This window comes from Pseudomonas fluorescens HK44 (assembly GCF_000217955.3).
Taxonomy (GTDB): Bacteria; Pseudomonadota; Gammaproteobacteria; order Pseudomonadales; family Pseudomonadaceae; genus Aquipseudomonas; species Aquipseudomonas fluorescens_AQ.
In genome coordinates, this window is record NZ_AFOY02000002.1 from 56,300 (window position 1) to 261,993 (window position 205,694).

Consider the following 205,694-nt stretch of genomic DNA (forward strand, 5'->3'; position numbering starts at 1 on the left):
AGATCCAGCATGAGGATCGACGGATTAAAGCCTTGCGGGGCTCGCATGGTCAGATAGGCCTCGATCCCCGGATTGGCAACTTCAACATCACCAACAACGTGGAAGTCATCCGGTTTCGGTGGCATCGCGTTCAGCCATGCATGCCAGTTGTTGCTGCTAGTGGTCATCTTTCTATTCCTTGAGAAATGAAACCCGAAGCTTGAAGTACTGCCGTTCCGTATGGCGCTTCGTATGCCATCGAATGAAATGCCCGGTGTCCAATCGACCGTGAAAGGTCTCCTGTCTAAAGGTGTAGACGAGGAAAGGGCGCTCCCTCTTCAGCATGGACGAACGGTAGCCATGGGGGCTCAGGGCATGAAGCTCGGGTTTGAATTCAACGCGCGGTGCTCAGTGTTCAAGGAATGAAACGGTAACCGACACCGGTTTCGGTCACGAGATGGCGCGGCTGCGATGGGTCTGCTTCGATTTTCTTGCGCAGACCGCCCATGAATACCCGAAGGTACGGCGTGTCGGTGGTGTGCGAAGGGCCCCATACGGCTTTGAGCAGTTGCAGGTGCGTCAGGACCCGGTCCGGGTGCGAGCACAGATGAACCAGCAAACGGTATTCCAGCGGCGTCAGGTGCAAAGGCACACCGGCGCGTTCCACGACGCGTCGGTCCAGATCAATTTGAATGTCGGAGAAGCTCAGTACCGCACGGTTCTCGGCATCTTTCACACGCCTGCGTAACAGGGCGCGGACGCGCGCGAGCAGTTCTCCGGTGCCAAAGGGTTTTACCAGGTAGTCGTCGGCCCCGGTGTCGAGGGCCAGGATCTTGTCGGATTCGGCGCCACGGGCCGACAAGACAATGATCGGCACCTCCGACCAGGTGCGCAGATCCCGGATGAGGTCAACGCCGTCACCGTCGGGAAGTCCGAGATCCAGCACGATCAGGTCCGGCCGGCGCGTTCCCGCGTCGATCAGACCGCGCTGAAAGTTCTCGGCTTCATGCACTTCCAGGCCATCGGCTTGCAGGGCCATCCGTACAAAACGGCGAATGTCCTTTTCGTCTTCAATCAGCAGGACGCGCAGCACCGGTTCGCTCATGATGGGTCCTCGTCAGTTTGCTGCGAAAGCGCTTCGATGTTCGGCGGCTCTTCACGGGGCAGACGCAAGGTGAAGCGCGCACCGCCTTCCGGGCGGGTCACACCGAGCATGGTTCCGCCATGCGCCTGGGCAATCGCCCGGCAGATGGCCAGGCCCAGACCGACGCCGGGAATCGAACTTTCCTTTTTGCCGCGCATGAATTTGTTGAAGATCGCCTCTTCGTGACCGTGGGGCAATCCTGGCCCTTCATCGACGACCCACAACTCAATGCTCTCGGGCGTGGCGCTGGCCCCCAGACGGATCGGCGTGCCGGGCGGGGTGTATTTGACGGCGTTTTCGATCAGGTTGATGAGGATGCGCTCGATCAGCACCGCATCGATGCGAACCAGTGGCAAGTCCTCCTCGAGTGCAACCTGCACCGAACGCCCTCCCAGAATCGGCTGGATAGCTCTCAGGGCGCTACCGACCACGTCTTCGATGGGCTGCCACTGACGATTCAACACCACCTTGCCGGATTCGAGGCGAGCCATGTCCAGCAGGTTATTGACCAGCGTATTCATGCGCAGCGCGGATTCGCCCACCGCGGTGGCGATCTCAGCGGCTTCGCCGGTCAGGGGCGGCTTGGTCAGCTTGAGCGCTTCGGCGAGCCCGACCATGACTGACAGCGGGGTGCGCAAATCGTGGGAAATGGCCGAAAGCAGCGAGTTGCGCAACCGCTCGGACTCCATCTGAACCGTGGTGTCCTGGGCGACGTTGATGTAGTGAATCCGTTCGAGCGAGATGGCCAGCAATGACGCGCAGGTGTCGAGCAGGCGGCGCTGTTCCGGCACCGCCAGCCGGGTTGTGTCGCGCGGTTGCACGGCCAGGACCCCGCGCACCCGCATAGGGGCCGACAAGGGCAGGTAAAGCGTGGAACTGGAGGGCAGGGTGTCGGTGCCGTATCCGGCCGGTTCGGTTTTGTCATACGACCACTGGGCAATCGCAACGTCGACTTGCGGTGCGTCCCCCGTGACCATCGGCGCCTGCAGCTTATTGTTGTCGTCGGCCACCAGCAGTGCCGACCGGGCGCCAAACTCGGCCGCGAGGAACTGCGCGCCGATTTCCGCAACCTGTTCGGTCAGCAGTGCGGCGGACAACAGACGCGACATGTCGTACAGCCCGCGCATGCGGTCTTCGCGCCGTTGCGCCACCCGCGCCTGGTAGGTCAGGCTGGCGGTCATTTGCCCGATCACCAGGGCGACCACGAGCATGACGCTAAAGGTCACCAGATACTGGATATCGGCGATGGCGAATGAAAAACGCGGCGCCACAAAGAAAAAGTCGAAGGCGCCGACCGAGACGAAGGCCGCCATGATGGCCGGGCCACGACCAAAGCGCACCGCCACGGCGACGACCGCCAGCAGGAACAGCATGACGATGTTGGCCTGTTCCAGCACCTGGAACAGCGGCATGGCCAGCAGGGTCGTCACCGCACAGATCGCGACGCTCCAGAGATAGGGGCGCCAGGTGATCGGGCTGTCGCTGGCGGTGGAGGTCGTCTCGGCTGGTGGACGGCGACTCTCCGGCAGCGAGATTTGAATCACGTCGAGATCGGCGCCCAGCACACCAATCCGATCGGCAAGCACTCGCCGCCAGAGTCGTTTTCGCGGACGTTCATCACGGCCCAGCACGACTTTTGAAAGGTTGTGCTGCCGGGCGTACTTGACCAGCGTTTCGGCAATGTCCTGGCCCGCCAGGGTCGAGATGTGCGCGCCCATGTCCTGAGCCAGCTTCAAGGTTGCCAGCACGCGACGCCGCTTGACGTCGGGCAGGCGCTGCAAGGCCGGGGTTTCGACATACACGGCGTGCCACGGCACGTTGAGCTGAGCGGCCAGGCGCGCCGTCGAGCGTACGGTTTTTTCGGCCTGATCATTGGGGCCGACGCAGGCAAGCAACGACTCGCGGGTGCCCCACACCGGTTTTACCGCGCCGCTTTGGCGATACTGCAACATCTCGCTGTCGACCCGGTCGGCGGTTCGGCGCAGCGCCAGTTCGCGCAGGGCGATCAGGTTGCCCTTGCGGAAGAAGTTCTGCACCGCGCGCTCGGCCTGTTGCGCCATATAGACCTTGCCTTCCTTCAAGCGCTGCAACAGATCGTCGGGCGGCAAGTCGACGATGACCACTTCATCGGCAGTGTCGAAGACATGGTCGGGCACGGTCTCCCAGACACGAATCCCGGTAATGCCGCCGACAATGTCGTTCAGGCTTTCGAGGTGCTGAACGTTCATCGTCGACCAGACATCGATACCGGCGCTGAGCAGTTCTTCAACGTCCTGCCAGCGCTTTGGATGGCGGGAACCTGCGATATTGGAGTGAGCCAGTTCGTCGATCAGGATCAGTCCCGGTTTGCGCGCGAGCGCGGCGTCCAGATCGAACTCGGTCAACGTGCGGTTCTTGTCGACCACCTGCTTGCGAGGCAATAGTTCAAGGCCCTCTGTCAGGGCCTGAGTCTCGGCGCGACCGTGGGTTTCGATCACGCCGACCAGCACGTCGATGTTTTGCTGTTTTGCAGTCTGGGCGGCTGCGAGCATCGCGTAGGTCTTGCCGACACCGGCGCTGGCGCCGAAAAAAATCTTCAGCCGACCACGTTTGGCCTGCGCTTCTTCTTCACGAATCCGGGCCAGTAGCTGGTCCGGATCAGGACGTTCTTCGGCCATCAAGCTCACCGTGTGTTAACGCTCAATGTGCGGCGTCGAGTGCCAGGTTCAATTCCAGAACGTTGACCCGAGGCTCGCCGAGAAACCCGAGCAGCGTGCTTTCGGAGTGTTGGTTGATCAACTCGCGAACCTTGTCGACGGGCAGGTTGCGCACCCGCGAAACCCGGCCCGCCTGGTACAGCGCCGCGGCAATGCTGATATGCGGATCAAGCCCACTGGCGGAACTGTAGACCAGGTCGGCGGGCACCGTGGCGGTGTTGCCGGGATCGGCAGCGTGCAAGGCGTCGATGCGGCCCTTGATCGCATCCGCCAGCGCCGGGTTCAGCGGACCGAGGTTCGAGCCGCCCGAGGCCAGCGGGTTGTAGGGCATGGGGCTGGTGGCGGAAGGGCGGCTCCAGAAATACTTCGGATCACTGAAGCCCTGACCGATCAACAGCGAGCCCACGGTTTTGCCGTCTCTCTCGATCAGGCTACCCGCCGCCTGATGGGGAAAGACCAGCCTGGCAATGCCGGTCGTGACCAGTGGATAGGCCAGGCCGGTGAGCAGTGACAGTGCAATCAGCAGGGTCAACGCCGGACGCAGCAGAGATAACATAGCCATACTCCCTTAAGTCAGACCGACAGCGGACAGCGCCATGTCGATCACTTTGATGCCAATGAATGGAACGATCACCCCACCCAACCCATAGATCAACAGGTTGCGCCGCAACAGCAGCGCGGCACCGACCGGGCGGTACTTCACGCCTCGAAGCGCCAGGGGAATCAGGAAAATGATAATCAGCGCGTTGAAAATCACCGCCGACAGCACCGCCGAATTCGGGCTTGTCAGGCCCATGATGTTCAGTGCGGCGAGCTGCGGGTAAGTGCTGACAAAGGCTGCCGGCACGATCGCGAAGTACTTGGCGATGTCGTTGGCAATCGAGAACGTGGTCAGCGAACCCCGGGTCATCAGCATCTGTTTGCCGGTTTCCACCACCTCGATCAACTTGGTCGGGTTGCTGTCGAGGTCGACCATGTTGCCGGCTTCCTTGGCCGCCTGAGTCCCCGAGTTCATCGCCACCGCGACATCCGCCTGCGCCAGCGCCGGGGCATCGTTGGTGCCGTCGCCGGTCATGGCCACCAGCCGGCCTTCGGCCTGGTAGCTACGGATCAGTTCGAGCTTTTGTTCGGGTGTGGCTTCCGCCAAAAAGTCATCGACACCGGCCTCGGCGGCGATGGCAGCAGCGGTGATCCGGTTGTCCCCCGTCACCATCACGGTCTTGATCCCCATGCGCCGCAGCTCGGAGAAGCGCTCCTTGATGCCGCCCTTGACGATGTCCTTGAGTTCGATCACGCCCAGCACCCTGGGCCCATCGGCGACCACCAGCGGCGTACTGCCGCGCTGAGCCACTTGTTCGACGATGGTTTGCACCGCTTCCGGAAAGTGTCCGCCCAGGCTTTGGACATGCTTGAGGATCGCCTCGCCGGCGCCCTTGCGCAGTTGCCGCTCATCCATGTTGACGCCGCTCATGCGGGTCTGCGCCGAAAAGTGCACGAAGTGTGCGTGCAGCGCGGTGATGTCGCGTTCGCGCAGGTTGAACCGTTGTTTGGCCAGGACCACGATGCTGCGCCCTTCAGGCGTTTCGTCGGCCAGTGACGCCAGCTGTGCGATATCCGCCAGCTCCGCTTCCTTGATGCCCGGCGCCGGCAAGAACGCCGAGGCGTGGCGGTTGCCCAGGGTGATGGTCCCGGTCTTGTCGAGCAGCAACACGTCAACATCACCGGCAGCCTCCACGGCCCGCCCGGAGGTGGCAATCACGTTGGCTTCCATCATGCGGCTCATGCCCGCCACACCGACCGCCGACAGCAGCCCGGCGATGGTCGTCGGGATCAGACACACCAACAACGAGATGAGCACGGTGATCGAGACCGGCGAGCCGGATTTGGCAGCAGCGACCCCAAACAGGGAGTAGGGCAGGAGTGTCACCGTCACGCCGAGGAACACGATGGTCAGTGCGACCAGCAGGATCGACAGGGCGATTTCATTCGGAGTCTTTTGCCGCTTGGCATTTTCGACCATGGCAATCATGCGGTCGACGAAGGTCTCGCCGGGGTTGGCGGTCACGCGGACGACGATCCAGTCCGACAGCACCCGCGTACCGCCGGTCACCGACGAGAAGTCGCCGCCAGACTCGCGAATCACCGGAGCCGATTCGCCGGTAATCGCCGACTCATCCACCGAGGCGGCGCCTTCGATCACCTCGCCGTCGGCGGGGATCACCGAGTTCGCAAGGTCACCGGCCTCAACCACCACCACGTCGCCTTTGCACAGGTCACTCGACTGAGCCAACTGCCACTCGGCGCCGTAGTGCGGTTCGCGCAGTTTCTTGGCCCAGGTTTGCTTTTTCAGGTCGCGCAGGGAGGCCGCCTGGGCCTTGCTGCGACCTTCGGCCAGCGCTTCGGCAAAGTTGGCGAACAGCAGGGTAAACCACAGCCACAAGGCAATCGCGAGGATGAACCCGCTGCTGGCTTCACCCTTGCCGCTGAGGGCCTGCCCCCAGAGGGCGGTGGTGATGATCGCGCCGATGTAGACGACAAACATCACCGGGTTGCGCCACTGGATTCGTGGGCTGAGTTTGCGCACCGACTCGACCATCGCAGGCCTTATCAGTTTCGGGTCGAACAAGGAGAACGCTTTACGTGTCATGTTCGTGGTCTCACTTGATCATGATGAGGTGTTCGACAACGGGACCCAGCGCGAGCGCCGGTACGTAGTTCAGCAAGCCGACCAGCAATACCGTGCCAATCAGCAGTACAACAAACAGCATCCCGTGGGTCGGCATCGTGCCGCCGGTGACGGCCAGGCGTTTCTTCGCCGCCAGGCTGCCAGCGACGGCGAGCACCGGTACGATCACGCCAAAGCGCCCAAACCAACAGGCGATCGCCAACATGATGTTGTAGAACGGGGTGTTGGCCGACAGCCCGGCGAAGGCGCTGCCATTGTTGTTGGCTGCCGAGGTGAAGGCATAGAGGATCTCCGAGAAACCATGGGCGCCAGGGTTGGCGATTCCCAGCTTGCCGGCCTCGGCCATCACCGCAATGGCGGTCCCGAACAGCACCAGCAGCGGCGTCACCAGAATCGCAATGGCGACCATTTTCATCTCGAAGGCTTCGATCTTCTTGCCCAGGTATTCAGGTGTACGGCCGATCATCAGGCCAGCGATAAACACCGCGAGAATGGCGAATATCAGCATGCCGTACAGACCGGAACCGGTGCCGCCGAACACCACTTCACCGAGTTGCATCAGCACCAGCGGCACCGCGCCACCCAGTGGGGTGAACGAGTCGTGCATCGCGTTGACCGCACCGCATGAAGCCGCCGTCGTCACCGCTGCAAACAGGCTGGAGGCACTGATGCCGAAGCGCAGTTCCTTGCCCTCCATGTTGCCCGCCGCCGTATCAATGCCCAGCGCTGAAAACTGCGGATTGCCCAGTTGTTCGTAATGGGTGACGGCCACCACCGCGATCACGAAGATGATCGTCATCGTCGCCAGCAGCGCCCAGCCCTGGCGTATGTCACCGACCACATGACCGAACACGAAACACAGCGCGGTCGGGATCAGGAAGATCGCGAGCAACTGGAAGAAGTTGGTGATGGCGGTCGGGTTCTCGTAGGGGTGCGACGAGTTGGCGTTGAAGAAACCGCCGCCGTTGGTGCCGAGCATCTTGATCGCTTCTTGCGAGGCCACCGGCCCCATGGCAATCGTCTGCTTGTCGGTGCTGGCGGCCTTGGTCACCGGGTTGCCCTGGGCATCGAGGGTCGGCTGGCCGGCGTCATTCAGCACCGGGTTCTGGTACTGCATGACCTCCAGTGTCGAGACGTCTTTATACGGGTCAAGGTTTTGAATCACACCCTGACTGACGAAGAACAACGCGAGTATCAGCGACAGTGGCAACAGCACCCACAAGGTGACGCGGGTGAGGTCAGTCCAGGCGTTGCCGATGCTGTCCGCGCTGTGGCGGGCGAACCCGCGGATCAGCGCCACCGCCACCACAATGCCGGTGGCGGCGGACAGGAAGTTCTGCACCGTCAGCGCGAGCATCTGCGTCAGGTAACTCATCGTCGACTCGCCGCTGTAGGCTTGCCAGTTGGTGTTGGTCACGAAGCTGAAAGCGGTATTGAACGAGGAGTCGGGAGTGACGGCCGCAAACCCCTGCGGGTTGAACGGCAGCACGCCTTGCAAGCGTTGCAAGGCATAAACCGCCAGCACCCCCAACGCGTTGAACAGAATCAATGCCAGCGCGTACTGGAGCCAACCCATCTGCGTTTCAGGGTTGACGCCCGCCAGACGATACAGCGGCGACTCGATGCGTGAACCGAAGGCAAATCGGCCCTCCATCACCGTGGTCAGCCAACGCCCAAGGGGCCAGGCCAGAAGGCCCAGCGCCACGAGAAAGGCTGCGAGTAAAACCCAGGCTTGAATAGTCACAGGAAGTCCTCCGGAAACAGCAGCGCGGCGACCAGATAAACCAGCAAACCGGCCGCAATGAGGCCGCCGAAAAGATAGAAACCGGTCATGACCGCCTCCTGTTGAGCGCCGCGCAGCCGTACGTCAGACCGACCAGAATGATGAGAAACAGTGCACCGAGTAGCAGATAGAAGAAGTCCATGGCGTTTCCTCCGGGAATGAGGAAAGCCTAAATGGACGCTTGGAAAGTTGTTGACAGGATTAGGGGCAGGGAAATAAAGATCTGATAAAGATGCTGCTCAAGTTCAACAGGCCGTTCAAAGGATCAGGGGCGTATCAATACAGGTCTTACATAAACCCAAGAACCCGTCACCTTGCCCCTTGATGGGGTGAGGCTTATAGTTCGCCCCGTCGCCCACATGGCGATTCAGGTTTGGCGACCTGACCACAGAGAATGCGAAGGCTATCCGCTTTATTGCAGGAGCCAACGCACCCGCAAAGCCGCTTTTCATGGCGGCTGTGCGCGGGAGACCTTCGGGTCTGCCGGTGTTCTCTGTACCGGTTCGCCAACCTGCGCACAGCTGCCACCCATTCGTTTGGCGACGACTGTGTGACGGCCTCGAGCCAATCAAACAGAGATCTTCAAAATGAATCGATACATGCCGCTCACCGGAATCGACCTGATCCCGGCCTCCCTGCTCATCGACACCCAAGCCCCACTCGACGTACTGCAAGCCACCGCCGACTACCGCATCCGCACGGTTACTCAGGTGCTGGAAAATATCGCCTTTCGTGCTGATATCGAGAGCGACACGGTGGTGCTGGCCGACTTCGCCAAACTGCTGGCCATTCCGTTGCGCGATGGGTGCGATTTGATGGATGTGATTGGTAGACGCTTGCGGGAGGAGGCGGGGAAGTGAATGAAGGCGGGCGCTTTGAAGGCGTGATGCCTGTCTGTTAAGCGTTTAAAAGATCGTAGCCTGCGGCAGCTCCGCCGGGCATGCAGCAGGCACCGTTGCCGCTGGATGAACCCGTGGCGTTGCAACTGGCGTTGTACATGGAATCGCATTATCGCTTCGAGTAGACGGAATCGGGCATCCACTGGAATCACCAACTTCCGTAGGGAATGCCGAAGCGTTCGATGTAGCGTTTGGAGGAGTCTTTGATATCGACGTAGTACCCGTTGTACTGCCCTTGATCGGGTCCTAGCGGTTCGATGCCGACTTGCGTCCGGTCAACCTTGTTGGGATGGAAGCAGTTGTCACGGGCCCATACCTGGATTACCCCGCCGGGTGCCAGGCCCAGGTTCAGCGAGGCGGCGGAGTTGGCGGAGTACTCCGGTGTTTCATGACAGCGTCGGGCAGTGGCGTTGCGCATGATGTTGCGAGTTGCTTCGGAAATCTCGATCCAGCCGGCATAGGTCTTGCGCTCGACAATCGATTGCCAGCGAACATAAACCCGAACGGGCAGGTCGGCACCGATTACGGGCATGCTGGAACTTCCGACCCCATCCCAGCCGCGAGCGATTTCGGAGTCAAATTGATCCCCGAGCATTCGTGCGGCAGTGCCGGACGCGACATTGCCAAACAGCCGGCCATGAATGTCCACTACGGCTGATGTTTCCACCCAAACCGTCATGAAGTTGGGCTCGGTGAAACCGATGTACCACCAAGCTGCCTTGTAATCGTTTTTGGCCGAGAGTGGGTCGATGGCTTGGCAGGCGCTTATCGACAACAACACTAAAAGTGCAATCTGGATTTTCATGGCTACAGCATCCATTCCGGTACATGAGGGTGTTGCACCCGTACGGCTTCAGCCGTCGGGACATTGACATAGACCAACTCGACTTTGCTGGTGCGCGCTCCAGAGAGGAAAGTTGGGGTCCAGTGCGCTGACAGGTGGATGTAGCGCAGTTTCAGCAACTGCTCCTCGGCTGGTGTGAGGCTGTAGTCGCCGGCAATAAATCGGTCGCACAAAGATTGAAGCTCGGGAGGCGGTGCCAGTTTGGGACGTTGATGAATATCTTCAAACTCAACACCATGCTTCTTCGCCGCCTCATACATCACCCGCAAATACACACGCGCCAGCCCGGCACTGACCTTACGCTGGAGCTGCAAGCCGACAAAGACCCGTTTGTGTTTCGGCGCCATACGGTCCTGCGGGTCAGGTGGCAGCCTCTTCGGTTCTGGGGTGAGCAGCACCAGCATGTCCAGCGGCCAGCCCTTGGCGTGCCATTTAGCCCGCTCCTGCTCGGCGTTGCGGTAGATCGAGGTGCTTTTGACGTCGGTGGTCAGAAGCACATCCAGGGCCTGCAGGGGGCTGAGCATCAAGCGTTCCTCGGCTTCATCGAGATAGCCGCCGCCGATATCCGCGTGGGCCCCTGGCAGGCTGATTTCAGGGTGATCCGGGCCGACACGATTCAGTGCGAAGTTAGCGCGGTACTCGTCCCGTGCCACCAGTTGCAAGACATTAGGGAAGAACCTGGGCAGCAGGTGTAATTTGACCCCGGGGGCTGCAGGGCTGCGCACATAACCCAGATTGCTCAGGCCACCGACGGAGGCGACGGTGTCGAACAGGCCGATAAATCCGGTTTTCACCCCTTCACCAAATACCTTGCTGAAACCCCGGGCGAACAACCGTTCGGGCAGGGATAGGGTTTCGCGTAGCGGACTGCCGGTTCTGGCCATGCACAGGTAGGCGAAATGCCGGGCTGCGGCGGCGCCGCGACTAAAGCCGAAGACATCGAATATCAGTGATTGGATCTGGATGTCAGGATTGACCTTATGGAAGTCACCTAATCGTCGTTTGATTTCGCTGAATGCTTGAAACACTCGGGCTTCGATACCGGTTTCACCCCGGCCAAATGCCGAGCCCAGCAGGCTATCTTTCTCGCCCGCCGTTGTGCCGATGCCTTCGACGTAGACTTTTTCGAAAGCCAGTTTTTGCTTCTGGATGTCACTGACGCTTCTAGTCTCACTGTACAGGTCATGCAACCTCTTGATGTTCGTCACATCACTCCCATAACTGCTGTTTGGGTCCTTCATGTACGGCTTGCAGTTGCTGTCCATATCCTCCGATGACACCGGATAATGGGCGCCGCAGCGTTGCCCCATCTCGACATTGAACGGGTTGTTGCCGGTGCCATCGAAAAACACCCCGATGCGCAGGGTGATCTTGATGCGTGCCGCTTCTTCTCGGGCCTGTTTCGCTTCCCAAGCGTCGTTGTACTGTTCTTCCTGTGCCCGTTCCGAGTCAGGTGCTTGTTCTCGGTTGCGTTCAGCCGTTTTCCGGTTGCGTTCGGCCGTTTGTCTGGCGAGCTTTTTCACGGCTCTGTCGCGGCAGGCCGCGCAATTGCAGCCATCGAACTTTTGTCCCATCCCTGTGTTCCTTTTCCATGTGGGCCTTCAGGCTGGAAAAGTGCGCGTTGCGGGAAGGGTGACGCTGCCAGTCGCGGCTTAAGTAAATGTGGGACCAAGGCTGTTTTTTTGGAGTCTGTACCTGACAGACAAAACCTCAGGCTGAATTTGCTGGCGATGAGGCATGGAGCGCGGGCTGAAAATCGGCTTGTGGGATTTGTCTGGCGCTAGGGGTCAGACGTTTCCGGCACGGAGCAGCAGGTGATCGAACAGCGCTGGCAGATGCCGGAGTTGGAGGGGGTAGTCCGCTTTCCTTAAAAAAAAGGGAAAAGAAGGAAAATGGGTTTCCCATTTTCACATCATGTCTAATATCTCATCAGCTTTTCGCTGAATAATTTGTTTGTAACCAACCCTGAAATGACTCTTGGATTTCTGTGCCCAACGCTCATCTCAAAATCATCGATATTTTGAAATCACACCACTCATGTATTGATTTAAATCGCGCAGATCCTTAATGCTCCAAGCGTGTGGAGGAATCTTTACACCATTCTCTCGCAACGTTTTTGGAATCAAGTCTCCATTTGGACGAAGTATTATCGATGACACAATAACGCCCGGATAATCATTTAGTCGTTTTTTGAAAGCGGGTGTTGTAAGGTCAGGTGTAGGAGGATTGCTTTTATTAGCCAATGGTCCTGTTCCTTTGATATCTATTCCGTGGCACATGACGCATCTCTGTAAATAGAGATTTTTCCCATTGGCATTATCCGCGAAGGATAGTGATGTTTGAATTAGCGATAAAATTCCTAGCGAAGCGATGAATAATATTTTCGTTAACATGTGGGTTTTGTCTCGTCCGTGAATGCTAGAGAGCGTCTCTGCTGAGCTGGCTTTAGTTTATCCGAAGCTGCTTTGCCATAGTCAAGTAGTTCTGGGCACGGTAACTCCTGGCCGATTCTTGCCCGTCCCAACTGACCGAAATCCACGCCCCAAAGCAGCCTTCCATGCATCTGCAAATCAAAGTGCACCCTATAAACCAAGAAGGCGGCACCCTTCAAACCCTATCCGAGTGATGCACCAGGCGTTGCTCCATTGTCCGCTGCTTGAGGGCTTTGCTAAACGCCTGGATCACCGATTCGGTGTGCAAGCTTTCATGGACATGGTGCCCCAGGATTTTTCGGGAGTACGCATCGGTGATCAAACTCAGATAAGCCACACCCGTTTGCGTCGGTAAGTAGGTGATGTCCGCAACCCTTACTTGCTCTGGCGCCTTGGCGACTACCTGAATCGGCCCATCTTTGAGCAGGTTTGGATGCCGGCGAAAGCGATGATGGCTGTCTGTCGTTTTGTGATAGGCCCGCCTGCGGGGAACCAGTTCAGTACGGTCGTTTACCCTGAATGCGATAGCGCTATTGAGCCTCTTTATAACTCAACTTGCCCAGACTTTTACCCGGTTTACCTGAGTGGAATATAAAAAATTCGTTTTTGGAGAAGGCAAAAGGTATCAGAAGGGAAGGGCTAAGGCTGTTTACGCAGCGAGAACGTATTGCCCGTAGGTTTCGTCATTGGCAATTATAAGAAATTGCAACAGTGAATTTACGAGTTCTATTGCCAACTTGGCATGCACCTAAAGTTTCGAAACCGGCGTTGAATCCTAAACAGGCCCGAACCTGCCGTGTGTAACCAGCAGGCAGGCAGGGTGCAACCCGAAGGTGGCTTTATTTACCACCCTTGTCACTGTTCTTGATTGTCTGGATGGCTTGGTTGGTCAGAGCAATACAATTATCTGTGCCCTCCTTGGTGTGTTTCGCCTCTTCGGCTTTGGCATGCTGGGCGGTGGCTTTGATCTGGGATTTCATGTCAGGGCTTTCGATCGCTGCCTCGAAATTGTGGAGGGTCTGTAGGTTGGTCTGACAAAGATCTTTCTCGGCGGCAAACGTTGGCGAAGCGAGCATTGAGCTAGCGACCAACAGACCTAGCAGTACGGAATATTTCATGAGTATCTCCTTGAATTGAGAATCCAGACACAGCAGGCCATCTGGACGGGTTCATTTGGGGAAGGCCCTTGTTGATTTACAACGGTTTCAGAATTCCTTGGCCTGAGTCATGTGGTCCTCAAGGTAGGCTAGTCCGTGATATTCGATCTCGCCATGCTGGCTCGGGCCGATTTCACAGGTGCGGCTGATGGAGATGCCTTCGCCACCGTTCAGTTCAGGCGTGGTGAACCCCTTGTCACCTAGTGTCCAGAATTACTTGACCAGTTCACGAAACCGCCGACTACGGCCAACATAGCCGTTGCTCGCAGGGCGATAGCGATCTTGTCGGTAGTCATTGCCATCCTCATCTTTTGGCACAATTCTGGGGCCTTTTTTCGCCGAACGCCCATTGAGTCCAGTAGGTTCTATACACTGGGACGTAGTAGATCAAGGCACCATCCCCGCTGGATCGCCCCGGAGCAAACGCTCAGGAAAGGCGGCTCTTGGCCGATATCTGCCGACACCTGCACTAACATCCACGCAGCTGTACCGGACTTAATCCAAGGCGCTGCCTGAACGTGGTTGCCATGTGCGCCTGGGAGTTAAAACCGCAGGTGTGGGCGATCTCTGCCAGGCTTGCTGTCGAATCGCGTATCAGTGCGCGGGCCTTGGCAAGGCGTCGGTCGATCAGGTAACTGTGCGGGCTCTTGCCCGTCGCGTTCTTGAATGCCCGCATGAAATATCCTTCGGACAATCCAAGTAAGCCCGCCATTGCCGGTATGCCCAGCGGCCCGTCGAGGCCAGCGTCGATGAACTCATCGAGCAGACGCATCCGGCTGCCGGTGATAGAGCCTTGGGGTGGAGCCGAAAATGTTTGATCGCCCGTCGCGCGTTCAGCCAATGCGAGTGCCCAGGCCTCCCAATCGTCCTCCACCGGGGCTTGCAACAACGCGCCGCGCATTCGCAGGGCGAGGGTAATGGCCTGCTGATCGATGCGATTGTTGAATGCACTTTCCCCGACCAACACATGACCGTCGGTGCGCATTACCCGCAGGTATTCACCGCCCATGGGCGACTCGGACAGCACGTCACAGCCGGCAGGGACGAACGCCAGACCGTTGGGCATGGCATCGAAGGGCAGTACTCGGTCGCTGCCAATGGCGTGAAGGCCTCGCTGGCTGTCGAAGGCAAAGCCAATCGCTGCCTGGGGCGCTACATACCGGGTCGCGTAGGCGGCGCCGGGCAGCAATTCAATCGCCCATGGCCCTGCCTCGACTCGACGGACCGGTTCGGGGCGGGGCGTTGGCTGAAGGCGGCTTCGATGGCTCATGAACGCCATAGTAGTGAAGCGGGGGCACAAAAGTCAGGTCAGTTTTTTGAAAGCCTGCGTGATGCGCCCGTGTCTAGACTGGGCAAAACCTCAGGGAGACGACTCATGCTCAGACTGACTCGCGACGATATCGAACACGCTGCTCACCACGTGTACCAGGTCATGCCCGCTACCGCTCAATACCCTTGGCCCTTGTTGGCCGAGCGGTTGGGTTGCACTGTTTGGGTCAAGCACGAAAACCACACACCGACTGGTGCTTTCAAGGTGCGTGGTGGCATTACCTTCATGCACTGGCTAAAGCGCGAGCACCCGGGCATCAAGGGTATTGTCACCGCCACTCGCGGCAATCATGGCCAGAGCCTGGCGCTGGCAGCCGGCGCGCTGGGTTTGAGGGCGCTGATTGTCGTGCCGGAGGGTAACTCGGTAGAAAAGAATAATGCCATGCGTGCCTTTGGCGGTGAAGTGGTCGAGTGTGGCCGCGATTTCGATGAAGCCCGTGAAGAGGCCGCGCGCCTGGCGCAAGCGCATGGCCTCTATCTGGTGCCGCCGTTCCATGCCGAGTTGGTCAAAGGCGTGGCCACTTATGCGCTGGAGCTGTTCACGGCTGCGCCGGATCTGGATACGGTCTACGTGCCGATTGGCTGTGGGTCGGGGATTTGTGGGGTGATCGCCGCCCGCGACGCACTTGGCCTGAACACCCGGGTGGTGGGTGTGGTGTCCACTGAGGCTGAGGCCGCAAAGTTGTCGTTTGACGCAGGAGCACTATGCGAAACCGACTCGGCGAATACCTTTGCCGACGGCCTTGCCGTGCGTAAGCCAATTCCACAAGCCTTTGCCATCTACGCGCAAGGTGCGCAGCGAATCGTATCGGTCAGTGAGGCGCAGATTGCCGAGGCCATGTGCGTGTATTACACCGATACCCACAATCTTGCTGAGGGGGCGGGTGCGGCGGCCCTTGCGGCGCTCATTCAGGAGCGTGAAGCAATGGCTGGAAGAAGGGTGGGGGTGATTCTGTCCGGTGGGAATGTGGACCGGTCGGTGTATGCGAGAGTGATTGCGTGAAGAACCATAAAAAAACCCGCATTTGCGGGCTTTTTTTCACGATCAGTGCTTACCAAAGCGGTACGACATAACTCACGTAGAGCCGGTTTTCATCCTGCTTGGTCTGGCCCGTCAGGCTCGGGTTGGCCTGGGCGTTTTTCCAGGTCACGCCCAGTCCCTTCAACTTGCCATCAGGCACCTGGTAGCTCAGCGCCAAGTCGCGCTCCCATTCGCTGTCGCCGCCTTTAGTCACTTTGATCTTATCGCCGTGAGCGTAGGTGGCCAGAAAGCCAAGGCCTTTGATGCCCAACTGACCGAAGTCGTATTTGTATTGAGCCATCCAGGTTTCTTCGCCAGCATGCTGGAATTTGTTCAGTTGCAGGTTGGTCAGTGCCGGTGTATCAGCGCCGGCGCCAGGACCTTGTCGGGCATCGCCACTGTTAAGCCCGGAGTCCAGGAAAGGGAAGTCACTGTCACCGGTGTTTTTCTGGGCCCCCAAGCCAATGGTGTGGCCCGCCAGGCTGTAGCTTTCCATCAGACTGACAGTGGACTGGTTAATACGCCCCTTGGTCAAGCCGTCACCATAAGAACCAGCGGTGGCAAAGTCGCTGTCGCCATCCGCGTTGCCGCCTACGCCCAGGCTGCGGTAGGCACGGAAATCACTGAGGAGGCTGCCGACCGGCAGCGCGGTGGTGTGCTTGGCGCCGATGAAGGCTTGTTGGTAGTAGTCCTGAAGATTGGAGTACCACAGGCTTAAGGTGGTGTCGGCCAGGCCTGTATAGTCAGCACCGCCATAGAGGAAGCGGTCGCTGAGTTTCGCACCGCCGCCAGTGGTCATGTCACTGTCGTTGCTTTCATTGCGAATTTTCGTCCGGACGATTTCGCCACCCGTGAAGGTGAAGTCGGACAGGTCTTTCGACACCAGTTGCACGCCGGTGTTGGTCTGGTGGTACAGACGCCCATCGGTGTTGGCCAGCATCGGGTTATTTTGGCTGAGCATACCCACGCGCAACTCATCCTTGAGGAAGCGCATCTTGAAGGTCGGGCTCAAGACACTAAAGTCATTGGCGGATTTCCCATCATCCAGCGGGAACATGCTGCCGGGATAACGACTCTGGTGATCCTTGTTATTCAGGTCACCACCAGAGTCGAGCTTGAGGCCGTAAAACGCCTCAAGATCGAGGCCGAAACCCACAGCACCTTCGGTATAACCGGAGCGGAAATTGAACTGGAAACCCTGTCCCCAGTCGCGGTAACTCTTGGCCTTGGCGGTGCTGCCCACCACGTCACGGCCTTGTTGATTAAGGTAGCGGTTGAGCAGGGTCAAGTCGGCATGGCTGTCGTCGATGAAGTCCGCATGGGCAGGCAACATCGCGCCCCCCAGCAAAGCACCAACGAGGGATGCGGCTAGTTTCTTGATCATCATGGATCTCGTTCACAGGGTAATTCACCCTGCCGACGGACTTGTTTATCCAAGGTAATCCGTTACCCATGCATCGGCAGTTTTGCAGCGCAGATGCCAAGCATTCGAGTCGCCGCAATATTTTGAAGCGCATTAGGGGCTTCGAATATGACAGTTCGGTTACGCGATCTTTAGATTTTCGTTGCATTGACCTGCATATAAAAAGACGCTAAAGAAGAAAGCGAAGTGACAGGATTTTCATTTGACTGTGCTTTAGGGTACATGTATTTTGGCAAAGAGCTGGACGCTCAAACCACCGAGTCTTACTTACAACTCGCGTCCTCCGCGTTCATCATCGATGATTGTGCTTTGGATGATTAGGCTTACTTGGCGCACCTAACCATTTCTCATGCTTTAGACGTTAGTGGTGAAATTCCTGCCTGTCATGAGGGGCAGAAAACGACCCATTGCGGTCGGTCAGCAATTTTCCACCAGCGGCAGATTCAGACGGGTTGCAGACTTTCGTATTTGCCGAGAGTGGACACTCACCACGCAATCAAGAGCATGAATGCGACATAACGAGAATTGGCTTGAATTTACGTCTGATTGAGCACCGCGGCGTCGGTGCGTTTAAACTTGATGCACCTGGTCCATGCGCTTGAGGGGCGTTCGACAAGTATGTATGCGATGGCTGCAAAGACGATGCAGGTCGTACCGCAAGTGATAGTAGCCAGTACGTCCGAAGCAGTGCCAGTCGGCATGAAACGCAGGAATAAACACAGTCACGAAACTCGCTCAATCGTATCCGAACTGCTCTTCTTTCCTCCTCCATTCAAACGCATTAAAACAATTCGAACTCCCTTGTTCCAGGCATAACCAACCCCGATTCCTCCGGCTATGGCAAAGACTACCGCGAGCGCCGGCTGGTCAACGATGTGACGGGCCAGGGACTGAAACTGAAAATGCGTCAAATAAATAAACAACGTTGACGACGCTATTAATGCGAGTCCCCGCGCGATGATGCTTGGTACGGGAATAGACCGGATCCAAATCAACGCGAGAACGGCAGGCACGGCCATATCAATATATTCCCTCATTGCAAACTCGTGCAATCCATGGCTGAAGATTGCCAGAATATCTTGCCCGCCCAGCACAATGACAGCAACCGCGCTGACGATCAACTTCTGAACTCTTGAAATAGCATAGTTAATTGCCATTCCGAGCACCATGATCGCAAGGTAGTGCTGTGGTACTCTGTTATAAAGCGCTGCAGCATCAAACAAATACGCGTTAATCATAACGCCAGCCACTGCCAATACGCATGACGCAATGACAAGACAACGAAATGGGTCGGAAGTTACTGTTTTTCTAACGCGCTCGAACGACAGAGCGAACCCAATGATTATTATCATTTGCACGAGAACTTCAATATACCAATACGCAAAGCCACCTGTGAGATTCGGTGAGAACCAATTCGAAATCAGCAACACTGTTTGCCAGTGAATCCTACCGAACAGCATCTGAATCAAAATAGTGTAAAGTATTGTCGGTGCGGCGATACTGACAACGGACTTGACAAGCGTGCGCACGTTGCCACGGTCACTTATGGTTTTAAATTGAAATCTTGACAGGCTGAGGCCGGATATTATAAACAATACCGTTGTTTCGCCTGAAACCGGCCATTTTGAAAAAATATGAAAATGCTCGACAACAATAAATATTATAGATATTACGCGTAAAAAAACGGGAACCTCCATTGCCCGAACTGACAGCTTCGAAACCTTGGTTTTGTTGGCCAGCTCACAAAGATCACATATTGACGTCATTTCCCATTGATCTGGCAGATGGCCAATAAGTTCTTCAAGAACCATTGAAGCCTGAACAAACGAGAGTGAATCCCCACCCAGCTCCACGAACGATAAGTTTGCATCGGCGCGCGGGACTTCGAGTATTTCAGACCACGCATCCGCCAGTTTTAGCGCGAGCGGCGATAGATCCTGGCGCGAGTGTACGGCAGCCGCATCCGTGTTACTGACAATCAGAGGCAACGCCCGCTTATCAATTTTTCCATTCGGCGTAAGTGGAATAGCGTCCAGAAAAACGAACAACGCCGGCACCATGTATTCCGGGAGTCGATTACTGACATGTTCACGCAATTCAACAGATGAAACAGGCTCTATTGAAATGCAATATGCAACCAGCTTTACGATCGAACTGTCATTGACGGCCAGAGCAGTGCACTGTTTGATCCGGGGATGCCGTGATATTGCGCCTTCAATTTCAGTAAGCTCAATTCGATGACCCCGAATTTTGATCTGATTGTCGCCTCGCCCCAGAAAGATGACACTGCCATCTGAAAGATAAGTGCCAAGGTCGCCGGTTCTATAGCAAATGTCGCCCTCGACATTCGCAAATGGATTCACAACAAATCTTTCTCTGGTTTGCGCAATGTCACCCCAATAACCCAGCGACAAATAGGGGCTGCGTATAAGAATTTCTCCGACCTCTCCTTCGCAGACCAACTTATTTGAGTCATCCACGACCAGCAGTTGTGCGCCTTCAATTCCTTTACCAAGCGGAATCGTGGCATTATTGGCTTCAGGGTCGACCTGATGGTACGCCATTGCCTGCGGAGTTTCCGTCGTGCCGTAAAAATTCACACTAACGGCATTCGGTGCAACGACGCGCATTTGTTCATATAACGTACTGCTTAATGCATCTCCACCCCAAAACAGGTATCGCAGAGCGTTGAATTTTAGTTCATTGATTTTTGCTCCAGTTTCAATAAGCTTTCCCAGGGGGGGCGTAAGGTGAATAACGGATATTCCATTCTTATGTATCCACGCGGCCAAAGCCGAAGGATCTATGACGGTTGACTGTGCCGGACAGATAATTTTCGCGCCAATGGAGAGAGGCGTAAATACGTCCCTGTATACAGGGTCATGACCCAGCCCGGAAAGCAAGGAAAAGCAATCATCTTTTGATAACGAATGACGCTTGGTATGCCACTCAATAAAATGAACCAAAGGCGCATGATGTGTCGCAATTCCCTTCGGTTCGCCAGTGCTGCCCGATGTAAATGTGACATACGCCGGATGACAAGGGTCGACTTCTGGCAAAACCCTTTGATCAAAGGCGAACTCATGCAGTGATTCGGTGGGAATTTCCGGAATTCTGACGACCCGCGGATAGGAACTTTCTGCCCTTGGCTCAAAGTGCTCGAGATTGAGATTGACTGTAGCCTCACCGCATAGCAGAACAAAGGTAGGCTGAAGCGCTCGAATGATTTGACCTACGCGCGCAGGTGGATATGCATTGTCGGCAACTGTGAACGTCAATCCGGCACGGGAGGCGCCGAGCATTGCATAGACCAACCCCGCACAGCGACTCGAAACAATAACAATCCGGTCGGATTCGGTAGCGCCATTTCCAATCAAGAAGGACGCAATGCCCTGGCTTACCTCTTCAAGCTGACGATAGCTGCAAGTCGCGTCTTGAGAGATTACAGCAATTGCATCAGGCGAGCGTCTCGCATACTGTAAGAAGTCCATGAATATCGGACGTTCGACACAATAATCCAGACGAAGCGTTGGGTTTGGGCGGGCATCCTGCATGTTATTTTTATACTCCACCTGACCTATACGAGATTAACGTCGTGCCCCGAAAATCCTGAGTGAGATGACGCTGAATTTATCGGTAGCGGTGGCAAAAATATGGAGCGTCCAGCAGCCCGTTGAGTGGTTCAGGCCGAGTGATTGAACGTTAGTGCAGAGTGGCCGGCGGCGCCAGCGCAGGTCCGGAAATGGGGGCAAATTTATTTTTCTGCAGTGGCCGCTTTGGGTCTCACTCACGAACGACCGCGTTTGGCCGATTCTGTTGAAAAAGTCGGCCATAGTTTGCGCATCAGAAAAGTACGCGTTCGCCATTGAAATCTTTACTTTTGGCAGAGGCTTCTGGACTCGGATTTCACGTAGCAGCGTGCAAAAAAGGCGTTTTCACCAGTCAATGATCAGGCAGTGGACCCATACCGGCCGCTCTTAGCCGACAGACACCCAGCGAACAGGTAAGGGGTTTATGTCCCATTGATTCGATCCCGCAGCCGATGCTGTCCGACTGCGAAGCCGAGTCAAGGTAAGCGAAGGAGACTGCGCATAACGGGACATTCGTTAATTGCCCCGTCATCTCAGCCCACTTCGGTGGGCTTTTTTTGCCGGTTGGACACCAGAACCCCGAAGAGTGGCCTACCCTTTTCCCTGTGCGTGGTTTGACGCGTAGCGAGGGATTTTTCAGACAGGCAGGCAGTGATCATGGAGCCACAATCAGCGGCACAGAGCAGGGCTTTACCGGCGCTGGATCGTCAGGTCCTGGAGCATTCACGCCGCTGGGTGCTGAGCGGGATCTACTTGCGCTGTACCATCTGCGGTGCCGGGCAAGCCGCCAGTGAAAGTAACCGGCCGTTTGTGCACGACAGCGGCTGTGCGTGTACCAGTGTCCGGGATTACCCCTGGCACGACCTGGCCTGCATTCTGGCACTGGGTGCCGAGCCACAATGCCGTTGAAGTTAAGCTGGTTGATTCGGAGCTCGCCCATGCGTCAGGGAATTCATGAGGACGCTCTGCGCGTCATGCTCGAGGGCGGTGCGGTGCGCGAGGTGCTGGTCAGCCGGCAGGACTATAAATGGGGTTTGGCCATTCGCCTGCCCAACTCGACTACCTCAGATTAAGCCAACAGACATTAAAGCAGGGATGTTCTAATGCAAAATTCTAGGCGGTATCGTTTTCTTCATCATGATGATCCCGCTATGTGCCGTTATCTGCTTGATGTAGATGCAGTTAGCCATAGCGAAAAGGTGGGTTGAGAGAGCCTGGTGGTACAAAATGGGTACGAGCGGAATTGAAAACTGGCGTAAGCCGTTGTCTTAATGCCAACAGCCCCCCAGTTAACATCAAAGGTGAATCGGACCGCGGTCCGGAAAAGAAACCGCGGCGACCGATCAATCAGGCGGCGGGGAGCAGGCCTTTCTGTTTGGCGACATGAGTCGCCAGTGCGTCCATCAAATCCGGGGACAGGCAGTCATAGGGTTCCAGGCCGATCGAGCGCAAGCGCTCGCGGATAGCCTTCATTTGCGCTGGCGGTGTGCCGGTTTCGATGATGGAGGACACGAACGCCGCGAATCCCGGCGCAGCCCATCCGCTCTGTGGCGAAAGCTCGGTGTGGACGAAGTCCAGGCCATAAAACGCATGGTCCTTGTTTTCGATGCGCCCAAAGAGATGGGCGTGACACTGCTTGCAGGCGTGGCGTTGGATGGTGGCGGATTCGTCGACAATCGCCAGTTTTTCGCCGTGGGCAATGACGCTGACCTTATCTCTAGGCACCACGGCGATAACGGCGAATGTCGCGTTTTGTGGTTTCCAGCATTTGCTGCAGCCGCACGCGTGGTTATGCAGAGTTTGTGCGTCGATCTTGACCTCGACCTTGTCGGTCACACACAGGCATTGCAGGGTGCCACCTGTGAAATTCGCGGCGGCGGGTTGGATACCATTGTCCAGTGCAGGGTGAAGTTGCAAGGTGCTCATGCTGGCGTCTCCGTTTCAGGGTGTCAGACAAAAGTGCCTGGGGCCGTGCCCCAGACCGGTAGTTCATCGGAACTCGATGACGGCGCGGATCGATTTGCCTTCATGCATCAGATCGAACCGCGGCGGATTTCGAAAAGGACACAGTGCATAAACGAGTGACCTCCTTCGGTGTGACCGGTCGGTTACCCAGATCAAGAATAGTCTGCGATGACGCCTCGAGCGCGGCTAGGGCCAGCGCACGGGCGAGTGTGCCGAATTCAGATGGAATTCACACACGCCCAAGGGTTTTCAGGTCTGCTTCTGGCCCAGAGTGTGTAAAAACACCTTCGCGAACCCTTGCTATGATTTCTGTGGATTTCATTGCAGGGATCGCCCATGAAGCGCTTTATCCAAGGTGAACATCGAGGCCAAGGCACCTTACTCCCCGAGAGCCTCGACGACTACGTATGCGATACCAATCCGGTGCGCATAGTCGACGTCTTTGTCGACGAACTCGACCTGGTCAATCTGGGTTTTGAAAGTGCCATTCCAGCTGATACTGGCCGGCCTGCTTATCACCCTGCGATCCTGCTGAAGATCTACATCTACGGCTATCTCAACCGCATCCAGTCGAGCCGCCGTTTGGAGCGAGAAGCCCAGCGCAACGTCGAGCTGATGTGGTTGACGGGGCGTTTGATGCCGGATTTCAAGACCATCGCCAGCTTCCGAAAAGACAACAGCAAGGCCATCCGAGGCGTCTGTCGCCAGTTCGTTGTGCTGTGTCAGCAGTTGGGACTGTTTGGAGAAAATCTGGTCGCCATCGACGGCAGTAAATTCAAAGCAGTCAACAACCGCGACCGCAATTTCACCAGCGCCAAACTGAAGCGGCGAATGGAAGAAATTGAATCGAGCATCAACCGTTATCTGACGGCACTCGATGCTGCCGATCGGCAAGAACCAACAGCCTCCGAGCCCAACGCCGTGCGGCTGGAAGAGAAAATCGCCAAGCTGAAGACGCAAATGAAAGAGCTTCAAGCGATAGAAATCCAGCTCAACGAATCGCCGGATAAACAGGTCTCACTGACCGATCCAGACGCCCGCTCCATGATGACGCGCGGCACGGGAATCGTCGGCTACAACGTGCAAACAGCGGTTGATACCCAGAACCATTTGATCGTTGCTCATGAGGTCACCAACTTCGGTTCCGACCGCGATCAACTCAGCTCGATGGCGAAGCAGGCTCGCGATGCCATGGCGTCAGAAACGCTGGCGGTGGTAGCTGACCGAGGTTACTTCAAGAGTGAAGAAATCCTTGCCTGTCACGACGCGGACATCACTGCCTACGTGCCAAAGCCGATGACTTCAAGCGCCAAGGCGGATGGTCGATTCAACAAAGATGCTTTCGTTTATGACGCGACGAAAAACGAATACATCTGTCCGGCGGGAGAGGCGCTGCCCTGGCGCTTCTCCAGTATTGAGAAAGGCATGAATATGCACTGTTATTGGAGTTCGAAATGCCAGGGCTGCGCGCTGAAAACGCAGTGCACACCGAGCAAAAATCGTCGAGTAAGACGCTGGGAACATGAAGCGGTGCTGGAGGAAATGCAGCGTCGGTTGAACCATGCACCGGACATGATGCGAATCCGAAAAAGGACAGTTGAGCATCCCTTCGGGACGCTCAAACAATGGATGGGCTCAACGCATTTCCTGACGCGCAAACTGGTCGGGGTAAGCGCGGAGATGAGTCTGAATGTACTCGCCTACAACATGAAGCGGGTTATGAGCATTATCGGTACAGCAAGCTTGCTGAAGGCGATGAGGGCGTAAAGTCTCGGTTTTCTCAGCCCCAGAAGGCGCTAAACCGCTACATAACCGCTTTGGAACGTCAGTAATGCTTATCACGGAAAACGCTTGGGCAATCGCATCGCCCAGGAACGCCTGGTTGACGCACTCGATATACGAAAGCGTTTTTACACACTCTGGGCCGTTCACTGCCTGCTAAGAACTGCCATAAACGCCCCATTCATGGCTTGAAGGTCGCCTGTTGCTCACGTTCCCAGGGCCTGATCCGCACTTTTTCGCCCCACCTGCCACTTTCGCCACAATCGGCGTGGATCTAAAGTCAGGGGCGCACCTTCAGGGGACTTCCAGTCATGTACAGCTCGCTTGCCATACCGAGCACCGCTCGCCAATTGCATGACCGGATCTATGCGGGCGAGATCATTCGCTTCACTGACCTGCAGCCCATGACGGCGCTGGTGGAATATACGCGTGCGTTCCTCGAAGACGCGCTGCATCCCTGGTCGCCGCAACAGATCCATCGCCATTTGAACCACCCTGAGCAGACTGAGTGCTTTGCGAAAATTCAGAATGACTTCGCAGGTTCGGCTGAGGTCCAGCAGCGCTGGCAGGACGTCGTGCAAAGCCTTGGCATCGCCCCCGATACCCTGGCGTGCGATCGCCTGCATTTGCGTTTTCAGCCGCATTGCGAGCCAGGGCAGTCGACGCCGCGTGCCCGCACGACGGCCACCATCGCGTTTCACCGCGATACCTGGGGGTCGAATATCTATGCACAAACCAACTGGTGGGCGCCCATCTATCCCATCGCGGCAGGGCGTACCGTTGCCTTGTATCCAGGCCTCTGGCAGCGACCGCTGGGTAATTCGAGCGCAGATTTCGATATGCGCGCCATTTTGCAGCGATCCCATCAAGACGGCCGCAATGCCGTGGATGCCGACGAAGCCATTCCGCATCTGCTGGAAGTGATCGACCCGCAGGAGGGGATTGCCGTCGATATCGCTCCGGGGAGCCTGATTGCCTTTTCCGGGGCTCATGCCCATGCCGGCGTCGGCAATAGCAGCGGGCTGACACGCATCTCTTTCGAGACCCGATCAATACTGATCGCCGACCTGTTGGCCGGATTGGGAGCGCCCAATGTCGATGGTCACGCGCCGTGGAAGACTATTGGACTGTTTCGCCGAATGAACGATGCGCAACGCCTGAACGAGATCCTTGGCTGCGGCTTTATCGAGCCCTATCTGCGGCCAGCAGAGCCCTAGCGCTGGCGCCGGTAGTCGCTTGGGGAAAGACCGGTGTGCTTGCGAAATACCTGGGCGAAGTGACTGGGGTTGGAGTAGCCGACTTGATTGGCGACAGTGACCACGCTCAGTTGTGTTTCGCGCAATAAGCGCCGCAACACCTTGAACGAACAGGCGGCTGGCCACGGGCCGTTCGGCTTCTTCGCGCAGGCATTGCAGCAATGCGACCAGCTGCGGATCCTCGAAGCCGGACACATCCCGAAGCGTGGCGTGTGCGGCGTTTGCCCCCGAAGACGTCCTGCAAGTGCCTCGTCGAATAGCGACAGGCCCAGCAGCACCATGACCACTTCGAAAGGTTCGGGGCTTAACCGTCTCCAGCGAAAGTCATAGGGCGCACTGGCGGCGGTGAGGAAAAGCGAGAGTCCGCTCCCACAGAACTGCGGTGCTATTTCAACGACAGCTTCTGGCCGATTTCTACCTGTCGCCATGGGCAGTAATCGACCCAATACAGGATACAAAACTCCCCCGCAACACCGGTCATGGCGTCCCGTTTCTTCCGTGCAGGCGGTAGCCTGGTCGACGACTCAAGCGTTCGTAATAGTCGCTCACGGCAGGAAGGTCGGGATGAGCAAGCGGTGTTTGAAACCACCGATTAACCGACAGGCCGATCGGTATGTCTGCGAGAGAAAACTCGTCGCCGCTGACATAGGCCCCGGTTGATTCGAGCTATCGATTGAGAATCTCCATGTGCCTCGACCAGTTGTTGCATGCGGCCGCCAACGCGTGGCTGTCCTGATGTTCAGGCGAATGCCTGACCAGCGACATGAAGGCATAACTCCACGATTTGTTGAGATCTGACGCTTGCCAATCGATCCATTGATCCACCCGCGCTTTGGCTCTCGCTTCAGTCGGGTAAAGGTGAGCGCCGTTGTAGCGAGACGCCAAATAGCGAATGATCGAGTTTGACTCCCAAAGAGTGAAGTCATCGTCCTGAATGACCGGCACCATTGCATTGGGATTCAGCGCCAGGAATTCAGGTGTGTGCGTCGCCCTGAAACCAGAACCCCAATCTTCCCGCTCGAAGGGGATGCCAATCTCGGCGCAGGTCCAGAGAACCTTTCGTACATTGATCGACGATGCTTTACCCAATATGCGCAACATTCCATGTCCTTGTCATTCAGTGTGGTTGGTCTGATCCACTGACGCTATCGCCTTGTAGAGCGGGTTGTCCAGAGTCTGCAGTGGGCTGATGTCTGCCTGTCACGAATGACCGGTTGGGTCCACAACCCAACGCTGGCCAGCAGGCACAACAATTACTGTTCCCGTATCGGGAAAAACAGATCGAAACAGGTCACGCCATTTTCGCTGGTGACGCTGTAGCGGCCACTGTGCAGCTGCATGATCGTGGCGACGATCGAAAGCCCCAGACCATTGGACTGGGCCGAGCGCTCGCGTGATGGATCAACACGGTAGAAACGCTCGAATAATCTCGGAAGGTGTTCCGCCGGGATGGTGGTTCCGTAGTTGCGCACGCGCAGATTGATGCCGTCCTGGGACGGTGTGGCCTGGATCAACAGTTCGGAATGAGGGGCACCATATTTGATCGCATTGGCGCACAGGTTGGCCAAGGCGCGGCGTAGCAGCATGGGTTCGGCCCAGATAAGGCCGTCGCCCTCCGCGCGGATGGTCATGTCGACGTCTGCGGCCAGGCCTTCAAAGTAATCGGCTACGCGTTCCAGCTCGTCGGCCGCGCCCAGTTCCTGGCGCTGATCACGAGCGCTACCGGGGTCAGTACGCGCGAGGAACAGGATGTTGTCGAGCATGCGTGCCAGGCGTTCGAGTTCTTCGACGTTGGAGGCGAGCAACTGCTGGTAATGCTCCACGCTGCGGTTTTGCTGCATGGCGACCTGAGTTTCACCCAGCAAGTTGTTGATGGGCGTGCGCAGTTCGTGGGCCATGTCGGTCGAGACCTGACTCAGTTGCGCAAAACCCTTGGCGAGTCGCTCAAGCATGGTGTTGAACGAGTCGATCATTGGCAGCAACTCCTTCGGAGCGCCTTGGCTGTCGAGTCGCTCTGTCAGGTTACCGATGCCGATACCGTGGGCTTGCTGCGCCAGGCGCCTGACGGGCAACAAACCGCGATGAACCAGGGCATATCCCGCCAGTGCCAGGACAATCGCCGCGAGACTGGCGAGGATGTAGACGCTGAGACGATAGCTGGCGAGTACGGCAGTTCGTTCGGTCATCAGGCAGCCAACGGTCAGTTTCAGATTGCCCGAGTCGATACTCGCAGAGATGGCCGCGAAGGGCGTTCCGTTCACAGAGGGTAGATGCTGTACATCGATCAGTGACAGGGAATGGTCCATGGCCACGGGAGTGAGGTCGGGAATATCGATATGACGGGGATTGACCAGCAGTAACGGGGCTTCCCCTGGAACGCCAATGGTGAGTATGTATTCGCGATTGCCCAGCATGTTCTGAAACAGCATAGGTTTGGTCTTGATCAGTTCCAGCGTATTGCTGCCATTGAGGAAAGTACGTAGCTGATCGATGCGGTAGACCAAAGTGGACTCGTCGCGTCGGATCAGTTCGCGCTCAAGATCGCGGTACAGTGCGACGCCGGTGGTGGCCATCAGGGCGAAGGCCAGCAAGGCGAACACCACGGCCAGGCGCAGGGTGAGGGAATAATGGCGACGGTTCATGGTTGCGTATCGAAGCGGTAGCCAATGCCACGCACACTGTGGATCAGCTTCAGCTGGAAAGGGTCGTCGATTTTCAGGCGCAGGCGTCGCACCGCCACGTCGACCACGTTGGTGTCGCTGTCAAAGTTCATGTCCCAGACCCGGGAGGCGATCAGTGAACGCGACAGCACCTGATCCTGATGCGTGGCGAACAGGTGTAACAAGGCAAACTCTTTGTTTGTCAGCGTCACTCGCACGCCGGCGCGGGTGACGCGGCGTTTGATGACGTCAATCTGCAGGTCGGCAATCTGCAGTTGCTCTTCTTCCCGGGTCGGACCCCGGCGGGTCAGGGTGCGCAGGCGTGCGACCAGCTCGGCGAAAGAAAAGGGTTTGATCAGGTAGTCGTCGGCCCCCAGTTCCAGGCCTTTGATTCGGTCGGCGATGTCATCGCGCGCGGTCAGGAACAGTACCGGCGTATCGGCTTCCTTGCGCAGGCGGCGCAGCACTTCCCAGCCGTCCATTTTCGGCATCATCACATCCAGCACGATGACGTCGAAAGGCGTTTCCAGGGCCAGGTATAAACCCTCGACGCCATCGCGGGCCAGGCTGACGGAGTATCCCTGCTCCTGCAGACCATTGAGTAAGTAATTGCCCGCCTTGGGCTCGTCTTCCACGACAAGGATGTTCATGAGAATGACCTTGGTTCGGTGTCGGCATTCAACCCAAAAGAACGGACCTGAAAGCCGAGAGCAGGTGGCGCAATTTTAGCCCAATCATCAGGTTTTGTTGCGTATTGCCTGCTCCCGGACAGTCATGTGCGTACAGCATCCCATCAGTTTCCGTTGGTGCAACGTCCTTGAACCGAATAGTCCAGCACATGTTCCCGACCCTGATGATCCAGGTAATCGAGACGGGCCGGAGTGACGTCACATTGGTCCGAAATGTCAGTCATGGACAGGACTTTCGCAACGTCCAGGTGGACGAAGAAACCGGTCCTGTCGTGGATCACCGCCGAGGTGTCGCTGGTACCGGCGAAGGCTGAACCGGTGGCGAGGAGGGTGGCGAGTCCGAGCGTTAACAGTTTCATGGCAGTATCTCCCTGTCTGAAGTGGGCTGCCTGTTGTTTGGCAGTGAGTTCACGGTAACAAGGCAACACCAACAGCCGACCAACAGCACAATGACAAAGTTGTAATGCAATCTTGACCGAAGCCAAGGCCAAGGCCGATGTGTTGAAGCGGCCTGTCGCCGAGGGGGGCGGGTCGGTTTTGCAGCACCGGTAGGCGTGAAATCGCAGAGTGTCTGCAGGATGGGCGGGCTAATTGAGGCGATTGAAGCGAGAAGTTGCACCGAGAACTATCCTTACCTCTCCAGAGGAGGATGGCGATGAAGTACATGATCAGTTGGTTCGAACGGCCACAAGGATCGCCTGCAGAGTACGAGAGTGCGCAGAAACGGATCCTGGAGGTGTTCGGTCAATGGAAAGCCCCGGACAATTTCAAGATCGAGGTGTTTGTCGTGCGCGTGGGCGAGTGGGGTGGACACATGTTGGTGGACTGCGACGATCCGCTGGCGGTTCACAAGGTTTGCTCGACGTTTCCTGCGTTCGAGTTCCAGGCGCGCCCTGTGGTTGCCGTCGAGGACGCGGTCCGGGTCGAACTCGAAGCAATCGCCTGGCGCGATGGCCTGAAACGCCAGTGATGCAGATTATCCTGGTGCTATCGAAGAGCGGGCGCATCGCCCGCTGAGCTTTGTTGAACGAACCGATCAATCAACCACCTGGCGGCGGGTCCTGGCGGCAGATCCGTGCGATAGATGGCGTCGAAGGCATACATCCCGCTTTTGTATTCTGGCATTTCCAGGTGGACGAGTCGGCCAGTATCCAGATCTTCCCGGACCATCGTGATCGGCATGTTCCCCCAGCCAACGCCTTCACGCAGCAACATGTGTTTAGCCCCCAGGTCGGCCAGCCTCCACGTGCGGGTACTGAGGACTGCGAAATCCTTGTCTTTTGTCAGAAGCGAACGGTCGGACAGCACAAGTTGGATGAACTCACGTCCAGCACCTGGAACATTCGACTCGCTTGAAGCCAGTGGATGATTGGGGGCTGCCACCGGAATCAGCTCAACACTGCCGACCGCAATTCTTTCGATACCATCAATCCCCTCATTCATCGGGCCACTGACGCCGACGGACGCGCCGCCGTTGATCACCAGTTGAGTGACGGCGCCGAGCGCCTCCATATGCAAGTGGAGTGCAACCGTAGGAAATTCCTCTCGAAATGATTTGAGTGCGTCCACCACGCGCTCAGCGGGAAGCATCACATCCAGTACCACATGAACTTCAGCTTCGAGGCCCTGAAGCAGGCCTTTTACTTTGGCGCGTAATCCATGAATGCCATTGGCGATGGTTCTGGCTTCGGCCAGCACGGTGCGGCCGGCATCGGTGAGTTGGGGTTTACGGGTCGTATGGCGGTCAAACAGCGACACGCCGAGTTGCATCTCAAGATTGGCGATCGAGTAGCTGATGACTGAAGTGGCGCGGTGCAGTTTTCGTGCGGCGGCCGCAAAACTGCCGACCTCGACAACCGTCAGGAACACACGCAGTTGATCGAGAGTAGGAGTGCCTGGGTCTGAGATCATTTCTATTTCCTCGAACGTAATCGTCGAAATTAGTCGGCTATTACGATTGTAGAGTGGCTGGCAGACTTTCCTCAACGCGGCGCTCCATAGTGGATGCGCCCAACTTGTTGGAAGAACGACCATGTCCCAATCTGCAGCGACTACCTCCCGTGATACTCATGAACTGTCCAGCGCTACCACCACCGCCACGGCGGCCCTGGTCGGCCGTGTGTTCCTCAGCGCCATTTTCATCCTCTCGGGCATCTCCAAACTGAGCGCCCCGGCGATGATGATCGGCTACATCGGTTCGGTTGGTTTGCCGTTCCCGCAACTCGCTCTGGCGTTGGCCATCATCATCGAAATCGGTGGCGGCCTTGCGCTGATCGCCGGCTACCGCACCCGTACCGTGGCGCTGGTGCTTGCGCTGTTCAGCGTGATCACCGCGCTGGCATTCCATAACAGCCTGGGCGACCAGAATCAGTTCATCCACTTCTTCAAGAACATCGCCATGGCGGGCGGCCTGTTGCAGGTCGTCGCGTTCGGCGCCGGTCGCTTCAGCCTCGACGCCCGTCGTCGCTGAGCCAATAGCGCCGCAGTGGATGAACGCGTGCGGCGCCTCTCAGGTTCATCTTCCGAAATAATCCGAGGATTCACCATGAAAGCTATACGTGTGCATGAATACGGCAACCCGGATGTGCTGCGCCTGGAAGACCTCGCCGACCCGCTTGCGGGCGAGGGCGAGGTGCTGATCGACGTGGAGGGTGCAGCGGTCAACCCGATTGATTGGAAGCTTCTTTCGGGCGCCATGAAAGCCTTCATCCCGTTGCCATTGCCCTACACGCCGGGCACCGGGGACACGGGACCGGCAATCGATCACCGACGCTTGCTGGCGAACCGATACACGCGGGGCGCATCGTCTCGACCTTCAATTCCAGCCTCATGCTGCGTACGGCGGTAAAGGCCGGCATCGGCATTGGTGAACTTCCGATACATCTGGCTGAACACGACGGCCTTGTGCAGATATGGCCGGAACCGGCACGTGGGGCGGTCTACGAAGTCTGGCTCGTCACGCACCAAGACCTTCGGCATACCGCACGCATCGTCGCAATGATCGAGTGCATCGTCGGTGCGTTCGAAGATCACGCGACCCACGCAAAATAGTCACGCACGACTTGTTACAGGTAATGGCCGATCATTCACTCATCTAAATCGAAAGGTGAAACCGATAATGGTGCTCTGTCCCTTCTTGCCGTGCCCCTTCTTGCCCAGAGGTATGTTCGATCGAGAAGCCACACCGTTCGAGTACTTTTGCCGAGCCGATATTGTCAGCGTATACGTTGGCAACCAGTTGTTTAAGGTTCCAATGCAACTGCGCCTTCTGGATCAGATGCCTCACCGCCAGCGTTGCCAGTCCCTGTCCGCAAGCACTTTGAGCAATCCGATAGCCGACTTCTGCCGACCGCTCGGCTATGTCGATGCCTTTCAGGTTAGCTCGACCGACTATATTTCCGTCAGGATCTTCGATGACAAAAGGGTGCCAGGTTCCGGTGGCAAAATCGGATAAATAAGCCGTAATGTGGTCGGTGACGCCCTGCGCCGAGTAAAAAGCCGAATCGCGCGCGTCAATGTGGCGCTCAAACCATTCGCGATTGTCCCGTTCAAATGTCAGCAACGCCTCAGCATCAGTACTTTGCAGGGTACGAATAACGACGTGGCTTATGGCTGCGGTGTCCTCGCTTGTTGCATTTCGAATCAGGCAATCCATTTGGACAACTCCTTGCGTGTGTTCGTCTGATCGTAAAGGGATGCGGTTTTACTGGCTACGGTGCAAGAACCTCCCGTCTCGATTACCTGAGCGTTTATCCCGAGATACCGCAGGATCAATGGCCGACTGATATTTATATTCCGTTGCAATAGCGGTTGTGGAGCACGGGCGTGGAAGAAAGATGGCCAACACGGTGAGTCTGCGTAATCCGCGATGGCGCTGGTGCAGTGCTAGCGCTTTTGAAACCAGCCATGATCGCGGTACCAGTCCAGCGTATCGGTAAGGGTCTGTTCGAGAGGGCGAAACCGCAGGCCAAGCTCGTGTTCGCTCTTGTGAGGGTTGAAATGCGTGCGCCCGGCTTCGCGCACCATCAAGCGTACGGTCGCCATGCTCAGCAGAATCGGCTTGCCGGTCAGGCGCGCGTAGAGCTCTTGCGTAAACGCCAAGGCGTACAGCAGCGACAGCGGCAATTGCCGAAGCGGCGTCTTGACGCCCGCGATCTTGCCCAATAGGGGCACCAACTCAGCCATCGTCATGTGGCGTCCCGCCGCCAGGTAACGTTCGCCACGTCGCCCGTGCTGCGCTGCGGCGATTTGCGCCAATGCCACATCGCGGGCATCGACGACAGAAAAACTGCCAGGAACCAGGCCGGGCAGCTTATTGCGCACGACGTCGTTGAGTAACTGCCCCGAAGAGGTCGGCCCACAATCGGCAGGGCCCCACATCCAGCCAGGCAGGACCATGCAGGCATGCAGGTCCGGATGGTCTTCCAGGAACGACAACACGACACGGTCAGCGAGGATCTTGCTGCGGTAGTAATCATCCGCATCGGCTTCGTTGCGCAGGCACGTCTCATCGATCGATGTGCCGGGAGCGCCGTCGAGCACGGCAATGGACGAGGTGTGGATGAAGCGGCGGACACCGGCAGCGTAGGCGTGCTCAAGCAGGCGCCGCGTGCCGGTCACGTTGATCCTTTCAAGCGCCTCCCAGTGGCTGCCGCCCTTGTAGTTGTCGCGAAAGTACGCCGCCGTGTGAAACACCGTATCGCAGCCTTGCATCGACGCGGCGAAGGCATCGACATTGGCCATGTCACCCACGACCAGTCTCACGCCCTGAAGATTTTTGAATTGTTGTTCACCTTTGGCTCTTGAACGGACCAGGGCTTTCACCTCAAAGCCACCGGCGACCAGTTCACGCACGAGATTGTTGCCGAGCAAACCGGTTGCGCCGGTGACGAATGTACTGCGCATGTTTCATCCCTTCGTTGACTAAGGCCGGTAGATATACCGTTACCGTCACCACCGAAAAACAGCGACTGCTGCATAATGGTTTTGCACATTTGCAAAGCAGCGGGCATGTACATGAGTTCAGAAGCGAATTGGGACGACCTGCGTCTGTTGTTGGCCGTCTCGCGACGTGGCAGCTTTCTTCAGGCCGGTCAATTGCTGGGCATCGCGGCGTCTACGGTGTCCCGACGGATCACTCAGCTTGAGCGTTCACTCGGCGAGCCACTCGTCGAGCGCGGAGTTGAAGGCTGCTGGCTGACTTCGCGGGGCCAATCCCTGGTTGAAGTTGCCCTGGCCGCAGAGGAGGGCTTGAGGCGTCAGGCCGCTGCCGGCGCATCCGTATTACCCACGGAGCTTTGCGGCAGTGTCCTGGTCAGCGTCGGCGAAGGATTTTCGTCTTGTGTGCTGGAGGCCTCGCATCGCTTTACCTCGGTGTATCCGCGGTGCTCGGTGGAATTGCTGGTCAGCGCCGACTTTCACAAAATCGTCCGCGGCGTGGCGGATATCGCTATCCGCACAGCGCACCTGGGCGAGCCGTCGCTGGTTTATCGACCCATGGGCAAGCTCGCGTATGGTGTCTTCGCCGATGCGGCCTATCTGAAGCGCTTTCCAGCGGCGGCTCCGTCCACTGCGGTGAATATTGCCTTGCTCCCTCCGCTGGACATGTTGCCGCAAATGCGTGCGGCAAGGGCCGCGGGTCTGGAGCGTGCGCAGATCCGAGTGAATTCGTTTGCAGCACAGATCGAAGCGGTAAGGCGTGGGATGGGGGTTGCAGTGCTGCCGCGTATTTTGGCAAAGGACCTGATCGCCGTGTTTCCGGATATCCAGTTGCCGGATATGGAGGTCTATCTGGTGACCCGGCCTCAGGCGTTGAAACAGGCCCACATCAAATGCTTTTTTGCCATTTTGGAACAGGTGCTGCGCGAGACCCTTTGTGCAGTACCGGTCGAAGAATGAGAAATTTTTGCGTCTTCGTCGATTTTGGCAGACCTGAGGTAGAATAGCCGCGCTCTGGACGCTCTTCTGCTCATTCTTGCGTCCGATCATTTAAAAACAGAATTAGTGTCACCCAAGTAGCTGAAGCCAATGACTAATAAAAAGTCAGCGCGGGAGGGGCCTAAACGTGAGACCGATAGTGTCTGTCGGTCTTATATATCCACCCATCAGTCTTGCTGAGTACGGGGTTCGACGGCATGCTGCATTGCAGGCGGTGAGCCCGGGCAGCTCATGATCAAGAGTGGTGGGGCGGATGGCGTTCTATCCTAGGTATTACTGAATGTTAAAAAAAGTGAACACGGGGCTACTCGGCTTGGCCATGTCGATGGTCCTTATGCCCTTGCACGCAGCTGAGACAAAGAAAGTCGATGTGCTCCTCATTGGCGGGGGCATCATGAGTTCGACCTTGGGTGTTTATCTAAATGAACTTGAGCCTGACATGTCCATGGAGATGGTTGAACGTCTCGACGGCGTCGCCGAGGAAAGTTCGAACGGCTGGAACAACGCCGGGACCGGTCACTCTGCCTTGGCTGAGTTGAACTACACGCCAGAAGACAAGAATGGCAAGGTCGAGATCCCCAAGGCCGTTGAAATCAATGAAGGCTTCCAGATCACGCGTCAATTCTGGGCCTGGCAGGTCAAGAATGGCGTCTTGAAGAATCCCCATTCGTTCATCAACTCCACTCCGCACATGAGCTTCGTGTGGGGTGATGACAACATCCAGTTCTTGAAGAAACGCTACGAAGCCCTGCAGGCGAGCCCGCTGTTCGCCGGCATGCAGTACTCGGAAGACCCAGCGCAGATCAAGAAATGGGTTCCGCTGATGATGGAAGGCCGTGACCCGAATCAAAAGGTTGCGGCGACCTGGACTCCGATTGGTACGGACGTGAATTTTGGCGAGATTACCCGCCAGTTCGTCGGCTATTTGCAAACCAAGTCGAATTTCTCGCTGAAGCTTTCGAGCGAAGTGGAAGACATCAAGCGCAATGAAGATGGCAGCTGGCGCGTTTCCTACAAGAACCTGAAAGACGGTTCCGAAACCCAGACTGACGCCAAATTCGTGTTCATCGGCGCGGGCGGCGGTGCTTTGCATCTGCTGCAGAAGTCGGGCATCCCTGAAGCACAGGAATATGCAGGTTTCCCTGTCGGCGGCTCGTTCCTGGTGACCGATAACCCGGCAATCGCTGAACAGCATATGGCGAAGGCCTACGGCAAGGCGTCGGTTGGCGCACCGCCGATGTCGGTTCCGCACCTGGACACCCGCGTGCTGGATGGCAAACGCGTGATCCTGTTTGGCCCGTTCGCGACCTTCTCCACGAAGTTCCTGAAAGAAGGCTCTTACTTCGACCTGCTGACCAGCACGACCACGCACAACTTCTGGCCAATGACCAAGGTGGGCATCGAGCAGTACCCACTGGTTGAATACCTGGCCGGCCAGCTGATGCTGTCGGACGAAGACCGCATGAATGCCCTGAAGGAATACTTCCCGAATGCCAAGAAGGAAGACTGGCGCCTGTGGCAAGCCGGTCAGCGCGTTCAGATCATCAAGCGTGATGAAGAGAAGGGCGGCATCCTGAAACTGGGCACCGAGATCGTCAGCTCCCAGGACGGCAGCATTGCCGGTCTGCTGGGCGCATCGCCAGGCGCGTCCACCGCGGCTCCGATCATGCTGGGCGTGCTTGAGAAGATCTTCAAGGACAAGGTCGCGACCCCGGCCTGGCAGGAAAAGCTGCACCAGATCATCCCGAGTTACGGGACCAAGCTGAACGACAGTCCTGAGCGTGTTTACCAGGAATGGACGTACACCAGTCAAGTCCTGCAACTTGCCACACCGCCTGTGATTGACAAGGCAGGGGCCGTGCAAACAGCCGCTCCAGCTCAAGCGAAACCACAGAAAGAAAGCAATCCTGCGACTGATATGGCCCTGTAAGACGAAGCCCCGCCAAACACAGTTTGGCGGGACTTGCGCGCTGGACCGATCAGAAACCATAAAGCCCGGACGTGTGCCGGGCTTTATGGTTTCTGGAGTTTTTTCAGGCAAAAAAGAGCCTCAAAGCTCTTTGATGGGGAGGAAGTAGAGCCCAGAGGCTCAAGATGCACATGAAGCAAGTAGTGAGCTTGGTAGGGGTTCAGATCACTCACCACCTACGCAACTGTTGGAGCATTTAACAGTTGCGCAGAACTATCCTAGGAAGGTGGGAACGTGCGCTCAAGTACCGTTAGTCGAGTGTTGCCAGGGCTTGTACCGGGTCGTCAAGTGATGTGCGGTGCCTGGAGAAACCGCTTGGGAATGGCGTCCGCAAACGGGTAGAGCGAAAAGTACGGCCGGGCTTCGTCGATGACTCGCTGGATGGACGGTCTGCGCGTCAACCGGTCGAAATAGGCACGCAGATGCTTGAATTCGTCCGGGAACGGCACGAGCGTGCTGGCATAGAAAAGCGCCGGGGTTGCGGCGCAATCGGCCAGGCTGAAGTCTTGGCCAGCCACCCAGATTCGCGACGCCATCCGATGGTCGAGCATGGCATAGGCCGTCTCCAGCGTGGACCGTTGTTTGCTCAAATCATTGTTGGCGTTGTGCAGGCGGTCACCGACGATCTGTTGCATCGGCTCATGCACATAGTTGTCGAAAAAACGGTCCCACAGACGCACCTCCAACGCGGCCTCCCAATCGTTCGGAATCAACCGTTGCTCACCCGGATAGTAGTGATCCAGGTACTCGATGATGATCGTGGCCTCCGGCAGAGCGCGCTGGCGCAGGTGGTCACTGATGACCGGGAACTTGATCAGTGGCCAGAGGGATTGAAGCTCCACGCGGTCTGCATCGTCGGTCAGGTCGATGATCCGTTTTTCGAATTCGGTAGCGTTTTCGTAAAGCGCGATCAGCACTTTGTGGCAGTACGACGACAGCGGATGGTAGTAAAGAGTCAGCGACATCGTTCAACTCCTCAGTGGTGTTGCCCCCTCATCATAGTCGCTGGAATGACGGCTCGAAGGGGATCACCGCCCGCCACGACAGATGGCCTCCGATACCCCTTTCTACCCCTCTCGGGTTACCCCATCGACGTCATTACGTTGCTGTCATGCGCCCTCCATACTCCGCTCCAGCCTGAGTGTGGGCTGTTGAGTCTGGCGGCGTAGCGTCCGCTATTACCTCGAAGGAAAACCCATGAAGATTGAACTGGTACAGCTGGCCGGTCGCGATGGCGACACGGCATATAACCTCAAGCGAACCCTGGAGGCCATTGAGACGTGCGCGGCCGATACCGATTTACTGGTGTTCCCTGAAACGCAGCTGATGGGGTTTGCCAGTGCCGAGCAACTGCACCGCGTGGCCGAGCCCGTTGACGGGCCTACCGTGCAGGCGGTTCTGCGTGCGCTGCGCGAGCGCGATGTAGCGGCGGTGGTGGGGTTGGCCGAGCGCGACGGCGAGCACTTCTTTAACACCGCGCTGCTGCTGACACCGCTAGGCGTGGCATTGAGTTATCGCAAGACGCACTTGTGGCCATCGGAGCGTGGCCTCTTCCAGCCTGGGGATCGCTTTGCCACGGCACTGTGGAAAGGCGTGCGGGTGGGGCTGTTGATCTGCTACGACATTGAGCTGCCGGAAACGGCGCGAGCCTTGGGTCAGTTGGGCGTGGAACTGATCCTGGTCACCAACGGCAACATGGACCCCTACGGTCCCGTGCATCGCACTGCGATCATGGCCCGGGCCCAGGAAAACCAGGCCTTTGCGGTCATGGTCAACCGGTGTGGTGCAGGGGATGAAGGGTTGACGTTTGCCGGTGCAAGTGCGGTGGTCGACCCGACTGGACGCCTGTTGTTCGAAGCCGGACGCGAAGAATGTCGTCAAGTGATCGAGCTGGATCTCGAACTGCTGCAAGCGGCTCGCAAGGAGTATGACTACCTCAAGGACCGTCGTTTGCGACTCGTTGGCGAGCAAAATGCGGATGCCGATGACCGGCGTGAACTACTGATTCCCTGACAACGGTATTGCTTGAACCTTAAGTCGATTTTGGTGCTGCCATAACAATCAAATAACAGCAGACGCCGCGCTCATTCGTCGATGACCGCGCGATCGCTTTGGAGTCTCCCCATGAAACCTCTGTGTAGCTTGCAACTGGTTGTAGCCTCTTTGCTCAGCCTGGGTATGACCTGCGCTGAAGCCGCTGAACCGAACGTCTCGATCTATAACTGGTATGACTATATTGCGCCGGATGCGACCAAGCATTTCCAGCAGGAAACCGGCGTCGCAACGGTTTATGACGTGTTCGATAACAGCGATGTGATGCAGAGCAAACTCATGGCCGGGCGCAGTGGCTATGACGTTGTGGTCGCCAGCAGCGATCTGCTGCCCAACCTGATCAAGTCGGGTGTGCTCAAGGAACTGGACCGCAGCCAGTTGCCGAACCTGCCGCACCTGGACCCGGAGATCCTTGCCAAGGTGCAACACAATGATCCCGGCAACCGCTACGCAGCGCCTTATTTGTGGGGCACCACAGGCGTGGGGTATGACGTGGACAAGGTCAAGTCGCTATTGGGAACGGATGCCCCCGTCAATTCCTGGGACCTGATCTTCAAGGAAGAAAACGTCGCCAAGTTGAGTCAATGTGGTGTGGCGATGCTGGATGCGCCCAACGAAATCATTCCGATTGCGCTGCACTACCTCGGGCTGCCCTACAACAGCCAGAACCCCGAGGACTACCGCAAGGCTGAAGCACTGTTGCTGAAGGTCCGTCCGTATATCCGTTACTTCGACTCCTCCAAATTCATTTCCGACCTGGCCAACGGCAATGTCTGCGTCGTACTCGGCTGGTCGGGAGGCGTGTACGACGCCCAGTTGGCATCGGCGAAGGCCGGTAACGTGCGCAATCTGGTTTACAGCATCCCGCGTGAGGGCGCGCCGGTGTGGGTGGAAAACATGGTGCTGCTCAACGACGCGCCACACCCGCAACAGGGCCTGAGCTTCATCAACTACATGCTGCGCCCTGATGTCATTGCAGAAACCTCCAACTACTTGGGCTACCCTAATGCCAACAAGGACGCCACCACACTGGTCGAGCAGAAAGTTCGCGACAATCCCGGGGTGTACCCCTCCAAGGAAACCATGGCTACTTTGTTCCCGCTTGAGCCGTTGCCGCTGAAGATGGAGCGCGTGCGCACCCGCGTGTGGAGCAAGGTCAAAACCGGTAGTTGAGTGGGTTGAGCGAGGCGGGCGACTGGCTTCGATAGAGGCGTTAGAACTGCGGGGCTCATCAATATGAGCCCCGCAGACGATTCTGAATCCCCCACCAGGTCTTTTGCCTCAAGCGCGCCGGGCTTCTAGCGGCGGTGTGCCATCGTGAAACATGGTCTTCAGTTGTGCGCGCAGCTCTGGCGAATCGACGTGCTTGTGAACACTGACCGCATGCTGCGCGGCGGCCTCCAGTAATTCTTTTTCGGAATCGGCGGACAGTGCGACAGAACACTTGATTCCGCTTGGGAATTCACGGCAATCGATGTATTTACGCGACATGATGTTCTCCTTCATACGAAGGCAGGCCTGCGCCTGCGTGAACGGACCGCTCGACACGTCACGCAGCCCATCGAACACGAATGCGCGTCGCATCGAGTGTGGTAATCCACACAGTATAGGTCCATCGCAGGATAGCCAAAGGCCCTTACGGCGTACCGAACATCGCCGTCCAGTAAATCCCCGCATCACTCTTCGGATCAACCGCATACGCCGCACCCAACTCGCGGAACTGCGGGTTCATCAGGTTGGCGCAGTGACCGGGGCTGGCCAGCCAGCCGTCGATCACCTTGCGCACGGTGTCTTGCCCGGCGGCGATGTTCTCGCCGATCTGCTGGCCGGCGTAGCCTGCCAGTTCAGCCCGATCACCGGGCGTGCGGCCATCGCGGTCCTTGTGGTCGAAGAAGTTGTGATTGGCCATGGACTGGGTGTGCGCTTGGGCGGCCGTCGCCAGCGTGGCGTTCCAGGCCAGCGGTTGGGTGGCGGCAAAGGATTGAGCGCCGCACTGGCGCGTTTGCTTGCGGGCGCTGTTGATCATCTCGAGCAGCTTCTGTCCCTCGGCCTGCCATTCGCCCAGGCGGCCGGCCAACAATGGGCGCGCGAGCACGATGCGCCACGTAGTTCCTTCATGGCTCACACCGATATCGACGAATTGCGGGTCCAGCACGACCTGGCAAAAGCTCTCCCGTACGGCCTTCATGGCCGATGGCGCATCTCGCGGGCCGGACAAGGTGATCGCCTGTACGCTGACCATCGGATAAGCCGTACGCGCCAGCGCCTGCTGCAAGTCGCCAATATTGCTGCCGGGCAGGATCAGGCGCGGATCGGCCGCCAGCGGCGGCAGCTCCTGAGACACCAGGCTGGCGCAGCGCTGCACCTGGCTGCGGTAGGTGTTGATCGACTCGACCAGCTGCGACTCTTCGGTTGCCACGGCAGTGGCGGCGAACACCAGCCCCAGCGACAACGTGGCAAGACGCATAACGGATGACAGGACGCGCATGAAACTCTCCTTGAGCTGACTGCGCTCATGATGCGCGAATTAGCCCCACCCAGCGCAATGCCTTTTTAGGCTGAAGCCGATTTTGTTTTCCGCGTCATGAGACGTCTCCAGGCAGTGTAGAGCGCGTTGCCAGCGCGCGGCTTCCCTGCGCGATGACGAGCGCAGCGGCGATCAGCGCCAGGGCGACGGCGAACGTGATCCGCATACCGCTGGCAACGGCCTCGGGATGCGCCGTGGTGATGTCGTTTGTTGCCGATGCGAGCACGAACACCGCACCCAACGCGGATGCACCGGTAATCAGCCCCAGGTTTCGCGACAGGTTGAGCATGCCGGAGATAACGCCGCGCTGGTCCGGGCGAATATCGCTCATGACTGCGGTGTTGTTGGCCGTCTGGAACAGCGCGTAGCCAATGGTGATGAGGACCATCGGGGCGATGTAGCCGCGGATACCGAGCGTCTCCGGTATCAGCGAAAGCATGAGGCATCCGCTTGCCACTGCGCTGAGCCCGAAGACGGTCATGCGTTGTGCGCCAAAACGGTCTGTCAGGCGACCTGCGGGCACCCCGGTCAGCGCCGCGAAAATCGGCCCGACCGACAAGGCCAGCCCGACAAACGCGGCGTCAAGCCCGAGGGCATGCGAGAGATAAAACGGCCCGACTACCAGCGTCGCCATCATCACCGTCGAGACCAGCGCGCTCATGGCGAGACTCCCGCTCAGCACCGGATCGCGGAACATCGCCAATCGAATCAACGGTGAGGCCGCTCGCGCTTCGGCAAGCACAAAGAGGCCGACGCCGAAGGCAGCCGCCACCAGCAGGGCCATATTGAGTGGGCCGAAACTGCCGCGCCCCATCGTCATGGCCAGTGCATAAGCCGCGAGCGTCAGCGCCAGCAGCAACGTACCCAACGGGTCGAAGCCGGCGCGCTCGGGTTTCGGCGCTTGGCGATCGGCGGGCAGGTAACGATGCGCGAGCAGAAACGTCAGGATTCCCAACGGTACGCTAATCAGAAAGATCGCCTGCCAGCCGAGGCCGGCGATCAGCACGCCGCCGAGCGACGGCCCCAGCGCGGTGCCAATCGCGGACATCGTCCCGAGCAAGCCCATCGCGCTACCGGTTTTTTCCTTCGAAACCGTCTCGCCGACAAAGGCTATGGTCAGAGCCATCATGATGGCCGCGCCGAGGCCTTGCAGCGCCCGGGCGGCAATCAGCAGCCAGAGCGTGGGCGCGACGCTGCACAGGGTCGAGGCCAGCGTGAACAAGAAAATACCGGCCAGTAGCAGCCGTCGACGACCGGTGATGTCACCGAGGCGTCCGACGCTGACGATCAGGGTGGTGATGGCGAGGAGGTAAGCGAGGACGATCCACTGGACCTCCTGGAAGAAGGCGTTGAACGCCTGCGCCAACGTCGGCAAGCCGACATTGGCGATGCTGGTGCCGAGCGAGGACAGCAACATGGATAACGAAAGGCTGGCGAGTGCCCAGCGAACCGAGGGTACTCGCGGTGTACTGCCGGCGACGGCCTCATCTCGTGCTGCACTGATTGGCTTCATCATGTTCCCTGTGTTTGGCGACGTCCGATACGGAGCTGTCAGAAATCTACGCCGACGCATAACATGGCGGAAGACGCACCGTTTGCACTTTATTCGTGCGTTTGACGCCTTATCACCCTCACGCCAATCCAGGGGCGATCCATGTCGACACCCGATCTCAACTTGCTGGTCACCCTTGATGTGTTGCTCGCTGAAGGCAGCGTGGCACGCGCCGCGAAGCGCTTGCGGCTGAGCCCCTCGGCGATGAGCCGGGCACTGGCGCGACTGCGTGAAACGACCGGCGATCCGCTGTTGGTCAGGGCCGGACGCGGTCTTGTGCCCACCCCGAGAGCACTCGAACTGCGCGAGCAGGTCAGTCAGCTGGTGCAGGATGCCGAGGCGGTTCTGCGCCCGGCTGAAACACTCGACCTCAAACAGCTGGTCCGTACGTTCACGCTGCGCACCAGTGAAGGTTTTGTCGAGAGTTTCGGCGCGCAGCTGATTGCACGCGTCGGCGAGCAAGCCCCCGGCGTGCGGCTGCGGTTCGTGCAGAAGCCTGATAAAGACAGCACGCCACTTCGCGACGGGAGCGTCGATCTGGAAACGGGTGTGGTGGGGAAGAGTGAAGGCCCCGAGGTGCGTACGCAGGCACTGTTCAGGGACCGTTTCATTGGTGTTGTGCGAAAGGGGCATCCGCTGAGTCAGTGCGAGATCACGCCCGCCCGTTACGCGGCGGGCAGACACATTTACGTTTCCCGGCGGGGGCTCGACAGAGGACCTATCGATGACGCCCTGAAGTCGCTGGAGCTTGCGCGGGAAGTGGTGACCATCGTCGCCGGCTTTTCGACCGCGCTGGCGCTCGCCCGGGCCAGCGACCTGATCGCCAGTGTTCCGCAACGGCACACCGAAAACCTGCGCGTTGGCATGCACAGCTTTGCGCTTCCATTCAGCCTGCCGACGTTCACCGTCTCAATGCTCTGGCATCCACGGCTGGATGCCGACCTGGCGCATCGCTGGTTGCGCGGGTGCCTTCGGGAGGTGTGCGCGCAGCCGAGCAATGAGGGGGGGTTGGACACGAGCACGGTTGAGGAGGGGAGCCGTCTTGCGCCAGCAGATACGAAAAAGCCCGCACAAGGCGGGCTTTGAAAATCGAGTAGGTGGCCGGCGCTGGTCCCCGGCTTACAAGGTTTATCAGGCCTCTCACAGAATCGCCCGGGAACAAAAATAGGCTCTTCTGCTTCACACGGCATAAGGGCTGGATCTCAGCGCGGAGATCTTTCTAACCGTGTACCCTTCGGAACGCGCCCCACGTTTCCTTGCTATCCTCTTGCGCATCAGTCTGCGTCTTCACCTACAGTTTCAGGATAGCAAATAGTCTAAAGCGCTGACCGGGCTTTTTTAGACCGATTGTGTTCAAGGACGAGAGCGCCAAGATGGAAAAATGCTATCGCCAGTTGGGTATCACCGCACGGTAGCAACTGCTCATTTTCCTGATGCCATCCACCAGCCAGCGCCCCCCCGAAACGTCAGCGACAAATACTGTCTGCCAATCTCCTGGCCTGCTGAGTCGCGGCCTCACGTGCGCTGCGATCAACGTCTTCGCCCAGAATGGTTTTCTCCACGATCACCGAATGCACATCGGTCACGCCGACAAATTTCAGCCAGGCTTCAACATAGGGCTTCTGAAAGTCGAAGCGCGTTGCCGGTGTGCTCGACTGCACCGAAAAATCCAGGCCGCGGGCGTACATCACCACAGCGGTTTTGTTGAACAGCATGCCTTCCAGGCCGCGCTCCGCATCAACGCTGAACAGGATGTCTTTCTGCGACACCAGGTCGATGAAGTGCTTGAGTTTGTATGGGATGCTGAAGTTCCACAGCGGTACGGACATCACCAGCACATCCGAGCGGTGCAGGTGATCTGCCAACTCTTTCAGCGTGTTCCAGGCGTCTTGTTGTGCCGGGTTCAAGGGCGTGCCATTGAGCCCGGCGTATTTGGCCTCCATGGCCAGATCATCGAATTCCGGTAACGCCATGTTCCAAAGGTCGAGCGTGATGATTTCGGTATCTGGGGCGTGCTCTTGGTAACGCGCAATGAAGCTGCGGGCGACTTCAAGGGAGGCCGAGCGCTGCTTGCGCGGAGAACATTCAATGTGCAGAAGAGTCGTCATGGTGCGCCTCGAGTGGTGATGGGTAGGGCAGAGGGCGCATTGCAACATAGTTGTATTTGAAATATAAATCGTAAATAAATACGCCATTGATCACTAATAAAACTATGTTCGATACACTGCTGCTGAAGACATTTGTCACTGTCGTCGATGAACAAGGCTTCAGCCGTGCAGCCCAGAAGCTGCACCTCACTCAGTCTGCGGTCAGTGGTCACGTGCGGCGATTGGAAGAGCAGATTGGTAAACTGCTGTTGACGCGTACCACCCGTTCCCAGCAATTGACTCCCGATGGCGAACGCCTGGTCTCTTATGCGCGCACGATCCTTGTGCTGAACCGTGATGCCTGGGCAGAACTGACGCGCACGCCGTTTCACGGACGGCTGCGGATCGGGGTGTCCGAGGATTTTGTCGAGTCGCGGCTATTGCGCGCTTTTCAGGATTTCGCGGCGCAGTACCCGGGGATGGAGATCGACGTGCAGGTGGGCATTCCTGGCGCGTTGCTGAACCTGATGAAGCAAGGCCATCTGGAACTGGTCATCGGTTCTCTATGCGAAACCAGCGAAGCGGGGCTACTGCTGTGGCGAGAACCGCTGGTGTGGGCTTGGTCGGCGCAACCCGTCACCCGGTTACCGACGCCATTGCCGTTGGCCCTGTTCCCCGAGCCGTGCCCTTATCGAGAGACAGCGCTGACACGGCTGGCCCAGGCGGGGATCGCCCAACGCACGGCGATGTTATGCAGCAGCGCTGCCGGGTTGCGAGCGGCGGCGCTTGCAGGCTTCGCGGTCGCGCCCATGCCACTCAGTCAGTTGGGGCAAGGACTGGCGGTTCTCGGGGGTGAACAAGGGTTACCGGATTTGCCGGATGTACAATTTCGGTTGTTCACCTCGCCTGAAGCGGATCAGGCGATTGCGGCTGCGATCACTCAGCTCATAGTGGAGTATTGCTCCACGCGGAGGGTTTGAGCGTCTTTGCCTCTGCGGTCGACTCATCGATAGGCGGCGGAGTCATTTGATCGTAACAACGACCTTGCCCTTGGCTCGTCCCTGCTCGACGTACTTCAATGCCTCTGCCGTAGATTCAAAGGGGAAGGAGCGGTCAACCACAGGTTTGATGATTCCGGCCTCAATGAGCGTGGTGATTTGTTGCAGTTGGGCGCCATTTGCGCGCATGAACACGAACGCGTAGCTGACGTCCTGCTTGCGTGCCTTACGCCGAATACCGAGGCTCAGCAGGCGCATGACTTGCTTCAATGGCCAGGACAACCCTTGCTCCTGTGCGAACTGCGCAGTGGGCGGCCCTGAGATGGAAATGAGTTGGCCACCGGGCTTGAGGGCCTTGAGTGACTTCTCCAGTACGTCCGCGCCGAGGCTGTTCAACACCACGTCGTAGTCGTGCAAGACACTTTCGAAGTTCTGCTGTGTGTAGTCGATCACCAGGTCGGCCCCCAGCGCCTTCACCCATTCGACATTCGCGGTGCTGGTGGTGGTCGCGACAAAGGCGCCGAGGTGTTTGGCAAGTTGGATGGCGAGGGTGCCGACACCGCCGGAGCCGGCGTGGATCAGCACTTTCTGGCCCTTTTTCAGTTGGGCGGTTTCGACCAGTACTTGCCAGGCGGTCAGCGCGACCAAGGGGATGGACGCGGCTTGTGCCATGTTGGTATTGGCAGGTTTCAGGGCGATCGCGTTTTCGTTAACGGCGATCAATTGAGCGAACGTCCCGATCCGCGCTTCGGGCGGGCGAGCGTAGACTTCATCTCCTGGTTTGAAGCGTTTCACGTGCGAGCCAACCTCAACCACGACGCCCGCCAGGTCATTGCCCAGTACCAGTGGAAATGAATAGGGCAGGATCAGTTTGAATTCGCCTTTGCGGATCTTCGAATCCAGCTGGTTGACGCTACTGGCGTGTACTTCAATCAAGACGTCGTGGGCGCCCACCGCGGGGGCGGGCGCTTCGCCAATGCGCCCGGTGTTCTTGCCATAGCGATCAATTAAAAATGCCTTCATCGTTGTGCGGCTCTTGTCGGTTGGAATGAGGGTGGGCGGAGTGTTTGCGGCGTTGCTGCGCCGCGTTATCAGGCATCAAGGAACGCCAGTACCTTGGTCACAAAGTCAGCGTAGTGCTGGAAAATGCCACCGTGCCCGGCATCTTCATAAATAACCAGTTGTGCGTTGGGAATGCGGTTGGCAAGCTGAATCGAGTTAACGCTGGGCACCATGATGTCGTTGTCGCCGTTGACGATCAGCGTCGGCATCCACAAGCGCCCGAGGTTTTGGGGCGCCTGTTTGCCCCACGCGGTGATGGCTTTCAACTGCCGTAGGAAAGCGCTGGGCGTCGGGCCTTTGTCACGATTTTTTTTGCGCTCTTTCAAGCGCTGCAAATACTGCGATGCGGTTCGACGGCCATTGGGCGTCGAAGTAAAGAACAGGTAAAACTTGGGATCTCGCAAGGTCAGCAAGCCCTTGATCATCAATGGCCACGTCACCGAACCGACCTTGTCGATGCCGGTGCCGCCGGCCGGCCCGGTTCCGGTGAGAATCAATCGGCGTACCAATTCGGGCGCCTTCAGGGCGATATCCTGAGCGACGAAGCCGCCGAGTGAAAAACCGAGCACGTCGACTGTCTCGAAACCCAATGCACGTATCAGCTGGATGGCATCGTCAGCCATTTCGCCGACCGTCAGTGGCGCGGTTCCACCAGAGCCGCCGATGCCGCGATAGTCGGTGGCAATGACGCGCCGTGTTTGTGCCAGGCCATCGATTATCGCGGGGTCGAAGTTGTCCAGCACCGCGCCCCAATGGTTGAACAGTACGAGTGGCACACCGGTTGTGGGGCCGGTGTCGCGATAGGCAAAGGGAATGCCGTTGACCGTGATCGACTGGTTCGCCGCGTTGATGAACGACGTCTGCGAACCCGAGGGGGTATTTGTCTTCGTTGGATTCATTTCTACTCCGAACAGCGGGCCGGATTCGATGCAGCGTCTGGCGCGCCTGCATCGAATCCGGCGCGAATGCTCGCTACCAAAAGATCACTGTTGAGTTTGGTAGCGCTGGGCAACCGCAGACTGGCGGATCTGCTCCAGCAGGCCCTGACGGGCGATTTGCAGGTCATCCCAGCGTTCAGCTTCTTGCAGCGGCGGGATCGTCACCGGTTCGCGACGATCGAAACCGACCAGTGCGGCATCCACCAGATCGCTCACTTCCATGATTTCGTTCAAGGTGTTGATGTCGATGCCGGAGCGATCCCAGATCTCCGTGCGAGTGGCGGCTGGCAGCACGGCCTGCACGTACACGCCCTGAGGCGAAAGTTCCAGGCTCAGGCCTTGGGAAAGAAATAGCACAAACGCCTTGGTCGCACCGTAGACCGACATGCCGAACTCCGGCGCAAGACCCACCACCGAACCGATGTTGATGATCGCACCGTCGCCTGCTTTGGCCAGGCGTGGGGCGATGGCACTGGCGAGCCGCACCAGCGCCGTGGTGTTGAGGGCGACCAGTTGCGCAACGCTGTCGGTGCTTTGGTCGATGAAGTTGCCGGACAGAGCGGCGCCGGCGTTATTGACGAGGATGCCGATACGGGCGTCGTCGCGCAGGCGGGACTCAACGGTTGTCAGATCGCTGAGTTGGGTCAGATCCGCCGAAATCACGTCGATGGAGACGTCGTGTTCGCTGCGCAACCGGGCTGCAAGTGCATCCAGACGTGCCTGGTCTCGGGCGACCATTACCAAGTCGTGACCGCGTTGGGCGAAGCGTTCGGCGTAGGCGGCGCCAATGCCGGTGGAAGCGCCAGTGATGAGAACAGTAGGGCGAGTGCTCATGGGGTCATCTCTCTTTCAGGGTGTGTGAAAACAGAAAGCGCGGTCACTGATTGCTCAGCTTGCGGTGGCGCTCGATTCAGCCAGCGTCGGGTAGTCGATGTAGCCTGCTGCTCCGCCGCCATAGAGGGTGGAGGGATTGAAAGCGGACAACGGCGCGCCACTCTTGAGGCGTTCCACCAGATCCGGGTTGCCAATGAACGGGCGACCGAACGCGATCAGATCAGCCTGGTCTTCGGCGAGCCGCGATGTCGCCAGGTCCAGGTCATAGCCGTTGTTGGCGATGTAGGTGTTTTTGAAACGCTGGCGCAGGGCGCCGAAATCGAATGGCGCCACGTCACGCGGGCCACCGGTCGCGCCTTCGACCATGTGCAGGTAAACGACGCCGAGGGCGTCGAGTTGATCGACGACGTAATCGAATTGCGCCTGCGGATCGCTGCTGGAAACGCCATTGGCCGGCGACACCGGCGACAGGCGCACACCGGTGCGATCCGCGCCGATTTCACTGACGACGGCTGCCGTCACTTCGAGCAACAGACGCGCACGATTTTCAATCGAACCGCCGTAAACATCGGTGCGCAAGTTGGCGCTGTCCTTGAGGAACTGATCCAGCAAATAGCCGTTTGCGCCGTGAATCTCCACGCCATCGAACCCGGCGGCGACAGCGTTTGCCGCGGCCTGACGGAAATCGGAGACGATCCCCGGTAGTTCGCTGATGTCCAGTTCGCGCGGCTCGGAGACGTCTTCAAAGCGGTTGTTGACGAATACTTTTGTGGCGGCTCGCAGCGCAGAAGGGGCCACGGGTGCGGCGCGGTTTTCTTGCAGATCAACGTGCGACACACGGCCGACATGCCACAGTTGCAGGAAGATTTTTCCGCCCTTGGCGTGGACGGCATTGGTCACTTTGCGCCAGCCATCTATCTGCGCCTGCGTGTAGATCCCCGGGGTGTCCTGATAGCCCTGACCCTGTTGGGAAATCTGCGTAGCTTCGCTGATCAGCAAGCCTGCGCTTGCGCGTTGGCTGTAATAGGTGGCCGCGAACTCGCTTGGCACAAAGCCTTCGCCTGCGCGGTTGCGTGTCAGTGGCGCAAGGACGACACGGTTCGACAGCGTGAGGGCGCCAAGCGTGTAAGGAGTGAACAGATTCTGGTCGGTCATTTGGTATTTCTTCCGTGCCCGTTGATGGAGATCGGTTGTGCGTGCAATTAGGATGATGATCGAAATCTAAACTGTCAATGATTTTGATTATGACCAACATCTATGTATCATTGGGCGCATGATTTCCCAGTGGACATGAGGTATTGCACGTGAGAGTGACCAAGGCCCAGGCGCAGGCCAATCGGGAGCACATCGTTGAAACGGCCTCTGAGCTGTTCCGTGAGCGCGGCTTCGACGGCGTCGGTGTGTCGGATCTCATGGCGGCTGCCGGTTTCACCCATGGAGGTTTCTACAAGCATTTCGGTTCGAAGGCCGACCTGATGGCCGAAGCCTCGGCCAGCAGCCTTTCTAAATCGCTGGCAGGTGCTGAATCGCTCGATGTTCCGGGCTTCATTGACGTCTATGTGACGAGGGAGCATCGGGACAGACGTGGCAGCGGTTGCACCATGGCCGCGTTGTGTGGCGACGCGGCGCGTCAATCGGATGATTTGAAAGCGACATTTGCCGAAGGGATCGAGCACACCCTGCAAACACTGGGGGACAAATATCCGACCAGGCCGGATGCCGCGCCGGGTGAGGGGAGAAAGAAAATGATCGACCTGCTGTCTCGTGCTGTCGGTGCGATTATTTTGTCGCGTGCCTGCCCGGATGATTCCGCGCTGGCGGATGAGATCCTTGAGGTGTGCCGCGCTGAAATGTTTGCTTCGTTGCCGGTCGATGAAGTGGAAGCGGTGTAGAGGGGCGACTCATTCAAAGCATGGTTTTCGGTAGCACTTCGACTTTGATGCTCGTACCCGAAAGTCAACTTTGGGTTGTGGATTCAACCGGTCTATGCTTTGGCGGGCCCCTTTGAACAATGGCGGTCCCAATTCGAAGCATGGCATGCCAGCCTGGGGGCGCGAGACATCTGGGATGCAGCGCGCAGTGTGAAATGAAAAACCGGGGAGTCTGTGATTGGACGTTATTCGAACTGGACCCGAAGCAGTCATCGAAAAGAGACCGATAGGGATACGCTAAAGTTATGCGGGTCGTCGATCAGTTGCGATCCACTGTTCGCGCTGTGTCCGTCCCTGGAGCGTCCAATGCCGCCCATCACCACGCGCCTGGTGGCGCTGTTGGTTCTTTGCCTGACTCTTGAAGTGCCGGCGCAGACCAACGCCTGCCCAGCTGGCGAGAAACAAGTCTGCCTGGACGGCTGCATCTGCCTGCCGGATCTGGGGCAGATGCCTGATGGCATCTACCAGATCGCGGCACCTGCCCTGGCGCTGTGGCTGACCCAAGCCCGTGCTGAAGCAGCCAACGCCGACATCCAGCCCATTCCGCCGCACATCCGGGAGCAGTTGCTGCGCTGGTACGACCCCAGCGTCCTCGATGCCGCGCGCTATAAAGTTAGCGACAACGGTCAACTCAGCGCCGCCACTGCCATGCTGCAAAACCCCGATGTCGGTGCCGTGACGCTGATCGACATCATCCTCTTCCGGGACGCTCAAACCGCAGAGCAGGACGTCGCGCTCTGGGCTCACGAACTGAAGCATGTGCAGCAGTATCAGGAATGGGGCGTAGAAGGATTTGCCCAGCGCTATACACAAGATTTCAATGCTGTGGAGGCGCCGGCTTATGCCATACAGGCTGAGGTCAGACGGTCGGTGCGGGCAGGGACTCACTGAAGATTGCCAGGTTGAAGAGGGCCAAATCCCTTGTTCCAAGGCTGATGCTGCGGGAACTTCAGAGTACTCGCCAGGTCAGTTGGGAGTTGTTTTACGGCAGTGCCGTCCGAGATCAGTCGAGTCCGCCCCCTGATGCCAACCAAGAGTTTTCTGCCGGGTCTCATCCTGGTGTTCTGCGCCGTCGCGTCGCTTTGTTCGGTTGCTGCCGAGCGAAGAGCGCCCTCGCAAAGTAACAGCGCATCAACCACCCTGATCGAAACGGCCTCGCAGCAGTATGGAGATGGCCAGTTGGATCAAGCCGCTGCCACGCTGGAGCGTGCCCTGCATATCCAGCCGAACAATCCCGCGACCCTGCATTACCTCGGCGTATTGCGTCTTCAGCAGGGGCAGTACCAGCAGGCTGAAACGTTGGCGGTGCGCTCGAACATGCGGGTTGGTGGCAACGTCGCGTTACGCAACCGCAACTTCCAATTGATCCAGGCGGCGCAGCAGGCCCAGGCTTCGAATACCTCACCCAACGCCAAAGAGGACCAGGTCGCTGTACAGAAGGGGCTGGAAGAGGAGACCCAAAGGCGCCGCGAAGCAGAAATGGCCGTTGCTGAACAATCCACTCTGGATGCTGGGCGCGACGCTGGTAACTTCGCTTACGCAAAGGCAGATGGGGTATCGGATTCACCGATGGCTGGCAGACCTCGGCCCGAAGGACAAATGCAAATGACTTCCGTCGAGCCAGAGCCAGAGCCAGAGCCCGAGTACGAGTACGACGAGGTCGAGATTCCCCGCGGCCATTTGCCGCCTCCGGGTAAATGCCGAATCTGGTTTCCTGATCGCCCGCCGGGGCATCAGCCCGCACCCGGCAGCTGCGAGAAACTGCGATATCGGGTTCCGTTAGGGGCCTACCTGGTGCGCGGATGACTTTCTAACGGTTCCCATTCATCCAGGAAAGCAAACCCCTGCTTCTGATAGAAGTTCGAGGCTCTTGCATTGTCGGGAGAGACGTCGCGCAATGGCCGCTTTTGGCTGTGGATTCAGCTTTTCCGGCGAGTTAGCAGCCAGTGCTGTCGGCGGATTTATCTCGCCATAGCAGGCACGTTCAAGCTCATTTCTGCGCCTACCCCGGCAAGCCTTCGGCTCGGGAAGTGTGTCGCACCCCTCTATTGTTTGAGGGGCTCGTCAGCTATTTATGCAGCGGCTTCCTAGAACTTTTCCCTATTTACCGGTCTATGTGGATACGCACATAAAGCTCGGTAAGCGCGACCCGAAGGTTTTCCGCAGCCAAATGGCGACATGTCCAATTGTCAATCAGAGGTTGTCTTTGCCCATGAAATTTTATGTCCCACGGATGGTGCTCCTCGGCCTGTTCGCGTTTGCGGCAGTGGGCTCGGCATCAGCCACACAGATGAAGACCTCAAACCCTGTTTTCGCAACTGAAGTCGCAGCCGTTCAGGCTCCGGTCCAGGCTGCCGGCAACCCTTGGCCGAGCTTGGCCAGTATGGCCGGCAAGCAGCCAGGGCCGTTGCTTGCCCATGACGACCGATACTGGCATGACGGCCGTTGGCACGATCGTAGAGAAGATTGGCGCCGAGATGAATGGCGTAGAAACGAGTGGCGTAGAGAACAAGAGCGCCGGGAAGCCGAACGCCGTCGTGATTGGGAGCGCCATCATGAGCACCGCTACGATGACGATCACCGCTACTATCGTCGCTAGTGCATAGCCGCGAGATAAATCCGCCGACAGCACCGCCTGCTGATTTGTAAATTCAGGTGGTGCTTAGCTACACGGATCAGCTCTCGGAAGAAGTGATTGCATCTTGACTGGATTCAGCCGCCAGCTTCAATCGGTCAGCTTTGCAAATGTATTTAGACTTGCTTTTCGGTGCCAATTTGGCACTGGCCTTTTTGGCGTTAGCCTTTAATAACTGATTTATTTTTTTACGACGATTCATCTTTTCTACTCGGTTTATACGTTTTCGAATGATATCAGCTTAAATATCGGGCCAGACCCTTGTGGTGTGCACTTGAGCGCTTTTGGCCGTTATCTGCCCGATGCGTTCGGATATCGGTCCAGCAGAGGTGCCAGCAGTGCACACATGCCACGCCAGTGCGAACCCTCCCAGTAAATCCGTTGGCAGGCGTCGCAGCGCAGAAAGTGTGAATAGAGCGCGCCAACGCGTGGCGGTACCTGCGGCCGGGCGAGTTCCGGGCTGATCTCGTGCAGCGGCAGGTTGCAATGCAGGCACAGGCTGAAGGGGCGCGCGCTACGCGCCAGGTCGAGGCGCTCGTACACTTCGCGCAGCTGCAGCGACGGTTTCAGGGCATGCACGTAACAGCCGTGGCTGATGATCCGCCGCTTGAGCAGTTCGCGGTCGCGGGTTAGCACGATGCGTCCTTGCTGCGCAGCGATCGCGGCGATCTCGCCATCTTCGAAGCGATTGTCGTAGAGGGTGTCGAAACCGCTCATGCGCAGCAGGTTGGCCAGCCCGCCAAGGTGCGCATCGGCGACGAAGCGCAGCACCCGTAAAGGTTGCGCACGTACCTTTAGCAGCGGGCTGATGTCCAGCGCTTCGAACTTGGGATACACCGCCAACCGGTCACCGTCGAAGATCACCCGCTCGAAACCCACCGACTCGCCGTTTAGCAACACCAGCTCGACCTCGGTGTGCGGTATCCCGAGCGCCTCGATCATGTGCTTGACCGTCGCCCCACGCGCGCACTCGCAGGTAAAGGACTGCCGCCGCCGTTCGGCCGGCAGGAAATCGTTGAGCTCCTCGTAGAAGCGAAAGGTTGCGCTGGTCATGCTGAACAGTATAGAGCCTCATTCAGAGCGACCTTTTTCAACGGCAACCCCTCCAAAAAGCACGGCAACATCTGGTTTGCCTGATCTGAACTCGTTAGGATGCTTGCCTGATGGCAAGTTGCCTTTATTCTGCCCTGGCGCCTTCGGGGTTGCCTCGTGTGGAGGTCGTACCGGGGGTTTGTGGTGTGCCAACCAAGGAGTCAGTATGGGCATTGGTAATTATTTGATCGGCTTAGTCATCGTGTTGGTGATGGGGGCATTTTATCTGGTTTCACTCTACAACCGAGTCATCCGATTGAGTAACATCATTCCGGAAAACCGTTCGAATATCGAAGTACTTCGTAAGAAAAAAGAGTACCTGATCACCCGAATGGTCGCGATCATTGACTCTTATGGGTTGCACGAAAAAGGCATTACAGAAAAAGTCAGTCTTGATTTTGGGCGTGGAGAGTCCTCAAGGGGGCAACCCACGGTTGATCGGCTTGCCTACTTGCGCATGGCGTTCCCAGAGCTAAAGGCTGACAGTCTGTATAACCAATTACTGTCTGAGCTGGCGGAGGTCGAAACAGATATCGCCAGCCGGCGCGAAGACTTCAATACCAGTGTGCGTGCCTACAACACCGTGGTCACGCTATTTCCAGCCAACATTGTTCTCAGGCCCTTCGGATTCAAGCCCAAACCTTTTCTGGCGGTTGAAGATATCAATGCCTGACTCATTAAATGGACGTTGAATAATGTTTACTGTTTTACCTAAAGCGACGTTGGCGCTAACGGCGGTCATTGCTTCTTCTTTTTTGACCACCGCTGAGTCGGCCAGCTTTGACTGCAACAAGGCCAGCAATGCTGTCGAGTTTGCAATCTGTGGCAATGGACAGCTCTCGTCTCTGGATGACAGTCTGTCGCTAGAGTATCGACAGGCGTTGTCGCGCAATCCGAATATAAAAAAATTTCAGCTCGACTGGCTTACCGGCCCACGTGATAGCTGTGGCGCACAAGTAGCGTGCCTCGTCAGCGCCTACCAACAACAATTGGAGATGTTGCGCAATATCAATGGCAAGCCAGCAGTGCAGGCTCAGGCAGCGACACCGGTCGAAAATCCGGTAGCCTCGCCGGTCTCCACCTCTGCGCCAGCAGACGCTTCGCACCGTGAAGCTGTGGCGTCTGAGCCAAAGCTTGCAGCCGATAATCCCATCCCGATTCTGTTTGATGCAAAAGTACTCTATACCTCTCAATCCTATCTAAATGAGTACGCTTGGAGTGATCCTCAAAGCAAACTATTTGGCAAACCTGTCACGCAGTGGACGGACAATGATTTTGCTTACTTGGAATTTCAACTCAATAAACAGATCAGTGCAGAACGCGACGAAGCTGCTGCCTGGAACGCCCAGCACAAACTAAAAGCCAATCCAGAAGATGATTCAACTTATCGGATACGAACCGGAGAAATGCGCAAAATCATTGCAGGCATTCCCCGGTTCAAATACTGGATTCAGCAGGCCAACATCAAGCTGGCGGCTCAGCAAGCACAGCAACAGCAGCAGTTGCTCAATGAGCGCCAAGCCCAGGTCGAGCGAGACAAAGCTCAAGTGGCTGCCCGGTTAGAAGCTCAACGGCAGGTGACCGTTCGTCAAGAACAAGACAGCACGGCTCGAATCGTATTTTTTGTTGTCGCGGCTATCGTCGCCGTCCTTGCGATATTCATCTGGAATACGTTTATCCGTAAGCGCTGTTCGCGCTGCAAGTCGCTGAATTTTGTCGTTGACGACGTCACTGAACTAGAGCGTTTCAGGGGGCATGTGAAGGTTCGGGAGAAACACTCCAGAGGCACGAATACCCGCGTGGTTAGCGCCATGCTTACCATTAACGAATATGACTATCGCTGCAAAGACTGCGGTCATCAATGGTCTGAAAAGAAGAAAGAGGAACTCGGCGCCAACGTGTAGGTGTTCAGTCCTGGGAGTCGACTACAAACATCAGGCGCTCAAGAGAATTTGCCGACAGCTTTTCAAGGTTGTCGGGTGGGAAGGTGTATGGATAACCTCCGGGTGTCGCTGCCAATTCAGCGATTGGGCGTCGCGGCCTGGACCAATCAAGGCTCCCACTGACTTCAAGGAGCTTCATCATGCACAAGATCACTTCTGATCTCGTAGAAACCCCAAGCACTGCCCCTTACGCCTGCACCGACTCCTAAAAAACTCCACGACGCTGCCGAGCGGGCGCTGGATAACTACGATCAGCCGGAGGCGCCGTAGTACCGCGTTGTAGCGAGGCGATTGCCCGTCGGCCGGTCGGCGTTGGCTCGCGACCGGTCGGTCGGTGGGTTGATGCTGGCGCAGCTGCCAGCGTTGCGCCGCGGTGCTTATTTTACGGCGTAAAACTTGCGGACATACCGGGTGCTTTGCCAGGCGCACGGTGCGCCTTGCGGTACGAACACGGTGTCGCCGGTGTTGACCGTCAGGCTCGTACCATCGGCTGCTCGCAGGGTGACGCTGCCTTCGATCAGGTGCATCAGCTCGTTGAGTTTATGCGGTCGACCATGGCGTTCGTAGGGGGTCGAATCCCAGACGCCGACGCGCAGGTCGGTGGCGCTGTCTTCGAAGGCATTGCGTGAGCGGCACTGCGGGGTGGGCCCGATCAGTATTTGCGGTTCCGGCGCGGCCGAAGGGGAGAGCATCGCTAGCGGGTCCAGCGCTGCCAGCCCAGGTGTCGGTTCAGCGCTGGGGCTGATCACGGCACAGAATGCCCAGCACGTATCGGCTTGCGCCTCGATTCGCAGCGTGGTCCCACGACCGATCACCGCGCTGGCGCCGATCCCCAGTTCCAGCGTCTGGCCTTGGGATTGCAGCACGACGTGGCCGGCGTGAATCACGATCACTTCGGTGTGCGGGAAGTCATCGATATCGAGTGATTCGCTTGCGTTCACGAGCCCGGCGCAGATGCCATCGGGCCCGGTGTAGGCGACCTGACGGTGTTCCCTGAAGGGGTCGGCAGCGCTCAAGGACATCGAGTTGAAAGACGTGGCGACACGGCTGCCGTCGGCGCGAGCCAACAGCAGAACGGTAGGTTGAGACATGCGGGTGACGCTCCATGCAAATGGGGTGTGGAGGATGTTGGGTAGCGGCGGCTTTGCGCGCGGCTGTCAGCCAATGGCCTGGGTGACGAGTGCGAACTGTCGGACGCCATTGACCGCTTGCGGCGGTGTGCCCCTTGCCATTTGCGCCACGGTGTCGACCTGCTTGAGGCCGACCGTTGCGAGCCAATCGCTCAAGCCACTGTCCGCCGGAATGTCGATGCGCACAAAGGCCTCCGGTACGTGGGCCAGCAACACGGCGATCAGGTGTTTGGCCTGTTCGATGTTCTCGGCAACCACCGGGCCAATGCCGCGACCACGGCCATACGGACGCAGCAGGGCGAAGGCGCGCACCAGGCCATCGCGCTCGATGACAACTGAATGCTCGACCACATCGAACAGATCGTTGAGCACCGCTTGCCGGTCCAACCCGGTGCCCGCGTTGGCCAGTTCCAGCACGCGGGCCTTATCGGCGTCACGCAGCGGGCGACAGGTTCCACCGTCGGTCAGCGGCACAGGTGCAACGGCTTGCGCCGGGCCCTGGTGTTGCTGAATCCGCCCGAACTCGACAAAGCCCTGACTCGCGTAAAGCGGCGCACCGGCCAGGGTCGCGTTGAGTACCGGGGTGCGTGACTGGCACGCATCAAGTGCCTGCTCCATCAACTTGCGGCCGATGCCCTTGCCTTGATAGTCGTCGCTGACGATCACCAGACCGATGGTGGCGAAGTTGCCTTGGGGGCAGGTGAACGCCGTGCCGATCAGACGCTCGCCATCGAGTGCCACAACGCCGTCGCTGATGCGCAACACCATGGCCCAGTCGTCCAGGCGATGGGGCCACTTCAATTGCACGGACAAGGCATGGGCCGAGGGCAGGTCGGCGGGCGTCATCGGGCGAAAGACATAAGCAAAAGGGTGCGGGGCGGACATGGCGAGTCTCCGTTGGACAGTGTGCGCAATCAACCGGCTGTGCGGCGCGATGGTGCCTGTATCCCATCTGCGTGAAGGCCTGACAAGAGGGGTTGGAACATTCGGCAGATTCCGCACGCCCGAAGCCGCAAGACCACACTTACTACTTAATTGCCCGGCAAGGTCGGCAGCAAATGCTTGGGCTTTTTTTCTACGATGGAGGCCTGAGTTCACGACTCGCCGTCCCTTTCTTGGAGTGCTCCATGGATAGCTTCGATCCTCGCCTTATCGCTGTGCGCAGCGCTCATTTCATCGCCGGCCAATACCGCGATGCTCAACCGGGGCTTGAGGTGGTGCGGCCGTCGGATGGCCAGGTCTATGCCCAGTTGCCGATTGCCGATGCCGCCCTGGTGGATGAAGCGGTCAACGATGCCTGGCAGGCGTTCAATCGCAGCAATTGGGCCAGCCGCCCACCTCGGGAGCGGGCGCGGGTCATGCGCCGTTGGGCCGATCTGATCGAAGCTGACGCCGCTGTCCTGGCGCCGCTGGAAGCGGTGGGTTCGACCCGTCCCCATAAAGATGTGATCGCCTGGGATATTCCCTATGTCGCCGAGGGCATTCGTTTCTTTGCCGAACTGGCGGACAAGCATGGCGGTCATGTGGCTGCCACCCAGACCGATCGACTGGGCATGCAGATCGCCGAACCCTACGGCGTGATTGCCGCCATCGCGCCGTGGAATTTCCCGTTGAGCATGGCCTCCTGGAAAGTCGCGCCGGCGCTGGCCGCAGGCAATGCCGTGGTGCTCAAGCCTTCAGAGCTGACGCCGTTTTCCAGTCTGCGCTTTGCCGAGTTGGCGTTGCAGGCGGGGATGCCGGCGGGGATTTTCAACGTGATTCAGGGCGATGGCCGCGTTACGGGCGATGCCTTGTGCCGTCATCCGCGGGTGGGCAAGGTGACCTTTACCGGTTCCACCGCGACCGGCTCGAGCATCATGGCCACCTGCGCGCTGGTCGGTCCGAAACCGGTCACCCTGGAACTCGGCGGCAAGAGCCCGCAGCTGGTCTTCGCCGATGTACCGGATATCGCCAAAACCGCTCGCACGGTGGCCATGGCCATTACCGGTAATGCCGGGCAGGTGTGCGTGTCCGGGTCTCGGCTGTTGATCCAGCGCTCGATCATGGAACCGTTTATCGCCCACTTGCAGGCGTATTTCGAGGCGCTGCGCCCCGGCCCGACCTGGTCGTCCGACAGCACGCTATCGCCGATCATTTCCCGGCTGCAGGCCAGCCGCATCGATGGCATCGTCCAGCGCTCGCGTCAGGCCGGTGCCGAAGTGCTGACCGGTGGCGGGCTGTTCGAGGGTCTCGGTGGCGCCTATTACCAGCCGACCTTGCTGACCGGCCTGGACCACCAGAACCCGGCGATCTGCGAAGAAATCTTCGGCCCGGTGCTGACGGTGCAGGCGTTCGATGATGAAGAACAGGCGCTGAGCCTGGCGGCACATGCGACTTACGGTCTGGCGGCGGGTGTGCATACGGCCGACATCAACCGCGCCTTGCGTCTGGTTCGGCGCCTCGAGGCGGGGACCGTGTGGGTCAATCGTTACGGACGCAGTAACGACTACATTCTGCCGACCGGTGGCTACAAGCGCTCCGGCATCGGTAAGGACCTGGGGCGCGAAGCGTTCGAAGCCAATTTGCGTTTCAAGAGTGTGCTGATCGATATCGTCCAGTAGGCGGCTGGCACATAGCCCTCTGTTGTCAGGGGGGCTTGCCCTAATACCAGTCAGTTAAGGAACAATTCGCCGAGCACAAAACCTGTGGCGAGGGAGCTTGCTCCCGCTCGGCCGCGAAGCGGTCGTAATCCGGCAATCGCCCTCCATCTGGATACTCGCGGTGGCTGATTTTAGGGTCGCTTCGCCCGAGCGCGGACCGACCCGCGGGAGCAAGCTCCCTCGCCACAGGTGATCTACAAACCGTAAATCCTAATCGTGCTCAAACGGGCGCTTCCTCAGGGAAGCGCCCGTTTTCGTTCTGTCCGGCGCAGGTTCTGCGGTAAATCCGTTTGCGCGTAAGCCTTGCGGCGTTATAAAGGCCCATAAGGGCGCATGAATACGGGGTTTGCCCAAGGCTGGAGCGACCCGCAAAGTCTGCTGAGGGGGGGCGCTAAAACGGTGGTTTGTATCGAGCAGAGGTCGCTTTTAACGCCATCTGCTGATTTCACGGTGGTGTAATGACGGTGTGCTGCAGCGTTGCATCACGGCTCCCGGAACGGAGCGAATGCTTGTCACGCCATGACCTCAACGAACTTCAGGACCGCACTCAATGAGCTTTCTTCGCCCCAAATTCATTACGTTCGACTGCTACGGTACGCTGACCAATTTCCACATGGGTACGATGACTCGCGAGCTGTTCGCCGATCGCGTGGTGCCCGAGCAGATGGAGCAGTTCGTCAAGGACTTCTCGGCCTATCGCCTGGACCAGGTCATGGGTGACTGGAGGCCGTATGACGAAATCCTCAAGACCGCGCTGGCGCGGACCTGCAAGCGTTGGGGCATTGAATACCGTGACGAAGGTCAGTTGTATTACGACGCTGTGCCGACCTGGGGCCCGCACCCGGACGTACCGGCCGGCCTGTCGAAAATCGCCGACAAGATCCCGCTGGTGATTTTCTCCAACGCCAGCAACAGCCAGATCATGTCCAACGTCGATAAGCTCGGCGCACCGTTTCACAAAGTTTTTACCGCCGAGCAGGCACAAGCCTACAAACCACGCCTGGCCGCGTTCGAGTACATGCTCGACAACCTCAATTGCGGCCCGGAAGACATCTTGCATGTGTCGTCGAGCTTCCGTTACGACCTGATGCCGGCTCACGACATGAAGATCAAGAACAAGGCCTTCGTCGCCCGTGGTCACGAAGTCCCGGCCAATGCTTTCTACGAGTACCGGCAGATCACCGACATCGGCGGGCTGGCCGCGCTGGTCGGTCTCTGAGTCGTCACGGCAACGGCATTCTCACGGCAGTCTTTTTGGTAGAGGCGGGTTAGACATGGGCAGTGAATCCTACTGGCTCGACACCGCACCGGCGTTCACCGGTGCTCAGCCCGGCGCATTGCCCGGGCAGGTCGACGTGGTCATCGTCGGGGGTGGTTTCACCGGCCTGGCGGCGGCTCGGGCGCTGGCCTTGAAGGGCTCCAGTGTGGTGGTGCTGGAGGCCGGCAGGGTGATCGGCGAAGCCTCGGGTCGTAACGGCGGTCAGTGCAATACCGGCGTGGCCCAGGATTACGCCGGCCTGAGCGCCAGCCTCGGCGCGGACAAGGCACGGGCCTATTACAAGGCTTACGAGAGTGCCGTGCACAGCGTGGTTTCGCTGGTGGAGCAGGAGCAGATCGCCTGCGACCTCAAGCGTAACGGCAAGCTCAAGCTGGCCGCCAAGCCGATGCACTACGAGGGCCTGGCGCGGACTTGCGAGTTGATTCACCGGGAGGTCGATGCCGATGTCGAGTTGCTGACCGCCGAACAGATCCGCGCTGAAGTCGACTCGGCCCAGTTCCACGGTGGCTTGCTGCAGCGCAACGGCGTGCAGATGCATGTCGGGCGCTTCGGCGTCGGTCTGGCCGAAGCGGCGGCACGGCACGGTGCGTTGATCTATCAAGACACGCCGGTGACGGACTGGAAAGCCCAGGCCGGCGGCTATCGGGTCAACACCGCCAAGGGTTCGCTGCACGCCGGGCAAGTGCTGCTGGCGACCGGCGCCTGTCAGCACGGCGGGTTGGGCTGGTATCGGCGGCGGATCGTGCCGGTGGGCAGTTTCGTGATCGCCACCGAGGTCCTTCCCCAGAGCCTGATCGACCAATTGCTGCCCGGTCGGCGAGCCTATGTCACCAGCCGCATGATTGGTAACTACTTTCGCCTGACCCCGGACAACCGCCTGCTGTTTGGCGGCCGTGCGCGGTTTGCCATGTCCGACAGTGTCTCCGACGCCAAGAGCGGCAAGGTGCTGCGGGCGGCGATGGTGCAGATGTTTCCGGCATTGGCCAAGGTGAAGATCGATTACTGCTGGGGCGGGCTGGTGGACATGACCTCCGACCGGTTGCCCCGTGCCGGCCAGCACGGCGGGGTTTATCACTCCATGGGCTACAGCGGCCATGGGGTGCAGATGTCGGTGCACATGGGCCAGGTGATGGCCGAAGTGATGGCCGGCAAGGTCGAGGCCAATCCCTGGCGCGAACTCGACTGGCCGGCGATTCCCGGGCACTTCGGCAAACCATGGTTCCTGCCGCTGGTGGGCGCTTATTACCGGTTCCAGGACTATTTGCATTGAGTTGATGTTGTGGCTTCACCGTCGTTTGCGTTTCCAGGACGCCGCGGATAACCGCGAGCACTCGAACCTTCTGTTTATAGACAGGTACAGCTTAAATGAATGATGACAAGATCGACTCCAAACTGATCTCCGGCCAGGAAAGCCTGAGAGTCTTCGAAGGCCTTAATCGCGGCATGTCGCGCCGCAACGCGTTGCAATTGCTTGGTGTCGCCGGGGTGGCTGCAGCGGGCGCCGGCAGCCTGTTCGGCGCCGCCGGAAAACTGTTTGCCGACGAAGCCGCAAGCCCCGGCAAAGGCAAGCCGGGCGGGCGGATTCGCGTCGCCGGCATGTCCAGCTCCACCGCCGATACCCTGGACCCGGCCAAAGGTGCGCTGTCCACCGACTACGCACGCCACTATATGTTCTACAACGGCCTGACCCGTTTCGACAGCCATCTGGTGCCGCAACTGGAGCTGGCCGAGCGCATCGACAACACCGATGCGACGCTGTGGACCATTACCTTGCGCAAGGACGTGACCTTCCACAACGGCAAAACCCTGAGCGCCGCCGACGTGGTGTTCTCGCTGTCGCGGCACAAGGACCCGCTGACCGGTTCCAAGGTCATGCCGCTGATGGAGCAGTTCGCCGAAATCAAGGCCACTGGCCCCAATGAGGTGCAGATCCGCCTGAGCGCGCCGAACGCCGAACTGCCGTCGATCCTCGCCGTGTCGCACCTGCTGATCGTTCCCGAAGGCACCACCGACTTCAATCAGGGCATCGGTACCGGACCGTTCAAGGTCAAGGAGTTCAAACCGGGCGTGCGTTCGATTGCTGCGCGCAATACCGGCTACTGGAAACCGGGCCTGCCTTACCTGGACGAGATCGAGTTCATCGCCATTGCCGACGAGCCATCGCGGGTCAACGCGCTGCTGTCGGGCGACGTGCACATGATCAACGAGGTCAACCCGCGCTCCACCACGCGAATCAAGGCCAGCGCCGGTCACCGCGTCGTCGATGCACCCTCGGGCAACTACACCGACTTGATCATCCGTCAGGATCAGATGCCCGGCAAAAGCGCGGAATTCACCCAGGCCATGAAACACCTGATGGACCGCGAGCAGATCAAGTCCGCGGTGTTCCGTGGTTTTGCGGTGGTCGGTAACGACCATCCGATTGCCCCCGGCTCGCGTTACTACAACGCTGACCTGCCGCAGACCGTCTACGACCCGGAGAAAGCCAGGTTCCTGCTGAAGAAGGCCGGCATGGACAGCATCAACATGCCGCTGGTCGCGTCACCTGCCGCGACCGGTTCGGTGGACATCGCGGTGCTGTTGCAGCAATCGGCGAAACAGGCCGGGCTCAAGCTCGACGTCAACCGCCTGCCCAGCGACGGCTACTGGTCCAACCACTGGATGAAGCACCCGTTGAGCTTCGGCAACATCAACCCGCGGCCGAACGCCGACGTGATGTTTTCGCAGTTCTTCCAGTCGAGCGCACCGTGGAACGAATCCGGCTGGAAGAACGACCAGTTCGACCAGTTGCTGATGCTCGCCCGCGCGGAAACCGACGACGCCAAGCGCAGCAAGATGTACGCGGACATGCAGACCCTGGCGCATGACCACTGCGGTATCGGCATCCCGGTGTTCATCAGCAACATCGACGGCGTCGACCAGCGCGTCAAAGGCTATGGCAGCAACCCGTTGGGCGGCTTCATGGGCTACATGTTCGCCGAGCAGGTCTGGCTGGATGCTTGATGGGCCGATGAGGTTTGTGCCGTAGCAACATTGCAGGAGAACAGGGCGATGAATAGCAACACACTGTGGTTGATCGGCCGGCGTATGGGCGCCGCGATCGTGACCTTGTTGATCGTGTCCATGGTGGTTTTCGCCATCACGGCGGTATTGCCGGGGGACGCGGCACAACAGGCCCTCGGGCAGTTCGCCACGCCGGAACAGGTGGCGGCACTGCGGCTGAAACTGGGGCTCGATCAGCCCGGTGTGTTGCGTTACCTGCACTGGTTGATGAGTTTGCTCAGCGGCGACATGGGCCTGTCGGTCTCCAACGCCATGCCGGTCAGCGACTTGATGGCCGGTCGGGTGCCCAACACGCTGATGCTGGCGGCCGCCACGGCGCTGGTGTCAGTGCCGGTGGCGCTGATTCTGGGCATCGGTTCGGCCATGGGCCGGGGCGGGCGCGTCGACAGCTTCCTCAGCTTTGTCACCCTGGCGATGGTCGCTGTACCGGAGTTTTTGGTGGCAACGCTGGCGGTGCTGATTTTTGCGGTGAACCTGGGTTGGCTATCGGCGCTGTCCTATGCCAGCGACATCACCTCACCGCTGCAATTTCTGCGCACCTACGCCTTGCCGGTGATGACGCTCTGCTGCGTGATCGTTGCGCAAATGGCGCGCATGACCCGGGCGGCGGTGATCGATCAACTCGATAGCCCTTATGTGGAAATGGCCCGGCTCAAAGGCGTGAGCCCGGTGCGGATTGTCCTGCGCCATGCCTTGCCCAATGCCATCGGGCCGATTGCCAATGCCATCGCCTTGAGTCTGTCCTACCTGCTGGGCGGGGTGGTGATCGTCGAGACGATCTTCAACTATCCCGGCATCGCCAGCCTGATGGTCGATGCGGTGACCAACCGTGACATGGCGCTGGTCCAGGCCTGCACCATGCTGTTTTGTACGGCGTACCTGGGGTTGGTGCTGATTGCCGACCTGTGCGCGATTCTTTCCAATCCAAGGCTGAGAAACCAATGAACAAGCTCATTGTGAAATCGATGCCTGTGACCCCCGACCTGTCGGTTGGCAAGGTGTCAAACGGGCCATCCTGGCTGGGTCTGGTCGGGGCTGCGATGTGTTTTATCTGGTTGCTGGTGGCGGTCTTCGGCCCGTGGCTGGCGCCGCACCCGGTCGGTGAAGTGGTCTCTGACAATGTCTTCGACAGCCTGAGTGCCGCGTACCCCTTAGGCACCGATTACCTGGGCCGCGACATGCTCAGCCGAATCCTCGTCGGTGCCCGTTTTACGGTCGGCCTGGCGCTGGTTGCCGCCGTGCTGGCCAGCGGTCTGGGCACCAGTTGTGCACTGTTGTCGGTGGTCTCGCCGAAATGGCTGGATGAAATCATCAGCCGCTTGATGGACGCGTTTATTTCGATCCCGAGCAAGATGCTGGCGCTGATCATGGTCTCGGCCTTCGGTTCTTCGGTGACGTTGCTGATCTGCACCGCGGTGCTGAGTTTCACCCCCGGCGCGTTCCGCATTGCCCGCAGTATGGCGGTCAACATCGAAGCGCTGGAGTACGTGCAAGTGGCCCGAACCCGTGGCGAACGCCGGCTGTATATCGCCTGTGTGGAAATCCTGCCGAACATGCTCAACCCGGTCCTGACCGACCTCGGGCTGCGCTTCGGTTTCATTGTGTTGTTGCTCAGCGGCATGAGTTTCCTCGGCCTGGGTGTGCAACCGCCAGATGCCGACCTCGGGTCGCTGGTGCGCGAAAACATTGGCGGCCTCAATCAGGGCGCGCCGGCCATCGTGATTCCGGCGCTGGCGATTGGCACCCTGACCATTGGCGTGAATCTGTTCATCGACAGACTGTCGTCCCGGCGTAGTCGACGTACGGGGGGGCATTGAGATGAGCGAATTGATTCGGGTCCAGGACCTGCGCGTGGTCGCCTGTGGCGAACGCGGCGAAGTAGAAATCGTCAAGGGCGTGAGTTTCTCCCTGGAAAAAGGCGAAGTGCTGGCGCTGATCGGTGAGTCGGGCTCCGGCAAGACCACCATCGCCCTGGCACTGCTCGGTTACGCCCGGCGCGGTTGCCGATTGGCCGGCGGCGTGGTGCAAGTCGGCGAACACGACATGCTGGCGCTGAGCGAGCGCGAACTGCAAGGCCTGCGGGGGAACCGTGTGTCGTATATCGCGCAAAGCGCAGCGGCGGCGTTCAACCCGGCGAAAAAGCTCATCGACCAAGTGGTGGAGGGCGCGTTGATTCATGGTCTGGGCAACCGGACCGTGCTCGAAGCCAAAGCCATCGAGCTGTTTCGCGACCTGGCCCTGCCGGACCCTGAACACATCGGCCAGCGCTATCCGCATCAAGTGTCTGGCGGGCAATTGCAGCGGGTGATGGCGGCCATGGCGCTGATCAGCGATCCGCTGCTGGTGGTGCTCGACGAGCCGACCACCGCCCTCGACGTGACCACTCAAATCGACGTGCTGCGCGCTTTCAAGCGAGTGGTGCGCGAACGGGGAGCGACGGCGGTCTACGTGTCCCACGACCTGGCCGTGGTGGCGCAAATGGCCGATCAGATCGTCGTGCTCAATGGCGGTCAGATCTTCGAACAGAGCGCCACCGCGCCGTTGCTCAAAGGCCCGGCCCATGAATACACGCGCAGCCTGCTGGCGGCGGCGCGCCCGGATACGACGATCCGCCCGCCCTGCGGTGTGGCCGAAGATCAGCCACTGCTGACCATCAAAGGTTTGACCGCTGGCTACGGCAACAAAAACACCCAAGGCATGCCGTCGATTCGCGTGCTGGAAGACATCGACCTGACGGTGCGCAGGGGTCAGGCCATCGGCGTGATCGGTGAGTCGGGCTCTGGTAAATCGACCCTGGCGCGGGTGGTGGCCGGGTTGCTGACGCCGGCGTTGGGTGGCCTGACCTTTGATGGTCAGCCACTGGGCGGCAGCCTTTGCGACCGTACCGACGAACAATTCAGGCGCATTCAAATGGTCTTCCAGAACGCCGACACCGCGCTCAATCCGATGCACAGCATCAGCACCATTCTGAGCCGGCCGCTGAAGATGTATTTCGGCCTCAAGGGCGCCGCATTGCGCGAGCGCATCGGCGAACTGCTGGACCTGGTGCGCTTGCCACGGAGCCTGGCCGAACGTCGGCCGAATGAACTCTCTGGCGGGCAAAAACAACGGGTCAACCTGGCCCGCGCACTGGCGGCCAAGCCGGACCTGATTCTGTGCGATGAAGTGACCTCGGCGCTGGATACGGTGGTCGGCGCGGCGATTCTTGAACTGCTGCGCGACCTGCGTCAGGAGCTGGGAGTGTCGTATCTGTTCATCAGCCACGACATCTCCACCGTGCGCGCGCTGTGTGACGACATCGTGGTGATGTACAGCGGCTACAAGGTTCAGGAGGGCAGTCGGCAGTCGTTTGCCCGGGCGCCGTTCCATCCTTACACCGACCTGTTGATTCATTCGGTGCCGGAGCTGCGTCAGGGCTGGCTGGAAAACTGCGGCACCACCTGCGGCACGCTGCCGCCGATCGGTGCAAAGGCCAACGTGCCGGAGTTGTGCACGTTCCTCAATCGCTGCCCGGTGCGGGTCGACGGTCTGTGCAATCGCACTGCGCCGAATCGCCGGACGATTGTCGGTGGCAGTGAAATCCTCTGCCATCACGACAGTGCCGAGCTGCTGAAAACCCAGCAGGATTTGAACAGCATGATTCAGGGAGCCTATGCATGAAGGGGCGTTTTGTGAGGCTGGCCGAGCAGGGCCGGCCAACCGTCAAATTGAAGGTGGACGGCACACCCATCGAGGCGTTGCAGGGCGACACGCTGATGGTTGCGTTGCTGACCCAGGGTTCGGCGCTGCGTCAGTCGGAGTTCGATTCGGGCCGGCGGGCCGGTTTTTGCCTGATGGGCGCCTGTCAGGATTGCTGGGTCTGGACCCGCAGCGGCGAACGTCTGCGCGCCTGTTCCAACGAAGTCCGTGAAGGGCTGGATATCGTCACCACACAACCGGAGGCGATATGGCCACTGCACGGCTGAGCACTCATCGAGTGGTGATCGTCGGCGCTGGGCCGGCCGGTATTCGCTGCGCCGAAACCTTGCTGGCGGCGGGCTGCACGCCGATCCTGATCGATGAAAATCGCCGGGATGGCGGGCAGATCTACCGGCGCCAACCGCAAGGTTTTACCCGCGATTACACCACGTTGTACGGCACCGAAGCGGCCAAGGCCAAAGACTTGCATCAAAGCTTCGACCGCTTGCGCGGGTTGATCGATTACCGCCCGGACACGCTGGTGTGGAACCTCACGCCGGGGCAACTGTGCTGCGTCAGTCAGGGCACACACTCGACGGTTGATTACGACGCGCTGATCCTCTGCACCGGCGCCACGGACCGCTTGATGCCGATCGAAGGCTGGCAACTGGCGGGCACCTACAGCCTCGGCGGCGCGCAGATCGCGCTCAAATCCCAGGCGGTGTCCATCGGTCATCGTGTGGTGTTCATGGGCAGCGGGCCGTTGCTGTACCTGGTCGCCAGTCAATACCTCAAGGCCGGTGCCAACGTGGCGGCGGTGCTCGACACTTCGCCGCCGAGCAAGCGCATCGGCGCTTTGCCGAAGCTGCTGGCGCGCCCCGGATTGCTGTTCACCGGGATGAAACTGTTGGCGCAGCTGTACCGGGCGAAGATCCCGGTGCACCTGGGGATTTCTCCGCTGCAAGTGCTGGGCGATGCCCAGAACGGTGTCAGTGGTGTGCGGGTGCGGACCGCCGAAGGCGAGACGTTGACGGTGGAGTGCGATGCCGTGGCCCTGGGTTATCACTTGCGCCCGGAAACCCAACTGGCGGATCTGGCCGGTTGCCGTTTGCGCTTTGATGAGGCGTCCAGTCAATGGTGGCTGGCCACCGATGAAGAAGGCCGAACCTCGGTAAATGGCGTGTATGCCGCCGGGGATGGTTCGAAAATTCGTGGTGCGGACGCCGCCGAACATGCCGGGCGCCTGGTGGCCATGGCACTGCTGGAGGATCTGCACCAGCCGGTGGACGCCGGGTTGCGCGACGAACAACGCCGCGCCCTGGCGGTGATGGACCAGTTTCGTCTCGGCCTGGCCCAGGCGTTTCCCTGGCCGTCGGCGCAAGCCAAGGCCTTGCCCGACTCGGCCATTGTCTGCCGCTGCGAGATGATCAGCGCTGGCGAATTGCGTCGCACCGTCAGCGAAAAGGGCGCCTGTGAAGTCAATCGGGCCAAGGCGTTCAGCCGGGTCGGCATGGGCCGCTGTCAGGGCCGTTATTGCTCCCAGGCGGGAGCCGAGGTGATTGCCGCGGCGGCAGGTGTCAACGTACAACTGGTCGGCCGCCAGCGTGGTCAGGCGCCGGTCAAACCGCTTTCGATGCTCACCGAGGAGGTGTCGCCATGACGCTACAGAAAGCCGATGTGGTGATTGTCGGGGGCGGCCTGATGGGCTCGGCAGTGGCGTTTTTCCTGCGCCAGCGCGGGCAGTCGGTGATCTTGCTGGAGCGCGACCAGATCGGTCAGTACGCCAGCGGCGTGAACTTCGGCAACGTCCGGCGCCAGGGGCGGTTCCTCGGTCAGCTGGAATTGGCCAATCGTTCCTGGGCGTTGTGGAAACGCCTGCCGGAGCTGATCGACGACGACCTCGAGTTCATCGCCAGCGGTCACATGCGCGTGTGCTACCGCGAAGACGAAATCGCCGAACTGGAGGCCTACGCCGCCGCTCCCGAGGCGGTGCAACTGGACCTGAAAATCTTTCGCGGTGCCGAGTTGCACCAGCGTTTTCCGTTTCTTGGGCCGGATGTGAAGGGCGGCTCCTACGCACCGCACGACGGCCACGCCAACCCGCGTCTGGCAGCCCCGGCGTTTGCCCGCGCCGCACGGCGCCTCGGTGCACGGATCGAAGAGCAGACCGAAGTCGCCGAAGTGCAAAAGGTTGGCGGCGAGTTCACCATCACCACCACCGATGGACGCCAGTTCAGCGCCGAACAGTTGCTGATTACCGCCGGTGCCTGGGGTCAGAAGCTGTCGGCGCAGTTCGGCGAACCGGTGCCGCTGGACACTCACGGCCCGCAAATGGCCGTGACCGAGCCGGTGCCCTACGCCTTGCCGACGGTGATCGGCGTGTACACCAAGATTCCCGAGGAAGTGATTTACTTCCGGCAGATCCCGCGCGGCAACATCGTCATCGGCGGTGGCTACCGCAGCAAGCCGGACATGCTCACCCGTCGGGCTCAGGTCGAGCCGCGCAGCATCCTCAACCAGATGCAGCAGATGCGTCGCTTGCTGCCGGGTGTCGGCAACCTGAACATCATCCGCGTCTGGAGCGGCATCGAAGGGTACTTGCCGGACTCCCTGCCGGTGATGGGCCGCAGCGGTACGGTCGACGGGTTGTTCTACGCGTTCGGCTTCTGCGGTCACGGCTTTCAGCTTGGCCCGGGCGTCGGCGACGTGATGGCCGAACTGATCAGCACCGGCAGCACCAACACTTCGATTGAGCCGTTCTCCATTCGCCGGTTCGCCCTTTCAGCCGAGCAACGGAGCAAGGCCTCATGAAACCCCGTGTACTGGATATTCTCAAACGCCTGATGGCCTTCGATACCGTGTCTTCGGAGTCGAATATGGCCTTGATCGAGTACGTGCGCGACCTGCTGCTGAGCAAGGGCATCGAGTCGCTGATCGTCAAGGATGAAACCTGCAAGAAGGCCAACCTGTTCGCCAGCACTGGCCCTAAGGAGTTGCCGGGGATTCTGCTGTCCGGGCACACCGACGTGGTCCCGGCAGCGGGCCAGGCCTGGACCGTTCCGGCGTTCCAGGCGACGGTGCAGGAGGGGCGGATTTACGGGCGCGGCAGCTGCGACATGAAGGGCTTTATCGCGTTGGCCATCGACGCCATGCTCGACGCCGCCGACCATTCGTTGAGCCGTCCACTGCAACTGGCGCTGTCCCATGACGAAGAGACCGGCTGCGTTGGCGTCCGGCGTTTGCTCGATGTGTTGCACCTGGCGCCGGTGCGGCCATTCCTGTGCCTGATTGGCGAGCCGACCAACATGCAGTTTGTGCTCGGGCACAAGGGCAAGGGTTCTTACCGCACGTACTGTCGAGGCCTGGAGGCGCACTCATCGCTGGCACCGCGCTCGGTCAATGCGATCCACGTGGCCTGCGATTTCATCGCGGCGCTGCGTCAGAGCCAACAGCAATTGCAAGAGCAGGGCGCTCAGGATACGGACTACGACGTGCCTTACAGCACGGTGCATGTCGGGCAGATTGTCGGCGGCAAGGCGCTGAACATCGTGCCGAACCTCTGCACCCTCGACTTCGAAGTGCGCAACCTGCCGGCAGACGATCTGGATCAGTTCCTGGCGCAGATGCAAGAGCGTGCGGAAGTGATCGTGCGCGAGGCCAAAAAGCTCTCCAGCGTGGCGGACATCGAGATTGAAACCCTCAATGTCTATCCAGGTCTCGATACCCATCCGAGTGTCGAAGCAGTGCGCTTTCTGAAGAACTTCGCCGCACCGGGTACCGGCACCGCCAAAGTCTCGTTCGGCACCGAAGGCGGTTTGTTCAAGCAGCGCCTGGATGTGCCGGTGGTGGTCTGCGGACCGGGCTCGATCGAACAGGCGCACAAGCCGGACGAGTTTATCGAGATCAGCCAGATGGAGGCCGGGGAGCGGTTTCTTGAGGGGTTGCTCGGTTCCCTGAAGCAGTGATGATCGTTCCCAGGCGATACGATTCCCTGTGGCGAGGGGGCTTGCCCCCGCTGGGTCGCGAAGCGGCCCTAAAACCTGCAACCCCATTTCGACAGGCACACCGCATCCACCGGATTTACGACTGCTTCGCAGCCGAGCAGGGCGGTGCGGCGTTCCGACAAGCCCCCTCGCCATAGGGATGCGGGTTGTCTGTCAGCTCCTCGAACTCCTTCGGTAGAGCCTGCCGTCCCACCGCAAATTTCAGCATCCGACGCTGCCCTCAAGGCGCTTTCAGCATCCTCTTGCGAGACACCTCCCTAGACTGGCAAGTGTCTCGGATCAGGACTCGACCATGCTCAAGAATCGTTTGAAAGACCCAAGCCTTTTGGCAGAACTCGCCTACATTGACGGGCAGTGGATCGGCGCCGACAACGCCGCGACGCTCGACGTCATCGACCCGGCCAACGGCCAGTTCCTCGCCCGCGTACCGGCGATGCAAGGCACGGAAACCCGCCGCGCCATCGACGCCGCCGAAAAAGCCTGGCCAGCCTGGCGTGCGCGCCCGGCCGCCGAGCGCGCGGCGCTGCTGGAGCGCTGGTATCAGGCGATGATCGACAACCTCGACGACCTCGCGTTGATCATGACCTGCGAACAGGGCAAACCACTGAACGAAGCCAAAGGCGAAATTCGCTACGGCGCCGGTTTCGTCAAATGGTTCGCCGAGGAAGCCCGCCGGGTTTACGGCGAAACCATGCCGGCTCCCAGCGGCGACCGCCGACTGCTGACCCTCAAGCAACCGGTGGGTGTCTGTGCGGCGATCACCCCGTGGAACTTTCCCAACGCGATGATCACCCGCAAGTGCGCGCCAGCCTTGGCAGCGGGTTGCCCGATCATCGTCAAACCCTCGGACCTGACGCCATTGTCGGCGCTGGCTCTGGCAGTGCTGGCCGAGCGCGTCGGCATTCCGGCCGGAGTGTTCAACGTGCTGACCGGAATGCCCGCCGGCATCGGCGAAGAGCTGACCGGCAACCCGACCGTACGCAAGATTTCCTTCACCGGTTCGACGGCGGTGGGTCGGTTACTGATGCGCCAGAGTGCCGAGCACATCAAGCGTTTGAGCCTGGAGCTGGGCGGCAATGCACCGTTCATTGTGTTCGACGATGCTGACCTGGAGCAGGCGGTGGCAGGCATCATGCTCAGCAAGTTTCGCAACGCCGGGCAGACCTGCGTCTGTGCCAACCGCATCCTGGTGCAGGACGGCATTTATGAGCGCTTCGCCCAGCGGCTGGTGGAGGAGGTGGGCAAGCTCAAGGTCGGCAACGGTCTGGACGCCGACGTCACTATCGGCCCGCTGATCAATCCGGCGGCGGTGAGCAAAGTCGCCCGGCATATCGACGATGCCCTGAGCCAGGGGGCGCGGTTGCTCTGCGGCAGTGTTCCCGACGGCGACAGTCAATTTGTCCAGCCAACGGTACTCGGCGATACCCACGCCGGCATGCTGCTGGCCAACGAAGAAACCTTCGGCCCGGTGGCGCCGCTGATGCGTTTTACCGACGAAGCCGAAGCACTCGCGCTGGCCAATGCCACACCTTATGGCCTGGGCGCCTACTATTTCACTCAGGACCTGCGCCGCTCATGGCGTTTCGGTGAAGCGCTGGAGTTCGGCATGGTCGGCCTCAACACCGGGATCATTTCCATGGAAGTCGCCCCGTTCGGCGGCATCAAGCAGTCGGGCCTGGGTCGTGAAGGCAGCAAGTACGGCCTGGATGAATACCTTGAAGTCAAAGCCTTCCACATTGGCGGGCTGTAACTCACAGACACGGGGAGCCACGATTGATGAGCAAGACATTCAGAATCGCTGCGATTGCCGGCGATGGCATCGGCAAGGAAGTCCTGCCCGAAGGGTTGCGGGTACTGGAGCAGGCCGCGAAGAAATGGCAGCTGGAGTTGAGCATCGAGGTGCTCGACTGGGCCCATTGCGATTACTACCTGGAGCATGGGCAGATGATGCCCGACGACTGGTTCGAACAGCTCAAGGGCTTTGACGCGATCTACTTCGGCGCCGTGGGTTGGCCGGACAAAGTGCCGGATCACATTTCCCTGTGGGGTTCGCTGCTGAAGTTTCGTCGGGATTTCGACCAGTACGTGAACATCCGCCCGGTGCGGCTGTTCCCCGGTGTGCCGTGCCCATTGGCTGGGCGCAAGCCGGGGGACATCGATTTCGTGGTGATTCGCGAGAACACCGAAGGCGAATATTCCTCGGTCGGCGGCAAGATGTTCGAAGGCACCGAGCATGAGTTCGTGCTGCAAGAGTCGGTGTTCACCCGGCGCGGCGTCGACCGGATTCTCAAGTTCGCTTTCGAGCTGGCCCAGACCCGGCCACGCAAACGCCTGACGGCGGCGACCAAGTCCAACGGCATTTCCATCAGCATGCCGTACTGGGACGAGCGCACCGCATTGATGGCCGCGCAGTACCCGGAGATCACCTGGGACAAGCAGCACATCGACATTCTGTGTGCGCGTTTCGTGCTGCAACCGGACCGCTTTGACGTGGTGGTGGCGTCGAACCTGTTCGGCGATATTCTCTCCGACCTCGGTCCGGCCTGCGCTGGCACCATCGGCATTGCGCCGTCGGCGAATCTTGATCCGGAGCGGCGTTTTCCGTCGCTGTTCGAACCGGTGCATGGCTCGGCACCGGATATCTATGGGCAGAACATCGCCAACCCGATTGCGATGATCTGGTCCGGGGCGTTGATGCTCGATTTCCTCGGAAACGGTGATGAGCGCTATCGCGCGGCGCATGACGGGATTTTGCAGGCGATCGAGCGGGTGATTGCCGAAGGGCCGATCACGCCGGATCTGGGCGGGAAGGGCTCGACTCAGGATGTCGGAAAGGCGATTGCCGACAGACTGTAAGTCACCCACCGAACTACTGTGTGCGAGCCTGCTCGCGATGAGGGCCTGACATTCAGCAGTGATGTTGACTGACAGTCCGCTATCGCGAGCAGGCTCGCTCCCACATTTTGATTTTTGTGTGTTCAGTAGCCTTGGGTGCGATCGATCTGGCCGACCATCGGCTTGCCACTTTGATGGCACCGAATATTCTCCAGCAACACCCCGAACGCACTTTCTGGCTGTGTCATCGCTGCAATGTGCGGGGTCAGCAGAATCTGCGGATGGTCCCAAAACGGATGATCCACCGGCGCCGGTTCTTCCTGCAGCACATCGAGTACGGCACCGCTCAGTTGTCCGCTGTCCAGCGCCTCCAGCAAATCGCTTTCCACCAGATGCCCGCCACGGCCCATGTTGATCAGCGCCGCGCCACGGGGAAGTTGCCGGAACAGCGTGCGGTCGAGAATGCCTTGGGTCTGTTCGGTCAGCGGCAGTACGCATAGCAGAATGTCGCACTGGCTCAGGAACGCTGGCAGTTGCTCGCTTCCGGCATGGCAATCGACGCCCGGGACTTGATGGGCACTGCGCGCCCAGCCGGACAACGCAAAACCCAGGGGCTGCAAGGTCGCCAGAATCTGTCGGGCCTGGGTCCCGAGGCCCATGACGCCAACCCGGCGCTTGGCCGCCGGTTGCAGCAAGTGAGCCTGCCAGCACCGGGCCATTTGTTGCTGGCGATAGCGCAGCATGTCCCGGTGCAGGCTGAGCACCGCAAAACTGGCGTATTCGCACATGCCGCGAGTGATGCCAGGGTCCAGCAGGCGCACCACTGGCAGGCTCGTCGGCAAGCGGTTCAAGTCCAGTTGATCGACCCCGGCGGACAACGCAAACAACACGCGCAGATTGGGCAGCAGAGCCGCAAGATCATCCGGTGCCTGCCAGGCGGCCAGGTACTGAATGTCCTTGGGGTCGCCAATGTCCGGCCAGGCGCGCCATTCGATGTCCGGGGCGTGGGCGGCGAACAGCGCTTTCCACTGTTCGCCGCGTACCGGGTCAGCTTTATAAAGCAGGGCCATGGGCATTTCCTGAAGGGTGAAGAGGCTGTCCATCATCGCGCAACGCCAGCGCAGGATCTGTCGAAAGGGCCGGGATAAACGCGTTGCACCCGTTTCTATCAGGTATGCCCCGGCAGATTCGGCGGGCTGAAGGAATCTGCCGTTTGGCAGGGTGAAAACAGTCGATCCGAATTTCTCAGGGCGCAAGTTCGGCGTAGTTCGTTTCGTACAAGCCTTAACCTGAACACCATCGCAACCACCTCCCGGTTGCCGGACTCACGATGGGAAATGCCATGAACAGCAAAGTCGACGAAACCCCTCATTTGCTCCGTCAGCGCGATCAATTCGTGCCACGTGGCCTGGTTACCGCTCACCCGTTGGTGATCGATCGCGCCCAAGGTGCCGAATTGTGGGACGTGGACGGCAGGCGCTACCTGGATTTTGTCGGCGGCATTGGCGTGCTGAACATCGGCCACAACCATCCGAAAGTAGTTGCTGCGGTGCAGGCCCAACTGCAAAAAGTCTCCCACGCGTGTTTTCAGGTGGTGGCCTATAAGCCTTATCTCGATCTGGCCCAGCGCCTGTGCGAAATGATCGGCGGCAACGAAGCGTATAAAGCGGCGTTCTTTACCTCCGGTGCTGAAGCGGTCGAAAACGCCGTCAAGATCGCCCGAGCCCACACCAACCGCTCGGCAGTGATCGCGTTTCGTGGCGGGTTTCACGGTCGCACCTTGCTTGGGACCACGCTGACCGGCATGAGCCAGCCGTACAAGCAGAACTTCGGGCCGTTCGCGCCGGAAGTGTTCCACACGCCGTACCCGAATGCCTATCGTGGCGTCAGCAGCGAGATGGCCCTCAAGGCCCTGGACGAGTTGCTGGCCACTCAGGTCGCCCCTGAGCGGGTCGCGGCAATCATCATTGAACCGGTCCAGGGCGACGGCGGTTTCCTCTCGGCGCCCGTGGAGTTCCTCCAGGCGTTGCGCGCCCTCACTGAAAAACACGGCATCGTGCTGATTCTCGATGAAATCCAGACCGGTTTTGGCCGTACCGGCAAGTGGTTCGGTTTCCAGCACGCCGGCATCCAGCCGGACCTGGTGACCGTCGCCAAGAGTCTTGCCGGTGGTCTACCGTTGTCCGGCGTGGTCGGCAAGGCCGGGATCATGGACGCGCCATTGCCTGGTGGCCTGGGCGGCACTTACGGCGGTAACGCGTTGTCATGCGCCGCCGCGCTGGCGGTGATCGAAGCCTACGAGCAAGAACAGCTGCTGGCGCGTGGCGACGCCCTGGGTGAGCGTTTGCGTCAGGGGTTGGTGCGCTTGCAGGCCCGTCACCCGCAAATCGGCGATGTGCGCGGCAGCGGGTTCATGCTGGCGATCGAGCTGATCAAGGATGACGACGCGCGTACCCCGGACGCGGACCTGAATCAGCGGCTGATCGACGAAGCCCGAGCCGGTGGTCTGCTGGTGATCAAATGCGGTGTGTACCGCAACGTGCTGCGCTTCCTTGCGCCGCTGGTGACAACAGAAGATCAGATCGTCGAAGCGCTGCAGATTCTTGAAGCAGCATTGGCACGCGTCTTGAACTGAGCTCATGCACGCTTCGGGCGGTACTGCAAGGTATCGCCCGTGGGCATTTATGGAGCATGGGGTGACGGAGTGCATTATTGGAGGCTTGGCTTACCATGGGGCTGACTGATTATCGAGCGTTGCTCATCGATTGCGATGAAGTCCTGGTCGATCGCGATTCGGGAGTCTGGACGGCGCTGCAACCGCTGCTCGACAGCCTTGGCGGTCGCCCGGACAAGGAGCAGGTACTGGCCGAATACAGCGAGGTGGTGCGTGCGCTCTACCCGCGTTTCGGTGAGCTGGGCTTTAGTGGCTTGCTGTGTTTCGCCCATCGCCAGTTGGCCGAGCGCTGGGGGCTGAGAGCCAGTTGGGAGGAGGGCATGAGTTTTGCCCGTTCGGTGGCCAATTGGTCGCTGTTCGAGGACGCGCCCGGCGCGATGTTGTACCTGCGCAAGTTCTATCGCTTGCTGGTGCAGGGCGATCGGGATGCCGAAGATCGAGGGCTGCTCTGTGAGCGTTTGGGGGTCATGCCCGACGACTTCATTTCACTGGCCAGCGATCCCTTGCTGGATCGGGACTGGTTACAGGCCAATGGGCTTGAGGCCCGGGAGATCCTGCAGGTGACCCGACCTTCTGCCAGTCGACAGGCGGCCAGCGATGTGTGCCTGATTTGTCGCGGGCGGGCAAAACCCGCAACGTCGTGTGCGGCGGATTACTGCATTAACAGCATGGCTGACCTGGTGGCTCAGCATCAGCTGTCTTTACGGCGCTGATTTTGCTAGAAGATTGTCCTACAAACGGCAATCAAGAGGTACGCAATGGAAGGTTTAGTGAAACTGGACCGGATCGACATCAGCATCTTGGTTGAGTTGCAAAAAGACGGGCGCATGACCAATGTCAGCCTGGCCGATGCCGTGGGGCTGTCAGCCAGTCCGTGCCTGCAACGGGTCAAGCGACTGGAGTCGGCCGGGTACATCTCGAGTTACAAGGCGCATTTGAACCTGGCCAAGATCACTGACTCGGTGACGGTGTTCACCGAGATCACCTTGAGCGATCACAAGCGCGAAGACTTCGCCAAGTTCGAGTCCAATATCCGCCTGGTGGATGAGGTGCTTGAATGCCATCTGATCAGCGGTGGCTACGATTATCTGGTGCGCTTCATGACCCGCAGCATCCAGCACTATCAGGAAGTGATCGAAAGCCTGCTGGACAAGAACATCGGCATCTCCAAGTACTTCAGTTACATCGTCATCAAGTCGCCCGTGCTCAAGGACGGCGTGCCGCTGCGCAAATTGCTGCGCCATTGAGACGTTCTCGATAAGCGCTTGTCGCCCGCCGCGTCTTTGCAAGAGGCACACGCCGGGCGGCACCTCAGGTATCGCGCAAAAGGTCGTGAGCGTTAAGCAGCTCGTAGGCAATCTCGGGGTGTTTTTCCAGACCGCGACGAATGGCGGCCGGAATCGACTGGCGGGTTTTGCGGCACAGCCCTGGCAGGTCCAGAAGCTGAATGCCGATGCCGCGCATGCTTCGCACTTCGTGCACGCTTGGGGTGATGTGCACGCGAATGCCTAATTGCTCGTACATCCGCCGCTGCAAATGCTCGAGGTCGGCCAGGCTCTGCAGATTCTCCAGCCGGTCGAGCAGGCGTTTTTCCTCTTGGCGGGTCAGGTGCAGGATGCGCAAATCCGCGCTGGGTATGTCCAGCAACTGTTCGCGCCTGCAATCGCAGGCACCGGGCGGGCAGGGTTGTCGAATCTGGAGAGAGGCTGTCATGGTCTCCAATCATAGCTATCGGCAACCGCTATTGCCCAGCGGGTTTGTCGCGACTCGATGAGGGTGTGGGGCGGACAAAACCACCCCGCACTGATCGCCCTCAGCCCCATGTGTTTCCGAGCGCTTCCAGACCGGCCCTTTGCAGGTCTTGTGGGCTCATGACGAGACGGAACTTGCAGGTGGCATCGAAGTTGAGAAAGAACGGTTCTGCAAAGCTGGGGATCTGGGAGGAGTCTTGTACGTCGATCAGGAAAATCCCGCCGCGCTGTCCATCCTGCTCGGTAAAGTAGGCAGCCTCCGGTTTGATGCTTTCCAGGATTCGCCCGATGACTTCGCCGACTTTCCCGGCTCTGACAAGCGCGTTGAAGGGTTCATTCGGGCACTCCACCATCATTAGCATTTTCATTATTCGATTCTCTTTTCAGATAGCTGCCTCATCTCCCTGCCTTTGCTCCTGGCGCTCACGCCACGAAGCCCGTATTCAACCGCTCCAGCGGTGTCTGGTTAAGCATAGCGAAGCATGAGCTGACGCCCGTTCAGGGTTACGGGCGGTCATCGCGCTGAATGTGTCTGGATCATGTCACCCGCTTCACCAAGGCTTTCAGCCTGCCTGATCAGTTGCATAATGATGCTGGTGGTGTTGAATCTTCTGCGGTTAGCATTGCGCTTTACCGACGCACCAAATGACAGGTGGGTTAACGCAACCGAGTAGGTCGAACATTGATCGAACGACGCCAATTTAGCGGAGGCATGAAGGGGAAAAACCTTCGCTATCTGAATGAAAATCCCAGTGATCCTGCTCAAATGACCCGGGCAGGATTTCTGCTGCTTGAGCATTTCTCGCTGCCCGCGTTCACCCAGGCGCTGGATACGATTGTCACTGCGAATCTGCTACGGCCCGGGTTGTTCGCTTCCCGAACGTTCGGCTTGAATGACGGGGAGGTCATCAGCGATCTCGGCCTGGTCATTCGTCCGGATGCGCGTTTTGATTCTTCAGCCATCCAGGACCTGGACCTGTTGGTCATTTGCGGCGGCTACCGGACAGAACTGAAGGCGACTGATGAGCTGATCAGCCTGTTGCGAGCAGCGGCAGACCGTGGCGTGAGTCTGGCCGGGTTGTGGAATGGCGCCTGGTTCCTCGGCAGCGCCGGCTTGCTGGATGGGTATCGTTGCGCCATTCACCCGGAACATCGCCCCGCACTCGCGGAAATCTCCAAGGCGACGCATGTCACCAGCGAAGCTTTTGTCATTGATCGAGACCGGCTCACCGCTTCCAGTCCCGCGGGGGCATTCCATATGGCGCTGGACTGGATCAAGGGTCTGCACGATAAAGCGCTGGTCGAGGGTATCGAGGACATTCTGGCTTTCGAGGAGTCTCGCTATCGGCGCATCAAACCGGCGGAAAATATCTGCGTGAGCGCGCCATTGCGCGAGGTGGTCAAGCTGATGGATGCCAACCTCGAAGAGCCCCTGGAGCTGGAGCAACTGGCGGTTTATGCCGGTCGTTCTCGTCGACAGCTCGAACGGTTGTTCAAGGAGCAACTGGGCACGACGCCGCAGCGGTATTACATGGAGCTGCGGATCACCGAGGCGCGGCGACTCCTGCAACACACCGAGCTGTCCCAGGTCGACGTGCTGGTGGCCTGCGGTTTTGTTTCACCCAGCCATTTCAGTAAATGCTATAGCTCGTACTTTGGATACAGACCCTCCAAGGAAACGCGACTGGTCAAATGAAAATGACGCCACCGCGAGACCGGGCCAAGCGATTGTCACGGCTGTCTTGATACGTCTCCTATACTGATTCGCGTTGCCAGGCTTAACCCAGGCATCCAACGCCGTCGGGCCCGCCGTCAGGGTTCTGACAGCTTCCCTATCAGTCACTGCAAGGAGATTGAACATGGCAATTCGCATTGGCGATGAAGCACCGGACTTCACCGCCGAAAGTACTGAAGGCCCGCTCCACTTCCACGAGTGGATTGGCGACAAGTGGGCGATCCTGTTCTCGCATCCGAAGGACTTCACGCCTGTCTGCACCACGGAACTCGGTTATATGGCCAGACTCAAGCCGGAGTTCGACAAGCGCAACACCAAGATAGTCGGGCTCAGCGTCGACCCGGTCAGTGACCACCGGGCCTGGCTTGGTGACATCGAAGAAACCCAGGGGCATGCGGTCAACTATCCGATGATCGGCGACGAGAACCTGGTCGTGGCGAAGCTCTACGACATGATTCACCCGAATGCCAGCGGCGGCTCACGCACCGCCGCGGACAACGCCACGGTGCGCTCCGTGTTCATCGTCGGCCCGGACAAGAAAGTCAAGGCGATGCTGATCTACCCAATGAGTGCCGGGCGCAACTTCGATGAAGTGTTGCGCCTGCTCGACTCGCTGCAATTAAACGCCAAGCATACGGTCGCCACCCCGGTAAACTGGCGCCCGGGCGAGGACGTCATCATTCCCACGTCGGTGTCCGACGAAGAGGCCAGGAAGAAATACCCGCAGGGCTTCAAGACGTTGAAACCCTATTTGCGCACCGTGGCGCAACCGAAGTAACTCAGCCAGCGTCCCTCCCTTGCAACGATTGCCTCAGGCTCGGGCAGGGGAGGGGTCTTTAACTCGATCAATAGCAAGTGGCTGTTTTAAAAACAATTTATATGGTTTAGGGGCTTCCCAGACGAAGCGAAAGTTGATAAATTTGCGCGCGTTCTTGCAGAGGCCCTTACGGGGCTTGCAGTAACAGCTACAGGGGCGTCGCCAAGCGGTAAGGCAGCAGGTTTTGATCCTGCCATGCGTTGGTTCAAATCCAGCCGCCCCTGCCATTTTCCTATGCTCATCCAGGTATTCCCTCAACCGCCAGGTTTTGCGTGAGTTCAGGATGATCGTCTTTGCCGGGCGACGTTATTCAAAGCGTTGCTCAAAGGCAGGCAGCTGATTCGACATGATCGGCTGAAGCGGCACCCAGACATTCCCCGTCGATGCCGACAACTGCACTTTCTCCCTTTGGCTGTTCCTCCTTCTGTATGCCTGGTCGTCGTTTTCGACGCTGTCTTTACACCTCACTCCGCTATCTCGAACTCACTGGTGAGCCTGTCATCCTTCGGATCTGACGCGCCACGAATGCCTGCATTTGCACAAGGTCACTGAAGATCAAGGTAGACGCTATGGGCTGATACAAAACGGAGTGTTCGGTAATTTGCACGGTTCTTGCAGAATAATTTACAGATGCCTTGATCTGTAACCCTTCTACCCGTGGAGTCGTTGAACATGCCGTTACGCTTGAAGTTAGCCCTAAGCTACCTGCTGATCGGTTTGATCCCGGTTCTGGGCATGGCCTTTACGGTCTATCAACAAGCCAGTACGGCCCTGCGCGAACAGACGCTGAACGCCCTCGAGGCGGTTGCCCATATCAAACAGCAGCAATTGCTGGATAACTGGCAGGAGCGGCGTAACCAGATCAGCACCCTGGCCAGTAACCTGAGTAACAGCTACCAGGGACTGGACGACACCGCGCTGATCAGCACCGCCCATTACGACCGCCCGATGTTTCAACACTTCATCAGCACCTTTGGTTACCGCGAGCTGAAACTGGTCATGCCCGATGGCACCATCATGCTCAGTGTGCAGAGCGACAGTGACGAAAAGCACAACCTCGGCGAAGACAGCCTGCGCGACACCTCGCTGGCGCGTCTGGTGAAGCAAAGCCGCGATAGCGGAAAACCGTTGATCAGCGACCTGCAGTACAACCCATCGAGCAAAGAGCCGACCCAGTATCTGGCCACCCCCGTCATGTCGAACGGTGAGCAACAAATGATCCTGGTTCTGGAGTTACCCATCGCCCCGCTCAATAACGTGATGCAAACCCGCCAGGGCCTGGGGGAAAAAGGCGAAACCTACCTGGTCGGCAGTGATGCCGGCTTGCGCTCGGACTCGGCACGTTTCCCTGAACGCCAGGTCAACCGCAGTCTCAATGCACAAACCGGTCTCACAGGCAGTGCTGTCAGCAATGCCCTGGCAGGCCAGCAGGGACGTATCGCCGAACCGGGGCTGGACGGCAACGGTGCGCTGAAAGTGTTTGTCCCCATCGCCTTCGATGACAACCATTGGGCCCTGATTGCTGAAATGGATCAGACCCAGGCGTTTGCCCCGGTACGTCAGTTGATGTGGCAAGTCTTGCTGCTCGGCCTGCTGACCGTCGCTGCCGTTGCCATCGCCACCTGGCTGGTCAGCCGCAGTGTGATGCGCCCGCTGGGCGGCGAACCGAGCAATATGACCGTACTGGCCCGTCGCTTGGCCGCAGGCGAGCTGAACCTGCCGACCGAGCAACGACAGCAGGCGGGTTTGATGCTGGCCCTGCATGAAATGGCTCAGGCCTGGCGCGATGTGATTGAGCGTCTGCGCCAATCCAGCCAGGACGTCGGTCAGGCCAGCAGCGAGATTCTAAGCGCCGCCGGGCAAACCAGCGAACGCCTCGACCTGCAGCAAGAGTCGCTGGAAATGGTCGTCAGCGCCGTCGAGCAAATGTCCTGTACCGTGCAGGACATTGCCCGCAATGCCGCCGACAGTGCACATGGCAGCACCGCCGCACGGGGTGCCTTTGGCGAGATGCAAGGCACCTTGCAACAGATGATCGGCCAGCAGGGACGCTTGCTGAACGACATCGGTCGGGCGGGCAGAGTGGTTGACACCCTGACCAGCGACGCCCTGCAAATCGGCAGCGTGCTCGCGGTGATCCGAGGCATTGCCGAACAAACCAATCTGCTGGCGCTCAACGCCGCTATCGAAGCCGCGCGCGCCGGGGAACAAGGCCGTGGCTTTGCTGTGGTCGCCGACGAGGTGCGCAACCTTGCCCAACGCACCAGCAGCGCCACCGAAGAAATTGTTGCCATCACCAGCACCTTGCAAAGTTCTTCCACCGAAGCCTTGCAGGCGATGCAGGCATCGGCCGAACAAGCACATTCGCTGGAGCGTGAAACCCAGGTCGTGCTGACCTCGCTCAGCCAGTTGGACAACTCCCTGCAAGGCGTGCACGCCCTCGCTGTGCAGATCGCTGTCGCAGCGAACGAACAGGCCGGAACCACGCAGGAGGTGAATCAGCATATGCACCGCTTGCACGACATGACCCGTGATAACCGGCGCAATGCGGCACATACCCGCAGCAGCGGCGAGCACCTGCAGCAAGTGGCCAACAATCAGCAGGCCCTGGTGCTGCGCTTCCGCCTCTAGCCGCTGGCACCCACTCAGTCGTCGTGCATCGCTCGGAGATTCAAATCCTGCGATGCCAACGTCTCGGGAACAGCGCGTGCCCAAGGCAGTTGCGTGTTTTCGCCAACAGCTTCCAAACGCACAACTTCGCGCAACCCACTCGGGTTGCCCGCCGTCATGGGTGTCACCGCGCACCTCACTTCTGCCTGTCCTTCGAGTACTGGAAAGTGCCTCGACTGTCGTAAAAACGACCTGTTGACGCTGAACGCGAACCCCCGTGACTTTTCTGTTGAACGACTGTTCAGCTTGGACTATGTTCGTTCCACCTTCTTCCCCGGCTGGTTGCGGGCTTGCGTTTCTTCTTCCCGAACGAGGCACTGGCATGCGGTTTTCACCCTTTGTTGAGCGGATCTCAGGCCAGGGCGTTGCTGCCTGGGATATTCACAATGCGGCGTTTGACGCTCAGCGTCGTGGTGAGGATGTCATCATCCTCAGCGTCGGGGACCCGGATTTCCCCACTCCAGACTTCATTACCGATGCCGCGATCGATGCGCTGCGTGAGGGCGACACGCACTACACCGAAATCGCCGGTCGCCTGGCCTTGCGCGAAGCCATCGCCGCGCGATACAGCCAACTGTTTGGCCGTGAGCTGCAAGCGTCAAACGTCATCAATGTGGCGGGGGCGCAGAATGCACTGTTCATCACCTCGCTGTGCTTGCTCGCTGCCGGTGACGAAGTACTTGCCCTGGACCCGATGTACGTGACCTACGAGGCGACGCTCAAGGCCTCCGGCGCGACGCTGGTACGGGTGCCCTGCGCGGCGGATTCGGGTTTCCGGCTCGATGCCGCGGTGCTGGCCAAGGCTATCACGCCGCGCACCCGGGCGATTTTCCTCTCCAATCCGAACAACCCCACCGGCGTGGTGCTCAACCGCGAAGAGTTGCAAGCCATCGCCGACCTCGCCACCACTCATGACCTGTGGGTCGTGGTGGACGAGGTCTATGAGAGCCTGGCGTTCGAACGCGAGCACCTCAGTCTGGCGGCCTTGCCGGGCATGGCCGAGCGTTGCGTGGTCGTCGGCAGCCTGTCGAAATCCCATGCCATGACCGGCTGGCGGATCGGCTGGATCGTCGCCGATGAAACCCTGGTGGCGCATGCCGAAACCCTGATGCTGAGCATGCTCTATGGCCTGCCGGGGTTTGTCATGGAGGCCGCGCTCAAGGCAGTGCAGGCCCATGAAGACGTAACCCAGAGCATGCGCGAAATCTATCGCCGTCGTCGCGATCTGGTGGTGAAAGGTTTATCCGATTGCCCGGGAATATCAGTGCTCACGCCCGATGCCGGCATGTTCGTGCTGGTGGACGTGCGGGGCACTGGCCTGAGCTCTCTGGAATTCGCCTGGCGTCTGTTGCGCGAGGCGGGTGTCGCGGTCCTTGATGCGGCCGCTTTCGGCGAGCCGGCACAAGGCTTTGTGCGGCTCTCGTTCACGCTGAGTGAAGAACGGCTGGCCCAGGCCTGCCAGCGTATTCGCGATTTTGTCCGGGTGTTGAAGGGCGAAGCGCCGAGGCCGGTGATCACCCGTGTGACCAGCGAAGCGACCGTTGAGCCGGTCGCGGCCAAGACCATGATCGAGGTCGATGGCCTGCACAAACGCTTCGGCAATATCGAAGTCCTCAAAGGCGTCTCCCTGACGGCCCGCGAAGGCGATGTGATCTCCCTGATCGGCGCCAGTGGCTCGGGCAAAAGTACCTTGCTGCGCTGCATCAACATGCTCGAAGTGCCAGACCAGGGTCGCATTCTGGTGGACGGCGAAAGCATTCACCTGAACTTCGACCGTCCCGGCGCGCCGCTGGTGTCCGACGCCAAACAGCTGGTACGGATCCGTTCGAGCCTGGGCATGGTGTTCCAGAACTTCAACCTCTGGCCCCATCGCACGGTGCTGGAAAACCTCATCGAAGCGCCGACTCAGGTCCTGCGTGAAAGCCGTGCGGAGGCCACCGAAAGGGCTGAAGCCCTGCTTGAACGCGTCGGGCTTGCAGCCAAGCGCAACGAGTACCCGGCGTTTCTCTCCGGGGGACAGCAACAACGGGTGGCCATCGCCCGGGCCCTGGCCATGCGGCCCAAGGTCATGCTGTTCGATGAACCCACCTCGGCACTCGACCCGGAACTGGTCGGCGAAGTGCTGCGGGTGATCCGCTCTCTCGCCGAAGAAGGCCGGACCATGATCCTGGTGACCCATGAGATGGCCTTTGCACGCGATGTCTCTTCCAAAGTCGCCTACTTGCATCAAGGGTTGATCGAGGAAGCCGGTTCGCCGGACGAAGTGTTCGTACACCCACGCAGCGAACGTTGCCGACAATTCGTCAACGCTTATCAGACTCGCTAATAACATAAAAAAACGGGGAACAATCATGGGAAATCGACGTTTGGCAAACTGGTTGACCGGCGTGGCCTGCGTAATGCTGGCCGGCATGAGCGCGGCACAGGCGCAGCCGATCAGGTTCGCGGTCGCCGCCGAACCGTATCCGCCGTACACCGAGAAGCAGGCCAACGGGGAATGGAAAGGCTTTGAAGTCGACCTGATCCACAAGCTGTGCAGCGAGATGAAAGCCGAGTGCGAGATCAAGGAAGTGGCGTGGGACGGGATCATCCCGTCGCTGCTGGCGAAGAAGATCGACGTGATTTTCTCGTCCATGTCGGTGACCGAAGAGCGCGAAAAACAGATCGCATTCAGCAAGGCCTACTACGACTCGGCGATCGCGGTTGTCGGGCCCAAGGGCACTGCGGTGAACAAGTACCCGGATGACCTCAAGGGCAAGATCATCGCGGTGCAGAACTCGACAGTGAGCGCCAGTTACCTGAAGGCTTACTACGAGAAAATTGCCGAGGTGAAGTATTACGATACCCAGGACTCGGCCAACGCCGACCTGATTGCCGGTCGTGTCGACCTGATGATGGCGGATGGCACGGCCATGGCGGCATTCGTCAAGACGCCCGATGCCAAGGACCTGGCCTACCTGGGCACGGTGCCTTATGACCCGATCTTCGGCAAAGGCGTGGGCGCCGGTCTGCGCAAGGATGACACCGAGCTCAAGGCCAATCTCGACAAGGCGATCAAGACCCTGCTGGCGAGCAAGGACTATGACGACCTCTCCCAAAGCTACTTCGGGACCAGCGTGAAGCCTGCTTTCTGATCTGAACACAGATCCTGTGGGAGCGAGCCTGCTCGCGATGAGGGCACAACAGTCAACATCTACGGTGACTGAACCACCGCCATCGCGAGCGGGCTCGCTCCCACAAGGTCCAGCGGTGTCCTCACGCCTGCTAACCGGAGAGTTGAAATGCCAGCAATGTTCGAGTTGATCGATTTCAGCGAACAAGGATGGGGCAGTGCGCTGTTGAAGGGGCTCTGGATGACCCTGCAGATATCGGCCGGGGCCTTTGTGGTCGGGCTGTTCATTGGGCTGGTGGTGGCCTGTCTCAAGTTGAGCGCGCCCAAACCGATTGCGGCACTGATGCGTGGCTACACCACATTATTCCGGGCAGTTCCGGAGTTGTTGCTGATCCTGTTGCTGTACTACGTCGGTTCCATGCTCCTCAATTCGCTGATGGCCCGGATGGGTTACGGCGCGATGGATGTCAGCGGTCCTTTGGCGGCAATCCTGGTGCTGGGCCTGGTTCAAGGCGCCTATGCCTCGGAGATTTTTCGGGCAGCGATCCAGGCGATTCCCTTTGGTCAGATCGAGGCGGCGAGGGCGTTCGGCCAAAGCGGGTTCGGACTGTTCCGGCGCGTAACGCTGCCGATCATGGCGCCTTATGCGATGGCCGGGATGGCCAACCTGTGGATCAACCTGATCAAGGACAGTGCATTGATCAGCGTGGTCGGCACCAACGAACTGTTGTACACCGCCAAGCAAGGGGCGGGTTCGACGCGTCACTACCTGTTGTTCTACCTCACGGCCGCGGCGATGTACTACGTGGTGACGTTGGTGTCCAACTACCTGTCGGGACGGCTTGAGCGACGCACTCGTCGCTGGATGCCCTTGGCTGAGTGAATGAAATGATTCCAGCGTGGATAGTTGAATATGCGGCGCTGTTGGGCCGAGGGCTGCAAACGAGCATCACCCTTCTGTTGTTTGCCAGTGCGTTCGGTTTTGTGCTCGCGGTGCTGGTGGCGCTGGCCCGGATCTCGAAGAATAAAGTCATCGCCAAGGCCAGCCTGTTCTACACCAGCGTGTTTCGCGGGACACCGTTGCTGATCCAGATCTACATCTTCTACTACGGGCTTGGCAGCCTGTTTGCGCAGTTTCCGCTGATTCGTGGCAGTTTTCTCTGGCCTTATCTGCGTGACGGCTACTGGTACATCGTGTTCGCCCTGGTGCTGTCGGTGGGGGCCTATGTGGGCGAAGTGATTCGCGGCGGCCTGCTGGCGGTGCCAAAAGGTGAAATGGAAGCCGCCTCGGCGTTTGGCATGACCCCGCGCCAGTCCCTGCTGCGGGTGCGCTTGCCACGGGCCATGCGGTTGCTGTTGCCGACATTGGCTGGGGAGACCGTGATGTTGTTGAAGTCCACGGCGCTGGCCTCGACCATCGCGGTGATCGATCTGCTGGGCGCTGCCAACGTGGTCCGTGCCCAGACCCTGCAAGTCTATCAACCGTTGTTGCTGGTGGCCGGGGTGTATGTCTGCCTGACGTTCCTGATCGAGGCACTGTTTGCCTTTGCCGAACGGCGCGGGACGCCGCTGCGCAGGGCGGTGTAATGAGCGCGCCACGGGTTGACCGGTCGTTGCAGGGCTCAGGCATCCCTCGATCCAGAGTCCGTCGAGCATCGGGGTCAACAGTCATGATGAGAGGACAGGCGTATGGCGCAGGACATTTCGTTTGCTGTTCGGAACAATAACGGCGACGCGGTGCGGGTCGGCGTGTGGCGATTCGAGGGCAATGGCGGCGGGCCGAAGGTGCACTTGCAGGCGGGGGTGCATGCCGATGAAATCGCCGGGATGCTGGTCCTGCATCTGTTGATGCAGCGGCTCCAGGTCGCCGAGGCCGAGGGCCGCCTCAAGGGCAGTGTGACAGTGGTGCCACAGGCCAATCCCCTGGGCATCGGGCAGTTTCGCCAAGGGCGAATGCTCGGTCGGTTTCACGACGCCACGGGCCATAATTTCAACCGTTCATTCGACCAGTCGACAGCGATGGCCCGACCTTCGACCCCTGTCCAGGTCTGGCAAAAAAGCCTGGTACAACTGGCGGCTACGGCGGATGTAGTGCTCGATCTGCACACCGATGACGAGGCGTTACCGTACCTCTATGTTCACCGCAGTTTCTGGCCACGTGGCCGTGAACTGGCGGCAGCGATGAAGATGGAGGTGGCGATCATCTGGGATGACGGTGGCGATGGCTCTTTCGAGGAAACCATCATTGCGCCCTGGCTGCGCGATGGCGTCACGGACCAGCACCTGGCGGCGACCCTGGAATTGCGCGGGCAGGGCGATGTCAGCGATCGGCTTGCCGAGCAGGATGCTGCGGGGCTGTACGCCTGGCTTTGCGCGTGCGGGGTGATCGATGAGCCGCTGTCGCCAGGCGATTGGCCTGTCGAGGCGATAGAAATGAGCCACATGGAGACCATTCTCGCGCCGCAGCCCGGGGTGCTGATCTTTGAAAAGGAGCTGGGCGATTTCGTCGAAGAAGGGCAGCGGTTTGCGCGGATTCTGGGGCGCCCGGGTGATCCGTCTTCCGAAGTGGTGCTGTTTGCCGAGCAAGCGGGGCGGATGGTGACACGTTATCGGGATCGGCTGGTGCCCCAGGGCATGGTGGTGGCGAAATTCACCGGAACCCGGGTGTCGCGCAACTGGAGCGGAGGATTGCTGGACCCGAACTAGAAGGGGTAAGCGGCAGCCTTCCGAATCGGCATGTGTTTAGCCCCCAGAGAAGGAGCACCTGCCCTGGCAATCAATGAACTGACTCAGGGGCCGTTAAGAAATCAATCAGCGCTCTTACTTTCATCGGTAGATAGCGGGCATGGGGGTACAGCAACATGAAGGGGCGGGTAGCGCCACCAAACTTCCCGAGTACCTCGACCAATTCACCGCTTTCGATTTGCGCCTGAACGGTAAACCGGTACGCCTGCACGATCCCGGCGCCGTGTCTGGCCATCGTGATCGTTGCCAGATAATCTTCAAGGCAGGTGGTATTTCCAGAGGTGTTCACGCTCACCGACCGCTGATCGACGATGAAGGTCCACGGCAGATTCCTTCCGCTGCTGGGCAGTTCAAACTGAATGCAATCGTGTAATTCCAGGTCCGACAGTGCCTGCGGAGCGCCACGCTGGCGAAGGTACTCAGGAGAGGCTACAACCACCAGCTCCGCATTCTCGAGTGTGCGCGCAATCAGCGCCGAGTCATCGGGCGCCCGACCGCGGATGGCCAGATCGTAACCTTCCTCAGCGAAATCTATGTTTCGGGTACTGACGTGTACGACTACCTTGACCAGTGGATAGCGTCGACGAAACTCGGCAAGGCGTGGTAACAGTCGAAAATGCGCATAGGGTGTCGGTGCGCTGATGCGCAATTCCCCTGAGGGCGCCTGCTGCTGGCCCGTCACTTCACGTTCCGCGTCAACCAGTTGAGTCAACGCTTGCCGGCATTGCTCGTAATAGACCCGACCTGCCTCGGTCAGGCGTATCTGCCGGGTGGTGCGTACAAACAAGCGCACCGCCAGACGCTCTTCCAGGCGTGACACCGACCGGCTCACGGCGGCAGGCGTCACGCCGGCGGCCTGTGCAGCGGCAGTGAAACTTTCAAACTCGACTGCCAAACAGAACAGCTCAATGCTGCCCAGTTGCACATCGTCAAAATGCCGGGGCATCGTATCTCTCGATTAATTACATCGGGTATCAAGTAAGTGGCGTAACACGCTATCTATCCCGGTCTGACGAAAAAGTAAAGCGATCCCCTGATCAACCGGGAAACTGACTCGCACCTGCTGCCAGGCAGAGTTGGTGGTATGCACCGACCAGTTGATCCAGCGTGAACGCGCGATTTCGCCCACTGGGATTGGGCAGGACCCAGACCGAGGCATTACCAAAGGTCTTTGACTGAAGCCCCCATGCAATTTCTCGTTGACCGGATAATGCGCTGTACGCCGCTTTGCCGAGAAACGCCACAAAGCGTGGTGCATAACGTGCGATCTTTTGTTCAAAATCAGCAGCGGCAGCGATGAATTCATGTGAAGACAACTCATCCGCCCGTGCGGTTGGCCGTTCGATCACCGCGGTTAACCCACACTGATACTGCAAGAGTGTCCGATCGTGTTCCGGGCGTACTTCCTGCGGCGTAAAACCGGCGAGATGGAGTGTGCGCCAGAAACGATTGCCCCGACCCGCAAAATGATGCCCCTGGGCGGCGGCCGTCATGCCCGGATTGATGCCACAGAAAATCACGGCAAGCTGCTCGGCAAGAATATCTTCGAGTCTTTCACCCACGATAAAACCTCACAAACCCGACAGGTGCCGAGGTCAATTAGCCGCAGATCACGCTGACCGCATTGCGTGCAAGCTCTGTCAATTCAGCGCGGGATTTGCCCGCCCGAGCACGTATCGAAATGCTGTGCAGCAAGGATGATGCGAGCACGGCGAGGGCTGCGGGGTCGGCATCGCTTTTCAGTTCGCCGGAATCGATTGCTGCCCGCAGACGCGTTTCGAGTTCGGCATCGAGCCTGCTCAGCCGATCCGAAAGCACGTCGCGTATTTCAGCATCCTCGACGGCCTCGGTCGTCGCCGTGCCAATCGCAAAACAGCCGCGCGGTTGGCCTTCGCCCGAGAAGTAGATCGACAACTGCCCCTCATAGAAACGCATCAACGCCTGCTCGAGTGTCAGCGTGTTGTCCGTCAGCGCCTCATGCATGGCCGCCGCCGCAAACTCCCAATACTGCTCAAGCGCTTTGATATAGAGCGCGTGCTTGTCACCGAATGCCGCATAGAGGCTTGGGCGATTCATGCCGGCCGCCGTCGCGATGCTATCCAGAGAGGCGCCGGAATATCCGGTGCTCCAGAAAACCCCAAGTGCCTGCTGCAGCGCTGTCTGCGGGTCATACGCGCGAGGGCGGCCACGGCCTTTGCCCTCTGCAGTTTTATTTTGTGCCATGTTGTACAAATTCCTTGAATGAAGGTAGGTCACGGCATATTCTTACACCATCGCACAAAATTAAGGAACCAGAAGTTCCTGAATTTCAGGTTTGTTGCAGCGGAGCTCGAACTGGGTATTGCGGCGATGAAACAGGTGCGGCAGAGCGATCCTCCTGACGCACACGAGCTTGATTCCTCACAGCAATTATTGACATCAGGGTCGCAGGCGATCGTTGCCCGTGTTAGCCCGATTTCCCGGTTAAAGGTGTATTCGATCATGACCAGACAGTTCGACATTCCAGCTTCGCAAACCTTCGAGCACCCAGGGTCGAACCAGGCCGACAGGCCCATCAAGAAACCGTTTAAAGAGAAGTTGCGACCACTCCTTATGGTGGGCGTTCCTGCTCTCGTCGCTGCGGTTGGGTACTCACACTATGTGACAGGCGAGCCCTACGTTTCGACCGATAACGCTTATGCCCGAGTAGCGAAGGCATCGATCAACGCTCGCGTTTCCGGACAAGTCGTCGAAATCGCGGTCGAGGACAATCAGCCTGTTCGCAAGGGCCAGGTGCTGTTTCGGATCAACCCGGAGCCGTTCCAGATCGCGATTAACCGTGCAGAAGCGCAGCTGAGCGTTGCGCGGCTTCGCATCGATGGACTCAAGGCAAGCTACCGCCAGCAGCAGGCTGAACTGCAATCGGCCAAAGAGTCGGCGGATTTCGACCAGCGGGAATTTGCCCGCAAGAAAGCGCTGGTCGCCACCGAGTTCGTCTCGCGCGCTATTTACGAACGTTCAGACACCGACCTTAAAGTTGCCCGGCAACGAATAGCGTCGATCGAACAGCAGATCGCCAGCACGGTCGTTGCCTTGAACGGCAATCCGGACATCGAAGCCGATAAACACCCGATGGTTCGCGAGGCCAAGGCTCAGCTCGACGAAGCGCAGCTTTATCTCTCGTACGCGACGGTGTATGCGCCGCAGGATGGCATCGTGGCCAAGGTCGACGATTTGCAGGTGGGCAACTACGTCAACAGCGGTGCGCCAGCCTTTGCCTTGCTGTCCGATCGCCAGATCTGGGTTGAGGCCAACTTTCGCGAAACGGAAGTGACCCATATGCGTCAAGGCCAGGAAGCAACCATCAGTGTCGATACGTACCCTGATCACGTATTCAAAGCCCACGTGACCAGCATGAGTCCGGGTGCCGGATCGGACTTCGCGCTGCTGCCACCGGAAAATGCGACCGGCAACTGGGTCAAGGTTGTCCAGCGGGTACCGGTTCGACTCGAACTCGATGAAGTGGATCCTGCTCTGCCGCTTTTCTCGGGTACCAGCGCCACGGTCAAAGTCGACACCGGCTATCGCACGCCCTGGTGGCACCCACTCAAGGCTCTGTTGACCGCAGGTACCGACCGATGAACGCCTCTCTTGCTGGAAACCCGGCGGGAGAGGGTTCGCGCACGCTCAGGTTCGCCGCATTGCTCGCGACCTTTATGCAGTCGGCGAACCTGCCTTTGCCGAATGCGGCACTGAGGTTTATTCAGGGCGCTTTGTCGATGACCGATGACGAGGCTGGCTGGGTATTCACTTCATACCTCGCGGCGAGCGCCATTACCCTGCCGATTGCGCAGTGGCTCGCCGGACGCTACGGCCTGAAGGTTGTGTATCAAGCCGCGATAGCCTTGTTCGTCCTTGGCTTGTTGCTCGCCATGCAGGCAACGACCCCGTTGGAGTTCGTCGGTGCGCGCATTATTCAAGGCGCTGCGAGTGGCTTGCTGGCGCCGCTTTCGATGGCCATTGCAACGGAAACACTGCCACCTGCGCGGCGCGCGAAATTCGGTTCGATGTTCACGGCCATTGTGCTCTTGGGCATCGTCAGCGGCCCGAGTATCGGTGGCTGGGTCTGCGAACATTACGATTGGCGCTCGATTTTCTCCATCAGCCTTCCGCTAACGGCGTTTATCTTCGTGGTGGTGACGTTGTTGCTGGCCGAGAAAAAGGCTGAGAAAAGTCCGCCTTTCGACTTCTTCGGCGTCGGCACCTTCACGCTGGGAATGATCGGGTTGCAAATGCTGCTGGACCGCGGTGAGCGTCTGGACTGGTTTGCTTCGCCCGAGATCTGGCTGGAGGCGTTGGCAGGTGCACTGGGGCTCTACCTGTTCGTTGTCCATGTGCTGACCGCGAAGGTGCATTTCCTCAACAAGAATTTGTTCAAAGACCGCAATTTCGTGCTGTCGACGATCATCTTTTTCGCACTCGGTTTTGTGCTGTTGCCGACGATGGCCCTGACATCGCCGATGCTGGATGAAATTCTCGGATACCCACCTGACACGACCGGCTACCTGACGATACCGCGAGGTGTCGGGCTTGTAGGTGCATTTCTGCTGATGGGCCGGGTTCCTGCTCGTATCGACTCGCGACTCTTTGTTACCGCGGGCGTGGCGCTGGTGGCTTATGCCAACTGGCTGATGCTCGGCTATTCGCCGTTGATGGACTGGTGGCCCGTGGCGGTGGCCGGTGCACTCCAGGGAATCGGTCTCGGTGTCTTGATGCCGGCGATCAGTAAGGTGGCCTTCAGCACGCTCGATCCCAAGTTCCGCCCGGAAGGTACCGGTTTTTTCAATCTGGCCCGTGTCTTCGGCAGCACCCTCGGCGTTGCCATCGTGCAAGTGTTCTTCTTCAACAAGACACAAACGATGCACGTGGCACTGGCAAGCCATCTGACGCCTTATCGCGCCGCTGCACATTCCATGACGGCGGCGACGTCCTTGCAAGCACTCGGGGGGCTCAACGAAATGATCACCGGCCAGGCGGCTTTTATCGCGGTTATCGGCCAGTTCAAGATTTTGATGCTGGCGATGCTGGTGGTGAGCCCGCTGGTTGTCTTTCTTCGCAAACCCGTTCCGACCAACTAGTTTTCGTGGAGTCTGCCCAATGAAATCCAATACGTTCGTACTCAACAGACAGCAGTTCCAAACGACGGTCGGTGCGGTGTCGGCGTTGATGTTCCTGTCCGCCTGTACCGTCGGCCCTGACTATAAAGAGCCCCCGGCGAGCTTGTCGCAGCACTATGATCAACAGGCCGAGCAGCGTCTTGGCGAGGGTGGCAACAAGGTGGCTGAACAGCACATTGAGCTTGGTAAGAAGGTCAGCGGTGACTGGTGGTCTGCCTTCCATTCGCCGAAGCTCGACAAGGTTGTACGTCGGGCAATCGACGGCAATCTTGAGCTCGTGGCGGCGGATGCGACGATCCGGCAAGCGGCGTCCTCTGTGGCCGCGGCGGAGGGGGCACTGTATCCGCAGGTCGATTTTGGCGCTCAGGCTGGACGCCAACGGACCCACAACGGGTCTGAGCCATCTGTCTCCAATTTTTACTCGATCGGGCCACGGGTTGGCTTCGACCTTGACGCTTTTGGCGGTACCAAGCGGTTGGTCGAGCAGAAGGAAGCGCTTAAGAGTCTGCAGAAACACCGCTACGAAGCGGCGTACCTGACCCTGACGGGCGATGTTGCGAGCCAGGCGTTGTTGGTTGCTTCGGCAAACGCGCAGATGGAAGCCGTCGAGAAACTGCTCGCCAATGACGCGAAGAACCTCGAACTCGTGCGCATGGCGCACACCAATGGCACCACCACGCAGATCGACGTTTCGCTGGCCGAGACGCGGCTCGCTCAGGACCGCACGCTGTTGCCGCCCCTCGCTCAACAGCGTGATTCGGCACGGCATGCACTGTCGGTTCTGACGGGAAAAGGCCCAGGAGACTGGACCGCTCCCGACTTCAACCTCGCCGAGTTTGTCTTACCGTCAAGCGTGCCAGTCAGCTTGCCCTCGGAAATGGCCCACGATCGGCCGGATGTTCTGCAAGCCGAAGCTGAATTGCACATGGCCAGCGCCGCTGTCGGGGTCGCGACAGCCAATCTCTATCCCCATGTAACGCTGTCCGCGTCTCTTGCACAGGCCGCTTCAGGCAATGGCGGCGCCGCACTCTGGAGTCTTGCTGCGGGGCTGGCGGGACCGATCTTCGATGGCGGCACGCTCAAGGCTGAGCGTCAGGCAGCCGTCGACGGCTACAAGGCGACACTCGCCGGCTACCAGCAAACGGTCATTCAGTCATTTGGCCAGGTCGCAGACACGCTGCAGGCCATAAACCATGACTCGGAGGAAAACCTGGCGCAGGAGGACGCGTTACGAGCGGCCGAAACGAGTTTTCGCTTGAACCAGCAAGCCTACGCGCAAGGCGAGAACAGCATTCTCCAGGTGCTGGAGGCGGAACGTGCCTATGAGCAGGCGTTACTGGGTCGAATCAGAGTGAAGACGGCGCAGTATCTCGACACGGTGCGGTTGTATGTGGCGCTCGGCGGTAATTCGGTGGGTGTGTCTGAGCAACGTGTTGCCAGCCGCGAAGAGCCGAAAACTGTTTATCAATAGCGGCTGCGTTTTACCAGAGACCACTACCGCCATTGCGGCTGTAGCCCCAGACATCGGAGTAAAGACATGTCATACGAAGCGTTTCACGATGAACTTCGCGATACAAAGTTCCCTCTTGTCCACGGATCGGGTGCGATGCCGGCCGTTGGATTTGGCACGCTGTTCCGCGATCTGACTGTTACAACACAAGCCGTCAAGCACGCGCTGGAAACAGGCTTTCGCCATTTCGATTGTGCAGAGCGCTATCGAAACGAAGACAAGGTCGGAGTGGCCATAAAGGAATTCCTGGAGGCCGGTAAGGTCCGGCGGGAAGACCTGTTTATTACCACAAAGCTGTGGAACACCAACCATCGCCCCGAGCGGGTTCTGCCGGCTTTTGAAGCCAGCTGCCGACGGCTTCAAGTGGATTACATCGATTGCTACCTCATTCACACACCCTTTGCCTTTCAACCGGGCGAAGACCAGGAACCAAGAGACGAGCAGGGGCGAATCATTTACGACTCGGGCGTGACATTAATCGAGACTTGGCGAGCACTTGAGCGTCTGGTGGATGAAGGCCGGTGCAAGTCCATCGGGTTATCCGACATTACACTGCAGGCATTAAAAGAAATTGTGGCAGCGGCCCGGATAAAACCTGCCGTCGTGCAGGTTGAATCTCACCCTTATCTGCCTGAATGGGAACTGCTCGAGTTTTGTCGGCCGCATAGAATTGTCGTCCTTGCGTTTGCGCCACTGGGGCATGGCATGCAGCCGAACGTACTGGAAGACGCGGTGATCACAGGTGTCGCCCGGCGCTTGCAACAGACCCCGGCTCAAGTTGCATTGGCCTGGTCTGTACAACGTGGCGTCGCGTTCCTGACCACGTCTGCAACGCTGAGCCATATCCAGGAAAACTTTGCGATTTCTACCCTGCCTCACAGGGCCATGTTTGAAATCAAGGACGATATTACGACCCGGGTACGATTCAACTCGGTGGTGGAAACCGGTGTGCCTGGATTTATTCCGGGCAAGAAGTAATACACGACAAGGGGGCGGTCTTCTGCAAGGCCGCCTCTTTGAATAGTTCTTCACGCGAGACATGCCTGTAGAGCATGCTGGTTTTTTACTTATCTGCGGAGGTGGTGACGATGGACGTTTTCCAGACCATGCGTTTTTTCGTGGCTGTCGCTCAGAGCGGCAGCTTTACGGCAGCGGCTGAGCTGTTGGACACCACCACAACTAACGTTTCCAAAGCGGTCTCCAGTCTGGAGGCCAGGCTTCAAACACGTCTGATTAACCGCACCACCCGACGCCTGGCGTTGACCGAAGCGGGTGCGCGCTATTTGCAGCGCTGCGAGAAAATTCTTGAGGAGGTACGTGAGGCCGAAGAGGAAGCGGGTACCGCGCAGGTCATGCCTGTTGGCAGGCTCAAGATTCACGCGATGGGAGCCGTCGGTAATCATTACGTGATCAAAGCCATTGCCAGGTATAGAGAGATTTATCCCTTGGTAATGTTTGATTTGACACTGAATAATCGGCTACCCGACTTGCTCGAGGAAGGCTATGACATATCGATTGTTTTAGCGCGGGATCTACCTGATTCAGGATTTGTCGCTCAGCGGCTGGGTATCACTTACAGCATTCTCTGTGCCTCGCCCGCGTACCTGAAGAAACGCGGGATTCCCGATTCCACGAGATCGCTTGGCGAACATGATTGTTTGAGAATTGTGAATACGGTAATGCCGGTTGAAAACTGGGTATTTGAGGGGCCCGAAGGCGTGGAGACCGTCAACGTTCCATTGTCGCCGTTTCACGTCAACACGGCTGACGCCATGACTGTTGCCATAACGAATGGGATGGGGATTGGTATTCAGCCGATTGCGTCGGCAGTCGACGGACTCAGGGCCGGCACGCTAGTGCGCGTACTGCCGGAGTATCATTTTGAAGAGTTCAACTTGTTTGCCATTTATCCATCACGAAAGTTCGTGGATGCAAAAATAAAGACATGGGTGGAGTTTCTTAAAGATTACATTCCTGGCTTGTTGGCATCCGATGAAGAAATCGTCGGCTCAGCCAGAAAAGATAACAGCGTTCGAGCTCGCTAGCGCGGCAGGTATGGAGTGTCGACCCTCCATCGTCTGCACAGTACTTAACCGTTTGAACAGCCTGTTCCCATGACTTGATACTGAAGGACGTGCTGTTGACCGTGAGAGTCTTCATAGATCATTTGAACAGGAACCGTTCCGCACTGATCAGCAGTGTCTGTCATTGCAATGACTTTTTTAATGTCGAGCCTGGTTGCGTAAGTGTAACTTTCTACCGGTGTCTGACGGGTGGCGACTGTTGAATGGCTCTCGTCTGCAAATGCTTGTGCACCTAAACTGCCAAGCGCAAGGAAGATCGCAACTTTTGAAATATTCATCATGTTCATCATATTCACCGTATCGCTCAAGGGTTTGACCTGCGTCGTTTTTACCTCGTGAGCTAGTTGATGTTTATTCAATTTGCTCACCGGGTAGAAACGATGCTAGATGGTTATCCCTTTCCCAGACAGCGGCCTATTGGACAAACACTGTTGTCGGATTTCACATGAATAAAATGCTACGGGGACAGTCAGAACCACGGCTCAGGTTCACACGAACAGGTCGTAAGACAGTTTGCTGATCAGGATCACCAGCAACATCAGGAACAGGCCCCGGACAAAGGGCACGCCTTTACGCACCGCCAGCCAGGTGCCGGTCAGCGCGCCGAGGATGTTGAATGCGGCCATGGGGAGGGCGATCAGGTAGAGCACGTTACCCGTGGGAATGAAGAAGATCAGCGCCGCGACGTTGGTCGCAATGTTCACCAGTTTGGCCGACGCCGAGGCATGCAGGAAGTCGAAGGCGAAGCAGCGGATAAACAGGAAGATCAGGAAGCTGCCGGTGCCGGGACCAAACAGTCCGTCGTAGAAGCCAATCGCACCGCCGATGACGATCGCCAGCAGTTTCTCCCGGGTGCCGATGTGCATGGGTTTGTGCAGGGCGCCGAAGTCCTTTTTCCAGAAGGTGTAGATCGCCATCAGCACGATCAACACCAGCACCGCTGGCCGGATCACCGACTGCGGGACGGACGACACCGTGGCCGCGCCGAAGAAGGACATGACAAAGGCCGCACAGGCCGCGGGGATCACCAGCCCCCAGTCGATCACTACTTTGCGCACGAAGGACCGGGCCGCGAATGCGGTGCCGCAGGCGGCCGCGACCTTGTTGGTACCCAGCAGTGCCGCGGGTTGTGCCGTGGGCAGCACGTTGAACAGCGCAGGTATCTGGATCAGTCCGCCGCCGCCCACCGCCGCATCAATCAGGCCGGCGGCAAAGGCGAACACGCAAAGGATGACAATATCGATCATGAAATCAGGCCCTGACGATGAAGGAGTGGTGAAGGTCCAGCGGTGTGGATTGAGCGGGAAGGTTAACGGAACGGCCTTTTTTGTGTTGCAATGCCACGTTGTGAAAAGTGCAACGAGGTGGTGCATGGCATTGGATATGTTGGGGGAATTTGAAGCCTTCGCAACGGTGGCTCGCAAGCGCAGCTTCGTCGCGGCAGCACGTTCGCTGGGGCGCTCCCCGAGTTCGCTGACCCGCGCCGTTCAAGCCCTGGAGGAAAGTGTCGGGGTAAAATTGTTCAATCGCTCGTCCAATGCCGTGAGCTTGACCGAGGCAGGTGAGTGCTTGTTGCCCCACGCTTGCAAAATGCTGGATCTGCAACGAGAGGCGGATGAAGATCTGGCCGGTCTCAGCGGCCTGGCCTACGGCTGGATCCGTTTATCCGCCCCCGAGATGCTCGGAAATGGGGTATTGCCCCGATTGATCGCGCAGTACTGCGAGCGTTATCCAGACGTGAACGTTGATGTGATTTTCACCGATGAGACCATCGACCCGGCCAAGAGCAAACTGGACTTCTCGATTCGCGGTTCGTTTCCGCAATCCAGCGACCTGATCGGATTTCCACTCTGGAGTTATTCACGTTACCTGTATGCCAGCCCCGGGTATCTGGAGCGGCGCGGGATGCCCGACTCCATCGAGGCGCTGGAGGCGCATTCGCTGATCCTGCATACGGCGCCGCGGATTCTCAAGGAGTGGAATTTTCGCAGTGAGCAGCAGGCCATCAGCATTCGGGTTCATCCGAAGTTTCGATTCACCTCCGGTGTGGCGGTGTTCCAGGCAGCCCTGGCGGGCGTCGGAATCGCCCGCCTGGCGGACTGGGTCGCAGAGCCCGAAGTGGAAGCGGGGCGCCTGCTCCGGGTCTGTCCCGAATACACGCTCACCTCCAGCGGCGGCGAAAGCCCGCAGATGCACGCGGTGTACCCGGCCGGGAATCTGCCGCTGCGGGTGAAGTCGCTGCTGCAGGTGATCCATGACTTTGGCGAAAACCTGGACCGAAATCCGCTTTACCGCTGATCAAAACTGGATTGCAGGGGATGGGCTAACCCTGCAAATCGTTTGGCGACGACTGTGTGACGGCCTTGAGCCAATCAAAACAGAAATCTTCAAAATTGATCGATATATGCCCGCTCACTGGATCGACCTGATCCCAGCCTCTCTGTACATCGACACCAAAACTCCACTCGATGGTGATCCATTACCAACGGCAACAACTGACCCGAAGATGCCCTTTGCGAAAGGTAGCCAACGGCCGATTCTGTTGAAAAAGTCGGCCATGGTTTGCGCATCAGAAAAGTACGCGTTCGACATTGAAATCTTTACTTTTGGCAGAGGCTTCTGGACTTGGATTTCACGTAGCAGCGTGCAAAAAAGGCGTTTTCACCAGTCAATGATCAGGCAGTTTGGACAGACCGACTTTTTCAACAGAATCGGCCAAAAGTTGTCATTCAGATGTGCCTACGAGTTTGAGGGTGATTCAACCCGAACACTGGTGTACTAAAACAACCTATTGATTTGTTTTTCGCGTTGCGGCGTCAGTGTCCGGCGATTGCAGAAAGCCGCGAGCCAACTGCTGATACAACTCGGGCCCCATCCGTGCGCTGACCGCTTTGGCAATTAATGCGACCGCCATGAGGCTGATGACCATCCCGTGGCTGTCGATCATCTCCATTACGATGATCGCGGAGGTGATCGGGGACTGTGTTACAGCAGCCAGAAAACCAACCATGCACAGCGCAATGATCGGCTGTGCCGCCAGGCCAAAGAAATCCGCGACGTTAGCACCTACAGCGGCACCGACGGCTAGGGAGGGGGCAAAAATTCCGCCTGGGATACCGGAGAAGTAAGTAACCACCGTCGCGAGAAAACGGGTGATCGGTGCATGCCATGGCAGACCGACATCGGAGACGATGATCTGAGATGTGATCCCGTAACCGCTGCCGAATGACATGCCGCCACTCAACCAGCCCAATACCGCCACGATCATTCCACACGCACCAGCAAACCAGACGGGATGCACGCGACGCCATTTCCAGAGTACAAATCGATGATGCCGCTGGGGCCACAGCAACATCCGGCTGAACAATCCGCCCAGCAGCCCGCAGCCAATCCCGGTCACCACCACCGGGACGATGATATCCAGACCAATCTTATGAATATCGAAGTGACCGAAATAGTTGTAGTTGCCTTGCAAAGCAATAGCAACCATCCCCGACAAGATAATCGTGCTGAGCAAGACACCGCTGGTGCGGGTCTCCAGCTTGCGCCCCAGCTCCTCTACAGCAAAGGCCACACCGGCCAACGGCGTATTGAATGCTGCCGCGATGCCTGCTGCCCCTCCGGCCAGAATGAGGTCCTCGCTGCGGATGATTCGCGCGTTGGGCAGGTAACGGTGGAAAAAATGCATGATCGAGGCCGCGACCTGCACCGACGGCCCTTCGCGCCCAGCGGAAAAACCACCAGTCAGCGCTAGCGTGCCAAGGCCTATCTTGGCGAACGCAATCCGAAGCGACACCAGTTTGTCGACGGGTTTGCCTTGATGCGCCAAGCGCGTAGCGGCGATCACTTGGGGAATGCCACTGCCTTGGGAGCCGACAAAAAAACGAGTGGTCAACCACACCACCAGCATGCCGACCAAGGGCGTGTAAATAAACGGCAACCAAGGCCGCTCGGCGGTCTGTTGCGCAAATTGCGTCAGCGCCAGGTCGGCCAGCCGGGCAAACATCACGACAAGTAGCCCCGCCAAGGTGGCGGCAGCCCAGAGCGTCACCCGTGTGCGCCAACGTATGGAGGCGAAACGGCGACGCAGTATCACTATCGGTTTGATCACCCGAGAAAGTTCCCATAGAGTTTCAGCGCTGTGGTGCTGGCAAGACTAACCGGATATGCGGTGTCGTCCAATGGCTCTAGCTCCAGTACTGACAACCACCCCATCACTGCAAGCCTTTATCAGGACTTACACCTCGGAGATTGGCTTACTCCACCTCTCTCCGCGTTTGGGTCGACTACAGTGGAATCACTCTGCATACAGCCAAAAACAAGACTGAGTCGCCCCTAATTTCGTAGACAACTTGACCGGCCGCGTTGGATCGGTTTCCGTCCTTCGCGACAGGCAAAATACGGCCCAGAGTGTGTAAAAACGCTTTCGTATATCGAGTGCGTCAACCAGGCGTTCCTGGGCGATGCGATTGCCCAAGCGTTTTCCGTGATAAGCATTAACTGACGTTCCAAAGCGGTTATGTAGCGGTTTAGCGCCTTCTGGGGCTGAGAAAACCGAGACTTTACGCCCTCATCGCCTTCAGCAAGCTTGCTGTACCGATAATGCTCATAACCCGCTTCATGTTGTAGGCGAGTACATTCAGACTCATCTCCGCGCTTACCCCGACCAGTTTGCGCGTCAGGAAATGCGTTGAGCCCATCCATTGTTTGAGCGTCCCGAAGGGATGCTCAACTGTCCTTTTTCGGATTCGCATCATGTCCGGTGCATGGTTCAACCGACGCTGCATTTCCTCCAGCACCGCTTCATGTTCCCAGCGTCTTACTCGACGATTTTTGCTCGGTGTGCACTGCGTTTTCAGCGCGCAGCCCTGGCATTTCGAACTCCAATAACAGTGCATATTCATGCCTTTCTCAATACTGGAGAAGCGCCAGGGCAGCGCCTCTCCCGCCGGACAGATGTATTCGTTTTTCGTCGCGTCATAAACGAAAGCATCTTGTTGAATCGACCATCCGCCTTGGCGCTTGAAGTCATCGGCTTTGGCACGTAGGCAGTGATGTCCGCGTCGTGACAGGCAAGGATTTCTTCACTCTTGAAGTAACCTCGGTCAGCTACCACCGCCAGCGTTTCTGACGCCATGGCATCGCGAGCCTGCTTCGCCATCGAGCTGAGTTGATCGCGGTCGGAACCGAAGTTGGTGACCTCATGAGCAACGATCAAATGGTTCTGGGTATCAACCGCTGTTTGCACGTTGTAGCCGACGATTCCCGTGCCGCGCGTCATCATGGAGCGGGCGTCTGGATCGGTCAGTGAGACCTGTTTATCCGGCGATTCGTTGAGCTGGATTTCTATCGCTTGAAGCTCTTTCATTTGCGTCTTCAGCTTGGCGATTTTCTCTTCCAGCCGCACGGCGTTGGGCTCGGAGGCTGTTGGTTCTTGCCGATCGGCAGCATCGAGTGCCGTCAGATAACGGTTGATGCTCGATTCAATTTCTTCCATTCGCCGCTTCAGTTTGGCGCTGGTGAAATTGCGGTCGCGGTTGTTGACTGCTTTGAATTTACTGCCGTCGATGGCGACCAGATTTTCTCCAAACAGTCCCAACTGCTGACACAGCACAACGAACTGGCGACAGACGCCTCGGATGGCCTTGCTGTTGTCTTTTCGGAAGCTGGCGATGGTCTTGAAATCCGGCATCAAAACGCCCCGTCAACCACATCAGCTCGACGTTGCGCTGGGCTTCTCGCTCCAAACGGCGGCTCGACTGGATGCGGTTGAGATAGCCGTAGATGTAGATCTTCAGCAGGATCGCAGGGTGATAAGCAGGCCGGCCAGTATCAGCTGGAATGGCACTTTCAAAAACCCAGATTGACCAGGTCGAGTTCGTCGACAAAGACGTCGACTATGCGCACCGGATTGGTATCGCATACGTAGTCGTCGAGGCTCTCGGGGAGTAAGGTGCCTTGGCCTCGATGTTCACCTTGGATAAAGCGCTTCATGGGCGATCCCTGCAATGAAATCCACAGAAATCATAGCAAGGGTTCGCGAAGGTGTTTTTACACACTCTGGGCCAGAAGCTGCCATCCGAATCATTGAGCTGGATGCACCAGATTCTGCTGGCGGAAGCGGTCAATAGCATGCGAACACCTACCTTCGCTTAAGCGAGCAGTTTCAGCGACACGGTACCCAACCGCAATCACACTACGCAGAAGCAGGATATAGCGTCAGTCAGCAGAACTGGCCGATGGACGGCGAAGGATTGTGCGGTTAGAACGTCTTCATTGGTTCGTCGATGGAGCGGATGCGAAAACAGTCGTCACAGAGCCGAAGCGTCCCTGGTCCAGCCGCTGGAATACTCAAGAGGACAAAATCGCGGACTGGTTCATCTGCACAGACAGTGCATACATCCAAACTTCCCGTTGCCCTAATGGCCGCTTCCGTCATTGCAGCCTGCTTGGGATTCCATTCGCGCAGCGAAGCAAACCATTCCGGCGTGTGCGGACGGAGCAACGTGGGAGGTGCGGGCTCGAGCAGTCCCTTACGCTCAAGCCAACTAGTTGCCGCCCTAATGCGCCGAGCATGAAACTGCGTCAGAAGCTCGTACAGCTCTATCTTTAGGGCGAAGTATTGGCGAGGGTGCAACGCGTTAACGGTCACGTAGCCCGCGCGGTTCAGGATAAAACGGTTTTGGCCCAACTTCTCGTTCGCTAGCAGCTCCTCGCAGTACCTCTGCTTGCGTTTCGACGAGCCATTGTGCCCCTCCATGAAGGCGACGTGGTATTGCCAGGCATTCCTTTCGAACTCATCTTTCCACAGCTCCAGATACCTCGAAGTTCGCAGAGCTTGCACTAGGTGAGCGTCTGCCTCCTGATGCTCCACCAGGTAGGCATCTATGTCATTGAGTGACTCAATCTCAGACGACAGCTTGCGGGCCTCCTGAAGCAAGACGTTGGTTGAGTCGCGCATAGCCTGAACGTTGTCAATATCCTCACGCCAGTCAGCCTCTTGTTCTGCACTGAGATTTCTAAGCACATTAGGGACCTCAACAAGCGCCGCGCTCTTCAGGAACTCCCCGGGATGGCAGAAGTCCGCATCCGACACTAGGTTCACGCCGGCATGACGATAAGCCTGCGCGACCAATCGCGAGCAGAACTGCCTCCGGCCGGCCACGAAACCAGCTAGCACACTCTTGGCGGCGCCGGTTTTAGAGTATCGAGTACCAACCGCAGCTCTGGCGAAGGAGATGGCGGAGTGCAGTTGGTCAGTCGTCAAGGGCTTCACAGGTCGAAGCACATAACCAGCGCAGCCCGGCTCAAGAATGAGCCGCTCGAGGTTGCGTGCGTGAACCCCGTCGCCGGTTGAATCGATCACACTCGACTTTCCCACACAAATCATAGCGTGAGAGATATCCGCGCCGATGACCTTACGAATCGTTTGGCTCATTGGGTCGGGCGTGGTTGTCAGTACAATATCACCGAGCTGGATGAGGTCCGAGACGAATACCCGAGGCCGCAGTTCCGATTCATTCATCTCAGCTTTCATATTGATCACTTCTCTGGTTCGGGTTCTGAACGATGAGGTCGATTGCTATCTGCCGTAAATGCCAGCCTTCGACGCATAGCTAGCGTTTTCCAGCGCCTGCTTTCGACCCAGGCTGTGTGAAAACGTTTTTGAGCAGGTTTGACAGCCAGGACTGGAGCGAAAATCGCGTTCCTACGCAAATTTTCGGGCTGCTGATTAACCAAACGCTGGCAGATTTTACGTAGCAACGCAGACTTCAAAACGGCGCATGCGTTTTCACACAGCCTGGACCCATAGCAGCTGTTGGAACAAAGTGTAATCATCCAGATGCGAAACACTTTGACTAGTGAGTCGGTAGGAATTGGCGGTAGGCGTGCCATTAATCAAAACGCTAAGGCGACGAAGAGGTAGTCATGGATGCTGGAAATGTTTCCGCCATTATCTCGGCTGTGGCGGGCATCAGTGGGGTTCTACTTGGTAACTCGTTCGTTGCCATCAAAGAGTACTTGGGGAGTCGAACTAAACGTAAGAAAGACACGGCATACCTTGGGATTATCGTCGTTTCTCACTTGGAGCGGTTCGCAAACGGCTGCTTGCACGTTGCCTGTGACGACGGCACCGAGTACGGTCGTCCGGCAGGTAATAACGGTGAAGAAAATGTGCCCACTACAATACATCCTGAATTTCAGCCGCTAGACATTAGCGTCGACTGGAAGTTGTTGCCGAAAGATCTAATCTATTCGATCCTTTGGCTTCCCGATAAGCAGGAGCAACTCCACAGCAGACTTGCGGGGATTGAGGAATACAGCTACGACCCCCCAGAGCACACCGAGTACTTCTGGGTTAGGAGGCGTGGCTACGCGGAACTAGGGCTCCAAGCGTCTGACTTGGCACGAAGGCTTCGGATGCATGCCGGGATACCGCTCGAAGAACATCTTCCGGATGAGTGGAACCGAGATCAGCATATGAAAGATGTGATTAAAAATATTGACGCCAAACGAGAAGCCCACGAGCGTCGCCGCTCCGAGAATCCGATCCAGCTCCAGTTTTAGTCCGACGTTTCGATTGCACTGTCTTTGAACGTCCGACTCAAGGGCTGCTTGTGGCCCAGAGTGTGTAAAAACACCTTCGCGAACCCTTGCTATGATTTCTGTGGATTTCATTGCAGGGATCGCCCATGAAGCGCTTTATCCAAGGTGAACATCGAGGCCAAGGCACCTTACTCCCCGAGAGCCTCGACGACTACGTATGCGATACCAATCCGGTGCGCATAGTCGACGTCTTTGTCGACGAACTCGACCTGGTCAATCTGGGTTTTGAAAGTGCCATTCCAGCTGATACTGGCCGGCCTGCTTATCACCCTGCGATCCTGCTGAAGATCTACATCTACGGCTATCTCAACCGCATCCAGTCGAGCCGCCGTTTGGAGCGAGAAGCCCAGCGCAACGTCGAGCTGATGTGGTTGACGGGGCGTTTGATGCCGGATTTCAAGACCATCGCCAGCTTCCGAAAAGACAACAGCAAGGCCATCCGAGGCGTCTGTCGCCAGTTCGTTGTGCTGTGTCAGCAGTTGGGACTGTTTGGAGAAAATCTGGTCGCCATCGACGGCAGTAAATTCAAAGCAGTCAACAACCGCGACCGCAATTTCACCAGCGCCAAACTGAAGCGGCGAATGGAAGAAATTGAATCGAGCATCAACCGTTATCTGACGGCACTCGATGCTGCCGATCGGCAAGAACCAACAGCCTCCGAGCCCAACGCCGTGCGGCTGGAAGAGAAAATCGCCAAGCTGAAGACGCAAATGAAAGAGCTTCAAGCGATAGAAATCCAGCTCAACGAATCGCCGGATAAACAGGTCTCACTGACCGATCCAGACGCCCGCTCCATGATGACGCGCGGCACGGGAATCGTCGGCTACAACGTGCAAACAGCGGTTGATACCCAGAACCATTTGATCGTTGCTCATGAGGTCACCAACTTCGGTTCCGACCGCGATCAACTCAGCTCGATGGCGAAGCAGGCTCGCGATGCCATGGCGTCAGAAACGCTGGCGGTGGTAGCTGACCGAGGTTACTTCAAGAGTGAAGAAATCCTTGCCTGTCACGACGCGGACATCACTGCCTACGTGCCAAAGCCGATGACTTCAAGCGCCAAGGCGGATGGTCGATTCAACAAAGATGCTTTCGTTTATGACGCGACGAAAAACGAATACATCTGTCCGGCGGGAGAGGCGCTGCCCTGGCGCTTCTCCAGTATTGAGAAAGGCATGAATATGCACTGTTATTGGAGTTCGAAATGCCAGGGCTGCGCGCTGAAAACGCAGTGCACACCGAGCAAAAATCGTCGAGTAAGACGCTGGGAACATGAAGCGGTGCTGGAGGAAATGCAGCGTCGGTTGAACCATGCACCGGACATGATGCGAATCCGAAAAAGGACAGTTGAGCATCCCTTCGGGACGCTCAAACAATGGATGGGCTCAACGCATTTCCTGACGCGCAAACTGGTCGGGGTAAGCGCGGAGATGAGTCTGAATGTACTCGCCTACAACATGAAGCGGGTTATGAGCATTATCGGTACAGCAAGCTTGCTGAAGGCGATGAGGGCGTAAAGTCTCGGTTTTCTCAGCCCCAGAAGGCGCTAAACCGCTACATAACCGCTTTGGAACGTCAGTAATGCTTATCACGGAAAACGCTTGGGCAATCGCATCGCCCAGGAACGCCTGGTTGACGCACTCGATATACGAAAGCGTTTTTACACACTCTGGGCCGATTACCGCCAGTCGCGAGGGATCGTAACCGACCCAAAGCGGTCATCTCGCGTGAGACAAAAGGCGTCTTAAACCATAGCTTCCCCCCCCCTTTAGTTTTTTTGCGCCCCCGAAGTTTCTCGATGATCGCAAACCATCCATTGATGAACTGTACGAGGCAAACGGAGAAGTCGGCGCCTTCTCCGTTCGAGCCAGTAAAGGGGGCTGTTTTAGCGCAGTTAAAGGCGCGCGCGGCGTTACCCGACGCGCCAGTCGGTTATTTGCTGGCGTCCAGTACGATGCGATAGCGTGCCTTGCCACTGCGCAGGTGATCGATGGCTTCGTTGACCCGGCTCATGGGAAAGTGCTCGACCTGCGGCAGGATCTGATGACGTACGCAGAATTCCAGCATGGTCGCCGTGGTACCGGGCGAGCCGACCGGTGAGGCGGACACGCTTTTTTGTTGGGGAAGCAGATTGAACACATGCACTGGAATAGCGCCAGGCACAGCGCCAACAAAATGCAGGCGGCCCTTGCCGCGCAGGGTTCCGAGCATGGCTGGCCAGTCGAGGTCGGCGTTGGCGGTGACCAGCAGAAAATCCAAAGTGCCGGCAATGGACTTCAGCGCGTTACTGTCGGTCGAGGCGACCACGTTGTGCGCGCCCAGGCGCCTGGCTTCGTCCTGCTTGCTCAACGACGATGTAAAGGCCGTGACTTCGCAGCCCCAGGCGTTGAGGAAGCGTAGTGCCAGATGACCGAGGCCGCCGATGCCCACCACGCCGACCCGGTCAGTGGGCTTGACGTCGAATTCCACCAGCGGGTTGAACACCGTCGAACCAGCGCAGAACAGCGGGCCTGCCATGGCCGGGTCGAGTCCGTCCGGTATTGGAAGGGCCCAGGCCCAGTGCGAACGCAGGCGGTCGGCGAAGCCTCCGTTGCTGCCGACTATGGTGGGTTGGACGGTGCCGCACAGATGGTGGGAGCCTCCGATACACGAGGAGCAATGCATGCAACTGCCCTTGTACCAACCAATGCCCACCCGTTGCCCCACGTCGAGACCACGTACCTGTGCGCCGACTCGCACGATACTGCCGACGACCTCGTGGCCGGGGATAAAGGGATACTGGCTGATGCCCCATTCGTTATCGATCAGCGACTGGTCGGAGTGGCAGACGCCGCAATATTCCACGGCCACTTCTACCTCCTCTTCCCCCAATGGACCGGGATCGTAGCTATAGCGCTCCAGTGGAGCGCCGGCCGCCGTTGCGGCCCAGCCGGTGAAGGAAGTGAGTTCGGTGCTAGCGCTCATTGGATACCTCCAGATCAGGAGACAGGGGTTTGGTACCTCAGGTGCCGCGGCGGAGCCAGGGAAGTGTAGCGTATCGCTTGCCGTCGTCCGGGTTGCCGACAGATGCTCTTCAACTGTATTGCCTGGATACATCTCCCATCGCCTGGTTCAATCGTGTTCGGGCCAGCGTGTCAGCTTTTAGCCGAACTCTGCCGCTCACATCCCGCCGCAAACGCCCCTCGACGCAAACACCCAACTACACCTCTTCAGGCGCTGCAACCTGTGCCCCACGAGCAATCAACAGTTCGCGCAACACCGAGCGATGGCAGTGGCGTTCTTCCTTGCAGTAGCAGCCGATGGCCAGCGAGGTTTGATGGGACAGGGCGGCCAATAGATCCAGCAGTTGGCTGGGGGCAGGGTGGTTCATTTCGGCTTTGAACTTACGTCGAAAGGTTTCCCAGTCTTTTTCGTCTTCCGCGGCTTTCGCTTCTGCTACCAGTTCTGCACTGGGGGACAGGACGGGGACCCAGGTGTCATAGAAGTCGCGGCTGGCGAATTCGGCTTTCGGAACGCCGCGCGGTGGGCGGCGGACTGTGCCCAGGCGCAGGCCTTCATGGGGTGTACGGGGTGTGCCCAGTTGCACGATATGGATAGGCATTCATGCCTCCATTAATGGTGAGTGCGCTCAAGCCAGTCAGCGGCCGAGCGGCAGATGCAGATCCCCAGGAAGTAAGCCGACATCGCAAGCCACAGCCCCATGACCCAAGGGTTGACGGTCGGGTGGTTGAGGACCAGTGACAGGCTGCAGAGCAACCAGATGGACGTCACGGCAATGTTGATCGGCATGAACCGCCGCACGCGAAACGGGTGCAGGAACTTCATCCGGGTCACCGTCAACAGTGCCAGGCCGATAATGGTCAGCAGCGTCAGCCAGGGGGGCGGCGCAATGATGTAGAGGCACAGGGTGACGACGTTCCACGCGGCCGGGAAACCCTGGAAGTAATTGTCCTTGCTCTTCATGTTGACGTTGCAGAAGCAATAGAGCGACGAGACCAGGATCACCGAGGTGGTCAGCAGCGGGGTGTAGGCCGGCAAGTCGATGTAACGGTAGATGAACAGGGCCGGGATGAAGACGTAGGTCAGGTAGTCGATGACCAGATCCAGTATGGACCCGTCGAGATGCGGCAGTACCGTTTGGACATTCACCTTGCGCGCCAGTGCGCCGTCCACACCGTCGACGATCAGCGCCACGCCCAGCCACAGCAGGCAGGCCCTGGGCTGGTTATCGAACAAGGCGAGGGTCGCCAGGAAGGCGGTCACCACGCCGGTTGCGGTAAAACCGTGGGCGCCCCAGGCTTTAAGCGTGGCCATGCGTCGGGTCGTTATCAAGGGGGCGTTCTCCAGCGAAAGAAACGGGCCAGTTGCTACCACCGACGGGGTCACCGGCAAACCTGGCTGGGCTGCACCTATCGACCGGGTATCCGGCGATAAGGTTCACCTGCGCTCAAACGACCCGAAGTCGACACCCATTAAAAATAGACCATCTCCTGTCGCTGCCATGTCTATCGAGCAGCACTTTTTACTGGTCGGTGCTCAACCACCTGCCTGCGCCTCGATGTGTGATTACGCAAGATTGTTCAAGACAGGGGGCCGATCGGCTGACACAGTTAGCAACCTTTCCTTAGTTGTAGAGCGCTATGTCTGACAATCTATTGCCACGCAGTGCTTTCCTGCGCGGCGCCGCTGCCGTCATGCCCTTGTCCCTGGCGACTGCGCCATGGGGGCTGTTGGCAGGTTCGATGGCCATTGAGGCCAACCTCACTCCACTGCAAGGCCAGGGCCTGTCGAGCATTGTCTTTGCGGGTGCTGCGCAGTTGGTCGCGATCGGGATGCTCAAGGGCGGCGCCGGGATTTTCTCGATTCTGCTGACCACCTTGCTGCTGACCTCGCAACACCTGCTGTACGGCATGAGCATGCGGCCGGTGGTTTCGCCGTTGCCGGGTCGCTGGCGGGTAGGGCTGGGCTTTTTGCTCACCGATGAACTGTTCGCACTGACCAGTCAATTTGACCAACGGCAGTTCAATCGCTGGTACGCCCTCGGGGTGGGCCTGACCTTTTATGTCGCATGGAATCTCTTCACCCTGGCCGGGATTGTGCTGGGCAGCAGCATTCCGGGCCTTGAACACCTGGGCCTGGATTTTTCCATCGCGGCCACGTTTATCGCGTTGATCACCCCCGTGGTGCGCAACGTTCCGACGATTGTCTGTGTGGCGGTTTCGCTGTTCTGCTCGGTGCTGTTCAACTACTGGCACTGGGGCTCGGCGCTGGTGCTGGCCGGCTTGCTGGGGATGAGTGCGGGGTTTGTCTGCAACAAGTTTTATGGAGCGCGCACATGATGGTCTGGGCGGTTATTTTCGGAATGGGCGTGCTGGTGTTCCTCAACCGCTATGTGTTCCTTGAACCACGGTTGCCCGTGCGCCTAAGCAGCAACGCGCGGCAATTTCTCGGCTTCGCGGTGCCGGGCATGCTCACGGCGATCTGCGGGCCGATCGTGTTCATGCCCGACCATCAACTGAATCTGCAGTACGACAACCCGTACCTGATCAGTTCTCTGGTCGCCATTGGCCTGGTGCTCTACACCCGCAGTACCCTGATTAGCATGCTGCTGAGCATGGGCTTCTTTTTCCTGCTGCGCTGGTGGCTGTGACCCGCCGACTTACTTTTTCGGGGTTTTGCTGCTGCCGGGAATGTGCAGGTAATTCATCACGCTTTCGGTAAGTTCGGTCGCCAGCTTCACCGCCTCTTTGTTACGCGCCATCACGCCGGCAACCAGGCCTTCGATCAGCGCCAGTACCGCGATGTTGGAACTGGTCAGCACCGGGTGGTCGGCTGGCGCAAACAACACGTGCTGAGCAATGTGGGTCAAGGGCGAGGCGGGCGAGTCGGTGATCGCCAGTACCGTCGCGCCACGCTCATGGGCAAAGCGCGACAGTTGCAGGGTGTCGAGGGAATAGCGCGGCAGCGAGATCGCCAGCAGCACGTCCTGATCGGTAATCGCAGCCAGTCGATAGGCGGCGTTTTCGTTGCCGCCTTCCATGCTGATCGCCGTGGCGTCGGCGCAGAACGGCATCAGTGTCGAGGCTGCGAGACCGGCCATGTAGACGCTGTTGCCAAACCCGAGGATGTAGATCTTGCGCGCCTCGATCAGGCAGGTAACCACGGCTTCGAAGGTGTCAGGGTGATTGTTGGTGCCGGCGGTGCCGAGGTTGCTGGTGGCGCTCTGGATCTGCTCATGCAGACCGAACGCACCACCGGGGCGGTGCGCCAGTTCGTTACGCAGTTTGTCCACGGGGGAGACCATCTGCTGCAAGGTCGCGACCAGCTCGGCTTTCATGCCACTGTAACCGCCCAGGTCCAACGCCTTGGCCAGACGGTTGACTGCCGCCGGCGAGGTAGCGGTCTCCAGGGCCATCTCTTCAATGGTCAGGGTGGCGGCCTTCAGCGGGTGACGCAGGATAAAGTCCGCCACTTTGCGCAGCGACGGCTGCAAGTCGGCAAGAATTTCTGCCAGCTTGCGCATGACCGGCGCGGCGTAGACTGTGGTGTTTTTCGAAGGAGTAGGCATAACCGGCTCAACATCCGCAGGAGGTTGGAAGGGACCCTATCTGGCCCCTGACATGAGTGCGCGCCAGTGTATCCGAAGCCGACCGTTGGCGTGCAGCACCCAGAGCGGTCGGCGAGCGGCTTACTTCAGGCTGCCGGCCAGAAACTGCTGGAGGCGTTCGGACTGTGGGTTGACCAGCACTTCACGCGGGTTGCCACGCTCTTCGACCTGACCTTTGTGCAGGAACACCAGTTGGTTCGACACCTCCCTGGCAAAGCCCATTTCGTGGGTCACCACTACCATGGTCCGGCCTTCCAGGGCCAGGTCCTGCATGACTTTCAGCACTTCGCCGACCAGCTCCGGGTCGAGGGCCGAAGTCGGTTCATCGAACAACATCACTTCCGGCTCCATCGCCAGCGCACGGGCAATCGCCACGCGCTGCTGTTCGCCACCCGACATGTGCGCCGGATAAGCGCCCATGCGATGGGCCACGCCGACCTTGTTCAGGTAGTGCTCGGCTTTTTCGCGGGCGAGTTTTTTGTCCAGGCCCAGTACATGCACTGGCGCTTCCATGACGTTTTCAAGGGCGCTCATGTGTGACCAGAGGTTGAAGTGCTGAAACACCATCGCCAGCCGTGAGCGCATGCGTTGCAGCTGTTTCGGCTCGGCGGCCTTGAGCCCTCCGGTTTTGTTGGCGACCAGTTTCAACTGCTCGCCATTGAGCAGGATGTTGCCCGAGTTGGGTTGCTCCAGCAGGTTGATGCAGCGCAGGAAGGTGCTTTTGCCCGAGCCACTGGAGCCGATGATGCTGATCACGTCGCCGGCTTTGGCTTCCAGGGACACGCCCTTGAGCACTTCGTGGGTGCCGTAGCGTTTGTGCAGGTCCTGAATTTCAAGTGTGTTCATGGTGTCGGTTCTCTTGTGTCAGTCGCTGAGCAAGCGACCCTGGCGAATGGGGGTACTGCCTGCGACCTTGGCCAGCCACAAGCCCGGTTGGGCAAAGCGCAGGCGTTCGCGGGCATAAAGGATGCCGTCGGTGCTGGCCTTCACCACGCTGTGGCGATCGGTCAGCGGGTCGAGCACTTCGAACAGCGGGTCGCCGACCGAGACCCGGGCACCCAGCGGTTGCAAAAAACTCACTACGCCGGGGTGTGGCGCATAGGCGTATTGCGCACCGGCGAAGGGTGTGGCGTCGCAGCAGGTGGCTGGCGCGTCTGGCCAGTCGCCGCGGATCAGGCCCTGTTCGGCCAGGTAGCCAAGGATCTGTTCGGCACTGGCCATGCACGGTTCCCGTTCGGTGTCGGCCATGCCGCGCAGTTCGATGGTGGTCGCCACGCAGGCCAGCGGAATGTTCGCCAGCGGGAACAGTTCGGCCAGGCGCAACCAGGGGATCGCGCAGGCTTCATCGAAGGCATTGCCGCCGGCGTCCTCGGCCAACAGCACGGCACCGGCGTCCAGGCGTGCGGCCAGTGAACGCAGACGCGGCCAGTTTTGCGGCAGGGCATACAGCAACATGATCGACTCGAAGTCACAGTGCAGGTCCAGCACCACATCGGCATCGCAGGCATGCTGCAACAGCAGGCGGCGCAGGCCGTCGAGTTCTGATTCGGCCAGCGGCATGTTGGCAATGACCTCGGTCATCGCACGACGGATCAGTGCCACGTTGGCCTCGGCATCCTCGCCCAGCTGACCTTTCAGGTGCACGGCCACGGCTTCGGCCAGATCCGGGAAGTCACGGTTGAAGTTCTTGCCGCTGTTGAATTCGAAGCGCCCCTGATGGGTGGCCTGGAACATTTGCCCGATACCGATCGGATTGGCCATCGGCACCAGCTCGATCACGCCGGTCAGGCAGCCTTGTAATTCCAGCTCGCGCAGACGGCGCTTGAGTTCGACGGCGACGCGCATGCCAGGCAGTTCGTCGGCGTGCAGGGACGCCTGGATGTAGGCCTTGCGTGAGCCGCTGCCAAATCGAAACAGCGACAGCGTGCGTTCAGTGCCGCAGGCGCTCCAGGGCAAAACGTAGTGGATGTGTTCCATTGGACTTCCTTAGTGCTTGCGTGGGGCCAGGTACGCCAGCCAGTGACGTTCGGCGAGCTTGAACAGGCGCACGAGAATGAAGGTCAGGGCCAGGTAGATCAGGCCGGCGGTGATGAACGCTTCGAACGGCAGGTAGAACCGCGAGCTGACCGTACGCGCCGCACCGGTGATGTCGACCAGGGTGACGATCGACGCCAGGCTGGTGGTCTGTAGCATCATCAGCACTTCATTGCTGTATTGCGGCAACGCCCGGCGCAAGGCCGAGGGCAACAGAATGCGGCGGTACAGGGTCAGGCGTGACATGCCCATCGCCTTGGCGGCTTCGATCTCGCCGTTGGGTGTGGATTTCAGGCTGCCGGCCAGCAGCTCTGCGCTGTAGGCACTGGTGTTGATCGCAAAGGCCAGGCAGGCGCAAAAGGTTGCGCTGGACAGGTACGGCCAGAGCACGCTTTGGCGTACGGCTTCGAACTGCGCCAGGCCGTAATAGATCAAAAACAGCTGCACCAGCATTGGCGTGCCACGAATGGCGTAGGTGTAGAGCCAGGCCGGGAAGTTGATCAGCGGCGAGCGGGAGACGCGTATCAATGCCAGTGGAATGGCCAACATCAGGCCAAAAGCCAGGGAAATCAGCAGTACTTTGAGGGTCAATAACGCGCCACTGAAATACAGCGGCAGGTTTTCCCAGATCAGGGTGTAGTCGAGCATGGTCGGTTCGCTCCCACTCACAGAACGGCGGCTTTGATGCCGACCGAGTAGTGTTTTTCCAGTGCGCGCAGCACCAGCAACGAGACACTGGTCAGCACCAGGTACAGCGCCGCCACCGCGAGGAAAAACGTAAAGGGTTCGTGGGTCGCGTCGGCGGCGTTCTTGGCCTTGAACATCATGTCCTGCAGGCCGATCACCGATATCAACGCCGTGGATTTGGTCAGCACCAACCAGTTGTTGGTGAAGCCGGGGATCGCGAAGCGAATCATCTGCGGCACCAGAATCCGCCAGAACACCTGGGCGCTGCTCATGCCGTAGGCCGCGCCGGCTTCAGCCTGACCTTGCGCGATTGCCATGAAGGCGCCGCGAAAGGTTTCCGAGAGGTAGGCGCCGAAGATGAAACCCATGGTGCAGACACCCGCCACAAACGGGTTGATGTCGATGTAATGGGTGTAACCGAGCCCGAGGGCCATGCGGTTCACCAGGTCCTGGCCGCCGTAGAAAATCAGCAGGATCAGTACCAGGTCGGGAATTCCGCGAATCACCGTGGTGTAGCCTTCGCCCAGCGTCGACAACCATTTGAGCGGCGAGAGGCGAAACGCCGCGCCGATCAGGCCCAGGGTAATGGCCAGTGCCATGGAGCTCAGAGCCAGATTGATCGACAGCCAGGCGCCATCGAGAATGCTCGATCCGTAGCCGTGAAGCATGATGAAGTTCCTCACCCGAAGCGCCGGCAGGCGCGCGGGACCAGCAAGAAAAGCGGCGTCGGCGCAAGGCCGACGCCAGCGTTACAGGAAGGCTTATTCGCCGTAGATATCGAACGCGAAGTACTTGGCCATGACCTGCTGGTACTTGCCATTGGCACGGATCGCATCAATCGCCGTGTTCAGGCGTGCCGCGTTCGCGGTATCGCCTTTGCGCAGCGCAATCCCGGCGCCCCGGCCAAAGTATTTCGGGTCATTGATGTCCGGTCCCACCAAGGCGAAGCCGTTACCGGCGGGGGTCTTGATGAAGCTCTCGTTGGTGTTGACGATGTCGGCGAGGGTGGCGTCCAGTCGGCCCGAGGCCAGGTCCAGGAAGGCTTCATTTTGCGACGAGTAACGCACCACCTCGACGCCGGCGGGCGCGAGTTGCTCGGTGGCGTAACGGTCGTAAGTGGAGGAGCGTTGCACACCGAGTTTCTTGCCCTTGAGATCGACCTTCGGGTCATTGATCGCCTGGCCGGCCTTCGCCGCGAACTTGCCGGGGGTGTGGTAGTACTTTTCGCTGAAGTCGACGGACTTCAGGCGGTCGTCGGTAATCGACATCGACGACAGTACCGCATCGATCTTGCGCACTTTCAACGAGGGGATCATCCCGTCGAATTCCTGAATGACCCACTGGCATTTGATCTTCATTTCTTCGCACAGGGCGTTGCCGATGTCGTAGTCGAACCCGCTGATGTTGCCTTCCGGGGTCTTGAAGGAGAACGGCGGGTAGGCGGCTTCGATACCGATGCGCAGGCTGTCTTCGTCGGCGTGGGCCAGGGTGCTGACGGCGCAAAACGCCAGAGCAGCCAGAAGTCCGGTCTTGTTCATATTGTTGACTCCGTGGATAGGGTGTTTGGGGGTGAATGCCTTCCGGTCTGGCGGGGGGGTGCAGCGGGTTGCGTGTCCATGGAGTGTATAAATGACACGTTTTATTTCATAAATCAAATGTATGAAAATAAAAATATCAAACTGGTTGCTGTGTCAGCCGGACGGTCAAGGAGAAAATGCCGAAAGTTATAAATTCAGATCATATTGGTATAAGTGGTTATAAGAAAAATCGCTATGCTGACTGCCAGATTTTTAAGTCGTCGCGCTGGTTTTGTAAGGTATGGCAATGGACTTCGGTAATTTGGGTTTTGTAGTCGCAGGCTTGGTTGTCGGGTTCGTTGTCGGAATGACCGGTGTGGGGGGAGGGTCGTTGATGACGCCGATTCTTCTATGGTTCGGCATCAATCCGGCCACCGCCGTCGGGACGGATTTGCTGTACGCCGCGATCACCAAGTCCGGTGGCGTGCTGGTTCATCAAAAGCACAGGAACATTGACTGGAAAATTACTGGGTGGCTGACGCTGGGCAGCGTGCCTGCGGTCGCTCTGACCCTGGTGTTTCTGAAGTACTTCAATACCGATCCCCAAGCGACCAATGCAATCATCAAACAGGCCTTGGGGATTGTGCTGTTGCTGACGGCGCTGGCGATTTTCTTCAAAAGCCAGCTGCTGGCGTTTGCCCAGAAACATGCGGGCGACCATTACCATTTGAGTAACCGCAACCTGAGCCTGCTGACCGTCGTGACCGGCGCGCTACTCGGCTTGATGGTCGCATTGACGTCCATCGGTGCTGGCGCCCTGGGGACTGTCGCGCTGTTTATCCTGTACCCGTTCCTGCCGACCAGACGTCTGGTCGGCACAGAAATCGCTCACGCCGTACCGCTGACCCTGGTTGCAGGATTGGGGCACGCGAGCATGGGCAACATGGATTGGCACCTGTTGGGTTTTCTGCTGATGGGGTCGTTGCCGGGGATCTACGTGGGCAGCCATTTGTCCGGGCGTATTTCTGATGGTGTCTTGCGTCCTTGCCTGGCGGTCATGCTGGTGTTCATCGGCTACAAATTAGTGTTTTGATCCCCGGCATGGCGCTGCCCCTCTCAGCGCCATGCCTGAGGCATACCCCCGCGATTATTTACGCGCCTCCAGAATCAGGTTGAAGGGTGTCTCTGCAGCCCGGCGGAAATGCTTGAATCCGGCCTGGGTGAATACATCCCGCAGCCGTGCTTCACCCGCTTGGGCCCCGAGCCCCAGGCCGACTTCCTGAGACAACGAGTTAGGCGTGCAGATGAATGTCGACGCGGCGTAGAACAGCCGTCCTACCGGGGTTGCGTTTTCATCGAGATGGTCATTGGCAAATGGCTCCACCAGCAGCACCGTCCCGTCGGGCTTGAGCGACTCATAGGCGTGTTTGGCTGCGCCCACCGGGTCGCCCATGTCGTGGAGGCAATCGAAGTAGCAGATCAAATCGTAGTCATTGCCTGGAAAGTTCTTGGCGGTACTTTGAACAAATCGAGTGCGATCGGCCACGCCACCTTCTTCAGCACGTTGGGTAGCAGTAGTGATGGACGGCGCGTGATAGTCGAAGCCGACAAAACTGGAAGCCGGGAAAGCTTTGGCCATGACTACCGTTGAAGCGCCGTGGCCGCAACCGACATCCGCGACCTTGGCGCCGGCCTGCAGTTTGTCCACTACGCCTTCAAGCGCAGGTAACCACTCGCCGACCAGGTGTGCACGGTAGCCGGGTCTGAAGAAGCGCTCGGTGCCTTTGAACATGCAGCTGTGGTGATCGCCCCAGGCGAGGGCGCCATTACCACGCATGGCGGCGATCAGCTTGTCTTTGTCATGGTAAAACGAGGCAATCACTGCGGCGCCGCCCGGGACATAAACCGGTGAGTCCTCGATCGCCAGTGCCAGAGCTTGTTCTTCCGGCAGGCGGAACTTCCCGTCGACGTGTTCCATGTAGCCAGAGGCTGCGTGCGCGCTGAGCCATTCGCGCAGCAGTCGCGCATTGCAGCCAGTCTTGCTGGCCAGCGCTTCAGGGGTAACAGGTTGGCTATCGGCCATGGCCCGGTACAAACCGAGTTCATCGCCCAGGATCATGTTCGCGAGCATCGCTGCACCGCCCATGTCGGAAACCACCTTGCCCATGAAGTCATTGAGTTTGGCTTCGTCCATAACTGCTCCTCCTGAAAAAAGACCACCGGTGAAGGAAGGCGTGTGCAGAGGCGGCAACCTTTCAGGCGGTAGTCGGATGGATGATCAGGGCGACACGGCAGGCGCGTTGTGAAGCCAAACCGTCTGCCACGCGAATGCCCGGACACGCAACATGTCCGGGCGAGTTGGACGCGAAAACGTCGTCCTGCATGACGTCACTGTGGGGCCGAGCCCCACAGGACGATTACGAGTAGCCATTGTCTCCAGCGTCATGGGCGGGTTTCTTCGACAAACTCGCTGCTTACGGACCCGGATTTGGCAACGTCCCCCCTACGGGGGACAAACTAAGTGTAGTACGCGATAAAACCCTGCACCGTGTGTTTCGGCACCTGGCGGTGCGAGCCTGGACAAACGGAATGACCTAAGCCCGTGTCGCTGGATACGGTTGCGGATTAAGCCCGCTCGCCTAAGCTTCGCTGCATGGCGATAGAAATTTCAGGCACTAAGCTGGATCTTTCGCTTTGATGCGCAATCATAAAGTGTGGAAATCAAAAGGAGATGCGCATGCTCATTCGGTCACTGACCCTCGCTACTCTGCTCGCTGTCGCCGGCCCTCTATTCGCCGCAGACAACGACACGCCCCTGGCCCAGGAACGCGGCAGGAACCGGCCGCTGATCGTCATCGCTCCCAGCAGCATCGACCCGACACTGGTCAGCCTGAAAAAGTCCCTGGCGGAACCGGCCAACAGCCAGGCCTTCAAAGAACGCAATATGGTGCTGTACACCGTGGTCAACCTCATGGGCCAACGTGACGGCAAGGACCTCGATGCACAAACCACCATGGCGCTGATTCGCGAGTTGAAACTGGGCGTCAGTGGCGAGACCAAGGTCATTCTGGTGGGCAAGGACGGCGAGAAAAAACTCGACCACCTCGGCCCGATAGAAGCCAAGGATCTGTTCGCTACCATTGACCAGCTTCCAGCCGCCGAGAAAGAAGCGACACCCCCTGCGCCACCGCCGGTAGAGGCTGCGCCGGTCAAGGGCGGAAAAAAGGGCAAAGGAGCAAAACCGGCAGCGCCACCGCAACCTTTGGATGATTGATCAAACCTTTGGATGATTGATCAATTGTGGCGAGGGAGCTTGCTCCCGCTGGGTCGCGAAGCGACCCTAAAGCCAGTCACCGCGAGCATTCAGATGGGACGCGATTGCCGGATTACGACCGCTTCGCAGTCGAGCGGGAGCAAGCTCCCTCGCCACAGGTTTTGTGTTCGAAGCGCTTTTCTCTTAATGGACGGGTTCCTGGAAAAGCAGTTTTCGCTAGGCAAAAAAAACCCGGCGCCACCGAAGTCGCGCCGGGTGTGTTGCCAATCAGCGAGCGGATATCGTGGGTCCGCACGCTGACTGTTGAACCCGTGCGGGTTTAGGCCCGCTCGATTGCCAGGGCCACGCCCTGACCACCGCCGATGCACAAGGTGGCGAGGCCTTTCTTGGCATCACGCTTGATCATTTCGTGCAACAGCGACACCAGCACCCGGCATCCGGACGCACCAATCGGGTGACCCAATGCAATGGCGCCACCGTTGACGTTGACCTTGCTTGCATCCCATTCCAGCTCTTTGCCGACCGCCAGCGATTGCGCGGCGAAGGCTTCGTTGGCTTCGATCAGGTCCAGCTGATCGAGGTTCCAGCCGGCCTTGTCGAGGCAGCGGCGGGTCGCGGAAACAGGAGCAATGCCCATGATCGCCGGGTCGACGCCGGCATTGGCGTAGGCGGCAATCTTTGCCAGCACCGGCAAGCCCAATTGCTTGGCCTTGTCGGCGCTCATCAGCAACACCGCAGCGGCGCCGTCATTCAGCGAAGAGGCATTGCCGGCGGTGACGCTGCCGTCTTTCTTGAAGGCCGGTTTGAGCTTGGCCAAAGACTCGGCGGTCGTCTCGGCGCGCGGTTGTTCGTCGATCGCGAAGGACAACGGCTCACCTTTGCGCTGCGGGATCAGGATCGGCGTGATCTCGTCGGCAAAACGCCCGGCTGCGATAGCCGCCGTGGCTTTTTGCTGCGAAGCGGCGGCGAAGGCGTCCTGCTCCTCACGGGTCAGGTGGTACTTGTCCACCAGGTTCTCGGCGGTGATGCCCATGTGGTAGTCGTTGAACGCATCCCACAGGCCGTCGCTGATCATGCTGTCGACCATTTTCGCGTGGCCCATGCGCAGACCGGTGCGAGCGGCCGGCAACACATACGGCGCCAGGCTCATGTTTTCCATGCCGCCGGCGATGATCACCTCGGCGTCGCCGCAACGAATCGCTTGCGCGCCCAGATGCAAGGCCTTGAGGCCCGAGCCGCAGACCTTGTTCAGGGTCAGTGCCGGAACGGCGTGCGGCAGGCCGGCGAGGATCGACGCCTGACGCGCCGGATTCTGGCCGGAGCCTGCGGTCAGCACCTGACCGAGGATCACTTCATCGACCTGATCTGCTGCCAGACCGGTTTGTGCGAGCAATTGACGAATCACCGCGGCACCGAGTTCCGGAGCCGGGATGCTGGCCAGCGAACCCTGAAAACTGCCAATGGCGGTACGGGTGGCGGCAACAATCACAACGTCTTGCATCGAATTTCTCCTCAGGGTGCGGTTCAGGCGAACTGCATTTCCGGAACATGGTCGGGAACGATCAGTTTACCAGCAGTCTTGCTGACGATTTCCTCGACGCTCACACCGGGTGCGCGCTCCTTGAGGATGAACGCGCCGTTTTCGATTTCCAGGTAGGCCAGATCGGTCAACACGCGTTTGATGCAATTGGCGCCCGTCAGCGGCAGGCTGCAATACGGCAGCAGTTTCGACTCACCGTCCTTGGAGGCGTGGGTCATGGTCACGATGATGTTGTCTGCACCGGCCACCAGGTCCATCGCGCCGCCCATGCCCTTGACCAGTTTGCCGGGGATCATCCAGGAGGCGATGTTGCCGTGTACGTCGACTTCAAAAGCGCCGAGCACGGTGAGGTCGATGTGACCGCCGCGGATCATCGCGAAGGATTCGGCGGACGAAAAAATCGAGGCGCCAATGCGCGCGGTGACGGTCTGCTTGCCGGCGTTGATCATGTCGGCGTCGACTTTATCGTCGGTCGGAAAGGCGCCCATGCCGAGCAGGCCGTTTTCCGATTGCAGCATGACTTCCATGCCTTCGGGGATGTAGTTGGCGACCAGGGTCGGAATGCCGATGCCGAGGTTCACGTAGTAGCCGTCTTTCATTTCGCGGGCGACGCGCTGAGCCATTTGTTCGCGGGTAAGAGCCATTTTTTTATTCTCCACTGTTCGGGCTGGGGGCGAGGATCACTTACGCACGGTGCGTTGTTCGATACGTTTTTCGAACGTGCCGCAGATGACCCGGTCGACGTAGATGCCTGGGGTGTGGATCTGCGAAGGGTCCAACTCGCCGGGTTCAACGATCTCTTCGACTTCAACCACAGTGATCTTGCCGGCGGTGGCCGCCAGCGGGTTGAAGTTCTGCGCGGTGTGGCGGTAGATCACGTTGCCGAAGTGGTCGGCTTTCCAGCCTTTGACGATGGCGAAGTCGCCGGTGATGGACTCTTCCATCAGGTACGGGCGGCCCTTGAATTCACGGATTTCCTTGCCCTCGGCTACCGGAGTGCCGACGCCGGTGGCGGTGAAGAACGCCGGAATGCCAGCGCCACCAGCGCGCATTTTTTCCGCCAGGGTGCCTTGCGGGGTCAGCACGACTTCAATCTCGCCGCTCAGCAGTTGCTTTTCGAACAGGGCGTTTTCGCCGACATACGAGGCGACCACTTTGCGGATCTGGCGGTCTTCCAGCAGTACGCCGAGGCCAAAACCGTCAACGCCGCAGTTGTTGGAAACCACGGTCAGATCGCGGGTGCCTTTGCGCTTGATCTCGGCGATCAGATTTTCCGGAATACCACACAGTCCGAAGCCGCCAGAGATCACGGTCATACCATCTTCGAGACCTGCCAGAGCCTCTTCATAGGAACTCACGCGCTTGTCGAAACCTGCCATATGCACCTCTTTTATTCTTTGTGGGCGGCTGGCTAGCCGTATGGAGTGGAGTGTTGCTCTATCAGATTGATTTGATAAGTTGATTTTTAAGGTTGATTGATAGATAAAACTCAGCAATCGATTGTAGTCAGCATGGTGAGGAACGGTGATGACAGTCAAGCAGATCAGGGCGTTTTTGGCGGTGGCGCAGAGTTTGAGCTTTGCGGTGGCCTGTGAGCGGCTGCACCTGTCGCAGTCGGCGTTGAGTTTGACCATCAAGGCGCTGGAAGACGGACTCGGTGGGCGGCTGTTCAGCCGCACGACCCGCAACGTTGCGCTGACCCCGGAGGGCGAGTCCCTGCTGCCGCTGGCCCGGCGGTTGATCGCTGACTGGGACAACGCCGAGGATGAAATGCGCCAGCGTTTCACCCTGCAGCGAGGCCGGGTGACGCTGGCGGCGATGCCGTCGTTTGCCGGCAACTTGCTGCCGCCAATCCTCAAGATCTTTCGTGCGCGCTACCCCAAGGTCAACGTCACGGTGAACGACGTGATCAACGAGCAGGTGCTGGAAATGGTCCGTGACCGTCATGTGGAGCTTGGGGTGGCGTTTGAGCCGACGCAGAGTTCGTCGCTGGAATTCACTCCGTTGTACATGGATCGCTTTGTCGCGGTGGTGCCGAGTGATTCGCCTCTGGCCGAGCGTGACGAGATCGACTGGAAAACGCTGCTGGAGCAGCCGTTTATCACGTTGCAGCGGCCGTCGACGGTGCGGGTGATGCTTGAGGAGCACTTGCAGGCGCGGCAGATGAAGTTGCCGGTGGAGTTTGAGAGTCATCAGTTGGCGACCGTTGGGCGGATGGTTGCCAGTGGGCTGGGGGTGAGTGCGGTGCCGGCGTTGTGTGTCGAGCAGATGCGGGAGCTTGGGGCGTGTTGCATTACCTTGAGTGATCCGGTGATTGAGCGGGCGATTGGGGTGTTGACCAAGCCGGGGCATGAGCTGTCGGCGGCGGCGCAGGCATTGTTTGACATTCTCAAGGACGAAGTTCGCCTGTAGTTGCCGCAGGCTGCGATCTGTTGGCCTTGGCGGCCTGACAGCCGACCCATCTCCCGTAGATGTACATATCCATTTCTGCGGTAACGGCTGCTGGCGGTTTCGCCCTTACGGCGAGGCACTTTTGGCAAACGCCCCAAAAGTACCCAAAAGGTCTCGCCCCAAGCGTACGGCACCTCGCCTAGGCTCGGCGTCCCCTCGCTCCGGTGTCCATCAGGGGGCATCGCCTACGGTCTACTTCGCGACGACCTCCTCTCGATGTGTCCGGCTGCGCCGTACGGCGCTGCGCGCCCACCCCCTGATGAACACCTCCACTCGGCCTCCCGATGGGGCGGGTGGATCAAGATCAAGGGCGGCAGGCGAGCTAACGCTCGGCCTGTTGAGTGGTTTGTGGATCAACAGAACGCGCGCAAACCTGTGGGAGCGTGGCTTGCCCGCAATGGCGGCCGTTCAGGCGGTGAGGTTTCTGGGCAAGCTCGTCGGAGATTTCCCGCACGTTATAGCGGTGTCCATGAACTGGCGTGAGTTGGGCTTCATCGATAGGCTTCAGGTGTCACTGCACATTCAGTGACAGGGTGTAGGAACCCTTCAAAACCAGAGAGACGCGTAGCCGCTTCCATACCGACTTGAGGTTTGAAAATGAACACCTACACCCCCAATCCACCCTACGTCCCGCCAACTTCCCATCCCTCCAACCGCTACATGGCCCTCACCAGTAACTGCTCTGACATGCCGACCCTGTTCGTCGACACCCACGCGCCGCTCGATATCCTGCTCGACGCTGCCCGTTATCGCATTCGTGCGGTGACTCAAGTGCTGGAGAACCTGGCGATGCGCGGGGAGATTGCCAGCGATTCGGTGATCCTCAACGATTTCGCCTTGCTGTGCGCCATTCCGTTGCGGGATGGTTGTGATCTGCTGGATGTGCTCGGGCGGCGGTTGCCAGAGCCCGTTTTGGCGTCAGTTAAATAGAGTGTTCAGTGCGGTCTGTCTTTTTCTCGATCCTGCGACAGGCTTTTCACGAATTACTTACATCCTGAAGCGCAGATTGAACTGACAAAAGGATTTGACCCCATCAAGCAGAAAACCCGCCATGTGCGGGTTTTTTGCTATTTGTTTGGCACGTTATGCGGCAACCGCCTGCTGTTGTTGCTTGAGCAACGGCACGGCACGCACGGAGCTGCCAGCTTGCAATTGCAGGCGCTTGGCGGTCAGGCGATCGACCAGCAAGCTGTTGCCGACCAGTCCGGCGCGGGCGGCGGTGATGCGGCAGTTTTCCAGGCGCTGGTTATGGATCAACCAGAGCGGCGCATTGTCGTCAGGTGTGCCGACCATCAGGTCCAGCGACTGGCTGTTGCGCACGGCACGGATTTTCGAGACCTGGGCTTCGATGACCGGACCGCCGTCGAAGATGTCGATGTAACCCTTATGGGAAAAGCCTTCGTTGCAGAGGATTCTGCGCGCCGGTTCGGCGTTTTGATGGGCCTTGCCGATCACCGCCCGAGCTTGCTCGGTGAGCAGGCAGGTGTACAGCGGCTGACGTGGCATCAGCTCGGCGATGAACGACTTGTTGCCGAGCCCGGACAGATGATCGGCGTGGCTGAAATCCATTTTGAAAAAATGTCGACCCAGGCTGTCCCAGAACGGCGAGCACCCTTGCTCGTCGGCGCTGCCGCGCAGTTCGGCGATCAGTTTTTCACCGAACAAGTGTGGGAATTCGGCGACAAACAGCAATCGCGCGACCGACAGCAGCCGGCCGTTATGGCCCTGACGCTGATCGGGGCGCAGGAACAGCGAGCAGATTTCCGATTGGCCGGTCATCTCGTTGTTGAGGAACAAGGTCGGGATTTGTCGACGTATTCCCAGGTCTGCCGAGGTGTTGACCGTCAACCCGACGCGGTAGTTGTACCAGGGTTCGCGCAGCCCGATGGCACCTGTCAGGGCGCTGACGCCGATCACTTGCTGATCATCGTCTTCGAGCACGAACAGGTAGTCGGCGTCGGCCCGTTCAACTTGCCCGGCAAAGGTCCGCTGCGCCCAGCGTACGCGCAGGGTCAGACGTTCTTCGTTGGCCGGCAGCGAGGTGAACCCCGGGCCGGCGCGGCGTGCCAGCGCCAGCAGCGCGGGCAGGTCAGTCATTTGAACCGGGCGCACGATCATGATGGAGCTCCTTGAGTGCGGAAGATCTGCTTCATAGCGCAATCAGCCGAACCGGGCCGCCGTTGTCCAGTTGCAAGGCGTCGAGCTGAGTGGCGTCGAGCATGACGGGCTCGTCTGCGCTCCAGTCCAGGTCGGCGATAATCGCCCGGTAGTTTTTTAGCGCGTCATTGCTCAGCAGGTAGGACGTCTTGCCGCCGCTGTGTGAACTCAGGTGCGCAACGGCCGTGCGGGTCTGGGCGATCGAACGAATACTCGGGGTGCGCGCAAACAGCGTTGGCCCACCGTCGAAGAGGTCGATGTAGCTGTTGGTCTCGAAACCTTCACGCTCAAGGATATCGAAGGCTTCCTGGCCATCTGGATGAATCCGGCCAATACAGGCCTGAGCGCTGTGCGGCAGCATCGGCACGTAGATCGGGTAGTGCGGCATCAACTCGGCGAGAAAGCTTCGGTTCTGCAAGCCGCAGAGGCGTTCGGCCTCGGCGTAGGGCAGGTCGAAAAAGTGCTTGCCCAGTGCATCCCAGAATGGCGACTCACCCGTATCGCTGCTGTAGCCGACGATTTCGGTAATCACTGCGTCGGAAAAGCGTTGCGGATGGGCGGCAATGAACATCAGCCGGGCTCGTGAAAGCATTTCCGAGGAGGGCGTGCGCTCAAGCTCGGCGTTGACGTGAAAACCGCGCAGCAAGGTATGGGCGCTGAGGTCCTGGCATAACGATAGCGCCGGCACCCCGTGATGAATGTTCAGCTCGCGCGACTCGCTGGTGAATGGGCGGTTGCGCAGGCTGTAGAAGGGCTCGTTGAAACCGGCGGTCGCGAGGACTTCCGAACAGCCTAGCAATCGTTGACTGGCCAGATCCTCCAGCACGAAGAAATAGTTCTCCGGGCCATGGCTCTTCACGTCACTGGCAAACGAAGCGCAGGAAGCGTGAATCTTCTGGCGCAGGCGCTCGGTGTCGTCCGGCAACGAGGTGACACCCACCAGACTGTCGCGCGCAAGTTGCTGCAACTGAGGCAGGTCGGATAACTGAACTGGACGTAAGGCCAGCATGGATGTACTCCCGTATCAAAGGGCCTGGTGCCAGGCATCAGGCTTGACTATCACTGTCGGTTTCCACGCATTACAACGGCGGTCGGCTGATCCCTGTCAGCGACCGCTCGACGTTTCAAATATTGGCCTTTTTTAACTGTTGGAAGGGTCCGGCAACACAGCGCTGGCGCCGATTCTGTTGAGGAAAAACAGGTAGACCAGGCCCGCCGCAATCCAGATGCCGCCGAGCTTTTGCGCATCGACACCCATGTTGTAGAGGATGGCGCTGACGATGATGAAACCGACCTTGGGAATGTCCGGGTACAGGTGATTCAACGCCATCGCCGCATACACGTAGAGCAGCGGCGGGATCAGCAGGTAGTCGAGCAGCATCAGGCAGCCGGCGATAAAGCCGATATGCGGGTGCAGCCCGCGTTGAGCATAGGAGTAGACCGAGCCGGCGATCGGGAAGGCCCGCGCCATGCTGCCGTAACTCAACGCGGTGAACAGCATTGCCACCGTGCCGATGATGTAGGCCAGCGGCACGATGCCGGGCGCCTCCTGGTTCACATAGCCGTATACGCCGAACGGGGCGATGGGGATCATGAAAATCATCCCGTAAACCACCAGATCGGTCAGCGACAGGCTGCGTTTCAACTCTTGCTTGTAGCCGAATTCTTCTATTTCCATGAAGCGCTTCTCCTTGTAAGCCACTACGGCAATGTGTTTGAACCTGGCAGGTCATAAACACGCTGACGCGTTTGTTATCGTTGCTTTACCGGTATAACCATCCGTGTTTTTTCAGCTTGAAACTGTTCGCTTGAGGTCGTGGCTTTACAGCAGTGGCGCCAGATAATCGCTCCAGGTCTGGACCGCCAGCCGATTGCGCAACAGGTCGTTGCGCACCTCGATCAGCACCGCATCGATGCCACGGGCGTCGCCATGAAACGGCACCGTCATGTCGCTCGCCGGATTGATTTTGTAGGGCTGATTGCCGGCGACCCGCAGTGGATGCTTGGCCAACCCCTCGATCAGCCGGTTCGCATAGTCCTCGGCCTGCCCATACAGCACGCCGGCTTCCAGCGCTCGTGGCTGGCCGAAGTAGATCGGCGTGAAGCTGTGAATCCCCACCACCCGCACCGTGCGACCCTCGGCCACGCGGGCATCGATCAGTTCGCCAAGGCGGGTATGAAACGGCGTGAACAGGCACTGGCGGCGGTAGTCGCGGGTCGCTGCGTCGAGGTGCTGATTCCCCGGCACCTGATAAATTTCGCTCTTGGCCGGGATGCTGTCCGGGGCCTGCAACGGACGGTTGAGGTCGATCAGCAGGCGCGAGTAGTTGGCCGCCAGCAGGGTCGCGCCGAGGGCTTTGGACAGGCTCTCGGCGAGCGCCAGCGCGCCTATGTCCCAGGCAATGTGCTGGTGCGCGGCCTCGCCGCTCAACCCCAGATCGTTCAAGGCCGTCGGGATGTAGCGGCTGGCATGTTCACACACCAGAATCAGCGGGTGCTCGGACGCTTCCCGGCTCAGGCTGTAAGCCGGCTCGGTGTAGAGTCCATTCTCGGCGGACTCAGTAGAGGCGTGCATAGTGCTCACAGAGTTGGGCGGGTGACAGGTGTCGGGTCAAGGCGAGTTCCTCGGTTTTGACGGCGAAGTAGGTGTCGAGCAGGGCGCTTGGCAAGGCTTCAAGCAAGGCCTCACTGCCCCGCAAGTGGTTCAGGGCCTGCGCGAGTGACGCAGGCAGGGCGACGATGCCGCGGCGCTGGCGTTGTTCTTCATTCAGCGAATCCGGGACTTCATCGGTGATCGCGTTCAGCGCCAGGCGTTGCTCGATGCCCAGTCGGCCGGCAATCAGCACGGCGGCCAGCGCCAGATGCGGGGAGGCCGTGGCGTCCATGGCGCGGAATTCAAGGTTGTATTGCGCGGCTTCGGATTTGCCGCCCAGGCTCACGGTCGGGCAGATCCGCAGCGAGGCCTCGCGGTTGCGTTGACCCAGGCACGCATACGACGCGCTCCAGTGATGCGGTTGCAGGCGCTCATAGGAAATCGGTGTCGGCGCGGTCAACGCGCAGAGGGCCGGCAAGTAGTGCAACACGCCTGCGGACCAGTGCTGGCCGAGGGTTGACAGGCCATTGGCGGTTCCGGCGTCATACAGCACCGGATGGCCGGACAGGTCGTGCAGGCTCAGGTGCAGGTGTACGCCGTTGCATACCGCATGCTCGGAAGTCTTGGGCGCAAAGCTCAGGTTCAGGCCCATTTGCCGGGCAATCTCACGGGTGATCTCGCGCACGTTGACCGCCCGGTCGGCCGCCGCGACGCCTTGGGTCGGCCGGCAAGTGATTTCGTATTGGTGTTGGCCATATTCGGGCAGGAACATTTCCGGCTCGACCCCACCTGCGCGCAAGGCGCTGAGCAGCCAGCCGCCGAACGCTGCGCCCTGACGCTGGGCTTCCAGCGAAAACGCCAGATGCTCGGCCTGGGCGCTGTCGGTGGTGAGGTTGAATTCGTGCTCGAAGGCCGAAGTGATCTGCAGCCCCAGCTCATCGTGGTAACGCTGTACTTCGCTGCGCAGCAGCGTCCGCGGGCAGGCAGCCCATGGGCGGCCATCGGTTTCGCAAATGTCGCCATGGATAAAGTCCAGAGCCGGCGCACTGGCATCGGGACCGTTGCTGACCGTCACGCGACTGGCCAGGTCGGGGATCAGCCGCAAGTCGCCGTAGGCCCCCCACGGGTTACTGGAGGCGATGATGTCTTGCGGGGTCAGCGCGCTGTTGGCCGGGACCCAACTGCAACCGGCGGTTTTGTAGTGTTCGAGTTCATCGCTGGGAAACGACCGGCCGCGGGTCACGCCGATCAGGTCCGTGGTGACGATGCCGGCGATGATCAGATGGCGGGTTTGCAGGTTGCGCAGCACATAGTCGATGTTGGTCGAGTTGAAGACCCCGGAGGAGGTCTTGGGCAAGACGATTTCGTTTTCGACCGGTGTCAGTTCTTCAATGATGGCGGCGTGCGGGCTGCCTTTTGGCAGGTGCATGTCCGACAGTTTGTGGTCCAGCGAGCGGTCGCGACCGTCGGCGGTGAGGCTTTCGATGAGCGTGTGCAGAACGTTCTGCCGAGCGGTGCGCACGGCGGCCAGCAGCCTGAGCTGGTTGGGAATCACCTGTTGACGGGTGCGCTCGAGAAAGTACTTGGCGTCGGGCCGTTGCAGATGCGGGTCGAACTGCGGCTCAAGCCAGGCGCGTTGCATGTCCACCAGCAGCAACGCGGTGTGGTTGATAGCAAACGGCAGATCGCGGGGTGAGTGATGGGGGAGCATAAACATCCTTATTTTTCCTCCAGCAGGTGAGTGGTGAAATCGCTTCGTAGCGCGTCGATGCCTTCCAGCCGCTCGGCAAGATCGGGGCAACGCAGCGTCAGGCAGGCAATCAAGGCTTCGACCTGGGCCAGCGCCGGCACCAGGGTGTCGAAGGCCGATACCGACTCCACGGGCGCGGTGATTACCAGATCCGCCATCTCGCGCAGTGGCGAGGCGTAGATGTCGGTGAACAACACGACGCGCGCATGCCGGTTCCTGGCCGCGCTGGCGACACGCAGTGCCTGGGATTGATAGCGTCGATAGTCGAACAGCAGCACCACGTCCTGGCGTTGCACATCGAACAGCCGATCGGGCAGTTGCGCGTTGTCTTCCAGGGCAAAGCAGCCCGCACGCAACAAGCGCAAATGATTGAGCAGGTAGTGGGCGAGGAAGCTGCTGAAGCGTCCGCCGAAGCAATGCACTTGATGCCGTGTATCCAGCAGCCACTCCACCAGAATGCGCACATCTTCGGGTTGGGTCAGGGCCTGGGTTTCGAGCAGGGCGCGGTGACTGTCCGCCAGATAATGGGTCCAGGCATCGTCTTGCTTGAGGTGCGAACGCGGTTGCAACAGCGCGCTGGGCGAGCACTGCCGGTGATCCATGTCGCTGAGGAGCGCGTCCTGGAAATCGGCATAGCCACCGAAGCCGAGCTTTTTCACCAGACGCACGATGGTCGGATCGCTGACGCCGGCATGTTCGGACAGGCGCGACATCGGGCCCAGCCCGTTACGCGGGTACTGGTCCAGCAATGCGCGTATGACTTTGCGTTCCGACGGCGTGAGGTCCAGGCCGGGATCGGTGATCCGGTCTCTGAGTGAGGGCATCCGAGCTCCTGCTAGAGGGGGGTGTTGCTTTTATTTCATAATCTGTTAAATCAGTATTTATGTAATTTATGCTACATGTCTAGTGAATTTTTTCAGGTGCCTGAAAAGCACTAAAGTCGGGCGAAAGTCTTGTCCGACAAGGCCTGCGTGGGTTTCGCTTGATGTTGTACGCTAGTGCTTTAGTTCGTGTAGGAAGTTGGCGCGTTTTTCTACGGATAAGCCGTTGGACACAATGACGCACAGCGAGGTGAAGCATCCATGAAGCAGCTACTGGTCATTGGCATCGGTGCCGGCGATCCCGAATACATCACGATCCAGGCGGTCAATGCGTTGAACCGGGTCGATGTGTTCTTTTTGATGGACAAGGGGCAGAGCAAGGACAAGCTGATCGACCTGCGGCGGGAAATCTGCGAGCGCTATATCACCGATCCGGCTTATCGCTTCGTCGAGGCCCACAGCCCCGAGCGGGTGCGCGGCGATGTGGACTACAACGCCAGCGTTGTCGATCTGAACCGCGACAAGCAACAGACCTTCGAGCGCTTGATCAACGAAGAGATGATGGACGACGAGTGTGCGGCGTTTCTGGTGTGGGGCGATCCGGCGTTGTACGACAGCACCCTGCGGATCTTGCAGGCGATACTCGAATCCGGTCGTTGTACCTTCACCTTCGAGGTGATTCCCGGCATCAGCAGCGTCCAGGCCCTGGCGGCGCGGCACAAGGTGCCGTTGAATCGCATTGGGCGCTCGGTTGAAATCACCACCGGTCGCAGGCTGGCTGCGGGCCAGGTCAGTGATGCCGACAGCTTGGTGGTGATGCTCGACGCAGAAGATTCCTACCGGCAGGTGGCCGATCAGGAGCAGCAGATTTACTGGGGGGCCTACCTTGGCACGCCGGATGAAATTCTTATTTCCGGCAAGCTCAAAGACGTTGCGCAAGAGATTGCGCGGGTCAGGAAAGCTGCACGGTTGGCCAACGGCTGGATCATGGACACCTATTTATTGCGCAAGCCTGAATCGCCAGAGTGAGCGCTGCTGTCAATACACCCAGACTTCTACCCGGCGATTCTTGATTCGTCCTTCATCGGCACTGTTGGCCGCCACCGGCATTTCGGCTCCGAAGCCACGAATCTCGCGAAACACCACACCACCCTTCACCAGCTCGCGGCGCACCGCCATGGCGCGCAGTTTCGATAGCAGGGCGGCCCGCTGCGAATCGGTCTTGGCATCGCCGAAGCCAACCAGTGTCACCTGCTTGTTCAGCTTGTCGTGTTGCCTTAAATAGTCGAGCACCCGCGACAGGTCCTGCCGGGCCTTGTTGTCCAGGCTGGCGCTGCCTTCTTCGAAGCGAAAATTCACCGTGAGTCGTTGTGCATGATCGATGATTGCCCGGTAGCCGTCAGGCATCTGCGGGCTCGGCGCGACGTTCATGGCTTGCACGGTCTGCGCGATAAAACCATTGGCGGCAACAATCGCCTGACCCTTACTGCTCTGAGCGTATTTCACCAGCGCGTCGACCCAGGGATTTTGGCCGTTGGGTGGCAAATAGAAATACAACCGACGCGACAGCGGATAGTCCTCGGTGGCGATCAGGCTATTGAGCGGCAGCATAGGTTGCGAGTCGCCATCGACAATCGCCACAGCCTTGGCCTGACGCACGTAAGGCAAGCCGATAAAACCGATGCCTTGCGGGTCCTGGCTGACCGCATCGGACAACTGCTCGCTGGATTCGAAGCGCTTTGCCGAACCGGCCAGTACTTTCCCGCGATGGATCAGGACCAGTTCCTTGAAGGTGTCGTAGGTGCCTGAATGGTCATCCCGGGCATAGAGGTTCACCGGGCCACCGGTGCCACCGAGTTCTTCCCAGGTTTTCACTTCGCCACTGAAAATCCGCGCCAGTTGTTCGGTGTTCAGTTGCGTCAGCGGGTTTTGCGGATGCAGGATGATCGCTAGGCCGTCGATGGCGATGACTTGCTCGGCGTTCGGGCTTTTCAGGTCGCCGAGGGTGTCGAGATCGACCAGTTCGCGGTCCTTGATCGGGCGCGAAGACGCCGCCAGATCGGCGCTGGCGTTTTTCAGCGCGGTGAACCCGGTGCTGGAGCCGTGGGCGGCGATGTCCACGACCACCCGCCGACCTTGGGCCGTCTGGCCGACAATCTGCTGCTCGTTGTCTTTGTCCGAGATTTCGCTATGGACCTTCCGTAACCCTTGTTCCAGCAACAACCCTTTGACCAGCGCCGGACCCAGGGCCGCACCGATGGTGTTGGAGCCTTGAATGCGCAGGGCAGGACCACGCTCGGGTATCGGCAGCTCAGCGGCGGTGGCAGAGAGTGGAAGCAAACCGCAGAGCAGCAGCGGTAACAGAGCGCGCAGCATCAGGCCGACACCTTTGAAGGTCACAGGAAGTGTCGGGAGAATAAGACAGGGAGGTTGCTGAAATATGACGATGTTCAGTGTGGGAAGAGCCGGGCGACGTTCGCTTGCTCGCGATGAGGCTATGTCTGTCACATTAAAGGTGACTGACAGATTGCTATCGCGAGCAGGCTCGCTCCCACATTAGTCTGTGTTGATCTTTGGAAATCAGCTCAGCTCAAGCCAGATCGGCGCATGGTCCGAGGGTTTTTCCATGCCGCGCAGTTCGTAGTCGACACCGGCGGCCTTGACCCGTGGCAGCAGCCCTTGGGAGGCGAGGATCAAGTCGATGCGCAGGCCGCGTTTGGGCTCGTCTTCAAAGCCGCGGCTGCGGTAGTCGAACCAGCTGAAGCGGTCTGTTACGTCCGGGTTCAGGTGCCGGAAGCTGTCCACCAGGCCCCAGTTCTTCAAACGGGCCATCCACTCGCGCTCTTCCGGCAAAAAGCTGCATTTACCGGTTTTCAGCCAGCGCTTCATGTTGTCCGGGCCGATGCCGATGTCGCAGTCTTCCGGGGAAATGTTCACATCGCCCATCACCACCAGCGCCTGGTCATTGCTGAACTGGGTTTCGAGCAGCGTCTGCAAGTCGTTGTAGAAGCGCTCCTTGGCCGGGAATTTGGTCGGGTGGTCGCGGTTTTCACCTTGTGGGAAATAGCCGTTCATGATCGTCACCGGTACGCCGTTGGCATCGGCGAACGTGCCCCAGATGAAGCGGCGCTGGGCGTCTTCTTCATCGCTGGCAAAGCCCTTGTGCAACGCGAGCGGTGCCTGACGTGACATAAGGGCGACGCCGTAATGACCTTTTTGGCCGTGGAAGCTCACGTGATAGCCCAGCGCCTCAAGCTCGGCGAGCGGGAACTGGTCGTCGTGCACCTTGGTTTCCTGCAAACCGATGACGTCCGGCTGGTGCTTCTCGATCAGTGCCGCCAGTTGATGGGGGCGGGCGCGCAGGCCATTGATGTTGAACGAGACGATCTTCATGGTCGGCAGTCCTGGCAAAAGTGCGATGCTAGCTGACATGTCCGAAGTCAGCCAGCGTGGCAGTAGGGCAGATGCACTGCTAATGTCCTTTAATGTGGAACGATCACCGTTGTAGCGGGTTCGTACTTATAAGAACGGGGCCATTTTAGCCCCGCTCAGGGGAGATAGACCGTCATGCCTGAAACTTCTAACGCAATGGCCGACGTTCATCGGCTCGACAGTGGCTATTCGCACGAAGCTCGCTCCTTGCTGTACCACGCCTATCGGCATGAGCCGGTCTTCAAGTACCTGTTCGAGGCCGAACGCCCTGGCTATGAACACCGGGTCCGGGCCACGGTACGGGAACTGGTCGAACAGCATTTTGCGCAGGATTTGCCGGCGATTGGTCTGCTGGTCAATGACCGGCTGATCGGCATTGCGCTGATCGCGCCGCCGCAACGTCGTCTGGGCATCACCGAAAGCTGGGCCTGGCGCCTGCGGATGGTGCTGAGTGCCGGGTTGCGTTGCACCCGACGTTATCTGGAGTATCACGCGGCGGTGGCGGCCTGCCTGCCATCGGACTCGGTGCATGTCTTGCCGTTGCTGGGGGTTCATCCGGAGTTTCAAGGCCAGCACTACGGCGAACAGTTGCTCGGAGCCGTGCATAACTGGTGCGCCGTCGATGAGCATTCCCAGGGTGTGGTACTCGACACCGGAAATCCGCGTTATCTGGAGTTCTATAAACGTCAGGGTTATGAGGAGATTGGCGAGGTGGCGGTAGGGCCTGTTCTCGAGCACGTGTTTTTCCACGCCAATCCGCAGGTGTTACATAGCGCAACAGGTTGAGGGCGAACTTTTGTTCAGATTGTTCACTCTATCGCGCCTCTACGCTCGTGATAGCATCTGCGCCTATGAAGTTTCCAGGAAGATTTACCAGCGGTTTGCTCGTACTGTTCAGCAGCGTAGCAGCCCTGGCTCAAAGTGAATTGAACGTCAGGATCAAACCGTCCAACGATGAACTGAGGGCCAATATAGAGGGCTATATCGGTGGTCTGGGCGATCGTGATGAAGAAGCCTTGTTGCGCTTTCGTCGTGGCGCCGAAGAGCAAGCCCGCAAGGCCGCCCAGGCCTTGGGTTATTACCAGCCCCATATAGAAAGCGAAGTCAAAAACGGCAAGTCGCCAACGTTGGTGTTGAACATCGACCCCGGCGAACCGGTGCATTTGCGCAACGTGACCATTCGTGTCAACGGCCCGGCTGCGACCCTCAAATCCTTTCGTGTACCCAAGAGCGACCTGCTCACCCCCGGTGCCGTTCTCAATCACGGGCATTACGAAGACGCCAAGCGGCTGATCCAGAACCAGGCTTCGCGCTTCGGTTTTTTCAGTGGGCGCTTTACCAGCCAGAAACTGTTGGTTGACCCTCGGGCCGGTGTCGCGGACATCGAACTGATTTACGACAGTGGCCCGCGTTATGCTTTGGGCAAGGTCAACTTTACCGGCGATACGCCGTTCGACGAAGAGCTGCTGCAACGCATGGTGCCGTTCAAGAGCGGGGCACCGTATGACTCCGAACTGATCGCCGAACTCAATCAGGCGTTGCAATCGAGCGGCTACTTCGACGCGGTGCGGGTGGATGCGGCGCCGACTGCTGCGGCCAATGACGTGATTCCGGTGGCGGTCAAACTCGACACGCGCAAACCGCGCACCATGGGCCTGGGGCTGGGCTTTTCGACTGACGTCGGGCCACGGGCCAAGGCCAACTGGACCCGGCACTGGGTCAATGCGCAAGGCCACAGTTATGGCTGGGAAGCGGAAGTCTCGGCGCCGCGGCAGAACGTCGGCCTGTGGTATGACGTGCCACTGGACCCGCCACTCACCGACAAACTGCGCTTTGCCGGTGGTTATCAAAATGAAGAACTGGCCAACACCGACAGTTTGAGCAAATTGCTGACTGTGGGTCCTGAATGGCACAGCGAATTGCCCAGCGGCTGGCAGCGGGTGATTTCGTTGAAATGGCAGCACGAGGAATATCGCCTGGGCGACGATTCGGGCCTGAGTACCTTGCTGATGCCCGGCATCAGTTACTCCTATCTGCGCAGTGATAACCGCATCGACCCGCACAACGGTTACCGCTTGCAGTTCGAGAGCAAGGTGGCCAAGCAAGGGGTGGGTTCGGACAACAACGTGGTGTACGGCACTGCATTGATCAAAGGCATCACCACGGTGTGGGACAACCATCGGTTCCTCGCTCGGGCACAGTTAGGTGGCAGTGCCACCAATGGCTATCGAACCATTCCGCCGTCATTGCGCTTCTTCGCTGGTGGCGATCAGAGCGTGCGCGGTTATGACTACCAGAGTCTGTCCCCGGTAAATTCCGACGGCGAGCGCGTGGGCGGGCGCTACATGGTGGCTGGCAGCGTCGAGTATCAATACTCCATCGCCGAAAAATGGCGGATCGCAACCTTTGTCGATCAGGGCAACTCGTTTAACACGCTGGACCTGCCGAGCCTCAAGACCGGGGTCGGCGTTGGCGTGCGCTGGGTTTCGCCGGTCGGGCCGATCCGCCTCGACCTGGCCCATGCGCTGGATGATCCCGGTGGTATTCGTTTGCACTTTTCCATGGGGCCTGAGCTGTGAAGCGTGGTTTGAAAATAGCGCTGCTGGCGACGCTCTCGCTGGTGGCGTTGCTGTTGCTGAGCATCGGCGCCTTGCTCGGTACACAAGCGGGCAGCCGTTGGACGCTGGGCCAGGTGCCGGGTTTGAGCGTAGAGAATTTCCAGGGGCGCCTGGGCGGCCAATGGAGTGCCGATCATCTGCTCTGGCAGCAAACGGGCAGTCGGGTCGAGCTGAACAAGCCAGTGTTTGCCTGGTCGCCACTGTGCCTGCTGCGCATGACCCTGTGCATCGAGCAATTGAAGGCTGAGCAAGTCATTCTGCAATTTGCCCCGAGCAGCGAAGCCAGCAGCGGGCCGATCAGCCTGCCTGAGTTGAAATTGCCGGTGGCGATCCAGTTGGGCGAGGTGCAAATCGGCAGCCTGTTGCTCAACGGCAGCGAGCAGCTCAAAGACCTGCAACTGGCCGCGCACTGGACGGCCAAGGGCTTGCAGATCGACTCTGTGCATCTGCAACGCGACGACCTCAGCCTGGACCTGTCCGGGCTGCTGCAACCAACCGGCAACTGGCCGCTCAGCGCCGAAGGCAAGCTGACCTTGCCGGCACCGGGTAAAGCACCGTGGACGCTGGCGCTGAAAATCGACGGCGATTTGTTGAAAACCCTGAACCTCAACGCCGACAGCAGCGGTTACCTGCAAGGTCAACTGACGGGCGAGTTGCAACCACTGGTGGAAAACCTGCCGGCCAAGGTGCGGATTACCGCCGATGGCTTCAAGGCCAGCGTGGATTTGCCGGACACCTTGCAGCTCAATCAGCTGGAACTGACCGGCAACGGTGACCTGAAAAACGGTTACCAGTTGCTCGGCAAAGCGACATTGCCAGCGGAGCAGGGCCCGGTCGCGTTGCTGCTGCAAGGCAAGGTCGACGCCAAGGGCGCGCAGATCGCCGGGCTCGATCTGAGCGCCAATGACACGCAAAACCTCAAGCTGAGCGGCCAGCTCGATTGGTCCGAGGGGCTGAGTGCCGAGGCGAAAATCGATTGGCTGGACTTCCCGTGGCATCGGTTGTACCCGCTGATCGCCGAACCCCAGGTGGCGCTGCGCAGCTTCAATGGTCAAGTGTCCTACCGCGACGGCAACTACCTGGGCAACTTCAAGGCGGCGCTGGATGGTCCGGCCGGAGCGTTCAGCCTGAGCAGTCCGTTCAGCGGCGATCTGACGAAAATCTTCCTGCCGGAATTCAAACTGGCGGCCGGGCAGGGCAAGGCCGAAGGGCATTTGAACCTGCAATTCGCCGATGGCATTGCCTGGGACACTGCGCTGGACCTGTCGGCGATCAACCCGGCGTACTGGCTGGCGGAGCTGCCGGGGACCCTGGCCGGTCCGTTGCGCAGCAAGGGTGAAATGAAAGATCAACACCTGAGCCTCGACGCTGACCTCGACCTCAAGGGCAAGCTGCGCGGTCAGCCGGCAGTCTTGCAAGCCAAGGCCGATGGCGTGGGCGAGCGCTGGAACCTCAGCGCGCTGCACATCCGTCTGGGCGACAACCGCATCGATGGCAGCGGCAGCCTGCAACAGAAACTCGCCGGCCAGATTGACATCAAGGCAGCGCGCCTTGGTCAGCTCTGGCCGCAGTTGCGCGGTCAACTCAATGGTCGAGTCGACGTTGCCGGCAACCTCCAGGCACCGCAAGGCAAACTCAGCCTGCAAGGCGTGCAGTTGGCATTTGACGATAATCGCCTGCAAAGCCTGAACCTCGATGCCAGTCTCGACAGCGCGCAACGGGCGAAGATCGACCTCAAGGGTAGCGGCATTCAGGTTGGCGATACTCAACTGGGCACGCTGACCGCCAGCGGCCAGGGCGATATCAAAAACCAGAAGCTGCAACTGGACCTGCTAGGTCCGCAACTGAAACTGGCGCTGGGCCTCGACGGCAATCTGGATAAAGGCAATTGGCGCGGCCGATTGGCCAGTGGCGACATACAGGCCGGCGGCCAGGACTGGAAGCTGCAGAATCCGGCGAAAATCGAACGTCTGGCCGACGGCAAACTGACCTTCGGCGCCCATTGCTGGATGTCCGGGCCGGCCAGCCTGTGCGGCGAAGACCAGCGGCTGATGCCCGAGCCGAAACTGCGTTACCACCTCAAGCAGTTCCCGATCGACAGCCTCGCGCAATGGCTGCCGAAAGACTTCGCCTGGCACGGCAAGCTCAATGCCGACATGCAACTCGACCTGCCGGCCAGTGGGCCGAAAGGCCAGATCATGGTCGATGCCAGCGGCGGTACGCTGCGCATGAAGGAAAAGGATCAGTGGCTGGATTTCCCTTACCAGACGCTGAAGCTGACCAGTACCCTGAACCCGAAACGCATCGACACGCAGCTTGATTTTGTCGGTGGCAAGTTGGGCGAGCTGATGGTGCAGGCGCAGATCAATCCGCTGCCCAAGAGCAAACCGCTGAGCGGTTCGTTCCGTCTGAGCGGTCTGGACCTGTCGGTGGCGCGACCGTTTGTGCCGATGGTCGAGAAACTCACCGGGCGCTTGAATGGCAGCGGCAGTTTGTCGGGCGGGCTGCTGGCGCCGCAGGTCAATGGCAACCTGACCCTCAGCGACGGTGAAATCTCTGGACCGCAACTGCCGACGCGTTTCGAGGCGTTGCAGCTTCAGGCGCAGATTGCCGGCGAGAGCGTGCAGCTCAACGGCGGCTGGAAAAGCGGCAAGGCCGGGCAGGGCAGCTTGAACGGGCATGTTGCCTGGGGGCAAGCGTTGGTGGTGGACCTGAGCCTCAAAGGCACACAACTGCCGGTCACGGTCGAGCCGTACGCCGTGCTGGAAGTGGCACCGGACCTGAAAATCTCGATCAACAACGACAAACTGGCGATTGTCGGCAAGGTGCAGGTGCCCAAAGGCGAAATCACCGTGCGTGAATTGCCGCCGTCAACGGTCAAGGTCTCCGATGACACGGTGATCGTCGGTCACCAGACCGAAGCGGGCAAACCGCCGATGGCCATGGCGATGGACATCGATGTGGTGGTGGGTGAGGACAAGCTCAGCTTTGCCGGGTTCGGCCTGACGGCGAACCTGCAAGGTCATGTGCACATCGGTGACAACATGGACACCCGCGGCGAGCTCTGGCTCAACGATGGCCGTTATCGTGCGTACGGCCAGCGCCTGACGGTACGGCGTGCGCGGCTGCTGTTCGCCGGGCCCATCGATCAGCCGTATCTGGACATCGAAGCGGTGCGCCAGACCGACGACGTGATCGCCGGTATTCGCCTGAGTGGCAGCGCCGAACAGCCGACCACGCAGATCTTCTCGGAGCCAGCGATGAGCCAGGAACAGGCACTGTCCTATCTGGTGCTCGGGCGTCCGCTGACCAGCAACGGCGAAGACAACAACATGCTCGCTCAAGCCGCGCTGGGACTGGGCTTGATGGGCAGTTCCGATCTGACCGGCAGTTTGGCCAAGGATCTGGGCATTCAGGACTTCCAGCTCGACACCCACGGCAGCGGCACCACCACCAGCGTGGTGGCCAGCGGCAACCTCTCCGAAAAACTCAGTTTGCGTTACGGCGTCGGGGTCTTCGAACCGGCCAACACCATCGCACTGCGTTACAAGCTGAGCAAAATGGTCTACCTGGAAGCCGCCAGCGGCATCGCCAGTTCGCTGGATATCTTCTACAAACGGGATTTCTAAACCCCGTCCTTCCAAATACACCGAGTCGCTCCAATCGCGAGCAAGCTCGCTCCCACAGGTTCAGCGTGATCCCTGTGGGAGCGAGCTTGCTCCGGGCGGCGATCCGACGATGGCTGCGCCGCGGTCGTCGATCCGAAACAACTTCCCCTCGCCATTTATCACCCAATTACAAAGCCACCTAACTATTGCGTTGACATTCGCTGCCTAGGCAGTAATATCTGGACATACTTTCCCTGCCTAGGCAGCTAATGGGTGGTCAGATGAAACATTTCACGCCAGACGAATTCCAGAATTGCCACCTCGGTCTCTTGCTCGGGCGCGCCGCGCTGCTCAAGGACCGGATCATCGATACGCACATGGAACCCCATGGCATCACCGCCGCGCAGTTCAAGGTGCTGATCATCATGGCCCAGTTCGGCGTCGACACGCCGGCCGAGCTGTGCCGGCACTTGTCGCTGGACAGCGGTTCGATGACTCGCATGCTCGATCGTCTGGTACAGAAGGGCTTTCTCGTCCGCCAACGCTGCGAAGGCGACCGACGTCAGGTGCAACTGGTGCTGACCGAGGAGGGTCAGGCGCTGGCCGACCGTCTGCCGCATATCGGTGCCGAGGCGATGAACGAACTGGCAGGCGCCATCACGCCAGAAGAGTTGAAAACCCTGGAGCAGATCCTGAAGAAAATTTTGCTGGCGGCCGGTGACTCGATCACCTTGCTGCGGGTAGGTGACAAATGAGCAGTAAAACCTTGCGTACTCGCGTCAGCCTGGTGCTTGTGGCCATGAGCCTGGCCGGGTGTGCCAGCTACAGCGGCCTGAATACCCAAGGCGTGAGCCTCGATGCGAAAACCCTCAAGGCCGGGCAGTCCCTCAACGGTGTCACCCTGTCGCCGGCGGCCTGGCCGAAGAGCGACTGGTGGAAAAGCCTTGGCGACCCGCAGCTCGACGGTCTGATCCGCGAAGCCCTGCACGACAGCCCGGACATGCAGATCGCCGACGCCCGAGCCCACCAGGCCAGCGCTGCCGCCTATGCTGCCGATGCTGCACGGATGCCTACTCTCGATGCCAGCGCCAGCGTCAGCCGCTCGCGGTTGGCTCGCGACAAGGACCCGACCGGAGCGGGTGGCACTTATTCCACTGTGCGCAGTATCGGCGCCAGCTTCAATTACACTTTCGACCTCTGGGGCGGCCAGCGTGCCACCTGGGAAGCGGCGCTGGGCCAGGCCCGGGCGGCTGAAGTCGATCAGCAAGCCGCGCAACTGACCTTGTCCGCCGATGTCGCCCGTGCCTACAGCAATCTGGGCCAGGCCCACATCGTTCATGACCTGGCTAACGACGACCTCAAGCGCACCCGGCAAATGCTCGATCTGAGCAAGCGCCGGCTGAGCTCCGGCATCGACAGTCAATACCAGTACCAGCAAACCGAAAGCCTGGAAGCCAGTTCCGAAGCGACGTTGATCGACGCTGAAAAGACCCTGCAGAGCGCAAAAATCGCCCTGGCTGTGCTGCTCGGTAAAGGTCCGGATCGCGGTAATGAGATTGCCCGGCCGAAAGTCCTTCAGGCCAGCGCCGTGGCGTTGCCGTCGACACTGCCGGCGGAATTGCTCGGTCGTCGCCCGGACCTGATCGCCGCGCGCTGGCGGGTCGAGGCGGCGAGCAAAAGCATCGATGCCGGTAAAACCAGGTTCTACCCGAACCTCAACCTGAGCGCAGCCGCCGGCACCGAATCATTGTTGGGGGACGCCTTGTTCGGCTCGGCAAGCCGCTTCTTCAACATTATGCCAACCGTGTCGTTGCCGATCTTCGATGGTGGCCGCTTGCGCGCCAACCTCGATGCCCGCGACGCCGACTACGACCTCGCGGTCGCGCAGTACAACAAGACGCTGGTCAAAGCCTTGGGGGATGTCAGCGACACGATTTCCCAGTTGCGTGACATCGGCCGGCAGATCGGTGCGCAGCAACACGCCACCGACATTGCCCAGGACTCTTACAACACGGTGGTCCAGCGTTACGGTTCCGGCATCGGTAACTACCTGGACGTGCTCAGCATCGAGCAGCAATTGCTCCAGGCCCAGCGTCAGTTGGCGAACCTGAATGCCGAGCAGATCGATCTGTCGATTCAACTGATGCAGGCGCTGGGCGGCGGGTTCCAAGCCGACACCCTGGCCGCGGCCACTCCATCCCCAGCGCCTGCCACGCTGAATCAATAATTCAAGGTACTTGTCATGGCCACTATCGAAAACAACCCAACGCCTGAAAGCGCGCAAGACGCGGGCAATCCAGGCAAACGCAAATTCATGCTGCTGGTGCTGACGATCCTGGTCATTGTTGGCTGCCTCGGTGTCTGGGGCTGGCACGAACTCTACGGACGCTGGAGCGAAAGCACCGACGATGCCTACGTTAATGGCAACGTGGTGGAAATCACTCCGCTGGTCACCGGCACGGTTGTCAGCATCGGTGCAGACGATGGCGATCTGGTCCACGAAGGCCAGGTGCTGGTCAACTTCGACCCGAACGACGCGCAAGTCGGCCTGCAAAGTGCACAAGCCAATCTGGCCCGAACCGTGCGCCAGGTGCGCGGCCTGTACAGCAACGTTGACGGTATGAAAGCCCAGGTCAACGCCCAGAAAGCTGAAGTGCAGAAGGCTCAGGACAACTTCAATCGCCGGAAGAATCTGGCGGCGGGCGGGGCGATCTCCCAGGAAGAACTGTCCCACGCACGGGATGACCTGACCTCGGCGCAGAACGCCCTGGCCAATGCGCAGCAGCAACTCGCCACCACCAGCGCGCTGGTCGATGACACCGTGGTTTCGTCCCACCCGGACGTCCAGGCCGCCGCTGCGCAAGTGCGCCAGGCTTACCTGACCAACGCCCGCAGCACGCTGATCGCACCGGTCACCGGTTATGTGGCCAAGCGCACCGTACAGCTTGGCCAACGGGTCCAGCCGGGGACTGCGCTGATGGCGGTGATCCCGTTGGATCAACTGTGGATCGACGCCAACTTCAAGGAAACCCAGCTGCGTGACATGCGTATCGGTCAGCCGGTGGACATCGAAGCCGACCTCTATGGCAGCGATGTGAAATACAGCGGCACCATCGACAGCCTGGGCGCCGGGACCGGTAGCGCGTTTGCCTTGCTGCCGGCGCAAAACGCCACCGGTAACTGGATCAAGATCGTTCAGCGGGTGCCGGTGCGGATTCACATCAACGCCGAGCAACTGGACGCACATCCGTTGCGGGTGGGCCTGTCGACGATGGTCAACGTCAACCTGCACGACCAGAGCGGTCCGGTGCTGGCGCAGCAATCGCCACAAAAGGCTTCGTTCAGCACCAACGTCTACGACCGTCAGTTGGCCGAGGCCGACGCGATGATTACCCGCTTGATCCACGACAACAGCTCACTGGCGGCCAAAACCGCTCAACGCTGATTCGCCAATCCCTCAGCTGCGGCCGTAACGGTCGCAGCGACTGCCTCGTTTCAAAGGATTCGCGATGAGTACTAACGCGTCTTTCAAACCGCCCAGCCTGGTGCTCAGCACCATTGGCCTGTCGCTGGCGACCTTCATGCAGGTGCTCGACACCACCATCGCCAACGTGGCCTTGCCGACTATTTCCGGCAACCTGGGCGTGAGTTCGGAGCAGGGCACCTGGGTCATCACATCGTTCGCCGTGAGCAACGCCATCGCGCTGCCGTTGACCGGTTGGCTGAGTCGGCGTTTTGGCGAAGTGAAACTGTTTCTGTGGGCGACCATCCTGTTCGTGCTGGCGTCGTTCCTCTGCGGTATCTCGACCTCGATGCCCGAGCTGGTCGGGTTCCGGGTGGTGCAAGGATTGGTGGCAGGGCCGTTGTACCCGATGACCCAGACGCTGCTGATCGCGGTCTATCCGCCGGCGAAACGGGGGATGGCCCTGGCGTTGCTGGCGATGGTCACGGTGGTCGCGCCGATTGCCGGTCCCATACTCGGTGGCTGGATTACCGACAGTTATAGCTGGCCGTGGATTTTCTTCATCAACGTGCCGATTGGCGTATTCGCGGTGATGGTGGTCAAGCAGCAACTCAAGGAGCGTCCGGTGGTGATCAGCCGTCAGCCGATGGATTACATCGGTCTGCTGACCTTGATCATTGGTGTCGGCGCGCTGCAGATCATCCTCGATAAAGGTAATGACCTGGACTGGTTCGAGTCGAACTTCATCATTATCGGTGCAGCTATTTCGGCGATTGCGCTGGCCGTGTTCGTGATCTGGGAGATGACCGACAAGCACCCGGTGGTGAATCTGCGGCTGTTCGCGTATCGCAACTTCCGCATCGGCACCATCGTGTTGGTCTTGGGTTACGCCGGGTTCTTTGGCATCAACCTGATTCTGCCGCAGTGGCTGCAAACCCAGATGGGCTACACCGCGACCTGGGCCGGGCTGGCGGTGGCGCCGATCGGGATTCTGCCGGTGCTGATGTCGCCCTTTGTCGGCAAGTACGCGAACAGGTTCGACTTGCGACTGCTGGCCGGGCTGGCGTTCCTGGCCATCGGCCTGAGCTGCTTCATGCGCGCCGGCTTCACCAATGAGGTGGACGTCCAGCACGTGGCGCTGGTGCAACTGTTCATGGGGATTGGCGTGGCGCTGTTCTTCATGCCGACTCTGAGCATTTTGATGTCGGACCTGCCACCGCATCAGATCGCCGATGGCGCGGGGCTGGCGACCTTCCTGCGGACCCTGGGCGGCAGCTTTGCGGCATCGCTGACCACCTGGATCTGGATCCGTCGCGCCGATCAGCATCACGCCTACCTGAGCGAAAGCCTCAGCACCTTCGATCCGGCGACCCGCGATACATTGAATACCTTGGGCGGGGCGGGCAATCCGGCGTATGCGCAACTCGATCACCTGCTGACCAGCCAGGCATACATGCTCTCCACCGTGGATTACTTCACGCTGTTGGGCTGGGGCTTTATGGGGTTGATTCTGCTGGTGTGGCTGGCCAAGCCGCCGTTCGCAGCGAAGGCGGGGCCGGAGGCAAGCGGACATTGAGTCAAACACATTCCCTGTGGGAGCGAGCCTGCTCGCGAAAGCGGTGGATCAGTCAACAAAGATGTTGAGTTTGAGTCCGCCATCGCGAGCAGGCTCCCACATTGGGTTTGTATTTGACCGTTAGCTGCCGGGAGCTGCCAGCTGTGGCGGCGGCGCGAAATCAAACGCCGCCAGCTGAAACCCCTGCTCATCCACCTGCAACGCCCACCCCTGGCGATCCCAATCGCCCAGCACAATGCGCTTGGCCGCTTGTTCGCCAATCTGCAATTTATGGATGGCGGGGCGGTGGGTATGGCCGTGGACCAGGGTTTTCACCCCGTACTGCTGCATGATCCGCGGGATTTCCTCGGGGGTCACATCGACGATGTCGTTGGCTTTCATCCGGGTTTGCGCGCGGCTCTCGCTGCGCAGCTTGCGCGCCAGTGTCCGGCGGGTACGCAGCGGCAGATGGCGCAGGATGAACAAGCTGATGGGGTTGCGCAGGTAGCGGCGCAGCTTCATGTAGCTTTCGTCGCGGGTACACAGGCTGTCGCCGTGCATCAACAGCACCGGCTCACCCTGCAATTGCACGACACTCGGATCCTTGAGCAAGGTGCAGCCAGCTGCTTTGCAGAAGGCCTTGCCAAGCAGGAAGTCGCGATTGCCGTGCATCAGAAAGATCGCCGTGCCGCTGTCGCTAAGTTCGCGCAGGGCCTGGCAGATGGAGCGTTGGAAGGGGCTCATGGCGTCATCGCCAATCCACACCTCGAAAAAGTCGCCGAGAATGTACAACGCTTGCGCCGAACGGGCGCGGGTGGCGAGCAAATCCAGAAACGCCCGGGTAATGTCCGGGCGTTCCTCTTCCAGATGTAAATCTGAAATCAGCAATATCACTCAATGATCTCGGCTTTCTCGATGATCACGTCGTCTGCGGGTACGTCCTGGTGGCCGGACTTCATGGTGGTCGAAACACCTTTGATCTTGTCGACAACGTCAGTACCGGCGGTCACTTTACCGAACACGGCATAACCCCAGCCCTGAACGTTCTTGCCGCTGTGGTTGAGGAAGCTGTTGTCGGCGACGTTGATGAAGAACTGCGCGGAAGCCGAATGCGGCTCCATGGTGCGAGCCATGGCGACGGTGTATTTGTCGTTGGAAAGACCGTTGTCAGCTTCGTTCTGGATGCTTGGACGCTTGTCTTTCTTTTCCTTCATGCCTGGCTCGAAACCGCCGCCCTGGATCATGAAGTTGCCGATAACACGGTGGAAAATGGTGTTTTCGTAGTGGCCGGCCTTAACATATTCGATGAAGTTGGCCACGGTGATCGGGGCTTTTTCGGCGTTCAGTTCCAGGACGATGTCGCCGTGGTTGGTGGTCAGTTTGACTTGAGTCATGATCGATACTCTTTTAAGGAGAAACGTTTTCAAGGAATTCGTGGCTTTCGGGGCGCTGCGTGACGCGTGCGAGCCCCTGCCTGTTTGGCAAAAAATCGCCAAGGTGCGCAGTTTAGCGTGATGGCCGCGAATTTCGAGGCTGTTTTTCAAATCAGGCGCATTAAACGCACCTGTTTTAGGGCCTGCTCTGTCAGGCGCTTGACCGCATCGGCTATGATAGCGCCTTTGTTTTGTCAGGCCTCCATGAAGGCCACGCACTTGTACGTTCAAGGATCCTATGAGCAAGCCCACTGTCGACCCTACCTCGAATTCCAAGACCGGCCCTGCCGTGCCGGTCAATTTCCTGCGGCCGATCATCCAGGCGGACCTGGACTCGGGTAAGCACACGCAGATCGTCACCCGTTTTCCGCCTGAGCCCAACGGCTACCTGCACATCGGTCACGCCAAGTCGATCTGTGTGAACTTCGGCCTGGCCCAGGAGTTCGGTGGCGTGACGCACCTGCGTTTCGACGACACCAACCCGGCCAAGGAAGACCAGGAATACATCGACGCCATCGAAAGCGACGTCAAGTGGCTGGGCTTTGAGTGGTCCGGTGAAGTGCGCTATGCCTCGCAGTATTTCGACCAGTTGCACGAGTGGGCGGTCGAGCTGATCAAGGCGGGCAAGGCCTACGTCGACGATCTGTCTCCTGAACAAGCCAAGGAATACCGCGGCAGCCTGACCGAGCCCGGCAAGAACAGCCCGTTCCGCGACCGCTCGGTTGAGGAAAACCTCGACCTGTTCGCCCGCATGAAGGCCGGCGAGTTCAAGGACGGCGCACGCGTACTGCGGGCCAAGATCGACATGGCCTCGCCGAACATGAACCTGCGCGACCCGATCCTGTACCGCATCCGTCATGCCCATCACCACCAGACCGGTGACAAGTGGTGCATCTATCCGAACTACGACTTCACCCACGGTCAGTCGGACGCCATCGAAGGCATCACCCATTCGATCTGCACCCTGGAGTTCGAAAGCCATCGTCCGCTGTACGACTGGTTCCTCGACAACCTGCCAGTGCCGGCGCACCCGCGTCAGTATGAGTTCAGCCGTCTGAACCTGAACTACACCATCACCAGCAAGCGCAAGCTCAAGCAACTGGTCGATGAAAAGCACGTCAATGGCTGGGACGACCCGCGCATGTCCACGCTGTCGGGTTTCCGCCGCCGTGGCTACACGCCGAAATCGATCCGCAACTTCTGCGAAATGATCGGCACCAACCGTTCCGACGGCGTGGTGGATTTCGGCATGCTCGAATTCAGCATCCGTGACGACCTCGACCACAGCGCCCCACGCGCCATGTGCGTACTGCGTCCGCTGAAAGTCGTGATCACCAACTACCCGCAAGGCCAGGTCGAGAACCTCGAACTGTCTTGCCACCCGAAAGAAGACATGGGCGTGCGGGTTCTGCCATTCGCCCGTGAGATCTACATCGACCGTGAAGACTTCATGGAAGAGCCGCCGAAGGGCTACAAGCGCCTGGAGCCGGCCGGTGAAGTGCGTCTGCGCGGCAGCTACGTGATCCGTGCCGACGAAGCAATCAAGGACGCCGATGGCAACATCGTCGAACTGCGTTGCTCGTATGACCCGCAAACCCTGGGCAAGAACCCTGAAGGCCGTAAGGTCAAAGGCGTGATCCACTGGGTGCCGGCCGCGGCCAGTATCGAGTGCGAAGTGCGTCTGTACGATCGCCTGTTCCGTTCGCCGAATCCTGAGAAGGCCGAAGACAGCGCCAGTTTCCTGGACAACATCAACCCTGACTCACTGCAAGTCCTCACCGGTTGTCGTGCTGAACCCTCGTTGGGCAACGCACAGCCGGAAGACCGTTTCCAGTTCGAGCGCGAAGGTTACTTCGTCGCGGATATCAAGGACTCGAAACCGGGCGCTCCGGTATTCAACCGTACCGTGACCCTGCGTGATTCGTGGGGCCAGTGATTTAGAGCCAGGCCTGACCGGTTCTGATAAATAGGAACAATCGTGCTTACGATCTACAACACGCTCACCAAGAGCAAAGAAGTCTTCAAGCCGCTGGATGGCAACAAGGTGCGCATGTACGTCTGCGGGATGACCGTTTATGACTACTGCCACCTGGGCCATGGCCGCAGCATGGTCGCGTTCGACCTGGTGACCCGCTGGTTGCGGTTCAGCGGTTACGACCTGACCTACGTGCGCAACATCACCGACATCGACGACAAGATCATCAATCGCGCCCGTGAAAACGGCGAGTCGTTCGAAGCGTTGACCGAGCGCATGATCGCGGCAATGCACGAAGACGAGTCGCGCTTGAACATCCTCAAGCCGGACATGGAACCGCGCGCCACCGGCCACATTGCCGGCATGCACGCGATGATCCAGACCCTGATCGACAAGGGCTACGCCTACGCGCCGGGTAACGGCGACGTGTACTACCGCGTCGCGAAGTTCATGGGCTACGGCAAGCTGTCGCGCAAGAAGATCGAAGACCTGCGCATCGGCGCCCGGATCGAAGTCGACGAGTCGAAACAGGACCCGCTGGACTTCGTGCTGTGGAAAGCCGCCAAGCCAGGTGAGCCGAGCTGGGAATCGCCATGGGGCGCCGGGCGTCCGGGCTGGCACATCGAGTGCTCGGTGATGTCGACCTGCTGCCTCGGTGAGACCTTCGATATTCATGGCGGCGGCAGCGACCTTGAGTTCCCGCACCACGAGAACGAAATCGCCCAGAGCGAAGCGGCCACCGGCAAGACCTACGCCAACGCGTGGATGCATTGCGGGATGATTCGCATCAATGGCGAGAAGATGTCCAAGTCCTTGAACAACTTCTTCACCATTCGCGACGTGCTCGACAAGTACCACCCGGAAGTCGTGCGTTACCTGCTGGTATCGAGTCACTACCGCAGCGCGATCAACTACTCGGAAGACAACCTCAAGGACGCCAAGGGCGCTCTAGAGCGTTTCTACCACGCGTTGAAAGGCCTGCCGACGGTTCCGGCCGCCGGTGGCGAAGCCTTTGTCGAACGTTTCACCCAGGTGATGAACGACGACTTCGGCACGCCGGAAGCCTGTGCGGTGCTGTTCGAGATGGTGCGCGAGATCAACCGTCTGCGTGAGAGCGATCTGAATGCGGCGGCAGGTCTGGCGGCACGTCTGAAAGAGCTGGCCAGTGTGCTCGGCGTGTTGCAGCTCGAAGCCGATGACTTCCTGCAAGCCGGTGCTGAAGGCCGGGTCGATGCAGCAGAAGTCGAGGCGCTGATTCAGGCGCGCCTGACTGCCCGTGCCAATAAGGACTGGGCCGAGTCGGACCGCATCCGCGATCAGCTCACCGCCATGGGCGTGGTACTGGAAGACGGCAAGGGCGGCACAACGTGGCGCCTGGCTGACTAAAGCCTGCTTGAGCTAAAAACAAAACCCGCCTTGTGCGGGTTTTTGTTTGATGGACGTAATCTTTGTTGAGATAGAACCAGTTAAACCAAAATAGCGAGTGATGTGTATTTGGCGACTAAAGGGTCGGTGGTGAGTAGCTTCATTGGTTCTGTGATTGCAGTTGCAACAATAAGGCGATCGAACGGATCGCGATGGTGATGTTCGAGGTCTTTCACTGCAATGGCGTGTTCTGAAGTGACAGGCAACTCTATGAAACCGCTTTCGAGGCAGTATTCTCGTACCTCTTCCAAATCAACGCTTAGCTTTCCCAGCCCAACCTTGATCGCCATCTCCCAGAAAGTAGCTGCGCTGATGTAAATCTCAGCGGCGCTCTCAATGAGTTTTCTGGCTCTGCCGGATAGTTTTGGATCATCACTGAGAGTCCAAAGCAGAATATGTGTATCGAGTAAGACCCTCATCCATGAGTCCCTTCAAATGCGTCCAGCATCTCGTCCGGTAGCGGCGCATCAAAGTCTTCAGGCAGGGTCAGTTTGCCTTTCATCGCTCCGATGCGCCGTCCGGAGGGTTTTCCCACGGGAACAAGGCGGGCAAGGGCTCGGCCATGTTTAGCGATCGTGATGATCTGTCCGGAAGCAGCGTCATCGACCAGTTTGGACAAATTGTTTTTTGCTTCACCTAACGGAACGATGATCATGATGCCCCTCCAATATTCTGGCAAATATAGCCAGAATTTTTGGGGTAGGCAAAGGTGAGTGGACAATAGGTCGCGTTGTCATGTGTCGAGTTAGCGGTGAAAGGTCGAGAGGTTTTTGAGGGTGCTGGCGATTCGGGAGTACCCCTTACCAGAATGTTGCGTTGTTGCTCAGTCGCCAGGCATTTAAAACCTTCGACCATGTCTGAAAAAATATCCCGTTTCATTGAATGCTCCTGATAGCCCGTCACTCACCTTAGCGCTCGGTTGCATCAGCCGGATGTCAGCTGCCACCGGTCTCTTTGCAGGCATATTCCGAGAAAGGGGAGAGCAGTCCCCCAAACGCAAAAACGGCACCCGAAGGTGCCGTTTGTGTTTTTTGCTGCGTATCGCTTAAGCGATCAACCGGCCAGGCCAGTTTGCTGAACCAGTGCCAGCAACGGCTGTGGGTACAGGCCGAGGAAGAACGCCAGCACTGCGATGGCCAGCAGCATCACGCCGCCTGCCTTTTGTTCCCAGTGCAGTTGAGCGTCGACGCGACGCAGGTTTGGCTCGATCAGGTACAAGGTGACCATGACGCGCAGGTAGTAGAAGACGCCGATGGCGCTGCCCAGTACCAGGGAGCCGACCAGCCACCATTGGTGAGATTCGACACCGGTGGCGATGATGTAGAACTTGCCGATGAAGCCTGCAGTCAGCGGGATGCCGGCCAGCGACAACATCATCACGGTCAGAACGGCGGTCAGGTACGGACGACGCCAGAACAGGCCGCGGTACTCGTACAGTGCGTCAGCGTCACGACCTTTGTACGGCGAGGACATCAGGGTGATCACGCCGAAAGCGCCGAGGCTGGTGATCACGTAGGTGACCAGGTACACGCCGATGGCTTCCATCGCCAGACCCTTGCTCGCCACCAGGGCGATCAGCAGGTAACCGAAGTGCGCGATGGACGAATAACCCAGCAGACGCTTGAGGTTGCTCTGGGTCAGTGCCAACAGGTTACCGAACAGGATCGAGGCAATCGCGATCACGGTCAGCACGGTGCTCAACACACCGCTGCTGGCCACTGGCGAGATCTGGAACAGACGCACCATGACCGCGAACACGGCAACTTTCGAGGCGGTGGCCAGGAACGCCGCAACCGGTGCCGGGGCACCTTCGTAGACGTCCGGCGTCCAGAGGTGGAACGGTACCAGCGACAGCTTGAACGCCAGGCCGATCAGCATCATGCCCAGGCCCATCTGTGCCAGTGGGCTTGGCAGGCCGGTGGCCGCAAGGGCGTGACCGATGCCGCTGAAGCTCAGGGTGCCGGCTTCGGCGTAGAGCAGGGCCATACCGAACAACAGGAACGCAGAACCGGCTGCCGACAGCACCATGTACTTGATGCCGGCTTCCAGTGAGCGCTTGTTGAAGAAGGCATAGGCCACCAGACCGTAGACCGGTACCGAGAGCAGTTCCAGACCGACGAACAACCCGGCCAGGTGCTGCGCGCTGACCAGAACCAGGCCACCGGCGGCAGCCATCAGGATCAGCAGGTACAGTTCTTCACGGTTGCCCGGGTAACCCGTACCGCCTTCGCCGAGGTAGGCATGGGCGAGGGTGACGCAAGCGAGGGTGGCGACCAGGATCAGCGCCATGTACAGGCAGGCAAAGCTGTCGATCTGCAGCAAGGGAGTCACAGCCAGAGGCGCGACTTTCAAGGCTGGCAGGATCGACAGCAAGGCCAGGTTCAGACCCGCGACCGACAGCAGGAAGGTCTGCGAGTGGTTGCGGCGCCAGGCGATCGCCAGCATCACCACGATGATCGTGGCGCTGGTGATCAACAATGGCGCAAGCGCGATAAAGTGTTGAATCGTAAAGTCCATAGCGCTCTTACCGGGCCGAAGCGAGTTGAGTGAAGGCGGTACCGAACCATTGCTGCACGCCATGCATCGTAGCGGCAGAGGTATCGAGGAACGGTTGCGGGTAGACGCCGATGTAAATCAGCAGTGCCGCCAGTCCAACCACCATGATCATTTCGCGAGTATCCATGCCATGCAGCACGGCGTCCGATTTGGACGGACCGAAGTAGGCACGGTGAATCATGATCAGCGAGTAGACGGAACCGAACACCAGGCCGGCAGTCGCGATCACGGTGACCCACGGCGCGCTGGCGAAGGTGCCGATCAGGATCAGGAACTCACCGACGAAGTTACCGGTCACCGGCAAGCCCAGCGAAGCTGCAGCGAAGAACAGGCTGATGGCGGGCAGGTAGGCGATCTTCGACCACAGGCCGCCCATCTCACGCATGTCGCGAGTGTGGGTGCGCTCGTAGAGCTGGCCGCAGAGGATAAAGAGTGCCGCTGCCGACAGGCCGTGCGCGAGCATCTGGATCACTGCGCCTTGCAGGGCCAGCTGGCTGCCGGAGTAGATGCCGATCAGCACGAAGCCCATGTGCGAAACGCTGGAGTAGGCGACCAGACGCTTGATGTCGGTCTGGGCGAAAGCCAGGAACGCACCGTAGAAGATCCCGACCAGGCCCAGGGCCATGGCGAACGGTGCGAACTCGGCCGACGCATTCGGGAACAACGGCAGGGCGAAACGCAGCAGACCGTACGCAGCGGTCTTCAGCAGAATACCGGCCAGGTCAACGGAACCCGCAGTCGGTGCCTGTGCGTGAGCATCCGGCAACCAGGAGTGGAACGGCACTACTGGCAGCTTCACCGCGAAGGCGATGAAGAAGCCGAGCATCAGAACGTACTCGGTGGTCAGCGACATCTTGGTTTTCAACAGGTCGGAGTAATTGAAAGTAATCACGCCCGTGCTGTTGAAGTTGACCAGTACCAGACCCAGGATCGCCACCAACATGATCAGGCCGCTGGCCTGAGTGAAGATGAAGAACTTGGTTGCTGCGTAGATCCGGGTTTTCTTGCCGTCCGAAGAACTGTGACCCCAGAGCGCGATGAGGAAGTACATCGGCACCAGCATCATTTCCCAGAAGAAGAAGAACATGAACAGGTCGAGGGCCAGGAACACGCCGACGACACCGCCCAGGATCCACATCAGGTTCAAGTGGAAGAAGCCAACGTGACGCTGGATCTCTTTCCACGAGCAGAGTACCGAGAGGACACCCAGCAGACCGGTCAGCATGATCATCAACAGCGACAGGCCGTCGAGGGCCAGGTGCACGTTGATGCCGAAGCGCTCGATCCAGACGTGCTTGAACTCAAGCGCCCAGGTCGGATCGGCACCAGGTGCCGGGGCAAATGAATAGTTACCGTGGGCCCACAGCCAGAGGCCGAGAGCGAGTTCCAGGGTCATGGTCAACAGCGCAATCCAGCGGGGGAGGGTAGCGCCGAAGCGCTCACCCATCCAGCACAGCAGGCCGCCGATGAAGGGGATCAGGATTAGCCATGGCAGAATCATGACGGGCTCGTTTCCTTTCGCAAGTTCGCAAGGTTCATATCAGACCGCTACCAGCACGACAGCGCCGATAACCAGCACGGCACCAGCAGCCATCGAGGCGGCGTACCAACGCAGTTGACCTGTTTCGGTACGGCTCAGGGAGTTGTGACCCCCTTTGGCCATCCGCGGGATCAAACCGATGGTTTGGTCGAACGGGTCTTTGCGCAGCATGTGGCTGATCGCAAGGTACGGCTTGACGAACAGTTTGTCGTAGATCCAGTCGAAGCCCCAGGCCGCGAACCACCAGGCCGAGAGCAGACGGCCGATGCCGCTGTTGGCGATGGCGGTGACGAAGCGACGCTTGCCGAGGAACAGCAGCGCGGCCAGCAGGATACCGGACAGGGCGATAGCGCCCGAGACCAGTTCCAGGCTGTGCTTGGCTTCGCCGCCGGCATGGCCAACGCTTTCTGGCAGTACGCCGTGCAGTGGCGGAACGATCATCGCGCCAATGGCGGTCGACAGCACGATCAGCACCGACAATGGCAGCCAGTGAGCAATGCCGTGACCGGCGTGGGCTTCGGTCTTCACTTCACCGTGGAACGCGATGAAGATCAGGCGGAAGGTGTACAGCGACGTCATGAAGGCACCCACCAGACCGGCATAGAGCAGACCGTGGTTACCGCTGGCGAAGGCTTCCCAGAGGATTTCGTCTTTCGAGTAGAAACCTGCGGTCACCAGTGGCAGGGCGGCAAGGGCCGCGCCGCCGACGATGAAGCTGGCGTAGGCCAGTGGCAGTTTCTTCCACAGGCCGCCCATCTTGAAGATGTTCTGCTCGTGGTGGCAGGCAACGATCACCGAACCGGAAGCAAGGAACAGCAGCGCCTTGAAGAACGCGTGCGTCATCAGGTGGAAGATCGCGCCTTCCCAGGCACCCACGCCCAGCGCCAGGAACATGTAGCCGATCTGGCTCATGGTCGAGTAGGCGAGGATACGTTTGATGTCGGTTTGGACCAGGGCTGCGAAACCGGCGAGCACCAGGGTCACACCGCCGACGATGCCGACCAGGTGCAGGATATCCGGCGCCAGGGCGAACAGACCGTGGGTACGGGCGATCAGGTAGACACCGGCGGTCACCATGGTCGCGGCGTGGATCAGTGCCGAAACCGGGGTAGGACCGGCCATCGCATCCGCCAGCCAGGTTTGCAGCGGCAGTTGCGCGGATTTACCGACAGCGCCGCCCAGCAGCATCAGGGTCGCCATGACGATCCAGAAGTCACCGGTCTTGAAGTGCTCAGGCGCTTTGACCAGCAGCTCCTGAATGTTCAGCGTGCCCAACTGCTGGAACAGGATGAACAGGCCGATGGCCATGAACACGTCGCCGATACGGGTGACGATGAAGGCTTTGAGTGCGGCGTTACCGTTGTTGCGGTTGCTGTAGTAGAAACCGATCAACAGGTAGCTGCACAGGCCCACGCCTTCCCAACCGAAGTACAGGAACAACAGGTTATCGCCCAGCACCAGGAACAGCATGCTGGCGATAAACAGGTTGGTGTACGCGAAGAAGCGCGAGTAACCGTCTTCACCGCGCATGTACCAGGACGCGAACAGGTGGATCAGGAAGCCCACGCCGACGACCACACCGAGCATGGTCACGGACAGGCCATCCAGGTACAGGGCGAAGTTCGGCTTGAAGTCGCCTACCGACATCCACTGCCACAACACCTGGGTGACGTGACCGCCTTCAGGCGGCGCGACGTTGAACTGCCAGATGACGTAGGCAGCGACGATCGCCGAGAGGCCGACGGAGCCGACGCCGATCAGCGCCGAGAGGTTTTCCGAGAGGCGCCCGCGTGAGAACGACAGCAGCAGGAAACCGATCAGGGGAAATACGAAAGTCAGATAGAGAAGGTTCATCCGCGCATCTCGCTGGCAGCGTCGATATCGAGAGTGTGGAAGCGGCGATGCAGCTGCAACAGAATCGCCAGGCCAATACTGGCCTCGGCGGCTGCCAGGCTGATCACCAGGATGAACATGATCTGTCCATCCGGCTGGCCCCAACGGCTACCGGCAACGATGAAAGCCAGGGCTGCGGCATTCATCATGACCTCCAGGCTCATCAGCACGAAGAGAATGTTGCGGCGGACCATCAGGCCAACCAGACCGAGGCAGAACAGGATGCCGGCAACCGCCAGACCATGTTCGAGAGGGATAGCAGGCATAAAGTTACTCCTTCGCCTCGTTGCGGCCCAAGTGGAACGCCGTGACGGCTGCGGCGAGCAGCAGCATCGAGGCGAGTTCGACCACCAGCAGATAAGGACCGAACAGGCTGATGCCCACGGCCTTGGCGTCTACGGTGGTGTGGCCGACGCCGGTGCCGCTGGAATGGCTGAACAGCACATACAGCAGTTCAGCCAGCAGCAGCGCAGCCAGTACCACCGGCCCCGCCCAGATACCGGGCTTGAGCCAGACGCGCTCTTGCTGAACCGAGGCCGGGCCGAGGTTCAGCATCATCACCACGAACACGAACAGCACCATGATGGCGCCGGCGTAGGCGATCACTTCCAGTACACCGGCAAATGGAGCACCGAGGCTGAAAAAGGTCATCGCCACGGCGAGCAGCGAAATAATCAGGTAGAGCAGGGCGTGTACAGGATTGGTGTTGGTGATCACGCGAAGCGTGGACACAACGGCAACTCCTGACGCGAAATAGAAAGCGAATTCCATCTTTCTTCCTTAAGGCAGCAAGCTCTTCACGTTGATCGGTTCGGCTTCATTCTGCGCGGCGCCTTTCGGCTTGCCGGCAATGGCCATACCTGCAACACGATAGAAGTTGTAGTCAGGGTTTTTGCCGGGCCCTGCGATCAAAAGATCTTCTTTCTCGTAAACCAGGTCCTGACGCTTGAACTCGGCCATTTCGAAATCCGGTGTCAGCTGGATCGCGGTGGTCGGGCAGGCTTCCTCGCAGAGGCCACAGAAAATGCAGCGCGAGAAGTTGATACGGAAAAACTCCGGGTACCAGCGACCGTCTTCGGTTTCGGCTTTCTGCAACGAGATGCAGCCGACCGGGCACGCCACGGCGCACAGGTTGCAGGCAACGCAACGCTCTTCACCGTCGGGGTCGCGGGTCAGGACGATACGCCCCCGAAAGCGCGGCGGCAGGTACACCGCCTCTTCCGGATATTGCAGCGTGTCACGCTTGCGGAAGGCATGGCCGAAGATCATCACCAGGCTGCGAAGCTGGGTGAAGAAGCCATGCACGATGTCAAAAATATACTTCATGATTCTCTATCCTCACTGAGCCGCGATGGCGGGCGTGTTGAGCAACACGATCGCAGCGGTCACCAGCATGTTGACGAGGGTCAGCGGCAGGCAGAACTTCCAGCTGAAGTCCATCACTTGGTCATACCGTGGGCGCGGAATCGAGGCGCGCAGCAGGATGAAGAACATGATGAAGAACGCGGTTTTCAGTGCGAACCAGATGAACGGGATCTGCGGCAGAATGCCGAACGGACCGTGCCAGCCACCGAAGAACAAGGTTACCAGCAGCGCCGAAATCAACACGATGCCGATGTACTCGCCGACGAAGAACATGCCCCATTTCATGCCGGCATATTCAATGTGGTAACCGTCAGCCAGTTCCTGCTCCGCTTCCGGCTGGTCGAACGGGTGACGGTGAGTCACGGCGACGCCGGCAATGAAGAAGGTCAGGAAACCGAAGATCTGCGGAATGACGAACCACAGGTGCTGGGCCTGGTAATCAACGATGTCGCGCATGTTGAACGAGCCGACCTGGATCACGATGCCCATCAGCGACAGGCCCATGAACACTTCGTACGACACGGTTTGTGCCGAGGCCCGCAAGCTGCCCAGCAGGGCGAACTTGTTGTTACTCGACCAGCCGGCGAACAACACCGCGTAGACCGACAGACCGGCCATGGCGAAGAAGAACAGGATGCCGATGTTCAGGTCCGCGACCCCCCAGGTCGGGGTGATCGGGATGATCGCGAAGGCAATCAGCAAGGCGCTCATGGCCACGACCGGTGCCAGGGTGAAGATCACCTTATCGGCAAACGGCGGCGTCCAGTCTTCCTTGAAGAACATCTTGATCATGTCGGCTGCGATCTGGAACGCACCGAACGGGCCGACGCGGTTCGGACCATAACGGTCCTGCCAGAGGGCGAGCAAACGACGCTCGACCCAGCTCAACAGCGCGCCGCAGACCACCACGGCGAGCAGAATCACGATGGCCTTGAGCACCGCGATGATGATGTCGATCACTTCAGGAGTGAACAAGGTCATTGCGCTGCCTCCTGCAGACCGTCAACGGATTTGCCAAAGATTGCCGGTGGAATGCCGGCGATACCCGCAGGCAGCGCCACCAGGCCGGCGCCCAGTTCTTCGTTGATGCGCAGCGGCAGACGCAGGGTCTGGCCGGCAACGCTCAAGCTCAGCATGGCACCGTCATTGACGCCCAGGCGATCGGCTTCGGACTTGGCCAGCGACACATAAGCAGCTGGAATGCGTTCCTGGACCGGAGCGGCTTTCGAAGAGTTCTCTTCGCTGCCGAACAGGTGATAGAACGGCACAACCTGCCAGGTGCCTTGGGCCGGGTTGAATGCACGCGGAACACTGGCGAACCAGTTCAGCGAATCACCCTGGCTTTCGATCAGGCGAGTACCCGGATCACCGGCACGCAGGTGACCACCGACTTCGTCCTGGAACTTGTTCCAGGCTTGCGGCGAGTTCCAGCCCGGCGACCAGGCGAATGGCACTTGCTGACGCGGTTCGACGGAGCCCGAGTAACCTTCCATGGAGAACGAGAACGCGGTGTCGTTGTCCTGGGAAGTACGCGGCTCGTGCACGCTGATGTCGGCGCGCATCGCGGTCCGGCCACTGTAACGCAGCGGTTCGCGAGCCAGTTTCAGGCCTTTGATCCGGAACGAAGCGGACGGTGCGGCGTTGACGATAGCGGCCAGTTGTGGAGTGCTCGAAGCGCAGGCAGCGGTGACGTGGTCCAGTTGGGTCCAGTCGATCGGCTGGTTCAGCAGGGTTGCGCGCAGGGCATGCAGCCAGCGCCAGCCTTCGTGAACCAGGATGCTTGCATCGAGGTAAGTCGGGTCGAAGACCTGGAAGAAGCGCTGGGCGCGGCCTTCCTGGCTGACCAGCGTACCGTCGCCTTCAGCGAAGCTGGCGGCTGGCAGAACCAGGTGTGCGCGATCGCTGGTAGCGGTTTTCTGATGGTCGGCGACGATCACCACTTTGGCGGCGGTCAGGGCAGCATCGACCATGGCTTTGTCGGTACGGGTGTACAGATCGTTTTCCAGCACCACGATGGCGTCGGCTTTACCCTCGATCACCGCTTGCAGGGCTGCATCGACCGATTCGCCACCGAGCATGGCCAGGCCGAGGCTGTTGGCCTCTGGCACGATCAGGCTGATGGAACCGTTCTTCTCGCGCAGCTTCAGGGCTTTGGCGATGTTCGCCGCCGCTTCGATCAAGGCTTTGGAGCCCAGCGAAGTACCGGCGATGATCAGCGGACGCTTGGCCGCGAGCAGGGCGTTGGCGATGCGTTGAGCCAGTTCGAGGGCTTCGCTGTCCAGGCCTTCAACGGCTGGGGCGCTGGCGTCGAGGGCGTGAGCCACGGCGAAACCGATACGTGCCAGGTCGTCTGGAGCGGCGTGAACACATTCTTCAGCCATGTCGTCGAGCTTGGTTTCAGCCAGGCTTGCGATAAACAGCGGGTTCAGCGCGTGCTGACCGATGTTTTTCACCGCGGCGTCGAGCCAAGGCTGAACGCGCATCGCGTCGGCCATGTCTTCGGCTTTGCCTTTGACCGATTGACGCAGGGCCAGGGCCATGCGCGCAGCGGTCTGGGTCAGGTCTTCACCGAGGACGAAAATCGCGTCGTGGTCTTCGACGTCGCGCATGTTCGGGATCGGCAGCGGGCTGTCTTTGAGCACCTGCATGACCAGGCGAATACGCTCAAGCTCGGAAGCTTCGATACCGGAGTAGAAGTGCTCGGCACCGACCAGTTCGCGCAGGGCGTAGTTGCTTTCAAGGCTGGCACGCGGCGAACCGATACCGACGATGTTGCGACCGCGCAGCAGGTCAGCGGCTTTATCCAGCGCTTCGTCGAGGCTCAGCTTCGCGCCGTTGGCCAGCAGTGGCTGACGTGGGCGGTCTTCGCGGTTGACGTAGCCATAGCCGAAACGGCCACGGTCGCACAGGAAGTACTGGTTCACCGAGCCGTTGAAACGGTTTTCGATGCGACGCAGTTCACCGTAACGCTCACCCGGGCTGATGTTGCAACCGCTGGAGCAGCCATGGCAGATGCTCGGCGAGAACTGCATGTCCCATTTACGGTTGTAGCGCTCGGAGTGAGTCTTGTCGGTGAACACACCGGTCGGGCAGACCTCGGTGAGGTTGCCGGAAAACTCGCTTTCCAGGGTGCCGTCTTCAACGCGACCGAAGTACACGTTGTCGTGGGCGCCGAATACCCCGAGGTCAGTACCGCCGGCGTAGTCTTTATAGAAACGTACGCAGCGATAGCAGGCGATGCAGCGGTTCATTTCGTGGGAAATGAACGGACCCAGTTGCTGGTTCTGGTGGGTACGCTTGGTGAAGCGGTAACGGCGCTCGTTGTGGCCGGTCATGACCGTCATGTCTTGCAGGTGGCAGTGACCGCCTTCCTCGCACACGGGGCAGTCGTGCGGGTGGTTGGTCATCAACCATTCGACGACGCTTGCGCGGAACACTTTGGCTTCTTCGTCATCGATGGAAATCCAGCTGCCGTCGGTCGCAGGGGTCATGCAGGACATGACGATACGACCACGCTTGTCGTTCTCGTCGGTGTACTGCTTGACGGCGCACTGGCGGCAAGCGCCAACGCTGCCGAGGGCGGGGTGCCAGCAGAAATAAGGGATATCGAGGCCTAGCGACAGACATGCCTGTAACAGGTTGTCTGCCCCATCGACTTCGAGCTCTTTGCCGTCTACGTGGATAGTGGCCATGGTTCAAAGTTCTTCGTTGGCCCGGTGTCAGCGGGCGTGGCTAATGGAATCTTGTTATCCGTCCAAATCCAAACAGCCTGAAAAGGCGTCATCGGACGAAAGGCGAACGGCACGGACCGTTCGCCTTTTTAAAGCGTTAAGCGCCGACTACGATCGGCCTTGCCAGAGGCGGGACGGCGGCGCGGGTGGGCGCGATGCCGGCTTCGAACTCTGGACGGAAATACTTGATGGCACTGCCCAATGGCTCCACGGCACCCGGTGCGTGAGCACAGAAGGTCTTGCCTGGGCCGAGGAAGCCGACCAGACCCAGCAGGGTCTCGATGTCGCCGGCTTGCCCTTCACCGTTCTCGATGGCGCGCAGGAGCTTGACGCTCCACGGCAAACCGTCACGGCACGGGGTGCAGAAACCGCACGACTCACGGGCAAAGAACTCTTCCATGTTGCGCAGCAGGGACACCATGTTGACGCTGTCGTCCACCGCCATGGCCAGGCCGGTACCCATACGGGTGCCCACTTTGGCGATGCCGCCGGCGTACATTTGTGCGTCCAGGTGTTCCGGCAACAGGAAGCCGGTACCGGCGCCGCCTGGCTGCCAGCACTTGAGCTTGTAACCGTCGCGCATGCCGCCGGCGTAGTCTTCGAACAGCTCGCGCGCAGGGACGCCGAACGGCAGTTCCCACAGGCCAGGGTTCTTCACTTTGCCGGAGAAGCCCATCAGCTTGGTGCCGTGGTCTTCACTGCCTTCGCGAGCGAGGGATTTGTACCAGTCCACGCCGTCGCCGATGATCGCTGGCACGTTGCACAGCGTCTCGACGTTGTTCACGCAGGTCGGCTTGCCCCATACGCCAACGGCGGCAGGGAAGGGCGGCTTGGAGCGCGGGTTGGCGCGGCGGCCTTCGAGGGAGTTGATCAGTGCGGTTTCTTCACCGCAGATGTAACGCCCGGCGCCGGTGTGGACGAACAGTTCGAAATCGAATCCGCTGCCCAGGATGTTTTTGCCCAACAGGCCCGCAGCCTTGGCTTCTTCCACGGCACGGTTCAGGTGCTTGGCGGCGGTGGTGTATTCGCCACGCAGGAAGATGTAGCCACGGTAGGTTTTCAGTGCGCGGGCACTGATCAGCATGCCTTCGATCAGCAGATGGGGCAGTTGCTCCATCAGCATGCGGTCTTTCCAGGTGTTGGGTTCCATTTCATCCGCGTTGCACAGCAGGTAGCGGATGTTCATGGATTCGTCTTTGGGCATCAGGCCCCACTTCACGCCAGTGGGGAAGCCCGCGCCGCCGCGCCCCTTGAGGCCGGAGTCCTTGACGGTCTGGACGATATCGTCCTGGGACATGTCGGCGAAGGCTTTACGCGCTGCCGCGTAGCCGTTCTTGGCCTGGTACTCGTCGAGCCAGACTGCCTCGCCGTCGTCACGCAGGCGCCAGGTCAGCGGGTGGGTCTCTGCGCTGCGCTTGATGCGGTTGGCAGGGCCGAAGGAAGTCAGGGTCATACGTAGCCCTCGAGCAATTTGGCAACGCCAGCTGGCTGCACATCACCGAATGTGTCGTCGTCGATCATCAACGCCGGCGCCTTGTCGCAGTTGCCGAGGCAGCAGACCGGCAGCAGGGTGAAACGACCGTCGGCGGTGGTTTGACCCAGGCCGATGCCCAGCTTGCTCTGGATTTCGCTGACCACCGACTCATGGCCACCGATGTAGCAGACCATGCTGTCGCAGACGCGAATGATGTGACGACCGACTGGCTGACGGAAGATCTGGCTATAGAACGTCGCCACGCCTTCAACGTCGCTGGCCGGGATGCCGAGGATTTCGCCGATGGCGTAGAGCGCGCCGTCAGGCACCCAGCCACGTTCCTTCTGGACGATCTTCAGGGCTTCGATCGACGCCGCGCGCGGGTCTTCGTAGTGATGCAGCTCGTGCTCGATGGCCGAGCGCTCGGTTTCGCTCAGGGCGAAACGGTCTGTCTGGATAAGCGTGCTGTTCATGCTTAGCGGTCCACGTCGGCCATAACGAAGTCGATACTACCCAGGTACGCGATCAAGTCCGCGACCATGCTGCCTTTGATCACCGAAGGGATCTGCTGCAGATGCGGGAAGCTTGGGGTGCGAATCCGGGTGCGGTAGCTCATGGTGCCGCCATCGCTCGTCAGGTAATAACTGTTGATGCCCTTGGTCGCTTCGATCATCTGGAAGGATTCGTTGGCCGGCATGACCGGGCCCCACGAAACTTGCAGGAAGTGCGTGATCAAGGTCTCGATGTGCTGCAGCGTGCGCTCTTTGGGCGGCGGCGTGGTCAGCGGGTGATCCGCCTTGTACGGGCCTTCCGGCATGTTGCGCAGGCACTGGTCGATGATCTTGATGCTCTGGCGCATTTCTTCCACGCGCACGATGCAACGATCATAGGCATCGCCATTGGCCGCCAGCGGCACTTCGAATTCGAAGTTCTCGTAGCCCGAGTACGGGCGGGCTTTACGCAGGTCGAAATTGCAACCGGTCGAACGCAAGCCTGCACCGGTGACGCCCCATTCCAGGGCTTCTTTGGTGTTGTAGGCGGCGACGCCGATGGTCCGGCCACGCAGGATGCTGTTGTCCAGTGCGGCTTTCTGGTATTCGTCCAGACGCTTTGGCATCCACTCGACGAAGTCTTTGACCAGCTTTTGCCAGCCGCGCGGCAGGTCGTGGGCGACGCCGCCGATGCGATACCAGGCCGGGTGCAGACGGAATCCGGTGATGGCTTCGATCACCGTGTACGCCTTCTGGCGGTCGGTGAAGGTGAAGAACACCGGGGTCATGGCGCCGACGTCCTGGATGTACGTACCCAGGAACAGCAGGTGGCTGGTGATCCGGAAGAACTCGGCCATCATGATGCGGATGACGTCGACCTTTTCAGGCACCTTGATGCCGGCGAGCTTCTCGACCGAGAGCACGTACGGCAGGTTGTTCATCACGCCGCCGAGGTAATCGATACGGTCGGTGTACGGGATGAAGCTGTGCCAGGACTGACGCTCGGCCATCTTCTCGGCACCACGGTGGTGGTAGCCGACGTCTGGCACGCAGTCGACGATCTCTTCGCCGTCCAGTTGCAGGATGATGCGGAACGCACCGTGAGCCGAAGGGTGGTTGGGGCCCAGGTTGAGGAACATGTAGTCCTCGTTGGCGCCGGAACGTTTCATGCCCCAGTCTTCAGGCTTGAAGCGCGCAGCTTCTTCTTCAAGCTGATGCTTGGCCAGCGTCAGGCTGAACGGGTCGAACTCGGTGGCACGGGCCGGGAAGTCCTTGCGCAGCGGGTGACCTTCCCAGGTCGGCGGCATCATGATGCGGGTCAGGTGCGGGTGGCCGGCAAAGTGGATGCCGTACATGTCCCACACTTCACGCTCGTACCAGTTGGCGTTCGGCCAGATACCGGTCACGGTCGGTAAGCTGAGGTCGCTCTCGGACAAGGCGACTTTGATCATTACGTCACTATTACGTTCGATCGACATCAAGTGATAGAACACAGTGAAGTCGGCACCGCTCGGCAAACCCTGGCGCTTGGTGCGCAGACGCTCGTCCACGCCGTGCAGGTCATAGAGCATGACGTACGGCTTGGGCAGGTTGCGCAGGAAGGTCAGGACTTCGACGAGTTTGGCACGGGCAACCCAAAGCACCGGCATGCCGGTGCGGGTGGCCTGGGCGCTGAACGCCTCAGGGCCAAAACGGTTGTTCAATTCGACGACCACATCCTGGTCGTCTGCCTTGTAAGGCGGGATGTACAGAGCACTGCCTGTAGTCATGGTTTTTTTATCGCTTTCGGTCAACGTAAAGAATGAAGCCAGTTTCTCGTTTCTTTGTAAGAACAGATCTGGATCAGACTTCGTCGGGGCTGCGCAGGTTGGTTACCTGAATACGCTGTTCGCGGCGCTGTTCCTTTTGCGAAGGCATCTCGGCGCGGTAAACGCCTTGATCGCCAACGACCCAGGAAAGTGGGCGCCGCTCCTGGCCAATCGACTCCTGCAACAGCATCAAGCCTTGCAGAAAAGCTTCAGGGCGGGGCGGGCAGCCAGGCACGTAGACGTCCACGGGCAGGAACTTGTCCACCCCTTGAACGACGGAGTAGATGTCGTACATGCCACCGGAGTTGGCGCACGAACCCATGGAGATAACCCACTTCGGCTCGAGCATCTGCTCGTAGAGACGCTGAATGATCGGCGCCATCTTGATGAAGCAGGTTCCGGCAATAACCATGAAATCCGCCTGACGCGGCGATGCCCGGATAACCTCGGCGCCAAAGCGCGCGATGTCGTGGGGCGCCGTGAAGGCGGTGGTCATTTCCACGTAGCAGCACGAAAGACCGAAGTTATACGGCCACAGGGAGTTCTTACGCCCCCAGTTGATCGTGCCGTTAAGCACGTCTTCGAGCTTGCCCATGAAAATGTTTTTGTGGACTTGATCTTCTAACGGATCGGAAACGGTTTCCCGTGCGCCGATCGGGTACTGCTCGTTAGGAGCATCGGGGTCGATCCTGGTGAGATTGTATTGCATCGCCAAAGCCTCATTGTTTCAGCTTCGCCTGCCGCTTATGACGAGCTGCCGGCGCCCAATCAAGGGCGCCCACTCGAAATAGGTAGACAAGACCTGCCAACAGAATTGCTATGAAAACGAGAGCTTCGACGAATCCGGTCCAGCCGCTTTCGCGGACGGACACAGACCAGGCAAAGAGAAATAGGGCTTCGATATCGAAGATCACGAACAGCATCGCGACCAGATAGAATTTGGCTGAGAGCCGCAAGCGGGCGCCACCGGTAGGTAGCATGCCGGACTCGAACGGTTCGTTTTTGCTGCGACCCCAGGCTTTTGACCCGAGGAGGCTGGAGACGCCGAGCATGAAGGCGCACAGGCCGCCGACACCCAGAAGGAAAATGGCAAAGCCCCAGTTGTGGGCCATGAGTCCTGTCGCTTCGGGCATGCTGGTAATCCTTAACAGAGAGCAAAGGTCTCTGAGCTTGAAAAGAAATAAAGCAGTGACGATATGTCGCAGCAATCAATCGCGGTGATTTTATGGCTAAACACCGAGCAAGTAAAATTCCTGTAGCGAAATTATTTATAAGAATAAGGACATAGCGCACCTCAAAAGGCCTGCAGCCCATGCGTTGCGGGCATTAGCCGGGGTTTTGTCAATAATGTTTTGTGCAGGTTGTAACGAACATGCTTGGCGCCAAATGATAATCAATACTGTTTGAGGTGGTTTTTGAACTGTAAGTCGGGGTGGCGGCTGGAAAGTTGCGCTTACATACCGGTTACTGCAAGTAGTGCGCGGGGCCGTTTTACTCTGTTTTGCCGATCGGAATACCGCTCTGGATCAATGTTTTTGCTCGTCCTCGCTCCCCCTTCCTGTAGGAGCAAGGCTTGCCCGCGATGAACGATGACTCGGTTTGTCTGAAAAACTGCGGCGCACCCATCGCGGGCAAGCCTTGCTCCTACGAGAGTGAGGGCGTGTGGTGTTGGTGAAATCCCGGGCAAAAAAACGCCCCGATCCAGTCGGGGCGTCAGATGTGCGGCATTCCGGTTAGCTTTTTACCCGGTCCGGAAGGGCCGTTTGCTCGTTCGAATCAGATCAGTGGAACTGTTCTTCTTCGGTGGAGCCGGTCAGCGCGGTCACCGAAGACGAGCCGCCCTGAATCACGGTGGTCATGTCGTCGAAGTAGCCGGTGCCCACTTCCTGCTGGTGCGCCACGAAGGTGTAACCCTTGGCCGCGTCAGCGAACTCCTGCTCTTGCAGCTTCACGTAGGCAGTCATGTCGTTGCGGGCGTAGTCGTGCGCCAGGTTGAACATGCTGTGCCACATGTTGTGAATGCCGGCCAGGGTGATGAACTGGTGCTTGTAGCCCATGGCGGACAGTTCGCGCTGGAACTTGGCGATGGTCGCGTCGTCCAGGTTTTTCTTCCAGTTGAAGGAAGGCGAGCAGTTGTACGACAGCAGTTGGTCCGGGTATTCCTTTTTGATCGCTTCAGCGAAGCGACGGGCTTCGTCCAGGTCCGGCTTGGCGGTTTCGCACCAGATCAGGTCGGCGTACGGCGCGTAGGCCAGGCCGCGAGCGATAGCCTGGTCGAGGCCAGCACGTACTTTGTAGAAGCCTTCCTGGGTGCGTTCGCCAGTCACGAATGGCTGGTCGTACGGGTCGCAGTCGGACGTCAACAGGTCGGCAGCATTAGCGTCGGTACGGGCCAGGATGATGGTCGGAGTGCCGGCAACGTCAGCCGCCAGGCGAGCCGCGGTCAGCTTCTGTACAGCTTCCTGGGTTGGAACCAGTACCTTGCCGCCCATGTGGCCGCATTTTTTCACGGAGGCCAGTTGGTCTTCGAAGTGAACGCCGGCAGCGCCTGCTTCGATCATGCTCTTCATCAGTTCGTAGGCGTTCAGAACGCCACCGAAACCGGCTTCAGCGTCGGCAACGATCGGTGCGAAGTAGTCGATGTAACCTTCGTCGCCCGGGTTCTTGCCGGCTTTCCACTGGATCTGGTCAGCACGACGGAACGAGTTGTTGATGCGCTTGACCACGGTCGGTACGGAGTCGACCGGGTACAGCGACTGGTCCGGGTACATCGATTCTGCAGAGTTGTTGTCTGCAGCAACCTGCCAGCCCGACAGGTAGATCGCCTGGATACCGGCTTTAACTTGTTGTACCGCCTGGCCGCCGGTCAGGGCGCCCATGCAGTTGACGAAATCTTTCTCGGGGCGGAAGGCTGGCTTGGCACCCTGGGTCACCAGGTTCCAGAGCTTCTCGGCGCCCATTTTTGCAAAGGTGTGCTCAGGTTGAACCGAGCCACGCAGACGGACGACGTCAGCAGCGGAGTAAGTGCGTGTCACGCCTTTCCAGCGCGGGTTTTCAGCCCAGTCTTTTTCAAGGGCTGCAATTTGCTGTTCGCGTGTCAGTGCCATGGAGATAAACCTCGTCGCGTCTTGTGTGGAAAGTGGTTCCTGGGGGGAAATTCCTGCTGCCAGTACGCACATTCAAATGGGGCGTAGATGGCTGCTCGCTGACCAGAAGCTTAGGCGGTCAAGTCGGGTCTGGCGGGGAAGGCGACGGGATGAACGATGGGCTCGAGGATGAAAGCTGAGCAGGTAAGGGCGAACTGGCGGGCGCATTCGGGCGTCGTGGGCCTTTGTACGATCATCAGTGTGTTGCCGGGCTACCTATTACGCTTCCGTCCCTCGGGACAACTTCGTTCCAGTCGCAACCTCGTCAAACACACCTTGTGGGCGGTACAGACACGAATCGGCTCAGGTCGGTAAGGTTAGAGCGCGATCCGAAGGCCCTTGCCAGGGCCCCTGATTAGCGGGAGCGAGGCCATCATGCCTTTGCTTTTTTGGCTCGTCAAACGATTTGTAGTGCTTTTTTTAAAGCACTACATCTTTAGTCTAATACGACTAATCAGTCAGTTTTTGGTGTGTTAGTCCAAGGTATCGACTTTGACTCGCAGCGTCATGTCATCCCGGCCCTGAGTAGAGTAGCTGCGGCTCATGGCTTGTTTGTCGGCTTGCGTCTGGCGGTTGGCGCCGGCCAGGGTGATCCACTCGCCCAGGCGACCGCTGACGGTTGTGTCGGTGCTTTGTACGTTCACTACATCGGGACGTTCCTGGCTCATTCGGTCACGGTTGGTACTGATTGCCAGGTGAACGATGTCGCCGGTGACGCTGGCGGTGACGTAGAAGCCTTGGGTGACGTTGCGGTATTGGGTCTGGCTTTGCAGGTGAGCGTAGTTGTTGAGCGGGTTTTGCGGTTGGCCGGAGGTGTTGGTCTGGGGCTGGCGGGAGGTGTTTGTCTGGTTTGGCAGGCTGGTGTAGGTGTCGGTCTGGGTGGTGGTCAGCGGTACGCTCTGGCCAATCTGGATCAGGGCGGGTGCGCCTTCGCTGGTCTGGACCTGCTGGATGCCGCCTTCACGGCTGTCGGTGCTGTAGGTGATGATCTGCGTTTGCCGATCGGCGTTGTTGTGCTGGTTGTTTTCGTTGGTGTCGACCGTGATCAGTAGGCGCTTGGGGGCGGTGTCGAGCTGTGTGATCAGGGCTTTGAGTTCGTTGATCTTGTCGGGTTCGGCGTTGACGATCAGTTGGTTGCCGTAGGCGCTGACCTTGCCGTCCCTGCCGATAAAATTCTGCGCCACCGGCAGCAGGTCGGCGCTGGTGCGATTGTTGAGCTGCACCACCTCGGTAGCAGCGACGACCGAGAAACTGCAGGTCAGCAGCAGCGTGGTGAGCAGGGTGCGTAGGGACATGTCCGTTATCTCCGCGATCAAAGGCTTGAGTTTGCCAGTTTGTCGGCCTGCGGTGGGGCAAGTTGAATCGTAGACAGCAAAACGCCCCGCTACCTGAGGAAAGCGGGGCGTTTTGTGGTGTTACTGGTGTGCACTTGTGGCGAGGGAGCTTGCTCCCGCTGGGCTGCACAGCAGCCCTAATAATTTTGGGGCCGCTTCGCGACCCAGCGGGAGCAAGCTCCCTCGCCACAAGTAATCAGCCCTTGCGCACCATGTCCACGTGGGGAATCCCTGCTTCCAGGAACTCTTCACTGACCACGGTAAAGCCCAGGCGCTCGTAGAATGCTGTCGCCTGCACCTGCGCACTGAGCATCTGCTGCTTGAGCCCGCGCTTCTCGGCTTCACCGATCACCGCTTGCATCAGCTTGTCGCCGACCTTCAGGCCGCGCCAGTCCTTGAGCACCGACACCCGGCCGATGTGACCATCGGGCAGCAGGCGGGCGGTGCCAATCGGAAAGTCGCCTTCGAAGGCGAGGAAATGCACGGCGCTCGCGTCGTCGGCATCCCATTCCAGCTCAGCTGGAACGGATTGCTCGGCGATGAACACCGTTTCACGAATGCGCCGGATCTCGGCGTTGTCCTTTTGCCAGTCTGCGACACGTACGTGAATCTTATTCATCGGCAAATCCCAGGCTACCTTGCTTGACCAGTTCGCACAGCAGGTTGCGGCCGTCTTCATCGCTCAGCCATTGGCCAAGGTTGTCGATGTGCAACGCATCGGCGGCGCAAATCATCTTCAGCAGTTCGCGCAACTTGCCCGGCAGATAACGGCTCTGGCCGCTGGCGAACAGCAGGAGGTCGTCGTCGACTTCGGACCAGGCCAGGCGCGCGCTTGGATTGCGAATCAACACAGCGCCTTGTTCAAGGCTGCTCAGCAGATCGTCTTCTTCCAGTTCCGGGCCAACCACCAGTTCCGGGTAGCGTGGCTCGGTCATGAACTGGCCGAACCAGGTCAGCAACAGGCGCTCGTCGCTCATGTGCTCGGCCAGCAGGCTTTTCAAGCGGTCGAGCGCGTCATGCTGGATCTGGTGCGGGTCGATCGCTGGCTGTGCGTCGGCATCGGTGTAGCGCTCTTCGTCAGGCAGGAACTGGCTGAGGAAGTCGGTGAAGTGGGTCAGCACTTCGGCGGCGCTTGGTGCGCGGAAACCGACCGAGTAGGTCATGCAATCATCGACGGCCACGCCGCAGTGGGCCAGGCGCGGCGGCAAGTACAGCATGTCGCCCGGTTCCAGGGTCCACTCGTCGGCGGCTTCGAAGTCGGCGAGGATGCGCAGGTCGGCATGTTGCAGCAGCGGGCTGTCGGAATCGCACATCTGGCCGATTTTCCAGTTGCGCTTACCAAAGCCTTGCAGCAGGAACACGTCGTAGTTGTCGAAGTGCGGACCGACACTGCCACCTGGGGCGGCAAAGCTGATCATCACGTCGTCGATGCGCCAGCTCGGCAGGAAGCGGAAGTTTTCCAGCAGCTCCGCGACTTCCGGCACGAACTGGTCGACGGCCTGCACCAGCAGGGTCCACTCGCGCTCTGGCAGCTTGCTGAATTCGTCTTCGGCGAACGGGCCGCGACGCAGTTCCCAGGGACGCTCGCCGTGCTCGATGACCAGGCGCGATTCGACTTCTTCTTCCAGCGCCAGACCGGCCAGTTCGTCGGCGTCGATTGGGCTTTCGAAGTCAGGGATCGCCTGGCGGATCAGCAACGGTTTTTTCTGCCAGTAGTCGCGCAGGAATTCCCGTGCCGTGATGCCGCCCAGAAGTTGAAGAGGAATATCAGGATTCATGTGTAACCTATTGAAAAAAAGCACTTTTCAGACGGGAATAAAAACGCCCGGCGCTGCCGGGCGTCTCAAAGGGTCAAACGGTCGATCAGATGCGTTTGGCTTGTGCCACGGCGTTGCCGATGTAGTTGGCCGGGGTGAGCTTTTTCAACTCGGCCTTTGCTTCGGCAGGCATGTCCAGTGCATCGATGAAAGTCTGCAACGCTTCAGGGCTGATGCCCTTGCCGCGCGTCAGTTCTTTAAGCTTTTCGTACGGGTTTTCAATGTTGTAGCGACGCATCACGGTCTGAATCGGCTCGGCCAGAACTTCCCAGCATGCGTCCAGGTCCGCAGCAATCTTCTGAGCATTGAGCTCTAACTTGCTGATTCCCTTGAGGCTTGCTTCGTACGCGATCACGCTGTGGGCGAAGCCGACACCGAGGTTGCGCAGTACGGTGGAGTCGGTCAGGTCGCGCTGCCAGCGGGAGATCGGCAGTTTGCTCGCCAGGTGCTGGAACAGCGCGTTGGCGATCCCCAGGTTGCCTTCGGAGTTTTCGAAGTCGATCGGGTTGACCTTGTGCGGCATGGTCGAGGACCCGATTTCGCCAGCGATGGTGCGCTGCTTGAAGTAGCCCAGGGAGATGTAACCCCAGATATCGCGATCGAAGTCGATCAGGATGGTGTTGAAGCGCGCAATCGCATCGAACAGTTCGGCGATGTAGTCGTGCGGTTCGATCTGCGTGGTGTACGGGTTGAAGCCCAGGCCCAGCTCGTCTTCGATGAAGGCGCGGGCGTTGGCTTCCCAGTCGATTTCCGGGTAGGCCGACAGGTGAGCGTTGTAGTTGCCGACGGCACCGTTGATCTTGCCCAGCAGCGGTACGGCCGCGACTTGAGCGATCTGGCGCTCCAGACGGTAAACCACGTTAGCCAGTTCTTTGCCCAGGGTGGTCGGCGAAGCCGGCTGACCGTGGGTGCGCGACAGCATGGGTACGTCGGCGAAGCGGATGGCCAGCTCGCGGATGGCGTCGCTGGTCTGGCGCATCAGCGGCAGCATCACGTCATCACGGCCTTCGCGCAGCATCAGGGCGTGGGACAGGTTGTTGATGTCCTCGCTGGTGCAGGCAAAGTGGATGAACTCACTGACGTTGGCCAGTTCAGGCAGCTTGGCCGCCTGTTCCTTGAGCAGGTACTCGATGGCTTTAACGTCGTGGTTGGTGGTGCGCTCGATCTCTTTGACGCGCTCGGCGTGTTCCAGAGAGAAGTTTTCCGCCAGGGTGTTCAGCACGGCGTTAGCTTCGGCGGAGAACGCCGGCACTTCGCTGATGGCGGGGTGAGCGGCCAGGCGCTGGAGCCAGCGCACTTCAACCAGAACGCGAGCACGGATCAGACCGTATTCGCTGAAAATCGGGCGCAGGGCCTGGGTTTTGCCGGCGTAGCGGCCGTCAACAGGGGAAACCGCAGTGAGCGAAGAGAGCTGCATGGGGTGTTCTCGGACAGTCGGGCAACGAAATGGGGTGCGTATCATACATGAAAAAATTCCGCCGGTCCGTTGCCAACTGACCAGCGTCTTACGCGTTACAGGTTAAAAATCAGTATTGCAGGCGCAGTTCAGCTGCTGTGCATCAGCGGATAAAGCTCTTTGAGCAGTTTGCGGCGACTGATCACCAACTGCCATCGATGACCGCCGAGCTGCCGCCACAAGCGCGCCGAGCGGATACCGGCCAGCAACAGGGCGCGGATCTTCGAGGCGTTGCTTGGCTGCTGCAGGTTGCGCATGTCGCCATGCACTTGAATGCGTTGGCGCAGAGTGCTCAAGGTGTCCTGATACAGCGCGCCGCAGGCGGCGATCACGTTTTCGTGGGCCGGGCCGAAATGCTCGACCTGGGACTGAATCTGCGGCAAGCGCTTGCCGATCACTTCAAGCATGTCGCCGCGCTTGGCCAGTTGCCGCTCAAGACCGAGCATCGACAGGGCATAGCGCAGGGGTTCGCGCTGCAAGGTGCTCGGGTCGCGCTCGAGGGCGCCGATCAAGGCGCGATAACCTTCGCGCAGATTGATATCGTCGCCGCCGTAGACCTCCAGCGTGTCCTTGGGGTCGATGATCAACAAGCTGCCAAGCATGCAGGTCAGGCCGGCTTCGCTGACCTGCCCGGTCTTGGCAATCTTGTCGACCAGGACGGCGGCGAGAAACACGCCACCGAGCGCTATCAGTTGCTCCTGAGTCGGGCTCATGCGCGCGAATCCTTGCTGCTCCAGGGTTCAGCGACTTCAATGACACCGCCACCGAGGCAGATTTCACCGTCGTAAAACACCACCGATTGACCTGGGGTGACCGCGCGCTGCGGGTCATCGAAGGTGGCGCGGTAGCCGTTGGCGGTTTTTTCCAGGGTGCAAGGCTGGTCGCTCTGGCGATAGCGGACTTTCGCCGTGAGTTTGCGCGGCGAGCTCAGGTCGACCGGGTTGACCCAGTAGATGTCCGAGGCGAGCAGGGCGCGGGAGAATAGCCAAGGATGGTCATTGCCCTGGCCAACGATCAGCTCGTTGTGTTCCAGGTCCTTGATCAGCACGTACCACGGCTCGTCGCTGGCGTCTTTCAAGCCGCCGATGCCCAGGCCCTGACGCTGGCCGATGGTGTGGTACATCAGGCCATGGTGGCGGCCGATCACTTCACCTTCGGTGGTTTTGATGTCGCCAGGCTGTGCCGGCAGGTATTGCTTGAGAAAGTCGCTGAAGCGTCGTTCACCGATAAAGCAGATACCGGTGGAGTCTTTCTTCTTCGCGGTGGCCAGGTCGTGTTTCTCGGCAATCGCGCGAACTTCGGGTTTTTCCAGTTCGCCGACCGGGAACAGGGTCTTGGCGATCTGTTCGCCACCCACGGCATGCAGGAAGTAGCTCTGGTCCTTGTTCGGGTCCAGGCCTTTGAGCAGTTCGGTACGGCCATCGATGTCGCGGCGGCGCACGTAATGGCCGGTGGCGATCAGGTCGGCACCGAGCATCATGGCGTAGTCGAGGAACGCCTTGAACTTGATTTCACGGTTGCACAGGATGTCCGGGTTCGGCGTGCGGCCGGCCTTGTATTCGGCCAGGAAGTGCTCGAACACGTTGTCCCAGTACTCGGCGGCGAAGTTGGCGGTGTGCAGCTTGATGCCAATCTTGTCGCACACGGCCTGCGCGTCCGCCAGGTCGTCCATGGCGGTGCAGTAGTCCGTTCCGTCGTCCTCTTCCCAGTTCTTCATGAACAGGCCTTCCACCTGATAACCCTGCTCGATCAGCAGTAGGGCGGAAACGGAAGAGTCCACGCCGCCGGACATGCCGACAATGACGCGCTTCTTTTGTGTGTCAGAAGGGGCTGGATCACGCATAGGGATTTAATGAGTGTCTTGAAAAAGGACGCGATTCTATCAGGCCCGAGCCTGCAAGGCTAAAGAGAAGGGCGGATCAGTTCGAGACTGAAGAGTTTACCGCTCAGATAATCGTCGATACAGCGAATAATCAGCTCGCTGCGCCAGTGATCGCGCTGCGCGAGGAGTTCGTCGCGGGTCAGCCATTTTGCGCCGACGATGCCGTCGTCAAGTTGATAGTCGGGACGGTGTTTCAAGGCTTTGGCGGCAAAGCAGACACGCTGGTAGGTCACGCCGTTGCTTGGAGCGGTGTAGAGGTAGATGCCTACCACACCAGTGGCTTCAACGTCCCAGCCGGTTTCTTCGAGAGTTTCACGAATGGCGGCTTCGGTCAGGGTTTCGTTCGGGTCCAGATGCCCGGCCGGTTGATTGAGTACCGCGCGTCCGGCCTTGAGTTCTTCGACCATCAGGAAACGGCCATTGTCTTCGACGATGGTGGCGACGGTGATGTGGGGTAGCCAATCCATGAATGTGCCTCGGATCATTGTAGGAGCAAAGCTTGCTCGCGATGGTATCACTGCGGTGTGTCTGTAAGGCCGCGGTGCCTGGATCGCGAGCAAGCTTTGCTCCTACAGGTTTGTGGTGTGTTGGAAACAGAAACCCCGGCGCGGGGCCGGGGTTTCTGGTGTTCCCTTACAACCTTAAACCAGCGCAGCAATCGCCGCGTTGAAAGTGTTGCTTGGGCGCATGGCCTTGCTGATCAGCTCGGCGTTGGCGTGGTAGTAACCGCCGATGTCGACTGGCTTGCCCTGAACGGCGTTGAGCTCGGCAACGATGGTCGCCTCGTTCTCGGTCAGGGTTTTCGCCAGTTGGCTGAACTGCGCTTGCAGCGCTGCGTCTTCAGTCTGGGCGGCCAGGGCCTGGGCCCAGTACAGCGCCAGGTAGAAGTGGCTGCCGCGGTTGTCGATGTTGCCGACTTTGCGCGATGGCGACTTGTTGTTGTCCAGGAACTGGCCGGTGGCCTGATCCAGGGTCTTGGCCAGCACCAGCGCCTTAGGGTTGTTGTATGTCACGCCCAGGTGCTCAAGGGAGGCGGCCAGGGCCAGGAACTCGCCCAGGGAATCCCAGCGCAGGAAGTTTTCTTCCAGCAGCTGTTGAACGTGCTTCGGTGCTGAACCGCCAGCGCCGGTTTCGAACAGACCGCCGCCATTCATCAGCGGAACGATCGACAGCATCTTGGCGCTGGTGCCCAGTTCCATGATCGGGAACAGGTCGGTCAGGTAGTCACGCAACACGTTGCCGGTCACCGAGATGGTGTCCTTGCCTTCGCGAGTACGGGCCAGGGTGAAGGTCATCGCGTCGACTGGCGACATGATGCGGATGTCCAGGCCCGAAGTGTCGTGATCCTTCAGGTAAGCCTGAACTTTCTCGATCACCACGCCGTCGTGGGCACGCATTGGGTCCAGCCAGAAAATCGCCGGAGTTGCGCTTGCGCGAGCACGGTTGACGGCCAGTTTGACCCAGTCCTGGATCGGCGCGTCTTTGGTCTGGCACATGCGGAAGATGTCGCCGGCTTCAACCGGTTGCTCCAGCAGGGTGCGACCAGCGCTGTCGGAAACGCGAACAACGCCGTTTGCCTTGATCTGGAAGGTCTTGTCGTGGGAGCCGTACTCTTCGGCTTTTTTCGCCATCAGGCCAACGTTTGGCACGCTGCCCATGGTGGTTGGATCGAAAGCGCCGTGCAGCTTGCAGTCTTCGATCACCGCCTGGTAGATGGTGGCGTAGCAGCGATCCGGGATCACGGCCTTGGTGTCGTGCAGCTGACCGTCGGTGCCCCACATCTTGCCGGAGTCACGGATCATGGCTGGCATCGAGGCGTCGACGATGACGTCGCTCGGCACGTGCAGGTTGGTGATGCCTTTGTCGGAGTTGACCATCGCCAGCGACGGACGAGCGGCGTAGACCGCCTGGATGTCGGCTTCGATCGCCGCTTGCTGCTCGGCAGGCAACGCCTTGATGCGGGCGTACAGGTCGCCGATGCCGTTGTTCAGGTTGAAGCCGATCTGTGCCAGCACGTCAGCGTGCTTGGCCAGGGCGTCTTTATAGAACTCGGCAACGATCTGGCCGAACATGATCGGGTCGGAGACCTTCATCATGGTGGCTTTCAGGTGAACCGACAGCAGTACGCCTTTTTGCTTGGCGTCTTCGATTTCAGCGGCGATGAAGCTGCGCAGAGCGTTTTTGCTCAGCACGGCGCAATCGAGGATCTCACCGGCTTGCACGGTGGTTTTTTCTTTCAGGACGGTGGTGGTGCCGTCTTGAGCGATCAGTTCGATTTTCACGGCGTCAGCGGCGTCGATCAGGGCAGCTTTTTCGCTGCCGTAGAAATCGCCGGTGCTCATGTGAGCGACGTGAGACTTGGAGTCTTTTGCCCAGGCGCCCATTTTGTGCGGGTGCTTGCGAGCATAGTTCTTGACCGACAGTGGTGCGCGACGATCGGAGTTGCCTTCACGCAGAACCGGGTTTACCGCGCTGCCCTTGATCTTGTCGTAACGGGACTTGGCGTCCTTGTCAGCATCGCTGGTGACGGTTTCCGGGTAGTCCGGCAATGCATAGCCCTGGGCTTGCAGTTCTTTGATCGCGGCCTGCAGTTGCGGAACCGAAGCACTGATGTTCGGCAGCTTGATGATGTTGGCTTCAGGCGTGACGGCCAGCGCGCCCAGTTCGGCGAGGTGATCGGCTACGGCTTTATTACCCAATTGCTCGGGGAAGCTAGCCAGGATGCGCCCTGCAAGAGAGATATCGCGAGTTTCCACGGCGATATCAGCGGAGGCGGTGAAGGCCTCTACGATAGGCAACAGTGAATAGGTGGCGAGGGCTGGGGCTTCGTCGGTGAAGGTATAGATGATCTTCGAGCGGTTGGGCATATTCGGATTAACTCTCTTCTTTGCTAAAGCGTGCGCAGAAACTCGAGGGGCGCCGGGTAAGCGCGTTCGTTCAAAGTCATCCATGAGCCGAATGTCGAGGTTTCTTCGCGGTGATGTTGGGTGCATCAGTCGAGCGTCAAGCGGGTGGGCTGCGGTAACAGTCCAGCTTTAATCGGGCGGAAAGTCTCGTCATAGAGAGGCTCGCCTGCGTGACCCTGCGGTCAGCGGCGGCATTATACATAGGTAGCTGGCAATCTGCCGATGGTTCATATGCAACGATTGTCGTCCATTGGTCTAAAGGTCGCAGGTGCCCGCACGGCGTAGAGTCGTTCGCCGTGCTTGAGTTTGGCGCTTTTCCCTTTGCTTTCAGGCTTGTACGTCGCGAACTGTGCGGCTTTGCTGCAGATCGATGGAACATAGGGTTTGCGCGCCGATTCAACTGGGGTACGCTCGGACGAGCCAGATGTTCAATCCAAACAATGGAGTTCAGCATGGGATACAAGAAGATTCAGGTTCCGGCAGTCGGCGAGAAAATCACCGTCAATGCGGACCATTCTCTCAATGTTCCTAACAACCCGATCATCCCTTTCATTGAAGGTGATGGTATTGGCGTTGATATCAGCCCGGTCATGATCAAGGTTGTCGATGCTGCTGTTAAGAAGGCTTACGGCGGCGAACGCAAAATTTCCTGGATGGAAGTCTACGCCGGGGAAAAAGCGACTCAGGTTTACGATCAGGACACCTGGCTGCCTCAGGAAACCCTGGACGCAGTCAAGGATTACGTGGTTTCCATCAAGGGCCCGCTGACCACGCCGGTCGGTGGCGGTATCCGTTCCCTCAACGTTGCCCTGCGTCAGCAACTCGATCTTTATGTGTGCCTGCGCCCTGTGCGCTGGTTCGAAGGCGTGCCTAGCCCGGTCAAAAAGCCTGGCGACGTCGACATGACGATCTTCCGCGAGAACTCGGAAGACATCTACGCCGGTATCGAATGGAAGGCCGGTTCGCCGGAGGCGACCAAGGTCATCAAGTTCCTTAAAGAAGAAATGGGCGTTACCAAGATCCGTTTCGACCAGAATTGCGGTATCGGCATCAAGCCGGTTTCCCTGGAAGGCACCAAGCGTCTGGCACGCAAGGCCCTGCAATACGTTGTCGACAATGATCGTGATTCGCTGACCATCGTCCACAAAGGCAACATCATGAAGTTCACCGAAGGTGCCTTCAAGGAGTGGGCCTACGAAGTGGCCGCTGAAGAATTCGGTGCAACCCTGCTCGACGGTGGCCCGTGGATGCAGTTCAAGAACCCGAAAACCGGCAAGAACGTCATCGTCAAGGATGCCATCGCCGACGCCATGCTCCAGCAGATCCTGCTGCGCCCGGCTGAATACGATGTGATCGCGACCCTGAACCTGAACGGCGACTACCTGTCCGACGCCCTGGCGGCTGAGGTGGGTGGTATCGGTATCGCGCCAGGCGCCAACCTGTCCGACACTGTGGCGATGTTCGAAGCCACCCACGGCACCGCACCGAAGTACGCCGGCAAGGACCAGGTAAACCCGGGTTCGCTGATCCTGTCTGCTGAAATGATGCTGCGTCATATGGGCTGGACCGAAGCGGCCGACCTGATCATCAAGGGCACCAACGGCGCAATCTCGGCCAAGACCGTGACCTATGACTTCGAACGTCTGATGGAAGGCGCCAAACTGCTGTCTTCTTCCGCGTTCGGCGATGCGCTGATCTCGCACATGTAAGCTGATTGGCGTTAAATAAAAAACCGGCCGACTCAAATGATGAGTCGGCCGTTTTTTTTATGTCTGGAAGTTTGGTGGTATCAGCTCAACGCACGCTCGTGCTGGACGGTCGTTGCAGGTGCGGGCGCATTGGCCTTTACCGTAGCTGAGTCGATGTTGATCGCGTGCAGGCCTTTGGGACCCTGGATGATCTCGAAACTCACGGGTTGGCCTGCTTTCAAGGTCTTGTAGCCGTCCATTTTTATGGCCGAGTAGTGGGCAAAGAGATCTTCGTCCTTGCCGTCCTCGTTGATGAAGCCATATCCCTTGGCATTGTTGAACCACTTGACCTTACCGCTAGCCATGCTCATATCCCTCTGCAACAGACTCCATCACTGGAGTATCATCCAGTTAATCCGCTTCAACCCTGAAATGGGGTTGACTGCGCGGACCTTTTTTACCCACTGTGGGCTCTATTGGTTGTAACACTGATTTGCCGATAGTCAAGGTGACCACGCAGTCGGAGTTGAAAAGCTCTGGGGCCGCCCCCACCACTGTATTCAGCTCAACTAACGAACCTTTCTTTCCATGCATGCTATCAGCCAGATTCGACTAACATTCAATCAGGATCGCCCTGATTTACACGACGACGATTCAGCAGGCATTGCTGTACAGGAGGCTAAGCCTGCGTTACAGGCGCCGCCGATGTACAAGGTGGTTTTGTTCAATGATGACTACACACCGATGGATTTCGTCGTCGAAGTGCTCGAGGTGTTTTTTAACCTGAATCGCGAGCTGGCGACCAAGGTCATGCTGGCCGTTCACACAGAAGGACGGGCAGTATGTGGAGTGTTTACCCGCGACATCGCCGAGACCAAGGCCATGCAGGTCAACCAGTACGCCAGGGAAAGCCAGCATCCGCTACTCTGTGAAATCGAGAAGGACGGTTAACGCCGACCACTTGGGTATGAGGTGAAGCTATGTTAAACCGCGAGCTCGAAGTCACCCTCAATCTCGCCTTCAAGGAGGCGCGTTCGAAACGTCATGAATTCATGACCGTCGAACACCTCCTGTTGGCTCTATTGGATAATGAGGCAGCCGCCACCGTTTTGCGTGCCTGCGGCGCAAACCTCGACAAACTCAAGCATGATCTGCAGGAGTTCATCGACTCCACCACGCCTTTGATCCCCCTTCATGACGAGGATCGCGAAACCCAGCCAACCCTGGGCTTCCAGCGTGTACTGCAACGTGCTGTCTTTCATGTACAGAGCTCGGGCAAACGCGAAGTGACTGGCGCCAACGTGCTGGTTGCAATCTTCAGTGAGCAAGAGAGTCAGGCGGTGTTCCTGCTGAAACAGCAGAGCGTTGCACGCATTGATGTCGTCAATTACATCGCTCATGGCATTTCGAAAGTGCCAGGGCACGGCGAACACTCTGAAGGTGAGCAAGATATGCAGGACGACGAGGGCGGTGAGTCTTCTTCTTCAGGCAACCCTCTGGATGCTTATGCCAGCAACCTCAACGAACTGGCGCGCCAGGGCCGCATCGACCCATTGGTCGGGCGTGAAATGGAAGTTGAGCGTGTCGCGCAGATTCTGGCGCGTCGGCGTAAAAACAATCCGTTGCTGGTCGGCGAGGCGGGCGTGGGTAAAACCGCAATCGCCGAAGGTCTGGCCAAGCGTATTGTCGACAATCAGGTGCCTGATCTGTTGGCCAACAGCGTGGTTTACTCGCTCGATCTGGGCGCGTTGCTGGCCGGGACCAAATACCGCGGCGATTTCGAGAAGCGCTTCAAGGCGCTGCTCAATGAGCTGAAAAAACGTCCGCAGGCGATCCTGTTCATCGACGAAATCCACACCATTATTGGTGCCGGTGCCGCCTCTGGCGGTGTCATGGATGCTTCGAACCTGCTCAAGCCGCTGCTGTCGTCGGGTGATATCCGTTGCATCGGCTCGACCACGTTCCAGGAATTCCGTGGGATCTTCGAAAAAGACCGTGCCTTGGCCCGGCGCTTCCAGAAGGTCGATGTGTCGGAGCCTTCGGTCGAAGACACCATTGGTATCCTGCGCGGTCTCAAGGGGCGTTTCGAACTCCATCACAACATCGAATACAGTGATGAAGCCCTGCGCGCTGCTGCCGAACTGGCATCGCGCTACATCAATGATCGGCACATGCCGGACAAGGCCATCGACGTCATCGACGAGGCGGGCGCCTATCAGCGTCTGCAGCCAATCGAGAAACGTGTGAAACGCATCGAAGTGCCTCAAGTCGAGGACATCGTGGCGAAGATCGCGCGGATTCCGCCAAAACACGTCACCAGCTCCGACAAAGAGCTGCTGCGTAACCTTGAGCGCGATCTGAAGTTGACGGTGTTTGGCCAGGATGCGGCGATCGATTCCTTGTCGACCGCGATCAAGCTGTCCCGTGCGGGTCTGAAGTCGCCTGACAAACCTGTCGGTTCGTTCCTGTTTGCCGGCCCTACCGGTGTCGGTAAAACCGAAGCGGCCCGGCAACTGGCCAAGGCGTTGGGGATCGAGCTGGTTCGTTTCGACATGTCCGAGTACATGGAGCGCCACACCGTATCGCGTTTGATCGGTGCACCTCCAGGCTATGTCGGGTTCGATCAGGGCGGTCTGCTGACTGAAGCGATCACCAAGCAGCCTCACTGCGTGCTGTTGCTCGATGAGATCGAGAAGGCGCATCCGGAAGTCTTCAACCTGCTGTTGCAGGTCATGGACCACGGTACGCTCACCGATAACAACGGGCGCAAGGCGGATTTCCGTAACGTGATCGTCATCATGACGACCAACGCCGGTGCCGAAACCGCGGCTCGGGCTTCTATCGGCTTCACGTATCAGGATCACTCTTCCGACGCGATGGAAGTGATCAAGAAGAGCTTCACGCCGGAATTCCGTAACCGTCTGGACACCATTATCCAGTTTGGTCGCCTCAGTCATGAGGTCATCAAGAGTGTGGTGGACAAGTTCCTTACCGAACTGCAGGCGCAGCTGGAAGACAAGCGTGTACTGCTCGAGGTCACCGACGCTGCGCGCAGTTGGCTGGCGGCCGGTGGTTACGATGCGACCATGGGTGCGCGACCAATGGCGCGCTTGATCCAGGACAAGATCAAGCGTCCGCTGGCGGAGGAGATTCTCTTTGGCGAACTGGCCGAGCATGGCGGTGTGGTGCACATCGACATCAAGGATGGCGAGTTGACCTTTGAGTTCGAGACCACTGCAGAGATGGCCTGACAGCCTTGTAACAAAAGCGAAAGGCGCCTGATGGCGCCTTTTTGCTGTCTGCGGGTTGGGTTTGGGGTGTATATCCGTTGCTGCGGTAACGGCTGCTGGCGGTTTCGCCCTTACGGCGACTCACTTTTTTTACAAGCGCCTAAAAAAAGTAAGCAAAAAAACGCTCGCCCCAAGCGTACGGCACCTCGCTTAGGCTCGGCGTTCCCTCGCTACGGTATTCATCAGGAGGCATCGCCTACGGTCTGCTGCGCGACGACCTCCTCTCGATGTGTCCGGCTACGCCGTACGGCGCTACGCGCCAACCTCCTGATGAACACCTCCACTCGGCCTCCCGAAGGGGCGGGTGGATCAAAAGCAAAGCACGGCGACCTGCCGGTCGGCCTGAGTGGTTAGGGGCGTGTTCGGCTTTGGATGCTACGCAGAGCGTTGGGGGTGATCGAATATCTGTAGGAGCAAGGCTTGCCCGCGATGACGGCGTGACTGTTGGCCGGTTTCTGGTGGATGTACTCGATATGGAACTCTTTGGCTTTTGATCTGCTTTTGATCTTTCGCCCCATCGGCAGGCCGAGCGTAGGTGTCCATCAGGGGGTAGGCGCGTAGCGCCGTTCGACGAAGTCGAACACATCGAGAGGAGGTCGTAGCGAAGCAGACCGTAGGCGATGCCCCCTGATGGGCACCGTAGCGAGGGAACACCGAGCCTTGGCGAGGTGCCGTACGCCGGGGCGAAGCCTTTTGCTTACTTTTCGCTGGGCCGGCACCCCGGCGTTTGGAAAAGTGAGTCGCTGTAAAAGCGAAACCGCCAGCAGCCCCAGCCGCAGCAACGGATATGCCCCCAATCAACGGGTCAGCCAAAGTCCTGAACAAATCCCGGGCAAACAAAAACGCCCGGCAGAGCCGGGCGTTTTGTATTGACTTGATTAACGAGCGCGGTAAGTGATCCGCCCTTTGCTCAAGTCATAGGGCGTCAGCTCGACGCGCACTTTGTCACCGGTAAGAATACGGATGTAGTTCTTGCGCATCTTGCCGGAAATATGCGCGGTTACGACGTGCCCATTTTCCAACTCCACACGAAACATGGTGTTGGGCAGGGTGTCGACGACAGTGCCTTCCATTTCGAAGCTGTCTTCTTTCGACATGCAGTAAAGCCCTCGGTATCCAATGAATGGCCCGGTGCAACTGCGCCAGGCAAAAGCGGCGTGCATTGTGCCCGAAAAGTGGGGTTTAAGCCAAGGGCTTTAGGGCTGAACCTAGTTCAGTACCACCCAGCGCTGATTAATCAGCAGCTCTATGGGGCGATATTGGGTCTTGTAGTTCATTTTCTTGCAGTTTTTGATCCAGTATCCGAGGTAAACGGCGTCCAGTCCCAGGCGCCGGGCTTCGTTGATTTGCCAGAGAATCGCGTAACGTCCCAGGCTGCGGCGATCTTCTTCGGGCTCATAGAAGGTATAAACCGCCGACAAGCCGTTGGGCAGCAGATCCGTCACGGCGATCGCCAGCAGACGGCCTTCGAGTCGGAACTCGTAGAAACGCGAAAACGGCAGGTCGCGGACCAGAAAGGTCGAAAACTGATCGCGGCTGGGCGGGTACATGTCGCCATCGGCGTGGCGTTGTTCGATATAGCGCTGGTAAAGGTTGAAATATTCTTCGCTGAAACCCGGTTTGGCCGGGCGAACCTGGAGGTCGGCATTGCGTTTGAAAATACGTTTCTGCTGACGGTTAGGCGAAAATTGCGCAACGGGAATGCGCGCAGGCACACACGCATTGCAATTTTGGCAATGCGGCCGGTACAGGTGATCGCCACTGCGACGAAAACCCATTTCCGACAGATCTGCATAGACATGCACATCCATGGGCTGGCTAGGGTCGAGGAACAGGGTGGTGGCCTGTTCATCGGGCAGATAGCTGCAAGCGTGGGGCTGAGTGGCATAAAACTTGAGGCGAGCCAACTCGGTCATGAATCAACCCTCGGGAAAAGCTGTTCAATTAAGTGTAAGCCACGAGCGTAAAAGTCGCTCAGCAAACCCATGGGGCGCGGCCGGGTTGATCAAGGTGTTGCTGGAGATAGCCAGCAAACTCTCGGCGCGGGATGGCCCGGGCACCCAGGCTGTGCAGATGGCCGGTCGGCATCTGGCAGTCGATGAGCACGAATCCGGCGTCCTTGAGGTGATTGACCAGCGTGGCGAAGCCGACCTTGGAGGCGTTGTCGGCGCGGCTGAACATCGATTCACCGAAAAACAGTCGACCCATGGCCAGGCCATAGAGCCCGCCCACCAGCACCCCTTGGTCCCAGACCTCGACCGAATGGGCGTATCCGCGAGCATGCAGCTCCATGTAGGCGGTTTGCATCGCTTCGGTGATCCAGGTGCCATCGGCATACTCTCGCGGAGCTGCGCAGGCGCGTATGACGGCAGGGAAGTCCTGGTCGAACGTCACGTTGTAGCGCTTTTGGCGCAACAGCTTGCCGAGGCTGCGAGACACATGCAGTTCGTCGGGAAACAATACAGTGCGTGGGTCCGGTGACCACCAGAGGATCGGCTGGCCCTCCGAAAACCACGGGAAACAACCGTGGCGGTAAGCCTGGATCAGCCGATCGGCGCTCAGGTCGCCGCCAGCGGCAAGCAGGCCGTTGGGGTCGCGCATGGCTTTTTCCAGCGGCGGGAATTTCAGGGAGTCGCGTTGTAACCAGGTCAGCATGGCATCCAGGCTTGCAGAAGGGGAGGGCGACGGCAGGCCAGGGCTCACCGCAATGAATGTCTTATCAGTTGTCGTCGAGGTACTTCTCGGCGTCCAGTGCCGCCATGCAGCCGGCACCGGCAGAAGTCACCGCCTGACGGTAGACATGGTCGGCCACATCGCCGGCGGCAAACACCCCTTCGATTTCGGTGGCGGTGGCATTGCCTTCGCTGCCGCCGCGGACTCGCAGGTAGCCGTTATGCATCTCCAGCTGACCCTGAAACAGGTCGGTATTGGGTTTGTGGCCAATGGCGATGAATACGCCGGTCAGCTCCAGGTCCTTCATCTTGCCGGTCAGGCTGTCGCGCAGGCGTGCGCCGTTAACACCGCTGGCATCGCCCAATACCTCTTCAAGATTCTGGTTCCAGTGCAGGCGGATATTGCCATTTTTGGCGCGCTCGAACAGTTTGTCCTGAAGAATCTTCTCAGAGCGCAGTTTGTCGCGACGATGGATCAGGTGCACTTCCTTGGCAATGTTGGCCAGGTACAGCGCTTCTTCAACGGCCGTGTTGCCGCCGCCAATTACCGCGACCACCTGATTGCGGTAGAAAAAGCCATCGCAGGTGGCACAGGCGGAAACGCCTTTGCCGGCGAAGGTTTCTTCAGAGGGCAGTCCCAGGTATTGCGCTGAAGCACCGGTCGCGATAATCAGTGCATCGCAGGTGTAGGTGCCACTGTCGCCAGTGAGGCGAAACGGCCGCTGCTGCAACTCTGCGGTGTGAATGTGGTCGTAGACGATCTCGGTGTCGAAACGCTCGGCGTGTTTTTGCATGCGCTCCATCAGCACCGGGCCGGTCAGGCCTTCAACATCGCCTGGCCAGTTGTCGACTTCAATGGTGGTGGTCAATTGACCGCCGGCTTGCAGGCCCGTGATAACGGTCGGCTTGAGGTTGGCGCGAGCGGCATAAACGGCGGCGCTGTAACCGGCAGGGCCGGAACCCAGAATGATCAGGCGTGAATGCTTAGCTTCGCTCATAAAAACACCTCATAAGCCTTTGTCACAAAAGAGAATGCATGCTCAAATTGAAGCGCGCGCAACGTACTTTTGGCTATGCTACACCTTAGCTGCTCTGGCGTGGCATCGTGCGGGCAAACCCGTACAATGCTGGTCTTCATCGGGATGTTCCAAGGCCAGGGGCGAAAACAGGACAGTCTTCGTCAACGCCTACCGGTTTCAGATTTCAATGTCAGAGTGTTAAAAGTAGTCTCTGTTGCGCTCGTTAACTTTGTTACCTGCCCGGATTGGGCAGTTTTTTGTAGTCAATCAACAGTTGGACGCGCTACAGGCGCAGGAAAAGACGCGTTTTGAAGAAATCCACCGCAGCACCTAAAACAGTAGTTCCACTTTGGCGTCAGCATCTGCACTACCGGCTCAAGGAAGGTGCACTGATCGCCATCGGTGCCTTGTGCCTGTTTCTGATGATGGCCTTGCTGACCTATGGCAAGGACGATCCAGGCTGGAGTCATAACAGCAAAATCGACGATGTACAGAACTTCGGCGGGCCGGCCGGCTCTTACAGCGCCGATATTCTGTTCATGGTGCTGGGTTACTTCGCCTATGTCTTCCCGCTGTTGCTGGCAATCAAGACTTACCAGATCTTTCGCCATCGTCACGAGCCGTGGGAGTGGAGTGGCTGGCTGTTTTCCTGGCGCCTGATCGGCCTGGTGTTTCTGGTGCTGTCGGGCGCGGCCCTGGCGCATATCCATTTCCATGCCCCGACCGGTTTGCCGGCCGGCGCCGGCGGCGCATTGGGTGAAAGCCTGGGTGATCTGGCGAAGAACGCGCTGAATATCCAGGGCAGCACCTTGATGTTCATCGCGCTGTTCCTGTTCGGCCTGACCGTGTTCACCGACCTTTCGTGGTTCAAGGTGATGGACGTCACCGGCAAGATCACCCTCGACCTGTTCGAACTGTTCCAGGGGGCCGCCAATCGTTGGTGGGCTGCGCGCACCGAACGCAAGCAACTGGTTGCGCAATTGCGTGAAGTCGACGATCGGGTGCACGACGTCGTGGCACCGACCGTGCCCGACAAACGCGAGCAAGCCAAGGTCAAGGAGCGCCTGATCGAGCGTGAGCAGGCCCTGAGCAAGCACATGTCCGAGCGTGAGAAGCAGGTTCCGCCGGTGATTGCTCCAGCGCCACCGAAAGCGCCGCTGCCAAGCAAACGTGTCGAAAAAGAGAAGCAGGCGCCGCTGTTCGTTGACAGTGCGGTGGAAGGCACCTTGCCGCCGATCTCTATTCTCGACCCGGCAGAAAAGAAACAGCTCAATTATTCGCCTGAGTCGCTGGCTGCGGTCGGCCATCTGCTGGAAATCAAGCTCAAGGAATTCGGCGTCGAAGTCTCGGTGGATTCGATTCACCCGGGCCCGGTGATTACCCGGTACGAAATTCAACCGGCGGCCGGGGTAAAAGTCAGCCGTATCTCCAACCTGGCCAAAGACCTTGCGCGTTCGCTGGCAGTGACCAGTGTGCGGGTGGTGGAAGTGATTCCCGGCAAGACTACCGTCGGCATCGAGATTCCCAATGAAGACCGGCAGATCGTGCGCTTCTCCGAAGTGCTGTCGACGCCGGAATACGATGACGCCAAGTCCCCGGTCACCTTGGCCTTGGGCCATGACATCGGCGGCAAGCCGATTATCGTCGACCTGGCAAAAATGCCTCACCTGCTGGTGGCCGGTACCACCGGTTCCGGTAAGTCGGTGGGCGTGAACGCGATGATTCTGTCGATTCTGTTCAAGTCGGGCCCGGAAGACGCCAAGCTGATCATGATCGACCCGAAAATGCTTGAGTTGTCGATCTACGAAGGCATTCCGCACCTGCTGTGCCCGGTGGTCACCGACATGAAGGACGCCGCCAACGCGTTGCGCTGGAGCGTGGCCGAGATGGAGCGCCGCTACAAGCTGATGGCGAAGATGGGCGTGCGTAACCTTTCCGGCTTCAACCAGAAGGTCAGAGAGGCGCAGGAAGCCGGTACGCCGCTGACGGATCCGTTGTACAACCGCGAAAGCATTCACGACGAAGCACCGCTGCTGACCAAGCTGCCAACCATCGTGGTGGTGGTCGACGAATTCGCCGACATGATGATGATCGTTGGCAAGAAGGTTGAAGAACTGATTGCGCGGATCGCCCAGAAAGCCCGTGCGGCCGGTATTCACTTGATCCTCGCGACCCAGCGTCCGTCGGTGGACGTGATCACCGGTCTGATCAAGGCCAACATTCCGACCCGTATGGCGTTCCAGGTATCGAGCAAGATCGACTCGCGAACCATCATCGACCAGGGTGGCGCCGAGCAGTTGCTGGGTCACGGTGACATGCTCTACATGCCGCCGGGCACCAGCCTGCCGATTCGGGTTCACGGCGCGTTTGTTTCCGATGATGAAGTTCACCGGGTGGTTGAAGCCTGGAAACTGCGCGGTGCACCGGAGTACAACGACGACATCCTCAACGGTGTCGAAGAGGCGGGCAGTGGCTTTGAAGGCGGCAGTGGCGGTGGCGACGATGATGCTGAAACCGATGCGCTTTATGACGAAGCGGTGCAGTTCGTGCTGGAAAGCCGCCGCGCCTCGATCTCTGCGGTTCAGCGCAAGCTGAAGATCGGCTACAACCGCGCTGCACGCATGATCGAAGCCATGGAAATGGCCGGGGTCGTGACCTCCATGAATACCAACGGTTCGCGCGAAGTGCTGGCTCCCGGGCCTATGCGCGACTGACCGGTGCCGCGTGAGATCACGCGGCCCGCCATTCAAACGAACATCAAAGAGGACTCCCATGCGTCTTATCCGCATGTTGCTGTTGCCGGTACTGGCTTTAACCACGCTCTCGGCCCACGCCGATGACAAGGACGTGGCGCGTCTGACTCAGTTGCTCGAAAAGTCGCAGACCCTGACTGCACGTTTCTCTCAGCTGACCCTCGACGGCAGCGGCACTCAGTTGCAGGAAACCGCTGGCGAGATGTCCTTGCAGCGTCCGGGTCTGTTCTACTGGCACACCGATGCACCGCAAGAGCAGCTGATGGTGTCGGATGGCAAGAAAGTGTCCTTGTGGGACCCTGATCTGCAACAGGTCACCATCAAGAACCTCGATCAGCGCCTGACCCAGACTCCAGCATTGTTGCTGTCCGGTGATGTGTCGAAAATCAGCCAGAGCTTCGCCATCACGTCCAAGGAAGCCGGCGGCGTGATCGACTTCACGCTCAAGCCCAAGACCAAGGACACGCTGTTCGACAGCCTGCGCCTGTCGTTCCGCAACGGCATGGTCAATGACATGCAGATGATCGACAGCGTCGGCCAACGCACCAATATCCTGTTCACCGGGGTCAAGGCCAACGAGCCGATTCCGGCCTCCAAGTTCAAGTTCGACATCCCCAAGGGTGCCGACGTGATCCAGGAATAAAGAGCAGCAGTAACCCAGTGCTGGACAGTCAAGGGAAGGTGCGGCACACACACACAACCTGTGGTGAGGGGGCTTGCCCTAATGCCGATCACTTAAGCCGAATACTGAACCTGTGGCGAGGGAGCTTGCTCCCGCTGGACTGCGTAGCAGTCCCATTTTTAGGGCCGCTTCGCGCCCCAGCGGAAGCAAGCTCCCTCGCCACAGGGTATTCGCCAGACTTGAGAATTACGTAATAATCCGAGGTTTTAACCCTACGTGATGGACTTGTTTCGTAGTGCCCCGATAGCTCAGCCCTTGGCCGCCCGTTTACGTGCGGCCAACCTGGACGAGTACGTCGGTCAGGAACACCTGTTGGCCCGCGGCAAGCCGTTGCGCGAGGCGCTGGAGCAGGGTGCCTTGCACTCGATGATTTTCTGGGGGCCGCCGGGCGTGGGTAAAACCACCCTGGCGCGGCTGCTCGCGGAAGTCTCGGATGCGCACTTCGAAACCGTCTCAGCGGTGCTGGCCGGGGTCAAGGAGATCCGCCAGGCGGTGGAAGTCGCCAAGCAGCAGGCCGGGCAATATGGCCGCCGAACCATTCTGTTCGTCGACGAAGTGCATCGCTTCAACAAGTCGCAACAAGATGCCTTTCTGCCGTACGTCGAAGACGGCACGCTGATTTTCATCGGCGCGACCACCGAAAACCCATCCTTTGAACTGAACAACGCACTGCTGTCCCGTGCGCGCGTCTACGTGCTCAAGAGCCTCGACGAAACCGCACTGCACAAACTGGTGCAGCGGGCGTTGACCGAAGAGCGCGGCCTGGGCAAGCGTCAGCTGAGCCTTGGCGATGACGGTTTCAAGATGCTGCTCAGCGCTGCTGACGGTGACGGCCGGCGTCTGCTGAACTTGCTGGAGAACGCCTCCGACCTCGCCGAAGACGGCACGGAAATCGGCGTCGAGCTGCTGCAAAGCCTGCTCGGCGACACCCGTCGACGTTTCGACAAGGGTGGCGAAGCGTTTTACGACCAGATCTCTGCGCTGCACAAATCGGTGCGTGGTTCCAACCCGGACGGCGCGCTGTACTGGTTCGCGCGCATGCTCGACGGTGGCTGCGATCCGTTGTACCTGGCCCGGCGCGTAGTGCGCATGGCCAGCGAAGACATCGGCAATGCCGATCCGCGCGCCTTGAGCCTGTGCCTGGCGGCGTGGGATGTGCAGGAGCGGCTGGGCAGCCCCGAAGGCGAATTGGCGGTCGCGCAGGCAATTACCTATCTGGCCTGTGCGCCGAAAAGCAATGCCGTTTATATGGGCTTCAAAGCCGCCATGCGCAGCGCTGCCGAGCACGGCTCGCTGGAAGTCCCGCTGCATTTGCGCAATGCCCCGACCAAGTTGATGAAACAACTCGGTTACGGCGACGAATACCGTTATGCCCACGACGAACCGGACGCTTACGCTGCCGGCGAAGACTATTTTCCGGAGGAGCTGGAACCGCAGTCATTCTATCGTCCGGTACCGCGTGGCCTCGAATTGAAGATCGGCGAGAAGCTCAATCACCTTGCGCAGCTGGATCGCCTGAGCCCCAAACAGCGGAGAAAACCTTGATTCCCTTGATCGTTGCGGTCTCCGTCGGCGGTATTGCCGGCACGTTATTGCGTTTCGCTACCGGCAACTGGATCAACGCGAATTGGCCGCGGCACTTCTATACCGCTACGCTGACCGTTAATATCATTGGCTGCCTGTTGATCGGCTTTTTATACGGTCTGTTTATGCTGCGCCCGGAAGTGCCGATTGAGGTGCGTGCCGGGTTGATGGTGGGCTTCCTTGGCGGCCTGACAACTTTTTCATCCTTTTCACTGGATACGGTGCGCTTGCTCGAAAGCGGGCAAGTGCCGCTGGCCCTGGGCTATGCGGCAATCAGCGTATTCGGCGGGCTGCTCGCAACGTGGGCTGGCCTATCCTTGACCAAACTTTGATAAACGAGAGACCGACATGCTCGATTCCAAACTGTTACGTAGCAACCTTCAGGACGTAGCGGATCGCCTGGCATCCCGCGGCTTCAGCCTGGATGTTGCGCGCATCGAAGCGCTGGAAGAACAGCGCAAGACCGTCCAGACCCGCACCGAAGCACTGCAGGCTGAACGTAATGCGCGCTCCAAATCCATCGGTCAGGCCAAGCAGCGCGGCGAAGACATCGCGCCGTTGATGGCCGACGTCGAGCGCATGGCGAACGAGCTCGGTATCGGCAAAGTCGAACTGGACGAGATCCAGACCGAGCTGGACTCGATCCTGCTGAATATTCCTAACCTGCCGCACGAGTCGGTGCCGATTGGTTCCGACGAAGACGGCAACGTCGAAGTGCGCCGCTGGGGCACGCCGACCACCTTCGACTTCGAGGTCAAGGATCACGTCGCGCTGGGCGAGAAGTTCGGCTGGCTGGACTTTGAAACCGCGGCCAAGCTGTCCGGTGCCCGTTTCTCCCTGCTGCGTGGGCCGATTGCCCGCCTGCACCGCGCCCTGGCGCAGTTCATGATCAACCTGCACACCACCGAGCATGGCTATGAAGAGGCCTACACGCCTTATCTGGTTCAGGCGCCGGCCTTGCAGGGCACCGGTCAACTGCCGAAGTTCGAAGAAGACCTGTTCAAGATCAGCCGCGAAGGTGAAGCCGATCTGTACCTGATCCCGACCGCGGAAGTGTCGCTGACCAATATCGTGGCTGGCGAAATCGTCGACGCCAAACAACTGCCGATCAAATTCGTGGCTCACACGCCGTGCTTCCGCAGCGAAGCCGGTGCGTCGGGCCGTGACACCCGCGGAATGATTCGTCAGCACCAGTTCGACAAGGTCGAAATGGTCCAGATCGTTGAACCATCGACTTCGATGGAAGCGCTGGAAGGCCTGACCGCCAACGCCGAGAAAGTCCTGCAATTGCTGGAACTGCCATACCGTACCTTGGCGCTGTGCACCGGCGACATGGGCTTCAGCGCGGTCAAGACCTACGACCTGGAAGTGTGGGTCCCGAGCCAGGGCAAATACCGTGAAATTTCGTCGTGCTCCAACTGCGGCGATTTCCAGGCCCGTCGCATGCAAGCACGTTTCCGCAACCCGGAAACCGGCAAGCCCGAGCTGGTCCATACCCTGAACGGTTCCGGCCTGGCGGTCGGTCGTACCCTGGTGGCGGTGCTGGAGAATTATCAGCAGGCCGACGGTTCGATCCGCGTGCCAGCCGTGCTCAAGCCGTACATGGGCGGCCTTGAGGTCATCGGCTAAATGGAATTTCTGCCGCTGTTTCACAACCTGCGCGGCAGTCGTGTGTTGGTCGTCGGTGGGGGGGAGATTGCCTTGCGCAAATCCCGTCTGCTGGCCGACGCCGGCGCGCTGCTGCGGGTCGTTGCACCCGAGATCGAAGCCCAGCTGCGTGAGCTGGTGCAGAACAGTGGCGGCGAGCTGGTGTTGCGCGGCTATCGTGAGTCGGACCTCGACGGTTGCGGGCTGATCATTGCCGCTACCGACGACGAACCGCTGAATGCGCAAGTTTCCAAAGATGCTCATCGGCGTTGCGTGCCGGTCAACGTGGTGGACGCGCCGGCCCTGTGCAGCGTGATCTTCCCGGCGATCGTCGACCGTTCGCCGTTGGTGATTGCCGTTTCCAGCGGCGGCGATGCGCCGGTGCTGGCGCGGTTGATCCGCGCCAAACTGGAAACCTGGATTCCCTCGACTTACGGCCAACTGGCCGGGTTGGCGGCGCGTTTTCGCAATCAGGTCAAAGGTCTGTTCCCGGATGTGCAGCAGCGTCGGGCGTTCTGGGAAGAGGTGTTCCAGGGGCCGATCGCGGATCGTCAACTGGCCGGGCAGGGTGCTGAAGCCGAGCGTTTGCTGCTGGCGAAAATCAACGGCCAATCCCCCAACGCTCCAGGTGAGGTGTATCTGGTCGGCGCGGGGCCGGGTGATCCGGACCTGCTGACATTCCGCGCCTTGCGGCTGATGCAGCAAGCCGACGTGGTGCTGTATGACCGCCTGGTGGCACCGGCGATTGTTGAGCTGTGCCGTCGTGATGCCGAGCGAATCTATGTCGGTAAACGACGTGCCGATCATGCGGTGCCTCAGGACCAGATCAACCAGCAATTGGTCGACCTGGCCAAACAGGGCAAGCGTGTGGTGCGGTTGAAGGGCGGTGATCCGTTCATTTTCGGCCGTGGTGGTGAAGAGATCGAAGAACTGGCGGCCCACGGCATTCCGTTCCAGGTCGTGCCGGGTATTACCGCTGCCAGCGGTTGCGCAGCCTACGCCGGGATTCCGCTGACCCACCGTGATTACGCGCAGTCGGTGCGCTTTATCACCGGTCACCTGAAGGATGGCACCTCGGATCTGCCGTGGGGCGATCTGGTCGCGCCAGCGCAAACCCTGGTGTTTTACATGGGGTTGGTGGGACTGCCGATCATCTGTGAAGAATTGATCAAGCATGGTCGTTCGGCGGACACGCCGGCGGCGTTGATCCAGCAGGGCACGACGCCCAATCAGCGGGTTTTCACCGGTACGCTGGGCAACCTTCCACAGCTGGTGGCAGAGCATGAAGTGCATGCGCCGACATTGGTGATCGTGGGAGAAGTGGTGCAACTTCGCGAGAAGCTCGCGTGGTTTGAAGGCGCCCAGTCTCAAGTCTGAACACTGTGGCGAGGGGGCTTGCCCCCGCTGGGGCGCGTAGCGGCCCTAAAACCAATGACTGCGGTCTTACTGATAGACCGCGTTCTCCGGTTTTGCGGCTGCTTCGCAACCGAACGGGGGCAAGCCCCCTCGCCACAATTGATCGTTGTCACGGCCGGGTTTCAGTTCAGCACCTAGGCCTTGCGCCAAACCCCTTTCCCGCTCAACCGCTCCCGATCATGCGCGGCAGTGAAGTCCTGCGCCGGTCCCTTCGGCACAATGCCGGTCGGATTGATCGTGCGATGGCTTGCGTAGTAGTGCCCCTTGAAGTGGGCAAAGTCCACGGTGTCGCCGATCCCCGGCCACTGATACAGCTCGCGTAGCCAGTTCGACAGGTTCGGGTAATCGGCGATCCGCCGCAGGTTGCACTTGAAGTGGCTGTAATACACCGCGTCGAAGCGAATCAGCGTCGTGAACAGGCGAATGTCCGCCTCGGTCAGGTATTCGCCGGCCAGGTAGCGCTTCTCGCCCAAGCGGTTCTCCAGCCAGTCGAGTTCACTGAACAGCTCATCGAAAGCTTCTTCATAGGCCGTTTGTGAGGTGGCAAACCCGGCGCGATACACACCGTTGTTCACCGCCGGATAAATCCGTGCATTCAGCTCATCGATTTCAGCGCGCAAGGGTTGCGGGTAGAAGTCCAGGCCATTGCCGGTCAGGCCGTCGAAGGCGCTGTTGAACATGCGGATGATTTCCGCCGATTCGTTGCTGACGATGCGTTTTTGCAGGTTATCCCACAGCACGGGCACCGTTACGCGGCCGGTGTAGTCGGCGGTATCGGCGGTGTAGCGCTGGTGCATAAACGTGAGGTGGTCGAGCTTGTCGCCCGTGGAGCCGAAGGCCTTGTCGAAGGTCCAGCCGTTTTCCAGCATCAGCCAGCTGACCACCGACACATCGACCAGGCTTTCCAGGCCTTTGAGCTTGCGCAGAATCAGCGTGCGGTGCGCCCAGGGACAGGCGAGCGAGACATAGAGGTGATAGCGGCCGGCTTGTGCGGGGAAGCCGCCTTCACCGCTGGGGCCGGGTTTGCCGTCGGCGGTCAGCCAGTTACGGCGCTGCGCTTGTTCGCGCTGGAACGCGCCGTCCTTGCTGCTTTCGTACCACTGATCACGCCATTGCCCTTCAATCAGCAAACCCATCTTGAACTCCAAAGTCGTTAAACGTTGGAGTTGAGTCTATTCCGATACCTTCGAACAAAAAGCGCAAAGGTTGAGCGTTTATGATCGATTAAATAGATTTGTCGCGAGCATCCCAGAACTGCTGAGCCTTGACGAAGGCTTCATCACGCGGTGTACCGAGACCGCGCAAGGCCAGGGCCATGGTCGAAATCAGCGCCATGTGCGGATAGCTGTCGACCACGTCGCCGCGCCATACGGCTTTCAAGTGTTCAGGCTCAAGGCTCGCCGGTTTGACGTGACGTTGCGCCGACAGCTGCGGCCATTCCTCGTCCCAGCTCTCACCGCCAGTGGTGCCGTACAAGTGACTATCGGCATCCGGGTTGATCTCGATCTCACCGCCATCGCCCTTGATCACGATCGCGTTATCGCCCAGCAAGCCGCTGGCGTCGCGGTGCACGCCCTGATAGCCGGGGTGGAAGATGCTTTGCAAGCCACAGCGCGCGCCCAGCGGGTTGAGAATCCGCGCCAGCGAATGGATCGGCGAACGCAGGCCGAGGGTGTTGCGCAGGTCGATCATCCGTTGCAGTTGCGGCGCCCAGTCGCCCAGCGGGATAAATGCCAGATTGCCGTGTTCCAGCGCTTCACCCACTTGTTGCCAGTTACGGCACAGCGGGATCTGCAATGGCTCGAGCAGTTGCTCGCTGTACAGCCGCCCGGCGGTATGCGCGCCACCGCCGTGCATCAGGATCCGCACACCGTTTTGCGCCAGGCACTTGGCCGCCAGCAGATACCACGGCAAGTGACGCTTTTTGCCAGCGTAGGTCGGCCAGTCCAGATCGACCGCCAGCGCTGGCGCGTTCAGCCGCTCGCGCAAGGCCTCGGTGAAGCCTGCCAGCTCTTCCGGGCTTTCTTCCTTGTGCCGCAACAGCATCAGGAAGGCACCGAGTTGAGTGTCCTCGACCTTGTCGTCGAGCAGCATGCCCATGGCTTCACGGGCCTCTTCGCGGGTCAGGCTGCGGGCGCCGCGCTTGCCTTTGCCGAGAATCCGCACGAACTGCGCGAAAGGGTGTTCGGCAGGTGTTTCAGTGATCAGTGGGGCGAAATCGGTCATAGACAATTCGTCGGTTTGGGCAGGCCCGCCAGCTTGGCGGCAAGTTTGGCGGGAGTGCCTTTGAACAATCGGTTCAGGTGCAGGCTGTTGCCCTTGTCCGGGCCCAGTTTCAGCGCGGTGTATTTGATCAACGGGCGAGTGGCCGGCGACAGCTGGAACTCCTGATAGAAGCCGCGCAGCAGCTCAAGGATTTCCCAGTGTTCGGGGCTTAGCTCCAGTTCTTCGGCGGCAGCCAGCGCCGTGGCGACTTCGGTGGACCAGTCACCGAGATCAACCAGGTAACCGTCCTTGTCCAGATCGATGCGCCGAGCGCCTACGGTGAGCGAATTCATAGCCAGCTGTTGACCTTGTCGTAGTGAATCGACAGTTCGACGAACGCTGGATAGTCGACGCTTTTGACCCAGTCGGGTACCTGCAGTCCGCGAGCCTGAACGTCTTCGGCCAGGACGAACAGGCGCAAGCTATCGCTTTGTGCTTGCAGTGCGCTGAGTGGCGCGGTGCCGGGTTGCAGGGCGTAGACCGCATCGCCACTGAGCAGAACGGCATCGCTTGCGCCCAGCACGCGCAGGCAACTGGTCAGCCGGTTATCGGTAAACGGCGAGTGAGATAACACATGCAAAGTCGACATCAGAGGGTAATCACTTGGTCATAACGGTCAATAACAGCCGAGATTTGCTCAGCAGCCAGCACCTGCAACGGGTCGAGGCTCAAGGCCGTCGGTTCCAGACCTCGGGCAATGGCGCTGTCGCCACACACATACAGGTCTTCTATACCAAACAACCCAAGCGCCTGCAGGTTGGCGCTGAGGTCTTTTTGTTGCACGGCTTTGGCGACCTGCCCGGTGGTGAGCTGGAACACGCCGTCATCGAGAAACAGCAGGCCGATCGGCAAATCGAAGGCGCCGCCGGCGAGTACGATATCCAGCGCTTCACGGGCGCTTGGGCCAGACCAGGGCGCCTGCCGGCTGATAATCAGCAAGGATTTAGGCATGTTTCATGGCCCTCCAAAACAGATCAGGCGATCGGCGTCTTGCACCGCGTCGTGCAACTGCCCGAGCCCGGACAATTCCCACGGTGCGCTGACATTGATTGCCGTGCGCTGATAGCGCCTGGCTTCTGCTTCATCCAGCACACCACGACGCAAGGCTGCAGCAATACACACTACGCCGTCGAGTTGGTGCTCGCTGACGAAGTTGCGCCATTGCAGTGCCAGGTCTTGCTCATCCTGTGGCGTAACGACGTTGCTCGACGCGTTGTAAACGCCGTCTTGGTAGAAAAACAGCCGCACGATCTCGTGCCCACCGGCCAGCGCTGCCTGGGCAAACAGCAGGGCGCGGCGCGAGGAGGGCGCATGTGCGGCGGAAAACAGCGCAATGGCGAACTTCATGGTGAACTCTGACAACAAATCTGCGGCCATGATAAAGCTTTATCGCCGGTGCGGCGAAGGGCGATTCAGCGCGGCATATAGCCCATCTGCCAGCGCCGTGGAATCTTCAGTGAAATAGCGCCGAGCACGCCGGCCAGCAGACCGCTGGCATACAGGGCTTGCAGGCCGAGATGGTGTTCGAGCACCGCACCCAGGACGGCGCCGGCAAACATGCCGGTCCAGGGGATCAGTTGCACCCGCCAGCCATTGCGGCGTTCGCCGAGCAACCAGCGTCCCAGGCCGCGCCCAAAGCGTGACAGGGCACCGGTGACATAGGTCAACCCGACCGGAAAGCCGTTGACCTGTTCGACGGCGGCGTTGAGCATCCCCATGGCGATGATCGCTGCCAGCAACGCCGGAATTTTAGCCTCGAATGGCCATGCAGCGGCGCCGCACAACAGGGTAGCGACACACAGCATCAAGGGAAGGGCGCGTCGGCCGCTGAATCGGCTGACCACAATGCCCAAGGCGTTGCCGACGACAAACATGGCGATCAGCACCAGCAACCGCAAGGTCATGCCCAGATCTGCGCCGCTGATCGCTACCGCCAGGCGGGTGGTGTTGCCGCTCATGAAGGAGACGAAGTCGCCGGTGGCCATGAAGCCAATAGCGTCGGTCATGCCAGCCAGCACTGACAGGCTCGCCACTAGCAACATACCGATCCGGCCGCGCCATTTTTGCACGTGCAACAGGCCCGGTGTATGGGCGCGATTAGGTGAAGACGGCAGCATTTATCAGCTCTCGAGACCCTGCAGTTTGCGATATTCCTTCCAGTCCATGCCGGCCATTTGCGCCACTTCCTTGTGCACCTCCAGCCGTTGGGCTTCATAGTCCTCAACCGTGGCCACGGTCAATTGCAACGTCAATTCCCAGGCAAACAGGCCCAGACGCTCGGCCTCCGCCTCGTAGGCTTCATGCAGCCGTTCGTTGCGATATTGCGCCATGGTTTCGCCTTTGGCCTGGGCAGCCAGAGGATTCAGGTGATCGAGTTCTTCGCGTAACGCCGGTCGTGCATTGAGAAATCGTTGCAGCGCCAGTTCGTGCTGCGAGTCGATTGGGGCCATGGACCGTCCTTGTCAAAGGAAAAGTATGCGCGTCTTGAGGGCATTTGCCTTGACGCGGGTCAGGAGGTCTTTTTCTTGTTGGCTTTGGCCTCGGCGGCCAGGCACTCAAGCGCAAACTGCTCGGTGTAGGTCATCTGGATCGGCGTGGTTTCACCTTTGACGGTTCTTTCGCCATCGAGGATGTAGCGAATGCGCTTGTCGGTCACGCCGATGCGTTTGGCGATCCACGACGGAGTCTGGCCGATCTGGCTGATCAGCTTGTCGGCGTAGTCGGTGGAAGGTTTGTAGAATTCGGCATTGGGGGTCATGGGCTTTCCAGAAAGGTTGCTCGGCGCGACGCGCCAATAATTATGGCGCGACAGGGTGCGCGAATCGGCACGGTCTGTCGCCCTCTATATGAAGTAAAGCAGAGTGGCGCCGAGGACAAGGCATGAGGAACTGGTGAGTCTGGCGCTTCGGCACGGCCGCTTGCGGTGATACAGTCAGCGTTTTGCGAATAAGGAAACACAATGCGTATTTTGATGGTGGCGCTGGCTGGCGTGTTGCTGGCGGGTTGCGCGGGATCGACGATGAAAGAAGCGCGCTCCCAGAGCCCCTACAAGACGCTCGCCTCGAACAAGCCTGATCTGGTCGTCGCCCAATGTGTGCAGTTTGCCTGGCAGGACGAGGCAGTGTTCGGTGTCGACGCCAGTGGTTATCTGCAACCCGGCGAAACCGGCGGTTTCACCGTTTACACCCGTTCGGCCGAGTCCTTCATCGACGTGCAAGGCGGCGCATTGAAGTACTACGCCACTCAGGACAACTGGGTTGCCAAGCGCCGACTGGCAGCACTGGCAACCTGTCTGTGAGTCAGTGAGCGTCAGGTGTTTGGTTCAGCGGCCGTCAGGCATTTCTGGAAAAAGAAACGCTTGCTGCCAGGCGGGTAATCGGCAATCTGCCCAATCTCGGTAAACCCCAGCTTCTTGTAAAACTCCGGTGCCTGGAATTCGAAGGTGTCGAGGTAGATCCCAATGCAGTTTTTCTCCCGCGCCAGCTCTTCGGCCATGTGCATCAGCCGTGAGCCGGTGCCCTGTCCGCGTGCCTGCTCGGGCACTGACAACAAGTCGATGAACATCCATTGGTAAAACAGTTTTGCGTAGAGCCCGCCGAGGATTTCGTCGGTCTGTTCATCACGAACCAGCAGGGCGATTTCCTGGTAATGACCTTCGCCGGCATGGGCAATGTTGTAGGCGCGCAGGGGGTTGATAATCGCCTGGCGTTCTTCAGGTAGCGGGTTTTGCGATAACTCGATGCGCAGTTTCATTCGCGACGTCCTTGTAACGGTATTGGGGGCAACCGATATCGAGACTACCGTGTGTTGTTAACGAAGTGAATGCCTGTGGCGAGCAGCCGTCCTGATGTGAATCGTTCTGATCGCGGGATTGTGTTGTAGTACTTTTGCCAGTCTAGACGTAGGAATTCATATATTTAACTGTGTAGATGGCCAGTTCTTAGGGGGGGCGGGTCAACGAAATGGAAGGCGCAAAGAACTTCCCGTCACTGACCGCCCGGGCCTTTCCCCCGAACCGTATGAAACAGACAGCGACAGCTGTTGCACCACCAGGCCACGTGTGTAGCGTGATGCCTGACAGGTTCTAAAGGATTAGAACCGAAAGCCCCGCAGCGATGCAGGGTTTTTGGGTTTCAGCCGTTGCTGCGGCCGTTACGCTGATGGAATACCATGGCGCCCTCTGACAACAAACAGGATGGATTGTCATGTCGAATACGGCCGAGCGCGTCAACATCATTGAGTCCAAGGTGTTGTCCCACGACTGGTACCTGCTCAAGAAAATCACCTTCGATTACCTGCGTAACAATGGCGTTTGGCAGCGACAAACCCGCGAGGTCTACGACCGTGGCAATGGTGCCGCCATTCTGCTGTTCAACCGTGCGCAAAAAACCATCGTACTGACCCGCCAGTTCAGGTTGCCGGTCTTTGTCAACGGTCATGACGGCTTGCTGGTTGAAGTGGCAGCAGGGTTGCTGGAAGGCGCCTCGCCGCAGGAGCGCATCCGTGCAGAAGCGGAGGAGGAAACCGGCTATCGCGTTCACGATGTGCAGAAAGTATTCGAGGCTTACATGAGCCCGGGGTCGGTGACCGAGAAGCTGCATTTTTTTGTGGCTGAATATGACGCTGCTTCACGCGTCGGATCGGGGGGTGGGCTGGAGGCGGAAACTGAAGACCTTGAGGTGCTGGAGCTGAAGTTCGATGAGGCACTCGAGGCGTTTTACAGTGGGCAGATCGTCGACGCGAAAACCATCATGCTGCTGCAGTACGCGGCGATGAAGGATATTTTTGCGACGGTTTAGACCGATGTTTCTGCTGGGCAAAAAAAAGGTTCATCACGGATTACCGGGAAAGACGCTCTTGATCTTCATGAAAAAGAACTCGCTATCCCGGTAACCGTACGCCATCCGCTTGATGACCTTTATTCGATTGTTTATTCCTTCCAACTGACCGGTGTGCATCGGCCAGCGAACCCGACTGACGATGCCCCGCCAGTAATCCTTTAGCCGTCTGGCGAACTGGATCAGGGCGGGTATCGCGCTTTCATGAGCATGGCGCAACCATTGCTTCCAGGCCGATCTCCAGCCCCAGGCGGTACTCGGCGTCCAGAGCGTTTTGAGTTCAGCCTTCATCAGATAGACCGTCATCAACGATTGGTTGGCCGCCAGTAAATCCTGTAAATGGACCTGTTGTTCCGGCGTTTTCAGGTTCTGCGGGTTACGCAGCAACAGCCATCGCGCCTGCTTGATGACCTTGCGAGCCGGCTTGTCATGACGCAGCCGGTTAGCCTCGTCGACGCGGACCCGATCAATCACCTCTCGGCCATATTTGGCTACCACATGAAAGAGGTCGTAGACCACTCGGGCTTTGGGGCAGTGCTGGCGAACCTCCAGATCAAAAGCGGTGTTCATGTCCATCGCTACCGCTTCGATTCGAGCACAACCCTCTGGTCCCAGTTCTTCGAAGAACGGTCTGACCGCCGCCCGGCTGCGGCCTTCGCCGATCCACAGCACTCGTCGTGTATCGGCATCCAGGACCACGCTGGCGTAGCGATGACCTTTGAACAGCGCGAACTCGTCCATTACCAGGCGTCGCGGTTGCGCCTTCGGCAGATTACTTAGCGCCGTTTGCAAGGCTCGACGCTCCAGCAACCGGACGGTGTCCCAATGCAGCCCAAACAGTTGAGCCACGTGTAGCGTGGGAAGGCGCTCACAGGCTTGAATGACCGCATCGGCCAAGCGGCGCGTCATGCGGGCATAGCGATCCAGCCAACTGACGGCTTCCATGCGTTTGCCACAGTCACGACAGCCAACCCGCCTGAGCAAAACGCTAAGGCGCACCGCGCGACCGAGAATGGGCAAATCACGAACGACTCGCTCGCAATACTCATGAGTGGTTGAACAGGGTTTTTGGCAGCCGCCACAGGAAGGGAATCGGGTAGCGTGGGGAGTCAGATCGATC

General features: G+C 59.1%; 189 protein-coding genes, 1 tRNA gene and 7 pseudogenes (1 of these 197 cut by a window edge). 83 read left to right on the forward strand and 114 right to left on the reverse strand.

Going from position 1 to position 205,694, the window contains the following annotated elements; translation table 11 throughout:
* The 7 genes from HK44_RS00495 to kdpF form a co-directional block, all read right to left on the reverse strand.
* Window positions 1-167, reverse strand: the 5' portion of a protein-coding gene (locus HK44_RS00495) for a hypothetical protein (protein ID WP_019689674.1). 163 nt of this gene lie to the left of the window's left edge; the window shows 167 of its 330 coding nt (coding positions 1-167); its start codon is at window positions 165-167; its stop codon lies off the left edge, out of view.
* A gap of 227 nt (window positions 168-394) precedes the next feature.
* The gene (locus HK44_RS00500; RefSeq protein WP_019689676.1) at window positions 395-1,084 is read right to left on the reverse strand and encodes a response regulator; all 690 of its coding nucleotides are present in this window, start codon (window positions 1,082-1,084) and stop codon (window positions 395-397) included.
* Complete coding sequence (gene kdpD, locus HK44_RS00505; protein ID WP_019689677.1) at window positions 1,081-3,780, reverse strand: two-component system sensor histidine kinase KdpD; 2,700 nt, start codon at window positions 3,778-3,780, stop codon at window positions 1,081-1,083. Before kdpD ends, HK44_RS00500 begins: the two co-directional genes overlap by 4 nt.
* A 22-nt stretch (window positions 3,781-3,802) precedes the next feature.
* Window positions 3,803-4,375, reverse strand: coding sequence for a potassium-transporting ATPase subunit KdpC (gene kdpC, locus HK44_RS00510; RefSeq protein ID WP_019689678.1), 573 nt, complete (start codon window positions 4,373-4,375; stop codon window positions 3,803-3,805).
* Between the two features lie 12 nt (window positions 4,376-4,387).
* Window positions 4,388-6,466 carry a potassium-transporting ATPase subunit KdpB gene (gene kdpB / locus HK44_RS00515; RefSeq protein WP_019689679.1) on the reverse strand — a complete coding sequence of 693 codons (2,079 nt, stop codon included), beginning with the start codon at window positions 6,464-6,466 and terminating at the stop codon, window positions 4,388-4,390.
* Between the two features lie 10 nt (window positions 6,467-6,476).
* Window positions 6,477-8,249, reverse strand: a complete 1,773-nt coding sequence (gene kdpA, locus HK44_RS00520; RefSeq protein ID WP_019689680.1) for a potassium-transporting ATPase subunit KdpA — start codon at window positions 8,247-8,249, stop codon at window positions 6,477-6,479.
* Window positions 8,246-8,338 (reverse strand): K(+)-transporting ATPase subunit F, encoded by a 93-nt coding sequence (gene kdpF, locus HK44_RS00525; protein ID WP_019689681.1) that lies wholly within the window; start codon window positions 8,336-8,338, stop codon window positions 8,246-8,248. Before kdpF ends, kdpA begins: the two co-directional genes overlap by 4 nt.
* A 537-nt stretch (window positions 8,339-8,875) precedes the next feature.
* Between kdpF and HK44_RS00530 the strand changes: the two genes are divergently transcribed.
* Window positions 8,876-9,148 carry a hypothetical protein gene (locus HK44_RS00530; RefSeq protein WP_024264653.1) on the forward strand — a complete coding sequence of 91 codons (273 nt, stop codon included), beginning with the start codon at window positions 8,876-8,878 and terminating at the stop codon, window positions 9,146-9,148.
* Between the two features lie 187 nt (window positions 9,149-9,335).
* On the opposite strand, the gene HK44_RS00535 is transcribed toward HK44_RS00530, so the two are convergent.
* From HK44_RS00535 to HK44_RS00560, 7 genes and pseudogenes are all read right to left on the reverse strand, one after another.
* Window positions 9,336-9,992, reverse strand: coding sequence for a DUF2931 family protein (locus tag HK44_RS00535; RefSeq protein ID WP_019689684.1), 657 nt, complete (start codon window positions 9,990-9,992; stop codon window positions 9,336-9,338).
* Window positions 9,993-9,994: 2 nt separating this feature from the next.
* A complete protein-coding gene (locus HK44_RS00540; protein WP_019689685.1) occupies window positions 9,995-11,605 on the reverse strand; it encodes a T6SS phospholipase effector Tle1-like catalytic domain-containing protein in 1,611 nt (536 codons plus the stop codon).
* Between the two features lie 435 nt (window positions 11,606-12,040).
* Complete coding sequence (locus HK44_RS00545) at window positions 12,041-12,424, reverse strand: c-type cytochrome (RefSeq protein ID WP_019689686.1); 384 nt, start codon at window positions 12,422-12,424, stop codon at window positions 12,041-12,043.
* 220 nt (window positions 12,425-12,644) lie between these two features.
* A pseudogene (locus tag HK44_RS00550) lies at window positions 12,645-12,959 on the reverse strand (transposase); the annotation flags it as partial.
* 343 nt (window positions 12,960-13,302) lie between these two features.
* The gene (locus HK44_RS00555; protein WP_019689687.1) at window positions 13,303-13,581 is read right to left on the reverse strand and encodes a hypothetical protein; all 279 of its coding nucleotides are present in this window, start codon (window positions 13,579-13,581) and stop codon (window positions 13,303-13,305) included.
* A gap of 87 nt (window positions 13,582-13,668) precedes the next feature.
* Window positions 13,669-13,821 (reverse strand): annotated as a pseudogene (locus tag HK44_RS30345) (hypothetical protein); the annotation flags it as partial.
* 268 nt (window positions 13,822-14,089) lie between these two features.
* Window positions 14,090-14,899: an AraC family transcriptional regulator gene (locus HK44_RS00560; protein WP_024264654.1), complete on the reverse strand. Its 810-nt coding sequence runs from the start codon at window positions 14,897-14,899 to the stop codon at window positions 14,090-14,092.
* A 96-nt stretch (window positions 14,900-14,995) separates the two neighbouring features.
* On the opposite strand from HK44_RS00560, the gene HK44_RS00565 reads away from it, so the two are divergent.
* Entirely contained in the window at window positions 14,996-15,952 is a 957-nt protein-coding gene (locus HK44_RS00565) for a threonine dehydratase (protein ID WP_019689689.1), read from the forward strand.
* Window positions 15,953-16,001: 49 nt separating this feature from the next.
* Here the strand turns inward: HK44_RS00565 and HK44_RS00570 are convergent, their stop codons facing one another.
* On the reverse strand, window positions 16,002-17,354 hold the full coding sequence (locus tag HK44_RS00570; protein WP_019689690.1) for an OprD family outer membrane porin: 1,353 nt from the start codon (window positions 17,352-17,354) through the stop codon (window positions 16,002-16,004).
* Window positions 17,355-18,115: 761 nt separating this feature from the next.
* The gene (locus HK44_RS00575; protein ID WP_024264656.1) at window positions 18,116-20,947 is read right to left on the reverse strand and encodes an amino acid adenylation domain-containing protein; all 2,832 of its coding nucleotides are present in this window, start codon (window positions 20,945-20,947) and stop codon (window positions 18,116-18,118) included.
* 693 nt (window positions 20,948-21,640) lie between these two features.
* On the opposite strand from HK44_RS00575, the gene HK44_RS00580 reads away from it, so the two are divergent.
* Window positions 21,641-21,892: a hypothetical protein gene (locus HK44_RS00580; RefSeq protein WP_019689693.1), complete on the forward strand. Its 252-nt coding sequence runs from the start codon at window positions 21,641-21,643 to the stop codon at window positions 21,890-21,892.
* 29 nt (window positions 21,893-21,921) lie between these two features.
* Complete coding sequence (locus tag HK44_RS30075; protein WP_019689694.1) at window positions 21,922-22,056, forward strand: hypothetical protein; 135 nt, start codon at window positions 21,922-21,924, stop codon at window positions 22,054-22,056.
* Window positions 22,057-22,330: 274 nt separating this feature from the next.
* Here HK44_RS30075 and gfa read toward each other — a convergent pair whose 3' ends face one another.
* On the reverse strand, window positions 22,331-22,909 hold the full coding sequence (gfa, locus tag HK44_RS00585) for an S-(hydroxymethyl)glutathione synthase (RefSeq protein WP_019689695.1): 579 nt from the start codon (window positions 22,907-22,909) through the stop codon (window positions 22,331-22,333).
* 375 nt (window positions 22,910-23,284) lie between these two features.
* On the opposite strand from gfa, the gene HK44_RS00590 reads away from it, so the two are divergent.
* Together HK44_RS00590 and HK44_RS00595 are read left to right on the forward strand one after the other, a co-directional pair.
* On the forward strand, window positions 23,285-24,715 hold the full coding sequence (locus HK44_RS00590; RefSeq protein WP_024264657.1) for an IS1182 family transposase: 1,431 nt from the start codon (window positions 23,285-23,287) through the stop codon (window positions 24,713-24,715).
* Window positions 24,716-25,041: 326 nt separating this feature from the next.
* Window positions 25,042-25,947 (forward strand): hypothetical protein, encoded by a 906-nt coding sequence (locus HK44_RS00595; protein ID WP_019689696.1) that lies wholly within the window; start codon window positions 25,042-25,044, stop codon window positions 25,945-25,947.
* Here the strand turns inward: HK44_RS00595 and HK44_RS00600 are convergent.
* The 5 genes and pseudogenes from HK44_RS00600 to HK44_RS00620 form a co-directional block, all read right to left on the reverse strand.
* On the reverse strand, window positions 25,944-26,414 hold the full coding sequence (locus tag HK44_RS00600; RefSeq protein WP_080690557.1) for a helix-turn-helix transcriptional regulator: 471 nt from the start codon (window positions 26,412-26,414) through the stop codon (window positions 25,944-25,946). The genes HK44_RS00595 and HK44_RS00600 overlap by 4 nt on opposite strands.
* Before the next feature lie 49 nt (window positions 26,415-26,463).
* A pseudogene (locus tag HK44_RS00605) lies at window positions 26,464-27,087 on the reverse strand (glutathione S-transferase family protein).
* Between the two features lie 152 nt (window positions 27,088-27,239).
* Complete coding sequence (locus HK44_RS00610) at window positions 27,240-28,628, reverse strand: heavy metal sensor histidine kinase (protein ID WP_019689698.1); 1,389 nt, start codon at window positions 28,626-28,628, stop codon at window positions 27,240-27,242.
* Complete coding sequence (locus HK44_RS00615; RefSeq protein WP_019689699.1) at window positions 28,625-29,296, reverse strand: heavy metal response regulator transcription factor; 672 nt, start codon at window positions 29,294-29,296, stop codon at window positions 28,625-28,627. The genes HK44_RS00610 and HK44_RS00615 overlap by 4 nt, the downstream gene beginning before the upstream one ends.
* A gap of 143 nt (window positions 29,297-29,439) precedes the next feature.
* The gene (locus HK44_RS00620; protein ID WP_019689700.1) at window positions 29,440-29,694 is read right to left on the reverse strand and encodes a DUF2790 domain-containing protein; all 255 of its coding nucleotides are present in this window, start codon (window positions 29,692-29,694) and stop codon (window positions 29,440-29,442) included.
* A gap of 296 nt (window positions 29,695-29,990) precedes the next feature.
* Between HK44_RS00620 and HK44_RS00625 the strand changes: the two genes are divergently transcribed.
* Window positions 29,991-30,305: a DUF3303 domain-containing protein gene (locus HK44_RS00625; RefSeq protein WP_019689701.1), complete on the forward strand. Its 315-nt coding sequence runs from the start codon at window positions 29,991-29,993 to the stop codon at window positions 30,303-30,305.
* 17 nt (window positions 30,306-30,322) lie between these two features.
* Here HK44_RS00625 and HK44_RS00630 read toward each other — a convergent pair whose 3' ends face one another.
* Window positions 30,323-31,246 (reverse strand): LysR family transcriptional regulator, encoded by a 924-nt coding sequence (locus HK44_RS00630; protein ID WP_019689702.1) that lies wholly within the window; start codon window positions 31,244-31,246, stop codon window positions 30,323-30,325.
* Between the two features lie 121 nt (window positions 31,247-31,367).
* Between HK44_RS00630 and HK44_RS00635 the strand changes: the two genes are divergently transcribed.
* The 3 genes and pseudogenes from HK44_RS00635 (at window position 31,368) to HK44_RS29390 (ending at window position 32,386) form a co-directional block, all read left to right on the forward strand.
* Window positions 31,368-31,805, forward strand: a complete 438-nt coding sequence (locus tag HK44_RS00635) for a DoxX family protein (protein WP_019689703.1) — start codon at window positions 31,368-31,370, stop codon at window positions 31,803-31,805.
* 75 nt (window positions 31,806-31,880) lie between these two features.
* Window positions 31,881-32,096, forward strand: a pseudogene (locus tag HK44_RS00640) (NADP-dependent oxidoreductase); the annotation flags it as partial.
* A 68-nt stretch (window positions 32,097-32,164) separates the two neighbouring features.
* On the forward strand, window positions 32,165-32,386 hold the full coding sequence (locus HK44_RS29390) for a LysR substrate-binding domain-containing protein (RefSeq protein ID WP_019689704.1): 222 nt from the start codon (window positions 32,165-32,167) through the stop codon (window positions 32,384-32,386).
* Between the two features lie 43 nt (window positions 32,387-32,429).
* On the opposite strand, the gene HK44_RS00650 is transcribed toward HK44_RS29390, so the two are convergent.
* Together HK44_RS00650 and HK44_RS00655 are read right to left on the reverse strand one after the other, a co-directional pair.
* Complete coding sequence (locus HK44_RS00650; RefSeq protein WP_024264659.1) at window positions 32,430-32,945, reverse strand: GNAT family N-acetyltransferase; 516 nt, start codon at window positions 32,943-32,945, stop codon at window positions 32,430-32,432.
* 275 nt (window positions 32,946-33,220) lie between these two features.
* Complete coding sequence (locus tag HK44_RS00655; protein ID WP_019689706.1) at window positions 33,221-34,240, reverse strand: SDR family oxidoreductase; 1,020 nt, start codon at window positions 34,238-34,240, stop codon at window positions 33,221-33,223.
* A 111-nt stretch (window positions 34,241-34,351) separates the two neighbouring features.
* Between HK44_RS00655 and HK44_RS00660 the strand changes: the two genes are divergently transcribed.
* The gene (locus tag HK44_RS00660) at window positions 34,352-35,233 is read left to right on the forward strand and encodes a LysR family transcriptional regulator (RefSeq protein ID WP_024264660.1); all 882 of its coding nucleotides are present in this window, start codon (window positions 34,352-34,354) and stop codon (window positions 35,231-35,233) included.
* Window positions 35,234-35,552: 319 nt separating this feature from the next.
* On the forward strand, window positions 35,553-37,202 hold the full coding sequence (gene mqo / locus HK44_RS00665) for a malate dehydrogenase (quinone) (RefSeq protein WP_019689708.1): 1,650 nt from the start codon (window positions 35,553-35,555) through the stop codon (window positions 37,200-37,202).
* A gap of 323 nt (window positions 37,203-37,525) precedes the next feature.
* Here mqo and HK44_RS00670 read toward each other — a convergent pair whose 3' ends face one another.
* Window positions 37,526-38,206: a glutathione S-transferase family protein gene (locus HK44_RS00670; RefSeq protein WP_019689709.1), complete on the reverse strand. Its 681-nt coding sequence runs from the start codon at window positions 38,204-38,206 to the stop codon at window positions 37,526-37,528.
* A 232-nt stretch (window positions 38,207-38,438) separates the two neighbouring features.
* Here HK44_RS00670 and HK44_RS00675 point away from each other — a divergent pair, with 232 nt between their 5' ends.
* Window positions 38,439-39,254, forward strand: coding sequence for a carbon-nitrogen hydrolase family protein (locus HK44_RS00675; protein ID WP_019689710.1), 816 nt, complete (start codon window positions 38,439-38,441; stop codon window positions 39,252-39,254).
* Window positions 39,255-39,365: 111 nt separating this feature from the next.
* Window positions 39,366-40,466, forward strand: coding sequence for a polyamine ABC transporter substrate-binding protein (locus HK44_RS00680; RefSeq protein WP_019689711.1), 1,101 nt, complete (start codon window positions 39,366-39,368; stop codon window positions 40,464-40,466).
* Between the two features lie 108 nt (window positions 40,467-40,574).
* Here the strand turns inward: HK44_RS00680 and HK44_RS00685 are convergent, their stop codons facing one another.
* The 3 genes from HK44_RS00685 to HK44_RS00695 form a co-directional block, all read right to left on the reverse strand.
* Window positions 40,575-40,784, reverse strand: coding sequence for a DUF1059 domain-containing protein (locus HK44_RS00685; protein ID WP_024264661.1), 210 nt, complete (start codon window positions 40,782-40,784; stop codon window positions 40,575-40,577).
* A gap of 145 nt (window positions 40,785-40,929) precedes the next feature.
* Window positions 40,930-41,781 carry a CAP domain-containing protein gene (locus HK44_RS00690; protein ID WP_019689713.1) on the reverse strand — a complete coding sequence of 284 codons (852 nt, stop codon included), beginning with the start codon at window positions 41,779-41,781 and terminating at the stop codon, window positions 40,930-40,932.
* 94 nt (window positions 41,782-41,875) lie between these two features.
* Complete coding sequence (locus HK44_RS00695; protein WP_019689714.1) at window positions 41,876-43,333, reverse strand: MFS transporter; 1,458 nt, start codon at window positions 43,331-43,333, stop codon at window positions 41,876-41,878.
* A 141-nt stretch (window positions 43,334-43,474) separates the two neighbouring features.
* On the opposite strand from HK44_RS00695, the gene HK44_RS00700 reads away from it, so the two are divergent.
* Window positions 43,475-44,458, forward strand: coding sequence for a LysR family transcriptional regulator (locus HK44_RS00700; protein WP_019689715.1), 984 nt, complete (start codon window positions 43,475-43,477; stop codon window positions 44,456-44,458).
* A 380-nt stretch (window positions 44,459-44,838) separates the two neighbouring features.
* Here the strand turns inward: HK44_RS00700 and HK44_RS00705 are convergent, their stop codons facing one another.
* A complete protein-coding gene (locus HK44_RS00705) occupies window positions 44,839-45,480 on the reverse strand; it encodes an FMN-dependent NADH-azoreductase (protein ID WP_019689716.1) in 642 nt (213 codons plus the stop codon).
* A gap of 104 nt (window positions 45,481-45,584) precedes the next feature.
* Here HK44_RS00705 and HK44_RS00710 point away from each other — a divergent pair, with 104 nt between their 5' ends.
* A complete protein-coding gene (locus tag HK44_RS00710) occupies window positions 45,585-46,439 on the forward strand; it encodes a LysR substrate-binding domain-containing protein (RefSeq protein WP_024264662.1) in 855 nt (284 codons plus the stop codon).
* Between the two features lie 42 nt (window positions 46,440-46,481).
* On the opposite strand, the gene HK44_RS00715 is transcribed toward HK44_RS00710, so the two are convergent.
* The 4 genes from HK44_RS00715 to HK44_RS00730 form a co-directional block, all read right to left on the reverse strand.
* Complete coding sequence (locus HK44_RS00715) at window positions 46,482-47,480, reverse strand: NADP-dependent oxidoreductase (RefSeq protein ID WP_019689717.1); 999 nt, start codon at window positions 47,478-47,480, stop codon at window positions 46,482-46,484.
* 68 nt (window positions 47,481-47,548) lie between these two features.
* A complete protein-coding gene (locus tag HK44_RS00720; RefSeq protein ID WP_019689718.1) occupies window positions 47,549-48,418 on the reverse strand; it encodes an alpha/beta fold hydrolase in 870 nt (289 codons plus the stop codon).
* A gap of 84 nt (window positions 48,419-48,502) precedes the next feature.
* Window positions 48,503-49,291, reverse strand: a complete 789-nt coding sequence (locus HK44_RS00725; protein ID WP_019689719.1) for an SDR family NAD(P)-dependent oxidoreductase — start codon at window positions 49,289-49,291, stop codon at window positions 48,503-48,505.
* A 54-nt stretch (window positions 49,292-49,345) separates the two neighbouring features.
* The gene (locus HK44_RS00730) at window positions 49,346-50,446 is read right to left on the reverse strand and encodes an alkene reductase (protein ID WP_019689720.1); all 1,101 of its coding nucleotides are present in this window, start codon (window positions 50,444-50,446) and stop codon (window positions 49,346-49,348) included.
* Between the two features lie 149 nt (window positions 50,447-50,595).
* On the opposite strand from HK44_RS00730, the gene HK44_RS00735 reads away from it, so the two are divergent.
* The 3 genes from HK44_RS00735 (at window position 50,596) to HK44_RS00745 (ending at window position 53,028) form a co-directional block, all read left to right on the forward strand.
* On the forward strand, window positions 50,596-51,183 hold the full coding sequence (locus tag HK44_RS00735; RefSeq protein ID WP_019689721.1) for a TetR/AcrR family transcriptional regulator: 588 nt from the start codon (window positions 50,596-50,598) through the stop codon (window positions 51,181-51,183).
* Window positions 51,184-51,528: 345 nt separating this feature from the next.
* Complete coding sequence (locus tag HK44_RS00740; RefSeq protein WP_019689722.1) at window positions 51,529-52,113, forward strand: eCIS core domain-containing protein; 585 nt, start codon at window positions 51,529-51,531, stop codon at window positions 52,111-52,113.
* Window positions 52,114-52,245: 132 nt separating this feature from the next.
* Complete coding sequence (locus HK44_RS00745; protein WP_019689723.1) at window positions 52,246-53,028, forward strand: tetratricopeptide repeat protein; 783 nt, start codon at window positions 52,246-52,248, stop codon at window positions 53,026-53,028.
* On the opposite strand, the pseudogene HK44_RS29475 reads toward HK44_RS00745, so the two are convergent.
* Window positions 53,010-53,126: pseudogene (locus HK44_RS29475) on the reverse strand (GNAT family N-acetyltransferase); the annotation flags it as partial. The gene HK44_RS00745 and the pseudogene HK44_RS29475 overlap by 19 nt on opposite strands.
* A gap of 308 nt (window positions 53,127-53,434) precedes the next feature.
* Between HK44_RS29475 and HK44_RS00750 the strand changes: the two are divergent.
* Entirely contained in the window at window positions 53,435-53,821 is a 387-nt protein-coding gene (locus tag HK44_RS00750) for a hypothetical protein (RefSeq protein ID WP_080690559.1), read from the forward strand.
* Window positions 53,822-53,897: 76 nt separating this feature from the next.
* Here the strand turns inward: HK44_RS00750 and HK44_RS00755 are convergent, their stop codons facing one another.
* Together HK44_RS00755 and HK44_RS00760 are read right to left on the reverse strand one after the other, a co-directional pair.
* Window positions 53,898-54,059, reverse strand: a complete 162-nt coding sequence (locus HK44_RS00755; protein ID WP_019689725.1) for a DUF2986 domain-containing protein — start codon at window positions 54,057-54,059, stop codon at window positions 53,898-53,900.
* A gap of 89 nt (window positions 54,060-54,148) precedes the next feature.
* The gene (locus tag HK44_RS00760; protein ID WP_019689726.1) at window positions 54,149-54,910 is read right to left on the reverse strand and encodes a Mut7-C RNAse domain-containing protein; all 762 of its coding nucleotides are present in this window, start codon (window positions 54,908-54,910) and stop codon (window positions 54,149-54,151) included.
* Window positions 54,911-55,115: 205 nt separating this feature from the next.
* On the opposite strand from HK44_RS00760, the gene HK44_RS00765 reads away from it, so the two are divergent.
* On the forward strand, window positions 55,116-55,622 hold the full coding sequence (locus HK44_RS00765) for a LemA family protein (RefSeq protein WP_019689727.1): 507 nt from the start codon (window positions 55,116-55,118) through the stop codon (window positions 55,620-55,622).
* A gap of 22 nt (window positions 55,623-55,644) precedes the next feature.
* Complete coding sequence (locus tag HK44_RS00770; protein ID WP_019689728.1) at window positions 55,645-56,853, forward strand: lysozyme inhibitor LprI family protein; 1,209 nt, start codon at window positions 55,645-55,647, stop codon at window positions 56,851-56,853.
* 416 nt (window positions 56,854-57,269) lie between these two features.
* Here HK44_RS00770 and HK44_RS00775 read toward each other — a convergent pair whose 3' ends face one another.
* Entirely contained in the window at window positions 57,270-57,983 is a 714-nt protein-coding gene (locus HK44_RS00775) for a cupin domain-containing protein (protein ID WP_019689729.1), read from the reverse strand.
* Window positions 57,984-58,049: 66 nt separating this feature from the next.
* Entirely contained in the window at window positions 58,050-58,907 is an 858-nt protein-coding gene (locus HK44_RS00780) for a GNAT family N-acetyltransferase (protein WP_019689730.1), read from the reverse strand.
* Window positions 58,908-59,149: 242 nt separating this feature from the next.
* Between HK44_RS00780 and HK44_RS00785 the strand changes: the two genes are divergently transcribed.
* From HK44_RS00785 to HK44_RS00845, 13 genes are all read left to right on the forward strand, one after another.
* On the forward strand, window positions 59,150-60,622 hold the full coding sequence (locus HK44_RS00785) for an aldehyde dehydrogenase family protein (RefSeq protein ID WP_019689731.1): 1,473 nt from the start codon (window positions 59,150-59,152) through the stop codon (window positions 60,620-60,622).
* Window positions 60,623-61,211: 589 nt separating this feature from the next.
* Window positions 61,212-61,880: a haloacid dehalogenase type II gene (locus HK44_RS00790; RefSeq protein ID WP_019689732.1), complete on the forward strand. Its 669-nt coding sequence runs from the start codon at window positions 61,212-61,214 to the stop codon at window positions 61,878-61,880.
* 55 nt (window positions 61,881-61,935) lie between these two features.
* Window positions 61,936-63,210: an NAD(P)/FAD-dependent oxidoreductase gene (locus tag HK44_RS00795; protein WP_019689733.1), complete on the forward strand. Its 1,275-nt coding sequence runs from the start codon at window positions 61,936-61,938 to the stop codon at window positions 63,208-63,210.
* 95 nt (window positions 63,211-63,305) lie between these two features.
* Entirely contained in the window at window positions 63,306-64,943 is a 1,638-nt protein-coding gene (locus HK44_RS00800) for an ABC transporter substrate-binding protein (RefSeq protein WP_019689734.1), read from the forward strand.
* Window positions 64,944-64,991: 48 nt separating this feature from the next.
* The gene (locus HK44_RS00805) at window positions 64,992-65,948 is read left to right on the forward strand and encodes an ABC transporter permease (RefSeq protein WP_019689735.1); all 957 of its coding nucleotides are present in this window, start codon (window positions 64,992-64,994) and stop codon (window positions 65,946-65,948) included.
* The gene (locus tag HK44_RS00810) at window positions 65,945-66,820 is read left to right on the forward strand and encodes an ABC transporter permease (RefSeq protein ID WP_019689736.1); all 876 of its coding nucleotides are present in this window, start codon (window positions 65,945-65,947) and stop codon (window positions 66,818-66,820) included. The genes HK44_RS00805 and HK44_RS00810 overlap by 4 nt, the downstream gene beginning before the upstream one ends.
* A 1-nt stretch (window position 66,821) precedes the next feature.
* Window positions 66,822-68,663, forward strand: a complete 1,842-nt coding sequence (locus HK44_RS00815) for an ABC transporter ATP-binding protein (protein ID WP_019689737.1) — start codon at window positions 66,822-66,824, stop codon at window positions 68,661-68,663.
* Window positions 68,660-68,968: a (2Fe-2S)-binding protein gene (locus HK44_RS00820; RefSeq protein WP_019689738.1), complete on the forward strand. Its 309-nt coding sequence runs from the start codon at window positions 68,660-68,662 to the stop codon at window positions 68,966-68,968. Before HK44_RS00815 ends, HK44_RS00820 begins: the two co-directional genes overlap by 4 nt.
* Window positions 68,950-70,341: an NAD(P)/FAD-dependent oxidoreductase gene (locus tag HK44_RS00825; protein ID WP_019689739.1), complete on the forward strand. Its 1,392-nt coding sequence runs from the start codon at window positions 68,950-68,952 to the stop codon at window positions 70,339-70,341. Before HK44_RS00820 ends, HK44_RS00825 begins: the two co-directional genes overlap by 19 nt.
* Window positions 70,338-71,492: an NAD(P)/FAD-dependent oxidoreductase gene (locus HK44_RS00830; protein ID WP_019689740.1), complete on the forward strand. Its 1,155-nt coding sequence runs from the start codon at window positions 70,338-70,340 to the stop codon at window positions 71,490-71,492. The genes HK44_RS00825 and HK44_RS00830 overlap by 4 nt, the downstream gene beginning before the upstream one ends.
* Entirely contained in the window at window positions 71,489-72,646 is a 1,158-nt protein-coding gene (argE, locus tag HK44_RS00835) for an acetylornithine deacetylase (RefSeq protein WP_019689741.1), read from the forward strand. Before HK44_RS00830 ends, argE begins: the two co-directional genes overlap by 4 nt.
* Window positions 72,647-72,977: 331 nt before the next feature.
* Window positions 72,978-74,435, forward strand: coding sequence for an NAD-dependent succinate-semialdehyde dehydrogenase (locus HK44_RS00840; protein ID WP_019689742.1), 1,458 nt, complete (start codon window positions 72,978-72,980; stop codon window positions 74,433-74,435).
* A gap of 26 nt (window positions 74,436-74,461) precedes the next feature.
* Window positions 74,462-75,541, forward strand: coding sequence for a tartrate dehydrogenase (locus HK44_RS00845; RefSeq protein ID WP_019689743.1), 1,080 nt, complete (start codon window positions 74,462-74,464; stop codon window positions 75,539-75,541).
* Between the two features lie 122 nt (window positions 75,542-75,663).
* Here the strand turns inward: HK44_RS00845 and HK44_RS00850 are convergent, their stop codons facing one another.
* On the reverse strand, window positions 75,664-76,590 hold the full coding sequence (locus HK44_RS00850; protein ID WP_024264664.1) for a 2-hydroxyacid dehydrogenase: 927 nt from the start codon (window positions 76,588-76,590) through the stop codon (window positions 75,664-75,666).
* Window positions 76,591-76,862: 272 nt separating this feature from the next.
* Between HK44_RS00850 and gabT the strand changes: the two genes are divergently transcribed.
* The 3 genes from gabT (at window position 76,863) to HK44_RS00865 (ending at window position 79,441) form a co-directional block, all read left to right on the forward strand.
* Window positions 76,863-78,155 (forward strand): 4-aminobutyrate--2-oxoglutarate transaminase, encoded by a 1,293-nt coding sequence (gene gabT, locus HK44_RS00855; protein WP_019689745.1) that lies wholly within the window; start codon window positions 76,863-76,865, stop codon window positions 78,153-78,155.
* A gap of 95 nt (window positions 78,156-78,250) precedes the next feature.
* Window positions 78,251-78,907, forward strand: a complete 657-nt coding sequence (locus tag HK44_RS00860; RefSeq protein ID WP_019689746.1) for a 2-haloalkanoic acid dehalogenase — start codon at window positions 78,251-78,253, stop codon at window positions 78,905-78,907.
* A 45-nt stretch (window positions 78,908-78,952) separates the two neighbouring features.
* On the forward strand, window positions 78,953-79,441 hold the full coding sequence (locus HK44_RS00865) for an Lrp/AsnC family transcriptional regulator (RefSeq protein WP_008055821.1): 489 nt from the start codon (window positions 78,953-78,955) through the stop codon (window positions 79,439-79,441).
* 64 nt (window positions 79,442-79,505) lie between these two features.
* Here the strand turns inward: HK44_RS00865 and HK44_RS00870 are convergent, their stop codons facing one another.
* Together HK44_RS00870 and HK44_RS00875 are read right to left on the reverse strand one after the other, a co-directional pair.
* Complete coding sequence (locus tag HK44_RS00870; RefSeq protein ID WP_019689747.1) at window positions 79,506-79,907, reverse strand: hypothetical protein; 402 nt, start codon at window positions 79,905-79,907, stop codon at window positions 79,506-79,508.
* 100 nt (window positions 79,908-80,007) lie between these two features.
* Window positions 80,008-80,313: a hypothetical protein gene (locus HK44_RS00875; RefSeq protein ID WP_019689748.1), complete on the reverse strand. Its 306-nt coding sequence runs from the start codon at window positions 80,311-80,313 to the stop codon at window positions 80,008-80,010.
* A gap of 314 nt (window positions 80,314-80,627) precedes the next feature.
* Here HK44_RS00875 and HK44_RS00880 point away from each other — a divergent pair, with 314 nt between their 5' ends.
* From HK44_RS00880 to HK44_RS00920, 9 genes are all read left to right on the forward strand, one after another.
* The gene (locus HK44_RS00880; protein WP_019689749.1) at window positions 80,628-81,641 is read left to right on the forward strand and encodes a GlxA family transcriptional regulator; all 1,014 of its coding nucleotides are present in this window, start codon (window positions 80,628-80,630) and stop codon (window positions 81,639-81,641) included.
* A gap of 163 nt (window positions 81,642-81,804) precedes the next feature.
* Complete coding sequence (locus HK44_RS00885) at window positions 81,805-82,458, forward strand: peroxiredoxin (RefSeq protein ID WP_019689750.1); 654 nt, start codon at window positions 81,805-81,807, stop codon at window positions 82,456-82,458.
* A gap of 191 nt (window positions 82,459-82,649) precedes the next feature.
* A tRNA-Gln gene (locus tag HK44_RS00890) sits at window positions 82,650-82,724 on the forward strand.
* Between the two features lie 445 nt (window positions 82,725-83,169).
* Entirely contained in the window at window positions 83,170-85,128 is a 1,959-nt protein-coding gene (locus HK44_RS00895; protein ID WP_019689751.1) for a methyl-accepting chemotaxis protein, read from the forward strand.
* Window positions 85,129-85,489: 361 nt separating this feature from the next.
* Window positions 85,490-87,493 carry an aminotransferase class I/II-fold pyridoxal phosphate-dependent enzyme gene (locus tag HK44_RS30080; protein WP_033865187.1) on the forward strand — a complete coding sequence of 668 codons (2,004 nt, stop codon included), beginning with the start codon at window positions 85,490-85,492 and terminating at the stop codon, window positions 87,491-87,493.
* A gap of 25 nt (window positions 87,494-87,518) precedes the next feature.
* Entirely contained in the window at window positions 87,519-88,301 is a 783-nt protein-coding gene (locus HK44_RS00905) for a transporter substrate-binding domain-containing protein (RefSeq protein WP_019689752.1), read from the forward strand.
* A gap of 147 nt (window positions 88,302-88,448) precedes the next feature.
* Window positions 88,449-89,162 (forward strand): ABC transporter permease, encoded by a 714-nt coding sequence (locus HK44_RS00910; RefSeq protein WP_019689753.1) that lies wholly within the window; start codon window positions 88,449-88,451, stop codon window positions 89,160-89,162.
* Window positions 89,163-89,167: 5 nt separating this feature from the next.
* Window positions 89,168-89,866, forward strand: coding sequence for an ABC transporter permease (locus HK44_RS00915; RefSeq protein ID WP_024264665.1), 699 nt, complete (start codon window positions 89,168-89,170; stop codon window positions 89,864-89,866).
* Between the two features lie 102 nt (window positions 89,867-89,968).
* On the forward strand, window positions 89,969-90,985 hold the full coding sequence (locus HK44_RS00920; RefSeq protein WP_019689755.1) for a succinylglutamate desuccinylase/aspartoacylase domain-containing protein: 1,017 nt from the start codon (window positions 89,969-89,971) through the stop codon (window positions 90,983-90,985).
* A gap of 70 nt (window positions 90,986-91,055) precedes the next feature.
* Here HK44_RS00920 and HK44_RS00925 read toward each other — a convergent pair whose 3' ends face one another.
* From HK44_RS00925 to HK44_RS00935, 3 genes are all read right to left on the reverse strand, one after another.
* Complete coding sequence (locus HK44_RS00925) at window positions 91,056-91,970, reverse strand: LysR family transcriptional regulator (RefSeq protein ID WP_019689756.1); 915 nt, start codon at window positions 91,968-91,970, stop codon at window positions 91,056-91,058.
* Between the two features lie 91 nt (window positions 91,971-92,061).
* The gene (mug, locus tag HK44_RS00930) at window positions 92,062-92,586 is read right to left on the reverse strand and encodes a G/U mismatch-specific DNA glycosylase (protein ID WP_019689757.1); all 525 of its coding nucleotides are present in this window, start codon (window positions 92,584-92,586) and stop codon (window positions 92,062-92,064) included.
* Between the two features lie 37 nt (window positions 92,587-92,623).
* Complete coding sequence (locus HK44_RS00935; protein ID WP_019689758.1) at window positions 92,624-93,247, reverse strand: TetR/AcrR family transcriptional regulator; 624 nt, start codon at window positions 93,245-93,247, stop codon at window positions 92,624-92,626.
* A 258-nt stretch (window positions 93,248-93,505) separates the two neighbouring features.
* Here HK44_RS00935 and HK44_RS00940 point away from each other — a divergent pair, with 258 nt between their 5' ends.
* The 5 genes from HK44_RS00940 (at window position 93,506) to HK44_RS00960 (ending at window position 99,735) form a co-directional block, all read left to right on the forward strand.
* Window positions 93,506-94,645, forward strand: coding sequence for an HlyD family secretion protein (locus tag HK44_RS00940; RefSeq protein WP_019689759.1), 1,140 nt, complete (start codon window positions 93,506-93,508; stop codon window positions 94,643-94,645).
* Window positions 94,642-96,141: a DHA2 family efflux MFS transporter permease subunit gene (locus HK44_RS00945; RefSeq protein ID WP_020723508.1), complete on the forward strand. Its 1,500-nt coding sequence runs from the start codon at window positions 94,642-94,644 to the stop codon at window positions 96,139-96,141. The genes HK44_RS00940 and HK44_RS00945 overlap by 4 nt, the downstream gene beginning before the upstream one ends.
* A 19-nt stretch (window positions 96,142-96,160) precedes the next feature.
* Window positions 96,161-97,651, forward strand: a complete 1,491-nt coding sequence (locus HK44_RS00950; RefSeq protein ID WP_019689761.1) for an efflux transporter outer membrane subunit — start codon at window positions 96,161-96,163, stop codon at window positions 97,649-97,651.
* Between the two features lie 66 nt (window positions 97,652-97,717).
* On the forward strand, window positions 97,718-98,668 hold the full coding sequence (locus tag HK44_RS00955; protein ID WP_019689762.1) for an aldo/keto reductase: 951 nt from the start codon (window positions 97,718-97,720) through the stop codon (window positions 98,666-98,668).
* A gap of 110 nt (window positions 98,669-98,778) precedes the next feature.
* Window positions 98,779-99,735, forward strand: coding sequence for a LysR family transcriptional regulator (locus tag HK44_RS00960; protein ID WP_024264666.1), 957 nt, complete (start codon window positions 98,779-98,781; stop codon window positions 99,733-99,735).
* A 44-nt stretch (window positions 99,736-99,779) separates the two neighbouring features.
* Here HK44_RS00960 and HK44_RS00965 read toward each other — a convergent pair whose 3' ends face one another.
* Both HK44_RS00965 and HK44_RS00970 read right to left on the reverse strand, forming a co-directional pair.
* Entirely contained in the window at window positions 99,780-100,052 is a 273-nt protein-coding gene (locus tag HK44_RS00965) for a DUF2790 domain-containing protein (protein WP_024264667.1), read from the reverse strand.
* Between the two features lie 210 nt (window positions 100,053-100,262).
* On the reverse strand, window positions 100,263-101,021 hold the full coding sequence (locus tag HK44_RS00970; RefSeq protein ID WP_019689765.1) for a sulfite exporter TauE/SafE family protein: 759 nt from the start codon (window positions 101,019-101,021) through the stop codon (window positions 100,263-100,265).
* 124 nt (window positions 101,022-101,145) lie between these two features.
* On the opposite strand from HK44_RS00970, the gene HK44_RS00975 reads away from it, so the two are divergent.
* Together HK44_RS00975 and HK44_RS29490 are read left to right on the forward strand one after the other, a co-directional pair.
* Window positions 101,146-102,072, forward strand: coding sequence for a LysR family transcriptional regulator (locus tag HK44_RS00975; RefSeq protein ID WP_019689766.1), 927 nt, complete (start codon window positions 101,146-101,148; stop codon window positions 102,070-102,072).
* Window positions 102,029-102,556 (forward strand): hypothetical protein, encoded by a 528-nt coding sequence (locus tag HK44_RS29490; RefSeq protein ID WP_020723509.1) that lies wholly within the window; start codon window positions 102,029-102,031, stop codon window positions 102,554-102,556. Before HK44_RS00975 ends, HK44_RS29490 begins: the two co-directional genes overlap by 44 nt.
* A 6-nt stretch (window positions 102,557-102,562) precedes the next feature.
* Here the strand turns inward: HK44_RS29490 and HK44_RS00985 are convergent, their stop codons facing one another.
* The 3 genes and pseudogenes from HK44_RS00985 to HK44_RS00995 form a co-directional block, all read right to left on the reverse strand.
* Window positions 102,563-103,885: a chloride channel protein gene (locus HK44_RS00985; RefSeq protein WP_019689768.1), complete on the reverse strand. Its 1,323-nt coding sequence runs from the start codon at window positions 103,883-103,885 to the stop codon at window positions 102,563-102,565.
* A gap of 451 nt (window positions 103,886-104,336) precedes the next feature.
* Window positions 104,337-105,768 (reverse strand): annotated as a pseudogene (locus HK44_RS30085) (IS1182 family transposase).
* A gap of 268 nt (window positions 105,769-106,036) precedes the next feature.
* A complete protein-coding gene (locus tag HK44_RS00995; RefSeq protein WP_019689769.1) occupies window positions 106,037-107,311 on the reverse strand; it encodes a YiiX/YebB-like N1pC/P60 family cysteine hydrolase in 1,275 nt (424 codons plus the stop codon).
* A 392-nt stretch (window positions 107,312-107,703) separates the two neighbouring features.
* Between HK44_RS00995 and HK44_RS01000 the strand changes: the two genes are divergently transcribed.
* Together HK44_RS01000 and HK44_RS01005 are read left to right on the forward strand one after the other, a co-directional pair.
* Window positions 107,704-108,342, forward strand: a complete 639-nt coding sequence (locus tag HK44_RS01000) for a hypothetical protein (RefSeq protein ID WP_019689770.1) — start codon at window positions 107,704-107,706, stop codon at window positions 108,340-108,342.
* 125 nt (window positions 108,343-108,467) lie between these two features.
* Window positions 108,468-109,898 (forward strand): IS1182 family transposase, encoded by a 1,431-nt coding sequence (locus HK44_RS01005; protein ID WP_024264657.1) that lies wholly within the window; start codon window positions 108,468-108,470, stop codon window positions 109,896-109,898.
* A gap of 415 nt (window positions 109,899-110,313) precedes the next feature.
* Here HK44_RS01005 and ahr read toward each other — a convergent pair whose 3' ends face one another.
* The 3 genes from ahr to pcsA form a co-directional block, all read right to left on the reverse strand.
* Complete coding sequence (gene ahr, locus HK44_RS01010; protein WP_019689771.1) at window positions 110,314-111,345, reverse strand: NADPH-dependent aldehyde reductase Ahr; 1,032 nt, start codon at window positions 111,343-111,345, stop codon at window positions 110,314-110,316.
* Window positions 111,346-111,580: 235 nt separating this feature from the next.
* Complete coding sequence (locus HK44_RS01015; protein WP_019689772.1) at window positions 111,581-111,982, reverse strand: DUF488 domain-containing protein; 402 nt, start codon at window positions 111,980-111,982, stop codon at window positions 111,581-111,583.
* 11 nt (window positions 111,983-111,993) lie between these two features.
* A complete protein-coding gene (gene pcsA / locus HK44_RS01020) occupies window positions 111,994-112,695 on the reverse strand; it encodes a phosphatidylcholine synthase (RefSeq protein ID WP_431357293.1) in 702 nt (233 codons plus the stop codon).
* A 326-nt stretch (window positions 112,696-113,021) separates the two neighbouring features.
* Between pcsA and HK44_RS01025 the strand changes: the two genes are divergently transcribed.
* Window positions 113,022-113,720, forward strand: coding sequence for an AzlC family ABC transporter permease (locus HK44_RS01025; protein WP_019689774.1), 699 nt, complete (start codon window positions 113,022-113,024; stop codon window positions 113,718-113,720).
* Window positions 113,720-114,031 carry an AzlD domain-containing protein gene (locus HK44_RS01030; RefSeq protein WP_024264669.1) on the forward strand — a complete coding sequence of 104 codons (312 nt, stop codon included), beginning with the start codon at window positions 113,720-113,722 and terminating at the stop codon, window positions 114,029-114,031. The genes HK44_RS01025 and HK44_RS01030 overlap by 1 nt, the downstream gene beginning before the upstream one ends.
* A 9-nt stretch (window positions 114,032-114,040) precedes the next feature.
* Here the strand turns inward: HK44_RS01030 and HK44_RS01035 are convergent, their stop codons facing one another.
* The 6 genes from HK44_RS01035 to HK44_RS01060 form a co-directional block, all read right to left on the reverse strand.
* On the reverse strand, window positions 114,041-114,949 hold the full coding sequence (locus HK44_RS01035) for a MurR/RpiR family transcriptional regulator (RefSeq protein WP_019689776.1): 909 nt from the start codon (window positions 114,947-114,949) through the stop codon (window positions 114,041-114,043).
* Window positions 114,950-115,069: 120 nt separating this feature from the next.
* Window positions 115,070-115,834 carry an ABC transporter ATP-binding protein gene (locus tag HK44_RS01040; RefSeq protein WP_019689777.1) on the reverse strand — a complete coding sequence of 255 codons (765 nt, stop codon included), beginning with the start codon at window positions 115,832-115,834 and terminating at the stop codon, window positions 115,070-115,072.
* A gap of 18 nt (window positions 115,835-115,852) precedes the next feature.
* Complete coding sequence (locus HK44_RS01045) at window positions 115,853-116,965, reverse strand: succinylglutamate desuccinylase/aspartoacylase family protein (protein ID WP_019689778.1); 1,113 nt, start codon at window positions 116,963-116,965, stop codon at window positions 115,853-115,855.
* A gap of 9 nt (window positions 116,966-116,974) precedes the next feature.
* Window positions 116,975-117,670 (reverse strand): ABC transporter permease, encoded by a 696-nt coding sequence (locus HK44_RS01050; RefSeq protein ID WP_019689779.1) that lies wholly within the window; start codon window positions 117,668-117,670, stop codon window positions 116,975-116,977.
* A 17-nt stretch (window positions 117,671-117,687) separates the two neighbouring features.
* Window positions 117,688-118,377, reverse strand: a complete 690-nt coding sequence (locus HK44_RS01055) for an ABC transporter permease (protein ID WP_019689780.1) — start codon at window positions 118,375-118,377, stop codon at window positions 117,688-117,690.
* 93 nt (window positions 118,378-118,470) lie between these two features.
* The gene (locus tag HK44_RS01060; RefSeq protein ID WP_019689781.1) at window positions 118,471-119,247 is read right to left on the reverse strand and encodes an ABC transporter substrate-binding protein; all 777 of its coding nucleotides are present in this window, start codon (window positions 119,245-119,247) and stop codon (window positions 118,471-118,473) included.
* A 286-nt stretch (window positions 119,248-119,533) separates the two neighbouring features.
* On the opposite strand from HK44_RS01060, the gene HK44_RS01065 reads away from it, so the two are divergent.
* Window positions 119,534-120,319 (forward strand): sulfite exporter TauE/SafE family protein, encoded by a 786-nt coding sequence (locus HK44_RS01065; RefSeq protein WP_019689782.1) that lies wholly within the window; start codon window positions 119,534-119,536, stop codon window positions 120,317-120,319.
* Window positions 120,320-120,373: 54 nt separating this feature from the next.
* Here HK44_RS01065 and HK44_RS01070 read toward each other — a convergent pair whose 3' ends face one another.
* On the reverse strand, window positions 120,374-121,420 hold the full coding sequence (locus HK44_RS01070; protein WP_019689783.1) for a class I SAM-dependent methyltransferase: 1,047 nt from the start codon (window positions 121,418-121,420) through the stop codon (window positions 120,374-120,376).
* 543 nt (window positions 121,421-121,963) lie between these two features.
* Between HK44_RS01070 and HK44_RS01075 the strand changes: the two genes are divergently transcribed.
* On the forward strand, window positions 121,964-122,500 hold the full coding sequence (locus tag HK44_RS01075) for a DUF4174 domain-containing protein (RefSeq protein ID WP_019689784.1): 537 nt from the start codon (window positions 121,964-121,966) through the stop codon (window positions 122,498-122,500).
* 319 nt (window positions 122,501-122,819) lie between these two features.
* Here the strand turns inward: HK44_RS01075 and HK44_RS01080 are convergent, their stop codons facing one another.
* Genes HK44_RS01080 through HK44_RS01090 form a run of 3 tightly spaced genes read right to left on the reverse strand, consistent with a single transcriptional unit; the run spans window position 122,820 to window position 125,419 of the window.
* On the reverse strand, window positions 122,820-124,001 hold the full coding sequence (locus tag HK44_RS01080) for an acetyl-CoA C-acetyltransferase (protein WP_019689785.1): 1,182 nt from the start codon (window positions 123,999-124,001) through the stop codon (window positions 122,820-122,822).
* Between the two features lie 23 nt (window positions 124,002-124,024).
* Window positions 124,025-124,684, reverse strand: coding sequence for a CoA transferase subunit B (locus tag HK44_RS01085; protein ID WP_019689786.1), 660 nt, complete (start codon window positions 124,682-124,684; stop codon window positions 124,025-124,027).
* A gap of 36 nt (window positions 124,685-124,720) precedes the next feature.
* On the reverse strand, window positions 124,721-125,419 hold the full coding sequence (locus tag HK44_RS01090; protein ID WP_019689787.1) for a CoA transferase subunit A: 699 nt from the start codon (window positions 125,417-125,419) through the stop codon (window positions 124,721-124,723).
* A 148-nt stretch (window positions 125,420-125,567) separates the two neighbouring features.
* Here HK44_RS01090 and HK44_RS01095 point away from each other — a divergent pair, with 148 nt between their 5' ends.
* Complete coding sequence (locus HK44_RS01095; RefSeq protein ID WP_019689788.1) at window positions 125,568-126,452, forward strand: LysR family transcriptional regulator; 885 nt, start codon at window positions 125,568-125,570, stop codon at window positions 126,450-126,452.
* A gap of 636 nt (window positions 126,453-127,088) precedes the next feature.
* Window positions 127,089-127,421, forward strand: a complete 333-nt coding sequence (locus tag HK44_RS01100; RefSeq protein ID WP_019689790.1) for a hypothetical protein — start codon at window positions 127,089-127,091, stop codon at window positions 127,419-127,421.
* Between the two features lie 153 nt (window positions 127,422-127,574).
* Here HK44_RS01100 and astA read toward each other — a convergent pair whose 3' ends face one another.
* From astA to HK44_RS01130, 6 genes and pseudogenes are all read right to left on the reverse strand, one after another.
* Window positions 127,575-128,609 carry an arginine N-succinyltransferase gene (gene astA / locus HK44_RS01105; RefSeq protein ID WP_019689791.1) on the reverse strand — a complete coding sequence of 345 codons (1,035 nt, stop codon included), beginning with the start codon at window positions 128,607-128,609 and terminating at the stop codon, window positions 127,575-127,577.
* Window positions 128,610-128,640: 31 nt separating this feature from the next.
* Complete coding sequence (locus HK44_RS01110; RefSeq protein WP_019689792.1) at window positions 128,641-129,657, reverse strand: arginine N-succinyltransferase; 1,017 nt, start codon at window positions 129,655-129,657, stop codon at window positions 128,641-128,643.
* A gap of 171 nt (window positions 129,658-129,828) precedes the next feature.
* A pseudogene (locus HK44_RS01115) lies at window positions 129,829-130,326 on the reverse strand (APC family permease); the annotation flags it as partial.
* Window positions 130,327-130,470: 144 nt separating this feature from the next.
* On the reverse strand, window positions 130,471-131,223 hold the full coding sequence (locus HK44_RS01120; RefSeq protein ID WP_019689794.1) for an N-formylglutamate amidohydrolase: 753 nt from the start codon (window positions 131,221-131,223) through the stop codon (window positions 130,471-130,473).
* Window positions 131,207-132,958: an isochorismatase family protein gene (locus tag HK44_RS01125; protein ID WP_080690561.1), complete on the reverse strand. Its 1,752-nt coding sequence runs from the start codon at window positions 132,956-132,958 to the stop codon at window positions 131,207-131,209. Before HK44_RS01125 ends, HK44_RS01120 begins: the two co-directional genes overlap by 17 nt.
* A gap of 2 nt (window positions 132,959-132,960) precedes the next feature.
* Window positions 132,961-133,815 (reverse strand): MurR/RpiR family transcriptional regulator, encoded by an 855-nt coding sequence (locus tag HK44_RS01130; RefSeq protein ID WP_019689795.1) that lies wholly within the window; start codon window positions 133,813-133,815, stop codon window positions 132,961-132,963.
* 258 nt (window positions 133,816-134,073) lie between these two features.
* Here HK44_RS01130 and cobF point away from each other — a divergent pair, with 258 nt between their 5' ends.
* Entirely contained in the window at window positions 134,074-134,841 is a 768-nt protein-coding gene (cobF, locus tag HK44_RS01135; RefSeq protein WP_019689796.1) for a precorrin-6A synthase (deacetylating), read from the forward strand.
* Window positions 134,842-134,850: 9 nt separating this feature from the next.
* Here the strand turns inward: cobF and HK44_RS01140 are convergent, their stop codons facing one another.
* Together HK44_RS01140 and xthA are read right to left on the reverse strand one after the other, a co-directional pair.
* A complete protein-coding gene (locus HK44_RS01140; protein ID WP_024264672.1) occupies window positions 134,851-136,191 on the reverse strand; it encodes a substrate-binding domain-containing protein in 1,341 nt (446 codons plus the stop codon).
* Between the two features lie 201 nt (window positions 136,192-136,392).
* Window positions 136,393-137,205 carry an exodeoxyribonuclease III gene (xthA, locus tag HK44_RS01145; protein WP_019689798.1) on the reverse strand — a complete coding sequence of 271 codons (813 nt, stop codon included), beginning with the start codon at window positions 137,203-137,205 and terminating at the stop codon, window positions 136,393-136,395.
* A gap of 174 nt (window positions 137,206-137,379) precedes the next feature.
* Between xthA and HK44_RS01150 the strand changes: the two genes are divergently transcribed.
* From HK44_RS01150 to HK44_RS01180, 7 genes are all read left to right on the forward strand, one after another.
* On the forward strand, window positions 137,380-138,030 hold the full coding sequence (locus tag HK44_RS01150; RefSeq protein ID WP_019689799.1) for a GNAT family N-acetyltransferase: 651 nt from the start codon (window positions 137,380-137,382) through the stop codon (window positions 138,028-138,030).
* 65 nt (window positions 138,031-138,095) lie between these two features.
* Window positions 138,096-139,823: an autotransporter assembly complex protein TamA gene (locus tag HK44_RS01155; protein ID WP_019689800.1), complete on the forward strand. Its 1,728-nt coding sequence runs from the start codon at window positions 138,096-138,098 to the stop codon at window positions 139,821-139,823.
* The gene (locus HK44_RS01160) at window positions 139,820-143,491 is read left to right on the forward strand and encodes a translocation/assembly module TamB domain-containing protein (protein ID WP_019689801.1); all 3,672 of its coding nucleotides are present in this window, start codon (window positions 139,820-139,822) and stop codon (window positions 143,489-143,491) included. The genes HK44_RS01155 and HK44_RS01160 overlap by 4 nt, the downstream gene beginning before the upstream one ends.
* A 260-nt stretch (window positions 143,492-143,751) precedes the next feature.
* A complete protein-coding gene (locus HK44_RS01165) occupies window positions 143,752-144,225 on the forward strand; it encodes a MarR family winged helix-turn-helix transcriptional regulator (protein ID WP_024264673.1) in 474 nt (157 codons plus the stop codon).
* Complete coding sequence (locus HK44_RS01170; RefSeq protein WP_019689803.1) at window positions 144,222-145,697, forward strand: efflux transporter outer membrane subunit; 1,476 nt, start codon at window positions 144,222-144,224, stop codon at window positions 145,695-145,697. Before HK44_RS01165 ends, HK44_RS01170 begins: the two co-directional genes overlap by 4 nt.
* A 15-nt stretch (window positions 145,698-145,712) precedes the next feature.
* Window positions 145,713-146,915 carry an HlyD family efflux transporter periplasmic adaptor subunit gene (locus tag HK44_RS01175; RefSeq protein ID WP_019689804.1) on the forward strand — a complete coding sequence of 401 codons (1,203 nt, stop codon included), beginning with the start codon at window positions 145,713-145,715 and terminating at the stop codon, window positions 146,913-146,915.
* Between the two features lie 64 nt (window positions 146,916-146,979).
* A complete protein-coding gene (locus HK44_RS01180) occupies window positions 146,980-148,509 on the forward strand; it encodes a DHA2 family efflux MFS transporter permease subunit (protein WP_019689805.1) in 1,530 nt (509 codons plus the stop codon).
* A gap of 120 nt (window positions 148,510-148,629) precedes the next feature.
* On the opposite strand, the gene HK44_RS01185 is transcribed toward HK44_RS01180, so the two are convergent.
* Together HK44_RS01185 and HK44_RS01190 are read right to left on the reverse strand one after the other, a co-directional pair.
* Window positions 148,630-149,382: a UDP-2,3-diacylglucosamine diphosphatase gene (locus HK44_RS01185; RefSeq protein ID WP_019689806.1), complete on the reverse strand. Its 753-nt coding sequence runs from the start codon at window positions 149,380-149,382 to the stop codon at window positions 148,630-148,632.
* Window positions 149,379-149,882: a peptidylprolyl isomerase gene (locus HK44_RS01190; RefSeq protein WP_019689807.1), complete on the reverse strand. Its 504-nt coding sequence runs from the start codon at window positions 149,880-149,882 to the stop codon at window positions 149,379-149,381. Before HK44_RS01190 ends, HK44_RS01185 begins: the two co-directional genes overlap by 4 nt.
* Before the next feature lie 277 nt (window positions 149,883-150,159).
* Here HK44_RS01190 and HK44_RS01195 point away from each other — a divergent pair, with 277 nt between their 5' ends.
* Both HK44_RS01195 and cysS read left to right on the forward strand, forming a co-directional pair.
* A complete protein-coding gene (locus HK44_RS01195) occupies window positions 150,160-151,857 on the forward strand; it encodes a glutamine--tRNA ligase/YqeY domain fusion protein (protein WP_019689809.1) in 1,698 nt (565 codons plus the stop codon).
* A 42-nt stretch (window positions 151,858-151,899) separates the two neighbouring features.
* Window positions 151,900-153,282: a cysteine--tRNA ligase gene (cysS, locus tag HK44_RS01200; protein ID WP_019689810.1), complete on the forward strand. Its 1,383-nt coding sequence runs from the start codon at window positions 151,900-151,902 to the stop codon at window positions 153,280-153,282.
* A gap of 80 nt (window positions 153,283-153,362) precedes the next feature.
* Here the strand turns inward: cysS and HK44_RS01205 are convergent, their stop codons facing one another.
* The 25 genes from HK44_RS01205 to HK44_RS01325 form a co-directional block, all read right to left on the reverse strand.
* Window positions 153,363-153,740 (reverse strand): type II toxin-antitoxin system VapC family toxin, encoded by a 378-nt coding sequence (locus HK44_RS01205; RefSeq protein WP_019689811.1) that lies wholly within the window; start codon window positions 153,738-153,740, stop codon window positions 153,363-153,365.
* On the reverse strand, window positions 153,737-153,976 hold the full coding sequence (locus HK44_RS01210; RefSeq protein WP_019689812.1) for a type II toxin-antitoxin system Phd/YefM family antitoxin: 240 nt from the start codon (window positions 153,974-153,976) through the stop codon (window positions 153,737-153,739). The genes HK44_RS01205 and HK44_RS01210 overlap by 4 nt, the downstream gene beginning before the upstream one ends.
* Window positions 153,973-154,200 (reverse strand): hypothetical protein, encoded by a 228-nt coding sequence (locus HK44_RS01215; protein WP_141651651.1) that lies wholly within the window; start codon window positions 154,198-154,200, stop codon window positions 153,973-153,975. The genes HK44_RS01210 and HK44_RS01215 overlap by 4 nt, the downstream gene beginning before the upstream one ends.
* A 174-nt stretch (window positions 154,201-154,374) precedes the next feature.
* Window positions 154,375-155,838 (reverse strand): NADH-quinone oxidoreductase subunit NuoN, encoded by a 1,464-nt coding sequence (gene nuoN / locus HK44_RS01220; protein ID WP_019689813.1) that lies wholly within the window; start codon window positions 155,836-155,838, stop codon window positions 154,375-154,377.
* 7 nt (window positions 155,839-155,845) lie between these two features.
* Entirely contained in the window at window positions 155,846-157,378 is a 1,533-nt protein-coding gene (gene nuoM, locus HK44_RS01225; protein WP_019689814.1) for an NADH-quinone oxidoreductase subunit M, read from the reverse strand.
* Between the two features lie 39 nt (window positions 157,379-157,417).
* Window positions 157,418-159,271 carry an NADH-quinone oxidoreductase subunit L gene (gene nuoL / locus HK44_RS01230; RefSeq protein ID WP_019689815.1) on the reverse strand — a complete coding sequence of 618 codons (1,854 nt, stop codon included), beginning with the start codon at window positions 159,269-159,271 and terminating at the stop codon, window positions 157,418-157,420.
* A complete protein-coding gene (gene nuoK / locus HK44_RS01235; protein WP_019689816.1) occupies window positions 159,268-159,576 on the reverse strand; it encodes an NADH-quinone oxidoreductase subunit NuoK in 309 nt (102 codons plus the stop codon). Before nuoK ends, nuoL begins: the two co-directional genes overlap by 4 nt.
* A 4-nt stretch (window positions 159,577-159,580) precedes the next feature.
* Window positions 159,581-160,081 (reverse strand): NADH-quinone oxidoreductase subunit J, encoded by a 501-nt coding sequence (nuoJ, locus tag HK44_RS01240; protein ID WP_019689817.1) that lies wholly within the window; start codon window positions 160,079-160,081, stop codon window positions 159,581-159,583.
* A 9-nt stretch (window positions 160,082-160,090) separates the two neighbouring features.
* On the reverse strand, window positions 160,091-160,636 hold the full coding sequence (gene nuoI / locus HK44_RS01245; protein ID WP_019689818.1) for an NADH-quinone oxidoreductase subunit NuoI: 546 nt from the start codon (window positions 160,634-160,636) through the stop codon (window positions 160,091-160,093).
* Window positions 160,637-160,648: 12 nt separating this feature from the next.
* A complete protein-coding gene (gene nuoH / locus HK44_RS01250) occupies window positions 160,649-161,656 on the reverse strand; it encodes an NADH-quinone oxidoreductase subunit NuoH (protein ID WP_019689819.1) in 1,008 nt (335 codons plus the stop codon).
* Window positions 161,653-164,367 (reverse strand): NADH-quinone oxidoreductase subunit NuoG, encoded by a 2,715-nt coding sequence (nuoG, locus tag HK44_RS01255; protein WP_019689820.1) that lies wholly within the window; start codon window positions 164,365-164,367, stop codon window positions 161,653-161,655. The genes nuoH and nuoG overlap by 4 nt, the downstream gene beginning before the upstream one ends.
* 136 nt (window positions 164,368-164,503) lie before the next feature.
* The gene (nuoF, locus tag HK44_RS01260) at window positions 164,504-165,859 is read right to left on the reverse strand and encodes an NADH-quinone oxidoreductase subunit NuoF (protein WP_019689821.1); all 1,356 of its coding nucleotides are present in this window, start codon (window positions 165,857-165,859) and stop codon (window positions 164,504-164,506) included.
* Window positions 165,856-166,353 carry an NADH-quinone oxidoreductase subunit NuoE gene (nuoE, locus tag HK44_RS01265; protein ID WP_007970445.1) on the reverse strand — a complete coding sequence of 166 codons (498 nt, stop codon included), beginning with the start codon at window positions 166,351-166,353 and terminating at the stop codon, window positions 165,856-165,858. The genes nuoF and nuoE overlap by 4 nt, the downstream gene beginning before the upstream one ends.
* 2 nt (window positions 166,354-166,355) lie before the next feature.
* Window positions 166,356-168,140, reverse strand: coding sequence for an NADH-quinone oxidoreductase subunit C/D (nuoC, locus tag HK44_RS01270; protein WP_024264675.1), 1,785 nt, complete (start codon window positions 168,138-168,140; stop codon window positions 166,356-166,358).
* A gap of 73 nt (window positions 168,141-168,213) precedes the next feature.
* Window positions 168,214-168,888, reverse strand: a complete 675-nt coding sequence (locus HK44_RS01275) for a NuoB/complex I 20 kDa subunit family protein (RefSeq protein ID WP_019689823.1) — start codon at window positions 168,886-168,888, stop codon at window positions 168,214-168,216.
* A gap of 10 nt (window positions 168,889-168,898) precedes the next feature.
* On the reverse strand, window positions 168,899-169,312 hold the full coding sequence (locus HK44_RS01280; protein ID WP_019689824.1) for an NADH-quinone oxidoreductase subunit A: 414 nt from the start codon (window positions 169,310-169,312) through the stop codon (window positions 168,899-168,901).
* 648 nt (window positions 169,313-169,960) lie between these two features.
* Window positions 169,961-171,286 (reverse strand): isocitrate lyase, encoded by a 1,326-nt coding sequence (gene aceA, locus HK44_RS01285; protein ID WP_019689825.1) that lies wholly within the window; start codon window positions 171,284-171,286, stop codon window positions 169,961-169,963.
* Between the two features lie 512 nt (window positions 171,287-171,798).
* The gene (locus HK44_RS01290) at window positions 171,799-172,620 is read right to left on the reverse strand and encodes a secretin N-terminal domain-containing protein (RefSeq protein ID WP_019689826.1); all 822 of its coding nucleotides are present in this window, start codon (window positions 172,618-172,620) and stop codon (window positions 171,799-171,801) included.
* Between the two features lie 235 nt (window positions 172,621-172,855).
* Window positions 172,856-173,278: a GNAT family N-acetyltransferase gene (locus tag HK44_RS01295; protein ID WP_019689827.1), complete on the reverse strand. Its 423-nt coding sequence runs from the start codon at window positions 173,276-173,278 to the stop codon at window positions 172,856-172,858.
* A complete protein-coding gene (locus HK44_RS01300; protein WP_019689828.1) occupies window positions 173,271-174,437 on the reverse strand; it encodes a cupin domain-containing protein in 1,167 nt (388 codons plus the stop codon). The genes HK44_RS01295 and HK44_RS01300 overlap by 8 nt, the downstream gene beginning before the upstream one ends.
* 85 nt (window positions 174,438-174,522) lie before the next feature.
* On the reverse strand, window positions 174,523-175,893 hold the full coding sequence (gene purB / locus HK44_RS01305; protein WP_019689829.1) for an adenylosuccinate lyase: 1,371 nt from the start codon (window positions 175,891-175,893) through the stop codon (window positions 174,523-174,525).
* A gap of 128 nt (window positions 175,894-176,021) precedes the next feature.
* Window positions 176,022-176,645, reverse strand: a complete 624-nt coding sequence (gene hflD, locus HK44_RS01310; protein WP_019689830.1) for a high frequency lysogenization protein HflD — start codon at window positions 176,643-176,645, stop codon at window positions 176,022-176,024.
* Complete coding sequence (gene mnmA, locus HK44_RS01315) at window positions 176,642-177,775, reverse strand: tRNA 2-thiouridine(34) synthase MnmA (protein ID WP_019689831.1); 1,134 nt, start codon at window positions 177,773-177,775, stop codon at window positions 176,642-176,644. The genes hflD and mnmA overlap by 4 nt, the downstream gene beginning before the upstream one ends.
* A gap of 59 nt (window positions 177,776-177,834) precedes the next feature.
* On the reverse strand, window positions 177,835-178,281 hold the full coding sequence (locus HK44_RS01320; protein ID WP_019689832.1) for an NUDIX hydrolase: 447 nt from the start codon (window positions 178,279-178,281) through the stop codon (window positions 177,835-177,837).
* Window positions 178,282-178,455: 174 nt separating this feature from the next.
* Entirely contained in the window at window positions 178,456-180,681 is a 2,226-nt protein-coding gene (locus tag HK44_RS01325; protein WP_019689833.1) for an NADP-dependent isocitrate dehydrogenase, read from the reverse strand.
* A gap of 491 nt (window positions 180,682-181,172) precedes the next feature.
* On the opposite strand from HK44_RS01325, the gene icd reads away from it, so the two are divergent.
* On the forward strand, window positions 181,173-182,429 hold the full coding sequence (gene icd / locus HK44_RS01330; protein ID WP_019689834.1) for an NADP-dependent isocitrate dehydrogenase: 1,257 nt from the start codon (window positions 181,173-181,175) through the stop codon (window positions 182,427-182,429).
* Between the two features lie 80 nt (window positions 182,430-182,509).
* On the opposite strand, the gene cspD is transcribed toward icd, so the two are convergent.
* Window positions 182,510-182,773: a cold shock domain-containing protein CspD gene (gene cspD, locus HK44_RS01335; protein WP_031319264.1), complete on the reverse strand. Its 264-nt coding sequence runs from the start codon at window positions 182,771-182,773 to the stop codon at window positions 182,510-182,512.
* 223 nt (window positions 182,774-182,996) lie between these two features.
* On the opposite strand from cspD, the gene clpS reads away from it, so the two are divergent.
* Together clpS and clpA are read left to right on the forward strand one after the other, a co-directional pair.
* Complete coding sequence (gene clpS / locus HK44_RS01340) at window positions 182,997-183,359, forward strand: ATP-dependent Clp protease adapter ClpS (protein WP_015094394.1); 363 nt, start codon at window positions 182,997-182,999, stop codon at window positions 183,357-183,359.
* A gap of 29 nt (window positions 183,360-183,388) precedes the next feature.
* Window positions 183,389-185,659, forward strand: a complete 2,271-nt coding sequence (gene clpA, locus HK44_RS01345) for an ATP-dependent Clp protease ATP-binding subunit ClpA (RefSeq protein ID WP_019689836.1) — start codon at window positions 183,389-183,391, stop codon at window positions 185,657-185,659.
* Between the two features lie 917 nt (window positions 185,660-186,576).
* Here the strand turns inward: clpA and infA are convergent.
* The 4 genes from infA to trxB form a co-directional block, all read right to left on the reverse strand.
* A complete protein-coding gene (infA, locus tag HK44_RS01350; RefSeq protein WP_002553999.1) occupies window positions 186,577-186,795 on the reverse strand; it encodes a translation initiation factor IF-1 in 219 nt (72 codons plus the stop codon).
* A gap of 111 nt (window positions 186,796-186,906) precedes the next feature.
* A complete protein-coding gene (locus HK44_RS01355; protein ID WP_019689837.1) occupies window positions 186,907-187,614 on the reverse strand; it encodes an arginyltransferase in 708 nt (235 codons plus the stop codon).
* Window positions 187,615-187,672: 58 nt separating this feature from the next.
* Window positions 187,673-188,353: a leucyl/phenylalanyl-tRNA--protein transferase gene (gene aat, locus HK44_RS01360; protein WP_019689838.1), complete on the reverse strand. Its 681-nt coding sequence runs from the start codon at window positions 188,351-188,353 to the stop codon at window positions 187,673-187,675.
* 64 nt (window positions 188,354-188,417) lie between these two features.
* On the reverse strand, window positions 188,418-189,368 hold the full coding sequence (gene trxB, locus HK44_RS01365; RefSeq protein WP_019689839.1) for a thioredoxin-disulfide reductase: 951 nt from the start codon (window positions 189,366-189,368) through the stop codon (window positions 188,418-188,420).
* A 329-nt stretch (window positions 189,369-189,697) separates the two neighbouring features.
* Between trxB and ftsK the strand changes: the two genes are divergently transcribed.
* From ftsK to cysG, 6 genes are all read left to right on the forward strand, one after another.
* Complete coding sequence (gene ftsK / locus HK44_RS01370; RefSeq protein ID WP_019689840.1) at window positions 189,698-192,103, forward strand: DNA translocase FtsK; 2,406 nt, start codon at window positions 189,698-189,700, stop codon at window positions 192,101-192,103.
* Between the two features lie 58 nt (window positions 192,104-192,161).
* The gene (gene lolA / locus HK44_RS01375) at window positions 192,162-192,785 is read left to right on the forward strand and encodes an outer membrane lipoprotein chaperone LolA (RefSeq protein ID WP_019689841.1); all 624 of its coding nucleotides are present in this window, start codon (window positions 192,162-192,164) and stop codon (window positions 192,783-192,785) included.
* A gap of 258 nt (window positions 192,786-193,043) precedes the next feature.
* Complete coding sequence (locus HK44_RS01380) at window positions 193,044-194,369, forward strand: replication-associated recombination protein A (protein ID WP_020723510.1); 1,326 nt, start codon at window positions 193,044-193,046, stop codon at window positions 194,367-194,369.
* A complete protein-coding gene (gene crcB, locus HK44_RS01385) occupies window positions 194,366-194,740 on the forward strand; it encodes a fluoride efflux transporter CrcB (protein WP_019689843.1) in 375 nt (124 codons plus the stop codon). Before HK44_RS01380 ends, crcB begins: the two co-directional genes overlap by 4 nt.
* 16 nt (window positions 194,741-194,756) lie before the next feature.
* The gene (gene serS / locus HK44_RS01390) at window positions 194,757-196,037 is read left to right on the forward strand and encodes a serine--tRNA ligase (RefSeq protein ID WP_019689844.1); all 1,281 of its coding nucleotides are present in this window, start codon (window positions 194,757-194,759) and stop codon (window positions 196,035-196,037) included.
* Window positions 196,038-197,432 (forward strand): siroheme synthase CysG, encoded by a 1,395-nt coding sequence (gene cysG, locus HK44_RS01395; RefSeq protein WP_019689845.1) that lies wholly within the window; start codon window positions 196,038-196,040, stop codon window positions 197,430-197,432.
* 173 nt (window positions 197,433-197,605) lie between these two features.
* Here cysG and HK44_RS01400 read toward each other — a convergent pair whose 3' ends face one another.
* From HK44_RS01400 to HK44_RS01440, 9 genes are all read right to left on the reverse strand, one after another.
* Window positions 197,606-198,607: a glutathione S-transferase family protein gene (locus HK44_RS01400; RefSeq protein ID WP_019689846.1), complete on the reverse strand. Its 1,002-nt coding sequence runs from the start codon at window positions 198,605-198,607 to the stop codon at window positions 197,606-197,608.
* Between the two features lie 88 nt (window positions 198,608-198,695).
* Window positions 198,696-199,679, reverse strand: a complete 984-nt coding sequence (locus tag HK44_RS01405; protein WP_187682475.1) for a glycosyl transferase family protein — start codon at window positions 199,677-199,679, stop codon at window positions 198,696-198,698.
* Window positions 199,680-199,693: 14 nt separating this feature from the next.
* The gene (locus HK44_RS01410; RefSeq protein ID WP_019689848.1) at window positions 199,694-200,029 is read right to left on the reverse strand and encodes a TusE/DsrC/DsvC family sulfur relay protein; all 336 of its coding nucleotides are present in this window, start codon (window positions 200,027-200,029) and stop codon (window positions 199,694-199,696) included.
* Window positions 200,026-200,325: a sulfurtransferase complex subunit TusB gene (tusB, locus tag HK44_RS01415; RefSeq protein ID WP_019689849.1), complete on the reverse strand. Its 300-nt coding sequence runs from the start codon at window positions 200,323-200,325 to the stop codon at window positions 200,026-200,028. Before tusB ends, HK44_RS01410 begins: the two co-directional genes overlap by 4 nt.
* Complete coding sequence (gene tusC, locus HK44_RS01420; protein WP_019689850.1) at window positions 200,325-200,687, reverse strand: sulfurtransferase complex subunit TusC; 363 nt, start codon at window positions 200,685-200,687, stop codon at window positions 200,325-200,327. The genes tusB and tusC overlap by 1 nt, the downstream gene beginning before the upstream one ends.
* A gap of 3 nt (window positions 200,688-200,690) precedes the next feature.
* Complete coding sequence (gene tusD / locus HK44_RS01425) at window positions 200,691-201,083, reverse strand: sulfurtransferase complex subunit TusD (protein ID WP_024264676.1); 393 nt, start codon at window positions 201,081-201,083, stop codon at window positions 200,691-200,693.
* Window positions 201,084-201,148: 65 nt separating this feature from the next.
* A complete protein-coding gene (locus tag HK44_RS01430; protein ID WP_019689852.1) occupies window positions 201,149-201,853 on the reverse strand; it encodes a YoaK family protein in 705 nt (234 codons plus the stop codon).
* 3 nt (window positions 201,854-201,856) lie between these two features.
* A complete protein-coding gene (locus HK44_RS01435; RefSeq protein ID WP_019689853.1) occupies window positions 201,857-202,186 on the reverse strand; it encodes a DUF6388 family protein in 330 nt (109 codons plus the stop codon).
* 59 nt (window positions 202,187-202,245) lie between these two features.
* Window positions 202,246-202,494 (reverse strand): hypothetical protein, encoded by a 249-nt coding sequence (locus HK44_RS01440; RefSeq protein ID WP_019689854.1) that lies wholly within the window; start codon window positions 202,492-202,494, stop codon window positions 202,246-202,248.
* Between the two features lie 201 nt (window positions 202,495-202,695).
* Here HK44_RS01440 and HK44_RS01445 point away from each other — a divergent pair, with 201 nt between their 5' ends.
* The gene (locus HK44_RS01445) at window positions 202,696-203,034 is read left to right on the forward strand and encodes a hypothetical protein (protein WP_019689855.1); all 339 of its coding nucleotides are present in this window, start codon (window positions 202,696-202,698) and stop codon (window positions 203,032-203,034) included.
* A gap of 11 nt (window positions 203,035-203,045) precedes the next feature.
* Here the strand turns inward: HK44_RS01445 and HK44_RS01450 are convergent, their stop codons facing one another.
* Window positions 203,046-203,489 carry a GNAT family N-acetyltransferase gene (locus HK44_RS01450; RefSeq protein WP_019689856.1) on the reverse strand — a complete coding sequence of 148 codons (444 nt, stop codon included), beginning with the start codon at window positions 203,487-203,489 and terminating at the stop codon, window positions 203,046-203,048.
* A gap of 452 nt (window positions 203,490-203,941) precedes the next feature.
* On the opposite strand from HK44_RS01450, the gene HK44_RS01455 reads away from it, so the two are divergent.
* Window positions 203,942-204,535 (forward strand): NUDIX domain-containing protein, encoded by a 594-nt coding sequence (locus HK44_RS01455; protein WP_019689857.1) that lies wholly within the window; start codon window positions 203,942-203,944, stop codon window positions 204,533-204,535.
* A gap of 33 nt (window positions 204,536-204,568) precedes the next feature.
* Here the strand turns inward: HK44_RS01455 and HK44_RS01460 are convergent.
* A partial coding sequence (locus tag HK44_RS01460) for an ISL3 family transposase (RefSeq protein WP_031319265.1) occupies window positions 204,569-205,694 on the reverse strand: 1,126 nt, incomplete at its 5' end.

Excerpts from the sequence above, each read along its gene's own strand:
- HK44_RS01450 (WP_019689856.1), bottom strand. The coding sequence starts at position 203,489 with ATGAAACTGCGCATCGAGTTATCGCAAAACCCGCTACCTGAAGAACGC.
- astA (WP_019689791.1), bottom strand. The coding sequence starts at position 128,609 with ATGATCGTGCGCCCGGTTCAAATGACTGACCTGCCCGCGCTGCTGGCG.
- HK44_RS01110 (WP_019689792.1), bottom strand. The coding sequence starts at position 129,657 with ATGCTGGCCTTACGTCCAGTTCAGTTATCCGACCTGCCTCAGTTGCAG.
- HK44_RS00800 (WP_019689734.1), top strand. The coding sequence starts at position 63,306 with ATGAATGATGACAAGATCGACTCCAAACTGATCTCCGGCCAGGAAAGC.
- HK44_RS01440 (WP_019689854.1), bottom strand. The coding sequence starts at position 202,494 with ATGACCCCCAATGCCGAATTCTACAAACCTTCCACCGACTACGCCGAC.
- HK44_RS00655 (WP_019689706.1), bottom strand. The coding sequence starts at position 34,240 with ATGCGCAGTACATTCGTCACCGGCGCAACCGGTTTGCTCGGCAACAAT.
- HK44_RS01130 (WP_019689795.1), bottom strand. The coding sequence starts at position 133,815 with ATGCCCTCACTCAGAGACCGGATCACCGATCCCGGCCTGGACCTCACG.
- HK44_RS00575 (WP_024264656.1), bottom strand. The coding sequence starts at position 20,947 with ATGCAGGATGCCCGCCCAAACCCAACGCTTCGTCTGGATTATTGTGTC.
- purB (WP_019689829.1), bottom strand. The coding sequence starts at position 175,893 with ATGCAGCTCTCTTCGCTCACTGCGGTTTCCCCTGTTGACGGCCGCTAC.
- HK44_RS01445 (WP_019689855.1), top strand. The coding sequence starts at position 202,696 with ATGCGTATTTTGATGGTGGCGCTGGCTGGCGTGTTGCTGGCGGGTTGC.
- HK44_RS00805 (WP_019689735.1), top strand. The coding sequence starts at position 64,992 with ATGAATAGCAACACACTGTGGTTGATCGGCCGGCGTATGGGCGCCGCG.
- kdpF (WP_019689681.1), bottom strand. The coding sequence starts at position 8,338 with ATGACCGGTTTCTATCTTTTCGGCGGCCTCATTGCGGCCGGTTTGCTG.
- HK44_RS00695 (WP_019689714.1), bottom strand. The coding sequence starts at position 43,333 with ATGAAGCCAATCAGTGCAGCACGAGATGAGGCCGTCGCCGGCAGTACA.
- HK44_RS00925 (WP_019689756.1), bottom strand. The coding sequence starts at position 91,970 with ATGCCCCGGCATTTTGACGATGTGCAACTGGGCAGCATTGAGCTGTTC.
- HK44_RS00775 (WP_019689729.1), bottom strand. The coding sequence starts at position 57,983 with ATGTCTCAACCTACCGTTCTGCTGTTGGCTCGCGCCGACGGCAGCCGT.
- kdpD (WP_019689677.1), bottom strand. The coding sequence starts at position 3,780 with ATGGCCGAAGAACGTCCTGATCCGGACCAGCTACTGGCCCGGATTCGT.
- HK44_RS00965 (WP_024264667.1), bottom strand. The coding sequence starts at position 100,052 with ATGAATATTTCAAAAGTTGCGATCTTCCTTGCGCTTGGCAGTTTAGGT.
- HK44_RS01030 (WP_024264669.1), top strand. The coding sequence starts at position 113,720 with ATGGTCTGGGCGGTTATTTTCGGAATGGGCGTGCTGGTGTTCCTCAAC.
- HK44_RS01100 (WP_019689790.1), top strand. The coding sequence starts at position 127,089 with ATGAACACCTACACCCCCAATCCACCCTACGTCCCGCCAACTTCCCAT.
- HK44_RS01125 (WP_080690561.1), bottom strand. The coding sequence starts at position 132,958 with ATGTTTATGCTCCCCCATCACTCACCCCGCGATCTGCCGTTTGCTATC.
- HK44_RS01070 (WP_019689783.1), bottom strand. The coding sequence starts at position 121,420 with ATGGACGAAGCCAAACTCAATGACTTCATGGGCAAGGTGGTTTCCGAC.
- HK44_RS01175 (WP_019689804.1), top strand. The coding sequence starts at position 145,713 with ATGGCCACTATCGAAAACAACCCAACGCCTGAAAGCGCGCAAGACGCG.
- gfa (WP_019689695.1), bottom strand. The coding sequence starts at position 22,909 with ATGAGCACCTTGCAACTTCACCCTGCACTGGACAATGGTATCCAACCC.
- HK44_RS00785 (WP_019689731.1), top strand. The coding sequence starts at position 59,150 with ATGGATAGCTTCGATCCTCGCCTTATCGCTGTGCGCAGCGCTCATTTC.
- HK44_RS01090 (WP_019689787.1), bottom strand. The coding sequence starts at position 125,419 with ATGGCAGGTTTCGACAAGCGCGTGAGTTCCTATGAAGAGGCTCTGGCA.
- tusC (WP_019689850.1), bottom strand. The coding sequence starts at position 200,687 with ATGCCTAAATCCTTGCTGATTATCAGCCGGCAGGCGCCCTGGTCTGGC.
- HK44_RS01025 (WP_019689774.1), top strand. The coding sequence starts at position 113,022 with ATGTCTGACAATCTATTGCCACGCAGTGCTTTCCTGCGCGGCGCCGCT.
- HK44_RS01085 (WP_019689786.1), bottom strand. The coding sequence starts at position 124,684 with ATGGCTCTTACCCGCGAACAAATGGCTCAGCGCGTCGCCCGCGAAATG.
- HK44_RS00620 (WP_019689700.1), bottom strand. The coding sequence starts at position 29,694 with ATGAAACTGTTAACGCTCGGACTCGCCACCCTCCTCGCCACCGGTTCA.
- nuoJ (WP_019689817.1), bottom strand. The coding sequence starts at position 160,081 with ATGGAATTCGCTTTCTATTTCGCGTCAGGAGTTGCCGTTGTGTCCACG.
- HK44_RS00955 (WP_019689762.1), top strand. The coding sequence starts at position 97,718 with ATGTCATACGAAGCGTTTCACGATGAACTTCGCGATACAAAGTTCCCT.
- HK44_RS00540 (WP_019689685.1), bottom strand. The coding sequence starts at position 11,605 with ATGGGACAAAAGTTCGATGGCTGCAATTGCGCGGCCTGCCGCGACAGA.
- HK44_RS00750 (WP_080690559.1), top strand. The coding sequence starts at position 53,435 with ATGAAATTTTATGTCCCACGGATGGTGCTCCTCGGCCTGTTCGCGTTT.
- HK44_RS00670 (WP_019689709.1), bottom strand. The coding sequence starts at position 38,206 with ATGTCGCTGACTCTTTACTACCATCCGCTGTCGTCGTACTGCCACAAA.
- hflD (WP_019689830.1), bottom strand. The coding sequence starts at position 176,645 with ATGAGCCCGACTCAGGAGCAACTGATAGCGCTCGGTGGCGTGTTTCTC.
- HK44_RS00545 (WP_019689686.1), bottom strand. The coding sequence starts at position 12,424 with ATGTTAACGAAAATATTATTCATCGCTTCGCTAGGAATTTTATCGCTA.
- HK44_RS00535 (WP_019689684.1), bottom strand. The coding sequence starts at position 9,992 with ATGAAAATCCAGATTGCACTTTTAGTGTTGTTGTCGATAAGCGCCTGC.
- HK44_RS00795 (WP_019689733.1), top strand. The coding sequence starts at position 61,936 with ATGGGCAGTGAATCCTACTGGCTCGACACCGCACCGGCGTTCACCGGT.
- HK44_RS00885 (WP_019689750.1), top strand. The coding sequence starts at position 81,805 with ATGGCAATTCGCATTGGCGATGAAGCACCGGACTTCACCGCCGAAAGT.
- nuoC (WP_024264675.1), bottom strand. The coding sequence starts at position 168,140 with ATGACTACAGGCAGTGCTCTGTACATCCCGCCTTACAAGGCAGACGAC.
- HK44_RS01055 (WP_019689780.1), bottom strand. The coding sequence starts at position 118,377 with ATGCTTCACGGCTACGGATCGAGCATTCTCGATGGCGCCTGGCTGTCG.
- HK44_RS00810 (WP_019689736.1), top strand. The coding sequence starts at position 65,945 with ATGAACAAGCTCATTGTGAAATCGATGCCTGTGACCCCCGACCTGTCG.
- HK44_RS00615 (WP_019689699.1), bottom strand. The coding sequence starts at position 29,296 with ATGAACATCCTTGTCGTGGAAGACGAGCCCAAGGCGGGCAATTACTTA.
- HK44_RS01120 (WP_019689794.1), bottom strand. The coding sequence starts at position 131,223 with ATGCACGCCTCTACTGAGTCCGCCGAGAATGGACTCTACACCGAGCCG.
- HK44_RS00905 (WP_019689752.1), top strand. The coding sequence starts at position 87,519 with ATGGGAAATCGACGTTTGGCAAACTGGTTGACCGGCGTGGCCTGCGTA.
- nuoM (WP_019689814.1), bottom strand. The coding sequence starts at position 157,378 with ATGATTCTGCCATGGCTAATCCTGATCCCCTTCATCGGCGGCCTGCTG.
- HK44_RS00895 (WP_019689751.1), top strand. The coding sequence starts at position 83,170 with ATGCCGTTACGCTTGAAGTTAGCCCTAAGCTACCTGCTGATCGGTTTG.
- HK44_RS00560 (WP_024264654.1), bottom strand. The coding sequence starts at position 14,899 with ATGGCGTTCATGAGCCATCGAAGCCGCCTTCAGCCAACGCCCCGCCCC.
- HK44_RS00870 (WP_019689747.1), bottom strand. The coding sequence starts at position 79,907 with ATGACAGCCTCTCTCCAGATTCGACAACCCTGCCCGCCCGGTGCCTGC.
- HK44_RS01195 (WP_019689809.1), top strand. The coding sequence starts at position 150,160 with ATGAGCAAGCCCACTGTCGACCCTACCTCGAATTCCAAGACCGGCCCT.
- HK44_RS00825 (WP_019689739.1), top strand. The coding sequence starts at position 68,950 with ATGGCCACTGCACGGCTGAGCACTCATCGAGTGGTGATCGTCGGCGCT.
- HK44_RS00720 (WP_019689718.1), bottom strand. The coding sequence starts at position 48,418 with ATGAATCCAACGAAGACAAATACCCCCTCGGGTTCGCAGACGTCGTTC.
- mnmA (WP_019689831.1), bottom strand. The coding sequence starts at position 177,775 with ATGCGTGATCCAGCCCCTTCTGACACACAAAAGAAGCGCGTCATTGTC.
- HK44_RS00860 (WP_019689746.1), top strand. The coding sequence starts at position 78,251 with ATGGGGCTGACTGATTATCGAGCGTTGCTCATCGATTGCGATGAAGTC.
- lolA (WP_019689841.1), top strand. The coding sequence starts at position 192,162 with ATGCGTCTTATCCGCATGTTGCTGTTGCCGGTACTGGCTTTAACCACG.
- HK44_RS01400 (WP_019689846.1), bottom strand. The coding sequence starts at position 198,607 with ATGGGTTTGCTGATTGAAGGGCAATGGCGTGATCAGTGGTACGAAAGC.
- HK44_RS01165 (WP_024264673.1), top strand. The coding sequence starts at position 143,752 with ATGAAACATTTCACGCCAGACGAATTCCAGAATTGCCACCTCGGTCTC.
- HK44_RS30075 (WP_019689694.1), top strand. The coding sequence starts at position 21,922 with ATGCGTCAGGGAATTCATGAGGACGCTCTGCGCGTCATGCTCGAGGGC.
- HK44_RS00690 (WP_019689713.1), bottom strand. The coding sequence starts at position 41,781 with ATGCGCGTCCTGTCATCCGTTATGCGTCTTGCCACGTTGTCGCTGGGG.
- HK44_RS01095 (WP_019689788.1), top strand. The coding sequence starts at position 125,568 with ATGACAGTCAAGCAGATCAGGGCGTTTTTGGCGGTGGCGCAGAGTTTG.
- HK44_RS01050 (WP_019689779.1), bottom strand. The coding sequence starts at position 117,670 with ATGCTCGACTACACCCTGATCTGGGAAAACCTGCCGCTGTATTTCAGT.
- HK44_RS00950 (WP_019689761.1), top strand. The coding sequence starts at position 96,161 with ATGAAATCCAATACGTTCGTACTCAACAGACAGCAGTTCCAAACGACG.
- HK44_RS00715 (WP_019689717.1), bottom strand. The coding sequence starts at position 47,480 with ATGAAGGCATTTTTAATTGATCGCTATGGCAAGAACACCGGGCGCATT.
- HK44_RS00940 (WP_019689759.1), top strand. The coding sequence starts at position 93,506 with ATGACCAGACAGTTCGACATTCCAGCTTCGCAAACCTTCGAGCACCCA.
- HK44_RS00610 (WP_019689698.1), bottom strand. The coding sequence starts at position 28,628 with ATGAACCGTCGCCATTATTCCCTCACCCTGCGCCTGGCCGTGGTGTTC.
- HK44_RS01150 (WP_019689799.1), top strand. The coding sequence starts at position 137,380 with ATGCCTGAAACTTCTAACGCAATGGCCGACGTTCATCGGCTCGACAGT.
- HK44_RS00780 (WP_019689730.1), bottom strand. The coding sequence starts at position 58,907 with ATGTCCGCCCCGCACCCTTTTGCTTATGTCTTTCGCCCGATGACGCCC.
- HK44_RS00565 (WP_019689689.1), top strand. The coding sequence starts at position 14,996 with ATGCTCAGACTGACTCGCGACGATATCGAACACGCTGCTCACCACGTG.
- HK44_RS00590 (WP_024264657.1), top strand. The coding sequence starts at position 23,285 with ATGAAGCGCTTTATCCAAGGTGAACATCGAGGCCAAGGCACCTTACTC.
- HK44_RS00730 (WP_019689720.1), bottom strand. The coding sequence starts at position 50,446 with ATGACCGACCAGAATCTGTTCACTCCTTACACGCTTGGCGCCCTCACG.
- HK44_RS00660 (WP_024264660.1), top strand. The coding sequence starts at position 34,352 with ATGAGTTCAGAAGCGAATTGGGACGACCTGCGTCTGTTGTTGGCCGTC.
- HK44_RS01015 (WP_019689772.1), bottom strand. The coding sequence starts at position 111,982 with ATGCCTATCCATATCGTGCAACTGGGCACACCCCGTACACCCCATGAA.
- HK44_RS01060 (WP_019689781.1), bottom strand. The coding sequence starts at position 119,247 with ATGAACAAGACCGGACTTCTGGCTGCTCTGGCGTTTTGCGCCGTCAGC.
- HK44_RS01380 (WP_020723510.1), top strand. The coding sequence starts at position 193,044 with ATGGACTTGTTTCGTAGTGCCCCGATAGCTCAGCCCTTGGCCGCCCGT.
- HK44_RS00680 (WP_019689711.1), top strand. The coding sequence starts at position 39,366 with ATGAAACCTCTGTGTAGCTTGCAACTGGTTGTAGCCTCTTTGCTCAGC.
- HK44_RS01455 (WP_019689857.1), top strand. The coding sequence starts at position 203,942 with ATGTCGAATACGGCCGAGCGCGTCAACATCATTGAGTCCAAGGTGTTG.
- tusB (WP_019689849.1), bottom strand. The coding sequence starts at position 200,325 with ATGTCGACTTTGCATGTGTTATCTCACTCGCCGTTTACCGATAACCGG.
- HK44_RS01280 (WP_019689824.1), bottom strand. The coding sequence starts at position 169,312 with ATGCCCGAAGCGACAGGACTCATGGCCCACAACTGGGGCTTTGCCATT.
- HK44_RS00700 (WP_019689715.1), top strand. The coding sequence starts at position 43,475 with ATGTCGACACCCGATCTCAACTTGCTGGTCACCCTTGATGTGTTGCTC.
- HK44_RS00865 (WP_008055821.1), top strand. The coding sequence starts at position 78,953 with ATGGAAGGTTTAGTGAAACTGGACCGGATCGACATCAGCATCTTGGTT.
- HK44_RS00745 (WP_019689723.1), top strand. The coding sequence starts at position 52,246 with ATGCCAACCAAGAGTTTTCTGCCGGGTCTCATCCTGGTGTTCTGCGCC.
- cspD (WP_031319264.1), bottom strand. The coding sequence starts at position 182,773 with ATGGCTAGCGGTAAGGTCAAGTGGTTCAACAATGCCAAGGGATATGGC.
- HK44_RS01215 (WP_141651651.1), bottom strand. The coding sequence starts at position 154,200 with ATGAAACGGGATATTTTTTCAGACATGGTCGAAGGTTTTAAATGCCTG.
- HK44_RS00760 (WP_019689726.1), bottom strand. The coding sequence starts at position 54,910 with ATGACCAGCGCAACCTTTCGCTTCTACGAGGAGCTCAACGATTTCCTG.
- HK44_RS01080 (WP_019689785.1), bottom strand. The coding sequence starts at position 124,001 with ATGCAAGACGTTGTGATTGTTGCCGCCACCCGTACCGCCATTGGCAGT.
- HK44_RS01325 (WP_019689833.1), bottom strand. The coding sequence starts at position 180,681 with ATGCCCAACCGCTCGAAGATCATCTATACCTTCACCGACGAAGCCCCA.
- HK44_RS01205 (WP_019689811.1), bottom strand. The coding sequence starts at position 153,740 with ATGAGGGTCTTACTCGATACACATATTCTGCTTTGGACTCTCAGTGAT.
- nuoI (WP_019689818.1), bottom strand. The coding sequence starts at position 160,636 with ATGAAGTATATTTTTGACATCGTGCATGGCTTCTTCACCCAGCTTCGC.
- HK44_RS00770 (WP_019689728.1), top strand. The coding sequence starts at position 55,645 with ATGTTTACTGTTTTACCTAAAGCGACGTTGGCGCTAACGGCGGTCATT.
- HK44_RS01435 (WP_019689853.1), bottom strand. The coding sequence starts at position 202,186 with ATGGCCCCAATCGACTCGCAGCACGAACTGGCGCTGCAACGATTTCTC.
- HK44_RS01170 (WP_019689803.1), top strand. The coding sequence starts at position 144,222 with ATGAGCAGTAAAACCTTGCGTACTCGCGTCAGCCTGGTGCTTGTGGCC.
- HK44_RS00820 (WP_019689738.1), top strand. The coding sequence starts at position 68,660 with ATGAAGGGGCGTTTTGTGAGGCTGGCCGAGCAGGGCCGGCCAACCGTC.
- nuoL (WP_019689815.1), bottom strand. The coding sequence starts at position 159,271 with ATGAACCTTCTCTATCTGACTTTCGTATTTCCCCTGATCGGTTTCCTG.
- kdpC (WP_019689678.1), bottom strand. The coding sequence starts at position 4,375 with ATGTTATCTCTGCTGCGTCCGGCGTTGACCCTGCTGATTGCACTGTCA.
- HK44_RS00530 (WP_024264653.1), top strand. The coding sequence starts at position 8,876 with ATGAATCGATACATGCCGCTCACCGGAATCGACCTGATCCCGGCCTCC.
- HK44_RS01275 (WP_019689823.1), bottom strand. The coding sequence starts at position 168,888 with ATGCAATACAATCTCACCAGGATCGACCCCGATGCTCCTAACGAGCAG.
- HK44_RS01005 (WP_024264657.1), top strand. The coding sequence starts at position 108,468 with ATGAAGCGCTTTATCCAAGGTGAACATCGAGGCCAAGGCACCTTACTC.
- HK44_RS00920 (WP_019689755.1), top strand. The coding sequence starts at position 89,969 with ATGGCGCAGGACATTTCGTTTGCTGTTCGGAACAATAACGGCGACGCG.
- HK44_RS00945 (WP_020723508.1), top strand. The coding sequence starts at position 94,642 with ATGAACGCCTCTCTTGCTGGAAACCCGGCGGGAGAGGGTTCGCGCACG.
- HK44_RS00725 (WP_019689719.1), bottom strand. The coding sequence starts at position 49,291 with ATGAGCACTCGCCCTACTGTTCTCATCACTGGCGCTTCCACCGGCATT.
- HK44_RS01045 (WP_019689778.1), bottom strand. The coding sequence starts at position 116,965 with ATGGAACACATCCACTACGTTTTGCCCTGGAGCGCCTGCGGCACTGAA.
- HK44_RS30080 (WP_033865187.1), top strand. The coding sequence starts at position 85,490 with ATGCGGTTTTCACCCTTTGTTGAGCGGATCTCAGGCCAGGGCGTTGCT.
- HK44_RS00995 (WP_019689769.1), bottom strand. The coding sequence starts at position 107,311 with ATGAAAGCTGAGATGAATGAATCGGAACTGCGGCCTCGGGTATTCGTC.
- HK44_RS01075 (WP_019689784.1), top strand. The coding sequence starts at position 121,964 with ATGCTCATTCGGTCACTGACCCTCGCTACTCTGCTCGCTGTCGCCGGC.
- HK44_RS00970 (WP_019689765.1), bottom strand. The coding sequence starts at position 101,021 with ATGATCGATATTGTCATCCTTTGCGTGTTCGCCTTTGCCGCCGGCCTG.
- HK44_RS00960 (WP_024264666.1), top strand. The coding sequence starts at position 98,779 with ATGGACGTTTTCCAGACCATGCGTTTTTTCGTGGCTGTCGCTCAGAGC.
- HK44_RS01180 (WP_019689805.1), top strand. The coding sequence starts at position 146,980 with ATGAGTACTAACGCGTCTTTCAAACCGCCCAGCCTGGTGCTCAGCACC.
- pcsA (WP_431357293.1), bottom strand. The coding sequence starts at position 112,695 with ATGGCCACGCTTAAAGCCTGGGGCGCCCACGGTTTTACCGCAACCGGC.
- HK44_RS00710 (WP_024264662.1), top strand. The coding sequence starts at position 45,585 with ATGTTCGATACACTGCTGCTGAAGACATTTGTCACTGTCGTCGATGAA.
- HK44_RS01000 (WP_019689770.1), top strand. The coding sequence starts at position 107,704 with ATGGATGCTGGAAATGTTTCCGCCATTATCTCGGCTGTGGCGGGCATC.
- HK44_RS00500 (WP_019689676.1), bottom strand. The coding sequence starts at position 1,084 with ATGAGCGAACCGGTGCTGCGCGTCCTGCTGATTGAAGACGAAAAGGAC.
- HK44_RS00935 (WP_019689758.1), bottom strand. The coding sequence starts at position 93,247 with ATGGCACAAAATAAAACTGCAGAGGGCAAAGGCCGTGGCCGCCCTCGC.
- HK44_RS01290 (WP_019689826.1), bottom strand. The coding sequence starts at position 172,620 with ATGTCCCTACGCACCCTGCTCACCACGCTGCTGCTGACCTGCAGTTTC.
- clpS (WP_015094394.1), top strand. The coding sequence starts at position 182,997 with ATGCATGCTATCAGCCAGATTCGACTAACATTCAATCAGGATCGCCCT.
- aat (WP_019689838.1), bottom strand. The coding sequence starts at position 188,353 with ATGCTGACCTGGTTACAACGCGACTCCCTGAAATTCCCGCCGCTGGAA.
- HK44_RS00595 (WP_019689696.1), top strand. The coding sequence starts at position 25,042 with ATGTACAGCTCGCTTGCCATACCGAGCACCGCTCGCCAATTGCATGAC.
- nuoG (WP_019689820.1), bottom strand. The coding sequence starts at position 164,367 with ATGGCCACTATCCACGTAGACGGCAAAGAGCTCGAAGTCGATGGGGCA.
- HK44_RS00685 (WP_024264661.1), bottom strand. The coding sequence starts at position 40,784 with ATGTCGCGTAAATACATCGATTGCCGTGAATTCCCAAGCGGAATCAAG.
- HK44_RS00600 (WP_080690557.1), bottom strand. The coding sequence starts at position 26,414 with ATGGCGACAGGTAGAAATCGGCCAGAAGCTGTCGTTGAAATAGCACCG.
- HK44_RS01155 (WP_019689800.1), top strand. The coding sequence starts at position 138,096 with ATGAAGTTTCCAGGAAGATTTACCAGCGGTTTGCTCGTACTGTTCAGC.
- HK44_RS01355 (WP_019689837.1), bottom strand. The coding sequence starts at position 187,614 with ATGACCGAGTTGGCTCGCCTCAAGTTTTATGCCACTCAGCCCCACGCT.
- HK44_RS29490 (WP_020723509.1), top strand. The coding sequence starts at position 102,029 with ATGACTTTGGCGAAAACCTGGACCGAAATCCGCTTTACCGCTGATCAA.
- HK44_RS01295 (WP_019689827.1), bottom strand. The coding sequence starts at position 173,278 with ATGAATAAGATTCACGTACGTGTCGCAGACTGGCAAAAGGACAACGCC.
- mqo (WP_019689708.1), top strand. The coding sequence starts at position 35,553 with ATGTTAAAAAAAGTGAACACGGGGCTACTCGGCTTGGCCATGTCGATG.
- HK44_RS00630 (WP_019689702.1), bottom strand. The coding sequence starts at position 31,246 with ATGATCTCAGACCCAGGCACTCCTACTCTCGATCAACTGCGTGTGTTC.
- HK44_RS01410 (WP_019689848.1), bottom strand. The coding sequence starts at position 200,029 with ATGAATTCGCTCACCGTAGGCGCTCGGCGCATCGATCTGGACAAGGAC.
- serS (WP_019689844.1), top strand. The coding sequence starts at position 194,757 with ATGCTCGATTCCAAACTGTTACGTAGCAACCTTCAGGACGTAGCGGAT.
- HK44_RS00875 (WP_019689748.1), bottom strand. The coding sequence starts at position 80,313 with ATGAAAATGCTAATGATGGTGGAGTGCCCGAATGAACCCTTCAACGCG.
- HK44_RS00570 (WP_019689690.1), bottom strand. The coding sequence starts at position 17,354 with ATGATCAAGAAACTAGCCGCATCCCTCGTTGGTGCTTTGCTGGGGGGC.
- HK44_RS00815 (WP_019689737.1), top strand. The coding sequence starts at position 66,822 with ATGAGCGAATTGATTCGGGTCCAGGACCTGCGCGTGGTCGCCTGTGGC.
- cysG (WP_019689845.1), top strand. The coding sequence starts at position 196,038 with ATGGAATTTCTGCCGCTGTTTCACAACCTGCGCGGCAGTCGTGTGTTG.
- xthA (WP_019689798.1), bottom strand. The coding sequence starts at position 137,205 with ATGAAGATCGTCTCGTTCAACATCAATGGCCTGCGCGCCCGCCCCCAT.
- nuoH (WP_019689819.1), bottom strand. The coding sequence starts at position 161,656 with ATGACCTTGTTCACTCCTGAAGTGATCGACATCATCATCGCGGTGCTC.
- HK44_RS00910 (WP_019689753.1), top strand. The coding sequence starts at position 88,449 with ATGCCAGCAATGTTCGAGTTGATCGATTTCAGCGAACAAGGATGGGGC.
- nuoF (WP_019689821.1), bottom strand. The coding sequence starts at position 165,859 with ATGACCCTGACTTCCTTCGGCCCTGCCAACCGCATCAAGCGCAGCGCA.
- HK44_RS29390 (WP_019689704.1), top strand. The coding sequence starts at position 32,165 with ATGCTGCGTACGGCGGTAAAGGCCGGCATCGGCATTGGTGAACTTCCG.
- HK44_RS00740 (WP_019689722.1), top strand. The coding sequence starts at position 51,529 with ATGCCGCCCATCACCACGCGCCTGGTGGCGCTGTTGGTTCTTTGCCTG.
- HK44_RS01210 (WP_019689812.1), bottom strand. The coding sequence starts at position 153,976 with ATGATCATCGTTCCGTTAGGTGAAGCAAAAAACAATTTGTCCAAACTG.
- HK44_RS00850 (WP_024264664.1), bottom strand. The coding sequence starts at position 76,590 with ATGGCCCTGCTTTATAAAGCTGACCCGGTACGCGGCGAACAGTGGAAA.
- HK44_RS00755 (WP_019689725.1), bottom strand. The coding sequence starts at position 54,059 with ATGAATCGTCGTAAAAAAATAAATCAGTTATTAAAGGCTAACGCCAAA.
- HK44_RS01190 (WP_019689807.1), bottom strand. The coding sequence starts at position 149,882 with ATGACTCAAGTCAAACTGACCACCAACCACGGCGACATCGTCCTGGAA.
- HK44_RS00975 (WP_019689766.1), top strand. The coding sequence starts at position 101,146 with ATGGCATTGGATATGTTGGGGGAATTTGAAGCCTTCGCAACGGTGGCT.
- icd (WP_019689834.1), top strand. The coding sequence starts at position 181,173 with ATGGGATACAAGAAGATTCAGGTTCCGGCAGTCGGCGAGAAAATCACC.
- aceA (WP_019689825.1), bottom strand. The coding sequence starts at position 171,286 with ATGGCACTGACACGCGAACAGCAAATTGCAGCCCTTGAAAAAGACTGG.
- HK44_RS00765 (WP_019689727.1), top strand. The coding sequence starts at position 55,116 with ATGGGCATTGGTAATTATTTGATCGGCTTAGTCATCGTGTTGGTGATG.
- nuoE (WP_007970445.1), bottom strand. The coding sequence starts at position 166,353 with ATGAACAGCACGCTTATCCAGACAGACCGTTTCGCCCTGAGCGAAACC.
- infA (WP_002553999.1), bottom strand. The coding sequence starts at position 186,795 with ATGTCGAAAGAAGACAGCTTCGAAATGGAAGGCACTGTCGTCGACACC.
- cobF (WP_019689796.1), top strand. The coding sequence starts at position 134,074 with ATGAAGCAGCTACTGGTCATTGGCATCGGTGCCGGCGATCCCGAATAC.
- nuoN (WP_019689813.1), bottom strand. The coding sequence starts at position 155,838 with ATGGACTTTACGATTCAACACTTTATCGCGCTTGCGCCATTGTTGATC.
- HK44_RS00705 (WP_019689716.1), bottom strand. The coding sequence starts at position 45,480 with ATGACGACTCTTCTGCACATTGAATGTTCTCCGCGCAAGCAGCGCTCG.
- nuoK (WP_019689816.1), bottom strand. The coding sequence starts at position 159,576 with ATGCCTGCTATCCCTCTCGAACATGGTCTGGCGGTTGCCGGCATCCTG.
- HK44_RS01320 (WP_019689832.1), bottom strand. The coding sequence starts at position 178,281 with ATGGATTGGCTACCCCACATCACCGTCGCCACCATCGTCGAAGACAAT.
- ahr (WP_019689771.1), bottom strand. The coding sequence starts at position 111,345 with ATGAGCGCTAGCACCGAACTCACTTCCTTCACCGGCTGGGCCGCAACG.
- HK44_RS01430 (WP_019689852.1), bottom strand. The coding sequence starts at position 201,853 with ATGCTGCCGTCTTCACCTAATCGCGCCCATACACCGGGCCTGTTGCAC.
- HK44_RS00790 (WP_019689732.1), top strand. The coding sequence starts at position 61,212 with ATGAGCTTTCTTCGCCCCAAATTCATTACGTTCGACTGCTACGGTACG.
- clpA (WP_019689836.1), top strand. The coding sequence starts at position 183,389 with ATGTTAAACCGCGAGCTCGAAGTCACCCTCAATCTCGCCTTCAAGGAG.
- HK44_RS00830 (WP_019689740.1), top strand. The coding sequence starts at position 70,338 with ATGACGCTACAGAAAGCCGATGTGGTGATTGTCGGGGGCGGCCTGATG.
- HK44_RS00635 (WP_019689703.1), top strand. The coding sequence starts at position 31,368 with ATGTCCCAATCTGCAGCGACTACCTCCCGTGATACTCATGAACTGTCC.
- HK44_RS01300 (WP_019689828.1), bottom strand. The coding sequence starts at position 174,437 with ATGAATCCTGATATTCCTCTTCAACTTCTGGGCGGCATCACGGCACGG.
- tusD (WP_024264676.1), bottom strand. The coding sequence starts at position 201,083 with ATGAAGTTCGCCATTGCGCTGTTTTCCGCCGCACATGCGCCCTCCTCG.
- HK44_RS00915 (WP_024264665.1), top strand. The coding sequence starts at position 89,168 with ATGATTCCAGCGTGGATAGTTGAATATGCGGCGCTGTTGGGCCGAGGG.
- HK44_RS00675 (WP_019689710.1), top strand. The coding sequence starts at position 38,439 with ATGAAGATTGAACTGGTACAGCTGGCCGGTCGCGATGGCGACACGGCA.
- HK44_RS00845 (WP_019689743.1), top strand. The coding sequence starts at position 74,462 with ATGAGCAAGACATTCAGAATCGCTGCGATTGCCGGCGATGGCATCGGC.
- HK44_RS00625 (WP_019689701.1), top strand. The coding sequence starts at position 29,991 with ATGAAGTACATGATCAGTTGGTTCGAACGGCCACAAGGATCGCCTGCA.
- HK44_RS00840 (WP_019689742.1), top strand. The coding sequence starts at position 72,978 with ATGCTCAAGAATCGTTTGAAAGACCCAAGCCTTTTGGCAGAACTCGCC.
- HK44_RS00580 (WP_019689693.1), top strand. The coding sequence starts at position 21,641 with ATGGAGCCACAATCAGCGGCACAGAGCAGGGCTTTACCGGCGCTGGAT.
- HK44_RS01065 (WP_019689782.1), top strand. The coding sequence starts at position 119,534 with ATGGACTTCGGTAATTTGGGTTTTGTAGTCGCAGGCTTGGTTGTCGGG.
- HK44_RS01040 (WP_019689777.1), bottom strand. The coding sequence starts at position 115,834 with ATGAACACACTTGAAATTCAGGACCTGCACAAACGCTACGGCACCCAC.
- trxB (WP_019689839.1), bottom strand. The coding sequence starts at position 189,368 with ATGAGCGAAGCTAAGCATTCACGCCTGATCATTCTGGGTTCCGGCCCT.
- HK44_RS00555 (WP_019689687.1), bottom strand. The coding sequence starts at position 13,581 with ATGAAATATTCCGTACTGCTAGGTCTGTTGGTCGCTAGCTCAATGCTC.
- argE (WP_019689741.1), top strand. The coding sequence starts at position 71,489 with ATGAAACCCCGTGTACTGGATATTCTCAAACGCCTGATGGCCTTCGAT.
- gabT (WP_019689745.1), top strand. The coding sequence starts at position 76,863 with ATGAACAGCAAAGTCGACGAAACCCCTCATTTGCTCCGTCAGCGCGAT.
- kdpB (WP_019689679.1), bottom strand. The coding sequence starts at position 6,466 with ATGACACGTAAAGCGTTCTCCTTGTTCGACCCGAAACTGATAAGGCCT.
- HK44_RS01035 (WP_019689776.1), bottom strand. The coding sequence starts at position 114,949 with ATGCCTACTCCTTCGAAAAACACCACAGTCTACGCCGCGCCGGTCATG.